At 72.2% G+C, this 229,850-nt stretch carries 183 protein-coding genes, 7 tRNA genes and 9 pseudogenes (1 of these 199 only partly in view); 77 read left to right on the top strand and 122 right to left on the bottom strand.

The features are described 5' to 3' along the window. Nucleotides 1–12: 12 nt before the first annotated feature. On the top strand, nt 13–1,038 hold the full coding sequence (locus GHR20_RS24785; protein WP_243878125.1) for an NADP-dependent oxidoreductase: 1,026 nt from the start codon (nt 13–15) through the stop codon (nt 1,036–1,038). Between the two features lie 55 nt (nt 1,039–1,093). Here GHR20_RS24785 and GHR20_RS24780 read toward each other — a convergent pair whose 3' ends face one another. The 3 genes from GHR20_RS24780 to GHR20_RS24770 all read right to left on the bottom strand — a co-directional run bounded on the left by GHR20_RS24780 (nt 1,094) and on the right by GHR20_RS24770 (nt 4,730). After that, nucleotides 1,094–2,254 carry a serine hydrolase domain-containing protein gene (locus GHR20_RS24780; protein ID WP_153814416.1) on the bottom strand — a complete coding sequence of 387 codons (1,161 nt, stop codon included), beginning with the start codon at nt 2,252–2,254 and terminating at the stop codon, nt 1,094–1,096. A gap of 116 nt (nt 2,255–2,370) precedes the next feature. Next, a complete protein-coding gene (locus tag GHR20_RS24775) occupies nt 2,371–3,045 on the bottom strand; it encodes a hypothetical protein (protein WP_153814415.1) in 675 nt (224 codons plus the stop codon). A 170-nt stretch (nt 3,046–3,215) separates the two neighbouring features. After that, nucleotides 3,216–4,730 (bottom strand): DHA2 family efflux MFS transporter permease subunit, encoded by a 1,515-nt coding sequence (locus GHR20_RS24770; RefSeq protein WP_153814414.1) that lies wholly within the window; start codon nt 4,728–4,730, stop codon nt 3,216–3,218. Between the two features lie 125 nt (nt 4,731–4,855). Here GHR20_RS24770 and GHR20_RS24765 point away from each other — a divergent pair, with 125 nt between their 5' ends. After that, nucleotides 4,856–5,902: an AsnC family transcriptional regulator gene (locus GHR20_RS24765; RefSeq protein WP_148023871.1), complete on the top strand. Its 1,047-nt coding sequence runs from the start codon at nt 4,856–4,858 to the stop codon at nt 5,900–5,902. Between the two features lie 31 nt (nt 5,903–5,933). On the opposite strand, the gene GHR20_RS24760 is transcribed toward GHR20_RS24765, so the two are convergent. Further along, nucleotides 5,934–6,392, bottom strand: coding sequence for an Rrf2 family transcriptional regulator (locus tag GHR20_RS24760; protein WP_111582139.1), 459 nt, complete (start codon nt 6,390–6,392; stop codon nt 5,934–5,936). Nucleotides 6,393–6,467: 75 nt separating this feature from the next. Here GHR20_RS24760 and GHR20_RS24755 point away from each other — a divergent pair, with 75 nt between their 5' ends. The 4 genes from GHR20_RS24755 to GHR20_RS24740 all read left to right on the top strand — a co-directional run bounded on the left by GHR20_RS24755 (nt 6,468) and on the right by GHR20_RS24740 (nt 11,926). After that, nucleotides 6,468–9,413, top strand: a complete 2,946-nt coding sequence (locus GHR20_RS24755) for a beta-galactosidase (protein WP_153814413.1) — start codon at nt 6,468–6,470, stop codon at nt 9,411–9,413. Nucleotides 9,414–9,498: 85 nt separating this feature from the next. Further along, the gene (locus tag GHR20_RS24750) at nt 9,499–10,104 is read left to right on the top strand and encodes a toxin-antitoxin system, toxin component family protein (RefSeq protein WP_194858980.1); all 606 of its coding nucleotides are present in this window, start codon (nt 9,499–9,501) and stop codon (nt 10,102–10,104) included. Continuing rightward, entirely contained in the window at nt 10,101–11,330 is a 1,230-nt protein-coding gene (locus GHR20_RS24745; protein ID WP_153814412.1) for an MAB_1171c family putative transporter, read from the top strand. Before GHR20_RS24750 ends, GHR20_RS24745 begins: the two co-directional genes overlap by 4 nt. 17 nt (nt 11,331–11,347) lie before the next feature. After that, entirely contained in the window at nt 11,348–11,926 is a 579-nt protein-coding gene (locus GHR20_RS24740; protein ID WP_153816119.1) for a hypothetical protein, read from the top strand. Here GHR20_RS24740 and GHR20_RS24735 read toward each other — a convergent pair. Beyond that, on the bottom strand, nt 11,923–12,804 hold the full coding sequence (locus tag GHR20_RS24735) for a hypothetical protein (RefSeq protein WP_153814411.1): 882 nt from the start codon (nt 12,802–12,804) through the stop codon (nt 11,923–11,925). The genes GHR20_RS24740 and GHR20_RS24735 overlap by 4 nt on opposite strands. A gap of 134 nt (nt 12,805–12,938) precedes the next feature. Here GHR20_RS24735 and GHR20_RS24730 point away from each other — a divergent pair, with 134 nt between their 5' ends. The 3 genes from GHR20_RS24730 to GHR20_RS24720 all read left to right on the top strand — a co-directional run bounded on the left by GHR20_RS24730 (nt 12,939) and on the right by GHR20_RS24720 (nt 17,016). Beyond that, nucleotides 12,939–13,970, top strand: coding sequence for a MerR family transcriptional regulator (locus GHR20_RS24730; RefSeq protein ID WP_153814410.1), 1,032 nt, complete (start codon nt 12,939–12,941; stop codon nt 13,968–13,970). 114 nt (nt 13,971–14,084) lie between these two features. Next, nucleotides 14,085–15,572, top strand: a complete 1,488-nt coding sequence (locus GHR20_RS24725) for an acyl-CoA synthetase (RefSeq protein ID WP_153814409.1) — start codon at nt 14,085–14,087, stop codon at nt 15,570–15,572. Beyond that, on the top strand, nt 15,565–17,016 hold the full coding sequence (locus GHR20_RS24720) for a carboxyl transferase domain-containing protein (RefSeq protein WP_194858979.1): 1,452 nt from the start codon (nt 15,565–15,567) through the stop codon (nt 17,014–17,016). Before GHR20_RS24725 ends, GHR20_RS24720 begins: the two co-directional genes overlap by 8 nt. Here the strand turns inward: GHR20_RS24720 and GHR20_RS24715 are convergent. Beyond that, nucleotides 17,013–20,657, bottom strand: coding sequence for a S8 family serine peptidase (locus GHR20_RS24715; protein ID WP_153814408.1), 3,645 nt, complete (start codon nt 20,655–20,657; stop codon nt 17,013–17,015). The two genes, GHR20_RS24720 and GHR20_RS24715, sit on opposite strands and share 4 nt — an antisense overlap. A gap of 289 nt (nt 20,658–20,946) precedes the next feature. On the opposite strand from GHR20_RS24715, the gene GHR20_RS37700 reads away from it, so the two are divergent. From GHR20_RS37700 to GHR20_RS24695, 6 genes are all read left to right on the top strand, one after another. After that, complete coding sequence (locus tag GHR20_RS37700) at nt 20,947–21,339, top strand: CU044_2847 family protein (RefSeq protein WP_237520706.1); 393 nt, start codon at nt 20,947–20,949, stop codon at nt 21,337–21,339. Continuing rightward, on the top strand, nt 21,336–23,249 hold the full coding sequence (locus GHR20_RS24710) for a trypsin-like peptidase domain-containing protein (protein ID WP_243878124.1): 1,914 nt from the start codon (nt 21,336–21,338) through the stop codon (nt 23,247–23,249). Before GHR20_RS37700 ends, GHR20_RS24710 begins: the two co-directional genes overlap by 4 nt. Before the next feature lie 34 nt (nt 23,250–23,283). Then, nucleotides 23,284–24,339, top strand: coding sequence for a MoxR family ATPase (locus GHR20_RS24705; protein WP_153814406.1), 1,056 nt, complete (start codon nt 23,284–23,286; stop codon nt 24,337–24,339). Beyond that, the gene (locus GHR20_RS24700) at nt 24,329–27,112 is read left to right on the top strand and encodes an SAV_2336 N-terminal domain-related protein (protein ID WP_243878123.1); all 2,784 of its coding nucleotides are present in this window, start codon (nt 24,329–24,331) and stop codon (nt 27,110–27,112) included. The genes GHR20_RS24705 and GHR20_RS24700 overlap by 11 nt, the downstream gene beginning before the upstream one ends. Further along, entirely contained in the window at nt 27,058–28,224 is a 1,167-nt protein-coding gene (locus tag GHR20_RS37695) for a hypothetical protein (protein ID WP_243878122.1), read from the top strand. The genes GHR20_RS24700 and GHR20_RS37695 overlap by 55 nt, the downstream gene beginning before the upstream one ends. A 144-nt stretch (nt 28,225–28,368) precedes the next feature. Further along, nucleotides 28,369–29,406, top strand: a complete 1,038-nt coding sequence (locus GHR20_RS24695) for a rod shape-determining protein (protein WP_111582130.1) — start codon at nt 28,369–28,371, stop codon at nt 29,404–29,406. Between the two features lie 23 nt (nt 29,407–29,429). Here the strand turns inward: GHR20_RS24695 and GHR20_RS24690 are convergent, their stop codons facing one another. After that, entirely contained in the window at nt 29,430–30,332 is a 903-nt protein-coding gene (locus GHR20_RS24690) for a MurR/RpiR family transcriptional regulator (protein WP_153814405.1), read from the bottom strand. A 141-nt stretch (nt 30,333–30,473) separates the two neighbouring features. Between GHR20_RS24690 and GHR20_RS24685 the strand changes: the two genes are divergently transcribed. Further along, on the top strand, nt 30,474–31,310 hold the full coding sequence (locus tag GHR20_RS24685; RefSeq protein WP_153816117.1) for an EamA family transporter: 837 nt from the start codon (nt 30,474–30,476) through the stop codon (nt 31,308–31,310). 152 nt (nt 31,311–31,462) lie between these two features. Continuing rightward, nucleotides 31,463–32,119: an ANTAR domain-containing protein gene (locus GHR20_RS24680; RefSeq protein ID WP_343336021.1), complete on the top strand. Its 657-nt coding sequence runs from the start codon at nt 31,463–31,465 to the stop codon at nt 32,117–32,119. Between the two features lie 280 nt (nt 32,120–32,399). On the opposite strand, the gene GHR20_RS38170 is transcribed toward GHR20_RS24680, so the two are convergent. The 4 genes from GHR20_RS38170 to GHR20_RS24665 form a co-directional block, all read right to left on the bottom strand. Continuing rightward, nucleotides 32,400–32,534 carry a hypothetical protein gene (locus tag GHR20_RS38170; protein WP_275549779.1) on the bottom strand — a complete coding sequence of 45 codons (135 nt, stop codon included), beginning with the start codon at nt 32,532–32,534 and terminating at the stop codon, nt 32,400–32,402. Between the two features lie 151 nt (nt 32,535–32,685). Further along, nucleotides 32,686–32,762 (bottom strand) — tRNA-Ile (locus GHR20_RS24675). Between the two features lie 177 nt (nt 32,763–32,939). Then, a tRNA-Asn gene (locus GHR20_RS24670) sits at nt 32,940–33,012 on the bottom strand. 6 nt (nt 33,013–33,018) lie between these two features. Beyond that, nucleotides 33,019–33,091: transfer RNA gene (locus tag GHR20_RS24665), tRNA-Asn, on the bottom strand. Nucleotides 33,092–33,249: 158 nt separating this feature from the next. On the opposite strand from GHR20_RS24665, the gene GHR20_RS24660 reads away from it, so the two are divergent. The 4 genes from GHR20_RS24660 to GHR20_RS24645 all read left to right on the top strand — a co-directional run bounded on the left by GHR20_RS24660 (nt 33,250) and on the right by GHR20_RS24645 (nt 38,857). Continuing rightward, complete coding sequence (locus GHR20_RS24660; RefSeq protein WP_148023858.1) at nt 33,250–33,555, top strand: YtxH domain-containing protein; 306 nt, start codon at nt 33,250–33,252, stop codon at nt 33,553–33,555. Between the two features lie 27 nt (nt 33,556–33,582). Then, the gene (locus tag GHR20_RS24655) at nt 33,583–35,031 is read left to right on the top strand and encodes an FGGY family carbohydrate kinase (RefSeq protein WP_111582119.1); all 1,449 of its coding nucleotides are present in this window, start codon (nt 33,583–33,585) and stop codon (nt 35,029–35,031) included. A gap of 164 nt (nt 35,032–35,195) precedes the next feature. Further along, complete coding sequence (locus tag GHR20_RS24650; RefSeq protein WP_111582118.1) at nt 35,196–36,929, top strand: ABC transporter ATP-binding protein; 1,734 nt, start codon at nt 35,196–35,198, stop codon at nt 36,927–36,929. Further along, nucleotides 36,929–38,857: an ABC transporter ATP-binding protein gene (locus GHR20_RS24645; protein WP_153814404.1), complete on the top strand. Its 1,929-nt coding sequence runs from the start codon at nt 36,929–36,931 to the stop codon at nt 38,855–38,857. Before GHR20_RS24650 ends, GHR20_RS24645 begins: the two co-directional genes overlap by 1 nt. 82 nt (nt 38,858–38,939) lie before the next feature. Here GHR20_RS24645 and GHR20_RS24640 read toward each other — a convergent pair whose 3' ends face one another. The 4 genes from GHR20_RS24640 to GHR20_RS24625 all read right to left on the bottom strand — a co-directional run bounded on the left by GHR20_RS24640 (nt 38,940) and on the right by GHR20_RS24625 (nt 44,759). Beyond that, entirely contained in the window at nt 38,940–40,055 is a 1,116-nt protein-coding gene (locus tag GHR20_RS24640; protein WP_237520703.1) for an RNA polymerase sigma factor, read from the bottom strand. 104 nt (nt 40,056–40,159) lie between these two features. Then, the gene (gene dnaG / locus GHR20_RS24635) at nt 40,160–42,067 is read right to left on the bottom strand and encodes a DNA primase (protein ID WP_111582116.1); all 1,908 of its coding nucleotides are present in this window, start codon (nt 42,065–42,067) and stop codon (nt 40,160–40,162) included. Between the two features lie 47 nt (nt 42,068–42,114). After that, entirely contained in the window at nt 42,115–43,380 is a 1,266-nt protein-coding gene (locus GHR20_RS24630) for an FAD-dependent oxidoreductase (protein ID WP_153814403.1), read from the bottom strand. A gap of 104 nt (nt 43,381–43,484) precedes the next feature. Beyond that, on the bottom strand, nt 43,485–44,759 hold the full coding sequence (locus GHR20_RS24625) for a deoxyguanosinetriphosphate triphosphohydrolase (RefSeq protein ID WP_153814402.1): 1,275 nt from the start codon (nt 44,757–44,759) through the stop codon (nt 43,485–43,487). Between the two features lie 206 nt (nt 44,760–44,965). On the opposite strand from GHR20_RS24625, the gene GHR20_RS24620 reads away from it, so the two are divergent. The 5 genes from GHR20_RS24620 to GHR20_RS24600 all read left to right on the top strand — a co-directional run bounded on the left by GHR20_RS24620 (nt 44,966) and on the right by GHR20_RS24600 (nt 50,675). Further along, the gene (locus GHR20_RS24620) at nt 44,966–45,667 is read left to right on the top strand and encodes an ElyC/SanA/YdcF family protein (RefSeq protein ID WP_153814401.1); all 702 of its coding nucleotides are present in this window, start codon (nt 44,966–44,968) and stop codon (nt 45,665–45,667) included. 4 nt (nt 45,668–45,671) lie between these two features. After that, nucleotides 45,672–47,153, top strand: a complete 1,482-nt coding sequence (locus GHR20_RS24615) for a membrane-associated oxidoreductase (protein ID WP_153814400.1) — start codon at nt 45,672–45,674, stop codon at nt 47,151–47,153. Between the two features lie 148 nt (nt 47,154–47,301). Continuing rightward, a complete protein-coding gene (locus tag GHR20_RS24610) occupies nt 47,302–48,951 on the top strand; it encodes a M4 family metallopeptidase (RefSeq protein ID WP_153814399.1) in 1,650 nt (549 codons plus the stop codon). Nucleotides 48,952–49,313: 362 nt separating this feature from the next. Next, nucleotides 49,314–49,862 (top strand): hypothetical protein, encoded by a 549-nt coding sequence (locus GHR20_RS24605; protein WP_153814398.1) that lies wholly within the window; start codon nt 49,314–49,316, stop codon nt 49,860–49,862. Nucleotides 49,863–49,997: 135 nt separating this feature from the next. Then, nucleotides 49,998–50,675, top strand: coding sequence for a class F sortase (locus GHR20_RS24600; protein ID WP_153814397.1), 678 nt, complete (start codon nt 49,998–50,000; stop codon nt 50,673–50,675). 39 nt (nt 50,676–50,714) lie between these two features. On the opposite strand, the gene GHR20_RS24595 is transcribed toward GHR20_RS24600, so the two are convergent. Genes GHR20_RS24595 through GHR20_RS24585 form a run of 3 tightly spaced genes read right to left on the bottom strand, consistent with a single transcriptional unit; the run spans nt 50,715 to nt 53,754 of the window. Next, nucleotides 50,715–51,548, bottom strand: coding sequence for a carbohydrate ABC transporter permease (locus GHR20_RS24595; protein WP_153814396.1), 834 nt, complete (start codon nt 51,546–51,548; stop codon nt 50,715–50,717). Nucleotides 51,549–51,601: 53 nt separating this feature from the next. Then, a complete protein-coding gene (locus GHR20_RS24590; RefSeq protein ID WP_153814395.1) occupies nt 51,602–52,501 on the bottom strand; it encodes a sugar ABC transporter permease in 900 nt (299 codons plus the stop codon). Beyond that, entirely contained in the window at nt 52,498–53,754 is a 1,257-nt protein-coding gene (locus tag GHR20_RS24585; protein ID WP_194858977.1) for a sugar ABC transporter substrate-binding protein, read from the bottom strand. The genes GHR20_RS24590 and GHR20_RS24585 overlap by 4 nt, the downstream gene beginning before the upstream one ends. 198 nt (nt 53,755–53,952) lie before the next feature. On the opposite strand from GHR20_RS24585, the gene GHR20_RS24580 reads away from it, so the two are divergent. Then, the gene (locus tag GHR20_RS24580; protein ID WP_148023847.1) at nt 53,953–54,426 is read left to right on the top strand and encodes an NUDIX domain-containing protein; all 474 of its coding nucleotides are present in this window, start codon (nt 53,953–53,955) and stop codon (nt 54,424–54,426) included. Here the strand turns inward: GHR20_RS24580 and GHR20_RS24575 are convergent. The 5 genes from GHR20_RS24575 to GHR20_RS24560 all read right to left on the bottom strand — a co-directional run bounded on the left by GHR20_RS24575 (nt 54,414) and on the right by GHR20_RS24560 (nt 62,020). Continuing rightward, entirely contained in the window at nt 54,414–54,983 is a 570-nt protein-coding gene (locus GHR20_RS24575; RefSeq protein ID WP_194858976.1) for an HD domain-containing protein, read from the bottom strand. The genes GHR20_RS24580 and GHR20_RS24575 overlap by 13 nt on opposite strands. Nucleotides 54,984–54,994: 11 nt before the next feature. Continuing rightward, nucleotides 54,995–55,231 carry a GntR family transcriptional regulator gene (locus GHR20_RS38395; RefSeq protein ID WP_343336020.1) on the bottom strand — a complete coding sequence of 79 codons (237 nt, stop codon included), beginning with the start codon at nt 55,229–55,231 and terminating at the stop codon, nt 54,995–54,997. Between the two features lie 37 nt (nt 55,232–55,268). Next, complete coding sequence (locus GHR20_RS38390) at nt 55,269–55,379, bottom strand: hypothetical protein (protein ID WP_343336043.1); 111 nt, start codon at nt 55,377–55,379, stop codon at nt 55,269–55,271. Nucleotides 55,380–57,672: 2,293 nt separating this feature from the next. Beyond that, entirely contained in the window at nt 57,673–60,393 is a 2,721-nt protein-coding gene (ppdK, locus tag GHR20_RS24565; protein WP_111582103.1) for a pyruvate, phosphate dikinase, read from the bottom strand. 397 nt (nt 60,394–60,790) lie between these two features. Beyond that, on the bottom strand, nt 60,791–62,020 hold the full coding sequence (locus tag GHR20_RS24560) for an ROK family protein (RefSeq protein ID WP_187279024.1): 1,230 nt from the start codon (nt 62,018–62,020) through the stop codon (nt 60,791–60,793). Nucleotides 62,021–62,154: 134 nt separating this feature from the next. On the opposite strand from GHR20_RS24560, the gene GHR20_RS24555 reads away from it, so the two are divergent. Both GHR20_RS24555 and GHR20_RS24550 read left to right on the top strand, forming a co-directional pair. Beyond that, nucleotides 62,155–63,510 (top strand): hypothetical protein, encoded by a 1,356-nt coding sequence (locus tag GHR20_RS24555; protein WP_111582101.1) that lies wholly within the window; start codon nt 62,155–62,157, stop codon nt 63,508–63,510. A gap of 145 nt (nt 63,511–63,655) precedes the next feature. After that, nucleotides 63,656–65,596: a glycogen debranching N-terminal domain-containing protein gene (locus GHR20_RS24550; protein ID WP_153814393.1), complete on the top strand. Its 1,941-nt coding sequence runs from the start codon at nt 63,656–63,658 to the stop codon at nt 65,594–65,596. Between the two features lie 124 nt (nt 65,597–65,720). Here GHR20_RS24550 and dusB read toward each other — a convergent pair whose 3' ends face one another. Further along, complete coding sequence (gene dusB, locus GHR20_RS24545) at nt 65,721–66,851, bottom strand: tRNA dihydrouridine synthase DusB (protein WP_153814392.1); 1,131 nt, start codon at nt 66,849–66,851, stop codon at nt 65,721–65,723. A 139-nt stretch (nt 66,852–66,990) separates the two neighbouring features. On the opposite strand from dusB, the gene GHR20_RS24540 reads away from it, so the two are divergent. Then, nucleotides 66,991–68,442 carry an MFS transporter gene (locus GHR20_RS24540; RefSeq protein WP_153814391.1) on the top strand — a complete coding sequence of 484 codons (1,452 nt, stop codon included), beginning with the start codon at nt 66,991–66,993 and terminating at the stop codon, nt 68,440–68,442. A gap of 95 nt (nt 68,443–68,537) precedes the next feature. Here the strand turns inward: GHR20_RS24540 and GHR20_RS24535 are convergent, their stop codons facing one another. Continuing rightward, complete coding sequence (locus GHR20_RS24535; protein WP_153814390.1) at nt 68,538–69,908, bottom strand: S53 family peptidase; 1,371 nt, start codon at nt 69,906–69,908, stop codon at nt 68,538–68,540. Nucleotides 69,909–70,043: 135 nt separating this feature from the next. Further along, the gene (locus tag GHR20_RS24530) at nt 70,044–70,925 is read right to left on the bottom strand and encodes a helix-turn-helix transcriptional regulator (RefSeq protein WP_153814389.1); all 882 of its coding nucleotides are present in this window, start codon (nt 70,923–70,925) and stop codon (nt 70,044–70,046) included. Between the two features lie 102 nt (nt 70,926–71,027). Here GHR20_RS24530 and GHR20_RS24525 point away from each other — a divergent pair, with 102 nt between their 5' ends. Continuing rightward, a complete protein-coding gene (locus GHR20_RS24525; protein WP_153814388.1) occupies nt 71,028–72,458 on the top strand; it encodes an MFS transporter in 1,431 nt (476 codons plus the stop codon). 154 nt (nt 72,459–72,612) lie between these two features. Next, on the top strand, nt 72,613–73,131 hold the full coding sequence (locus GHR20_RS24520) for a hypothetical protein (protein ID WP_111582095.1): 519 nt from the start codon (nt 72,613–72,615) through the stop codon (nt 73,129–73,131). 15 nt (nt 73,132–73,146) lie between these two features. Here GHR20_RS24520 and GHR20_RS24515 read toward each other — a convergent pair whose 3' ends face one another. Together GHR20_RS24515 and GHR20_RS24510 are read right to left on the bottom strand one after the other, a co-directional pair. Further along, on the bottom strand, nt 73,147–73,734 hold the full coding sequence (locus GHR20_RS24515; RefSeq protein WP_111582094.1) for a TetR family transcriptional regulator: 588 nt from the start codon (nt 73,732–73,734) through the stop codon (nt 73,147–73,149). Nucleotides 73,735–73,759: 25 nt separating this feature from the next. Then, entirely contained in the window at nt 73,760–74,776 is a 1,017-nt protein-coding gene (locus GHR20_RS24510; RefSeq protein ID WP_153814387.1) for an aldo/keto reductase, read from the bottom strand. Nucleotides 74,777–74,959: 183 nt separating this feature from the next. Between GHR20_RS24510 and GHR20_RS24505 the strand changes: the two genes are divergently transcribed. Further along, nucleotides 74,960–76,006, top strand: coding sequence for a chitinase (locus GHR20_RS24505; RefSeq protein ID WP_148023840.1), 1,047 nt, complete (start codon nt 74,960–74,962; stop codon nt 76,004–76,006). A 111-nt stretch (nt 76,007–76,117) separates the two neighbouring features. Here GHR20_RS24505 and GHR20_RS24500 read toward each other — a convergent pair whose 3' ends face one another. Next, on the bottom strand, nt 76,118–77,500 hold the full coding sequence (locus tag GHR20_RS24500; protein WP_111582091.1) for a glycine--tRNA ligase: 1,383 nt from the start codon (nt 77,498–77,500) through the stop codon (nt 76,118–76,120). A 172-nt stretch (nt 77,501–77,672) separates the two neighbouring features. Between GHR20_RS24500 and GHR20_RS24495 the strand changes: the two genes are divergently transcribed. The 4 genes from GHR20_RS24495 to GHR20_RS24480 all read left to right on the top strand — a co-directional run bounded on the left by GHR20_RS24495 (nt 77,673) and on the right by GHR20_RS24480 (nt 80,800). Then, nucleotides 77,673–78,632, top strand: a complete 960-nt coding sequence (locus tag GHR20_RS24495) for a metal ABC transporter substrate-binding protein (RefSeq protein WP_153814386.1) — start codon at nt 77,673–77,675, stop codon at nt 78,630–78,632. Between the two features lie 11 nt (nt 78,633–78,643). Beyond that, nucleotides 78,644–79,420, top strand: coding sequence for a metal ABC transporter ATP-binding protein (locus GHR20_RS24490; RefSeq protein WP_153814385.1), 777 nt, complete (start codon nt 78,644–78,646; stop codon nt 79,418–79,420). Then, nucleotides 79,420–80,322, top strand: a complete 903-nt coding sequence (locus GHR20_RS24485; RefSeq protein ID WP_111582088.1) for a metal ABC transporter permease — start codon at nt 79,420–79,422, stop codon at nt 80,320–80,322. The genes GHR20_RS24490 and GHR20_RS24485 overlap by 1 nt, the downstream gene beginning before the upstream one ends. A 61-nt stretch (nt 80,323–80,383) precedes the next feature. Then, a complete protein-coding gene (locus GHR20_RS24480; RefSeq protein WP_111582087.1) occupies nt 80,384–80,800 on the top strand; it encodes a transcriptional repressor in 417 nt (138 codons plus the stop codon). 51 nt (nt 80,801–80,851) lie between these two features. On the opposite strand, the gene GHR20_RS24475 is transcribed toward GHR20_RS24480, so the two are convergent. Together GHR20_RS24475 and recO are read right to left on the bottom strand one after the other, a co-directional pair. Beyond that, entirely contained in the window at nt 80,852–81,682 is an 831-nt protein-coding gene (locus GHR20_RS24475; RefSeq protein ID WP_111582086.1) for an isoprenyl transferase, read from the bottom strand. 48 nt (nt 81,683–81,730) lie between these two features. Next, nucleotides 81,731–82,480, bottom strand: a complete 750-nt coding sequence (gene recO, locus GHR20_RS24470; RefSeq protein WP_161215361.1) for a DNA repair protein RecO — start codon at nt 82,478–82,480, stop codon at nt 81,731–81,733. Between the two features lie 63 nt (nt 82,481–82,543). Between recO and GHR20_RS24465 the strand changes: the two genes are divergently transcribed. The 7 genes from GHR20_RS24465 to GHR20_RS24435 all read left to right on the top strand — a co-directional run bounded on the left by GHR20_RS24465 (nt 82,544) and on the right by GHR20_RS24435 (nt 91,337). Then, complete coding sequence (locus tag GHR20_RS24465; protein WP_153814384.1) at nt 82,544–83,239, top strand: TetR family transcriptional regulator; 696 nt, start codon at nt 82,544–82,546, stop codon at nt 83,237–83,239. Nucleotides 83,240–83,365: 126 nt separating this feature from the next. Then, entirely contained in the window at nt 83,366–84,505 is a 1,140-nt protein-coding gene (locus GHR20_RS24460) for an NAD(P)/FAD-dependent oxidoreductase (RefSeq protein ID WP_153814383.1), read from the top strand. A 115-nt stretch (nt 84,506–84,620) separates the two neighbouring features. Continuing rightward, the gene (locus tag GHR20_RS24455) at nt 84,621–86,252 is read left to right on the top strand and encodes an ABC transporter substrate-binding protein (protein ID WP_243878121.1); all 1,632 of its coding nucleotides are present in this window, start codon (nt 84,621–84,623) and stop codon (nt 86,250–86,252) included. Between the two features lie 4 nt (nt 86,253–86,256). Next, nucleotides 86,257–87,213, top strand: a complete 957-nt coding sequence (locus GHR20_RS24450; RefSeq protein WP_153814381.1) for an ABC transporter permease — start codon at nt 86,257–86,259, stop codon at nt 87,211–87,213. Beyond that, nucleotides 87,213–89,171, top strand: a complete 1,959-nt coding sequence (locus GHR20_RS24445; protein ID WP_153814380.1) for a dipeptide/oligopeptide/nickel ABC transporter permease/ATP-binding protein — start codon at nt 87,213–87,215, stop codon at nt 89,169–89,171. The genes GHR20_RS24450 and GHR20_RS24445 overlap by 1 nt, the downstream gene beginning before the upstream one ends. A 220-nt stretch (nt 89,172–89,391) precedes the next feature. After that, nucleotides 89,392–90,414 carry an ABC transporter ATP-binding protein gene (locus tag GHR20_RS24440; RefSeq protein WP_153816115.1) on the top strand — a complete coding sequence of 341 codons (1,023 nt, stop codon included), beginning with the start codon at nt 89,392–89,394 and terminating at the stop codon, nt 90,412–90,414. Then, nucleotides 90,411–91,337, top strand: a complete 927-nt coding sequence (locus GHR20_RS24435; RefSeq protein WP_153814379.1) for a dihydrodipicolinate synthase family protein — start codon at nt 90,411–90,413, stop codon at nt 91,335–91,337. The genes GHR20_RS24440 and GHR20_RS24435 overlap by 4 nt, the downstream gene beginning before the upstream one ends. 48 nt (nt 91,338–91,385) lie before the next feature. On the opposite strand, the gene GHR20_RS24430 is transcribed toward GHR20_RS24435, so the two are convergent. Further along, nucleotides 91,386–92,093, bottom strand: a complete 708-nt coding sequence (locus GHR20_RS24430) for an HAD family phosphatase (RefSeq protein ID WP_153814378.1) — start codon at nt 92,091–92,093, stop codon at nt 91,386–91,388. A gap of 333 nt (nt 92,094–92,426) precedes the next feature. Between GHR20_RS24430 and GHR20_RS24425 the strand changes: the two genes are divergently transcribed. Further along, complete coding sequence (locus GHR20_RS24425) at nt 92,427–93,089, top strand: ScbR family autoregulator-binding transcription factor (RefSeq protein ID WP_153814377.1); 663 nt, start codon at nt 92,427–92,429, stop codon at nt 93,087–93,089. On the opposite strand, the gene GHR20_RS24420 is transcribed toward GHR20_RS24425, so the two are convergent. The 3 genes from GHR20_RS24420 to leuA form a co-directional block, all read right to left on the bottom strand. Continuing rightward, nucleotides 93,014–94,246 carry a sialidase family protein gene (locus GHR20_RS24420; RefSeq protein WP_153814376.1) on the bottom strand — a complete coding sequence of 411 codons (1,233 nt, stop codon included), beginning with the start codon at nt 94,244–94,246 and terminating at the stop codon, nt 93,014–93,016. The genes GHR20_RS24425 and GHR20_RS24420 overlap by 76 nt on opposite strands. A gap of 84 nt (nt 94,247–94,330) precedes the next feature. Then, entirely contained in the window at nt 94,331–95,026 is a 696-nt protein-coding gene (locus GHR20_RS24415; RefSeq protein WP_111582074.1) for a TerB family tellurite resistance protein, read from the bottom strand. 184 nt (nt 95,027–95,210) lie between these two features. Next, nucleotides 95,211–96,932 carry a 2-isopropylmalate synthase gene (leuA, locus tag GHR20_RS24410; RefSeq protein WP_153814375.1) on the bottom strand — a complete coding sequence of 574 codons (1,722 nt, stop codon included), beginning with the start codon at nt 96,930–96,932 and terminating at the stop codon, nt 95,211–95,213. 373 nt (nt 96,933–97,305) lie between these two features. Between leuA and GHR20_RS24405 the strand changes: the two genes are divergently transcribed. Next, the gene (locus GHR20_RS24405; RefSeq protein ID WP_111582527.1) at nt 97,306–98,376 is read left to right on the top strand and encodes a M4 family metallopeptidase; all 1,071 of its coding nucleotides are present in this window, start codon (nt 97,306–97,308) and stop codon (nt 98,374–98,376) included. 52 nt (nt 98,377–98,428) lie between these two features. Then, entirely contained in the window at nt 98,429–98,695 is a 267-nt protein-coding gene (locus GHR20_RS24400; protein WP_111582071.1) for a protealysin inhibitor emfourin, read from the top strand. Between the two features lie 14 nt (nt 98,696–98,709). Here the strand turns inward: GHR20_RS24400 and GHR20_RS24395 are convergent, their stop codons facing one another. Then, on the bottom strand, nt 98,710–99,720 hold the full coding sequence (locus GHR20_RS24395; RefSeq protein WP_111582070.1) for a hypothetical protein: 1,011 nt from the start codon (nt 99,718–99,720) through the stop codon (nt 98,710–98,712). Nucleotides 99,721–99,905: 185 nt separating this feature from the next. Here GHR20_RS24395 and GHR20_RS24390 point away from each other — a divergent pair, with 185 nt between their 5' ends. Together GHR20_RS24390 and GHR20_RS24385 are read left to right on the top strand one after the other, a co-directional pair. Continuing rightward, entirely contained in the window at nt 99,906–101,222 is a 1,317-nt protein-coding gene (locus tag GHR20_RS24390; protein ID WP_153814374.1) for a GH1 family beta-glucosidase, read from the top strand. A gap of 74 nt (nt 101,223–101,296) precedes the next feature. Next, nucleotides 101,297–102,463 (top strand): annotated as a pseudogene (locus tag GHR20_RS24385) (MFS transporter); the annotation flags it as partial. A gap of 29 nt (nt 102,464–102,492) precedes the next feature. Here the strand turns inward: GHR20_RS24385 and era are convergent. The 6 genes from era to GHR20_RS24355 form a co-directional block, all read right to left on the bottom strand. Then, entirely contained in the window at nt 102,493–103,446 is a 954-nt protein-coding gene (gene era, locus GHR20_RS24380) for a GTPase Era (protein ID WP_148023824.1), read from the bottom strand. Between the two features lie 5 nt (nt 103,447–103,451). After that, nucleotides 103,452–104,441, bottom strand: coding sequence for a DUF916 domain-containing protein (locus GHR20_RS24375; protein WP_243878401.1), 990 nt, complete (start codon nt 104,439–104,441; stop codon nt 103,452–103,454). 62 nt (nt 104,442–104,503) lie between these two features. Next, the gene (locus tag GHR20_RS24370; protein ID WP_153814372.1) at nt 104,504–105,826 is read right to left on the bottom strand and encodes a beta-xylosidase; all 1,323 of its coding nucleotides are present in this window, start codon (nt 105,824–105,826) and stop codon (nt 104,504–104,506) included. A 167-nt stretch (nt 105,827–105,993) separates the two neighbouring features. Continuing rightward, nucleotides 105,994–106,467, bottom strand: coding sequence for a hypothetical protein (locus GHR20_RS24365; protein ID WP_153814371.1), 474 nt, complete (start codon nt 106,465–106,467; stop codon nt 105,994–105,996). Between the two features lie 220 nt (nt 106,468–106,687). Beyond that, nucleotides 106,688–107,053 (bottom strand): cytidine deaminase, encoded by a 366-nt coding sequence (locus GHR20_RS24360; protein WP_111582064.1) that lies wholly within the window; start codon nt 107,051–107,053, stop codon nt 106,688–106,690. 28 nt (nt 107,054–107,081) lie between these two features. Continuing rightward, nucleotides 107,082–107,903, bottom strand: a complete 822-nt coding sequence (locus GHR20_RS24355) for a helix-turn-helix transcriptional regulator (protein ID WP_111582063.1) — start codon at nt 107,901–107,903, stop codon at nt 107,082–107,084. A gap of 164 nt (nt 107,904–108,067) precedes the next feature. On the opposite strand from GHR20_RS24355, the gene GHR20_RS24350 reads away from it, so the two are divergent. Beyond that, nucleotides 108,068–109,486: an MFS transporter gene (locus GHR20_RS24350; protein ID WP_153814370.1), complete on the top strand. Its 1,419-nt coding sequence runs from the start codon at nt 108,068–108,070 to the stop codon at nt 109,484–109,486. Between the two features lie 16 nt (nt 109,487–109,502). On the opposite strand, the pseudogene GHR20_RS24345 reads toward GHR20_RS24350, so the two are convergent. From GHR20_RS24345 to GHR20_RS24305, 9 genes and pseudogenes are all read right to left on the bottom strand, one after another. After that, nucleotides 109,503–110,521 (bottom strand): annotated as a pseudogene (locus GHR20_RS24345) (S66 peptidase family protein). 40 nt (nt 110,522–110,561) lie between these two features. Further along, a complete protein-coding gene (locus tag GHR20_RS24340) occupies nt 110,562–110,921 on the bottom strand; it encodes an MmcQ/YjbR family DNA-binding protein (protein ID WP_111582060.1) in 360 nt (119 codons plus the stop codon). After that, the gene (locus GHR20_RS24335) at nt 110,918–112,213 is read right to left on the bottom strand and encodes a hemolysin family protein (RefSeq protein WP_111582059.1); all 1,296 of its coding nucleotides are present in this window, start codon (nt 112,211–112,213) and stop codon (nt 110,918–110,920) included. The genes GHR20_RS24340 and GHR20_RS24335 overlap by 4 nt, the downstream gene beginning before the upstream one ends. 8 nt (nt 112,214–112,221) lie before the next feature. Continuing rightward, a complete protein-coding gene (ybeY, locus tag GHR20_RS24330) occupies nt 112,222–112,719 on the bottom strand; it encodes an rRNA maturation RNase YbeY (RefSeq protein ID WP_111582058.1) in 498 nt (165 codons plus the stop codon). A gap of 12 nt (nt 112,720–112,731) precedes the next feature. Then, nucleotides 112,732–113,808 (bottom strand): PhoH family protein, encoded by a 1,077-nt coding sequence (locus GHR20_RS24325; RefSeq protein ID WP_111582057.1) that lies wholly within the window; start codon nt 113,806–113,808, stop codon nt 112,732–112,734. 137 nt (nt 113,809–113,945) lie between these two features. Further along, the gene (locus GHR20_RS24320) at nt 113,946–115,067 is read right to left on the bottom strand and encodes a PfkB family carbohydrate kinase (protein WP_243878400.1); all 1,122 of its coding nucleotides are present in this window, start codon (nt 115,065–115,067) and stop codon (nt 113,946–113,948) included. Nucleotides 115,068–115,426: 359 nt separating this feature from the next. Then, nucleotides 115,427–116,416, bottom strand: a complete 990-nt coding sequence (locus tag GHR20_RS24315; RefSeq protein ID WP_153814368.1) for an adenosine deaminase — start codon at nt 116,414–116,416, stop codon at nt 115,427–115,429. Nucleotides 116,417–116,436: 20 nt separating this feature from the next. Next, a complete protein-coding gene (locus GHR20_RS24310; protein WP_153814367.1) occupies nt 116,437–117,342 on the bottom strand; it encodes a ribonuclease Z in 906 nt (301 codons plus the stop codon). A 6-nt stretch (nt 117,343–117,348) separates the two neighbouring features. After that, the gene (locus GHR20_RS24305) at nt 117,349–117,702 is read right to left on the bottom strand and encodes a histidine triad nucleotide-binding protein (RefSeq protein ID WP_153814366.1); all 354 of its coding nucleotides are present in this window, start codon (nt 117,700–117,702) and stop codon (nt 117,349–117,351) included. Between the two features lie 117 nt (nt 117,703–117,819). On the opposite strand from GHR20_RS24305, the gene GHR20_RS24300 reads away from it, so the two are divergent. Further along, complete coding sequence (locus GHR20_RS24300; protein ID WP_153814365.1) at nt 117,820–118,143, top strand: putative quinol monooxygenase; 324 nt, start codon at nt 117,820–117,822, stop codon at nt 118,141–118,143. Between the two features lie 12 nt (nt 118,144–118,155). Here GHR20_RS24300 and GHR20_RS24295 read toward each other — a convergent pair. The 3 genes and pseudogenes from GHR20_RS24295 to GHR20_RS38380 form a co-directional block, all read right to left on the bottom strand. Then, nucleotides 118,156–121,316 (bottom strand): annotated as a pseudogene (locus GHR20_RS24295) (PDZ domain-containing protein). Nucleotides 121,317–121,412: 96 nt separating this feature from the next. Next, nucleotides 121,413–121,631, bottom strand: coding sequence for a hypothetical protein (locus GHR20_RS38385; RefSeq protein ID WP_343336019.1), 219 nt, complete (start codon nt 121,629–121,631; stop codon nt 121,413–121,415). Between the two features lie 8 nt (nt 121,632–121,639). Beyond that, complete coding sequence (locus GHR20_RS38380; RefSeq protein ID WP_343336018.1) at nt 121,640–121,915, bottom strand: hypothetical protein; 276 nt, start codon at nt 121,913–121,915, stop codon at nt 121,640–121,642. A gap of 114 nt (nt 121,916–122,029) precedes the next feature. On the opposite strand from GHR20_RS38380, the gene GHR20_RS24285 reads away from it, so the two are divergent. Then, nucleotides 122,030–122,413 (top strand): hypothetical protein, encoded by a 384-nt coding sequence (locus GHR20_RS24285; RefSeq protein WP_153814364.1) that lies wholly within the window; start codon nt 122,030–122,032, stop codon nt 122,411–122,413. Here the strand turns inward: GHR20_RS24285 and GHR20_RS24280 are convergent. The 5 genes and pseudogenes from GHR20_RS24280 to hrcA all read right to left on the bottom strand — a co-directional run bounded on the left by GHR20_RS24280 (nt 122,355) and on the right by hrcA (nt 126,891). Beyond that, a pseudogene (locus GHR20_RS24280) lies at nt 122,355–122,746 on the bottom strand (VOC family protein). The gene GHR20_RS24285 and the pseudogene GHR20_RS24280 overlap by 59 nt on opposite strands. Nucleotides 122,747–122,764: 18 nt before the next feature. Further along, complete coding sequence (locus tag GHR20_RS24275; RefSeq protein ID WP_153814363.1) at nt 122,765–123,511, bottom strand: 16S rRNA (uracil(1498)-N(3))-methyltransferase; 747 nt, start codon at nt 123,509–123,511, stop codon at nt 122,765–122,767. Continuing rightward, a complete protein-coding gene (locus GHR20_RS24270) occupies nt 123,508–124,581 on the bottom strand; it encodes a nitronate monooxygenase (protein ID WP_153814362.1) in 1,074 nt (357 codons plus the stop codon). Before GHR20_RS24270 ends, GHR20_RS24275 begins: the two co-directional genes overlap by 4 nt. A 156-nt stretch (nt 124,582–124,737) precedes the next feature. Further along, nucleotides 124,738–125,874 carry a molecular chaperone DnaJ gene (gene dnaJ / locus GHR20_RS24265; RefSeq protein ID WP_148023811.1) on the bottom strand — a complete coding sequence of 379 codons (1,137 nt, stop codon included), beginning with the start codon at nt 125,872–125,874 and terminating at the stop codon, nt 124,738–124,740. Beyond that, nucleotides 125,875–126,891 (bottom strand): heat-inducible transcriptional repressor HrcA, encoded by a 1,017-nt coding sequence (gene hrcA, locus GHR20_RS24260; RefSeq protein WP_111582045.1) that lies wholly within the window; start codon nt 126,889–126,891, stop codon nt 125,875–125,877. Nucleotides 126,892–127,074: 183 nt separating this feature from the next. Here hrcA and GHR20_RS24255 point away from each other — a divergent pair, with 183 nt between their 5' ends. Both GHR20_RS24255 and GHR20_RS24250 read left to right on the top strand, forming a co-directional pair. After that, a complete protein-coding gene (locus GHR20_RS24255) occupies nt 127,075–127,797 on the top strand; it encodes an MBL fold metallo-hydrolase (RefSeq protein ID WP_153814361.1) in 723 nt (240 codons plus the stop codon). 68 nt (nt 127,798–127,865) lie between these two features. Continuing rightward, a complete protein-coding gene (locus tag GHR20_RS24250; protein ID WP_153814360.1) occupies nt 127,866–128,678 on the top strand; it encodes a DUF3097 domain-containing protein in 813 nt (270 codons plus the stop codon). Here GHR20_RS24250 and GHR20_RS24245 read toward each other — a convergent pair. From GHR20_RS24245 to lepA, 5 genes are all read right to left on the bottom strand, one after another. Then, a complete protein-coding gene (locus GHR20_RS24245) occupies nt 128,656–128,976 on the bottom strand; it encodes a hypothetical protein (RefSeq protein WP_153814359.1) in 321 nt (106 codons plus the stop codon). The genes GHR20_RS24250 and GHR20_RS24245 overlap by 23 nt on opposite strands. 66 nt (nt 128,977–129,042) lie before the next feature. Beyond that, a complete protein-coding gene (gene hemW, locus GHR20_RS24240) occupies nt 129,043–130,275 on the bottom strand; it encodes a radical SAM family heme chaperone HemW (RefSeq protein WP_153814358.1) in 1,233 nt (410 codons plus the stop codon). A gap of 55 nt (nt 130,276–130,330) precedes the next feature. Further along, entirely contained in the window at nt 130,331–132,127 is a 1,797-nt protein-coding gene (locus GHR20_RS24235) for a SpoIIE family protein phosphatase (RefSeq protein WP_194859139.1), read from the bottom strand. A gap of 184 nt (nt 132,128–132,311) precedes the next feature. Further along, nucleotides 132,312–134,189, bottom strand: a complete 1,878-nt coding sequence (locus GHR20_RS24230; RefSeq protein ID WP_194858975.1) for an AMP-dependent synthetase/ligase — start codon at nt 134,187–134,189, stop codon at nt 132,312–132,314. 292 nt (nt 134,190–134,481) lie between these two features. Next, the gene (gene lepA, locus GHR20_RS24225; RefSeq protein ID WP_153814356.1) at nt 134,482–136,356 is read right to left on the bottom strand and encodes a translation elongation factor 4; all 1,875 of its coding nucleotides are present in this window, start codon (nt 136,354–136,356) and stop codon (nt 134,482–134,484) included. A 227-nt stretch (nt 136,357–136,583) separates the two neighbouring features. Between lepA and rpsT the strand changes: the two genes are divergently transcribed. Next, nucleotides 136,584–136,850 carry a 30S ribosomal protein S20 gene (gene rpsT, locus GHR20_RS24215; protein WP_111582037.1) on the top strand — a complete coding sequence of 89 codons (267 nt, stop codon included), beginning with the start codon at nt 136,584–136,586 and terminating at the stop codon, nt 136,848–136,850. A 247-nt stretch (nt 136,851–137,097) separates the two neighbouring features. Here the strand turns inward: rpsT and holA are convergent, their stop codons facing one another. The 3 genes and pseudogenes from holA to GHR20_RS24200 form a co-directional block, all read right to left on the bottom strand. After that, nucleotides 137,098–138,087: a DNA polymerase III subunit delta gene (gene holA, locus GHR20_RS24210; protein WP_181516056.1), complete on the bottom strand. Its 990-nt coding sequence runs from the start codon at nt 138,085–138,087 to the stop codon at nt 137,098–137,100. A gap of 153 nt (nt 138,088–138,240) precedes the next feature. Continuing rightward, nucleotides 138,241–138,486: a hypothetical protein gene (locus GHR20_RS24205; protein WP_111582035.1), complete on the bottom strand. Its 246-nt coding sequence runs from the start codon at nt 138,484–138,486 to the stop codon at nt 138,241–138,243. A gap of 41 nt (nt 138,487–138,527) precedes the next feature. Beyond that, nucleotides 138,528–139,417, bottom strand: a pseudogene (locus tag GHR20_RS24200) (YceI family protein). A gap of 254 nt (nt 139,418–139,671) precedes the next feature. On the opposite strand from GHR20_RS24200, the gene GHR20_RS24195 reads away from it, so the two are divergent. Next, complete coding sequence (locus tag GHR20_RS24195; protein ID WP_153814354.1) at nt 139,672–140,235, top strand: DUF3761 domain-containing protein; 564 nt, start codon at nt 139,672–139,674, stop codon at nt 140,233–140,235. Here the strand turns inward: GHR20_RS24195 and GHR20_RS37690 are convergent. The 14 genes from GHR20_RS37690 to GHR20_RS36885 form a co-directional block, all read right to left on the bottom strand. Continuing rightward, nucleotides 140,232–143,255, bottom strand: coding sequence for a ComEC/Rec2 family competence protein (locus GHR20_RS37690; RefSeq protein ID WP_243878120.1), 3,024 nt, complete (start codon nt 143,253–143,255; stop codon nt 140,232–140,234). The genes GHR20_RS24195 and GHR20_RS37690 overlap by 4 nt on opposite strands. After that, on the bottom strand, nt 143,252–144,205 hold the full coding sequence (locus tag GHR20_RS24185; protein WP_153814353.1) for a ComEA family DNA-binding protein: 954 nt from the start codon (nt 144,203–144,205) through the stop codon (nt 143,252–143,254). The genes GHR20_RS37690 and GHR20_RS24185 overlap by 4 nt, the downstream gene beginning before the upstream one ends. Before the next feature lie 212 nt (nt 144,206–144,417). Further along, entirely contained in the window at nt 144,418–145,263 is an 846-nt protein-coding gene (locus GHR20_RS24180; RefSeq protein ID WP_148023801.1) for a DegV family protein, read from the bottom strand. 126 nt (nt 145,264–145,389) lie between these two features. Next, a complete protein-coding gene (locus GHR20_RS24175) occupies nt 145,390–146,046 on the bottom strand; it encodes a hypothetical protein (protein ID WP_111582031.1) in 657 nt (218 codons plus the stop codon). A 128-nt stretch (nt 146,047–146,174) separates the two neighbouring features. After that, the gene (gene leuS / locus GHR20_RS24170) at nt 146,175–149,048 is read right to left on the bottom strand and encodes a leucine--tRNA ligase (RefSeq protein ID WP_153814352.1); all 2,874 of its coding nucleotides are present in this window, start codon (nt 149,046–149,048) and stop codon (nt 146,175–146,177) included. A gap of 250 nt (nt 149,049–149,298) precedes the next feature. Beyond that, a tRNA-Ala gene (locus tag GHR20_RS24165) sits at nt 149,299–149,371 on the bottom strand. A 139-nt stretch (nt 149,372–149,510) separates the two neighbouring features. After that, on the bottom strand, nt 149,511–149,744 hold the full coding sequence (locus GHR20_RS24160; protein WP_037655034.1) for a hypothetical protein: 234 nt from the start codon (nt 149,742–149,744) through the stop codon (nt 149,511–149,513). 134 nt (nt 149,745–149,878) lie between these two features. Then, nucleotides 149,879–149,951 (bottom strand) — tRNA-Ala (locus GHR20_RS24155). 96 nt (nt 149,952–150,047) lie between these two features. Beyond that, nucleotides 150,048–150,716, bottom strand: a complete 669-nt coding sequence (locus tag GHR20_RS24150; protein WP_111582522.1) for a histidine phosphatase family protein — start codon at nt 150,714–150,716, stop codon at nt 150,048–150,050. Beyond that, nucleotides 150,716–151,159, bottom strand: a complete 444-nt coding sequence (gene rsfS, locus GHR20_RS24145; RefSeq protein WP_153814351.1) for a ribosome silencing factor — start codon at nt 151,157–151,159, stop codon at nt 150,716–150,718. The genes GHR20_RS24150 and rsfS overlap by 1 nt, the downstream gene beginning before the upstream one ends. A gap of 148 nt (nt 151,160–151,307) precedes the next feature. Beyond that, nucleotides 151,308–153,122, bottom strand: coding sequence for an LCP family protein (locus GHR20_RS24140; RefSeq protein ID WP_153814350.1), 1,815 nt, complete (start codon nt 153,120–153,122; stop codon nt 151,308–151,310). A 16-nt stretch (nt 153,123–153,138) separates the two neighbouring features. After that, on the bottom strand, nt 153,139–153,852 hold the full coding sequence (nadD, locus tag GHR20_RS24135) for a nicotinate-nucleotide adenylyltransferase (protein WP_153814349.1): 714 nt from the start codon (nt 153,850–153,852) through the stop codon (nt 153,139–153,141). A gap of 56 nt (nt 153,853–153,908) precedes the next feature. Beyond that, on the bottom strand, nt 153,909–154,064 hold the full coding sequence (locus GHR20_RS36890) for a hypothetical protein (RefSeq protein WP_181516044.1): 156 nt from the start codon (nt 154,062–154,064) through the stop codon (nt 153,909–153,911). A gap of 131 nt (nt 154,065–154,195) precedes the next feature. Beyond that, on the bottom strand, nt 154,196–154,363 hold the full coding sequence (locus tag GHR20_RS36885) for a hypothetical protein (protein ID WP_181516042.1): 168 nt from the start codon (nt 154,361–154,363) through the stop codon (nt 154,196–154,198). 100 nt (nt 154,364–154,463) lie between these two features. Between GHR20_RS36885 and GHR20_RS24130 the strand changes: the two genes are divergently transcribed. Beyond that, nucleotides 154,464–155,543: a M48 family metallopeptidase gene (locus GHR20_RS24130; RefSeq protein WP_111582027.1), complete on the top strand. Its 1,080-nt coding sequence runs from the start codon at nt 154,464–154,466 to the stop codon at nt 155,541–155,543. An 11-nt stretch (nt 155,544–155,554) separates the two neighbouring features. Here the strand turns inward: GHR20_RS24130 and GHR20_RS24125 are convergent, their stop codons facing one another. From GHR20_RS24125 to proB, 5 genes are all read right to left on the bottom strand, one after another. Beyond that, nucleotides 155,555–156,619, bottom strand: a complete 1,065-nt coding sequence (locus GHR20_RS24125) for a hypothetical protein (RefSeq protein WP_111582026.1) — start codon at nt 156,617–156,619, stop codon at nt 155,555–155,557. 80 nt (nt 156,620–156,699) lie between these two features. Beyond that, nucleotides 156,700–157,272: a hypothetical protein gene (locus tag GHR20_RS24120; RefSeq protein ID WP_243878119.1), complete on the bottom strand. Its 573-nt coding sequence runs from the start codon at nt 157,270–157,272 to the stop codon at nt 156,700–156,702. 58 nt (nt 157,273–157,330) lie between these two features. Next, nucleotides 157,331–158,617, bottom strand: a complete 1,287-nt coding sequence (locus tag GHR20_RS24115) for a glutamate-5-semialdehyde dehydrogenase (RefSeq protein WP_111582024.1) — start codon at nt 158,615–158,617, stop codon at nt 157,331–157,333. A 75-nt stretch (nt 158,618–158,692) separates the two neighbouring features. After that, a complete protein-coding gene (locus GHR20_RS24110; protein WP_111582023.1) occupies nt 158,693–159,118 on the bottom strand; it encodes a hypothetical protein in 426 nt (141 codons plus the stop codon). Between the two features lie 132 nt (nt 159,119–159,250). Further along, a complete protein-coding gene (gene proB / locus GHR20_RS24105) occupies nt 159,251–160,378 on the bottom strand; it encodes a glutamate 5-kinase (protein WP_111582022.1) in 1,128 nt (375 codons plus the stop codon). 793 nt (nt 160,379–161,171) lie between these two features. Between proB and GHR20_RS24100 the strand changes: the two genes are divergently transcribed. After that, nucleotides 161,172–163,475 (top strand): bifunctional glycosyltransferase family 2 protein/CDP-glycerol:glycerophosphate glycerophosphotransferase, encoded by a 2,304-nt coding sequence (locus GHR20_RS24100; RefSeq protein WP_148023794.1) that lies wholly within the window; start codon nt 161,172–161,174, stop codon nt 163,473–163,475. 87 nt (nt 163,476–163,562) lie between these two features. Then, nucleotides 163,563–164,471, top strand: coding sequence for a UTP--glucose-1-phosphate uridylyltransferase GalU (galU, locus tag GHR20_RS24095; RefSeq protein ID WP_153814347.1), 909 nt, complete (start codon nt 163,563–163,565; stop codon nt 164,469–164,471). 106 nt (nt 164,472–164,577) lie between these two features. Here the strand turns inward: galU and obgE are convergent, their stop codons facing one another. The 7 genes from obgE to GHR20_RS24060 all read right to left on the bottom strand — a co-directional run bounded on the left by obgE (nt 164,578) and on the right by GHR20_RS24060 (nt 174,392). Further along, nucleotides 164,578–166,023 carry a GTPase ObgE gene (gene obgE, locus GHR20_RS24090; RefSeq protein ID WP_153814346.1) on the bottom strand — a complete coding sequence of 482 codons (1,446 nt, stop codon included), beginning with the start codon at nt 166,021–166,023 and terminating at the stop codon, nt 164,578–164,580. A gap of 119 nt (nt 166,024–166,142) precedes the next feature. Next, a complete protein-coding gene (gene rpmA / locus GHR20_RS24085) occupies nt 166,143–166,397 on the bottom strand; it encodes a 50S ribosomal protein L27 (protein WP_030779398.1) in 255 nt (84 codons plus the stop codon). A 14-nt stretch (nt 166,398–166,411) separates the two neighbouring features. Next, nucleotides 166,412–166,732 (bottom strand): 50S ribosomal protein L21, encoded by a 321-nt coding sequence (gene rplU, locus GHR20_RS24080; RefSeq protein WP_111586158.1) that lies wholly within the window; start codon nt 166,730–166,732, stop codon nt 166,412–166,414. A gap of 257 nt (nt 166,733–166,989) precedes the next feature. Then, nucleotides 166,990–168,048, bottom strand: a complete 1,059-nt coding sequence (locus tag GHR20_RS24075) for an iron-containing alcohol dehydrogenase family protein (protein WP_161215003.1) — start codon at nt 168,046–168,048, stop codon at nt 166,990–166,992. Beyond that, nucleotides 168,036–168,788 carry a phosphocholine cytidylyltransferase family protein gene (locus GHR20_RS24070; RefSeq protein ID WP_148023791.1) on the bottom strand — a complete coding sequence of 251 codons (753 nt, stop codon included), beginning with the start codon at nt 168,786–168,788 and terminating at the stop codon, nt 168,036–168,038. Before GHR20_RS24070 ends, GHR20_RS24075 begins: the two co-directional genes overlap by 13 nt. Nucleotides 168,789–168,908: 120 nt before the next feature. Then, nucleotides 168,909–173,354 carry an Rne/Rng family ribonuclease gene (locus GHR20_RS24065; protein WP_194858974.1) on the bottom strand — a complete coding sequence of 1,482 codons (4,446 nt, stop codon included), beginning with the start codon at nt 173,352–173,354 and terminating at the stop codon, nt 168,909–168,911. A gap of 261 nt (nt 173,355–173,615) precedes the next feature. Next, nucleotides 173,616–174,392: a TIGR03936 family radical SAM-associated protein gene (locus tag GHR20_RS24060; protein ID WP_111586160.1), complete on the bottom strand. Its 777-nt coding sequence runs from the start codon at nt 174,390–174,392 to the stop codon at nt 173,616–173,618. Between the two features lie 167 nt (nt 174,393–174,559). On the opposite strand from GHR20_RS24060, the gene GHR20_RS24055 reads away from it, so the two are divergent. The 4 genes and pseudogenes from GHR20_RS24055 to efeB all read left to right on the top strand — a co-directional run. Then, complete coding sequence (locus GHR20_RS24055; RefSeq protein WP_243878118.1) at nt 174,560–175,531, top strand: YhjD/YihY/BrkB family envelope integrity protein; 972 nt, start codon at nt 174,560–174,562, stop codon at nt 175,529–175,531. 205 nt (nt 175,532–175,736) lie between these two features. Further along, on the top strand, nt 175,737–176,594 hold the full coding sequence (gene efeU, locus GHR20_RS24050) for an iron uptake transporter permease EfeU (RefSeq protein ID WP_153814344.1): 858 nt from the start codon (nt 175,737–175,739) through the stop codon (nt 176,592–176,594). 83 nt (nt 176,595–176,677) lie between these two features. Continuing rightward, the gene (gene efeO, locus GHR20_RS24045; protein WP_153814343.1) at nt 176,678–177,823 is read left to right on the top strand and encodes an iron uptake system protein EfeO; all 1,146 of its coding nucleotides are present in this window, start codon (nt 176,678–176,680) and stop codon (nt 177,821–177,823) included. Then, a pseudogene (gene efeB, locus GHR20_RS24040) lies at nt 177,823–179,037 on the top strand (iron uptake transporter deferrochelatase/peroxidase subunit); the annotation flags it as partial. The gene efeO and the pseudogene efeB, both read left to right, overlap by 1 nt. 115 nt (nt 179,038–179,152) lie before the next feature. On the opposite strand, the gene GHR20_RS24035 reads toward efeB, so the two are convergent. The 11 genes from GHR20_RS24035 to GHR20_RS23985 form a co-directional block, all read right to left on the bottom strand. Next, nucleotides 179,153–181,114 (bottom strand): TIGR03960 family B12-binding radical SAM protein, encoded by a 1,962-nt coding sequence (locus GHR20_RS24035; RefSeq protein ID WP_111586165.1) that lies wholly within the window; start codon nt 181,112–181,114, stop codon nt 179,153–179,155. A 70-nt stretch (nt 181,115–181,184) separates the two neighbouring features. Next, on the bottom strand, nt 181,185–182,684 hold the full coding sequence (locus tag GHR20_RS24030; protein WP_153814342.1) for a CYTH and CHAD domain-containing protein: 1,500 nt from the start codon (nt 182,682–182,684) through the stop codon (nt 181,185–181,187). 72 nt (nt 182,685–182,756) lie between these two features. Beyond that, a complete protein-coding gene (rodA, locus tag GHR20_RS24025) occupies nt 182,757–183,953 on the bottom strand; it encodes a rod shape-determining protein RodA (protein WP_111586167.1) in 1,197 nt (398 codons plus the stop codon). Further along, a complete protein-coding gene (gene mrdA, locus GHR20_RS24020; RefSeq protein ID WP_153814341.1) occupies nt 183,950–186,208 on the bottom strand; it encodes a penicillin-binding protein 2 in 2,259 nt (752 codons plus the stop codon). The genes rodA and mrdA overlap by 4 nt, the downstream gene beginning before the upstream one ends. A gap of 167 nt (nt 186,209–186,375) precedes the next feature. Beyond that, entirely contained in the window at nt 186,376–187,056 is a 681-nt protein-coding gene (gene mreD, locus GHR20_RS24015) for a rod shape-determining protein MreD (protein WP_153814340.1), read from the bottom strand. Nucleotides 187,057–187,069: 13 nt separating this feature from the next. Further along, entirely contained in the window at nt 187,070–188,080 is a 1,011-nt protein-coding gene (gene mreC / locus GHR20_RS24010; RefSeq protein ID WP_153814339.1) for a rod shape-determining protein MreC, read from the bottom strand. Between the two features lie 176 nt (nt 188,081–188,256). Further along, a complete protein-coding gene (locus GHR20_RS24005) occupies nt 188,257–189,276 on the bottom strand; it encodes a rod shape-determining protein (protein WP_046421714.1) in 1,020 nt (339 codons plus the stop codon). Nucleotides 189,277–189,484: 208 nt separating this feature from the next. Further along, complete coding sequence (gene ndk, locus GHR20_RS24000) at nt 189,485–189,898, bottom strand: nucleoside-diphosphate kinase (protein WP_093678346.1); 414 nt, start codon at nt 189,896–189,898, stop codon at nt 189,485–189,487. Between the two features lie 66 nt (nt 189,899–189,964). Beyond that, nucleotides 189,965–190,318: a DUF4233 domain-containing protein gene (locus tag GHR20_RS23995; protein ID WP_111586171.1), complete on the bottom strand. Its 354-nt coding sequence runs from the start codon at nt 190,316–190,318 to the stop codon at nt 189,965–189,967. A 10-nt stretch (nt 190,319–190,328) separates the two neighbouring features. Next, complete coding sequence (locus GHR20_RS23990; protein WP_111586172.1) at nt 190,329–191,843, bottom strand: folylpolyglutamate synthase/dihydrofolate synthase family protein; 1,515 nt, start codon at nt 191,841–191,843, stop codon at nt 190,329–190,331. Between the two features lie 88 nt (nt 191,844–191,931). Beyond that, nucleotides 191,932–194,556, bottom strand: a complete 2,625-nt coding sequence (locus GHR20_RS23985; protein ID WP_111586173.1) for a valine--tRNA ligase — start codon at nt 194,554–194,556, stop codon at nt 191,932–191,934. 137 nt (nt 194,557–194,693) lie between these two features. Here GHR20_RS23985 and GHR20_RS23980 point away from each other — a divergent pair, with 137 nt between their 5' ends. Continuing rightward, a complete protein-coding gene (locus tag GHR20_RS23980; RefSeq protein ID WP_111586174.1) occupies nt 194,694–195,719 on the top strand; it encodes a hypothetical protein in 1,026 nt (341 codons plus the stop codon). A gap of 107 nt (nt 195,720–195,826) precedes the next feature. Here GHR20_RS23980 and clpX read toward each other — a convergent pair whose 3' ends face one another. The 5 genes from clpX to GHR20_RS23955 all read right to left on the bottom strand — a co-directional run bounded on the left by clpX (nt 195,827) and on the right by GHR20_RS23955 (nt 200,703). Beyond that, nucleotides 195,827–197,113 (bottom strand): ATP-dependent Clp protease ATP-binding subunit ClpX, encoded by a 1,287-nt coding sequence (gene clpX, locus GHR20_RS23975; protein WP_111586175.1) that lies wholly within the window; start codon nt 197,111–197,113, stop codon nt 195,827–195,829. A 169-nt stretch (nt 197,114–197,282) separates the two neighbouring features. After that, entirely contained in the window at nt 197,283–197,948 is a 666-nt protein-coding gene (locus GHR20_RS23970) for an ATP-dependent Clp protease proteolytic subunit (protein ID WP_037651827.1), read from the bottom strand. A gap of 69 nt (nt 197,949–198,017) precedes the next feature. Further along, nucleotides 198,018–198,623: an ATP-dependent Clp protease proteolytic subunit gene (locus GHR20_RS23965; protein ID WP_111586255.1), complete on the bottom strand. Its 606-nt coding sequence runs from the start codon at nt 198,621–198,623 to the stop codon at nt 198,018–198,020. Between the two features lie 401 nt (nt 198,624–199,024). Next, nucleotides 199,025–200,392, bottom strand: coding sequence for a trigger factor (gene tig, locus GHR20_RS23960; RefSeq protein WP_111586176.1), 1,368 nt, complete (start codon nt 200,390–200,392; stop codon nt 199,025–199,027). A 234-nt stretch (nt 200,393–200,626) separates the two neighbouring features. Beyond that, nucleotides 200,627–200,703 (bottom strand) — tRNA-Pro (locus tag GHR20_RS23955). 160 nt (nt 200,704–200,863) lie between these two features. Here GHR20_RS23955 and GHR20_RS23950 point away from each other — a divergent pair. Next, nucleotides 200,864–200,934: transfer RNA gene (locus GHR20_RS23950), tRNA-Gly, on the top strand. 263 nt (nt 200,935–201,197) lie between these two features. Here GHR20_RS23950 and GHR20_RS23945 read toward each other — a convergent pair. After that, complete coding sequence (locus GHR20_RS23945; protein ID WP_111586177.1) at nt 201,198–201,392, bottom strand: hypothetical protein; 195 nt, start codon at nt 201,390–201,392, stop codon at nt 201,198–201,200. A gap of 460 nt (nt 201,393–201,852) precedes the next feature. Here GHR20_RS23945 and GHR20_RS23940 point away from each other — a divergent pair. Then, nucleotides 201,853–203,039 (top strand): annotated as a pseudogene (locus tag GHR20_RS23940) (acyltransferase family protein). A 15-nt stretch (nt 203,040–203,054) separates the two neighbouring features. Here the strand turns inward: GHR20_RS23940 and GHR20_RS23935 are convergent. From GHR20_RS23935 to GHR20_RS23920, 4 genes are all read right to left on the bottom strand, one after another. Next, complete coding sequence (locus GHR20_RS23935) at nt 203,055–203,504, bottom strand: HD domain-containing protein (protein ID WP_153814338.1); 450 nt, start codon at nt 203,502–203,504, stop codon at nt 203,055–203,057. Between the two features lie 25 nt (nt 203,505–203,529). After that, nucleotides 203,530–204,702 carry a PP2C family protein-serine/threonine phosphatase gene (locus GHR20_RS23930; RefSeq protein WP_111586180.1) on the bottom strand — a complete coding sequence of 391 codons (1,173 nt, stop codon included), beginning with the start codon at nt 204,700–204,702 and terminating at the stop codon, nt 203,530–203,532. A gap of 125 nt (nt 204,703–204,827) precedes the next feature. Continuing rightward, nucleotides 204,828–205,637, bottom strand: a complete 810-nt coding sequence (locus tag GHR20_RS23925; RefSeq protein ID WP_153814337.1) for a DNA-formamidopyrimidine glycosylase family protein — start codon at nt 205,635–205,637, stop codon at nt 204,828–204,830. A 197-nt stretch (nt 205,638–205,834) separates the two neighbouring features. Further along, the gene (locus GHR20_RS23920) at nt 205,835–206,320 is read right to left on the bottom strand and encodes a ribose-5-phosphate isomerase (RefSeq protein WP_111586182.1); all 486 of its coding nucleotides are present in this window, start codon (nt 206,318–206,320) and stop codon (nt 205,835–205,837) included. A 316-nt stretch (nt 206,321–206,636) separates the two neighbouring features. On the opposite strand from GHR20_RS23920, the gene GHR20_RS23915 reads away from it, so the two are divergent. After that, the gene (locus tag GHR20_RS23915) at nt 206,637–208,067 is read left to right on the top strand and encodes an amino acid permease (protein WP_153814336.1); all 1,431 of its coding nucleotides are present in this window, start codon (nt 206,637–206,639) and stop codon (nt 208,065–208,067) included. Between the two features lie 83 nt (nt 208,068–208,150). Here GHR20_RS23915 and GHR20_RS23910 read toward each other — a convergent pair whose 3' ends face one another. After that, the gene (locus GHR20_RS23910) at nt 208,151–208,732 is read right to left on the bottom strand and encodes a biotin transporter BioY (protein ID WP_111586184.1); all 582 of its coding nucleotides are present in this window, start codon (nt 208,730–208,732) and stop codon (nt 208,151–208,153) included. A 656-nt stretch (nt 208,733–209,388) separates the two neighbouring features. Between GHR20_RS23910 and GHR20_RS23905 the strand changes: the two are divergent. The 3 genes and pseudogenes from GHR20_RS23905 to GHR20_RS23895 all read left to right on the top strand — a co-directional run. Next, nucleotides 209,389–209,818: pseudogene (locus GHR20_RS23905) on the top strand (ABC transporter substrate-binding protein); the annotation flags it as partial. Next, a complete protein-coding gene (locus tag GHR20_RS23900) occupies nt 209,801–210,109 on the top strand; it encodes a TauD/TfdA family dioxygenase (protein WP_343336042.1) in 309 nt (102 codons plus the stop codon). The pseudogene GHR20_RS23905 and the gene GHR20_RS23900, both read left to right, overlap by 18 nt. A gap of 132 nt (nt 210,110–210,241) precedes the next feature. Continuing rightward, on the top strand, nt 210,242–211,624 hold the full coding sequence (locus GHR20_RS23895) for an amino acid permease (RefSeq protein WP_111586186.1): 1,383 nt from the start codon (nt 210,242–210,244) through the stop codon (nt 211,622–211,624). 22 nt (nt 211,625–211,646) lie between these two features. On the opposite strand, the gene GHR20_RS23890 is transcribed toward GHR20_RS23895, so the two are convergent. Next, nucleotides 211,647–212,411, bottom strand: coding sequence for an HAD family hydrolase (locus tag GHR20_RS23890; protein WP_194858973.1), 765 nt, complete (start codon nt 212,409–212,411; stop codon nt 211,647–211,649). Between the two features lie 107 nt (nt 212,412–212,518). Here GHR20_RS23890 and GHR20_RS23885 point away from each other — a divergent pair, with 107 nt between their 5' ends. Beyond that, nucleotides 212,519–213,166 carry a superoxide dismutase gene (locus tag GHR20_RS23885; protein ID WP_111586187.1) on the top strand — a complete coding sequence of 216 codons (648 nt, stop codon included), beginning with the start codon at nt 212,519–212,521 and terminating at the stop codon, nt 213,164–213,166. Between the two features lie 214 nt (nt 213,167–213,380). After that, a pseudogene (locus GHR20_RS23880) lies at nt 213,381–214,402 on the top strand (NAD(P)-dependent oxidoreductase). Between the two features lie 175 nt (nt 214,403–214,577). Here the strand turns inward: GHR20_RS23880 and GHR20_RS23875 are convergent. After that, the gene (locus GHR20_RS23875; protein ID WP_111586189.1) at nt 214,578–215,240 is read right to left on the bottom strand and encodes a DsbA family protein; all 663 of its coding nucleotides are present in this window, start codon (nt 215,238–215,240) and stop codon (nt 214,578–214,580) included. A 140-nt stretch (nt 215,241–215,380) separates the two neighbouring features. Between GHR20_RS23875 and pepN (GHR20_RS23870) the strand changes: the two genes are divergently transcribed. Together pepN (GHR20_RS23870) and GHR20_RS23865 are read left to right on the top strand one after the other, a co-directional pair. Next, entirely contained in the window at nt 215,381–217,978 is a 2,598-nt protein-coding gene (gene pepN, locus GHR20_RS23870) for an aminopeptidase N (RefSeq protein ID WP_153814335.1), read from the top strand. Between the two features lie 256 nt (nt 217,979–218,234). Then, nucleotides 218,235–219,296, top strand: coding sequence for a hypothetical protein (locus GHR20_RS23865; protein WP_148023772.1), 1,062 nt, complete (start codon nt 218,235–218,237; stop codon nt 219,294–219,296). Nucleotides 219,297–219,313: 17 nt separating this feature from the next. Here the strand turns inward: GHR20_RS23865 and GHR20_RS23860 are convergent, their stop codons facing one another. Then, nucleotides 219,314–220,051, bottom strand: coding sequence for an SDR family oxidoreductase (locus tag GHR20_RS23860; RefSeq protein ID WP_111586192.1), 738 nt, complete (start codon nt 220,049–220,051; stop codon nt 219,314–219,316). 115 nt (nt 220,052–220,166) lie between these two features. On the opposite strand from GHR20_RS23860, the gene GHR20_RS23855 reads away from it, so the two are divergent. After that, complete coding sequence (locus tag GHR20_RS23855) at nt 220,167–220,967, top strand: helix-turn-helix transcriptional regulator (protein WP_153814334.1); 801 nt, start codon at nt 220,167–220,169, stop codon at nt 220,965–220,967. 28 nt (nt 220,968–220,995) lie between these two features. Here GHR20_RS23855 and GHR20_RS23850 read toward each other — a convergent pair whose 3' ends face one another. Next, nucleotides 220,996–222,750, bottom strand: coding sequence for a TIGR03767 family metallophosphoesterase (locus GHR20_RS23850; protein WP_153814333.1), 1,755 nt, complete (start codon nt 222,748–222,750; stop codon nt 220,996–220,998). A gap of 1,055 nt (nt 222,751–223,805) precedes the next feature. Here GHR20_RS23850 and GHR20_RS23845 point away from each other — a divergent pair. Beyond that, nucleotides 223,806–224,825, top strand: coding sequence for an aspartate-semialdehyde dehydrogenase (locus tag GHR20_RS23845; protein WP_153814332.1), 1,020 nt, complete (start codon nt 223,806–223,808; stop codon nt 224,823–224,825). Between the two features lie 85 nt (nt 224,826–224,910). On the opposite strand, the gene pepN (GHR20_RS23840) is transcribed toward GHR20_RS23845, so the two are convergent. Then, nucleotides 224,911–227,481, bottom strand: coding sequence for an aminopeptidase N (pepN, locus tag GHR20_RS23840; protein WP_153814331.1), 2,571 nt, complete (start codon nt 227,479–227,481; stop codon nt 224,911–224,913). A gap of 135 nt (nt 227,482–227,616) precedes the next feature. Between pepN (GHR20_RS23840) and GHR20_RS23835 the strand changes: the two genes are divergently transcribed. Next, a complete protein-coding gene (locus tag GHR20_RS23835; RefSeq protein ID WP_148023767.1) occupies nt 227,617–228,087 on the top strand; it encodes a DUF1203 domain-containing protein in 471 nt (156 codons plus the stop codon). On the opposite strand, the gene GHR20_RS23830 is transcribed toward GHR20_RS23835, so the two are convergent. Further along, the gene (locus tag GHR20_RS23830) at nt 228,008–228,940 is read right to left on the bottom strand and encodes a methyltransferase domain-containing protein (RefSeq protein WP_153816111.1); all 933 of its coding nucleotides are present in this window, start codon (nt 228,938–228,940) and stop codon (nt 228,008–228,010) included. The genes GHR20_RS23835 and GHR20_RS23830 overlap by 80 nt on opposite strands. 193 nt (nt 228,941–229,133) lie before the next feature. Then, nucleotides 229,134–229,850: the final stretch of an FAD-dependent monooxygenase gene (locus tag GHR20_RS23825; protein WP_153814330.1), read on the bottom strand. It continues 828 nt past the right edge of the window; 717 of the gene's 1,545 nt are visible here — the last part of the coding sequence; its start codon lies off the right edge, out of view; its stop codon occupies nt 229,134–229,136.

Below are 229,850 nucleotides of genomic sequence, written 5' to 3'. Positions count from 1 at the left end.
GTGATGAAATAAATGAAAGGCACCGCCACGATGACGACACAGACCAACCGCGAATGGCACCTGCTCAGCCGCCCCGTCGGCTGGCCGAAGCCCGAGGACTTCGCGCTCGTGGAGACGCCCGTCCCGACCCCGGGCGAGGGCCAGATCCTGGTACGGAACACCTACCTCTCCGTGGACCCGTACATGCGGGGCCGGATGAGTGCCGCGAAGTCGTACGTCGACCCGTTCGAGCTGGGCGAGGTCATGCAGGGCGGCGCGGTCGGCGAGGTGATCGAGTCCCGCGCCGAGGGGATCGCCGCCGGCGACCATGTGCTGCACTTCCTCGGCTGGCGCGAGTACGCCGTGCTGGACGCGCGGCACGGCGTGAAGGTCGACCCGGAGGCGGCGCCCCTGTCGGCGTACCTCGGCGTGCTCGGCATGCCCGGTCTGACCGCGTACGCGGGCCTGCTGCGCACCGCCTCCTTCAAGGAGGGCGACATCGTGTTCGTGTCCGGCGCCGCGGGGGCCGTCGGCAGCCAGGTGGGGCAGATCGCGAAGCTCAAGGGGGCCTCGCGGGTGATCGGCTCGGCCGGGTCGGACGACAAGGTGCGGCTGCTGGTCGAGGAGTACGGCTTCGACGCGGCCTTCAACTACAAGAACGGGTCGGTGTCCAAGCAGCTGCGCGAGGCCGCGCCCGACGGCATCGACGTGTACTTCGACAACGTCGGCGGGGACCACCTGGAGGCGGCGATCGGCTCGCTGCGCGAGGGCGGCCGGATCGCCGTCTGCGGCATGATCTCGGTCTACAACGACACCGAGCCCGCGCCCGGCCCGCGCAACCTGGCGCGGCTGATCCAGACGCGGGGCCGGATCGAGGGCTTCCTCGTCAACGACCACCGCGATCTCCAGCCGCAGTTCGTGCGGGAGGTCGGGCCGTGGGTGGCCTCGGGGCGGCTGAAGTACCGCGAGACCGTGGTGGACGGCATCGAGAACACCGTGGACGCGTTCCTGGGGCTGCTGCGGGGTGACAACACGGGGAAGATGGTCGTCAAGCCGTAGCCCCCGGCGCGCCGGGCCGCTGGGTGGGGAGGCGGGTCCCCACCCGGAAGGGGCGTCACCCGACGGCCGTCGCCGCCCGGTGCACCGCCCGTACCAGCCGGTCGTTCTCCGGCGCGGCCCCGTGCGGGAAGGTGAAGCGCCGCCGGGTGTACCCGTACGCCAGTGCGGCGTGCGGGTCGGCGAACGCCTGGGTGCCGTTGGCGCCGCTGTGGCCCACGGAGCCGGCGCCCAGGAAGGGGTGCCAGAGGTCGGCGGTGGCCTGGAAGCCGAGGCCGAAGGACCGGTGGTCGCGGGTGACGAGGTCGTAGCCGGCCGAGTGGATCCGGCCGAACTCGGCGACGGTGTCCGTCTTCAGCAGCGGCGCCTTGCCGTCGACCTCCCCGATCATCGCCGCGTACATCCGCGCGAGCCCCCGCGCGGAGGCGATCCCGCCCGCCGAGGCGGGGCCCTTGGCGCGGATCAGCGGGTCCTCGTACAGCCGCTCCAGATCGGTGGGTTCGGCGCCGTGCCGGTTGAAGGCGATCGCCTCCAGGGTGTGCGGGCCGCGCGGCGAGGCGTCGATGAGCGCCTGCTGTCCGGGGGTGGGGAGCAGCGGCCGGGGGGCACGGAAGCGGGGGCCGGCGGTGGCGGGCAGGCCCAGGTGGAAGTCGAGGCCGTAGGGGGCGCGGACCCGGTCCTCGTACAGGTCCTGGATCGTCCGGCCCGTCGCCCGGCGCACCACCTCGCCCGTCAACGCGCCGATGACCAGGGCGTGGTAGCCGAACGCGGCGCCCGGGCGCCAGAACGGCCGCTGGTCGGCGAGGTGTTCGGCGATCGCACGGTCGTCCGCGAGCTCCGCGCGGGTGAACCCGGTGTCCGTGCCGACCAGTCCGGCCCGGTGCGCGAGCAGGTCCCTCAGGGTCAGCTCGCCCTTGCCCTCGGCCCCGAACTCCGGCCAGTAGTACGTGACTTTGCGATCCAGCTCCAGCGTGCCGTCCTGCGCCAGCAGCGCCGTGACCAGGTGGGCTGCGCCCTTGGTGGCCGAGAACACGCCGTACAGCGCGTCACCGGCCCCGGTCTCGCCCGCCCACAGGTCCACCACGCACCGCCCGCGCACATAAGCGCACAACTGGCCCTCGTAGTCGTCCCGTTCGTCCGCGACTAACGCGGCGAATTCCTCGCGTACCGCCTCGAAACCCTCGGCGACCGTGCCGCGCACGGCGATGTCCTGCGTCATCCGCTCTCCTTCAGAACCTGTCCCTGTAACGACACAACCGCCGCGAAGGTCCTTCGGTGTCATCGATGCCCCGAACGGCCGATGGCATGAAAGAGGCGCAATTCAGGCGGCCCTGATCAGGCGCACCACCACAGGAAGCGGTCGCAGGTGCGGGTCGGGGAGGGTGCCGGGGGCGGGGCGGAGGTCGCGGGGGCGGTGGTGGGGGGTACGGCGGTCGGCCCGGTCGCGGGCGCGGTGGTGGGGGCGGTGACGGGCGCGCCGGGGCCGGTGGTGGCGGGGGGTGGCGGCTTCGTCGTACCGGTGGCGGCGGAGGGGGAGGGCGGGCCGGAGGCACTCGCCGACGGGGAGCCGCCGGCGGAGGCGGTCGCGCCGGAGGCCGCCGAGACGACGGTGACCCGCGGCGGAGCGGTCGTACGACCCGAGGGGGTGGAGGAGTCGCCGTCGTCGGCCGAGGTGTCCTTGACGGTGGCCGTGCCGCCGCCGGTGAAGGGCAGCGGCGCGTCGGTGCCGAGTTCGGCGAGGCCGAGGCCGCCGGCCGCGAGCAGGAACCCGGCGGCGAGGAGGACGGTACGGCGACGCCGTCGCCGGTGCGCGGCGGCCTTACGGCTCCGCCGCTCCGCCCGGCCCGGTGCCGGCTCCCCTTCCGGGCGTCCGTCCGCCGGTCCCTGCGCAAAGGCCCCGGGCTCCGGCTCCGCCGCCGCCGGACCGGGTATGCGCTCGGCCGGTGTGCCGCACCCCGGGCAGACCAGGGCGCCGTTGAGGTGCCGTCGGCACGGGAGGCAGTAGTCCATGAGCCCGGAAGACTAGGGTCGACGCGCGTCACGTTCCTAGGCACCGCTGTGAAGGTTTGGTGCGAGATCGAAAACATTCTCGAAAGGCGCCGCCCCGCGCCCGGACTCGGTGAGCGGCGGAGCCGGGGTCACGTGTCCGGGGCGGGGCGGGGGGGGGTGGTGCCGCCCGGTCAGGCGTGGGCGACGACCGCCGGTTCCACCACCGGGGCGACCCGCTCGGGGCGCATCAGGATCAGGGCCAGGAGACCGGCGACCAGGCCCACGACTCCGGCGACGGTGAAGCCGGCCCGCAGGGCGTGCGCCGCGGCGCCGTGCAGGGCTTCGGCCAGCTCGGCGCGGCCGGCGGCCGGGGTGGCGGCCAGGACGTGTCCGGCACCGCCCCCGGAGAGGGCCCGGCCGAGGCCGGAGGCGCCCCGGACGTGGTGGTCGGTGAGCCACGCGGCCGACGAGGACGCGAAGACGCTGCCGAGGACGGCGATGCCGATGGCGTGGCCCAGCTGGCGCGCGCTGTTGGTCGCGCCCGCGGCCATCCCGGCCCGCTGCCAGCCCACCGCCGCGGTCGCCGAGGAGCCCAGCGTGGGCAGCGTGGCGCCGACACCGACGCCGATCACCGCGTAGCCGACGATCAGCGCCGTCCAGCCGGAGCCCGCGCCGATCAGCAGGCTCTCGGCCAGGGCGCCGGCGCCGATCAGCACCATGCCCACGCCTATCAGCAGCTGCGGGCGGGCGCCGTGCAGGAAGCGGCCGACGACCAGCGAGGTGAAGAACGAGGCGACGGACAGCGGCAGTCCGGTCAGGCCCGCCTCCAGCGGAGTCAGGCCGAGCAGGGACTGAAGCCAGATCGAGGTGTAGGCGAGCATCGCGAACGCCGCGACGTTCACCGTCAGCGACGCGATCATGATCCCGGTGAACGAGCGGCTGCGGAACAGGGACAGGTCGAGCATCGCGTGCGACGAGCGGACCTGGACGGCCAGGAAGACGACGAAGGCGACGACCGCGAGGGCGAACAGGCCCAGCACCGGGCCGGAGGTCCAGCCGTGCTCCTGGGCGCGGATCACCGCCAGGACGAGGGCCGAGGCGGCCACGGTGAACAGCGCGGTTCCCGTCCAGTCGGGCCGGCGCCCGGGCGTGGGCCGGTCCGCGGAGAGGGCCTTCACCGCGAGCAGGACCGCCACCACGCTGATCGGGATGTTGACGTAGAAGATCCACCGCCAGTCGACGGCCTCGGTGAGCAGACCGCCGAGGACGGGGCCGACCGCGGCGGCGGCGCCGGAGACCGCGCCCCACACGCCGTACGCGGTGCCCCGGTCACGCCCCTGGTAGGAGGCGTTCAGCAGCGGGAAGGCGGTCGCGAACATCGCGGCACCGCCCAGCCCCTGCACGGCACGGGCGGCGATCAGCAGGCCCGGGTTCGGCGCCGCGCCGCACACCGCGGAGGCGAGCGCGAAGGCCACGAGGCCGCCCAGGTAGACGCGCCGGTGCCCGGTCAGGTCGGCGAGCGCTCCCACACCGAGCAGCACCACGGCGAGGGCCAGGGCGTAGGCGTCGATCACCCATTGCAGCGAGGCGAACGTGCTGTGCAGGGCGAGGGACATGTCGGGGAGGGCGACATTCACGATGGTGACGTCGATCAGCAGCATGAACGAGCCGAGACAGACCGCCAGGAGGGGCAGCCACTTGCGCATGGGAACACGCGTCCTTTCCATGGGTACGGCCCTCACCCTCGGCGACCACCGGACCCTGCTCCAACCCACCCGCTCTCCCCGGTCCAAAACCTCCATAGCCGGCCCATTCATGGCACGATCCACTCATGCCCGATGCCATGGACCGACAGATCATCCGCGCCCTCCAGTGCTCGGCCCGTGCCCCCTTCGCCCGGATCGCCGAGGCCGTGGGCGCCTCGGAGCAGACCGTCGCCCGTCGCTACCAGGCGCTGGTGCGCAGCGGTGTGGTCCGCGTCCACGGCCGGGTCGCGCCGGCCTCGTACGGGCAGGTCGAGTGGGTCGCCCGGATCGCCTGCCGGCCCGACCGGGTGGGGGCGCTGGCCGAGGCCCTGGCGCGCCGCCCCGAGGTGTCGTACGCACGGCTCGCCTCGGGCGGCTCGGAGATCATCTGCCTGCTGCGCTCCTCGGTGGGCGAATCCGGGGACACCGTCCTGCTGAAGGAACTCCCCCGCACCTCGGCCGTGCTGAACCTGCACATCGACATGATCCTGCACGACTTCGGCACCGGGCTGTCCGCCGAATGGAACGGCTACGGCGGCCTTCTGACCCCGGAGCAGCAGGCCCTGCTGACCGCCGGCACCGAACCCCCGGCGGGGCCGTACCGGGAGATCACGGACGAGGACCGGCCGCTGCTCGCCGCGCTCGCCGAGGACGGCCGTGCCACCCATGCCCGGCTGGCGACCGAGACGGGCTGGAGCAAGGGCCGGGTCCTGCGCCGGCTGGCGGCGCTGGAGGAGTCCGGCACCCTCTCCTACGACGTGGACCTGCTCCCCGAACTGCTCGGGCACCATCTGCACGCCACGCTCTGGCTGCGTGTCCCGCCGCACCGCCTGGAGGCGGTCGGCGAGGAGATCGCCCGGCACGACCAGATCGCCTTCGCCGGTGCCATCAGCGGGCCGCACAACATCATGGCCGTCGCCATCTGCCGTGACACCGACGACCTCTACCGCGTCCTGACCCGGCGGATCGCGTCGATCCCGGACATCGACGGCTACGAGGTGAGCATCCGCGCCCGCGGCTTGAAGCAGGCCGGTTCCCTGATCACCGGGGGGCGCCTCACGCCCGCCCCGGGGCCCTACGTCCGCCCGCCGGGCACGGGCCGCGGGGAGCGGCCCCGCGGCCCGAAGGGGTGAGGACCGGGCCGGCCCAAGGCCCCGGCCGGCGCTACGGGTTCTCCCACGCCGCCGGTTCCGCCACCAGCGCCCGGACCGGGTCCGGCAGGGTGCCCGAGGCGAGGTCCGCGAGCGTCACGCCCTCCAGGATGCGGCGGACGCCCGCGCGCAGGGCGATCCACAGCGGGAGCAGGGGTTCGGCCGTGCCGGTGTAGGTGAGGCCCGTCGGGCGTTCGCCGCGGACGGAGACGATCGGGCCGTCCACGCCCCGGATGACATCGGCCACGGTGATCGCCGTGGCCGCGCGGGCGAGCCGGTAGCCGCCGCCCCCGCCGCGCCGGCTGTCCACGATCCCGGCGCGCCGCAGGTCGCCGAGGATGCCCTCCAGGAACTTGTGCGGGATGCCCTGCGCGGCCGCGATTTCCTCTGCCTTCACCGGCCCGTTACCCTGCCGTACGGCCAGCTCCAGTACCGCCCGTACCGCGTAATCCGCCCGTGCCGAGATCCTCATGAATCCATTGTGGGACGTCCTCGCGTGGAGAATGGCCGGAACCCGCGCCCCGTAAGACCGCCGGGAGGACCCACCTTGGCGCTCAGCAGACGTACCTTCAGTGCCCTGTCCGGCTCGGCCGCGCTCGGCCTCGCCCTGGGCGGCAGCGGCGGAACCGGGGCGCCCTCGGCGTACGCGGCCCGCAGCGTGCCGACCGGCCCGATGCCCGCGCCGCCGCGCGCGGACGGCGAGCACCACACCATCGGGTACGACCGCTACTCCCTGCTGGTGGACGGCAGACGACTGGTCGTGTGGTCCGGCGAACTGCACCCCTTCCGGCTGCCGAGCCCCGCCCTGTGGCGGGACGTGCTGCAGAAGATGCGCGCGCACGGCTACAACGCGGTGAGCGTCTACGTCGCCTGGAACTACCACTCCCCCGCCCCGGGCTCGTACGACTTCTCCGGCGTCCGCGACCTGGGCCGGTTCCTGCGCACGGCCGCCGAGACCGGGCTCTACGTCATCCTGCGCCCGGGCCCGTACATCAACGCCGAGGTGGACGGCGGCGGCTTCCCCGGCTGGCTGACCGCGACGAAGGGCCGGGCCCGTTCCGCCGACCCGACGTACCTCGGCCATGTGGACGAGTGGCTGACGCGGGTGAACAGGATCGCCCGCGAGCATCTGTTCACGCAGGGCAAGGGCACCGTGCTGCTCTACCAGATCGAGAACGAGTTCGACGCCCACGTGGAGTCGGCGGACAGCCGCGCCTACATGTCCCACCTGTACAAGAAGGTGCGCGCCGACGGCATCGACGTGCCCCTCTTCCACAACGACAAGGGGCGCAACGGGTACTGGAAGCCCGGCTCCTTCGACACCGGTGGCGAGCGCGGCGGTTGGCTGTACGGCTTCGACGGGTACCCCTCGCCGTCCCAGACCCCGCCGGACTGGGGGACGTTCGGGCCCGGCGGGGCGAAGGGCGGCGCCAGCGCCTCGCCCGCCACGCCCGGGTTCGTGCCGGAGTTCGGCGGCGGCTGGTTCGACCCGTGGGGCGGTTCCTTCTACGACGGCAAGGGGTACGCCGAGGCCCGACGCACCCGGGACTCCGCCTACGAGCGCCGCTTCTACCTGACCAACCTGGCCAACGGCATCACGCTGCACAACGTCTACATGACCTTCGGCGGCACCTCCTGGGGCTGGCTGCCCGCGCCGGTCGTCTACACGTCGTACGACTACGGCGCCGCGATCGACGAGGCCCGCAACGTCACCGCGAAGATCGCCCCGATGCACCAGCTCGGGCATCTGCTGCAACGCGTTCCCGACTTCGCCAAGCTGGACCGCGCGGCGGAGGTGCGCGTCAAGGGGCTGAAGGTCTACCACCTGACCAACCCGGACACCGGCGCCCATGTGTACATCGCGCGCAACGACGCGGCCGAGCCGGTGGCCGCCGATCTGCCCACCGCCGAGGGGCGGGTGCGGATCACCGTGCCGGGCAAGGACGCCAAGCTGCTGGCCACCGGTCTGTCGCTGGGCAGCCGGAAGCTGAAGTACGCGACCGTGCAGCCGGCCATGTGCCTGACCGCCGGACGGCAGGACGTCGCCGTGTTCACCGGCCGCAAGGGCGAGATGGCCGAGCTGGTCCTGGAGTGCGACACCGACCCGGACGTCATGCGGCTCGACCCGGAGGCCGCCTGGGGCGTGGACGACTCGGGCCTGCATGTGAACGCGCCCCTCGGGCAGAGCGGGCTGATCCGCGTGCTGGTGGAGAAGGGCGACACCGGCACCCCGCTGCTCCTCCTCTTCGCCGACGACGCCACCTCCGTACGGCTGTTCCCGTACGACACCCCGTCCGGGTCGCTGCTGGTGTACGGCCCCCAGCTGCTGCGCCATGTCGAACTGCGTGGCTCCGAGGTGCACTTGACGGGTGACGTCACCGATCCGACGAGCGTGGAGGTGTGGGGGCCGCGCGGCATCTCCGGCCTGGTGTGGAACGGGCGGAAGCTGGCCACCCGGGTGACGATGTCCGGCAGCCTGATGACCACCGAGATGCTGCCCCGGGTACCGGAGGTCCGACTGCCCGCGCTCGGGAAGTGGCGGATGTGCCGCGAGAACCCCGAAGTGGGCCCGAGCTACGACGACTCGGCGTGGAAGAGGGCGGACAGGAAGACGTCGTACAGCACGTCGGCCGTCCCGGACGGTCAGCCGGTGCTGTTCGCCGACGACTACGGCTTCCACTACGGGGACGTCTGGTACCGGGGCGTCTTCGACGACTCCGGCGACATCTCGGAGGTCGCGCTCGGCTACAGCACCGGCACCCAGGGGCTGTTGATGGCGTGGCTGGACGGGGAGCCGCTGGGCACGCACCGGATGCCGGTGCCGGACGCCGCCACGATCCGCAAGGGGACCTGGTCGGAGACGGCCGCGTTCCCGGTGCGCGACGCGCTGCGCTCGCCCGGCCGGCATGTGCTGTCCGTCCTGGTCCGGCGGATGCAGCGCGACCAGGACGGCAAGGCGGACGACACCCACAAGGCCGCGCGGGGCCTCACGGCGGCGGTCTTCAAGGGGGCTTCGCCGAAGGTGAGTTGGCGTATCCAGGGCGAGGGCCGCCCGGACCCGGTGCGCGGACCGCTGAACAACGGCGGGCTGCACGGCGAGCGTTCGGGCTGGCATCTGCCGGGGTTCCGGGACGGCGACTGGGAGTCCGTGGACTTCCCGCGCGCCGAGCGGTACCAGGGGGTGACCTGGTACCGGACGTCCTTCCGGCTGGCCGTGCCCGGCGATGTGGACGCCTCGATCGGGCTGACCCTTCAGGACGACCCGTACCGGGCCTACCGGGCGCAGATCTTCCTCAACGGCTGGAACATGGGCCAGTACGTCAACAACGTGGGCCCGCAGCACACGTTCGCGCTGCCCAACGGGGTGCTGCGGACGCGCGGCGAGAACACGCTCGCGCTGGCCGTGCTGTCCGAGTTCACCACGCTGTCGGGTCCGGGCGAGGTCCGGCTGACGCTGCTGGGCAAGGCCGCGGGAGGGTTGGTTGTGTCGTGAACCACGCCCCCGGGATCGCGTGACGTGGGCATATCCCGGCGCGTAGGCTCGATGGGGCGGCGACGGACGGCGGGAAAGGGAACGGATGGGCATCGCGGGCGCGCGACAGCGGGCGGCACAGCTGACCGCACGACTGCGACGCCCCGGCGGCTCCGGCACGGCCATGCGTTCGCTCGCCGGCGAACTGGCCTCGGCGGTCCGCGCCCGGCCCGAAGCACCCGACGACGTACGGGGGTTGTGCCGGGCGCTGTGCGAGGAGATGAGCGCGCTGCGCGGCGGCCGGCCGCTGGAGCTGCGCTTCGAGCGCTTCCCGGACGAGATCGAAGTGACCGGGCTGTGGGTGGAGTTCGCCGACTTCGACCTGGTCATCGTGGAGGACCGGGCCGAGGACGTGCAGCAACTGGTCATTCTCGGACACGAGTTGTGGCACCTGCACGCCGGGCACCGGCACCACCACCTCGCCGGTGACGCGGCGGCCCGCGCCTTCGCCGAGGCGCCCGGCTGGCCGGACACCGCGCTCACGGTGGCCGCGCGCAACGGGTCCCGGGAGACGGACGAGGCCGAGGCGGACGACTTCGGGCACCGGCTCGCCACCCTGTTCCGGGCCCGGCCCGGCGGGTCCGGGGACACCCCGCAGGACCCCTTGCAGCGTGCCCTCGGCTATCGCGGGCGGGGCGGAGCGGCGCGGTGAGCACGCTGGCACTGGATCCCTCGGTGCTGCTCGGCCGCTTGTACATCTCCTTCTGGATTCCGGCGGCGCTGCTGACCGTCGCGCTGCTGCTGAAGCTGCCCACGATCATCCGGCTGTGGCGGGACCCGCTGCTGCGCGCGGTCGGCGGGATGCTCCTGTTCGCCTGCACGGTGTTCGTGTTCTGCGTGCCGTCGATGATCCACCGGATGAACGTGCTCACCGGGGTGCCCAACTTCGCGGCGCCCTGGTGCTATTCGCTGATCACCGCGAACTCCGGGGCGGGGCTGCTGTTCATCGTCACCTGGCGCAACGGCCGGGCCGGGCGGGCCGGCCGGCCGGCCCGCGCCCGGCGGGCGACCTGGTGGATCGGGTCGGGGTACACCCTGGTGGTGGCCGCGCTGTGGGTGCTGTTCCTGCTGGCCGACGTGCCGGTGGAGCGGGTGCGGGACCTGGACACGTACTACGCCCGTACGCCGTTCATGCGCGAGGAGATCCTGCTCTATCTGCTGGCCCACACCGTCGCCTGTGCGCTGAGTTCCCGGGTGATCTGGGACTGGGTGCGGGACCGGGGGCTGGACGCGTGGCTGCGGTGGGGGCTGCGGCTGCTGGGCGGGGGGTACGCGCTGAGCCTGCTGTACGACGCGGCCAAGGTGACGGCGGTGGTCGCGCGGTGGACGGGCCGGGACCCGGACTGGCTCAGCACGAATCTGGCGCCGCCGGTGGCCTCGCTCTCCGCGATCCTGCTGGCGGCGGGCTTCATCCTGCCGCATGCCGGGCAGGCCCTGCACGACCGGTACCGGCTCCGGCGGGCGTACCGGGGGCTCGGGCCGCTGTACCGGGTGCTGCGGTCGGCGACGGGTGCGGGGCCCCGGTTCTCGCTGCGGGCCACGGCGGAGCTCCGGCTGATCCGCCGGGAGACGTACATCCGCGACGCGCTGCTGCCGCTCGCCCGCCATCTGGACACGGGCCTGACGGACCGGGCGTACGCGGCGGCGATCGCGCTGGGCCACCCGGCGGCGCGGGCCCGCGCGGTGTCGGCGGCGGTGGGCGTCCTGGGCGCGATCGAGAACGGCGGGCGTCCGGTGCCGGGGGACGCCGACCCCACGGTGCTCCTGCGGGACATCGCGGCCATCTCCGCGGCGCTGCGCCGCCCGGCGGACGTGGCGGCGGTCCGTGCGCTGGCGGCGGCCGCGCCGGCTCCGCCGAGCATCACGGTGCCGGAGTGACACACCGACCGGGCACCATGGGTGGCGTGACTCTTGATTTCCAGCTGGTGCTGCTGCGTCGTATGGCCGATCACCAACCGGAGCTCGTGGACGAGGCCCGCAGGACGCTGGGGGTCTCGGTCGGCGAGATGCGGGAGGCCAACAAGCGCTGGCAGGCGATGGTGCGGTCGCCGCGGGCGCGGGGCGCGGCGGCGCGGTACCGGTCGGTGCTCGGGGAGCCCGAGAGCGTCGAGCCCCGCACGCTCGGGGACGTCGACTGCGAGGCCCGCCGGTGGGCGCTCCCGCTGTGGCCCGGCCTCCGGTTCGAGGTGCTGGTGGGTCCCGACGGCGCCGTGTGGAACGAGTGGCTCGTACGGGCACCCGGCGCCGCGGCCCCCGCCCTGCGCACCGTCGAGGACCTCGCCCCCTGGTCCTGCACCGTGGACGAGGTCGCCCGCGCCTTCCCCCCGGCCCGCCCCCTGGAGGGCACCGCCCCCACCCGCTGGGGCCTCGCCTTCACCGCGCCGGACCGGGACGGCGTCCCCCACGAGATGGTCGCCGAGTTCACCTGGGGCCTGCTCCAGCGCACCGGGGCCGCACGGCCCCGGGGGTCCTAAGCCGTCGCCTCGGCGAGGATCGCGGCGGCGGTCCGGGGCAGGGAGTCCGGGTGCAGGAAGAGGAAGAGGTTGGGTTCGACCAGTTCGAGTTCCATCAGGCGGGGTGCGCCGTCCGGGCCGTCGGCGAGGTCCACGCGGGCGTAGAGGAGGGGCGCGGTCGAGCCGGGCACGGCCGCCAACGCCTTTTCCGCCACGGCGAGTTCGGCGTCCGTCGGCTGCCAGGGGGTGAGGTCGGGGTGGGCGACCTTGGCGGCGTCGTACGGGGTGCCGGGGGAAAGGACGGCGCCCTTGCGGCTGGCGTGCAGCAGGCGGCCGCCGAAGAACTGGAGGGCGCGTTCACCGGTGACGTCGACGCCCTGGAGATAGGGCTGCACCATCGCGGTGAAGCCCTCGGCGTGCATCCGCGCGAGGTGCCGTACGGCCGTCTCGTGGTCGGCGGGCGTGTAGCGGGCGGCGAAGCGGGCGCCCGCGCCGGAGGTCGGCTTGATCACGTACTCGTGGTCCGCGGGCAGGACCGGGGCGCCGTCCTCACCCGGGGCGAGGTAGCTCGTCGGCACGGTGGGGACGCCGGCCGCGGCCAGCTCGCCCAGGTAGCGCTTGTCGAGGTTCCAGCGGATGACCTCGACGGGGTTCGCGATCCGGGTCGCCGCGGCCACCCGCTCCAGCCAGGCCGTGAACTCCGTCGCGCGCCAGCTGTAGTCCCAGGTGGAGCGGACGACCACCAGGTCGTACGACGGCCAGTCGATCCCGGGGTCGTCCCAGTAGGGGGCGTCCGCGTGCGCGCCGGCGTCGGTCAGCGCCCGCACCAGCACCGGCAGGTCCGCGTCCCTGCTCGGGGCGGTGCCGGGGTCGTAGGTGGCGAGGGCTATGCGGGGCACGGCGGGACTCCCTGTCGTACGACGTTCGAACACCCGCGAGGCTAACAAGCGGCCCGGAACCGGGACAGGGGGTTTGACCTTCACCTTTGGTGAAGCCCCAGCATCGGTGGTGGACGACGAGGGACGGGGGCGCGATGGAACTGCTGACGATCGGGGCGTTCGCCAGGGTGAGCCGGCTGTCGCCGAAGGCGCTGCGGCTGTACGACGAACTGGCGCTGCTGCGGCCCGCCCGGGTCGACCCGGAGACCGGCTACCGGTACTACACCGCCGGGCAGTTGGGGCGGGCACGGCTCGTGGCCTGGCTGCGGCGGCTCGGCATGCCGCTCGCCGAGATACGCGCCGTGTGCGCGCTGCGACCGGGCGAGGCCGCTCGGGAGATCGGCGCGTACTGGGCGCGCGTCGAGGCGCAGACGGCCGTGCGGCGGGATCTCGCGGCCTTCCTCGTCGACCAGCTGACCGGCACGGCCGACACATCGGAGAGGGACCCCATGACGACGCTGGAACTGCGGCACTGCGCGCACACCGACCGCGGGCTCGTCCGCCCCGCCAACCAGGACACCCTCTACGCGGGCCGCAGGCTGCTCGCCGTCGCCGACGGGTTCGGGCCCGCGGGTCTCGCGGCGAGCGGGGCGGCGGTGGAAGCGCTGCGGTACCTGGACGAGGCGGAGTCGCTGCCCGTGGACGGCGAGCTGGGAGAGCTGGGGGTGCTCGGGGCGCTGGAGGACGCGGTGCGCGCCGCGGGGACGGCGGTGGCGGATCTGGCGGGCGGCACGGGCGAGGACGGCAGCACGCTCACGGCGCTGCTGTGGACGGGGTCCCGGCTGGCGCTCGCCCACATCGGGGATTCGCGGGCGTATCTGCTGCGGGGCGGGGAGCTGTACCGGATCACGCAGGACCACCGGGTCTCGCCCCAGGATCTGCTGCTGTACAAGGCGCTGACCGGTGGCGCGGATCCCGTGCCGGACCTGCGCCTGCAGGAGCCGCTGCCGGGGGACCGGTACCTGTTGTGCTCCGACGGTCTCACGGAGGCCGTGCCCGATGCCCGGATCGGGGAACTGCTGGCGTCGGCGGCCGGGCCGGAGGAACTGGTCGATGCGGCGCTGGCGGCCGGGGCGCCGGACAACGTGACGTGTGTCGTCGCCGACGTGACCGCCGCCGCGGGCTGAGACCGCCGGGACGGCGCCGCCCCCGCGCCCACCTCGGGGGCGGCACTGTCGTCCCGGCATCGATCCTGGTGTAGGAAGGGGCTGAATGGTCGCGAGCGTGAAGGGGTGCGTGCGGTGTCCTCACTTTTTGCTGGGCTTGCCGGTGGGTCGCGGGAGCGGGTCGCGGTGGAGTTCGGTGAGCGGTCGTTGACGTACGGCGGGCTCGCGGACGCCGCCGGGGCGGTGGCGCGGCGGGTCCGCCGGGGCGAGCGCGTGGCCGTGTGGGCGACGCCCGAGCTGGAGACCGTGGTCGCCGTCGTCGGCGTCCTGCTCGCCGGTGCCGCCGCCGTGCCGCTCAACCCCAGGTCCGGGGAGAAGGAGCTGGCCCACATCGTCTCCGACAGCGCCCCCTCCCTCGTCCTCGCGGCCCCGGACACCCAACTGCCCGCAGCCCTGGGCGACTTGGCGCGCGCCGATGTCGACGCCGACGCCCGCGCGGACTTCCCGCACCCCGAACTCCCGGACGACGCCCCCGCCCTCGTCGTCTACACCTCCGGCACCACCGGCCCGCCCAAGGGCGCCGTCCTCCCCCGCCGGGCCCTCACCTCCACCCTCGACGCGCTCGCCGACGCCTGGCAGTGGACCGAGGCCGATGTGCTGGTGCACGGGCTGCCGCTCTTCCATGTGCACGGGCTCGTGCTCGGCGTTCTCGGCCCGTTGCGCCGCGGCGGCTCGGTGCGGCACCTGGGGCGCTTCTCCACGGAGGGCGTGGCCCGCGCCCTGTCCGACGGCGCGACCATGCTGTTCGGGGTGCCGACGATGTACCACCGCATCGCCGAGACCCTGCCCGGCGACCCCGGGCTGGCCAAGGCGCTCGCCGGGGCCCGGCTGCTGGTCTCCGGCTCGGCCGCGCTGCCGGTCCACGACCATGAGCGGATCGCGGCGGCCACCGGACGCCGGGTCGTCGAGCGGTACGGCATGACCGAGACCCTGATGAACACCAGCGTCCGCGCGGACGGCGAGGCCCGCGCGGGCACGGTCGGTGTGCCGTTGCCCGGCGTGGAGCTGCGGCTCGTGGAGGAGGACGGGAGCGAGATCGGCGCCCGCGACGGGGAGAGCGTCGGGGAGATCCAGGTCCGCGGGCCCAACCTGTTCACCGAGTACCTGAACCGGCCGGACGCCACCGCCGCCGCGTTCACCGCCGACGGCTGGTTCCGCACCGGCGACATGGCCGTGCGCGAGCCGGACGGCTATGTGCGGATCGTCGGGCGCAAGGCCACCGACCTCATCAAGAGCGGCGGTTACAAGATCGGCGCGGGCGAGATCGAGAACGCGCTCCTGGATCACCCCGGCGTCCGGGAGGCGGCGGTCACCGGGGAGCCGGACGCGGACCTGGGCGAGCGGATCGTCGCCTGGATCGTCCCGGCCGATCCGGAAAGCCCGCCGGACGTCGAGGAGCTGGCCGGTCATGTGGCCCGCCGGCTCGCCCCGCACAAGCGGCCCCGCGTCGTGCGCCACCTGGACGTCCTGCCCCGCAACGACATGGGGAAGATCATGAAGCGGGCCCTCACCGATACCGACGCCCATGCCCACGCCGATATCGACACCGGTACCGATGCCTGATCAGCGGCGCACCGCGCGCGAGGTGCTGGCCCTCGTCACGGACGGCGGCACCTTCGCCGAACTCCCGTCCCCGGCACGCGAGTCCGGGACCGACGGCCCACTCGCCTGGCAGGGGTACGACGCCTCGCGCGCCCGCGCCGCCGAACGCACCGGCGAGGCGGAGTCCGTCGTCTGCGGCACCGCCACCGTCGGGGGCACCCGCGCCGTGCTGATCGCCTTCGAGTTCGGCTTCCTCGGCGGCTCCCTGGGCGAGCGCACCGGGGACCGGCTGGAGGCGGCGTACGCGCACGCCCGTGAACACCGGCTGCCCGTCGTGCCGTTGATCGCGACCGGGGGCAGCCGGATGCAGGAGGGCATGGTCGCGCTGACCCAGCTCCAGCGGGTCGCCCGCCAGTCGGCGCTCACCCGGGCGGCGGGACTGCCCCAGATCGCCGTGCTGCGCGACCCCACCACGGGCGGCGGCTGGGCCACCCTGGGCGCGGGCGCCGACATCGTCCTCGCCCTCCCCGGCGCCCAGGTGGGCTTCGCCGGCTCCCGCGTCCGCCCGTCCGACGCCGACCCGGCCGCGTACACGGCCGAGGCCCAGGTCGCGGCGGGGGCGGCGGACGCGGTCGTACGACCGCAGGACGTGCGGGAGGTCCTGGGGGTGTGGCTGCGGCTGCTGTCCGGGACGGACGGCCAGGCCCCGGCGCCGACCCCGACCGCGACCGGCCCGGCGGGCCGGCCGCCGTCCGTCCCCGCGTCCACCCCCGCCGACCGGCCCCCGCCCGTCCCGGCCCCCGTCCCCGCGGCTCTCGCCCCGACCGGCCTCCCCGACACCGGCTGGTCCGCCGTGCAGCGCGCCCGCTCCCCCGAACGTCCGCGCGCCCACGCCTACTTGGACGCCTACTTCACCACCCGTGTCCCCCTCAGCGGCGACCGGTGCGGCGGTACCGACCCCGACGGCATCCTCTGCGGGTTCGGTGAACATCAGGGCCGTACGGTCGCGTTCGCCGCGCAGACCGGGGCCGGGACGCGGCCCGCCGGGTACCGTACGGCGGCGCGGCTGATCCGGCTGGCGGACCGGTTCGGGGTACCGGTGCTGACGCTGGTGGACACCCCGGGCGCCGCGAACGACGCCGAGGCCGAGCGACAGGGGGCCGGTGCGGCCATCGCCGAGGTGTTCGGGGCGGTGGCCGGGGCGCGGGTGCCGGTGACCACGCTGGTGATCGGCGAGGGCGGCTCCGGCGGCGCCCTCGCCCTGGCCGCGCCGGGCAACACCTGGGCCACGCCGGACAGTTACTTCTCGGTGATCGCCCCGGAGCTGGCGGCGGCCATCCTCAAGCGCCCGCGAGAGGAGATCGAGAGCACCGCCGACCAGCTCCGCATCCGCCCGCAGGACCTGCTGGAGCTGGGGATCATCCGGGGCATCGTGCGGAACTCCGTTCAGGACAGCGCCCCTTAGGGCTGTCTCACCCCCACCGCCCTGACGATCTCCTGCGCGACCGAGGCGCCCCTGTCGTCCCGGGCCGACGCCCGCAGCGAGACGGACGTCGCCCCGCCCGGCACCGCCAGCGTCCCGTGCCAGGACGCCCCGGCGCCGGTCAGCCGTACCTCCCGCCAGCTCGCGCCCTCGTCGTACGACACCTCCAGCCGGCCCCCGCCGAGCGTGCCCGTCCCGGTGGCGCCCGCCAGATAGCCCGCGCCCAGCGTCACCGGCAGCCGCCGCCCGCCGGGCACCGTGCCCGCGAGGTCGGTGTCCAGGCCGTAGGAGAGGTTGATCAGCGGCAGCGTCGTCGCGTGGTCGTCCGGTGTCCGGGCCGACCGGAACGTCCACTCGGTGTGCCCCCGGGCGGTGAGCGTCCAGTGGTCCGCGTCGAGGGCGGTGTCGGTCACCACCCGGAACGTGTGCGCGTCGTCCGGCGCGTCCCGGACGAACGCGGTCGGGCCGGACTCGCTGTCGGCGAGGGTGCCGTCCTGGTAGACGGAGGTGGTCTGGGTCATCCCGCTGTCGCCCCAGACATCGCCGAACCCGGTGTGGTCGGGGCCGGAATCGCCCCAGCCGGGCGTGTTCAGCTGGATCTGGTCCCCGGTGCGCTGCTCGCCCCAGCCGAGCCCGGTGCCGAGCCAGGGGTGCCACACCGGCTGGAACCAGTGGAGCCGGGGCCGGCTGCCGCCCCGGTAGCGGACCGGACCGCTGCGCTCCTCCAGGGTGCCCATGCCGATCGTGACGGACTCGGTCCACAGCTGGCCGGGGCCGGCGGAGACGTAGTCCGTGCGCCCGGCGGGCAGGTCGACGCTCTCCTGGAAGCCGATGCCGACGGGGAAGGCATCGGTGAGGGAGTAGCGGAACTCGCCGCCGGTCGTCGGCCGCGCCGCGTGGAACGACACGTGCAGGGCGGCGAGTCGGCCCGGTGCGGGCCGGTAGGTGAGGTCGTGGTCGGGGATCGCCCCGGTGTGGCCCTCGGACAGGTCGTACACGTAGGGAGAGTCGGGCGTGCCGGTCAGGTCGACCGTCGAGGACGCCCGCAGGCGGGCCGCGTCCGCTTGGTCCACCGTGGCGATCAGCAGCGGGCGGTCGGTGTTGTCGTCGTTGCCCCACCAGTCCATCAGCCGCCCCGGCGCGTCGTCCGTGACGAACAGCGCCCTGGCGCCCGCGTCCTGCGCGGCCCGGGCGAGCGCCGGCGGGTCCGCGCCGTCGGCGAGGCGGGCCAGCACCGCCTTGCCGGCGGCGGAGGCGGGCACGGGGCCGGCGCCGGCGTCCACCAGCGGGAGCCGCCGCCGTCCGGCGGTCAGGGTGCCGCCCGACTGGACCGTCGCCTCGCCGATCCCCCTGACCTCCAGCCGCGGCTTCGCCAGCCGCCACACCGTGCGGTACTCGAAGCCGCCCTTCGTGACCGGGGGCGTGGGCGCGGCGAAGACGCTGTCGTAGGCGAGGGGCACCTGGACCGCGCCGGACAGGTCGGCGCCGTTCTCGGCGCGGTCGTACTCCATCAGGAGCTGATGGGTCTCGGTGCGGCGCGGGACCGCCGCCTTGATCTCGCGCAACCTGGTGCCGTCGAGGGTGACTTCGCGGTCGTGGTCGAGGGCGATCTCGGGCGCGGCGAGGAAGCCGAGGCCGAGCGAGTCGGCGCCGTGGCTGCCGTGCACGTCGAGGAACGACGTGAGGGCGTAGGTGCCCGGTTTCAGGCGGAGTCCGAGCGTGCCGGAGCCGTCGACGTGGTCGGACTCGGGGTCCGCGTCCGGGGCGAGCCGCCGCACGGTGAGGTCGGCGGCCGCGGGGGCGCCCGCGCGGTCCTTCACATGGACCGTGAGGGTGTACCGCTCGTCCTCCTTGACCAGCCCGAACACGGTGTGCGCGCGCACCGCGCCGGTGTCGTCGGCGGCCACGATCTGGCCGCTGGTGGTGCCGACCGGCGCCTGGGCGCCGTCGCCGGTGACGGTGGTGGTGGCGGTGCCGTGCGCGGGGACGGTGAGGGAGGAGTCGGCGAGGGTGGCGACGCCGTCCGGGGCGCCCTGGGCCGCCAGGGTCAAGTGGACCGCCTGGTCACCGGAGTTGGTGTAGGTCAGGGTCCGGGTGACCGGCTTGTCCGCGGGGTAGGGCCAGCGGCAGAAGCCGAGGTCGGCGCTGCCGGTGGCGGTCACCGTGGCCCGTACGGCGTCGGGGACGCTCACCCGTCCGGCGCCCACCGTGTAGGCGGAGAAGCCGAGTTGTTCGGAGGTCGACATCAGGGCGTCCTTCAACTGGGCGCCGGTCCAGTCGGGATGCTCCTGCGCGAGCAGCGCGGCCACCCCGGCGACGTGCGGTGTCGCCATCGACGTACCGCTCATGGTCGTGTAGTAGCCGCTGCCGTCGGTGAGCTGGGAGCGGGCGGCGAGGATGCCGACGCCGGGGGCGGACAGGTCGGGCTTGAGGGCGTCGTCGCCCGCGCGGGGGCCCGCGCTGGTGAAGGAGGCGGGCCGGTCGGCGGGGTCGACCGCGCCGACGGTCAGGGCGGCGTCGGCGGCGCCGGGCGAGCTGATGGAGGAGGGCGCGCCGGTGTTCCCGGCGGCCACGACGAAGAGCGCGCCGGTCTCCCGGGAGAGGCTGTCGAGGGCCTGGGACATCGGGTCGGTGCCGTCGCCCGGGTCGCTGGAGCCGAGGCTCATGGAGACGATCCGGGCGCGCACGTCCCGGGCGGCCCACTCCATCCCGGCGATGATCTGCGACTCGCTGCCCGAGCCCGCGTCGCTGAGCACCTTGCCGACCGCGAGGGTGGCGTCCGGCGCCACGCCCTTCTCCTTGCCGCCGGAGGCGGCGCCGCTGCCGCCGACGGTGGAGGTGACATGGGTGCCGTGGCCGTCGCGGTCGGCGACCTCCTCGCCGTCGACGAAACTCGCGGTCCGGCCGATCCGGTCGACGAGGTCGGGGTGGGTCAGGTCGGCGCCGGAGTCGAGCACGGCGACGGTGACGCCCTTGCCGGTCAGCCCCGCGTCCCACGCGGCCCGCGTGCCGATCTGGGCGTTGCTCCCGGCCATGTCGGCCGTCACCCGTCCGTCCAGCCACACCCGGTCGACCCCGTCACCGCGGGTGAACGACCGCCAGAACGTACGCCCCTTGCCCGCCTCGACGGCCGCGCCGCGCAGGCTGGGCAGGCTCCGGGTGCGCGTGGTGCCGGCCGGGGCGGCGGCGGGGACGCGGGTGCCCTCGCCGTAACCGACGATCAGGGGCAGGGAGCCGGCCCGGGTGTCGGTGAGTCCCTGCCGGATCAGCGCGCTCACGTCGAACAGCCGCCGGTCCAGCTTCCCGGAGCGCAGGTAGGGCAGTGCCTCGTCCGGTACGACGGTGAGGTCGCCGTCGCTCGCCTGCGTGCGTACGGCTCCGGTGGCGCCGGGCGGGCGCTCGACGGTGACGGTCTTCCTGCCGTGTCCGAGGCCGGTGACGGTCACCTGGTCGCCGGTGACCAGGGTGACGGTCTTCGGGGCGGGCCCGGACCGCTCCCCCGGCGCGGCCTTCACCACCGGTGCCGCCCCCTGCGCGGCGACCGCCCCGGGGACCGGCACCGCGGCCAGCACGAGCCCCGCCGACAGCAGCGCCGCCCGGCGTCCGACTGCTCCTCTGGTCATCCACGCCCTCTTCCACGTGCTCTTCCCTGTCCGGGTCGCGCGCCCGGAACGGCCCACCCGAGCCTGTCGTGCACATGCCGTGCGGCTGGAGAAGAGTGTGCTGCGGGCGCCGGGAGCGCGCAGGGGGCCGCGCGTGGCGGGTTGTCACGGTGGCGGGTTCTCGCCATGCCGGGCCGGTTGACCCGCCGGGGCGTATTGAGTGGGACGTGCGAAGCGCCGTCCGTACCATGGGGGTTGCCCACAGCTCTGCGACGGGACAGGTCTTCTACGAGGGGGAGCGAGCGGCCGCATGGACCAGCTGGTGGAGTTCAGGACCGAGGACGGCGCGCTCGTCGTGGTGGAGGGGGCCGGTGTCACCCCCCGGCCCGGCACCCGGCTGGTCTCGCGCGGCGACGAGGTGGTGCGGGCGGCGGCCACCTTCGAGGGCGCGCTGGACGGCGTGCGGGCGGCGGCGGAGGCCGCGCTGCGGGTCTTCCGGGACGGCGCCCTGCGGCCCGACGCGGTGGAGATCGAGTTCGGGGTGAAGATGTCCGCCGAGGCCGGCGCGATCATCGCCAAGGGTTCCGCGGAGGGCCAGCTGGTCGTCAAGCTCCACTGGAAGCCGGGGAGTTCGGCGGGCGACGCGCTGCCCGCCGTACCGGGTCAGGCCGCCGCCGGGCCGGAGTCCGCCGAGCGCCCATGAACAGTGCCGCCTGGCATGCCCGGATCCACTGCGGCCAGGAGGTGGGCGCGGGATTCCTGATCACCGACCGCCGGGTGCTCACCTGCGCGCATGTCGTGCGCGCCGGCGGTCCGGACGCGGTGACCGTGGTCTTCCCGCACGCCAGGGAGCTGGGCGAGGTGTCCGCGTCGGTCGTCGCGCACGGCGGCTGGGCGGGCGGCCTCACCGACCCCGGCGACGTGGCCGTGCTCGAACTCGACCGGGCGGTGCGTCTCGCACCGGCCGGCTTCGCGCCGCCGGAGGCCGCCTACGCCGAGCCGCACCCCCGGCTGCTCGCCTACGGCTTCCCGGCGGGCTACGACGAAGGCACGCTCGCCGAATACCGGGCGCTTTCGGGGCAGTTGATCGCGGGCGAGTGGCTGGAGCTGGTGGCCTGGCAGGGGCACGGGCAGCCGATCGAGGCCGGGTTCAGCGGGGCGGCGGCGACCCTGCCGGACGGCCGGGTGGTCGGCATGGTCACCTCCGCCTCACAGGCGCCGGACGTGCGCAAGGGCCGGATGCTGCCGCTGGACGTACTGGCCCGGCACTGGCCGGAGTTGGGCGAGCTGGTGCCCACCCCGGGCCATCGCGCCGACGTCCTGCGGGAGTTGTACGCGCTGCTGCGGAGCGCCCCCGGCGCCCGGGAGTGCGATCCCGACCGGCTGTATGTGGACGCGGTGGGCGCCTTCGGGCCGCCGCTGCCCGAGGGCGGGTTCCCGACGCTCGGGGCGGCCGCCGCGTACGTGCAGTGGGAGGTGCCGGACCCGGCGGCGGTGGGCCGGTTCACGGGGCGGCTGCGGGAGCTGGTGGGCGCGGGACCGGCGGCCGCGCCCACCCCGCGGCTCACGGACGCCCCACAGCTCACGGACGCTCAGCGGCTCACGGACGCCCCGCGGCCCACCGAGGCCGCACAGGTCACGCGGGGCCCGGATGTCGCGCAGGCCGTGCAGGTCACGCGGGTGTCCCCGTCCTGGGCGCCGGTCGTCGTGGAGATCGACCACAGCGGCGCCGGCCCCGACCAGGTGACCGTGGAGGTGTCGGCGTATCGCGACGGGCAGCGCCGCCCGGTGGGCACCCGGCGGCTGCCCCGCTCGGGCGTACGGTCGTACGTCCAGCACCGCATCGACGAGGCCGTCGCCCATCTCGACCCGGACGCCGAGGAACTGGTGACCTTCGTGCTGCCGCGCGAGTGGCTCAACGAGGCGGTGGCGCACTGGGAGTGCGGCGCGGACGACAGCACCCCGCTGGGCTGCGCCTACCCCCTGGTGGTGACCGACCGCGCCCGGCATAGCAGCAACCGGCTGCGCCATCAGCTGCGCAAGAAGTGGCAGAAACTGGACGCCGGGCGCCCGGTGCCGGTGCACCGGGTGGAGTGCGGCAGCCAGGAGCGACCGCCGAGCCTGCGCAAGCGGCTGTGGGACGGCGAGGCGGGGCTCGCCGGGTTCGCGGTCCCGCCCACGGCGGCTCGGGCGCACTTCGAGATCGGCCTCACCGTCCCGGTCCCGGTCCTGCTGTGGTCCCGTACGGGCTGCCCCGCCGGGGAACACGGCGCGGCCCGGTGGGCGGGGGCGACGGGACACGGCACGGGCGGGTACGAGGACCCACGCCGGGCGTGGAGCGGCCCCCGGGACACGGCCGCCGCCACCGCGATCGCCGCCCCGCCCCGCGCCGAGGCCGCCGGCTGCCCCGGGACCGTCTTCCTGGACCAGCTCGCCGCCGCCGTCGCCGAGGTGCCGCCCGCCGAACTCCCGCGCCACATCCTCTCGTTACGGCTGACCGCGGACGCCGCCGACGAACCCGACCGGCACTGGGCCCGGGACCTCCAGCTGCTCTGGGACGACCCCCGCTGCTTCCCCGAGCCCGCCGCCAGCCTGCGCTCCCCCGTCGACTGACCGCCCGCACCCCCACCACGGAGAAGAAGAAGCCATGCCCCTGTGGCCCGTCTACACCGGTACGAACGCGCCGCACGACGGCATCGAGCGGCTCCCCCCGCCGCCGCCCTGGCGCGCCTTCGACGGCGGCCCCGTACTGGATCCGCCGGACGCGGATGCCGACCGCTCGGCCGTCTCCCCCGACCGGGTGCACCGCGCCGAGACGTACCGGGCCACCGAGGACACGGTGCAACTGGTCAACGCCGCCCTGTATCTGCGCCGCCCGCTGCTGGTCACCGGCCCGCCCGGCACCGGCAAGTCCTCCCTGGTCTACGCCGTCGCGCGGGAGCTGCGGCTCGGCCCGGTGCTGCGCTGGAACATCACCAGCCGCAGCACGCTCCACGACGGGCTCTACAGCTACGACCCGCTGTCGCGCCTGTACGCGGCCCGGCAGCAGGCCGCGCATCAGGAGGCGGGACCCGGGGCGCCGGACGAGGGGGCCGGCGTGCCGGACGAGACGGGCATCGAACACCATCTGCGCCTCGGCCCGCTCGGCACCGCCCTGCTGCCCTACGCCCGCCCCCGCGCGCTGCTCATCGACGAGATCGACAAGAGCGACCTCGACCTGCCCAACGATCTGCTGAACGTGCTGGAGGAGGGCCAGTACCAGATCCCCGAGCTGGTGCGCGCCGCCCGGCTCGCCCCGGACGGCACCGCCCGGGTCCCGGCCGACGGCACCGGCGAACCGGTCCCGGTGGCGGGCGGCCAGGTGCGCTGCCGCGCCTTCCCGTTCGTCGTCCTCACCAGCAACGGCGAGCGCGAGTTCCCGCCCGCCTTCCTGCGCCGCTGCGTCACCCTGCGCCTGCGCCGCCCGGACGACCGGCACCTCGCCGACATCGTCCGCGCCCATCTGGGCGAACCCGACGCCTACGCGCAGGAGTTGATCGGCCGCTTCCTGGACCGCACCAGCGCCGGCGACCTGGCCACCGACCAGCTTCTGAACGCGATCTACCTGGCCCGCACCAGCAACCTGGACACCGGCTCCCTGGACCAGCTGGCCGAGCGGCTGATGCCCCATTTGGGACAGAGCGCGCAGACCGATGTCTTCTGACATCCCGGACTCACCGGACGCCGTCGGCCGCCCGGACACCGCGCCGGGCCGCCCGGCCGCCCCGGACGCCCTGGCCCGCCTCGCCGCCGTACTGGCCGAGGCGGGCCAGGGCGCGCCCCCGACCCCGCGCGAACTGGCCGAACTGCTGTGGCTGGCAGGGCACATGGGCGCCGAGGGCACGGCGGTCACCGGAGCGACCGGGGAGACCGGGGGGACCAGGGAGAGCGCCGGGGACGACAGGGGCCCCGAGAACCCCGAGGACGCCGAGGGCCCGGGTGACGGCAGGGCCGCGGCGCCGGGGTCCCCGCCCGGCCCCGCCCAGCACCCCCGGCCGCCCGAGGCGGAGACCCACCGGCCGCGCCCCGGCGCCCCCGCCCGGGTCCCGCTGCGCCTCCCCTCCCCCGCGCCGTCCCCGGACCACGCGCCCCACAGCACCCTGCTGGCCCCCGCGCCCCCGATGCTGCGCCACCCGCTCGCCCTCCAGCGCGCGCTGCGCCCGCTGCGGCGCCGGGTCGACGCGCCCGTGGGCCGGGAGCTGGACGAGCGCGCGACCGCCGACCGCATCGCCCGCCTCGGCGCCGGCCCCGACCGCTGGCTCCCGGTGCTGCGGCCCGCCCGGGAACGCTGGCTGAGCCTGAACCTGGTGTACGACGCCGGTCCCACGATGCCGGTCTGGCGGCCCCTGATCCATGAACTGCACACCGCGCTGGCCCAGTCGGGCGCCTTCCGCACGGTCACCCTGCACCGCGCCGACGCCGACGGCACGGTACGCGGCCCCGACGGGCGGCTCCCCGCCGACGGCCGGACCGTCACCCTGCTGATCAGCGACTGCATGGGCCCGCAGTGGCGCGAGGGCCCGGCCGGCACCCGGTGGTACGCCACCCTGCACCGCTGGGCACGCCGGATGCCGCTGGCCGTCGTCCAGCCGCTGCCCGAACACCTCTGGCGGGAATCGGCGTTGCCCGCCTGTCCCGGCCGCCTCGCGGCCCCGCATCCCGCGGCAGCCTCGGCCGCGCTGACCTTCACTCCGTACGACACCCCGGAGCCGTACGACACCCCGGAGCCGGACGCCGGGGCGGGCGCGGTGGTCCTGCCGGTGCTGGAGCCCGAGCCGCGCTGGCTGGCGAACTGGGCCGGGCTGGTCAGCGCGCCCGGCGGCACCCGGTTCCCCGCCGCCGCGGCCCGGCTGACGCGTCCGCTGCCGGTCGACGCGGAGGACCGTACGGACGTCGGCCGGCTGTCCGCCGAGGAGTTGGTGCTGCGGTTCCGGGCGACGGCGTCCCCGGAGGCGTTCCGGCTGGCCGGGCATCTCGCGCTGGGGCGGCCGGATCTGCCGGTGATGCGGCTGGTGCAGGCCGCGGTGGAGCCGGACCCGAGGCCCCGGCACCTGGCCGAGGTGGTGCTCAGCGGCATGCTCACCGCGCTGCCGGGGGCACCGGCCGGGTCGTACGCGTTCCGGGAGGGCGTACGGGAACTGCTGCTGCTCGGCCTGCCCCGCACCGAACGCAACCGCACGGTCGAACTCCTGGACCGGATGGGTGAGTTCATCGACGAGCTGGCGGGCCGGGCGCCGGGCGGGTTCCGGGCGGTGGTGCCGTCCCCGGGGGGCGCGCCGACGCCGGTGGAGCGGCAGCCGGTCGCCATGCTCAGCGAGGAGAGCGTGCGCAGGCTGGCACCGGCCGGCGGCGGGGGACTGCTCGCGGGGCGGTACCGGCTGCTGCGGAAGTCGGCGGCGGGGCACGGCGGTTGGGTCGCCGAGGACGCGTGGAACGGGGACGCGCGGGTCGTCGTGTGCCGGTATGCGCCGGGCGAGTACCAGGAACCCTTCGGCCCGCTCTGCCAGGACCTCGCGGAGCTGCGGCACCCGGGGATCGCGCGGGTTCTCGACCATGGCTTCGCCGAGGGAAAGCCTTATCTGGTACGGGAGTTCGTGGCGGGCAGCACCCTGCACGAGCGTCTGGCCGAGGGTCCGGGCGGGCTGTCCCCCGACGAGGTGCGCGAACTGCGGCCGAGGCTGCGCGAGGCGGTCCTCGCCCTGCACGCGGCGCAGGGACCGCGCGGCGAGCTGACCGCCCGGTCCGTGGTCCTCTCCCCGAACGGGCCGGTCCTGACCTGCCTGGACGCCGCGCCGGCCGTGCCCGGCAGCCGCGCCGAGGCCCTGCGGACGGTCACCGAGCTCCTCGCCGGACTCGCCCCCGGCCCCCTGAGCACCCACCCGGACACCACCCGGGTCCTCTTCACCACCGACGATCTCACCGGCCGCCCCGAGACCCGGATCTCCCTCGAAGCCGCCGTGCACGAGATCCTCACCCGCTCGCTGCCCCCGGGCCGGTTCCAGGTGCGGGTCCGCCCGGACGGCTACCGGGTGGACGTCGAGCCCGGCACCTATCTGCTGCCGGTCCTGGTCGCCGTGCTGCGGGAACTCCCGCCCGCCCTGGCCCGGTTCGCCGAGCGCACCCGGCTGCGGGTGGCGTTCGGGCAGCGTCCGGTACGGCTGCCGGAGGCCGCCACCGGCATCGACGTCCTCGTCCCCCCGCGCTCCACGACGAGTTCGCCGCCAGCTCCGCCGCCCGGGGCGCCCCGCCGTTCGAGCCGCTGTACGCCGACGACGTCCCGGCCGCGCCGCCGCTGGCCTGGTACTGCCCGCTCACCGCCGGGCACCCCCGACGCGACCTGGTCCAGGGCCCGTTCCTCACCCAGGACCTGCGCGAGCTGGGCGTGCCCACCCCGGGCCGCGCCGCCGTCGTGCACACCCGCGCCGACGGCCCGCTGACCGTGCTCGACCCGATCCGGCCGTACGGCGGACGGGCGCCGCGCGCGGAGACGTACTACACCGTGGACCTCACCGTGCAGCAGGCGCGGCACAGACTGTCCCTGCCCAGCTCCGGGAAGGCCGAGTTCACCGCCTCGGCGGAGCTGACCTGGCGGGTCGAGGACCCGGTCGCCTTCGTGCGGTCCGGCGCCACCGGGATCTCCGCCCTGTTGCGGGAGCGCCTGCGGGCGGCCGCGGCGCGGATCACCGGCCGGCATCCGGCACGCCGGCCGGGCGCGGCCGAGCGGGCGGTGAACGACGGGGTGCGCGACTGGCCGGTGCCGGGGCTCGCGGTGACGTACACCGTGCGGCTGGGGGCGCGGAGCGAGCCCGAGCCCGCCCCGGCCCCGCGATCGCCGGTGACCGCGCGGCACCGGGCGGTGGCCGCGCTCACCGGCGCCGCACATGTGCTGATCGGCTTCGACGGCCCCCTCACCCGGCTGTTCGCGGCGCATCGCGCGCGGACGGCCGTCCTCACCCTGCTGGAGGTCGTGGCCGAGAACCGCGACCCCGAGAGCGCCCTGGCGGGACTGCCGTTGTCGGTGTCCCCGTGGTCCGCGGCCAGGAGTCCGTTCCCGCACCCGCTGGATCTGCTGCGCGCGTTCGCGCGGGATCCGCTCGGGCCGTCACTGCGGGACCGGCTGGAGGAGCTGGAGCTGGCCGCCGTACCGGACGCGCCCATGACGCACCGTTCGCTCGCGCTGGTGCGGGCGCTGCACACGTCGGGTCGGCGGGTGAGCGTGGTGTCGGACGTGAGTTCCCGGGCGGTGCAGCACGGTGTGCAGTCGTACCGGCTGCCGCTCGCGGGGGTGCACGGGCGGCGCGCGGATCTCGGCCTGCTGACGCCGAACCCGCACTGTCTGCTGCGGGCCCTGGAGCATCTCGGCGCTCCGGCCCGCACCGGGGTCCTGCTCGGTTCCTCGGTGGCCGAGCTGACGGCGGCTCAACGGCTCAATCTGCCCTTCATCGGGTTCGCGCCGTCCGCCGACGCACGCCAACTGCTCCAGGACGCCGGGGCGGAGGCCGTGGTCGGCACGCTCGAACCGCTGCTGGAGGCCGTCCGCGCCGGTTGACCCGGCGACACTCCGGGAGCCCGGGCGATTACCCCCGTTCGGCGGCGCCCCGCCCGGCCCCCCAGAAAAGGCGGCCCGGGCCGCGTGCCGCGCAGGATACGAAGAGCAGGAAGAGCCGAAATCCCGCGCCCGGAAGGAGCTGCCGTGTCCGTCAGCCTGGAGCAGTTGCGCCGCTGTCACTTCGCCGTCGACCTGGGCGCGGCCCGTACCCGGGTGTATGTGAAGGGCGCGGGGCTCGTCGTGGACCAGCCCTCGGTGGCGGCCGTGAACGTCCGGTCAGGCTCGCTGATCGCGGTGGGCGACTTCGCGGAGCAGATGACCGGCCGCACCCCCGACTACATCAGGGTCGTACGGCCCATCTCCGGCGGCACGGTGGTCGACATCGACATGGCCCAGCGGATGCTGCGGCATCTGATGGGCGACAAGATGCGCCGGGCGCTGCGCCGCAAGGCCCGGCTGCGCGCGGCCGCCTGCACCCCGCACGACGCCGATCCGCTGGCCCAGCGGGCGACGATCGAGACGCTGCTCGGGCTCGGCGCCCGCCGGGTGGAGCTGGTGGACACGCTGATCGCGGCGGCGGTGGGCTGCGGGCTGCCGGTGGAGCGGCCCGAGGCCACCATGATCATGGTGTGCGGGGCGGCGGCCACGCAGGTCGCGGTGCTGTCGCTGGGCTCGATCGTCACGGCCGAGCGGATTCCGGTGGGCGGGGAGGCCGTGGACACCGCGGTCGTGCAGTACCTGCGGCACCAGCATGAGCTGCTGCTGCCCAGCCAGTCGGTACGGCCGCTGCAACTGGCCCTGTCCGGCAACGGGCTCACCCCGCAGGGTCCGCCCCAGACGGAGATCAACGGCCGGGACGTGGTCACCGGGCTGCCGCGCACCGTACGGGTGGACACCTCGGCGGTGCGGGGGGCGGTGCAGACCCCGCTGACGGCCGTCCTGGACGGCATCGGCAAGGTGCTGCGGGAGTGCCCGCCGGACCTGGTGGCCGATCTCGCCGACCGGGGGATCATCATGGTCGGCGGTTCGGCGCTGCTGCCCGGCTTCGACCAGATGGTGCGCGAGGCCACCGGGATGCCGGTGTTCATCGCCGAGCGCCCGGACGTGTGCGCGGCCCGGGGGCTCGGCGAGATGCTGGAGGGCCGGATCGAGCCGCTGGTCCTGGACCCGCTGGCGGCGTGAACTCCCCTTCTTCTCCGTGGGGTTCAGTAGGCGTGGTCGGCCGTGATGTCCGCCGACAGGTCGAGATGGCGGCGCGCGGTCTCGGGGCGCAGGCCCATCAGGAGGTGGGTCAGGGCGTCCACCGCGGCGAGATGGGCGATCCGGCTGGCGGAGGTCTCCAGGCCGAACACGAGGTCCTGGCCGCCGGCGACGAGCACCTGACTGCTGGTCTCGCTCAACGGTGAACGGGCGTAGCTGGTGAGCGTGACGACGCTCGCCCCGGCCGCCCGGGCGCGCCGGGCGGTGTCGACCGTGGTGCGGGTGGCCCCGGTGTGGCTGATCGCGAGACAGACGCCGTCCGGCGGGAGCTGGGCGGCGGCGAGCTGTGCGGTGAGCGGGTCGGGCGGCGCGTCGACCTGGCAGCCGAGGGCGCGCAGCCGGTAGGCGACGTCGAGGGCGACCGCGCCGGAGAGCCCCGCGCCCACGACGACGACCCGGGACGCCGTGTGCAGGGCCTCGGCCGCGGCGGCGAGCGCGCCGGTGTCGAGGGTCGCGGCGACGCCGTCCAGGGCCTCGCGGGAGGCGCGCAGCGTGGCGGCGAGGGCGTGCGCGGCGGGTTCGTCCACGAGCGGCGGTGGCGGTTCGGGCGCCTGCCGGGCGGCCTGAAGCTTCAGCTCCTGGAACCCCCGGAAGCCGAGCCGCTGGCAGGTGCGTACGACGGTGGAGGACGCGGTGCCGGCCAGCGCGGCCACGTCGCTGACGCTGAGGTGGACCAGCCCGGCGCCCTGCTCCAGCACCGCGCGCGCCACCCGGGCCTCGGTCTCGCGCAGCTCGGGCAGCCGGGCGCGGATCCGGGCGGAGAGGGAGCCACGGGGGCCGTCGGCACCTCCGGGACCACTGGTGGCGCCGCCGGCACCCCCGGCACCGCTGGTGGAATTCTGTTCCATGGAGATAGCGTACCGTGGAATCAAATTCCACAATTCCAGACCACGAGCACGGTCCCGATCCCGATCGCGGTGCCCACCCCGCCCCCCTTCCCCTCCCGCTCGCACCTCCCCGCCAGGAGTCGCTTCGCCATGCCAGGAACCATGTCCGCCCCCGTGCTCGCCGCCGTCCTGACGGCCGCGGTGCTGCACGCCGTCTGGAACTCGATCGCCCACCGGATACCGGACAAGCTCATCGGATTCACGCTGATCAGCGTCGCGTGCACCGGGTGCGCGGCCGTCCTGGTCTGCCTCACCCCGCTGCCTCCGGCGGGCGCCTGGCCGTTCCTCGCGGCCTCGGCCGCGCTCCAGGTCACCTCGCAGCTGTTCCTGCTGCGCGCCTACCAGCTGGGCGACTTCGGGCAGATGTACCCGCTGGCCCGCGGCGTCGCCCCGCTGCTCGTGGCCATCGCCTCGGTGACCCTGCTCGGCGGGGTGCTCACCGCGCTCCAGGCGGCGGGCGTGCTGCTGGTCTCCGGGGGCCTGGCCACCCTGGCCCTCGCCTCCGGCCGCATCCGCCGCGACCAGCTGCCGGCCCTCGGCGCAGCCCTCGGCTCGGGCACGATCATCGCGTCGTACACCCTGGTCGACAGCCTGGGCGTACGGCACTCACCCGACGCCCTGGCCTACACCGCCTGGCTCTTCCTGCTCCAGGGCCCGCTCATGCCGCTGATCGCGCTGGCCAGGCGCCGCGGGCGGTTGCTCACCCAGCTGCGCCCGGTCCTCGGCACCGGGCTGCTGGGCGGCGTGCTGTCCATGACGGCGTACGGGCTGGTCGTCTGGGCCCAGGCGCACGGCGAGGTCGCGGCGGTCGCGGCGCTGCGGGAGACGGGCATCCTGGTCGCCGCGGTCATCGCGACGCTGCTGTTCCGGGAGCCGTTCGGACGGCTGCGGCTGGTGGCGGGGGCGGTGGTGCTGACGGGGATCGGGCTGATGCGCTGAGGCGGCGGATCGCCGTACCGGCGGGCTCGCGTTTCGGCCCCCTTACGACCACGGGGGGTGTAGGCGTCCACACGCAGGGCAGGCGACCGCTGGGTGCCCAAGGACCGAGCGGGAGGGGAGACATGACCTCAGCGGGACTCGCAACTCACACCGTGCGACTGAACGCCCTGGTGATCGATGCCCGGCGGGAGGGCCGGCGCGCCCTGCTGACGGTCCGCGGCGAACTGGTCCACGGCGGCACGGACACCCTGGGCGACGCCTTGGCCGCCCTGCCGCCGGGCATCACCGCGATCGAACTGGACGTGGCCGGGGTGTCCTTCCTGGACACGACGGGCCTCGCCTGCCTGGATCTGCTGAACGAGTACGGCGGGCAGCACGGCGTACGGGTCACCACGCGCGGGTGGCGGGGCCAGCCGCGCCGCGTCCTCGAACTGGTGGGCCTGGACACGACGGACACCCCGCGCACCGGCGGGACCGCCGGGTTCGCCGACCTCCCGCCCCGCACCGGCTCCGCGGTCGCCCGGGAACGCGCCGAGCAACTGGACCTGCTGCGCCTGGAGATAGCGCAGCTGCGGCAGGCGCTGGACTCCCGCCCGGTGATCGACCAGGCCCGCGGCGTCCTGATGGCCGCCCATGGCTGCACCCCCGACCAGGCGTGGGAGATCCTGCGCGAGGCGTCCCAGCACTCCAACGTCAAACTCCACCGGATCGCCGCCGCCATCACCGCGAGCGCGTCCCCCGGCGGCCCGCCCCCACCGGAGCCGCTGCGCCGCGCCCTGCGCACGGCGGTGGCCCATCACGTCCCGTGAGGCGGGGCGGCTTCAGTACGGCAGCACGCGCCCCGACGGCGTCCTGCGATCGATCTCCTGCTCCCGCGGCGCGATGGGCCGCCGGCTGACACGTACTCGGATCCGACGGTCCATGACGCCTCCTCCTGCCGACATCGGTAGGAGGTCCGTGCCCACGGAAGGGGGACTTCAAGCCCCGCGGCCGCCACGGATCCACGCCGTGGCCTCCGCGCGCCGACAGCCGGGCGCCGTAACGGACTTAGCGGACTGGAAGGCGAAGTAGAAGAACTCGCCTTTCAACTTACGATGCCGCCGAAGAAAGTTTCAGCCCGAACTCCTTGTTCACCGTGGCGTTGTACTGGTCCTTGTCCATCCCGGCGAGAACCGGCGCTTCCACGCCGGGGACCGTCTCCGCGGTCGCCAGGTCACGCCCCATGCCCTTGAGGGTCTGATCCGAGACGTCGAGGCCGTCCCGGAAAGGACTTCTCGCTGTAGTCGATCTGCTGCTCGCAGGCATGGGGACACCACACCGCGGGCCCCCGCAGGGGACATCGCTCCTGGAGACCCAGGTCGCGATCGATTCTTCTTGGTGGGGCGGGTGGGACTCGAACCCACGGCCGACGGATTATGAGTCCGCTGCTCTAACCGGCTGAGCTACCGCCCCATAGCGGCGTGTCGCGTACAAGTGTGCGCGCCGTCTGCCGCAGCATAGCCGCTCATACGATCTCCTGCTTCGGATGGTCGGCTTCCGCTCGTGCTCACGACGATGAGGACATCCGTGCAGGCTCGGCGGTTCCCGCGGACATGAAAAAGGACCCCTGAGGGGCCCTCGTTCAGCGTGCTCCCCCGACTGGACTCGAACCAGTAACCTGCCGGTTAACAGCCGGCTGCTCTGCCAATTGAGCTACGGAGGACCGAAGCTCCCCCGACTGGACTCGAACCAGTAACCTGCCGGTTAACAGCCGGCTGCTCTGCCAATTGAGCTACGGAGGATCGCCTCGATTGCATCGAACGCGCCTCCCTGGGTATTCGCCGGGGGCGGTTGCTCGCTGCGACACATACATTAGCGCAAGCAGGGGGGTGCTCCGCCAATCGGTACCCTCCGGACCCTGCGCCGCACCAGACACCTCCACACGGGAAGGGTGACAGCCATGCGCTACCGGCTCACGTTCATCGCCGGACTGGCCCTCGGTTACGTACTCGGCACACGGGCCGGACGCGAGCGCTACGAGCAGCTGAGGAAGGCCGCTCGTCAGTTCGCCCAGAACCCGGCCGTCCGCAACACCGCCGAAACCGCGGCCCAGCAGGGCCGCACGTACGCCGGCAAGGCCGTGCACACGGTCGCGGACAAGGTGGGCGACCATGTGCCCGACTCCGTGGCCCAGCGGGTCCGCTCCCTGCGCGACCGCTCCGCGGACGGCTCGGCGGGCGACGACTGGGGCACCAGCACCACCTAGCCCCCGGCATACGGCAAGATTCTCCGCATGGGGATAGTCGCCGGTTTGGACAGCTCACCTGATTTCACCCGCATCGTGGTCTGCGACACAGACACCGGTGCCGTACTGAGGCAGGGGTACGCGCCCCATCCGGTCGACTCCCCGGAGGGCGGCCGCCCGAGCGACATCGACCCCCAGGCTTGGCTGCTCTCCCTCGGGGAGGCGGCCGGCGGCGGCCTGCTGGAGGGTGTCCAGGCCATCGGCGTCTCCGCCCAGCAGCACGCGCTGATCCCCCTGGACGCCCACGGCAACACCGTGCGCCCGGCCCTGGTCGGCGGTGACCGACGCGCGCAGGTCGCCGCCGCCGATCTCGTGGACGCCCTCGGCTCCCGGGAAGCATGGGCGCACGCCGTCGGCTGTGTGCCGGGGGCCGCGCAGCCGGTCACCAAGCTGCGCTGGCTCGCCAAGAACGAGCCCGAGAACGCCCAGCGCACCGCCGCCCTGCTCCAGGCCCACGACTGGCTGGTCTGGCAGCTGCTGGGGCGCCCGGCGCGCCGCACCACCGACCGGGGCGGCGCCTCCGGCACCGGGTACTGGTCGGCGGCCACCGGTGTCTACCGCCCCGACCTGGTCGAGCTGGCGCTCGGCCACCAGGCGATGCTGCCCGAGGTGATCGGCCCCGCCGAGGCGGCCGGTACGACCCCGGAGGGGCTGCTGATCTCGGCCGGCACCGGCGAGACCATGGCGGCCGCGTTCGGGCTCGGCATCGGGCTCGGGGACGCGGTGGTGTCCCTCGGCGCCTCCGGCTCGGTGATGGCCGTACACCCCGAGCCACTGGCCGACCAGTCCGGGATGATCACCTCGCTCGCCGACGCCACCGGCATGCACCTGCCGGTCGTCACCACCCTGAACGCCGTACGCACCCTGCGCGGCACCGCCGAACTCCTCGGGCTGCCCGACCTGGAGAGCCTGTCCGAGCTGGCGATGAAGTCGACGCCGGGCGCGCACGGCCTCGTCCTGCTCCCCTACCTGGAGGGCGAGCGCACCCCGAGCCTGCCGCACGCCGCGGGCACCCTCACCGGGCTGCGGCGCGAGTCGATGAAGCCGGAGCACCTGGCGCGGGCCGCGTTCGAGGGCATGCTGTGCGGGCTCGCCGACGCGCTGGACGTGCTGCGCGGGCGGGGCGTGGAGGTGCGGCGGATCTTCCTGCTGGGGCCGGCCGCCGAGCTGCCCGCCGTGCAGGCCGCGGCGCCCTCCCTGTTCGGCGCGCAGGTCGTCGTACCGCAGCCCGCGGACTACACGGCGATCGGCGCGGCCCGGCAGGCCGCCTGGGCGCTCGGGGTCTCGCAGGGCACGCTGGACCCGCGCACCCCGCCGGCCTGGCAGGGGGCCGCGGCGCAGGTCCTGGAGCCGGGCGAGGAGCTGGCCGTGGGGCAGGCGGTACGGCAGCAGTTCACGGCGGTGCGGGAGCAGACCCACCCGGGCGCGTTCCAGTAGGCGGAGCGAATCGCCGCACAGCACCCCGTACCACCCGGCACCCGGAAGGCCGTACGAAAATCCGCTGTCGGGTTAATCAGTTGAGGTAACGCGGGTGGAGTGTCGGACGATAGGGGCCAAGGGCACACCGTCCTGCCCCTGCCGCCCACTCCGAGAGACGTAGCGTGCTCATACGACTTCTACGGACCTATCTCAGGCCCTACAAGAAACCCATCACCGTTCAGGTCCTGCTCCAGTTCCTGCAGACCTGCGCCACCCTGTACCTGCCCACGCTGAACGCCCACATCATCGACAACGGCGTCGTGAAGGGCGACACGGGCTACATCCTGTCCTTCGGCGCCCTGATGATCGGCATCTCGCTGGTGCAGGTCGTGTGCAACATCGGCGCCGTCTACCTGGGCGCCCGTACCGCCTCGGCGCTCGGCCGGGACATGCGCGCCGCCGTCTTCGACCGGGTGCAGTCCTTCTCCTCCCGTGAGGTGGGTCACTTCGGCGCGCCCTCGCTCATCACCCGCACGACGAACGACGTCCAGCAGATCCAGATGCTGGTCCTGATGACGTTCACGCTGATGGTGTCGGCGCCCATCATGTGCGTCGGCGGCATCGTGCTGGCGCTCGGCCTCGACGTGCCGCTGTCCGGGGTGCTGATCGCGGTCGTCCCGGTGCTGGCCGTCTGCGTGACGCTGATCGTGCGCCGGCTGCGGCCGCTGTTCCGCACCATGCAGACCCGCCTGGACAAGGTGAACCGGGTGCTGCGCGAGCAGATCACCGGCAACCGGGTGATCCGCGCCTTCGTCCGCGACGAGTACGAGCAGGCCCGCTTCGCCCGGGTCAACGGCGAGCTGACCGAGATGCAGCTGGCCACCGGGCGGCTGCTGTCGCTGATGTTCCCGATGGTGATGACCGTGGTGAACGTGTCCTCCATCGCGGTGGTGTGGTTCGGCGCGCACCGCATCGACAGCGGCGGGATGCAGATCGGCGACCTGACGGCGTTCCTCGCCTATCTGATGCAGATCGTGATGTCCGTGATGATGGCCACCTTCATGTTCATGATGGTGCCGCGCGCGGAGGTGTGCGCCGAGCGGGTCCAGGAGGTCATGGACACCGGGTCCAGCGTGCTGCCGCCGCTCGCCCCGGTCACCGAGCTGCGCCGGCACGGGCATCTGGAGATCCGCGCGGCCGGCTTCCGCTATCCGGGGGCCGAGGAGGCGGTGCTGCACGCCGTGGAGCTGACGGCGCGGCCCGGCGAGATCACGGCCGTGATCGGGTCCACCGGCAGCGGCAAGTCGACCCTGCTCGGGCTGGTCCCGCGGCTCTTCGACGCCACCGAGGGCGAGGTCCTGGTGAACGGCGTGGACGTCCGCGAGGTCGAGCCGGCGCTGCTGGCGCGCACGGTCGGGCTCGTGCCGCAGAAGCCGTACCTCTTCGCGGGCACCGTCGCCACGAACCTGCGCTACGGCAATCCGGACGCCACCGACGAGGAACTGTGGCACGCGCTGGAGGTGGCGCAGGCCAAGGGGTTCGTCACCGAGCTGGAGGGCGGCCTGAACGCGCCGATCGCCCAGGGCGGCACCAATGTGTCGGGCGGTCAGCGCCAGCGGCTCGCGATCGCGCGCACGCTGGTGCAGCGCCCGGAGATCTACCTGTTCGACGACTCCTTCTCCGCGCTCGACTACGCCACCGACGCGGCCCTGCGGGCCGCGCTGGCGCAGGAGACCGCCGAGGCGACCGTCGTCATCGTCGCCCAGCGGGTGGCGACCATCCGGGACGCCGACCGGATCATCGTCCTCGACGAGGGCCGGGTGGTCGGCTCCGGCCGGCACCAGGAGCTGATGGCGGGCAACGACACCTACCGGGAGATCGTGCTCTCCCAGCTGACGGAAGCGGAGGCCGCCTGATGTCCGGGCCCATGGGACGCATGATGGCGGGGGGCGGCCCCGACCAGCGGTCGATGGACTTCAAGGGGTCGGGCAAACGACTGCTCGCCCAGTTCAAGCCCGAACGGCTGACCGTGTACGGCCTGCTGGTCTGCGTGGTGGTCAGCGTGGCCCTCAGCGTGATCGGCCCGAAGATCCTCGGCCGCGCCACCGACCTGGTCTTCTCCGGCATCATCGGCCGGCAGCTGCCGGCCGGGACCACCAAGGCGCAGGTGCTGGCGCAGATGCGGGCGCACGGCAAGGGCTCCGTCGCGGACATGCTCCAGAGCACCGACTTCACCCCGGGCAAGGGCATCGACTTCGGCGCGGTCGGCGACGTGCTGCTGCTCGCGCTCGTCACCTTCCTGGTCGCCGGGCTGCTGATGGCCGTGGCGACGCGGCTGGTCAACCGCTCGGTGAACCGCACGATGTACCGGCTGCGCGAGTCCGTGCAGACGAAGCTGTCGCGGCTGCCGCTGTCGTACTTCGACAAGCGCCAGCGCGGCGAGGTGCTCTCCCGGGCGACCAACGACATCGACAACATCGGGCAGACGCTCCAGCAGTCGATGGGCCAGCTGATCAACTCGGTGCTGACCATCGTCGGCGTGCTGGTGATGATGTTCTGGGTCTCCTGGATCCTCGCGCTGGTCGCGCTGGTCACGGTGCCGCTGTCGTTCTTCGTGGCCACCCGGGTCGGCAAGCGGTCGCAGCCGCACTTCGTGCAGCAGTGGCGCTCCACGGGCAAGCTCAACGCCCATGTGGAGGAGATGTACACCGGGCACACGCTGGTGAAGGTGTTCGGGCGGCAGGAGGAGTCGGCGCAGCAGTTCGCGGAGCAGAACGAGGCTTTGTACGAGGCCGCGTTCAAGGCGCAGTTCAACAGCGGTGTGATGCAGCCGCTGATGATGTTCGTGTCGAACCTGAACTATGTGCTGGTGGCGGTCGTCGGCGGGCTGCGGGTGGCGTCCGGCGCGCTGTCCATCGGTGACGTGCAGGCGTTCATCCAGTACTCGCGGCAGTTCTCCATGCCGCTGACGCAGGTGGCCTCCATGGCGAACCTGGTGCAGTCCGGGGTGGCCTCGGCGGAGCGGGTCTTCGAACTCCTCGACGCCGAGGAGCAGGAGGCGGACCCGGTGCCGGGCGAGCGGCCGGAGCAGCTGCGCGGGCGGGTGCACCTCGAGCACGTGTCCTTCCGGTACGACCCGGAGAAGCCGCTGATCGAGGACCTCTCGCTCACGGTGGAGCCCGGGCACACGGTGGCCATCGTCGGCCCCACGGGCGCGGGCAAGACCACGCTGGTCAACCTGCTGATGCGGTTCTACGACGTCTCGGGCGGGCGGATCACCCTGGACGGGGTGGACGTACGGAGGATGACCCGGGACGAACTGCGGTCCGGGATCGGCATGGTGCTCCAGGACACCTGGCTGTTCGGCGGCACCATCGCGGAGAACATCGCGTACGGCGCCTCGCGGGAGGTCACCCGGGGCGAGATCGAGGAGGCCGCGCGGGCCGCGCACGCCGACCGGTTCATCCGGACGCTGCCCGAGGGCTACGACACCGTGATCGATGACGAGGGCACGGGGGTGAGCGCCGGTGAGAAGCAGCTCATCACCATCGCGCGGGCGTTCCTGTCCGACCCGGTGATCCTGGTGCTGGACGAGGCGACGAGTTCCGTGGACACGCGGACCGAGGTGCTGATCCAGAAGGGCATGGCCAAACTCGCCGCCGGACGCACGTCGTTCGTGATCGCGCACCGGCTGTCGACCATCCGGGACGCGGACACGATCCTCGTCATGGAGAACGGCTCCATCGTCGAACAGGGCGCGCACGCCGAGCTGTTGGCTGCGGACGGGGCGTACGCCCGGCTGTACCAGGCGCAGTTCGCGCAGGCGGTGGCCGAGGTGGACTGAGCGGGACGGAAAGGGGGCCGCTTCCGGAGTGTCTCCGGGCGGCCCCTTTTTCCTTCTCCGGCCTCGGTCTTCCTCTCCGGCCTCAGTCGAGGTAGCCCCTCAGCTGGTCGGCGTACGCGTGGTCCCGGAGCTTGTTCAGCGTCTTGGACTCGATCTGGCGGATCCGTTCGCGGGTGACGCCGAAGAGGCGGCCGATCTCCTCCAGGGTGCGGGGGCGGCCGTCGAGGAGGCCGTAGCGCAGCTGTACGACCTTGCGCTCGCGCTCGCCCAGCGTGGACAGCACGGCGTCCAGGTGCTGCTTGAGCAGCAGGAACGCGGCGGACTCCACGGGGCTCGCGGCGTCGCCGTCCTCGATGAGGTCGCCGAGCGCCACATCGTCCTCCTCGCCGACGGGGGCGTGCAGCGAGATGGGCTCCTGGGCGAGCCGCAGCACCTCGCCGACCCGCTCGGGCGGCAGGTCGAGATGGGCGGCGACCTCCTCGGGCGTCGGCTCGTACCCGCGCTCCTGGAGCATGCGGCGCTGTACCCGCACGACCCGGTTGATCAGCTCCACGACATGGACCGGGACGCGGATGGTGCGGGCCTGGTCGGCGAGGGCGCGGGACATGGCCTGGCGGATCCACCAGGTCGCGTACGTGGAGAACTTGTAGCCGCGCGCGTAGTCGAACTTCTCCACGGCGCGGATCAGCCCGAGGTTGCCCTCCTGGACGAGGTCGAGCATGGTGAGCCCGCGTCCGACGTACCGCTTGGCGACGGAGACGACGAGCCGCAGGTTGGCCTCGATCAGCCGTCTCTTGGCGACCCTTCCCATGACCACCAGCCGGTCCAGGTCGTGCGCCAACTCGCCGTCCAGGTCGGGGGTGTTGCTCAGCTTCTCCTCCGCGAACAGCCCGGCCTCGACCCGGCGGGCCAGCTCGACCTCCTCGGCGGCGGTGAGCAGCGGGATGCGGCCGATCTCGCGCAGGTACTGCCGGAACAGATCGGCGGACGGCCCGGCGCTCTCGGTGCGCGCCGCGGCGGGTGCCTCCTCGGCGGCCGCCTCCGGATGCAGGGGGGCACGCCCCTGCGGCGGCACGGCGGCGACGCCGTCGGGCTCCGCGTCCGTCTCGTCCACGCCGGCACCGGTGCTCTGGGCAGTAGGGGTGAGGGTCTGGGTCTGCACGAGGGCGACCTCCAGGATGTACGCCGGACTCGGCATCCCCCACAGTGTGGAGTACGACACATCGCCGCCACGAGGGGTGTGCGGTGACTTTTTGCGTCCGATCCGTGACCCGCTGCTGACGACCCCCGCCCGAAGGGCTCCTAGAGCGCCGTCGCGCCCCGTTCCCGGAGGGACTGGTCGTACTGCTGGAGGATCCACATCTCGTTCTGGACGGCGGCCAGTTGGCCGGGGTCGCCGCCGGAGGAGAGGCGGGTCATCTGGAACTCGATGTCGCGGATGCGGCGTTCGACCGCGCGGCGGCGGATCTGGACCAGGACGGTGCCGGCGTAGGTCTCGTCGACCGTGCGGCGCAGGATCGGTTCGACGGCCAGCTCGGTGACCATGGCGCGCGCGGCGTCGTCCGGCGCGGCCTCGCGGACCCGGACCAGGTACTCCTGCGGGTCGGACACGCCGAACTCCGCGCCGCCCGCCTCCGCGATGGTCTGCCGTACGGCGGCGTACGGCGGGGCGGTGAACTCGTCCACCCCGTACGCGTCGAAGGCGGGTGAGACCAACTCGGGCCGCTGGAGGGCGAGTTTGAGGAGTTCGCGTTCGGCGGCGTACACCGGGTTGCGCAGGGTGAGGGCCGGTCCCGAGTTCGCGGTGCGCGGGGCCTGCTCCCACTGCTGCTCGCCGCCGCGCGGCCGGTCCTGCGCCGGGCCCCGGCCGCCCCGGTCCCGCGCCCAGCGGGCCAGCTGGGCCACCCTGCGCACCACGAACTGCGTGTCCAGGATGCCGAGCAGCCCGGCCAGTTCGACCGCGACCTCGTGCTGCGCGCCGCTGTTCTTGATCCGGGCCACGATCGGCGCGGCCTCGTCCAGGGCGGCGGCGCGGCCGCCCGAGGTGTCCAGGTCGTACCGGCTCACGACCTGCCGCAGCGCGAACGCGAAGAGCGGGGTGCGCGGTTCGGCCAGGTCGGCCACCGCCTCGTCGCCCTTGGCGAGCCGCAGCTCGCAGGGGTCCATGCCGTCGGGCGCGATCGCGATGTACGTCTCGGCGGCGAACTTCTGGTCGTCCTCGAAGGCCCGCAGCGCCGCCTTCTGGCCCGCCGCGTCGCCGTCGAAGGTGAAGATCACCCGGGCCGAGCCGTTGTCCATCAGCAGCCGGCGCAGGATCTTGATGTGCTCGCCGCCGAAGGCCGTACCGCAGGTCGCGATGGCCGTCCGCACCCCGGCGAGATGGCAGGCCATGACGTCGGTGTAGCCCTCGACCACGACCGCCCGGCTGGACTTCGCGATCTCCTTCTTCGCCAGGTCGATGCCGTAGAGGACCTGCGACTTCTTGTAGATCGCGGTCTCGGGGGTGTTGAGGTACTTGGGCCCGTTGTCGGACTCGTACAGCTTGCGCGCGCCGAAGCCGACGACCTCGCCGCCGATGTCCCGGATCGGCCACATCAGCCGGCCCCGGAAGCGGTCGATCGGTCCGCGCCGGCCGTCCTGGGAGAGACCGGAGAGGATCAGCTCCTTGTCGCTGAAGCCCTTGCCGCGCAGATAGCGGGTGAGGTGGTCCCAGCCCTGGGGGCTGTAGCCGACGCCGAAGTGCACCGCCGCGCCCTGGTCGAAGCCGCGCTCGGCGAGGAAGACCCGGCCGGTCTCCGCCTCCGGGCTGTCCGCCAGCTGCTCGGCGTACCACTGCGCGGCGATCTTGTGCGCCTCGACCAGCCGGATGCGTTCGCCGCGCTGGTGGGCGGGGTTGTACCCGCCCTCCTCGTACCGCAGCGTGATGCCGGCCTGGGCGGCGAGCCGCTCCACCGCCTCCGAGAAGGAGAGGTGGTCCACCTTCATCACGAAGGTGATGGTGTCGCCGCCCTCCTGGCAGCCGAAGCAGTGGAAGAGCCCCTTGCCGGGGCTGACCTGGAAGGACGGCGACTTCTCGTCGTGGAACGGGCACAGTCCCTTGAGGTTTCCGCCACCCGCGTTGCGCAGTTGTAGGTACTCGGAGACCACGGCGTCGATCGGGACCGCGTCCCGTACCGCCTTCACGTCCTCGTCGTTGATCCGTCCTGCCACGGATGAATTCTACGGTGGCGGAGGGAGCACCACGGGGCCGCCGGGGTTCAGGGGGCGAGCTGCTCCAGGGGCATGTGCGGGTCGGCCAGCGCGTCCGTGTCCACCTGGGCCCGGGAGCGGATGAGCCGCTGGATCTGTTCCGTGACGTTCCACACATTCACGTTCATGCCCGCGAGCACCCGCCCCTCGCCCACCCAGAACGCGATGAACTCCCGCTTGCCCACGTCGCCCCGGATGACCACCTGGTCGTACGACCCCGGCGGCGCCCATCCGCTGTACTCCATGCCCAGGTCGTACTGGTCGGTGAAGAAGTACGGCACCCGGTCGTACACGGTGTCCTGCCCGAGCATGGAGCGCGCCGCCGCCGGTCCCCCGTTGAGCGCGTTGGCCCAGTGCTCGACCCGGATCCGGGTACCGAACAGCTCCAGCGGGAAGGCGGCCACGTCGCCGGCGGCGTAGATGTCGGGGTCGGAGGTCCGCAGCCGCTCGTCCACCACGATGCCGCCGCCGTGCGCCCGGTCGGCGATCTCCAGGCCCGCCGCCTCGGCGAGCGCGGCCCGGGGCACCGCGCCGATCGCCGCGAGGACGTCGTGCGCCGGGTGCTCCTCGCCGTCGTCGGTGCGCACCGCGAGGACCATGCCGTCCTGGCCGATGATCTCGGTGAGCCGCCGTCCGAACTGGAAGCGCACCCCGTGGCCGCTGTGCAGCTGGGCGAAGACGTTGCCCAGCTCGGGGCCGAGCACGCCGTGCAGCGGGGTCGGCTCCGACTCGATCACGGTGACCTCCGCACCGTACTCGCGCGCCGCCGCCGCGACCTCCAGGCCGATCCAGCCGGCGCCGGCGATCACCAGGTGCCCGTTGTCCCGGCCGAGGGAGGCCAGCACGCCCTTGAGCCGCTCGGCGTGCGCGAGCCGGCGCAGATGGTGGACGCCCGCGAGACCGGTGCCGGGGATGTCGAGGCGGCGCGGCTCGGCGCCGGTGCACAGCAGCAGCTTGTCGTACCGGACGAGGGTGCCGTCGTCGCCGTAGCGCACGGTCTTGGCCGTACGGTCGACGCGGTCGACGCTCTGGCCGAGGTGCAGCTCGATGTCGTTGCGCGCGTACCAGGCCGGTTCGTGCACGAAGACGCTGTCGCGCTCCTCCTTGCCGAGCAGGAAGCCCTTGGACAGCGGCGGTCGCTCGTACGGGTGGTCGCGTTCGTCGCAGATCAGTATCACCCGGCCGGTGAAGCCCTCCGCGCGGAGCGTCTCCGCCGCCTTCGCGCCGGCGAGGCCGCCTCCGACGATGACGAATGTCTGATCCGCGTCGACCACTTGTCTGCCTCCTCGTAAGGGTGCCGCCACCCGCGAGCGTCCCGCACACGGCGTGCCGCGGGAAGGGGGAGTGACCCGATCAGGCCACCGGGTGCACGTTCTTCTCACATATGCCCGGTCAGTCTCGCGTGCAGAGAGAGCGCGGAGGCGTCGGTGAGGGATGCGATCTGGTCGACGATCACCCGCTTGCGCGCGTGGTCGTCGGATGCCCCGTCGAACAGGGCCCGAAACTGCGGATCCAGGCCGTCCGGCGCGCGGACGGTGAGCGCCTCGGCCAGCTCCGCCACGATGATCCGCTGATCGGCCCGCAGCCGCTCCTGCTCGGCGCGCTGCATCACGTACCGGTCGGCGACCGCCTTGAGCACCGCGCACTCCAGCCGGGCCTCGCGGGGTACGACGAGACGGGCGTCGTAGCGGGTGAGCGGGCCGTGTCCGTAGGCGGCGCGGGTGGCGCTCTCGGCGGCCAGGCAGAACCGTCCGATGAGCTGACTGGTGGCGTCCTTCAGGCGGGCCTGGGCGGCCGCGGTGCCGTCGTAGCCGTGCGGCCACCACTCGGCGTCCTGGAGGCGGTCGAGGGCGTCGGCGAGTTCGGCCGGATCGGTGCCGGCGGGGACGTAGCGGCCGATGGCCACCTCGAACACGGCCTGCCGTTCGGGCTCGGCGTGCAGGCAGTTGGGGTCGATGTGGCCGGCGTGCAGGCCGTCCTCGACGTCGTGCACCGAGTAGGCGACGTCGTCGGCCCAGTCCATGACCTGGGCCTCGAAGCAGGTGCGGGTGCCGGGGGCGGCGGCCCTGACCCAGTCGAACACCGGGCGGTCGTCCTCGTACACACCGAACTTCACCGAGGCGGGGTCGGTGGGGTGGGCGCCGCGCGGCCAGGGGTACTTGGTGGCGGCGTCGAGGGCGGCGCGGGTGAGGTTGAGGCCGACGGAGCCCCGCTCGGTGAACCGCTTGGGCTCGATCCGGGTGAGCAGCCGCAGCGACTGGGCGTTGCCCTCGAAGCCGCCGCAGTCGTCCGCGAACGCGTTGAGCGCCTGTTCGCCGTTGTGGCCGAAGGGCGGGTGGCCCAGGTCGTGGGAGAGGCAGGCGGCCTCCACGAGGTCGGGGTCGCAGCCGAGGGCCGCGCCCAGTTCGCGGCCGACCTGGGCGCACTCCAGGGAGTGGGTGAGCCGGGTGCGGGGGCTGGCGTCCCAGACCTGGCTGTGGCTGCCCGGGGTGACGACCTGCGTCTTGCCCGCGAGGCGGCGCAGCGCGGCGGAGTGCAGGACGCGGGCGCGGTCGCGCTGGAAGGCGGTGCGGCCGGGGCGTTTGTCGGGCTCGGGCGCCCAGCGTTCCAGGTCCTCGGGGCCGTAGGGATCGGGGGGTGCGCTGCCTTCCATGATTCGACACTAGACGCAGGGGGTGACCGATGGGGGTGCCGGGTGGCCCAGTCGTATGGCGGGAGCGGGAATTCGGCAGGCCCGGCGGGGCGGATTCGCCCACCGCGGCGAACCGGACGGCCCCCGGTGGCGTCCTCCATGACCGGAGCGGAGTACCGGGGCCGAGAGCCGGGACCGGGCAGAAAGCTTCGTGCCGGGGGGACCGTATGAAGATCCGCAGACCGCGGCTGCCGCGCACCCGCGCCGGTCAGCGGCGGCTGGTGCAGGCCGTGGTGGCCGGCTGTGTGCTGGCGCTGCTGCCGGGGGCCTGGCTGTTCACGTCCACGGCGGACCGGCTGCGCACGGTCGCGGACGCGCCGCCCGCGCCGGTCGCGGTGGTGTTCGGGGCCGGGCTGTGGAACGGGGAGCCGTCGCCGTACCTCGCCCGCCGCCTGGACGCGACGGCGGCGCTGTACCGGGCGGGCCGGGTCAAGGTCGTCCTGGTCACCGGCGACAACAGCCGCAAGGACTACGACGAGCCGGACGCCATGCGCACCTATCTGACCAGGCACGGCGTGCCGGGCGGCAGGATCGTGCGGGACTACGCCGGCTTCGACACCTGGGACAGCTGCGTACGCGCCAGGAAGATCTTCGGTGTGGACCGCGCGCTGCTGGTCAGCCAGGGTTTCCACATCCGGCGGGCGGTCGCGCTGTGCGAGGCGGCGGGCATCGACGCGTACGGCGTCGGGGTCGACGAGCCGCACGACGTCACCTGGTACTACGGCGGCACGCGCGAGGTGTTCGCGGCGGGCAAGGCGCTGCTGGACACGGCCTTCCGCCCGGACCCGACGTTCCTGGGCCCCCGGGACAAGGGGGTCGCCGACGCGCTCGCCGGGGCGGGGAGCCCGGCCCGGCGCGCGAAGGGCTGAGCGCGTGGACCTCACCGACCTCACCGACCTCACGCCCGCCGAGCGCCGGGTCCGGCATGCCTTCCCGCTCGGCGAGGGGGTCGACTTCCGGGAGGGCGACGACGACGATCCCGGGCGGGGCGCCGACTGGGGGCCCGAGCGCACGCTGCGGGCCGAGTTCCTGCGGGAGTTGCTGCTGGCCGGGCCGGTGGCGCAGGGCCGTACGGCGGGCCTGAAGGTGACGGGCGCGCGCGTCACCGGGCGGCTCGACCTGAAGTACGGCACCGTCACCTGCGCCGTCCGACTGCGCTCCTGCCACTTCGAGCAGGCACCCGATCTGTACGGGGCGCGGATCGGCGCCCTGGTCCTCAGCGACTCGGTGCTGCCGGGGCTGACGGCGGGGACGCTGCGCGCCGACGGGGTCGTGCGGATCACCTGCTGCCGTATCGCGGGCCCGGTACGGCTCCAGGGCGCCAGGCTGGCCGGGGGGTTCTTCGCCAACGGGGCGCGGCTCGGCAGGCCAGGACAGGCCCCGGAGACGGCCGTGCTCCAGCTCAACCACGCCGAGGTGGCCGCGGACGTATGGGCGCCGGAGCTGGTCGCGCACGGCATGGTGCAGCTGAACGGGGCCGTCGTCGGCGGGCAGGTGCGCCTCGACGACGCGGTGCTCGACGCCCCCGGCGGCACCGCCCTGCACGCCGAGGTGCTCACGGTCGGCACCGATCTGCACGCGATGCGGCTGCGCGCGCGGGGCCGGGTGAATCTGAGCGGCGCCCGCATCCCGCGCCAACTCAACCTGGCGTACGCCCGGTTGGCGAACCCCGGCGGCCAGGCGCTGCGCGTCAGCAGCGCGGTCGTCGGCGAGCTGTGGCTGCGCGACGCCGCGCCGGTCGAGGGCACGGTCAATCTGCGCCGCGCTCAGCTCGACCTGCTGCACGTACCGCCCAAGGTGTGGCCCGGGAGGGTCCGGCTCGACGGTCTCGCCTACCGCGTCCTGACCCCGCACCTCCCCGCCGAACAGCGCCTGCCGCTGCTGGAGCGGGAACCGGACGGGGGCTATCTCCCGCACCCCTACGAGCAGTTGACCACCGCCTACCGCACGGTGGGCGACGACGCCGCCGCCCGCACCGTCCAGCTGGCCAAGCTGCGCCGGCACCGCCGCACCCTGCCGGCGTACGCCCGGCTGTGGGGCCATCTCCAGGACGCCGCCGTCGGCTACGGCTTCCGTCCGATGCGCGCCGCGCTCTGGCTGCTCCTGCTGCTGTGCTCGGGCACCCTCGCCTTCGCCCTGCACCACCCGCCCGCCCTCAAGCCGTCCGAGGCCCCCGCCTTCAATCCGCTCTTCTACACCCTGGACCTGCTCCTCCCGATCATCGACTTCGGCCAGGAATCCGCGTACGCCCCGCGCGGCGGCTTCCAGTGGCTGTCGTACCTGCTGATCGCGATGGGCTGGGTGCTGGCGACGACGATCGCGGCGGGCGTCACCCGCTCCCTGAACCGGCAGTAGCCGGGGGACGGTCGAAACCGGCCGGACAGGGCGCCCTTCTCCTCTTCCTGTGAACTTCCTATGGACATGGATTGTCATGCCCCCTTAAATCTCAGGGGCGTCCACGCCATCCCCCCATGCCTGGATGGCGCCCTTTCCGAGGAGACAGATGAGCCGAATACGGCAGCACGTCCGAGGATCCCGTCGTCTCGCCACCGCCGGTGTCGCCGTCAGCGGCGCGACCCTGCTGGCCGCCACCCTCTCCCCCGCCGCCCACGCCGCGGCCGGACCCACCCGGGCCACCGCAGTGCGGCACGCGGCGTCGGCGCTGCGCGCGCACGCGTCGAGCCTGGGGCTCGACTCCGCGCAGGCCACGAGCGTCCGGGACGTGATCGTGGACAAGGACGGCAGCCAGCACGTCCGCTACGACCGTACCTACCACCGACTCCCCGTGCTGGGCGGCGACTTCGTCGTCCACCTGAACCCCGACGGCGGCTACCGGGGCGCCGACCGGGCCGCCCGCGCCCCGATCGCGCTGCCCTCCACCACGCCCGGGGTGGCCGCGCCCCAGGCCGCCGGTCTCGCGGCGAACGCGCTGCGCGCGGCCAACCCCGGGCAGCGGCTGCGGCAGGTCAAGGCCAAGCCGCAGCTGATCGTGGACGCGCTGCACGGCACGCCCCGGCTCGCCTGGCGGACGACCGCGGTCGGCCTCGACCCGCTCGGCAACCCGGTCGCGCGCACCGTGCTGACCGACGCCCGCACCGGCGCCCGGATCGACGCCTGGGACAGCATCGAGACCGCCGCCGGCGACGGCCGGTCGCTGTACAGCGGAACGGTGCCGCTGGAGACGACCCCGTCCGGATCGTCGTACCAGCTCAAGGACCCGACCCGGGGCAACACCTACACCGGGGACGCCGCGAACAAGACCGACCTGTGCATCTTCGGCATCTGCATCAGCCGGGCGCCCTCGACGGTGTTCACCGACACCGACAACCACTGGGGCACGGGCGCCACCGCCGACCGCTCCTCGGCCGCGGTCGACGCCCAGTACGGCACCGACGAGACCTGGGACTACTACAAGAACGTGCACGGCCGCAACGGCATCGCGGGCGACGGCAAGGGCTCGTACAACCGCGTCCACTACGGCAGCAACTACAACAACGCCTTCTGGGACGACAGTTGCTTCTGCATGACGTACGGCGACGGTGACGGGACGACCTTCGGGCCGCTGGTCGCCCTCGACGTCGCCGGGCACGAGATGTCGCACGGCGTCACCTCCAAGACGGCCGGCCTGACCTACTCGGGCGAGTCCGGCGGCCTGAACGAGGCCACCTCCGACATCCTCGGCACCATGGTCGAGTGGTACGCGAACAACCCCTCGGATCCCGGTGATTACCTCATCGGCGAGCAGATCGTCCGCTCCGGCTTCGGCGGGACCGCGCTGCGCTACATGGACAAGCCCTCCAGGGACGGCAGTTCGGCCGACTACTGGAGCAGCTCGGTCGGCAGTCTCGACGTCCACTACTCCTCCGGCGTCGCCAACCACTTCGCCTACCTCCTCGCGGAGGGCAGCGGCGCCAAGACCATCAACGGCGTCAGCTACAACTCGCCCACGTACAACGGCTCCACGGTCACCGGGATCGGCCACGACAAGGTCGGCAGGATCTGGTACCGGGCGCTGACGGTCTACATGACGTCCTCCACCAACTACGCGGGCGCCCGCACGGCCACCCTCGGCGCGGCCAAGGACCTCTACGGCGCGGGCAGCGCGGAGTACAACGCGGTGGCGGCGGCCTGGAGCGCGGTCAACGTGAACTGACCGAACGCCGGTCGACGTGTCGGCGTGAACCGGCCGAACCGGTCGGCGGTACGGGCCCGGGGGCGTATCCCCGGGCCCGTATGACGTCCCGTCACCCGCCCCGCCATCCACCCCGTCACCCGTTCAACGGCCCCTCGTCGCTCCATTCGTGTGTTCTTCGTACTTTCTTCTCGTGCTCCCCGGCACACCAGCCCTGACCTGCCCCGACTCCGTCACGGCTCAGCCGTATGGCCGCCGGGCCCGCCACCCGTTCACCGCAGTCCGGCCGATCTCTCGGCAAGCGGATCCCGGCGCGAGCCCGTTACCTCGGAAGGGCAGAGGACACACCCGTCGGACAAGCTCGACAAGCTCTGGGGAGCACCATGCGACGCACCGCCCGTCTGCTGACCGGTACCGCGCTCGCCGTGGGGACGGCGGCGCTGGCCGCCGCGCCCGCCTACGGCAGCGCCACGGCGGCGAGACCCCTGCGCGCCCCCACCGGCACCCTGGAGGTGTACCCGTCCACCGCCATCCCCGGCGGACAGGTCACGGTGAACACCGCCGCCTGCGGGGACAAGAGCGGCGCGACGGGGGACGCGGGCGCGGTCGGCGCCGGCGTCTTCACCCTGGCGCCCACCACGCACCAGGGCGAGGCGATCGGACAGTTCCAGGTGCCGCCGAGCGCGCAGCCGGGGACGTACGAGATCGTCGCGAAGTGTGCGGAGGGCAGCGCCCAGGTCGTCGGCGACCTGGTGGTGGCCCTCGGCGCGGCGCACGAGCAGGTGCAGCCGCGCGGCAGCCTGAAGACGGGGGTCGGCGGCGCGCTCGGTCCCGACCCCGTGCAGACCGCGGCGGGCGTGACGGCGCTGGCCGTCGCCGCCGCGGGCGGTACCTGGCTCCTGCATCGCCGGGCGAGAGGCGACGGGATCTGACGGACACCCTCCGCTGTCCGTCCGCCGGTACCGCATGTCCCGCCCCCTCCGGGTCCGATGCCCCTCGCGGCCCGGAGGGGGAGGGGGTCCGCCCCAGGTCCAGTTCGGGGGTCCGCTCCCGGGAGAGGGGTTCGTATGCGCAGCACACGTCTGGCCGGGAGGCGTACCCGTGGCATCCGCCGGGTCCGCGGGCGTCGCGCGCGGCGGCTCGGGGACACCGCGATAGCCGCGGTCACCGTCGTGGCCCTCGCCTCGGGGGTCTGGCTGCTCGGCGGCCAGTCGCACACTCCCCCGCAGCCGGCCGCCGCCGAGGGCCGCCCCGACCCCGGCGAGGAGCGCCTGTCCGCGCCCTCCCTGCCGCCCTCCCCGCCGCTGCGCATCCGCATCCCGGCCATCCGCGTGAACGCCCCGCTGATGGGCCTCGCCCTCACCGCCTCCGGCAGCCTGGACGTGCCGCCCGCGCAGAACAAGAACCTGGCCGGCTGGTACGAGGCCGGGACCATGCCCGGCGAGCGGGGCACCGCGATCGTCGCCGGACACGTGGACAACACGGAGGGCCCGGCCGTCTTCTACGACCTGGGCGCGCTCAGGCGGGGCGCCCGGATCGAGGTGGACCGCCGGGACGGCACGGTGGCCGAGTTCACCGTGGACGCGGTCGAGGTCTATCCCGCCAGCGGCTTCCCCGACCAGAAGGTCTACGGCGCCGCCCCGCGCCCGGAGCTGCGCGTGATCACCTGCGGCGGCGGCTACTCGAAGACGACCGGCTACCAGGGCAACGTGGTCGTCTTCGCCCATCTGACCGGCAGCCACTGAGCCACCGTCCCGTCTCCGTCTCTGGTCCCCGTCTCGGTCTCAGTCGATGCCGGATCGCTCCACGCCCGCCACGATCCACCGCTGGAAGCACAGGAACACCACCAGCAGCGGCAGGATCGAGACGCCCGCCGCGATGAACAGCTCGTGCAGGCGTACGACTTGGGCGGTGGTGAAGGAGGACAGCGCCACCTGGACCGTCCAGGCGTTCTGGTCCTGCCCGATCACCAGCGGCCACAGGAAGGAGTTCCAGGCGCCGAGGAAGACGATGGTGCCGACCGCCGCGAACACCGGCCGCGCGTTGGGCACGACCACCAGCCAGTACGTCCGCCAGTGGCCGAGCCCGTCGACCTGGGCCGCGTCCTCCAACTCCCGTGGGAAGCCCAGGAAGTACTGCCGGAAGACGAAGCAGGCGAACGCCGAGAACAGGGTCGGCACGATCAGTCCGCGCAGCGTGGAGACCCAGCCGAGGGACGACACCAGCACGAAGGTCGGTACGAAGGTGACGGCGGCCGGGACCAGGAGGGTGCCGAGGATGCCGTAGAACACCTTGTTCGCGTGCCGGTAGGGGATGCGGGCGAGGCCGTACCCGGCGAGGGAGGCGAGCAGCAGGGTGCCGAGGGTGGTGGCGACGGCGATCAGCGCGGAGTTGAGCAGCGAACGGGCGAACGGCACGGAGGGGTCGTCGAACAGCTCCCGTACGTTCCCCCACCTCAACTCGCGCGGAAAGAAAGCCCATTCGGGCGAGGTGATGTCCTGCTCGCTGGACAGCCCGTTGCGGACCAGCAGATAGAAGGGGATGAGGAAGAGCAGCGCGAGCACGACGAGCACCACGGCCCGCAGCGCCCGCCCGGCCCTCACCAGGCCGTCATCCATCGACCCCCTCCCCTCGTTGCTCCTCGTTGCCCCTCGTTGCTCCTCTTTCCACTTCACTCCTCCCCGCTCTTCCCGAGCCTGAGCCAGCGCGCCTGGCCCACCGTGACGATCGCGATGATCAGCGCGAGGATCACGGCGCCCGCGCTGCCGAGTCCCAGGTTCTGCCCCTGGCCGAGGGCGGTGTAGTAGAGGTAGACGAGCGGCGGGCGGGCGTACGGCGGGTAACCCCGCGCGTCCGACAGCAGGTTGTAGAACTCGTCGAACGCCTGGAAGGCGTTGATGACGAGCAGCAGCAGCACCGCGACGGAAGTGGCCCGCAATTGGGGCAGGGTGATGTGCCGCAGCACCGTCCAGCCGGGCCGGGCCCCGTCCACGGCGGCGGCCTCGTACAGCACCGGATCGATCCGCTGGAGCCCGGCGAGGAACAGGATCATGTAGAACCCGGCCTGGAGCCACAGCCGTACGGTCACGATGACCAGCCAGTACCAGGGCGGATGGGTGGTCGACAGCCAGGCCACGGAGTCGGTGCCGAATAAGCCGAGCAGGGTGTTGGCGAGCCCGAAGCGCACCCCGTTGAAGATCGACATCTTCCAGATCAGGGCGGCGACGACGTAGCTGCACGCGGCCGGGAGGAAGAACACCGACCGGAAGAACGCCTGGGCCCGCCGCACCCGGTTGACCATCAGCGCGAGGGCCAGGGAGAGGGCGAAGGTGACGGGCACGATGAAGGCGGTGAACACCAGGAAGGTGCGCAGACTCCCGGTGAACGCGCCGTCCTTCAGCATCGCGGTGTAGTTGTCCAGGCCGACGAAGTCCGTGGGCGTCACGGTGTTGTGCGCGTCGAAGAAGCTCAGGCCGACGCTCCACAGCAGCGGGACGTACGTGAACAGCGCGAGGCCGGCCGCGAAGGGCCCGACGAACACCCAGAACCAGAGAGCCCTGCGGCGCCTCACGAGGTGTGCTTGACCCGGTCGAGTTCGGCGGACACCTTCCGTACGACACCTCGCAGTTCGCTCTCCGGGTTCGCCCCGTCCTTGATGATCCGGCTCAGCGCGTCCTGGTAGGCGGTCTGGGAGGCGGGGGTCCACAGCAGCGGCTGGGCGTACCCGTGCTCGGTGGCGAACCGCACGGCGTCGGCGGCGGCGCCCGTCCTCAGCTTGCCGGCCTTCTTCGCGAGCGAGATCCGCGCGGGGATGTGGAACCCGTAGCCGAGCGCGAAGTCCTCCTGATAGTCGGTCCGTTCCACCCAGAGCCACTTCACATACGCCTTGGCGGCCGCCTTGTCCTTGCTCCGCGCGCTGACGGCTGCGCCGTACGCCCCGACCGGAACGGTCGGCTTCCCCGCAGGGCCGTCCTTCGGGAACGGCAACACCCCGAAATCATCCCCGAGTTCCTTCTGCACCTGCGGCAGCGCCCACAGCCCGGACCACTGCATCGCGGTGAGCCCCTGGAGAAAGGCCGAGGGATCCGACCAGTCGGTGGGCGCGCCGAGGAGCAGGGCTTTACGGGCGTACAGCTCCCGCAGCTTCCCGAGCGCCCGCGCCGCCGCGGGATCGTCGAACCCGGCCTTCCCGTCCTCGGTGACCAGCCGCAGCCCCGCCGCGTACAGGGGCGTCCCGCCGAGCACCCCGGCTCCCCCGTCGTTCCCCAGGAAGAGCCCCTTGACCTTGTTGCCGGTCAACTTCTGCGCGCTGTCCACCAGTTCGTCGAGCGTCTGCGGAGGCTCGACCCCCGCGTCCCGCAGCATGCTCTTGCGGTAGTAGAGCATCTGCGTATCGACGGTCTGCGGAATGCCGTAGACCTTCCCCTGATACGTCTTCGGCGCCAGCACCGCCGGATTGAAGTCGTCCTCGACCCCGTCCAGCAACGCGGTCAGATCCTCGACCTGGCCGCCCTGGATCTGGTCCAGCGAGGGCCCGTTGACCTCGAAGACATCGGGCCCGGAATCGGTGAGCAGGGCCGCGGCCGTCTGCTGATCGTAGTTCCCGGGCCGCCACTGCACGGTGACCCGCGCCTTCGTATAGGCCGCGGCATACCGCTTCACCGCCTGCTCGGTCCCGGGCTCCCCGTACTGGTGATACCACTGCGCGAGCCGCGTCCCCCCCAAACCCCCGCCCCCGCGCCCGGTATTGGACCCACAGCCACTCACCACCCCCACACCGATCCCGGCACCCGCACCCAGCAGCGTCCTACGGCTGATCGTCACACACTCCCCCTGACGTCGGTCCTCAACGCACGGCCCAACGATCAACCATGCGGGCCGATTACGAAAGGGGGATTACGGCGGTGTGTCACTGGGCGCGGACGGTGGGTGAGGGCTCGACGCCTACGCTGAGGATGCCGAACGGGTCTGGGATACGACCCGCCCCGCCTCCTCACCCACCGACCCGCGAGGCCCACACGCATGAGCCGAGTCGACTACTTCCGTGACCCCGACGCCCCTGCCGCCAACTCTGTCGTTCCCTCGGTCACGGCCGTGGTGTGCGACGACGCGGGCAGGCTCCTGATCATCCACAAGACCGACAACAACCTGTGGGCGCTGCCCGGCGGCGGCCACGACATCGGCGAGCGCGTCGGCGACACGGTCGTACGCGAGGTCGAGGAGGAGACTGGGATCAAGGTCGAGGTGGACGGCATCATCGGGCTCTACACCGATCCCGAGCACGTGCTCGCCTACGACGACGGCGAGGTGCGGCAGCAGTTCTCCATCTGCTTCCGGGCCCATCCGGTGGGCGGAACCCTCCGCACGAGCAGCGAATCCAGGGAGGTCCGCTGGATCGACCCGGCGGACCTCGATTCGCTGGACATCCACCCGTCCATGCGACTGCGGATCCAGCACGGCCTGGACGAGACGCGCGGCGAGCCCTACATCGGCTGAGTACCCGCCTCGACGGCGGCCATCCGGCTTTCCACTCGCTCCACGGCGGCGTGGATCTCGGGCGCCGCCCGCTGGATGAAGCGGCCCACGATCGTGTCCGCCCCGTACCGCCGCACGATCTCGTTGATCCGGGCCGCCGACGTCGTGTGCTCACCGTCCGGGGTGGTCGTCATGTCCGCCACGATGAGCGCGTCCACCAGCTCCGGCCGCTCCCTCTCGAACTCGGCCTCCAGATCATCCCGGAGCCCCCTCTCCTCCGCTTCCAGGAGCGCACAGGAGTGGTGCGCCACGAGCCGTACGACCCGCTCGTCCACGCCCTCTTGCTCGCGGAGGAACCGGGCTCCGTCCAGCGGGTGGAAGCCGGTGACGGCAATGGAGGGCGAGTATCCGACGTCATGCAGGACGGCGGCAGCCTCCAGCAACTCGGAGTCGCGGCCGAGGATCGGGCTCAGGGAGCGAGCCCTTTTGGCTACCCCGAGAGAGTGCGCCCAGCGGCGCGGCAGCGGTTCGGCCAGCATCGCTTCGGCGAGGGAGTACGCCCACTTGGTAAGCCCCATGGATGGCAAGGTTATGACTCCTCTCGGGAGGTCGAAAGGACAAGCACAGCGCGCCTTTTGCCGTGCACGGTGGCGAGGAGGCCGGTGCCTTCCATCTGGGCCAGCGCGTGGCGTACAGCTGTCCGGGACATTCCGAAGCGCTCGCAGAGGTTCGCCTCTGACGGGTATCTGTCGCCGACTTCGAGCGAGTCCTCCGTGATGACGGCGATCAGACGCTCGACGAGAGGCGGGATGGGGGCTCGGGACACGCGCCAGCCGGCGCCCGGGACGGACGTGATCAGCTTCTCACTCCAGAGCCTTGAGGGCCCGACGGCTCGTGTTGCGGGAGACGTCGTGGGCCTGCATCAGGGCGGCCTCTGACGGAAGAGCGACGTCCTTGAACTGCCCCTCCTCGATCTCCTTCCGCAGTGCATCAGCGATGAGCAGATAGGTTCCGCGCGGGCTGACGTCCGGTACGGCATCTCCTTTCTATAAGGGCGCGCATGCTGCAGTTAACCTAAGTGGCTGACTCGGAGTTGCCGGGTCCGTTTTGTGTGCAAGTGGACACCTCCGAAGGACTGAGAGTTCCGACCCTAACCAAAACCCGCCCTACCCTGCCTCTCGCTACGAAGTTTAGGATTCGACGAGGAGTGGATTCTGTAGCGCCTTTTCAGCGCTCCGCATGAACAGATGATGCTCATCTTGAAAGGCGGAAAGCTCGACCCTAAGTTGAGTAAGATGCCGCTCTGGCAATTCCCTTGACGCCGCTATTGAATCCAATATGTCACGTGCCGCCAATAGGTTTAGCCAGGCATCCCCTGAGTGCTTTGCGACCGAGCTGGGTCCTGCCAGGTCAACCCTGCTGACTGCTTGGAACATGGCGTGCTGCACGTCCTGCAGCTCGCTAGATACTCGGGAGATGAGTTCCCAGTCGAATCCTCCTGAATCCGCCTTCGGGACATCCTGCAGGGATGTGTAGTTTATCGGGTTGAATTGCCTTAGAAGAAGTTCCAATTGCTCAGTAGTGGAAATATATGAGAGGTAGGATTCACGTCGCTCCTCTCGCAGTCTGGTCGCATGTGACAGCGCGGCCCCATCCGTTATCTGCTTCCGAGATGTCTGATACCCCAACCATGCAGACCCAAGCGTCCCTGAGACACCAACTACCGCTCCAAGGAGCGCCGCGATTCCGCCATCCATAAGGCCATGCTGCCATGAGTCCTAACCTTTCCGTGGCGCAATCTACAATGGTCACCTGGTGTCCGTATTATCCAGCTAAGGACGCGCATCAGCCGGAAGTTCGTAGAGCTGTCCTGCACGACAGCGGTGGTGCCCAGGAGCACCCCGAGGCGCCAGCCGAACCGGTGGGAGTAGGAGGCTGCTCGCTGAATGGCCGTGCGGCGTGGCGCACGATCAAGCCTGAGACGTCCGCTTCGGGCCGTCGGCGATACAGCAGCGAAGGCTGCGCTGGTCGACAGTCCGCCTTCTGACGCCCGTCCCTCCTAGACCCCGTGCCGCCCAGCACTGTTCGTTGCCCCGGCAGCGGTCCCCGAAGTTAACCCTGGCGAAGCCTGGCGAACGGGTGCGTCTGGTCGTGCGGACCCCTGGCGCGCCGGTAGGTTGCCAGAGGCCGATGCGTCTCTCCTGGAACGCCTGCCGGATCGGCAGGTCCCAACAAGGTTGGGAACGCAGAGAGATGGGAGATCGGCGAGATGGAGCGATCGACGGGACGAAGTAGGCGCCGGCGGCGACGCCAAGAGGCGGACTGGGTGCAGTTGGCGGCGCTATTCCTCACGGCGGTCACGGCCATTGCGGGATGCGTTGATCACTTCATGTGACGCGTAAGAGGGTGAACCGGACGGCTGGTCAGGGCGAGTGGGCCCGACCGCTGCATACTCGGCCGGACCCACCCTGTCCCCGCGCACTGGCCCGGCTACGGGGTGCATCCCGAGGCCGGGCCTTCTGCGTACGCGGGAAGTCATCGCGTCGGGCGACTGCTTCGCCCGACGTCACCAGACGAGATAACCGCAAGTAGACGGCGTACTCAAGCATGGTCAAGATACGCTCGGCAGTTTGCCCCAATTTGGGTAGCGAATCTGCCTTGCGAACAGGGTGGCGCGCCAAGTGGCGAAACAGGAATGCGCTGGTCGCGGGCTGGCCAGGGTAGCGAATCCTGGCGTATGCACATGATCGGCAGAGGCCGGGGGGTCGGTGGCGTCGTCCCTCGACTCTGAACCGCCCGTTGCCCTGGTCTGTTCAGGCTCCCGAGGGCGCGGCGCCCGTCTCAGTTTCCCTCTCGTTCGTCGCCGTACGAGACCGTCCACAGCCGTTCTCCGCTCCCCTGCGGGTGCATCCCGTGTACGGCTCCGAACGCCGACGACCGATCGGTACCACGCTCTCACCAGCCCGGACAAACCTGCAAAGTGGGTTGCACGGGCTTGGCGGCCGCCACAGCGCGTGGCAGGAACCAGCCTCACCGGGAGGGCACAACGAGGGCACAACGGCGTCACGCGGGTTCAACGGAATCCAACGCGAGCAAACACCATTTACGCTGGTCAGCAGCCTGACTTGACAGCCTCCGCAGATCATGCACGAAGAGGCGGCACCCCCGCACAGGGTGCCGCCTCTTTTCGGGGCCGGGGCCGGGCCGGCGTCGGTCGGGTGAGGGTCGGGGCCGACGGCGGGCCCGGGGGTCGGGGCCCGGCAGGGGTCAGCGGTGGTCGCTGCCCGTGGACTGGGTCGCCGCGCGGCCCGCTTCGAGGCGGGCGACCGGGATGCGGAACGGGGAGCAGGAGACGTAGTCCAGGCCGACCTCGTGGAAGAAGTGGACCGACTCCGGGTCGCCGCCGTGCTCGCCGCAGACGCCGAGCTTGAGGTCGGGGCGGGTGCGGCGGCCGGCCTCCGCGGCCAGCTTCACCAGGGAGCCCACGCCGTCCTTGTCGATCGTCTCGAAGGGGGAGACACCGAAGATGCCCTTCTCCAGGTAGGCCGTGAAGAAGGATGCCTCCACGTCGTCCCGGCTGAAGCCCCAGACCGTCTGCGTGAGGTCGTTGGTGCCGAAGGAGAAGAACTCCGCCGCCTCCGCGATCTGACCGGCGGTCAGCGCGGCCCGCGGCAGCTCGATCATCGTGCCGATCGCCAGCTTCAGCTCGGTGCCCGTCGCCGCCTGGACCTCCGCGATGACCCTGTCGGCCTCCTCGCGGACGATCTCCAGCTCCTGGACCGTGCCCACGAGCGGGATCATGACCTCGGCGCGCGGGTCGCCCTTCGCGCCCTTGCGCTCCGCGGCTGCCTCGGCGATCGCGCGGACCTGCATGGCGAACAGACCGGGGATGACCAGACCGAGGCGCACGCCGCGCAGGCCGAGCATCGGGTTCTGCTCGTGCAGCCGGTGCACGGCCTGGAGCAGGCGCAGGTCGTTCTCGTGCGGCTCCTGGCGGGACTCGGCGAGGGCCACCCGCACGGAGAGCTCCGTGATGTCGGGCAGGAACTCGTGCAGCGGCGGGTCGAGGAGGCGGATGGTGACGGGCAGGCCGTCCATCGCCTCGAACAGCTCGACGAAGTCCTTCTTCTGGAGCGGGAGCAGCTCGGTGAGGGCCGCCTCGCGCTCCTCGCCGGTGTCCGCGAGGATCAGCTTCTCGACCATCTCGCGGCGCTCACCGAGGAACATGTGCTCGGTGCGGCACAGGCCGATGCCCTGGGCGCCGAAGCGGCGGGCGCGCAGCGCGTCCTCGGCGTTGTCGGCGTTGGCCCGCACCCGCAGCCGGCGCTTGCGGTCGGCGAAGGCCATCATCCGGTGCACGGCCTCGACCAGTTCGTCCGCGTCGTCCGCGCCCGGGTGCATCCGGCCCTCGAAGTACTCCACGACCGGGGAGGGGACCACCGGGACCTCGCCCAGGTAGACCTTGCCGGTGGAGCCGTCGATGGAGATGACGTCGCCTTCCTCGACCACATGGCCGCCGGGGACCGTCATACGGCGCCGCTTGGTGTCGACCTCCAGCTCCTCCGCGCCGCAGACACAGGTCTTGCCCATGCCGCGCGCGACCACGGCCGCGTGCGAGGTCTTGCCGCCGCGCGAGGTCAGGATGCCCTCGGCCGCGATCATGCCGTCGAGGTCGTCGGGGTTGGTCTCCCGGCGGACCAGGATGACCTTCTCGCCCGAGCGCGACCACTTGACGGCCGTGTACGAGTCGAAGACCGCCTTGCCGACCGCCGCGCCCGGCGACGCCGCGATGCCGCGCCCGACCTGCTCGACCTTCGCCTGCTCGTCGAAGCGGGGGAACATCAGCTGGGCCAGCTGGGCGCCGGTGACGCGCTGGAGCGCCTCGGTCTCGTCGATCAGGCCCTGGTCCACCAGCTGGGTGGCGATGCGGAACGCGGCGCCCGCGGTGCGCTTGCCGACCCGGGTCTGGAGCATCCACAACTGACCGCGCTCGATCGTGAACTCGATGTCGCAGAGGTCCTTGTAGTGGTTCTCCAGCGTCTCCATGATCTGCATCAGCTGGTCGTACGACTTCTTGTCGATCTGCTCCAGCTCCGCCAGCGGGACGGTGTTGCGGATGCCCGCCACCACGTCCTCGCCCTGGGCGTTCTGGAGGTAGTCGCCGTAGACGCCCTGGTGGCCGGAGGCGGGGTCGCGGGTGAAGGCGACGCCGGTGCCGGAGTCGGGGCCGAGGTTGCCGAAGACCATGGAGCAGACGTTGACGGCGGTGCCCAGGTCGTGCGGGATGCGCTCCTGGCGGCGGTAGAGCTTGGCGCGGTCGCCGTTCCAGGACTCGAAGACGGCCTTGATGGCGAGGTCCATCTGCTCCCGCGGGTCCTGCGGGAAGTCCCGGCCGGCCTCCTTCTTGACGATCTTCTTGAAGGCGGTGACCAGCTTCTTGAGGTCGGCGGCCTCCAGGTCGGTGTCGACCTTGATCTTCTTGGCGTCCTTGGCCTTGTCCAGGGCCTCCTCGAAGAGGTCGCCGTCGACGCCGAGGACGGTCTTGCCGAACATCTGGATGAGGCGGCGGTAGGAGTCCCACGCGAAGCGCTCGTCGCCGGCCTGCTTGGCCAGGCCCTGCACCGACTTGTCCGACAGGCCGATGTTGAGGACCGTGTCCATCATGCCGGGCATGGAGAACTTGGCGCCCGAACGCACCGACACCAGCAGCGGATCGTCCGCCTGGCCGAGCTTCTTGCCCATGCGGGCCTCGAGGGCGTCGAGGTGCGCACTCACCTCGTCACGCAGTGCCGCCGGCTCCTCGCCGTTCTCCAGGTAGCCCTTGCAGGCTTCCGTGGTGATGGTGAAACCGGGAGGAACCGGAAGACCCAGGTTGGTCATCTCGGCGAGGTTCGCGCCCTTGCCACCGAGGAGGTCTTTGAGGTCCTTGTTTCCCTCGGTGAAGTCGTAAACGAACTTCGCTACGTGGGGTGCTTTGTTTTCCGACACGGGACTCGACTCCTTGAGGCCACGGTGGCTGCCCTGACGGCCAGGAACATACCCAGATCGAAGGCACATGGGTACGTCCACTTGCGGGTCATGTGCATGTAACCACCCGTCCGCCAGCGGATCGAAAGTCAAAGCTTGGCAAGTCGACACGCGTTCATACGTTCACTTCTTGAAGACAAACCCACCGAATGAGGGGGTTTAATGCTCACATGAGCGTCACACGCCACGCCTGAGTTCGATCGATGAACGATCAAAGGGTGGCACCCAGTGCCACCCTTTGGAGAAGTGCAGCCACCTTCCAACCGCTCATATGAGCGCGACCCTTATCAAGGGTGGCGAGAATCACGCTGTCACAGAGCCCCGGATTTCACCATCCGGACCCCGCTCCGGCGCCCTCTCACACCCCCAGCGCCCGCAATCTCTCCTCCACCCGCTCCGGCGCATACAGGTGTTCCACCACGAGCGCCCCCGCTCCGATGAGCGCGGCTCGTTCCCCCAGCCGGGAGGTGACCACGTCCAGGTGCGCCGTGGAGCGCGGCAGCGCCCGCTGGTAGAGCAGTTCCCGTACGCCGGTGAGGAAGGGTGTTCCGGCCAGATCTCCGGCGATCATCAGCACGCCCGGGTTGAGCAGCGTGACGACGGTCGCCAGGACGTCCCCGACCCGGCGCCCCGCCTCCCGGGCCAGCGCCGCCGCCTCCGGGTGCCCCGCCGCCAGCAGATCCCGTACGTCCGAGCCGGAGGCGGCCGGCACCCCGGTGGCCGCGAGGCGCCGGGCCACCGCGCCACCGCTGGCGACGGCGGCGAGACAGCCGTACGAACCGCACCGGCACAGCGCGTCCGCGCCCACCCTTATGTGCCCGATGTCGCCCGCGCCGCCGTCGATCCCCCGGTATATGGAGCCGTCGACCACGACGCCCGCGCCTATGCCGGTGGACACCTTGACCAGCACGAAGGCCGCGCAGTCCGGGTGTCCGGCGCGCTGCTCGCCGTACGCCATGAGGTTGGCGTCGTTGTCCACCAGGACCGGGACCGGGGGTGCCCCGGTGTGTTCGGTGAAGGCGCGGGAGAGGCGGCCCGTCAGGTCGTACCCGTCCCAGCCGGGCATCATCGGGGGCTGCACCACCCGGCCGGTCGCGCTGTCCACCGGGCCCGGGACCGCGAGCCCGATGCCGCACACCTCGGCCGGCCGCTGCCCGGTTTTCTCCAGCAACTCGCCGAACCAGCGGCCGAGTTCGGCGAGGACCAGGTCCGGGCCCTCCTCGATCACCAGGGTGCCGGAGTGCTCGGCCAGGATCTCGCCGGTCAGGGAGAGCACGGCGGCGCGCGCGTGCCGGGTGTCGAGGTCGGCGACGAGGACGACCGCGTGGTCGCCGTCGAACTCCAGGGTGATGGAGGGGCGTCCGCCGAGCGGCGAGTCGACCGGCCCGCCGGCGCCCTCGCGCAGCCAGCCGGCCCGGAACAGCCGGTCCAGGCGCTGGCCGACGGTCGCCCGGGAGAGCCCGGTCGCCTGCTGGAGCGCGCCCCGGGTCACCGCCCGTCCGCTGCGCACCAGTTCGAGCAGATCTCCGGCGCCTGCCTGACTGCCGTTCCTGGAGTTCATCCCGTTCCTCCCCGGACGTCCGGTCATGCGCACCCCCTTGTGTTTCCCTAGCGTGCATTACATAGTGGGTTTTGCGTGTTAAATAGACGTAACTCTACGGCGGCCGATGCCGAACCCGGTCGGCCGTGCGTCCGGACGTCGTCGTCTTCGGGGAGCCCCGAGTGGACCGCACCGCCCAACTCACCGCCCACGCACTGTCGTACGCGCCCCCGGACGCCCTGCCGGTGCGGGCCGCGCGGGTGCTCGACGCCAACTGGACGGGCGCCTCGACGGTCCCCTCCCGGGGCCTGTATCCGCACCAGTGGTCCTGGGACTCGGCGTTCATCGCGATCGGGCTGCGGCACCTGTCGCCGCTGCGCGCGCAGACCGAGCTGGAGACGCTGCTGTCCGCCCAGTGGGCGGACGGACGCGTGCCGCACATCGTCTTCAACCCCTCCGTCCCCCTCGACGCCTACTTCCCCGGCCCGGACTTCTGGCGCTCCAGCACCGCGGGACGCGCGGCGGGCGCCCCGCGCACCGTACAGACGTCCGGCATCGTGCAGCCACCGGTGCACGCGCTGGCGGCCTGGCTGGTGCACCGCGCCGACCCCGGGCTCTCGCACGCCCGGGGCTTCCTGGCCCGGGTCTACCCGAGGCTGGCGGCCTGGCACCGCTATCTGCTGCGGCGCCGGGACCTGGGCGGCGGCGGTCTGGTGTCCGTCGTACACCCCTGGGAGCAGGGGATGGACAACAGCCCCTGCTGGGACGCGCCGCTCGCGCGGATCGAGCCGGCGCCGGCCCGCTCCTTCCGCCGGGCCGACCTGGACCACGGCGCGCCGGAGGACCGGCCGACGGATCTGGACTACGGGCGGTACGTACGGCTGGCCGTGGCCTACCGGGACCACCGGTACGAGGACGGACACGGGGAGTTCGCGGTGGAGGACCCGTCCTTCAACGCCCTGCTCATCGCCTCCGAGCACGCCCTCGCGCAGATCGCGGCCGAGTTGGGCGCGAGCCCCGGCGCCCGGCACGCGCGGGCCGAGCGGCTGACGTCGGCACTGGTGGAGCGGCTGTGGAGCGCGGAGTCCGGGATGTTCCTGTGCCGGGATGTGAGCGGCGGCGAACTGATTCCCGAACGCGGTGTGTCCGGCCTGATTCCGCTTCTTCTGCCCACGCTCCCCGGCGAGTTGGTCACCGCGCTGGTGCGCACCCTGACCGGGCCGCACTTCGGGTTCGGCGGCGCGACCCGGCTGGTGCCCAGTTACGACCTGCTCGGCGAGGCGTTCGATCCGCACCGGTACTGGCGGGGCCCCGCCTGGTTCAACACGAGCTGGCTGGTGGAGCGGGGGCTGCGGCTGCACGGCGAGCGGGGGCCGGCCGACGCGCTCGGGGCGGCGCTGCTGGAGCTGGCCGAGGCGTCCGGCTTCGCCGAGTACGTCGATCCGTACACGGGCGAGGCGTGCGGCGCGACCGGCTTCGGCTGGACGGCGGCGCTCGCGCTCGATCTGCACCACAGACTGCTCGACCGGCCCGGGTGACGGGCCACCCCCGCGCACGAAGGGCGTCTCGGGCGGCTAAAGGGCGTCTCAAGCGACCTGCATGAAGAGCTCAAGCGCCCGTCGCGAGGCGTGTCCAAGGCGGGCACCGGCACGTTCGACAGAGCGACGAGGGAAGGGACCGGGGATGACCGACCGGCAGCATCTGCTCGTGCACGGCGCCACGTTCGCCGCCGTGGGCGATCGGGGCGACATCAGCGGGGTCCGGGGCGGCGGCTCCCCGGACGGGTTGTTCGTGCGCGACGCCCGGCATCTCAGCCGCTGGCAGCTCACCGTGGACGGGGCGGTGCCCGAGGTGCTCACCCCGGTCGCGGACGGCGGCACCGCGCGCTGCGTCCTCGTACCGCGCGGGGCGCGTCCGGAGCCGCCCGCGCACACGCTCTTCCGTGAACAGGCGGTCGGGGACAACTCGTTCGTGGAGACGGTCCGGGTGACGAGCAATCGTCCGGTGCCGACGACCATCCGGCTGGCGATCACCGCGGACGCGGACTTCGCCGACCAGTTCGAGCTGCGTCCCGATCACCGGACGTACGTCAAGGCGGGTGCGCTGCGTTCGCGGATGGTGCTGGACGACGGGATCGAGTTCACGTACCGGCGCGCGGAATGGCGTTCGTGTACGACGATCACGGCGGATCCGGCGCCGCAGGCGGTGGAGGAGACGGGGACGGGCGCCCGCCGGCTGGTGTGGACGCTGGAACTGCCGCCGCACGGGACGCGGGAGCTGGTCCTGCGGGTGATGGCGCGGCCGCACGGCGACCGGCGCGCGCTGCGGGTGCCCCGGGACCCGTCCGCCATGGCGGACCAACTCAACGCCCTGGAAGCCGAGTTCGTGGAGGGCGTGGCGTTCCCGACCGGATGGCCGGAGCTGGCGGCGGCCTGTGCGCGGGGGCTCACCGACCTGGCGGCGCTCCAGGTCGCGGCGACGGGTCCGGACGGCGAGGAACTGCGGGTGCCGACCGGCGGGGCGCCCTGGTATCTGACGCTGCTCGCCCGGGACGCGCTGCTCACCTCCCTGTTCGCGCTCCCCTACCGGCCCCGGCCGGCCGCCGCGACGCTCTTCGCGCTGGCCGCGACCCAGGCGGGCGGTGCCGGGGGCGCGCGGGGCGCCGAGCCGGGGAAGATCGTGCACGAGGTACGGCACGGGGAGCTGGCGCACTTCGGGCAGGTGCCGTACGCGCGGTACTACGGCTCGGTGGACGCGACCCCGCTGTTCCTCGTGCTGCTCGGCGCGTACACCGAGCAGACCGGTGATCTGGCGCCGGCCCGCCGGCTGGAGGCGCACGCGCGGGCCGCGGTCGGCTGGATGCTGGACCACGGCGGGCTGACCTCGCGCGGCTATCTCGTCTACCGCGCAGACGAGGGCGGTCTCGCCAACCAGAACTGGAAGGACTCGCCCGGCGCGATCTGCCGCGCCGACGGTACGCGGCCCAGCGGGGCGGTGATGGCGGCGGGCGCGCAGGGCTATGCGTACGACGCGCTGCGGCGGACGGCGTGGGTGGCGCGGACGGTGTGGGCCGACGGGACGTACGCGGCGCTGCTGGAGCAGGCGGCGGCCGATCTGCGCGACCGCTTCCAGCGGGACTTCTGGATGCGGGAGGCGTCCTTCCCGGCGCTGGCCCTGGACGCGGAGGGCCGCAGGATCGACGCGCTGGCCTCCGACGCGGGGCATCTGCTGTGGACCGGTCTGCTGGACAAGGAGTACGGCGAGGTGGTGGGGCGGCGGCTGCTGGAGCCCGACTTCTTCTCCGGCTGGGGCGTGCGCACGCTGGCCGCCGACCAGCCCGCCTACCACCCGCTCTCCCCGCACCGCGGCTCCGTCTGGCCCCACGACAACGCCCTGATCGCCCTGGGCCTGGCCCGTTACGGCCTGCACGACGAGGCCCGGACGGTGGCGCACGCGCTGGTGGAGGCGGCGTCCCTCTCCCCTGCCCACCGTCTCCCCGAGGTGCTGGCCGGCTACCCCCGCGCCACCCACCCCGAACCGGTCCCCTACCCCCACGCCTGCACCCGCGAATCCCGCTCCGCGGCGGCCCCGCTGGCCCTGCTGACAGCGGTGGGAGGGGCGTAGGGACACCAGGAGGGTGCCGGGACCCCGGGGGTGCCGGGCCCCGGGGGGGTGCCGGGACCGGCTCTGCGGCCCGGAGTCCGGCGATGGGCCCATGGCCCGGCCCGGCTCTCCGGCCGCGCACGGCTCAGCCGCCCGATGTGTCCAGTTCCGCGTCCTCGGTCACGCCCGCGCAGTCGTACGGGTCCTTCAGCCAGCCGTCCGGGAGGACGACCCGGTTGTTGCCGGAGGTGCGGCCGCGGGGGCCGTCGGCGCCGGTGGGCCAGGGCTGGGAGAGGTCGAGTTCGTCGAGGCCGGAGCGGAGTTCCGCGAGGGAGGAGGTGATGGCGAGGCGCTTGCGCATCTCGGAGCCGACCGCGAAGCCCTTCAGGTACCAGGCGACGTGCTTGCGGAAGTCGATCACGCCCTTGGACTCGTCGCCGAGCCATTCGCCGAGCAGCCGGGCGTGCCGGACCATCACGTCGGCGACCTGGCGCAGCTCGGGCCTCTGGAAGTCGGAGCGGCCCTCGAAGGCGGCCACGAGGTCGGCGAAGAGCCAGGGGCGGCCCAGGCAGCCGCGGCCCACGACCACCCCGTCGCACCCGGTCACCCGGACCATCCGCAGCGCGTCCTCGGCCGACCAGATGTCCCCGTTGCCGAGCACCGGGATCTCCGGCACATGCTCCTTCAGCCGCGCGATCGCGTCCCAGTCGGCGGTGCCGCCGTAGTGCTGCGCCGCCGTACGGCCGTGCAGCGCGATCGCCGTCACACCCTCCTCGACGGCGATCCGCCCGGCGTCGAGGTAGGTGATGTGGTCGTCGTCGATGCCCTTGCGCATCTTCATCGTCACCGGCAGGTCCCCCGCCCCGGACACCGCCTCGCGCAGGATCGCCCGCAGCAGGTTCCGCTTGTACGGCAGCGCCGAGCCGCCGCCCTTGCGGGTCACCTTGGGGACCGGGCAGCCGAAGTTCAGGTCGATGTGATCGGCCAGGCCCTCCTCCGCGATCATGCGGACGGCCTTGCCGACGGTCGCGGGGTCGACGCCGTACAGCTGGATCGACCGCGGCGTCTCGCTCGCGTCGAACCTGATCAGCTGCATGGTCTTGTCGTTGCGCTCGACCAGCGCCCGAGTCGTGATCATCTCGCTGACGTACAGCCCCTTGCCCCCGCTGAACTCGCGGCACAGCGTGCGGAAGGGCGCGTTCGTGATCCCGGCCATGGGTGCGAGCACGACGGGCGGAGTCACGGTGTGCGGGCCGATGGAGAGCGGGTTGGTCATCAGACGGCTCCGGGACGGACGTACGGATGTACAACGGAAGGGGGCAAGGAACCATTGTCCCTCACCGGTCGGCGTGCCCCGAGCCCGTGTACTAGTCATTAGTTAGACGCACTATCGAAGTCGGCGTACGATGACGCGCATGCCAGAGCTGAGTCCCCGCAGGCGCATGCTCGTGCTCGCGATCTGCTGCATGAGCCTGCTGATCGTGAGCCTCGACAACACCGTGCTGAATGTGGCGCTGCCCTCGATGCAGCGCGATCTGCACGCCACCACCTCCGGTCTTCAGTGGACCATCGACGCATACACCCTGGTCCTGGCCTCGCTGCTGATGCTGGCCGGCTCCACCGCCGACCGGATCGGCCGCAAGCGCGTCTTCATGGCCGGCCTCGTGGTGTTCACCATCGGCTCGGTGCTGTGCTCGCTCGCCCCCAGCCTGTCCCTGCTCGTGGTCTTCCGCATGGTCCAGGCCATCGGCGGCTCGATGCTCAACCCGGTCGCCATGTCGATCATCACCAACACCTTCACCGACGCCCGTGAGCGCGCCCGCGCCATCGGCGTCTGGGGCGCGGTGGTCGGCATATCCATGGCGCTCGGCCCGCTGGTCGGCGGCCTGCTGGTGCAGTCCGTGAGCTGGCGCGCGATCTTCTGGATCAACCTCCCGATCGGCCTCGCGGCGCTGCTGCTGACCCTGCGTTTCGTCCCGGAGTCCCGCGCCCCCAAGGGCCGCCGCCCCGACCCGGTGGGCCAGGTGCTGGTGATCGCCCTGTTCGGCGCGCTGACCTACGGCATCATCCAGGCGCCCGGCTCCGGCCTCGCCTCGGTCGCGCCGTACTTCGTGATCGCCGCAGCCGCGCTGGGCGCCCTGCTCTGGTACGAGCCCTGGCGTGACGAACCCCTCATCGACCTGCGCTTCTTCCGCTCCGCGCCGTTCAGCGGGGCGACCGTGATCGCGATCAGCGCCTTCGCCGCGCTCGGCGGCTTCCTGTTCATGTCGACGCTGTACCTGCAGAACGTCCGCGGCCTCGACGCCCTGCACGCGGGCCTGTGGATGCTCCCCATGGCCGCGCCGACCTTCCTGTGCGCGCCCCTGTCCGGCCGCCTGGTCGGCACCCGCGGCCCCCGGCTGCCGCTGCTGGTCGCCGGTACGGCCATGACGCTCAGCGGCCTCATGTTCGCGCTGTTCGAGGCCGAGACCTCGAACACCACCCTGTTCCTCGGCTACGTCCTGTTCGGCATCGGCTTCGGCTTCGTCAACGCGCCGATCACCAACACGGCCGTCTCCGGCATGCCCCGCGCCCAGGCCGGGGTGGCCGCCGCCGTCGCCTCCACCAGCCGGCAGCTGGGCCAGACCCTCGGCGTCGCGGTGATCGGCGCGGTCCTCGCCGCGGGCATCGGCTCGTCGTCGTACCGCAGTACCTTCGTCGACGCCGCGCGGCCCGGCTGGTGGATTCTCACGGCCTGCGGTCTCGCGGTGCTCGCGCTGGGCCTGCTCACCAGCGGCCACTGGGCCCGCCGTACGGCCGAGCGCGCGGCGGAGCGGCTGGAGAGCACGGAGATCCGGCAGGCGGTGGGCGTGCCCGGCCGCGTCTGACACCGCGGGGACCGCGACCGCGAGGGCCGAGGAAGAGCCGGTCCGGGTACGGCACCCGGGCCGGCTCCCTCTCGTTCGGTGGTCCGTGCTCCGCGTCAGCGGCGGGCGGCCCTGGCCAGCGACTTCACGAAGCTCGGCGCGTCCAGCGTGCCGACGCCGGTGGCCATGTCGTAGCCGTCGACGGCCTGGTAGCCGGTGACCCCGCCGTAGGTGTTGTCCGTGCCGTCGTTGACGTCCACGATGCCGGTGCCCTTGTGCCCGGCGAGGCGGTAGAGCGCGGCGTTGACGTTGCCCAGGCGGTGCCCGGCGACCTGGTCGGCGAGCGCGACGATGCCCGAGAAGAGCGGGCTGGACTCGCTGGTGCCGCCGTAGACGTTCCAGCCGACGGCCGTCGGGTCGTAGCTGGAGTACACCCAGGCACCGCCGTTGACGGCGGCGGACATCGAGATGTCCGGGGTGCCGCGGTGGTTGCCGACGATCTTCTTCACGCCGTTCTGGAAGGCCGGCCGGGAGAACACGTGGGAGACACCGCCGCCGCCCGCGCCGTAGTCGTTGTAGACGCTGTCGGGCTTGATCCGGTTGCCCTGGTCGTCCAGGTGCAGCTGGGTGCCGCCGACGGAGGTGACCAGCGGGTCGGCGGAGGGCCAGGAGTTGACCTGCTTGGTGTAGTCGCCCGAGCCGTCCAGCGTGCCGTTGGTGGGGCCGTCGTCACCGGAGGAGGCGAGGACCGTCACCTGCTTGCGGGCCGCGTCCTTGAACGCGTACCGCAGGTTGCGGATGCTGGAGGAGTCGCCCTGGTCGACGCCCGGGAAGGTGTTCTCGGTCGCGTCGAAGCTCTGCGTGATGACGTCGCCGACCCCGTGGTCGATCAGGGCCTTCTCGGCGCTCATCATCTCCGGCAGACCGGTGACGCCCTCGGTCTCCGCGACCCCCGTCTCGACCAGCACGATCCGGGCGCCGGGCGCGGCGGCGTGGGCCATCTCGACGTCCAGGGTGGTCTCGCCCGCCCAGCCCGTCATGTCGCTGTTCTTCGGGTCGAAGGGGGGCACCTTGCCCCACTTGACGACCGAGACCTTGGTGCTCGCCATGCCGAACTGCTTGCTGTACACGTCGAGGTCGTGCTGGATCGTCGGGGAGCCGAACGAGTCCACGATGACGATCGTGCGCCCCTTGCCCGTGACGCCCTTGCGGTAGAGCGAGTTCAGGTTGTACGCGGTGCGGTACTGGAGCGGGGTGTAGCAGTTGATGTGCCACTTGGCCTGGCACTGGGCGATGGAGATCGGGCTGTCCACGTCGTGGGCGAGGGTGTGCCCGGCGATGGCCGGAGCCGCGAAGGTGTGCGGCACGGCCGCGGGAGCCGCGGTGGCGACGCTCGCGGGGGCGGCGGTCGCCAGCGCGGCGGCGACGAGAGCGGCAGCCCCGGTGGTGGCGGCCGCGATGCCTCGCCCGGTACGGGATATGTGCATGAAATCCCCTGAGAGGTCTGGTGTCGACCGAAGTGGTCTCGCGCATCCCATCGAGCAAGTCATGCACAGGACAACCCTGTTGAACTGTAGATTTCGAATCTTTTACCGAAGCCGCACCCGTACGCGGCGGACTGATCAGCTCCCCCGCGCCAGCCGGTGGAGCCGCTCCAGCCGCTCGCGCGTCTCCTCGTTCTTGGGCGTGTACGTCACCATCCGGCCGCCCAGTTCGGGGGCCAGCCACAGATCGGTGTGCTCCAACGTCAGGTGTCCCACCTGGGGGTTGACGAACTCCTTGGTCTTGGAGCGGTGCCCGACCACCTCGTAGCGCTCCCAGTTCTCCCGGAACTCCGGTGATTCCTCCAGGCGTTTGAGCAGCATCTTCCAGGCGGGCTCGCCCAGATGACCGGCGAGGGCGGCCCGCAGCCGGGCGGCCATCAGCCGCTGGGTCTCCTCCAAATTTACGATCGCGGCCCGCCAGTGGGGGTCGGTGTAGGCGAGCAGGACGCAGTTGCGGTCCTCGGGCGGGATCTCGTCCAGGTCGGCGCCCATGAGGAGGGCGTAGGGGCGGTTGTAGGCGAGGATGTCGTACCGGCTGTTCTGCACGGCGGCGGGGATCGGCCCGAGCCGGTCCAGCATCTCGCGCAGCGCGGGCGTCACGCTCGGGCAACGGGCCCCCGGCGTCGGGTCGTTGGCGCCGGCCAGCTGGAACAGATGGGCACGCTCGCTGGCGTCGAGCCGCAGGGTGCGCGCGAGGGCGTCCAGGACCTGTACGGAGACCTGGATGGCACGCGCCTGTTCCAGCCACGTGTACCAGGTGACGCCGACCGCGGACAGGTGCGCCACCTCCTCGCGGCGCAGCCCCGGCGTCCGGCGGCGGGGGCCGCGCGGCAGGCCGACCTGCTCGGGGCTGATGCGCTCGCGCCGGCTGCGCAGGAAGGCGGCCAGTTCGTGGCGCCGGATCTCCGCGCCGCCCGCGGCGCTCCCGAGACCGGGTGCGGTGGTCGTCATGGTGGCCATGCCCTCCAGGGTGCCGTGCCGGTCAGCCTGTTTCCAGGTACTCCTGGTACCAGGATGAGAACACTCTGGTACCCGTCTGGGCCGCGGCGCAGGCTCGGTGTCATGAGTGAGACCGTCACCGTCACCGCCGCCCGCCGGGCGGCCGCCGCAGCGCCCGTGCTCGGCGGCCCCGGGCTGTTCACCGTTCTGCTGGCCGCGGCGCTGCCGCTGGTCGACTTCTTCATCGTCAATGTCGCCCTGCCGACCATGGGCACCGATCTGCACGCGGGCGAGGCCGTGCTGGAGCTGGTCGTGGCGGGGTACGGCGTCGCCTACGCCGTGCTGCTCGTGCTCGGCGGCCGGCTCGGGGACCTGTTCGGGCGCCGCCGGCTGTTCCTCGGCGGCATGGCGGCCTTCGGGCTGACCTCGCTGGCCTGCGGCCTGGCGCCGGACGCGTGGAGCCTGGTGGCCGCGCGGGTGGCGCAGGGTGCCGCGGCGGCGGCGATGCTGCCGCAGGTGCTCGCCACCATCCAGTCCGCCACCCAGGGCGCGCGCCGCGCCAAGGCGATGAGCTTGTACGGCGCCACGGCCGGACTGTCCATGGTGGCCGGGCAGGTGCTCGGCGGGGTGCTGGTCGCCGCCGACATCGCCGGCAGCGGCTGGCGGTCGGTGTTCCTGGTCAATGTGCCGGTGGTCGCGCTGGGCCTGGTGCTGGCCGTACGACTCGTACCGGAGACCCGTTCGCGGCACCCGGAGCCCGTCGACGGCCCCGGCACCGTGCTGCTCGCGGTGTCCCTGCTGACGCTGCTCGCGCCGCTCACCGAGGGCCGGGCGGCGGGCTGGCCGCTGTGGACCTGGCTGTCGCTGGCCGCGTTCCCGTTCGCGGCGGCCGGGTTCTGGCTGGTGGAGCGGCGGGCGGACCGGGCGGGGCGCACTCCCCTGGTGCCGCCGAGCCTGCTGCGGCCGGCCTCGCTGCGCCGCGGGCTGGTGCTGATCGTGCCGTTCTCGGTCGGCTTCAGCGGGTTCATGTTCGTGATCGCGCTGGCGCTCCAGGAGGGGGCGCGGCTGGGCCCGGTGCCGGCGGGGCTGGCGCTCGCGCCGATGGCCGTGGTGTTCCTGTTCGTGTCGCTCGCGGGCCCGCGGCTGATGGGGCGGTTCGGCACCCGGGTGATACCGGTCGGGTCCGCCGTGCAGGGCGTCGGTGTGCTGCTGATCGCGGCGACCGTGTGGCGCGACTGGCCGCAGGTGAGTGTCGCCGCGCTGCTGCCGGGAGTGGCGGTGGCCGGCGCCGGTCAGGCGCTCCAACTCCCCAATGTGATGCGGCTGGTGCTGTCCGAGGTGCCCGCGGCGCGCGCCGGTGTGGGCGGCGGGGTGCTGGTCACCACGCAGCAGTCGGGGCTGGCGCTCGGGGTGGCGACGCTGGGGACGCTGTTCCTCACGCTGGTGCCGCACGTGGGGATGCGTGAGGCGCTGGTCGTCACGCTGCTCACGCAGCTGGCGGGGATCGTGCTGACGGGGGTGCTGGGGCTGCGGCTGCCGAGGCGGGTGGGCTGAGGGGATCGAGAAAACTGTCGCAATGCGCCGCTGACCTGCGCTTTCATAGATCACCAGGGGCGGTTACGCAGCGCTTCGAGTGGCCGACGGAGCGAAGTCGGGTCAGCCTGGGTTACGTCCGATCGAGCGAACGATCGAGCGACAGGAGATAACCATGACCTCCGTACTCCGCCACCACCGCTACGGGCGTGCTCTGGGCGCCGGCGTACTGTCCGTGGCGCTGCTCTCCGGCGGTACGGCCGGAGCCGCCGCGGCGACCAGCGCCCCCAGCCCGAAGGTGACCACGACCAAGAAGCCGATGCCCACGCGCACGGCGACGATGAAGCCGAAACCGATGCCGACCCGCTCGGCGACCAAGAAGGCGATGCCGAAGACCGCCGCGGTGACCACCGCCGCGGGCTCCATCACCGTCGCGGCCTCCCACAAGACCGTGAAGCACGGCGAGTCCGTGGCCTTCGCCGGTCGCGTCAAGGGCGTGAAGGCCGGCACCACGCTGGTCCTCCAGCACCGGATGAACGGCAAGTGGACCACGCTGCGGTCCACCACCGCCGTCAACCGGAACGGCACCTTCACCATCCGCCGCGCCTTCACCGCCAAGGGCAACGAGACGGTGCGTGTGGTGACGAAGGACGGCAAGGTCATGTCCTCGCCGGTCAGCGTGAAGGTCAGCTGACGCCGGTCACCGGCGTCAGCGCAGACCCCGCACCAACAGGTCCACGACGGCCGTGAACTCCTCGCCGACACCGGGCAGCGTCCACTCCCGCGCATAGCAGGGATCGTGGAAGCGGCCGGTGGCCTGGAAGACGGCTCGGGCCGCGGCGGCCGGGTCGGGCACCGAGAAGGTGCCCGACCCGGCCCCTTGCGTGAGGATCACGGTCAGCTGCGCGGTCAGCTCGGCTATGTGCTCGCCGACGACCGCGCCGTTCTCGTCCGTCAGCACGGTGTACGTGGCGAACAGCTCCGGGTCGTCGCCCGCCTTGTGCCGCTTGGCCTCGAACAGCGCGGCGAGCCAGTCCCGCAGCCGGGCCTCGGGGTCCCGCTCGCTCGCGGCGGCGATCACGGCGAGCTTCTCGGAGGTCCGGTCCAGCCAGCGCTTGGTGACCGCCTCGCGCAGCGCGGCCTTGGTACGGAAGTGCCGGTAGACACTGCCGTGGCTGACGCCGAGCGCGCGGGCCACGTCCACGACGGTGGCCTTGGCCGGGCCGTGCCGGCGCAGCACGTCCTCGGTCGCCGCCAGAATGCGCTCGGCGGTCAGGGTCTCGCTGGTCGATGCCATGCCTAGACCGTACCCGGCGCCCGGATCAGCGCTCGCTGTCGAGGTGTGCCATCTGCGCGCTCGGGTAGCGGTCGCCGGCCGCCGCGTCCGCGGGTACGGCCTCCTCGATCGCCGCCAGGTCGGCCGCGTCCAGCGTCACGTCGAGGGCGCCGAGCGACTCGGTCAGCCGCTCCCGGGTGCGGGCGCCGACCAGCGGCACGATGTCCTCGCCGCGGGAGAGCACCCAGGCGATGGCGGTCTGCGCCACGGTGGCGCCCTTGCGGTCGGCGATCTCGCGCAGCGCGTCCACCAGGTTCAGGTTGTGCCGGAGGTTCTCGCCCTGGAAACGCGGCGAGTGGGCGCGGAAGTCGCCGGCCGCGAGCTGCCGGTCCCGGGTGAAGTGGCCGGAGATCAGGCCCCGGGAGAGCACGCCGTAGGCGGTGATGCCGATGCCCAGCTCACGGGTGGTCGGCAGGATGTCCCGCTCGATGCCCCGGGAGATGAGCGAGTACTCGATCTGGAGGTCGGAGACCGGCGCGGTGGCGGCGGCCCGGCGGATCGTCTCGGCGCCGACCTCGCTGAGGCCGACATGGCGGACGTATCCCTTCTCGATCAGTTCGGCGATGGCGCCGACGGTCTCCTCGATCGGGACGTCCGGGTCGAGGCGGGCGATCCGGTAGACGTCGATGTGGTCGACGCCGAGGCGCTGGAGGGAGTAGGCGGCGAAGTTCTTCACGGCGGCGGGCCGGCCGTCGTAGCCGGACCAGTTGCCCTCCGGGTCGCGCAGGGCGCCGAACTTCACGCTGACCAGGGCCTGTTCGCGCAGTGCGGCGGGCGCGGTGCGCAGGGCCTCGCCGACCAGCGTCTCGTTGTGCCCCATGGCGTAGAAGTCGCCGGTGTCCAGCAGGGTCACGCCCGCCTCCAGGGCGGCGTGGACGGTCGCGAGGGACTCGGCGCGGTCGGCGTCGCCGTACAGCGCGGACATGCCCATGCAGCCGAGGCCGAGGGCGGAGACCCGCGGGCCGGTGGTGCCGAGGTTTCGGGTGTGCGGTGTCGTCGTCATGGATTCAGCATGACATGACAGCTGACAGATTTCAATATCTGTCATTCCATACCTGTCACCACTCCCGCCGTCCGGCGCGGGCCGACTTGGTCCAGACCTCTTGACGAAAGGTCTGGACCACAGCATGGTCATGAACAGGACACGTCCATCCGGTACCTCACTGCACCCCACCAGGAGGCCCTGATGCTCCGCCGCCCGCTGTCCCTGCTCGCCGCCGCCCTCGCGACCGCCTGTCTCACCCAGCTCCCCGCCGCGCACCCCGCCTCGGCCGCCGACACCTGCGCGGTGAAGTCCCGCCCGGCGGGCAAGGTGCTCCAGGGCTACTGGGAGAACTGGGACGGCGCCGCCAACGGGGTGCACCCGCCCTTCGGCTGGACCCCGGTCACCGACTCCCGTATCCCCGCGCACGGTTACAACGTCCTGGACGCGGCCTTCCCGGTGATCCGCTCCGACGGCACGGCGCTGTGGGAGGACGGCATGGACACCGGGGTGAAGGTGCCCACGCCCGCGGAGATGTGCGCGGCGAAGGCGTCCGGCGAGACGGTCCTGCTCTCCATCGGGGGCGCGGCGGCCGGCATCGACCTCAACTCCACCGCGGTCGCGGACAAGTTCGTCTCGACCGTCGTACCGATCCTGAAGAAGTACAACTTCGACGGCATCGACATCGACATCGAGACCGGTCTGACGGGCAGCGGGAACATCGGTCAACTGTCCACGTCCCAGGCCAACCTGGTCCGGATCATCGACGGCGTCCTCGCGCAGATGCCGGCCGGCTTCGGGCTGACGATGGCCCCGGAGACGGCGTACGTCACCGGCGGCAGCGTCACCTACGGCTCGATCTGGGGCGCGTACCTGCCGATCATCAAGAAGTACGCGGACAACGGCCGGCTGTGGTGGCTGAACATGCAGTACTACAACGGCAGCATGTACGGCTGCTCCGGCGACTCCTACGAGGCCGGCACGGTGGCGGGCTTCACCGCCCAGACCGACTGCCTGAACAAGGGCCTGGTGGTACAGGGCACGACCGTGAAGGTGCCCTACGACAAGCAGGTCCCGGGGCTGCCCGCCCAGCCCGGCGCGGGCGGCGGCTACATGTCCCCGTCCCTGGTCTCCCAGGCGTGGCGGCACTACGGCACCTCGCTCAAGGGCCTGATGGACTGGTCGCTCAACTGGGACGGCTCGAAGAACTGGACCTTCGGCGACAACGTCAAGGCGCTGCAAGGGCGTTGAGGCACCACAGACACGAAAGCGCCCGCCCACCGGCCGACGGGATCGGACGGTGGGCGGGCGCGGGCCGGGAATCCGGGGGCGGGGCCCCCGGGACGGCGACGGCGGCCCGGGTCAGCAGCCCAGCAGGCGCTGCGCCAGGTAGCCCTCGATCTGGTCGAGGGAGACCCGCTCCTGCTTCATCGTGTCGCGCTCGCGCACGGTGACCGCGTTGTCCTCGAGGGTGTCGAAGTCGACGGTCACGCAGAACGGCGTACCGATCTCGTCCTGACGGCGGTAGCGGCGGCCGATGGCGCCCGCGTCGTCGAAGTCGATGTTCCAGTTCTGCCGCAGCGCCTGCGCGAGGCCCTTGGCCTTCGGCGACAGCTCCGGGTTGCGGGACAGCGGCAGCACGGCCACCTTCACCGGGGCGAGACGGTGGTCGAGGCGCAGCACCGTGCGCTTCTCCATCTTGCCCTTGGCGTTGGGCGCCTCGTCCTCGACGTACGCGTCGAGCAGGAAGGCCAGCATGGTGCGGCCGACACCCGCCGCCGGCTCGATGACGTACGGCGTCCAGCGCTCCCCGGCCTCCTGGTCGAAGTAGGAGAGGTCCTGGCCGGACGCCTTGGCGTGCGCGCCGAGGTCGTAGTCCGTGCGGTTGGCGACACCCTCCAGCTCGCCCCACTCACTGCCACCGAACTGGAAGCGGTACTCGATGTCCGCGGTCCGCTTCGAGTAGTGGGAGAGCTTCTCCTTCGGGTGGTCGTACCAGCGCATGTTCTCGGTGCGCAGGCCGAGGCCCGTGTACCAGTTCCAGCGCTGCTCCATCCAGTATTCCTGCCACTGCTCGTCCTCGCCCGGCTTGACGAAGAACTCCATCTCCATCTGCTCGAACTCGCGGGTGCGGAAGATGAAGTTGCCCGGCGTGATCTCGTTGCGGAACGACTTGCCCATCTGGGCGATGCCGAACGGCGGCTTGCGGCGCGAAGTGGTCTGCACCTGGGCGAAGTTGGTGAAGATGCCCTGGGCCGTCTCGGGGCGCAGGTAGGCGACCGAGCCGGAGTCCTGGGTCGGGCCGAGGTGCGTGGACAGCAGGCCGGAGAACTGCTTGGGCTCGGTGAACTGGCCCTTGTTGCCGCAGTTCGGGCAGTTGATGTCGGCCAGGCCGTTCGCCGGGGCGTGGCCCTTCTTCTCCTCGTAGGACTCTTCGAGGTGGTCGGCACGGAACCGCTTGTGGCACGCGGTGCACTCGGTCAGCGGGTCCGTGAAGGTGGCGACGTGGCCGGACGCGACCCAGACCTCGGGGGCCAGGATGACGGACGAGTCGATACCGACCACGTCCTCGCGGGACGTCACCATGTAGCGCCACCACTGGCGCTTGATGTTCTCCTTGAGCTCGACACCCAGCGGTCCGTAGTCCCAGGCGGCACGCTGACCGCCGTAGATCTCACTGCACGGGAAAACGAAGCCACGGCGCTTGCTCAGGCTGACGATGGTGTCGATCTTGTCGGCGGCCACGGTGCTCTCTTCATTACGACGACGGGCGTTGAAGCGAGATGCTTCCAGCGAATGCTTCAGGTTACCGGCGCAGGCTCCCCCACAACCAAATCGGCCCCGGTATACGGGCACCTCGGGGGCATCTCGGGCGGCTTGTTGACAACGGTTTCCATTTTTGTTGAAAATGACTGTCATGAACATACGTGGACGCCTCATACCCGCCGCCGCCCTGACCGCCGTCACCGCCCTCGGCCTCGGCACCCTCTCCGGCTGCTCCGGGAGCGGCACGGCGGCGACCGGTGACGGCAGGCTCGACGTCATCGCGTCCTTCTATCCGATGTCCTTCCTCGCCGAGCGGATCGGCGGCGACCACGTCCACGTCACCAGTCTCACCACCCCCGGCCAGGAGCCGCACGACCTGGAGATCAGCCCCAAGCAGATCGCGGCGATCGACGACGCCGACGCCGTCCTCTATCTCAAGAACCTCCAGCCCTCCGTGGACGCCGCGGTCGCGCAGTCCTCGGTGAGGACGAAGGTCGACGCCGCCTCCCTGGTCTCCATGGAGGCGCACGGCAACGAGGTCGGCGGGCACGCGGCCGCGCACGACACCGGCAAGGGCGAGGAGTCCGCGGGCCGGGACCCGCACATCTGGCTCGATCCGGTGCGCTACGCCCAGGTCGCCCAGGGCGTCGGCAAGGCCCTGGAGAAGGCCGACCCCCGGCACGCGGCCGACTACCGGAAGAACACCGCGGCCCTGGTCGGGCAGCTCGGTGACCTGGACCGGCGCTTCCGCACCGGCCTCGCGCACACCGAGTCCAAGGTCTTCATCACCACCCACGCCGCCTTCGGCTACCTCGCCGAGCGCTACGGCCTCACCGAGGAGGCGATCAACGGCCTCGACCCCGACTCGGAGCCGAGCGCCGCACGCGTGCGGGACCTGGAGCGGCTGGCGAAGGCCGACCACGTCTCGACCGTCTTCTACGAGACGCTCGTCAGCGACAAGACCGCGAAGACCATCGCGCACGACGCGGACCTGAAGACCGATGTCCTCGACCCGATCGAGGGGATCACGGGCAAGTCCCGCGGCAAGGACTACTTCTCCGTCCAGAACGCCAATCTCAAGGCGCTCCAGAAGGCGCTGGGCACCAAGTGACAGGAGTCAGCATGGAGACGCACGGCGAACCCGTCATATCCCTGCGCGGTGTACGGGCCGACCTCGGCGGCCGCCCGGTGCTGCGCGGCATCGATCTGACCGTCGGGAGCGGCGAGGTCGTCGCCCTGCTCGGGGCCAACGGCTCCGGCAAGTCCACGGCGATCCGTACGATCATCGGCCAGGTCCCCCTCGCCGACGGCGCCATCGAGCTGTTCGGCACCCCCCGGCGCGCCTTCCGCGACTGGTCCCGGGTGGGCTACGTACCGCAGCGCACCACGGCCGCGGGCGGTGTCCCGGCGACCGTCACCGAGATCGTCTCCTCCGGCCGGCTCGCCCGCACCCGCTTCGGCCCCTTCCGCAGGGCCGACCGGGACGCCGTGCGCGAGGCCCTGGAGCACGTCGGCATGGCGGACCGGGCCAGGGACTCGGTGAACGCCCTGTCCGGGGGCCAGCACCAGCGCGTGCTGATCGCCCGCGCGCTCGTCGCCCGCCCCGAACTGCTGATCATGGACGAGCCGATGGCCGGCGTCGACCTGGCCAGCCAGGAGATCCTGGCCCGGACGCTGAAGACGCAGGTGGAGGCCGGTACGACGGTCCTCCTCGTGCTGCATGAACTGGGGCCCCTGGAACCGCTGATCGACCGCGCGGTCGTCCTGCGCGACGGCTGCGTGCTGCACGACGGGCCGCCCCCGAGAGCCGTCGGCCAGCATGCGCTGCCGGGCCATGACCACGTACACCCGCACGCGCCCGCGGGCGCCGAACCGATCCGCACGGGACTGCTGAGCTGATGGACTTCCTGAACTACGCCTTCATGCAGCGGGCCCTGCTCGCCGCCGTCCTGGTCGGCATCACCGCCCCCGCCATCGGCATCTACCTGGTCCAGCGCCGCCAGGCCCTGATGGGCGACGGCATCGGACACGTCGCCATGACCGGCGTCGGCCTCGGCTTCCTGCTGTCCACCTCCCCGGTCTGGATGGCGACGGCGGTCTCCGTGCTCGGCGCCCTCCTGATGGAGCTGATCCGCTGGTACGGCAGGACGCGCGGCGACATCGCGCTGGCCATGCTCTTCTACGGCGGCATGGCGGGCGGCGTGATGTTCATCAACATGGCGCCGACGGGCTCCAACGCCAACCTGACGACCTACCTCTTCGGCTCCCTGTCCACGGTCTCCCCGTCCGACGTCCTCGCGATCTGCCTGCTGGCCGCGTTCGTGGTGCTGGTCACCCTCGGCCTGCGCCGCCAGCTGTTCGCGGTCAGCCAGGACGAGGAGTTCGCGCGGGTCACCGGGCTGCCGGTGCGCGCCCTGAACCTGCTGACGGCCGTCACGGCGGCGATCACGGTGACGGTCGCCATGCGCGTCGTCGGGCTGCTGCTGGTCTCCGCGCTGATGGTGGTGCCGGTGGCGGCGGCCCAGCAGCTCACCCGCAGCTTCGCCATGACGTTCGCGATCGCGGTGGCGCTCGGCATCACGGTGACCGTCAGCGGCACGATCGCGTCGTTCTACCAGGACGTTCCGCCCGGCGCGACGATCGTCCTGCTCACCATCGCCGCGTTCGTCGTCCTGACCGCGCTGGCCGCCCCGCTGGCCCGCCGACGCGCCCGCGCGGCCACGGCCGCGGGGTCCGGCGGGGACCCGGCGGAGTGTGTGATTCCGGCCGCGCGCGGCACGGGGGAGGAGATCGGCGCCTGACCCCCGGGGCCGCGGGCTGGCACAATGGCCCGCGTCAGGGGTGAGACGTGAGGAGGCAGCAGTGACGACCGCTGGACCGCCCGTGAAGGGCCGCGCGACCCGTCAGCGGGCAGCAGTGGCGGCCGCGCTGGACGAGGTCGACGAGTTCCGCAGCGCGCAGGAGCTCCACGACATGCTCAAGCACAAGGGCGACTCCGTCGGGCTCACCACCGTCTACCGCACGCTCCAGTCGCTCGCCGACGCCGGCGAGGTCGACGTGCTGCGCACCTCCGAGGGCGAGTCCGTCTACCGCCGCTGCTCCACCGGCGAACACCACCACCACCTGGTCTGCCGCGGCTGCGGCAAGGCGGTGGAGGTGGAGGGCCCGGCGGTGGAGAAGTGGGCCGAGGCGATCGCCGCGGAGCACGGGTATGTGAACGTGGCGCACACCGTGGAGATCTTCGGTACGTGCGCGGAGTGCGCCACGCGGAACGGCTGAGGGCGGCGGCTCGGTCGTCCAGGGGGCGGCCCAGCCGTTCGGGGGGACGGCTCAGCCGTCGCCCTCCATCGCCAGCAGCTCCTCGTTCGGGATCGCGCCGCCGAACCGCCGGTCGCGGGAGGCGAATTCCAGGCAGGCCCGCCACAGGTCGCGCCGGTCGAAGTCCGGCCACAGCACGTCCTGGAAGACCAGCTCGGCGTAAGCGCTCTGCCAGAGCAGGTAGTTGGACGTCCGCTGCTCCCCGCTGGGCCGCAGGAACATGTCGACGTCCGGCATGTCCGGGTAGTACAGGTACTTCTGGATCGTCTTCTCGGACACCTTCGACGGGTCCAGCCGCCCGGCCCGCACATCCTCGGCCAACGCCTTGGCCGCGTCGGCGAGTTCGGCCCGGCCGCCGTAGTTCATGCAGAAGTACAGGGTGAGCTTGTCGTTGTCCTTGGTCTGCTCCTGCGCGACCTGGAGCTCCTTGGCGACCGACTTCCACAGCCGGGGCATCCGCCCGGCCCAGCGCACCCGCACGCCCAGCGCGTCCAGCTGGTCCCGGCTCTTGCGGATGAAGTCGCGGTTGAAGTTCATGAGGAAGCGCACCTCCTCGGGCGAGCGCTTCCAGTTCTCGGTGGAGAAGGCGTACAGCGAGATGTTGCCCACGCCCATCTCGATCGCGCCCTGGAGCACGTCGAGCACCTGCTCGGCGCCGACCTTGTGCCCCTCGGTCCGCGGCAGCCCCCGCTCCTTGGCCCAGCGCCCGTTGCCGTCCATGACGATCGCCACGTGGTTCGGGACCAGCTCACCGGGGAGCCTCGGCGGACGGGCCCCGGAGGGGTGCGGCTCCGGCGCCGTGTACTCGCGCCGCTGGCGCCCCAGGATCCCGCGTACCACCATGTGCTCCGACTCCTCTACGACTTCTCCGGGCCGGCTCTCCTGGCCCGGCTAGGACTTTTCCACGTACCGCAGCGAGCGCAGCCCGCGTTCCAGATGCCAGTGCAGATAGGCGGAGACCAGCCCACTGCCCTCCCGGACGAACCGCGCCTCGCAGGCGTCCGCCGTCTCCCAGTCTCCCGTAAGCAGCGCGCCCAGCAGTACCAGGGTCCCCGGGGACGGTACGACGCTGCCGGGCACCCGGCAGTCCACGCACACGGAGCCGCCGGAGGCGACGGAGAAGAACCGGTTGGGGCCGGGCATCCCGCACCTGGCGCAGTCGCCGAAGGTGGGCGCGTACCCGTTGACGGCGAGCGAGCGCAGCAGGAACGCGTCCAGCACGAGGTTCGGGGCGTGCTCCCCCCGGGCCAGCGTCCGCAGGGCGCCGACCAGCAGCAGGTACTGCTGTACGGCCGGCTCGCCCTCGTGGTCGGTGAACCGCTCGGCGGTCTCCAGCATGGCCGTACCGGCGGTGTAGCGCGCGTAGTCGGTCACGATGCCGCCGCCGTAGGGCGCGATCGTCTCGCTCTGGGTGCACAGCGGCAGCCCCCGGCCGATCAGTTCGCTGCCGCGCGCGAAGAACTGCACGTCCACGTGGGAGAAGGGCTCAAGGCGGGCCCCGAACTTCGACTTGGTGCGCCGCACGCCCCGCGCCACGGCCCGCACCCGGCCGTGCCCCCGGGTGAGCAGGGTGATGATCCGGTCCGCCTCGCCCAGTTTCTGGGTGCGCAGCACGATGCCGTCGTCGCGGAACAGACTCATGCGGTCCATTGTCCCGTACCGGGAACCGGTCAGGGGCACGAACGCGTTCGTTACGATCGCGGCATGACAGCGAGAAGAGAGCCGGCCAGCCGCCGGGAGCGGCCCGCGAAGCCCGCGCTGACCCGGCGGGGCATCGTGGACACCGCCGTACGGCTCATGCGCGCCGAGGGGCTGGAGAAGGTCACCATGCGCCGGCTGGCGCAGGAGCTGGACACCGGCCCGGCCTCGCTGTACGTGTACGTGGCCAACACCGCCGAGCTGCACGCGGCCGTGCTGGACGCGCTGCTCGGCGAGGTGGACCTGGCGGCCGAGGGCGCCGGGGAGGACTGGCGGGAGCGGCTGCGGGCCGTCCTCGCGTCGTACACCCGCGTCCTGTTCACGCACCCGCAGCTCGCGCGGTCGGCCCTGGTCGCGCGGCCCAGCGGCGCGAACTACCTGCGGCTGCTGGAACGGATTCTGGACCTGCTCTCCCGCAGCGGCGCCGCGCGCGAGCAGGTCGCGTGGGGCGTCGACAAGCTGCTCCAGGACGCCACGGCGGCCGCCGCCGAGCACGCGACGCAGGCGCACGATCCCGCGCACACGGACGACTGGGACGCCCTCGCCCGGGCCCTGCACGCGGTGAGCGGGACGACGCATCCGGCGATCGCGGCGCACATGCCGATGCTGCTCGGCGGCGCGGTCGCGGACCGGATGCGCTGGAGCTTCGACGTGCTGGTCAACGGCATCACACGGACCCCGGTCCCGGACCCGGCGGACTGAGCGGAGCCACCCTCGCCCCCCCTCCCCCGGCCTCGCCGTGCGCTGCGACGAACTTGTTCGTCACGAACATGTTCGTTACAGTGACGGCGTTCGGTAGAGACCCCTTGGCCGCTCGGGAGGCCCCCTGTGACGTACGACAACCACGTCCCCATCGCGATCGTCGGCGCGGGCCTCGGCGGTCTGACGGCCGCCCGGGTGCTGCGGGTGCACGGGATCGAGGCGGCGGTCTTCGAGGCAGAGGCGTCCGCGGCGGCGCGTACGCAGGGCGGGATGCTCGACATCCACGAGGAGAACGGGCAGCGGGCACTGCACGCCGCGGCACTGCACGACGCGTTCCGGGAGCTGATCCACGAGGGCGGCCAGGCGATGCGGCTGGTCGGCCCCGACGGCACGGTGCACGTGTCCCGGGCGGACGACGGCGCGGGCGGCCGCCCGGAGGTGGACCGCGGTGCCCTGCGCGATCTGCTGCTGGACTCGCTGCCCGAGGGCACGATCCGGTGGGGCGCCAAGGTGACCGGGGCGCGGCCCCTGGGCGGGGGCCGGCACGAGGTGACGTTCGCCGACGGTTCCGCCGTCACCACGGATCTGCTGATCGGCGCGGACGGCGCGTGGTCACGGGTCCGGCCGCTGGTGTCGTCCGCGCGGCCCGCGTACACCGGGATCTCCTTCGTGGAGACGGATCTGCTGGACGCCGACGCCCGCCATCCGCGCAGTGCGGCGCTGATCGGGGGCGGGTTCTTCATCAGCCTGGGCGGCGGCCGCGGCTTTTTGGCCCACCGGGAGACCGACGGGAGCCTGCACGTCTACACGGCGGTGCGGGCGGACGAGGGCTGGCTCGGCACGATCGACTTCGGCGACACGGCGGCCGCGAAGGCGGCGGTGCTGGCGGGCTTCGAGGGCTGGGACGAGGGCCTGCGGGGGCTGGTCGCGGACGCCGACGGCGCGCTCACGCCGCGCCATATCCACGCCCTGCCCGCCGACCACCGCTGGGACCGGGTCCCGGGGGTGACCCTGCTGGGCGACGCCGCCCACCTGATGTCCCCCTTCGCCGGCGAGGGCGCCAACCTGGCCATGTACGACGGCGCGCTGCTCGCCGAGGCCATCGCCGCCCACCCCGGCGACACCGAATCCGCCCTGGCCGCCTACGAGTCGGCCCTCTTCCCCCGCGCCGAATCCTCCGCCCGCGAATCCGCCGCCAGCCTGAACGCCATGTTCGCCGACGACGGCATGGCCCGGATGCTCACGTTCTTCACGATGCGCGACTAACCCATTCGTGTAGGCCCCCTTGACCGCCCACATGGGTGCTTTTATGGTCACGCTGATCGAACCGGACGTAGGACGTCGTACCTCTTCTCGCCTCCCCGACCTCGCTGGAGGACCCGTGCGCGACGACGTGACCCGCGATGTGACGGCCCCGGGCCGGCGGTCTCTGCTCAGGGGGGTCGGGGCGTTCGGGCTGGCCGCCGCGCTGCCCGGCCTCGGTGCCTGCTCCGCGGGGCCGCAGTCCACGAACGACACCGGGAGCGGCGGCAGCGGCAGGGACCGGACGCTCACCGCCGTGATCGGGTACGGCAACGACGGCAGCTGGGATCCGACGCAGACCGCGTCGGCGTTCTCGATGGCGGCCAACAACCATGTCTACGAAGGGTTGTTGGACACCGATCCGATCACCCGGGTGCCGTACCCCGCGCTCGGCACCGAGGTGCCGAGCGACCGCGGCGCCACCACCTGGCACTTCCGGCTGCGGCCCGGCGCCACCTTCCACGACGGCAGGCCCGTCACCGCCGACGACGTCGTCTTCGTGTTCGACAGAATCCTCGACCCGAAGACCCCGACCCTCGCCAAGGGATTCTTCGAGAGCTGGCTGAAGGAGGTCCGGAGGACCGGCGGCGACAGCGTCGAGCTGGTGCTCAAGTTCCCCTTCCCGGACGGGCTCTCACGGCTCACGCTCGCCAAGATCATGCCCCGGCACGTGTTCGGGCGGCCCGGCGCGTGGGACGACGCGATCAAGGGGCTGGCGGTGGGGTCGGGGCCGTACCGGCAGACCGCGCACCACCCGAAGTCCAATACGACGTTCGAGGCGTACGACGGCTACAACGGCCCCCGCAGACCCGCGTTCCGGCGGATGAACTGGCTGACCATCGTGGACGCAGCCCCCCGCGTCGCCAGGATCTCCGGGTCCGACGCGGGCGCGCAGATCGCGGACAACATCCCGTACGCCAACATCGGCAGGCTCGAACAGGGCGGCCTGAAGGTCGCCGGCGGGGCCGGGATGAACAACCTGTTCCTGATGTTCGACACCCAGCACAAACCCTTCGACGACGTCCGGGTGCGCCAGGCCCTGCACTACGCCATCGACAAGGAGAAGATGGTCAGGGTCGCGCTCAAGGGGCACGGGAAGGCCGCCTCCTCCTTCCTCGACCAGGGCAACCCCGCGTACCGGCGGGCCAGGACCGTGTACGACTACGACCCGGAGAAGGCGAAGGCGCTGCTGAGGGCCGCCGGCGTCTCCGGCCTCGGCATCAACCTCCTGGCTGTCGACGTCAGCTGGATCGTGGACTGCCTGCCGACCGTCAAGGCGTCCTGGGACGCGATCGGCGTCCGCACCACCCTGGCCCCGCAGGAGACCACCGCCGTCTTCACCAAGATGGATCAGCGGCAGGACTACCAAGTCGTCGCCGCGGCGTCCGACCCGAACCAGTTCGGGCTCGACGCCGACCTGATCATGCACTACAACTACGGGCCGCAGAACCTCTGGATGCGGTACACCCGCTGGGCCGGCCACCCCGTCGCCAAGCGGCTCTTCACGGACATGGACCGCGCCACCCGGGAGCCGGACCCCGCGCGGAAGAGGGCGATGGTCCAGGACTACATCGACGTCGTCGCCGAACAGGCCGTGCTCTACCCGGTCGTCCACAACGAGCTGATGACCGCCTGGGACCCGCGCCTGCTCACCGGGATAAGGGCGCAGCCGTACCCGGGGATCAACGTGCTCCAGGCCACGTGGGTCTGACCGGATGACGGCCGTCGTCCGCATCCTGCTGCGCCGGATCGCCCTGCTGGTGCCGCTGATGCTGGGGATCGTGCTCTTCGTGTTCCTGGTGATGCGGTTCTCGGACGTCGACCCGGCCTCCGCGTTCTTCCAGGGCGCGAACCCGACCCCCCGGCAGCTGCACGAATTCCGTGAAGCGAACGGTCTGTCGGACCCGCTGCCCCTGCGCTACGTCCACTTCGTCGGCGCCCTGCTGCACGGCGACCTCGGCACCAGCGCCCTGACCCGCGCCCCCGTCGCCGACCAGGTCACCACCGCGCTCCCCCTCACCCTCCAACTGACCTTCCTGGGCCTCGCGTTCGCGGTCGCCTTGGCGCTCGCGGGCGGGGTGACGGCCGCGGTGTACCGGGACCGGTTCCCCGACCAGGCCATCCGGGTCCTGTCGCTGATCGGGGTCGCCGCGCCCGGCTTCTGGCTGGCGCTGCTGATGATCCAGTACCTGGCGGTGGACCGGGGCTGGTTCCCGGCCGGCGGCTACATCAACCCGGCCGACTCCGTCACCGGCTGGCTCAGAACCATGGCACTGCCCGCCGTCGCGCTGTCACTGCCGGTGGCCGCCCAGCTCACCCGGATCGTGCGCACCTCGGTGGTGGAGGAGCTGGACAAGGACTACGTGCGCACCGCGATCGGCGGCGGGCTGCCGCCCTGGGTCGTCGTCGGGCGCAACGTCCTTCGGAACGCCCTGGTCAACCCGCTGACCGTGCTCGGCCTGCGGGTCGGCTATCTGCTGGGCGGCGCCGTCGTGATCGAGACGATCTTCTCGCTGCCGGGGATGGGGAAGCTGATGATCGACGCCGTGCAGAACGGCGATCCCGCGGTGGTCCAGGGCGTCGTCCTGACCACGGCCACCGGGTTCGTCGTGGTCAACCTCGTCATCGACCTCCTGTATCTGCTGGTCAACCCCCGGCTGCGGGCGTCCTGATGATCACCCGTGCCGGGCTCGCCGAACGGCTCGCCGCCCCCCGGGTGCGGCCGCGCGGCCGGCGCCGGCTGCCACCGCTGTCCCAGGCCGCCGCCTGCTTCCTCGCCCTCGTCGTCCTCGTCGCCCTCCTCGCGCCCCTGCTCGCCCCCGACGACCCGCTCGACCAGCAGGACCCGGTGGGCGGCACCGGACATCCGTCCGCCGCGCACTGGATGGGCCAGGACAGCCTGGGCCGGGACATCCTCAGCCGGCTGATGTACGGCGCCCGGTGGTCGCTCGCGATCGGGCTCGGCGCCACCGCGCTGGCCCTGGTCGTCGGGGCGGTGCTCGGGGCGGTCGCGGCGACCTCGCGCAAGGCCGTCGACGAGACGCTGATGCGCTGTCTGGACGTGGTGATGGCGTTCCCGGGGATCGCCCTCGCGGCCGTGCTCGTCGCGGTGTTCGGCGGCGGGATCGGCGTGCTGATCTGCGCCATCGCCTTCCTGTTCACGCCGCCGGTGGCACGCGTCGTACGGGCCAATGTGCTCGACCAGTACGGCGAGGACTACGTCACCGCGGAACGGGTGATCGGCGCCCGCACCCCGCACATCGTGCTGCGCCATGTGGCCGTCAACTGTGCCGCCCCGGTACTGGTGTTCTGCACGGTGCAGGTCGCCGAGGCGATCGTGTTCGAGGCGTCGCTGTCCTTCATCGGGGCGGGGGTGCGGCCCCCGGACCCCTCGTGGGGCAGTGTCATCGCGGACGGCAAGAACATGGTGCTGACCGGCGGCTGGTGGGCGACCGTCTTCCCCGGGCTGCTGATCCTGCTGACCGTGCTCTCGCTGAACATCCTCGCCGAGGGCGTCTCGGACGCGTGGGCCGCCCCGGCGCCCCGGGAGGTCGAGGCGGCCGACGAGCCCGGGGCAGCGGCGGGTCCGGGCGAGGTGCTGCGGCTGCCCGGCCTCGCCGAGGCCGCCGGCAGGCTGCGCTCCCGTGCCCGGCCGCTCCCGGACCGCACCGGGCCGCCCGTGCTCGCCGTGGAGAACCTGGCCGTCGGATTCCCCGGCCGGCACCGGGGCGTGGACATCGTCGCCGGGGTCGGCTTCGAGGTGTACCCCGGTGAAGTGCTGGGCCTGGTCGGCGAGTCGGGGTGCGGGAAGTCGCTGACCGCGCTCACCGTCATGGGGCTCCAGCCGCCCGGCGCCCGGGTGCGCGGCCAGGTCCGCTTCCGGCGGCGCGATCTGCTCGCCGAACCCGCCCGCGCCCGGCGGAAGCTGCTGGGCCACGAGATGGCGATGGTCTACCAGGACGCGCTGTCCTCCCTGAACCCGGCCATGACCGTCCGCGCCCAGCTGGGGCAGCTGGTACGGCGTGGCGGACGCCGGAGCCCGGCCGAACTGCTGGGACTCGTCGGCCTCGATCCCGAGCGCACCCTGCGCAGCTATCCGCACGAGCTGTCCGGCGGGCAGCGCCAGCGGGTGCTGATCGCCATGGCGCTGTCCCGCGACCCGAGCCTGATCATCGCCGACGAGCCGACGACCGCGCTGGACGTCACCGTGCAGGCCCAGGTGATGGAACTGCTGCTGCGGCTGCGCGCGGAACTGGGCTTCGCGCTGGTCCTGGTCTCGCACGATCTGGCGCTGGTCGCGGACGTCACCGACCGGGTGGTGGTGATGTACGGCGGGCAGATCGTGGAGAGCGGGGTGACCGCCGAGCTGGTGGCGGCGCCGGCCCACCACTACGCGCGCGCTCTGCTCGGCAGCGTGCTCTCGCTGGAGTCCGCCGCGGAACGGATGACACAGATCCCGGGCGTCGTACCGTCCCCCGCCGACTTCCCGCCCGGCTGCCGGTTCGCCGGCCGGTGCCCGCTGGCGAGCGAGGTGTGCCGCACACGGGCTCCGGTCCTCACGGGCCCCGCGACCCACACGGTCGCCTGCCACCACCCGGCACCCGCCGACCGCGAGGAGGCCGTCCAGTGAACGCCGTGACCAAAGCCGCGTCCCCGTGGCGGAGGTGCCGGGCGGGCGCCGGGGGCCCGTTCCCGCCGGGCCGGGCGCACCCACCGGCCGGCGGGACGCGCCGCACACGGTCACCGGCCCTCGCCGGCCCCGCCCGGCACACGGCCACCCGCCGCCGACCCGCCCCCGCCGGCCGCGAGGAGGCCGTCCGGTGAACGCCGTGACGGATGCGGGCCGGCCGATGAACCCCCTGGCGGAGGCGCCCGTCGTGGAGGTGCGGGGGGTGCACGTGGTGCACCGGGCGCGCAGCGGGGGCCTGTTCAAGCGGGACCGGGTGTACGCGCTGACCGGTGCCGATCTCACGGTGGCGGCCGGCGAGACGGTGGGCGTCGTCGGGGAGTCGGGGTGCGGGAAGTCGACGCTGGCGAAGGTGCTGGTCGGGGTGGAGCGGCCGGCCGCGGGGACGGTGGCGTTCCGGGGGCGGGACCTGTGGGCGATGCCGGGCGCCGAGCGGCGGGCGGCGGTCGGCGCGGGCACCGGCATGATCTTCCAGGACCCCGCGACCGCCCTGAACCGGCGGCTCACCGTCCGCCGCATCCTGCGCGATCCGCTGGATGTGCACGAGCGCGGCACCCGGACGAGGCGGGAGGCGCGGGTAAGGGAGTTGATGGGGCTGGTCGGGCTGCCCCGGGGGCTCGCGGAGGCGCTGCCCGGGCAGTTGTCCGGCGGGCAGCGGCAGCGCGTCGCCATCGCCCGCGCGCTCGCCCTGGACCCGGCACTGGTGGTCGCCGACGAGCCGACCAGCGCGCTGGACGTGTCGGTGCGCGCGCAGATCCTCAATCTGCTGCTCGACCTCAAGGACCGACTCGGGCTGGCGCTGGTGTTCGTCTCGCACGACATCCAGACGGTACGGCGGATGAGCGACCGGGTGGTCACCATGTACCTGGGCCGGATCGTGGAGGAGACCCCGGCGGACCGGGTGAGCGACCGGGCCCGGCATCCGTACACCCGCGCCCTGTTCTCGGCCACCCCTGGGCTGCTGCACCCCGTCGACCCGATCCCGCTGGCCGGCCCGGTGCCGTCGGCGACCCGGCCGCCGAGCGGCTGCCCCTTCCGCACCCGGTGCTGGAAGGCGGACGCGGTGTGCGCACAGGTGATGCCGGATTTCTCGGCCGCGTCGCACCCGGCACATCGCTACCGCTGTCACCATCCTGTGCAGGAGGACCTGTCGACCCGCGGCCTCACCCGCAGGAGCCGTGAATGACCTTCCCCGCCCCGCTCACCGGAGTCGTCCCGCCCGTCTGCACGCCGCTGACGCCCGAGCGCGAGGTCGATGTGCCCTCGCTGCTGCGGCTGGTGGACCATCTCGTGGGCGCGGGGGTGCACGGGCTGTTCGTGCTCGGCTCGACCTCGGAGGCGGCCTTCCTCACGGACACCCAGCGGCGCCGGGTGGTGGAGGCGGTCGCGGGGCACGTGGGCGGTCAGCTGCCGGTGCTGGCCGGGGTGATCGACATGACGACCCCGAGGGTCCTGGACCAGGTCCGCACCGCCACGGCGGCGGGCGCGGAGGCCGTCGTGGTCACCGCGCCGTTCTACGCCCGCACCCACCCCTCGGAGATCGTCCACCACTACCGCCGGATCGCGGCCCTGAGCCCGGTGCCGGTGATCGCCTACGACATCCCGGTCGCCGTGCACACCAAGCTGCCCCCCGAGCTGGTGCTGGGGCTCGCCGGGGACGGGGTGCTGGCCGGGATCAAGGACTCCAGCGGTGATCTGGCGGCCTTCCGCGAGCTGGTCACCGGGGCTCGCGCCCACCCCGGTTTCGCGGTGCTGACCGGCTCCGAGCTGATCGCCGACGCCGCGCTGGCGCTGGGCGCGGACGGGGCGGTCCCGGGGCTCGCCAATGTCGATCCGCACGGATACGTACGGCTCTACCGGCAGTGCCGGGCGGGCGACTGGGAGGGGGCGCGGGCCGAACAGGACCGGCTGTGCGCGCTGTTCGGGCTGACCGGGGCGGGTGATCCGGCGCGGATGGGCGGCAGCTCCTCGGCGCTGGGCGCGTTCAAGGCGGCCCTGCATCTGCGGGGCGTGATCGACTGCCCGGTCACCGCGGAGCCGCAGGTGCCGCTGTCGGGCGAGGAGACGGAGAAGGTCGCCAAGTTCCTCGCCTCGGCGGGGCTGTTGTAGCCGGTCCGCGCCGGGGGTCCGCACGGCGCGGACCCGCGCCCGCCCGGCTCAGTCCGGTTCGGGTCCGCCGGTGACGCGGGTCTCCGCCCAGGTGAGCAGCTCCGGTTCGCGCAGCGACGGCAGCCACAGGTCGGCCCGCTTCGCGCCGTCCGCGGCGGGGCGGGGGCCGACCCCGAGGACCCGCAGTCCGGCGCGGTGGGCGGACTCCACCCCGGTCAGGGAGTCCTCGACGGCGAGCGCCCGGAGCGGGGGCACCCCGCACAGGCGGGCCGCCAGGAGGTAGACGTCCGGCCAGGGTTTGGGCCGTACGGAATCCCCGGTCTCGGGGACGACGATGTGCTGGAAGTGCGTGCGCAGCCCGGCCCGTTCGAGGCTGCCCTCGACCACCACCATCGGGCAGTTGCTGGCCACCGCCAGCGGCAGCCGCCCGGACAGCGTCCGTACGAGCTGGACGGCGCCCGGCATGGTGACCGGGTCGTCGGTGACCAGCTCCAGGAAGTGGTCCAGGAGCGCTCCCGTGAGGCCGGCCGCCAGCTCGGGCTTGTGCACCGAGTCCGCCATCAGGCGGCCGCACTCCTCGTAGTGCATGCCCTTGGCCTGCTCGGCGAAGCCGGGCGGCGCCTGGAGGCCGAATTCCCGGAAGGCCAGGACGCGGGCCTGAACCCAATGGCGTTCGCTGTCCATCAGGGTGCCGTCGCAGTCGAAGACGACGGCCTCGGGCGACCAGTCGAGCAGGGGGCGGACATGAGGGGTCACAGGGGCCTCCTAGGGTGGCAGGGACAGGGGGTGGCGTGCGGAGCACGCGGCATTGAAATGCGTCATTCCCGACGTTCCACAGGAAACGGAAAGATAGCGACGACTACGATATTTTCGTGGCGGCAAATCAGGCAATAACCCCATGGAGGGACTGGACCGCAGCGCTGTCCGGGTGTATGGGACGGAGAGGACACACCCCTTACCACCCGCTCGCGTTCCCCCTCGAAAGACATACGTGATTACCGCGCGAGTGTGATTCCTGTTTGCTCCCGGCGCACGCGGGCGCACTACATTCTTGGCCGTCGGACATGCCGAGCGAGGGCGGGCGGAACGTTGCAGGAACGGGCCAGGACAACCCGCAGATCACTTCTGGAAGCGGCCGCCCAGCTCTTCGCCGAACAGGGATACGCGGGCACGAGCGTCAACGACATAAGCGCGCGGTCCGGCCGGACCAGCGGCGCCGTCTACTTCCACTACGCCAGCAAGGAGGGCATCGCCCTCGCCGTCGTCCAGGACCGCTTCGCCACCTGGCCCCAGCTCACCGCGCGCTACGCGGACGCGGCCGTCCCCCCGGTCCAGCGGCTCGTGGCCCTCAGCTACGACATCGCCCGTGCCCTCGCCGAGGACCCGCTGACGCGCGCGGGCGCACGCCTGTGGGCCGAGCGCGCCACCATCGACGCCCCCCTGCCCGACCCCTTCGCGCTGTGGACCGCCGCCGCGACCCGGCTGCTCGCCGAGGCCCGCAACGCCGGTGACCTGGCGAAACACGTACGCCCCGCGCCCACCGCCCGGACCCTGGTGCGCGCCTTCTTCGGCCTGTGCTCCCTCACCGAGGCGCTGGAGGGCGCGGCCACCGTCACCGACCGGCTCACCGACTGGTGGCAGCTGACCCTGCCCTCGCTCGTGGCCGCCCCGGGGATTCACCCGCGGGACGGCGCCCCCGCGGGTGCGTGGGCGCCGATCCCGGTGAGCCGGCGGAACGACAGGCCGTCGTAGGAACCCGTCTCGTACAGCACGCCCACCGCGCCGGTGCCGAGCTGGACCAGGTCGGAGTAGGCGGCCGGGCCGTCGTCCAGGGTGGTCAGGCGGGCGAAACCGTGGCCGGCGTCGGTGCTGGACCAGACGGCCATGGTGCGGCGGGCGGTCGGCACGGAGGGCGCGGAGAAGAGCAGCGGGGCGTGAGTGCCCTGGAGCTGGAGGACGCTGCCCTGGACCACCGGGACGTCCTGGAGGGTGCCCTGGGCGGCGTAGGGGCGGTCGAGGGTGGCGCCGCCGTCGGAGGAGTAGCTGTCGACGCGGTTGCCCGGGGCGCTGCCGTACTGGTCGCGAGCGCTGAAGTAGACCCGTCCGTCGGGGAGTTGGGTGGCGCTGGTCTCGTTGACATTGACGACGCCGCTGGGCCCGGTGGCGGTGTAGCCGAGGTGCCAGGTGCGGCCGCCGTCGTCGCTGTAGAGGGCGTGGCCCGCGTAGTGGCGGGGCTCGCGGCCGGTGTCCTTCGAGCCCTTGGGCGGGGCGGTGGAATGGTTGGCGGGGACCAGGATGCGCCCGGCGTGCGGGCCCCGGGTGAGGGCGACGGCGTGGCCGGGACCGGTGGCGTACCAGCGCCAGCCGGGCCGTTTCACGGCGGCGGTGATGTCCCGGGGCGCGGTGAAGGTGCGGCCGTCGTCCGAGCTGCGCTGCACGTAGACCCGGCGACCCCGCTCGGCCGTGACCTGGCCCCGCATGATCTGGTCCTCCGTCACATCTCCCGCGTTTCCGCAGGTCACGAGGATGATGGCGCCGGTGCGCGGGTCGACGGCGGGGGCCGGGTTGCCCCGGGTGTTCCCGTCGCCCGCGGCCACCACGGCGAGCGGGCCCCAGGTGCAGCCGCCGTCGGTGGAGCGGCGCACCACCACGTCGATGTCCCCGCTGTCGCCGGAGCCGTGGCGCCGGCCCTCGGCGAAGGCGAGCACCGTGCCGCGCGGGGTGCGCACCACGGCGGGGATGCGGTAGGCGGCGTACCCGCCCTGCCCGGAGACGTACGGCCGCGAGGAGGCGCACTCCGGCGCGGAGCCGAGCGGCCCCGCGGCGGCGGGCAGCGGGGCCGTCGCGAGGGCGGCGAGGGCGGTGAGGAGGGCGAGGCCGGTGAGTACGGTGCGTCGCAGCGGGGTCACGCCGTGATGCTGCCCCCGGTACGGACCGACGCCACTACTCCGTTCGAGGTAATCAGCGGGAGCCGGTACCGCGCCCGCCGGGGATCAGGACGGGGTGCGCGCGGCCTCCAGGAGCCGGGTCACGTCCTCGGCCGGAAGCGTCAGGGCGGCGCCGACCGTGGTCAGCGCGTCGCGTTCGGCGGGCGTGTAGGGGCCGTCGGCGAGGGCGACATGGGCGCCCTGGAGGAGCAGGGCCTCGCGCCCGGCGGGGGCGAGGTGCGGGGCGAGCGGGTCCAGCGCCTCGTGCAGCTCTATCGTCAGGCCGGCCCCGCAGGGCTCGCCCAGGACCCGTCCGGTGTCGGCGGCGAGGGCGTCGACCAGGGCGGCGAGCCGCTCCTCGGTGCAGTCCTCGACGCCGCCCGCGCGGACCGCGGCGCAGGCCGTCTCCAGGGTCGCGCGGGAGCCGGTGCCGCCCGCGGCGAGGACGGCGAGGACGGCGGTGTGCACGCCGTCGCGGAGCATCGCGGAGAAGCGGCGGGTGGTGGGGTGGTCCAGGACGTCGGTGCCGTAGTGGCGGCCGCAGGCGGCGCACTCCACGACGGGTCCGGTGGTCCCGCGCGGCAGCACCGGCACCCCGAGCAGGGTGAGCCGGCGGCGCCCGGTGAGCCGCTGGTAGTTGCGGTCGCCCCCGCAGCCGGGGCAGTAGAACTCGCCGTCGCCGACGGGTGTCCACGCGGTGCGCGTGCCCAGGACGCACAGGGCCCTGGTGGCACGGTCGTCTCGTCCCCTTACCGGCAGCACGTCGCACCTCCCTAGAGCACGGCACCATCGCCGCGCTGGCGTGATGTTAGCCACATCACGGAGGCTGAGTCAGTACCCCGGACGAGACCAGTCTGTGACCTGTCCGGCCCTATGGCCGAGAAGCGACGAGGCTCCGGTCGCCGTGGGCGGCGGCCGGAGCCTCGAAACCCCCGGTGGGGGTGGGTCAGCGGGTGGCGCGGTTGACGGCGGAGACGACCGCCTTCAGGGAGGCACGCGTCGTGTTCGCGTCGATGCCGATGCCCCACAGGACCTGGCCGTCGATCGCGCACTCGATGTACGAGGCGGCCTGCGCGGAGGCGCCCTCGCTCATGGTGTGCTCCTGGTAGTCCAGCAGGCGTACATCGATGCCGACGGCCTGCAAGGCATCGAAGAAGGCCGAGATCGGACCGTTGCCGGAGCCGGTCAGCACGCGGTCCTCGCCGTCCACGGTGGCCTCGACGGTCAGCGTGTCCACCCCGTCGTTGTCCGTGGTCGACTGGCCGTTCCTGACCTGGATGCGGCCCCACGGGTTGGCGGAGTTGGGCAGGTACTCGTCCTGGAAGGCGGCCCAGATGTCCTTCGGGGTGATCTCCCCGCCCTCGGCGTCCGTCTTGGCCTGGATGATCTTCGAGAACTCGATCTGCATCCGGCGCGGCAGGTCCAGCTTGTGGTCGTTCTTCAGGACGTACGACACACCGCCCTTGCCGGACTGCGAGTTGACGCGGATGACGGCCTCGTAGGAGCGGCCGACGTCCTTGGGGTCGATGGGCAGGTACGGCACCGCCCACTCCAGGTCGTCCACCGTGACGCCCTTGGCCCGCGCGTCGGCCTCCATGGCGTCGAAGCCCTTCTTGATGGCGTCCTGGTGGGAGCCGGAGAAGGACGTGTAGACCAGGTCGCCCACGTACGGGTGGCGCGGGTGGACCTCCATCTGGTTGCAGTACTCCCACGTACGACGGATCTCGTCGATGTCGGAGAAGTCGATCTGCGGGTCGACGCCCTGGGAGAACAGGTTCATGCCCAGGGTCACCAGGTCGACGTTGCCGGTGCGCTCGCCCTGGCCGAACAGGCAGCCCTCGACGCGGTCGGCGCCGGCCATCACGGCCAGCTCGGCCGCCGCCACCGCCGTACCGCGGTCGTTGTGCGGGTGCACGGACAGGCATACGTGCTCACGGCGGGACAGGTTGCGGTGCATCCACTCGAAGCGGTCCGCGTGCGTGGAGGGGGTCGAACGCTCCACCGTGGCGGGCAAGTTGAGGATGATCTCGCGGCCCGGGCCCGGCTGGTAGACGTCCATGACCGCCTCGCAGACCTCCAGGGCGAAGTCCAGCTCGGTGTCCGTGAAGATCTCCGGCGAGTACTGGTAGCCGAACTCGGTCTCCGGGCCCAGCAGTTTCTCCGCGTACTCCATCACCAGGCGGGTGCCGTCGACGGCGATCTGCTTGATGTCGTCCCTGGAGCCGCGGAAGACGACCCGGCGGAAGACCGGGGCGGTGGCGTTGTACAGGTGGACGGTGGCGCGGCGCGCGCCCTTGAGGGACTCCACGGTCCGCTCGATCAGGTCCTCGCGGGCCTGGGTCAGGACGGAGATCGTCACGTCCTCGGGGATCGCGCCCTCTTCCTCGATGATCGAGCGCACGAAGTCGAAGTCGGTCTGGCCGGAGGCGGGGAAGCCGACCTCGATCTCCTTGTAGCCCAGCTTGACCAGCTGGTCGAACATCCGGCGCTTGCGCTCGGGCGACATCGGGTCGATCAGGGCCTGGTTGCCGTCGCGCAGGTCGGTGGAGAGCCAGCGGGGGGCCACCGTGATCCGCTCGCCGGGCCAGGTGCGGTCCGGGATGTCCACCTGGTCGTAGTGGCCGTACCTGTGGATCGGCATGGAACTGGGCTGCTGGCGGTTGGCCATGATGCGTGGCTCCTCAAGGGGGTCCGGATGTCCGACTGGACGGCCGACGACGCAACGCCAAGCTCCGCGGGGAGGGAGTCGGCCTCGACTACAGACCCTCGCCGCGGCAGCTAAGAAGAAGCAGCACGAAACGCATGATGCAGCGCAGCCTAGCCGAGCGGTTCAGGATGTGGGGACGCGGTCCAGTATGCGGGACCGGTAGGACAAACAGGGCAAAAAGTGCGACAGGCCACAGGAGTGCCGCACGGGCCACATACAGGGGGCGCGCCGCCGTACCACAGCGTCACGCTGCGTCGCGCCCCCTGTCCCGGTATTTCACCAATCATGGTTGCGAGTAGTGACTTTGACATCACTCAGTGCAATGGTCGATGGCATGACGACGAGGAACGGGGCCCTCGAGCCCGTCTTCTGCACCATCGTGCCGCCGCACGTCCTCGACCAGCTCTCCCGCGCCGAGGACCCGGATGTGTCGGCACCCGCCCGCCGCTCCCTGGAACACGACGCCTACCAGCGCACCCGGCGGCGGCTGACCACGGTGATCGGCGCGACCGCCGCGGCGCCGCCCGCGGGCGCCGCCGCCGACCAGCCGCACCGCACCATCTACGACACCCACCACTCCCAGGACCTGCCCGGCGACAAGGTCCGCGAGGAGGGCTCGGACCCCGGCTCCGACGCCTCCGTCAACCGCGCCTACGCCGGTCTCGGCGCCACCTTCGAGCTGTATCTGAAGGTCTACGGCCGCCACTCCATCGACGGCAACGGAATGCCGCTCGACGCCACCGTGCACTTCGGGGAGGGCTACGACAACGCCTTCTGGAACGGCGAGCAGATGGTGTTCGGCGACGGCGACGGCAAGGTCTTCCTCGACTTCACCATCCCGGTCGACGTCATCGGCCACGAGCTGACCCACGGCGTCACCCAGCACACCGCCAACCTGGAGTACTTCGGCCAGTCCGGCGCGCTCAACGAGTCGGTGTCCGATGTCTTCGGCTCGCTGATCAAGCAGTACACGCTGGGGCAGACCGCCACCGAGGCCGACTGGCTGATCGGCGCGGGACTCCTCGCCCCGGGCGTGCACGGCACCGCGCTGCGCTCGATGAAGGCCCCGGGCACGGCGTACGACGACCCGAACCTCGGCAAGGACCCGCAGCCCGCGACCATGGAGCACTATGTGCGCACCGGCCGCGACAACGGCGGGGTGCACATCAACTCCGGCATCCCCAACCATGCCTTCTACCTCGCCGCGACGGCCCTCGGCGGCCATGCCTGGGAGAAGGCGGGACAGGTCTGGTACGACGCGCTGACCGGCGGCGATCTCAAGTCGGACGCGCAGTTCGCCGACTTCGCCAGGCTCACCGTGAAGGCGGCGCGCCACCGGTTCGGCGCCGACGAGCTGGAGGCCGTGCGGAAGGCATGGCAACAGGTCGGGGTGCATACGCGGTAGTACGCACCCGGTAGTCCCCCCGCGGCGGCGCCCGCGCTGCGACACTGGACCCATGCGGATTCAGGTGACGCGCACAGGCGGTTTCGCGGGCATCGAGCGCCGGGCCGAGGTGGACACCTCGGACCGGCCCGACGGCGAGGAGTGGCAGGCGCTGGCCGGACGCGTCCTCGCGTCCGGCCAGGCCCTTCCGCCGGCCGGTGTGCCGGACGGGTTCAGCTACGAGATCACGGTGGACGACCGCACGGTCTACGCGGCCGACCCCCGGCTGACCGAGGACCAGCGGGAGTTGGTCTCCCGGGTGCTCAAGGAGGGCGCTTAGCTCCGGCCCTCGGCTCAGCAGTAGCCCTTCTGGAGGAAGCCGCGCTGGTTCGGGTTGCCGAGGTTCAGCGGGATGTCGACGTGGCTCGGCAGCTCCCCGAAGGACGCGTTCGGCAGGATGAACTCCCGCCCGGTGTACCGCTGTCGTACGGTCTGGGCGGCGGCGGACTTGCACACGAACGGGTTGGCGTACGTGTTGTAGCCGAGGCCCACCCCGGTGTTGAGGAACCCGGCGTCCTGGCACTGGTACAGCACCCCGCGCAGGGCGGCGGCGTCGCGCGGGCCGGTGTAGCCGGACTGGAAGTTGGCGAAGCAGGCCAGCGAGGACGCGCCGTCGTACGGGGAGGGCCCCGCGGCGGCCAGCGCGTCGAGGAAGTCGCGGCCGCACCCGATCGCCGCCGAGGGCGCGGCGCCCTGGAGGAGCTTGCCGCGCCTGCACCCGGTGACGTCCTGGAAGGCGCCGACGACGTCCTCGCCCTTGCCGAGGCGTGAGTAGGCGAGCACGAGGTCGCGCTGGGCGGCGAGCGGGTAGGCGTCCGTGTGGCCGAACTTCTCGTCCAGCAGCCGGAACCAGGTCTCGAACGCCGGGACCTGGGCGCGGGTCCCGGAGGGCAGGGTGTAGACGGCGAGGTCGGTCGGGGTGTCCCAGCTGTCGAGCCCGGGGTAGCCGACGAAGGACAGCACGCCGATGCCGGTCTTCGGGGGCTGGTCGCCGTACCGGCTGCGCAGCTGGAGGTACCGCTCCAGGTTGGTGTTCGAGCCCGCCCACGCGTACCAGAAGCCGCTCGGGTAGAGGGTGGTGTCGCCCCGGGTGTGGGTGGTGCCGAACAGGGACGGGGACACGCAGCGCACCTGGCGGGCGTTCCAGGCGGCCTTGTACTCGGCCGGGGTGGAGATGCAGGTCGCGGGGTCGCGGCGGGTGTCGGCGAGCGCGCCGGGCACGCCGCCCAGCAGGACGAACAGACACGCCGCGAGCACGGTGAGCAGCCGTGCGCGCGGCCCGGTGGTCAGCTGATGGACTGTCATACGGTTCAGTTTCGGAACCATCGGGCCCCGAATGCCAGTCGATTGGGCCATGCGGCCCACATCGGATGACCGCTGGAGCCGCTGGGTGCGCGGACGTTGACCCACACGCGGGCGTTGACCCACACGCGGACGTTGACCCACGCACGGGCGTTGACTTCGTTACCGGCGGTACGGATGATCCGGCCATGGCGACTGACGCAGGCGATCCGATCCCCCGGTTCCCGGCCGGCTTCCTGTGGGGCGTGTCGACCTCCGCCCATCAGATCGAGGGGGCGGCGGACGAGCGCGGGCCCTCGGTGTGGGATGTGTTCACGGCCGGGCCGGGCCGGGTGAAGGACGGCTCGACGGCGGCGGTGGCCTGCGACCACTACCACCGCTACCCCGAGGACGTGGCGCTGCTGGCCGGTCTCGGCGTGGACGCCTACCGCTTCTCCGTCTCCTGGCCCCGCGCCGGCTCCCCGGGCGGCCTGGACTTCTACGACCGGCTGGTGGACGAGCTGTGCGCGGCGGGCGTACGGCCGGTGCCCACCCTCTTCCACTGGGATCTGCCCGCTTCCCTGGACTGGCTGGAGCGGGACACGGCGCACCGGTTCGCCGCGTACGTGTCGACGGTCGCCGAACGCCTGAACGACCGGGTGAGCACATGGATCACCCTCAACGAGCCCGCCGAGCACACCCTGCTCGGCCACGCCCTCGGGGTGCACGCCCCCGGCCGGCGGCTGCTGTTCGACGCCCTCCCGGTCGCCCATCACCAGCTCCTCGCCCACGGTCTCGCGGTACGGGCCCTGCGCGCGGCCGGCGCGGGGGACATCGGCATCGCCAACTCCCACGGTCCGACCTGGCCGGCCTCCGCCGATCCGGCCGACGTGCAGGCGGCCGCCTTCTACGACACGCTGCTCAACCGGCTCTTCGCGGAGCCGCTGCTGCTGGGCGAATATCCGGACGGACTCGGCGAGTTGATGCCCTCGCCCGACCTCGCGGCGGACCTGAAGACGATCGCCGAGCCGCTCGACTGGTACGGCGTCAACTACTACGCGCCGACCCTGGTGGGCGCGCCGCTGGGCACGGAGACGGAGTCCGGCGGCGTCCCGATACCCGCCGAACTCCCCTTCTCGGTACGGGAGATAACGGGCCGGCCCCGGACCGACTTCGGCTGGCCGGTGGTCCCGGAGGGGCTGACCGAGCTGCTGTGCGGCTTCCGGGCGCGCTACGGAGACCGGCTCCCGCCGATCGTCATCACCGAGAACGGCTGCTCGTACGAGGGCCTCGACGACCAGGACCGCATCGCCTACCTGGACGCCCATCTGCGCGCCCTGCACGCCGCGGTGGCGGCCGGGGTGGACGTGCGCGGCTACTTCGTGTGGTCCCTCCTGGACAACTTCGAGTGGGCCGAGGGCTACGCACGGCGCTTCGGTCTGGTGCACGTGGACTACGCGACGCTGGAGCGGGTGCCGAAGGCGTCGTACCACTGGTTCCGGGATGTGCTGCGGGCCCAGAGGTGACCACCGGCCGCCCGCCGGCCGCGCTCGCCGAACCGGCCGCACCGGTGGGGCGGGGCTGGACGGCGGCCCTCTCGATGGCCAACGGGGCGATCTGGGTGGGCTGGTTCGGCCCGCTCCAGATCCTGCTGGCCGACCAGGCGAAGGACCTCGCGCCCGGCGCCGGGATGTCCAAGGAGACCCTGCTGGCCTGGGTGACCGGCACGGGCGCGGTGGTGTCCCTGCTCGCGAACCCGTTCTTCGGCGCGCTGTCCGACCGTACGACGGCTCGGGCGGGCCGCCGGGCGCCGTGGGTCGCGGCCGGGGCGGCGGGCGGGGCGCTGTCCCTGCTGCTGCTCGCGGGCGCGGGCGGCCCGTGGTCGATGGCGCTCGGCTGGTGCCTCGTCCAGTTCACCCTGAACGCGGCCTTCGCGGCGGTGACCGCGGCGGTCCCGGACCGGGTGCCGAGGCGTCAGCGGGGCGTGGTGGGCGGCTGGTTGGGCGCGGCCCAGATCCTGGGCGTGGTCGCGGGCACGGGCCTGGCGACGGCGGCGGGCGGAACCGGCGCGGGGTACGTGGCCTGCGCGGTGTGCGCGGCGGCGGGCGTCCTGCCGTACCTCGCCTTCTTCCGGGACCTCCGCCTCCCGCCCGGGGACCGGCCCCCGTGGTCCTGGCGGGATTTCCTCGCGGGCTTCTGGCTGAGCCCGCGCCGGCATCCCGACCTGGGCTGGGCCTGGCTGACCCGCTTCCTGATCAATCTCAGCAACTCGCTGGTGCTGCTGTACCTGCTCTACTACCTGCGCGACCGGGTCCACTACCCCGACCCCGGCCGGGGCGTCCTGGTCCTGACGGCGGTGAACGGCGTGACGCTGCTGGCCACGGTGGTGATCGGCGGTGTCTGGTCCGACCGCACGGGCCGCCGCAAACCGTTCGTGGTGGGGTCGGGCGTGCTGATGGCGGTGGCGACGGCGGCGCTGGCCGGCTGGGAGACCTGGCCGGGCGCGGTGACGGCGGCCGCCGTCCTGGGCGTCGGCTTCGGCGTCTTCACCTCCGTCGACTTCGCCCTGATGACCGACGTCCTCCCGCACGCCGCCGACCGCGGCAAGGACCTGGGCCTCGTCAACGTGGCCAACGCCCTCCCCCAGGCCGCGGCCCCGGCCCTGGCGGCGCCGCTGGTGACGTACCTGGGCGGCTACCGGGTGCTGTACCTGGTGTCGGCGGCGATCGGGCTGGCCGGGGCGGTGCTGGTGGGGCGGATCAGGGGGTGGACTGAAAGGTGGACCGAGGGCGAGGGTCAGAAGCCGAGCTTGCGGAGCTGCTTCGGGTCGCGCTGCCAGTCCTTGGCCACCTTGACGTGCAGGTCCAGGAAGACCGGCGTGCCCAGCAGCGCCTCGATCTGCTTGCGGGACTTGATGCCGACTTCCTTGAGGCGCTTGCCCTTGGGGCCGATGATGATCCCCTTCTGGCTGGGGCGCTCGATGTAGACGTTCGCGTGGATGTCGAGCAGCGGGCGCTCCGCCGGCCGGTCCTCGCGCGGCAGCATCTCCTCCACGACCACCGCGATGGAGTGCGGCAGCTCGTCGCGCACGCCCTCCAGCGCCGCCTCGCGGATCAGCTCGGCGACCATCACCTGCTCGGGCTCGTCCGTGAGGTCGCCCTCGGGGTAGAGCGCGGGGCCCTCGGGCAGCAGCGGCACCAGCAGGTCGGCCAGCAGCTCCACCTGCTTGTCGCCGACCGCCGAGACCGGCACGATCTCCGCCCACTCGAACCCCAGCTCCTTGCCGAGCTGGTCGATGGCGATCAGCTGCTCGGCGAGGGCCTTGGAGTCCACGAGGTCGGTCTTGGTGACGACGGCGACCTTGGGCGTCTTCTTGATCCCGGCCAGTTCCTTGGCGATGAACCGGTCGCCGGGGCCGAGCTTCTGGTCGGCCGGCAGGCAGAACCCGATCACGTCGACCTCGGCCCACGTGGTGCGCACCACGTCGTTCAGCCGCTCGCCCAGCAGCGTGCGCGGCTTGTGCAGGCCGGGGGTGTCGACCAGGATCAGCTGGGCGTCCGGCCGGTGCACGATGCCCCGCACCGTGTGCCGCGTGGTCTGCGGACGGTTCGAGGTGATCGCCACCTTCTGCCCGACCAGAGCGTTCGTGAGGGTGGACTTGCCCGCGTTGGGGCGGCCCACGAAGCAGGCGAAGCCGGCGCGGTGGACGGTTTCCGCCGGCTGCTCGGATGACTGGGTGCGAACGCTCATGCCGTTCATTGTCCCTGATCCCGGAGCCCCCGCCGCACCGCGAAGCGATGGTGACGCAGTGTGGCCCTGCCGTCACGGAAACGTGCCCCCATCCGCCACCCGGCCACCATCGCCACCACCACGAACACCAGCACCGTCAGCGGCAGCCACGGCACCGCGTAGAAGGACACTCCCGCCGAAGCCGACGCCTCCCGCGCCCGCGCGTCCACCCGGACCGCCGCCCGGTCGAGCACCGGTGTGCCGCGCCAGGTCTCGGTGAGCCGTACCGACTGACCGGGCAGCAGCTCGGCGGGGACCCGGGCCGCCCGCCGGTCCAGCAGGGTACGGCCGAACAGCCCGCGCGCCGTCAGCCGCACACTCGGCCGTAGCGTGACGTTGCCGGTGTTCCGCAGGGTGTACGACACGGTCGCCGTGCCCGTGCCGTAGAGCAGCGGCCGGTGATGGCCGACCCGCAGCCGGGACACCGCGAGCGCGGGCAGCGTCGGACCGCTCACCCGCAGATACACCCGCGCGCCGACCGCCCGCCGGATTCCCAGCGCGAGCTTCCCGCCGCCCGGCTCGACCCGCTCGTCCAGCGCGATGATCGCGCCGGGGTGGTCCCCGGGCTCCGCGCCGGCCGGTACCCGCAGCGTGAACGGCACGGTCACGGTCCGGTGCCCCGCCACCGTGATCCGGGACCTGGCGAGCCGCGCCCACGCCCCGACCCCGCGCATCGTCTCGTCGGCCGTGCGCACGGCGAAGCCGCCGTCCCGGGGGGTGTTGTAGGCGTCGGCCGCGTACAGCCGGAAGGTGAGCGGTTCGCCGGTCCGGTTCTGGACGGCGACCTTGTCGGTGAGGGTCTGGCCGGGCCCGGCGGAGAGGTAGAAGTAGGGCCGCGCCGCGGCCTGGGCGGCGACCGGGTACACGGACCAGCTGCCGTTGTCGGCGGCCCGCGCGGGCGCCACCGGCACAAGGGCCAGCATCAGGGACACCACGACGACGTACGCCCCGCGCACGGCCGCGGGCCCCCACGGCCGGGTGCGGGCCGGGGCACGGGCGGGTGCGGGCGCCCGTACCCTCATGACAGCGTCAGCGTGAGCACGCCGGAGTACCCGCCCGGGGGCGTGAACGCCGGTACGTCCAGGGAGAGTCCGGCGTCGACGGTGAACTCGCCGCCGGTCAGCGTGCCGTCCGGGGTCCCCGCGAGGGTGGCCCCCGAGGAGCCCACCGTGCCCGCCGAGCCCGCCGTACAGGTACTGGGACTGCCCGCCTTGGCCGCACACGACGGCGTCCAGCTCAGCCGGTCCGCGCCGATCGTGCCGCCGGGCCCGGTGAAGTCCGTGACCCTGCCGGTCAGCGACCAGCCCGCCGGACCGCCGCGGAAGTCCTGGACGGTCACGGTCCGCAGGGCGCCGGTCGAGGCGCCGCCCCGGCCGAAGTCGACGCCCGACAGCGCGACCGAGTCCCCGGCCTGGGTCATGGCGAGCGTGCCCGCCCTGACCGTGGTGGTGAGCTTCTGACTACCGGGCGGCACCGGCGTGTTGACGACGTAGGCCGCGGGGCCCGCGCCGGTGCCGGCGTTCCAGGAGGCACCCTCGTACGCGACGATCCCGGTGGTCGAGGTGTCGTTCACGACGAGGGAGCCTTCGAAGGAGCCCTGTCCGTCCGCGGTCGCGCTCGCGGTGTCCCCGGTCTGGGTGGTGCCGGAGCGTCCGGCGAGGGTGACGGCGGCGCCCGGGATGAAGCCCGTGCCACTCACCCGGACGCTCGCGCCCGGGTCACCGGTGGCCGAACCCAGCGTGATCGCCCGGGTGTTGGCCGGGGTCCCCGCCGTCGCCGTGATGGTCTCGGACACCGGTGCGGGCGGGTTCGTGACCGTGCAGGGGGTGTCCAGTTCCATGATGTAGCTGGTGTGGATGTTGTAGTCGCCCGGCGCGAGGGTGATCTTCCCGGGCTTGGTGACGGTGAACGTGCCGGTCATGGAGAAGGACGGGAAGGCGGCCTTCCCCGGCACCGGGGGATTCTTCTTCGGCCCGGCGACCGTGATGTCACCGCTCTGGGCGCCGCCCAGGGTGACCTTGCCGGTCGGGGTCATGATGTCGGCGGGCAGCGCCAGGTCGGTGGGGTTGCTCGCGGCGGCCCCGACCACCGTGTAGGTGACGGTGACGGTGTCACCGACCTTCGGGCTGGTGTCGTCCGCCGACACGGTGGCGGTCGTGGTGCCGTCGATCGGCGGCAGGCCCGCGATGGCGGGCGGGATGCAGTGCGTGGCGAAGTCCACGTCGGTGCCGGCGGCGCCGGCCGGGCAGGCCAGCGCGCCGCCCGCGCTGAGGGCGAGCGCGGTCGCGCCGAGCAGTGACGCCCAGCGCCACCGTCCGGATCTTCGGATGGTGAGACCCATGGGCCCCCTCCTGAGGGTGGTGGGCGCGGCCGAACGGGCGCCCCGACAGGGGGCATTGGCGGGGCGGCGGGACGAGAAGTCAAGAAGGATGCCGCAGAATCCTGACAGTTCGTCAGTTCCTGCGGCATCCGGGGGGAACCGGAACGGACCGGTCGGCCGGGGCGGGCTCAGAACACGAACGGACCCGGCGACTGCGGACCGCTCGCGGTACACGTCACGGTGACGCCGAAGATCACCATCTTCAGCGAACCGCCGTACGCGTCCAGGCTGTAGCCGGAGGCGACGGTCCCGGAGAGCGGGCCGACGCTGACCGGGTCGCCCGGGTTCATGACCGGGTTCTTCGTGCCGCTGAACACGACGCTGCCGCCGCCCGCCTTGGCCATGGTGAGCGTGGAGGTGATCGAGTTCGCGGACACCGTGACCGGGGCGGTGATCGCGGTGGAGGTGAGGCTCAGAGTGGCCGAGGTGCCGCTCTGGGTGGCGGTGAGCGTGGCCGGGCCACCGCCGAAGATGCCGCAGCTCGCGGTGATGGTCGCCGTCTGGGGAGTGACGGCGGCCGCGGAGGGTGCGAGGGCGAGACCGGTGACCGCGAGGGCCCCGGCCGCCAGGGCCGCACCTGTTGCCGTGCGCTTGGCTCTCATGGGGATCCGCTTTCCTTCCTGCTGGGCACGCCGGACGTGCCGTGTGGGGTGATCGGAAGGTGCGCCGACGAACGGCAGGCCGGTCGGGCGGGTGCGGACGCGCCGGACGGCGGTGCGGATCTGACGGGTCGTCGGGACGTACGCGTTCATTGACGCGCGCGCCCCGCGACCCAGCAAGGTTGAATTCCAGCCGACCTTGCGGCCGGTTTGCTTCGGGCGGTCAGCCCTCGGCGCGGCCCGCGGCGACGGTCGTACGGACCGTGCCGTCCACCCCCGCGAGCAGCACCGGCGTGTCCGCGCCCCCGAGGTCGGCCACCGCGGCCAGGTCCTCGGCCGGCACCGACTCCGCCTCGCCGACCACCGCCGCCGCCTCCAGCGACGCGGCCCCGGACGCCACCGCCATCGCGACGGCGGTACGCAGCGCGCTGAGCCTCAGCGAGGGCAGGTCCACCGTGCCCGCGACATAGGTGCGCCCGGTGTCGTCCCGTACGGCCGCGCCCTCGGGCACGGCGTTGCGGGCCCGCGCGGAACGGGCCAGGGTCACGATCTTGCGGTCCTCGGGGTCAAGCGCGCTGCTCTCGGTCATGCCCCGAGCATACGAAGGGGTACGGCGCTCATCCCGCCACGGGGTACATCGCGCCCCGGCGGCCCTCCGGGGAGGCCAGCCACTCCAGCTTCTCGGCGGTGTTCGCCTCGTCCAGCGGGGTGTGCAGCACGATCATCAGATCGGGGCGGGCGGGCACCTTCAGGACCGTCGACTCCACGACCAGCAGCCCGGCCAGCGGATGCGACAGCTCCTTGCGCACCTGCCCCTGGTCCTCGATGTCCCGCTCGGCCCACAGCGCCGTGAACTCCTCGCTGGCGGCGCTCACCTCGGCGAGCACCTCGCGGAAGCCCTCGTCGTCGGGGCGCGCCGCGCACGCGGCCCGGAACTGCGCCACCACCGTGCGCGCGTTGCGCTCCCAGCTGTGGCTGCGCTCGCGGTAGAGCGGGTCGGTGAAGAAGTCGATCAGGCAGTTCTGGGTGATGCCGGGGCGCATGCCGAGCACGATCGCGGCCGCGTCGTTGTACTGCACGCAGTTGTAGTAGAGGTCCATGATGTGCGCCGGATACGGCATCCAGGTGTCGATGAGCCGCCGCAGCCCGTCGCACATGTCCGTGCGGCCGGGCACCACCTCGGGCGTCGGCGGGTTCAGCCCGGCCAGCAGATACAGGTGCCGGCGCTCGGCGTCGCTCAGCCGCAGCACCCGGGCGACCGCGTCCAGCACCTGCGGGGAGACGGAGATCTCCCGCCCCTGCTCCAGCCACTGGTACCAGGAGGCGCCCACCCCGGCGAGCACGGCGACCTCCTCGCGGCGCAGTCCGGGCGTACGGCGCCTGCCGCCGCCGGCCGGCAGTCCGGCCTCCGCCGGGCTGACCCGGGCGCGCCGGCTCATCAGGAACTCCCGCAGTTCGTCACGCCGATGACTGCGCGTCGCCTCAGCAGCAGGCACGTGCCGCCCCTCCCCCGTCGGTCCGGTCCGGTGGCCCGGCTGGTGGTGCCACCACCACCATAAGTTCCGACTCCCCACCGCTATTCCGTTCGCCCGAAGCTCTTTCCATGGCGATCGACACCACCACCCAGACCTCCCCCGCAGCGGACACCGCGGCGCCCGGCATCCCCCGGTTGTCGACGCGTGACAAGCTCGTCCTGTTCGTCCTGTGCGCGGCCCAGTTCATGGTCGCGCTGGACTTCTCCGTGCTGAACGTGGCGCTGCCCGGCCTCGGCCGCGACCTCGGCATGAACACCTCCGCGCTCCAGTGGGCCGTCACCGCGTTCGCGCTGCCCTCCGGCGGCTTCCTGCTGCTGTTCGGCCGCGCCGGCGACCTCTTCGGGCGCCGCCGGCTCTTCCTGACCGGCCTCGCCCTGTTCGGCGCGGCCTCGCTGCTGTCCACCCTGGCCTGGGACCCGGCCTCGTTCCTCACCGGGCGCGCCCTCCAGGGGCTCGGCGCGGCGGCGATCGTCCCGACCGGGATGTCCCTGCTGACCACCACCTTCCCGGAGGGCCCGGCCCGCGACCGCGCCCTCGGCATCTCCGGCACCCTGCTGTCGCTGGGCTTCACCATCGGCATGGTCGCGGGCGGCACCCTCACCGACACCTTCGGCTGGCGCTCCACGATGGCCCTGCTGACCCTGTTCGCGCTGATCGTGCTCCCGCTGGCGCCCAGTCTGCTGCCGGAGTCGCGCACACCCCACTCCCCACACCTGGACGTACCCGGCGCCATCACCGTCACCGCCGGACTGCTGTCGCTGATCTACGCCCTGTCCACCGCCGCCGACCACGGCTTCGGCCGCGCCGACGTCCTCGCGGCCCTGGCCGCCGGGCTCGTGCTGCTCGCCGCGTTCGTGCTGGTGGAGTCCCGCGCGGCGGCGCCCCTGGTCTCCCTGCCGATGCTGCGCCGGCGCACGGTGGCCTGGGGCAACATCGGCGGTCTGGTCACCTTCTCGATGATGTCCACGATCGTGTTCGTGCTGACCCTGTACCTCCAGGAGATCCTGGGCCTGTCCGCCTTCGAGACCGGACTGGTCTTCGGCTTCCAGGGCCTGCTGTCCGTGGTCGCCGGCACCCTGGCCCCGAAGGTCATCGGCCGCCTCGGCGCCCGCCGCACCCTGGTCGGCTCGCTGACCGGCCAGGGCGTGCTGACCGCGTCGCTGCTCCTGCTGAACACCCACGTGTGGTCGGCGTGGCCGGCCACGGTCGCGGTGGCCCTGGCCAGCATGTGCCACCTGGGCGCGATCATCTCGTACGGCGTGACGGTCACCTCCGGTGTCCCGGACGAGGAACAGGGCCTGGCCACCGGCCTGGTGACATCCACCCAGCAGGTCGGCATCACGGTCGGCATCCCGCTGCTCGGCGTGCTGGCCACCACCTCCGGCGACCTGCTGACCGGCGTGCACACGGTGATCGCCCTGGACACGGTGATCGTGCTCGGCGCCGCGCTCCTGACCGGGCTGGGCCTGCGCCGCTCCCGGGCCTGAACCCCGGCCCGGCGTCTCAGTCCAGGGTCTGGACGATCTCGCTCCGCGCGGCCGTGTGCACCACACGGCCGCGCGCGCCGTTGACCAGCGGGAGGTACGGCGCCACATGCCCGCACTCGACATCGGCGAGGACCGGCACGCCCAGCGGCCCGAGGGCGTCGAGGACGGCCGCGTCCTGGGTGAGGGTCGGCGCGTCGGGGGCGTGGGTGCGGCCGACGAGGACGGCGGCGGCCCGGTCGAAGAACCCGGCCAGGCGCATGCCGTGCAGGTGGCGGGCGATGATGAGCGCGTTGTCCTCGCACGCCTCGACGTAGACGAGCAGCGGTTCCTCGCCCGCGAAGCGCGTGGTGTCCAGGTAGCGGCTCCCGGCGAGCGGGGCCACGGTCTCGATACAGCCGCCGATCAGCCGCCCCTCGACGTCCACGTCGCCCGCGCCGTCGAGCCGCCGCCAGCCGCCCGCGCCGTCCAGGGTGAACTCGCTGATCGCCGGGTCACGGGTCCAGTCGTCCCAGCCGCCGGTGCGGTGCCGGCCGGGCGGCCTCTGGGCGAACGGGCCGCCCTGGGGCGCGGCCACGATGTCCAGCCAGGACAGCAGCCCCTCGGGCACCCGGTACGGGGTGTCCATGAGGTTGTTGCCGTGCACGGTCGCCACCCCGGTCAGCAGGGTCAGCGGGGCGAGCACGGTCGACATGTCCGAGTAGCCGACCAGCCAGGTGGGTTCGGCCCGGCCGATCGCCTCGAAGTCCAGGTGGGGCATCAGGTCGATGGCCAGCTCGCCGCCCCACGGGGGATCACGGCCCGGACCGCGGGGTCGGTCAGCATCGCGGTCAGCTCGGCGGCGCGGTCGGCGGCCGGGGCGCTGACGTGGGTGGTGCCGTCCATGCACCGGCCGACCACCACCTCGTAGCCGCGCTTCTCGATCTCCTCGACCGCGGCATCGAGGCGGCCCCGGAGCGGCTCGGCCACGCCCGCGGAGGGCGAGGTCACACCGACACGGTCACCGGGGCGCAGGGGGCGCGGGTATCGAATGGTCATACGGGATGATCTCGGAGTCCCCGGGCCCCGGGCAACGCGATTAGGGGCGGTCCAGCCGCAGCCGCTCCGCCCTCGGCAGTCCCGCGACGACGAGGTCGTAGGAGTCCTCGATCAGCTCGCGCAGCAGCGGGTCCGGCAGGCCGCCGTCGGCGGTGACGGTGTTCCAGTGCCGCTTGTTCATGTGCCAGCCGGGGACGATCAGACCCTCGTGGTCGGCGCGCAGCCGCGCCGCGTCCTCCGGGTCGCACTTGAGGTTGACCGTCAGGGGCCGCGCGCCCAGGTTCGTCAGGGCGAACAGCTTGCCCAGCACCTTGAAGACCGAGGTCTCCGGGTTGAACGGGAAGTCCTCCACGGCCGCGTTGAAGGACAGGCAGAAGGCGCGCAGCTCCTTCGGGGTCACTCCGGTTTCTCCTCCCCGGCGGGCCCGGCGGGCTCCACCAGCACGGTGACGATCTTGTTCCGGCGGCCGGCGGAGGATTCCGCGGTGAGCTTCAGCCGCCGCTCGTCGGGGAGTTCGACCTCGGCGGACGCGCCCGCGATGGGGACGCGGCCGAGCGCCTTGGCGAGCAGTCCGCCGACGGTCTCCACGTCCTCGTCGTCGTACTCCTCCAGGCCGTACAGCTCGCCGAGGTCGGTGATGTCCAGGCGGGCGGTGACCCGGAAGCGGCCCTCGCCCAGGTCCACCACGGGCGGCAGTTCCCGGTCGTACTCGTCGGTGATCTCGCCGACGATCTCCTCCAGGATGTCCTCGATGGTGACGATGCCCGCGGTGCCGCCGTACTCGTCGATGACGACGGCGACGTGGTTGCGCTCCTTCTGCATCTCCCGCAGCAGGTCGCCCGCGTTCTTGGTGTCGGGCACGAAGACCGCCGGGCGCATGGCCGTGGAGACCAGGTCGCTCTCCGCGTCCCGGCTGATGTGCGTCTTGCGGACCAGGTCCTTGAGGTACACGATCCCGACGATGTCGTCCTCGCTCTCCCCGGTGACCGGTATCCGGGAGAACCCGGAGCGCAGGGCGAGGGTGAGGGCCTGCCGGATGGTCTTGAAGCGCTCGATGGTGACCAGGTCGGTGCGCGGCACCATGACCTCGCGCACCAGGGTGTCGCCCAGCTCGAAGACGGAGTGCACCATGCGGCGCTCCTCGTCCTCGATCAGCGAATCCTTCTCGGCCAGGTCGACCAGCGCGCGCAGTTCCGCCTCGGAGGCGAACGGGCCGCGCCGGAAGCCCTTGCCGGGGGTGAGCGCGTTGCCGATGAGGATCAGCAGCGAGGGGATCGGGCCCATCACCCGGGCCAGTGGCAGCAGGACGTAGGCGGCCGCGGTCGCGGTGTTCAGCGGGTGCTGGCGGCCGATGGTGCGCGGGGAGACCCCGACGGCGACGTACGACACCAGGACCATCACGGCGATGGCGACCAGCAGGGCCTGCCAGGTGGCCGAGAAAGCCTCCAGGCAGGCGTAGGTGACCAGGGCCGCGGCCGCCATCTCGCAGGCGACGCGGACCAGCAGGGCCACATTGAGGTAGCGGGTGGGGTCGGCGGCGATCTGCGCCAGCTTCTCGCCGCCGCGCCGCCCGGACTTCACGGCCTCCTCGGCCCGGAAGCTGGAGACCCGGGCGAGGCCCGCCTCCGCGCAGGCGGCGAGCCAGGCGACGACGACCAGCGCGATCGCGCCGATCACGATCTGCGGGGACATCCGGCCGCTTACGAGACGGTCGGCGCGGGAGACGGGCCGGTCAGGCCGTGCTCGGCCCGCCAGCCGTCCACGATGGCGGCCTGCAGCCCGAACATCTCGGCCTTCTCGTCCGGCTCCTCGTGGTCGTAGCCGAGCAGGTGCAGCACGCCGTGGACGGTGAGCAGCTGGAGCTCCTCGTCCATGGAGTGCTGCGTCGGGGCCTCGGCCCCCTGCCTGGTCGCGACCTCCGGGCACAGCACGATGTCACCGAGCAGCCCCTGCGGGGGCTCCTCGTCGTCCTTGCCCGGCGGACGCAGCTCGTCCATCGGGAAGGACATGACATCGGTGGGCCCGGGCAGATCCATCCACTGGATGTGCAGCTGCTCCATGGCGTCTTCGTCCACGACAATCACCGAGAGCTCGGAGAGCGGGTGGATGCGCATCCGCGCGAGCGCATAGCGGGCGATGTCGAGGATCGCCTGCTCGTCGACCTCGGTGCCGGATTCGTTGTTGACGTCGATCGACATGCTCGTGCCGGTCTACTTCCCCTTGGTGCCCTTGGCGCCGGTCCTGCCACGGCCCGCGTGCGAGCCGTTCTCCGTGCCGTTCTTGCTGTCGTACTTCTCGTACGCGTCGACAATACGGCCCACCAGCTTGTGCCGTACGACATCGTGGGACGTCAGCCGGGAGAAGTGCACGTCCTCGACGCCCTCCAGGATCTCCTGGACCTGGCGCAGACCGGACTTCGTGCCGTTGGGCAGGTCGACCTGCGTCACATCACCCGTGATCACGATCTTCGAGTCGAAGCCGAGGCGGGTGAGGAACATCTTCATCTGCTCGGGGCTGGTGTTCTGGGCCTCGTCCAGGATGATGAAGGCGTCATTAAGGGTACGGCCGCGCATGTATGCCAGCGGCGCGACCTCGATCGTGCCGGCGGCCATCAGCTTGGGGATGGAGTCCGGGTCGAGCATGTCGTGCAGCGCGTCGTACAGCGGGCGCAGGTAGGGGTCGATCTTCTCGTAGAGCGTGCCGGGCAGGAAGCCCAGCCGCTCGCCGGCCTCGACCGCGGGGCGGGTCAGGATGATCCGGTTGACCTGCTTGGACTGCAGGGCCTGGACGGCCTTGGCCATGGCCAGGTAGGTCTTGCCGGTACCGGCGGGGCCGATGCCGAAGACGACGGTGTGCTTGTCGATGGCGTCGACATAGCGCTTCTGGTTGAGGGTCTTGGGGCGGATGGTGCGGCCACGCGAGGACAGGATGTTCTGCGTCAGCACCTCGGCCGGGGTCTCCGAGCCTTCGCTCGTACCGTTGTCGCTCGCCTTGAGCATGGCGATCGAGCGCTCCACTGCGTCCTCCGTCATCGGCTGCCCGGTGCGCAGCACCAGCATCATCTCGTCGAACACGCGTGAGATCAGGGCGACGTCGGCGCTGTCGCCGACCGCGCTGATCTCATTGCCCCGGACATGGATGTCGGCCGCCGGGAAGGCTTTCTCGATCACGCGCAGGAGGGAGTCGCCGGAACCAAGAACGGTCACCATGGGGTGCTGGGCGGGCACGGTGAGCTGTGCTCTCGCCCGCTCCTGCGCGGGGGTGTGAGCTGTGGGTGTCTGTGTCATGGGCCGGCGCGAAGCCTTGTGCTTCCTCCTCATCGCGACCGCACCACCTAGGGCGGCCTCGTCGCTGTCCAGGGTACGCCGGACGGTTCAGAAGCCTGTAGGACTTTTCCTCCGGCCGGGGGGTGCGCCGCCGTCCGTCAGCCGGGGCCCCGGAAGCCGATCGTGGGCACGGCCCGGCGCAGCGGCCAGGGGCGGTCCAGCTCCTCCGGGACCAGGTGGTCGAGGAAGGCGTACCGCTGGAGCGCCATGGGGTCCTGGGCCGGCACGGACTGGACGCGGCGCCACCACGCGCCGATCTCCGACCAGCCGGGCGCCGACAGGGAGCCGCCGAACTCCTGCACGGACAGCGCGGCCGTGAGCCCCGCGAACGCCAGCCGGTCGGCCAGCGGCCAGCCCGCCAGGGAGCCGGTCACGAAGCCGGCCACGAAGACGTCCCCCGCGCCCGTGGGGTCCAGCGCCTCCACCGCGATCGCCGGGACCTCCGCGGCCTCGCCGGTGCGGCGGTCCACCGCGTACGCGCCCTCCGAGCCCAGCGTCACCACCGCCACCGGCACGTACGCGGTGAGCGCGTGCGCGGCCAGCCGGGGGCAGTCGGCGCCCGTGTACCGCTTGGCCTCCTCGGCGTTGGGCAGGAACGCCTCGCAGTGTTCGAGGTCGGACAGCCCCGCGAGGTCCCAGGCGCCGGTCTCGTCCCAGCCGACGTCGGCGAAGATCCGGGTCCCGCCGCGCGCGGCCTGGGCGATCCAGGGGGCGCGGCGGCCCGGGGTGAGGGAGGCGACGGCGGCGCGGGCGCGGGGCGGGCAGTCGGGGGCCGGCTCCTCCGGCGGCGGCTCGTGCCCGTGCGAGACCATGGTCCGCTCGCCCTCGTACGCCATGGACACGGTCACCGGCGAGTGCCAGCCGGGCACCGTCCGCGACGGGGTGAGGTCGATCCCCTCGCCCTGTTCGAGGGCGTCCCAGCAGTACTCCCCGTAGTGGTCGTCCCCGAAGGCCGCCGCGAGCGAGGTCCGCAGCCCGAGCCGGGCCAGCGCGCTGGCCATGTTGGCGACCCCGCCGGGGCTGGAGCCCATGCCGCGTGCCCAGGACTCGGTGCCGCGCACGGGCGCCGAGGCCAGGCCGGTGAAGATGATGTCGAGGAAGACGGTGCCCGTGAGATAGACGTCCCAGGGCGGGTCCCCGGGGGCGCGCCGCGCGGCGAGCGGATCGATCTGGGCCTGGCGGTGGCCCGCCCGGGTGAGGTGCTCGGGTTCCTCTCCGATGAGGGTGTGCGACGAGGTCACGGTGCGCTCCCTGGTGTGCTGGGTCTGGCCAGTGTGCACCACCGGGGCCGCCGTGCACGGGTATACGGCCGGGCCCGCGCACACGGGGACAAGTGCGCGCGCGCAGCGAAGAGCCCCGCCCCGCTCACGGCGGGACGGGGCTCTTCGGTGGAGCGCTGGGCAGGTCTTGCACCTGCATTTCCCCGCAGGAAGCGGGGCGTCTTGACTTGGACCACCAACGCACTGTCCGGCTACCGGAGTTCCGGCGGCCTCGACATGATCAATCATAGCCCATGCCGGGGCCGGTGCCGAACACGTGTCGGACCACGTACGCGTCCACCTCCAGAAGACGTACGCGTCTAGAAGACGTACGCGTCCACCTCGGCGAGATACCGGGCGCGGCGCTCCTCGTCGTCCTCCAGGAAGGAGGCGAGGAAGGAGTTGCGGGCCAGTTCGCGCAGCCGGTCCTCGGTCAGCCCGAGACTCTCGCGCACCGCCTGGAAGTTGTCGTCGGCGTACCCGCCGAAGTAGGCCGGGTCGTCGGAGTTGACCGTGCACAGCAGCCCCGCCTCCAGCATGGCCGGCAGCGGGTGGTCGGCCAGGGTGTCCACCGTGCGCAGCCGGACGTTGGACAGCGGGCACAGGGTGAGCGGGACGCGCTCGCGCACCAGCCGCTCCACCAGCTCGGGGTCCTCCATGCAGCGCAGCCCGTGGTCGACGCGCTCGATGCCGAGCAGGTCCAGGGACTGGGTGATGTACTCCGGCGGCCCCTCCTCACCGGCGTGCGCCACCCGGCGCAGCCCGAGCCCGGCGGCGGTCTCGTACACCTGGCGGAACTTCGCCGGCGGGTGCCCGACCTCGGCGGAGTCCAGGCCGACGCCGGTGATCCGGTCGAGGTACGGCCGCGCGGCCTGAAGGGTCTCCAGCGCGGAGTCGGCGGACTCGTCGCGCAGGAAGCACAGGATGAGCCTGGTGGAGACGCCGTGGTTCTCCTCGCTGCGGCCGAGCGCCGCCCACAGCCCCTCCACGACGGTGCCCATGTCCAGACCGCGGGCGAGGTGGGCCTGCGGGTCGAAGAAGATCTCCGCGTGCCGTACGCCCTGCGCCGCGGCGCGGGTCAGGTAGGCGTTGGCCAGGTCCTCGAAGTCCCGCTCGGTGCGCAGGACGGTCATCAGCTCGTAGTACAGATTCAGAAAGGACTGGAGGTCCGCGAACCGGTACGCCTCGCGCAGCTCGTCCGTGTCGGCGTAGCGCAGCTTCACGCCGTTGCGGGCGGCCAGGTCGAAGGCCAGCTCCGGCTCCAGGGTGCCTTCGATGTGGAGGTGCAGTTCTGCTTTGGGGAGGGGCATCAAAGCATCGTACGGCGCACTTACCGTCGTTTCGGAACCGGCACTCGCTGGAGGTCGTACGCCACCGTCAGCTCACCCGCGAAGCCCGCGGTCCGCGCCTGCCGCTCGAATTCGCCGGGCTCCGCGTACCGCTGGCTGAAGTGGGTGAGCACGAGATGCCGTACCCCCGCCCCGCGCGCGACCGCCCCCGCCTGCCCGGCCGTCAGGTGCCCGTGCTCCACGGCGAGTTCCTCGTCCTCGTCGAGGAACGTGGACTCGATGACCAGCAGGTCGCAGCCCTCGGCGAGCGTGTACACGCCCTCGCAGAGCCGGGTGTCCATGACGAACGCGAACCGCTGTCCGCGCCGTACCTCGCTGACCTCCTCCAGCGTCACGTCCCCGAGCCGCCCCTCGCGCTGGAGCACGCCCACGTCCGGCCCCTTGATGCCGTGCGCGGCGAGCCGCTCGGGCAGCATCCGGCGGCCGTCGGGCTCGGTCAGCCGGTATCCGTACGACTCCACCGGGTGCGAGAGCCTGCGGGCGTCCAGGGTGTACGCCGGGGTCACCGCGAGGGCGCCGTCGGCGGTCACCGGGACCTCGGTGACGCCGACGGTCTCCCGGTACGCGGTGGCGTACCGCAGCCGGTCGAAGAAGCGCTGCCCGGAGGCCGGGTAGTGCGCGGTGATCTCGTGCGGCACCCGGTCCAGGTTGATGCGCTGGATGACCCCGGCGAGGCCGAGGCTGTGGTCGCCGTGGAAGTGGGTGACGCAGAGGCGGTTCAGGTCGTGCGCGGCGACCCCGGCGCGCAGCATCTGCCGCTGGGTGCCCTCGCCGGGGTCGAAGAGGATGCCCTCGCCGTCCCAGCGCAGCAGATAGCCGTTGTGGTTGCGGTGCCGGGTCGGGACCTGGCTCGCGGTGCCGAGGACGACGAGTTCACGGACGGACACGGCGTTCTATCCGGGCGGCCACTGGAGACCGCGGCCGCCGAGCACGTGTCCGTGGGCGTGCCAGACGGTCTGTCCCGCGCCGGCGCCGGTGTTGAAGACGACGCGGTAGCTGTCCAGCTTCTCCTCGTCGGCCACCGCCCGGGTCTCGCGCAGCACGTCCGCGGCGACCTCGGGGGCGCCGGCGGCGAGCGCGGCGGCGTCCCGGTAGTGGACCTTGGGGATGACCAGGACGTGCGTGGGGGCCTGCGGGTTTATGTCCCGGAAGGCGAGGGTGGTTTCCGTCTCGCGGACGACGGTGGCCGGGATGTGGCCCGCGACGATTTTGCAGAACAGGCAGTCGTCCTGCGGTTCTCCAGCCATTTCGCGTGCGCTCGCTTTCGCCGGGATCGGGTCGAGGGGATCATCGTAGTCGGTGGGGGCGCGGGTGGGTCGTGGTCGTTCACGCCCCCGGGAAACCCGGCCGCCTATCATCGATGGATGATCTTCATCGTCGTCAAGTTCCCCGTGAAACCCGAGCACACCGAAGCGTGGCCGCAGCACGTCGACGCCTTCACCCGGGCCACCCGCGCCGAACCCGGCAACCTGTGGTTCGAGTGGTCCCGCAGCCTGGAGGAGCCCGACACCTACGTCCTCGTCGAGGCGTTCCAGGACGACGCCGGCGAGGCGCACGTCAACTCCGACCACTTCCGCGCCGGTCTGGAAACGATGCGCCCCCTGCTGCGCCGCACCCCCGACATCGTCAGCACCACCATCGAGGGAGCGGACGGCTGGAGCGCGATGGGCGAGCTGTCCGTCGACTGACGTACGAGGCGGCTAGAGGGGCGGCAGCGCCGGGGGTGTCCTGGCGGGTGCCGCCTCCAGCGCTTCCAGGGCCAGCCTGATCGCCTCGTCCAGTTGCGGGTCCGTGCCTCGCGCCCAGTCCTGGGGGCGGTGGACGACCTCCACGTCCGGGTCGACGCCGTGGTTCTCGACGTTCCAGGCGGGCCCGTCCAGCCACATGGCGTATTTGGGCTGGGTGACCAGGGTGCCGTCGACCAGGCGGTAGCGGCTGTCGATGCCGATGACACCGCCCCAGGTGCGGGTGCCGACGACGGGGCCGATGCCGAGGGCCTTGATGGCGGCGTTGACGATGTCGCCGTCGGAGCCGGAGAACTCGTTGGCGACGGCGACGACGGGGCCGCGCGGGGCGTGCCGGGGGTAGCTGAAGGGGCGGCGGCCGCGGGGCATGTCCCAGCCCACGACGCGGCGGGCCAGTATCTCCACGACCAGCTGGGAGGTGTGGCCGCCGCGGTTCTCCCGGACGTCCACGATCAGGCCCTCGCGGGCGACCTCGACGCGCAGATCGCGGTGGATCTGGGCCCAGCCGGGGGCCTGCATGTCGGGGACGTGCAGATAGCCGAGGCGGCCGCCGGAGTGCTCGTGGACACGGGCGCGGCGGCCCGCGACCCAGGCGTGGTAGCGCAGGGGTTCCTCGTCGGCGAGCGGGACGACCACGACGTGCCGGGGGTCGCCGCCAGCCGCGGGCGAGACGGTGAGTTCGACGGGGCGGCCGGCCGTGCCGGTGAGCAGGGGGCCGGGTCCGGTCACCGGGTCGACGGGGTGGCCGGCGACGGCGAGGATCGTGTCGCCGGGGCGGACGGCGACGCCGGGCGCGGCGAGCGGGCTGCGGGCCTGCGGGTCGGAGGTCTCCGAGGGCAGGACGCGGTCGACGCGCCAACCGCCGTCCCCGTGGCGGGAGATGTCGGCGCCGAGCAGGCCCTGGCGGGGGCCGTGGCCGTGGCCGCCGCGGGGGACGACGTAGGCGTGCGAGGTGCCGAGTTCGCCGTGCACCTCCCACAGCAGGTCGACCAGGTCGTCGTGGGTGGCGAGGCGGTCCAGGACCGGGCGGTAGCGGTCGAGGACGCCGTCCCAGTCGACGCCGCCGAGGTCGGGGCGCCAGAAGTTGTCGCGCATGAGGCGGCCGGTCTCGTCGTACATCTGCCGCCACTCGGCGACGGGGTCGACGGTCTGCCGGATGCGGCCGAGGTCCACGGTGATGTTGGAGTCGCTGTCCTCGTCGGCGGAGGCGCGGCGGTCGCTGGGTACGACCTTGAGCTTGCCGTCGGTCCACAGCAGGACCCGCTTGCCGTCGCCGCTCACCTCGAAGTGGTCGGCGTCCGCGGCGAGATGCTCCAGGCGCCGCTGGGCGAGGTCGTAGCGCTCCAGCTCGGTGCCGGGGGCGGCCTCGTCGGGGGTGGCGCGGGTGGTGCCGAGGACGCCGTGCAGCGGGTGGCGCAGCCAGAGCACGCCGTCCTTGGCGGCGCGCAGATTGCCGTAGCGGGCGGACTCGACCGGGAAGGGCACGATGCGGTCGGCGAGCCCGTCGAGGTCGATCCGGGTGGTGGGGACGCCCTCGCTGTCGGGGGTCTCCTCCTTGTCGGAGGTCTCGAACGGGCGGCCGTGGCGCTGCGGTCCGAACGGGGAGGGGGTGGTCGCGGCGAGGGTGATCAGGTAGGGGCGGGTGCCGCCCACGAAGGCCAGGTCGAAGACGTGTTCGTCGTAGACCGGGTCGAAGGAGCGGTTGGAGAGGAAGGCGAGGTGCTTGCCGTCGAGGGTGAAGGCGGGCGCGTGGTCCTTGAAGCGCAGCGGGGTGGCCTCGCCGACGGTGAGGTCGGTGGTGTGGGCGAGCCGCAGCTGGCTCAGCGGGCGGGGGCCGGGGTGGGTCCAGGCGAGCCAGGCGGAGTCGGGCGAGAAGGTGAGGTCGCGGACGTCGCCGTCCTCGCTCTGGTCGACCTCGCGGACCTCGCCGGTCTCCCGTTCGACCAGGAGGAGCCGGCCGTCGTGGGCGGCGACGGCGGCGCGGCTGCCGTCGGGGCCATGGCGAGTTCCAGGACCCGGCCGAGGCGTCCGGCGGCGAGCCGGCGCGGGGTGGCGCCCAGGGCGGTGCCGGTGGCGGGGGCGAACTCCAGGGCGTCCTCGCCCTCGGCATCGGTGACCCAGACGACCCATTCCTCGCCGTCGGCACGGAAGGTGCGGGGCAGCCGGGTGCGGACGCCGGGCTCGGCGGCGAGGGCGCGCACCGGGCCGGAGCGGTGGGTGACCCAGTGGACGGCGCCGCGCAGGCCGACGGCGCTGCCGCGGGCGGTGTGGTCGGGGGCGGCCGAGCCGTACCAGGGGGAGGTGTGCGCCTGGAAGGGCTGGAGTTCGAGGCGGGGGCCGCCGAGGTGGATGTCCAGGGGGCGCGGTTCGGCGCCGTCGAGGTCGTCGAGGAGCCAGAGCCGGCCGGCGCTGGTGTAGACGACGCGGGTGCCGTCGGTGGCGGCGTGCCGGGCGTAGAAGCCGTCGAGGGGGGTGTGCCGGCGCAGGTCGGAGGCGTCGGCGCGGGAGGAGTAGACGGCGCCGGTGCCCTCGTGGTCGGAGAGGAAGGCGATGCGATCGCCGGCCCAGAGGGGGTACTCGATGTTGCCGTCGAGTTCCGCGTGCAGCCGGGTGAACTCGCCGTCTCCGTCCCGGTCGATCCACAGCTTGCCCGCGGTGCCGCCGCGGTAGCGCTTCCACCAGGCGGCCTCGCGGCCCATCGGGGCGGACAGCAGCACCGGGTGCGGGCCGTGGGCGACCTCGCCGACGGGGCCGTACGGCAGGGTGGTGGCGGGTCCGCCGTCGAGGGGGACGGCGCGGGCCCAGGTGCGGCGCGGGCTGGGCTGGCCGGTGGTGCTCAGCGCGAGGACCCGGCCCTCGGGGGTCCAGCCGCGGACCTGGGTGCGCCGGCTGCCCCAGTGGGTGAGGCGCTTGGACGGTCCGCCGTCGACGGGGGCGATGTGCACCTCGGGGGCGCCGTCGCGGGTGGAGGTCCAGGCGAGGGTGGCCCCGTCGGGCGAGATGCGGGGGTGGTCCACCGGGGTGTCGTCGGCGCTGGCCCGCCAGGCGCGGCCCCCGTCGAGGGGGGCGAGCCACACGTCGTCCTCGGCGACGAAGGTCACCAAGTCGCCGTGCAGGTGCGGGTATCGGAGGTAGCCGGAGGTTCCTGTCGAAGCGCCCTGAGTCACTCCGTCACCTTACGCAGCGGCCACCGTCCACGGGTCTCTTTTCGATCACTTGCCCGCCACGGGCAGGCAGTTGGGGTCGCTCTGGCACCAGAGGGTCCGGGTGACGGTGACCGTGACGGCGGGTTGCGCGCCGGCGGGCGGGTAGCCGGGCGGGCGGTACGTCGGCTCCGGCGCGGCCGAGCAGTCGCCGAGCCCGCTGACGTGGAACACCTGCTTCCCGCCGACCCTGGCCCGCAGGTCGCCGCGGACACAGGCGCCGCTCACGGCCCGGGTCACCTCTCCGTTGACGGTGATCCGCCCCGGTCCCTGGTCTCGCCCTGGCAGTCCACGGAGACGACCGCGCTCTGTCCCGGCGCGAGGGTCGCCCCGGCACCGCCGCCCGGATCGCCGACGCAGTTGAGCCAGCTGACGTCCACGTCCGCCCGTTCCAGCCGCGCGCTCGCCATCGTGCCGGTGGTGTAGGCGACCCCGGACGCACCGAGCACGTCCGCCTGGCAGCCCACGGCCCCGGCACCGATCACGCCGACGATCCCGGCAACAGCGGCCACACGCGGCCGAATCCACCTGAATGCCCCCATGCACGGCAGACTGCCAGCACGGGGAGGCGGAGGGAAGCCTGTGCCCGAGCACTCACCCGTTCGGCGTGCACCTCGAGTGATCCGATGCGCGGCGAACGCAGGCGGCGGCAGCTCGTGTTGCCGGACGGGACGGCGTACCGGTGGACGGTCCGGCACCGGCACACCGAGGGCGGCCCGTGCGCGCGGACCCTGTCCCTGTACCGGGAGGGGGCGCTCACGCGCCTCGCGTCCCGGGCGGTGGCCACCGGCGCGGGCGCCCGCGCGGGCCTGGTCGCCGACGGCCTCGGGCACGTCGTCGATCTGCACGAGCCGAGCGCCGTACGGACGTTTGCCGAGGAACTGCGGCGGCGCGGGCAACCGGCCGGTGACCTGGACGGCTGGGCTCTGCCGCCCGCCGTCGCCCGTGCCCTCAGCCCCGCAGCAGCAGCCACTCCTGGAGTTCCACCAGGTTGTCCTCCGGGTCCTTGAGGTGGGCGACGCGCATGCGGTCGGTCAGGGCGGTGGGGGCTGGAGGAGGGTGGCGCCGCGGGAGGTGATGTCGGCGCAGTAGGCGTCGAGGTCGTCGACGCGCAGGACGACCAGGGAGCGGTGGCCGTCGGCGGGACCGGCGAGTTCGGGCAGGAGTTCGGCCATCATGGCGCGGTCCTGGAGGGCGATGCCCGCGGAGCCCGCGTGAGGGCTGAACTTCTCGTAGGGGCCCTCGGTCGCGCCGGACTGCGGCTTCAGGCCGAGGACCTCGGCGTAGAAGCGGTAGCAGGCGGCGAAGTCGCTGACGAGGAGCCGTACTTGGGCGAGTTCCATGGTGTCCCCAGTCGATGTTCAGGACCAGCGGCCGGTGCGTCCCAGGAGGAGGGCCGCGGCCGCGGTGCCGGCGGTGGAGGTGCGCAGAACACTGGGTCCGAGGACGTACGCCCGCGCGCCCGCCTCCTCGAAAAGCGCCAACTCGTCCCGGGAGACGCCCCCTTCGGGACCGACCACCAGCACGATCTCGCCCTCGGCGGGGAGTTCGGCGGTGGCCAGCGCCGCGCTGGTGTGCTCGAAGTCGGAGTGCAGCACCCCGGCGAAGTCGGCCCCGGCCAGCAGCGCCGCGACCTGCTTGGTGCTCGCCGCCTCCGCGACCTGGGGGAACCGCACCCGCCTCGACTGCTTCCCGGCCTCGCGCGCGGTCGCCCGCCACTTGCCGAGCGCCTTCAGCCCCCGCTCGCCCCGCCACTGCGTGATGCAGCGCGCGGCCTGCCACGGCACGATCGCGTCGACCCCGACCTCGGTCATCGTCTCGACGGCCACCTCCCCCCGGTCGCCCTTGGGAAGAGCCTGCACGACCGTGATCCGGGGCCGCGGCGCGGGCTCCTCGGACACCTCCGGCAGCCGGACGACGAGACGGTCCTTGCCCTCGCTGCCGAGCACCTCGCACACCGCGTAGCGCCCCGCGCCGTCGGTGAGCACGACCTCCTCGCCGGCCTCGAGGCGCTTGACCGAGACCGCGTGCCGGCCCTCGGGGCCGTCCAGGACATAGCGGTCGCCGTCCGCGGTGAAGTCCGCCACGACGAAGACGGGCGCGGTCATCGGGCGCCCCCCTGGGCGAACGCCGCCCGGGCCTCGGCGAGTTCGGCCGCCAGCACCTCGACGAGGTGCCCGGCGGGCAGCTCCCGGGCCAGCCGGTGGCCCTGGCCCGCCCACAGCGCCATGCCCTGCGCGTCCCCGGCCTTCGCGGCGGCCTTGCGCAGCGGCGAGGTGAGGTGGTTGATCTCCGGGTACGCGGCGGGCGCGTACGGACCGTGCTCGCGCAGGAAGCGGTTGACCAGGCCGCGCGCCGGGCGGCCGGTGAACGCGCGGGTCAACTCGGTGCGGACGAACAGGGGGTTGGTCAGCGCCTCCTTGTGCACGGCGGGCGCGCCGGACTCGGGGGTGGCGAGGAAGGCGGTGCCCAGCTGGGCCGCGCTCGCACCCGCCGCGAGGACCGCGGCGATCTGGGCGCCGCGCATGATCCCGCCGGCGGCGACGACGGGGAGGCGCACCGCCTCCCGGATCTGGGTGATCAGGGACAGCAGGCCGAGGCCGGTGCCGTCGTTCTCCGGGACGTCCCGGTGCGTGCCCTGGTGGCCGCCCGCCTCCACGCCCTGGGCGATCACCGCGTCCGCCCCGGCCCGCTCCACCGCGACGGCCTCCTCGGCGGTGGTGGCGGTGACCAGCGTGAACGTCCCGGCCCGCCGCAGCCGTTCCAGCGCCTCCCGGCTCGGCACCCCGAAGTGGAAGGAGACCACCGGCACCGGGTCGTCCAGGAGCACCGCGAGCTTCGCGTCGTAGCCGTCGTCGCGGCCGCTGTCCGGATCGCCCAGCTCGGTCTCGTACCAGGCGGCCTCGCCGGCGAGCTGGTGGGCGTAGACCTCGACCGCGCCGCTCTCCGCGTACTCGGGCTGGGGCATGAACACGTTCACGCCGAAGGGCCGGTCGGTGAGGCTCCGCAGCCGCTTGATCTCCTGGTACACACCGTCGGCCGTCTTGTACCCGGCGGCCAGGAATCCGAGCCCGCCGGCCTCGGACACGGCGGCGGCGAGCTCCGGCCCGGAGACGCCGCCCGCCATGGGGGCCTGCACGATCGGGTGAGGGAGAAGATCGGTCAGCGCGGAGGACATGACCGCATGGTGTCACGTCCTTTGAACAAGTCCGAATCGGGTGCCATGATCGGCATATTCCATTACGGGCCCGGTCAGAGGCGGTGCCGGCGTCCGCGAACAGGCCGCGGCGGCCTCCGCCCGGAGGCCGCCGCGGCACCTGTCGCCATCGGGCGGTCAGCGCCCGTTGAACGCGTCCTTCAGCCGCGAGAACAGCCCCTGCTGGCCCGGCTGGAACTGCCCCTGCGGGCGCTCCTCGCCGCGCAGCTTGGACAGCTCGCGCAGCAGCCGCTCCTGCTCGGCGTCGAGCTTCGTCGGGGTCTGCACCTCGACGTGCACGATGAGGTCGCCCCGGCCGCCGCCCCGCAGATGCGTGACGCCGCGGCCGTGCAGCGGGATCGACTGCCCGGACTGGGTCCCGGGCCGGATGTCGATCTCCTCCATGCCGTCCAGCGTCTCCAGCGGCACCTTGGTGCCGAGGGCCGCCGCGGTCATCGGGAGGGTGACCGTGCAGTGCAGATCGTCGCCGCGGCGCTGGAAGCGCGGGTGCGGCAGCTCGTGGATCTCGACGTACAGGTCGCCGGCCGGGCCGCCGCCGGGGCCGACCTCGCCCTCGCCCGCGAGCTGGATGCGGGTGCCGTTGTCGACACCGGCCGGGATCTTCACGGTCAGCGTGCGGCGCGAGCGGACCCGGCCGTCACCGGCGCACTCCGGGCAGGGCGTGGGGACCACGGTCCCGAAGCCCTGGCACTGGGGGCACGGCCGCGAGGTCATGACCTGGCCCAGGAAGGACCGGGTGACCTGCGAGACCTCACCGCGGCCGCGGCACATGTCGCAGGTCTGCGCCGAGGTGCCGGGGGCCGCGCCCTCGCCGTTGCAGGTGTTGCAGACGATCGCGGTGTCGACCTGGATCTCCTTGGTCGTCCCGAAGGCCGCCTCGTCCAGTTCCACCTCGATCCGGATCATCGCGTCCTGGCCGCGCCGGGTGCGCGAGCGCGGCCCGCGCTGCGACGCCGTGCCGAAGAACGCGTCCATGATGTCGGAGAAGTTGCCGAAACCACCGGCCCCGAAGCCGCCCGCGCCGGCGCCGCCGGACTGCGAGAGGGGGTCGCCGCCGAGGTCGTAGACCTGCTTCTTCTGCGGGTCCGACAGCACCTCGTAAGCGGCGTTGATCTCCTTGAACCGCTCCTGGGTCTTCGGATCCGGGTTGACGTCCGGGTGCAGCTCGCGTGCGAGCCGACGGAACGCCTTCTTGATCTCATCCTGCGACGCGTCGCGGCGCACGCCGAGAACGGCGTAGTAGTCCGTGGCCACTTACGACTCCGCCAGGATCTGTCCGACGTACCGTGCCACTGCGCGTACCGCTCCCATCGTTCCCGGGTAGTCCATGCGGGTCGGTCCGACCACGCCGAGCTTGGCAACCGCCTCGCCGCCCGAACCGTAGCCCACCGACACCACGGAGGTGGAGTTGAGTCCTTCATGGGCGATCTCGTGCCCGATGCGCACGGTCATGCCCGGATCCTTCGCCTCGCCGAGGAGTTTGAGGAGCACGACCTGCTCCTCGAGGGCCTCCAGGACGGGCCGGATCGTGAGAGGGAAATCATGTCCGAAGCGGGTGAGATTGGCGGTGCCGCCGATCATCAGCCGCTCCTCGTTCTCCTCGACCAGTGTCTCCAGAAGGGTGGAGAGCACTGTGGAGACCGTACCGCGATCCTCGTGTTCGAAGGCGTCCGGCAGGTCCTCGACCAGCTTCGGCACATCCGCGAACCGGCGTCCCGCGACCCGGCTGTTGAGCCGCGCGCGCAGATCCGCGAGGGATGCCTCGCCGAACGGCGCCGGGCAGTCGACCATCCGCTGCTCGACCCGGCCGGTGTCCGTGATCAGCACGAGCATCACGCGCGCCGGGGCGAGCGCGAGCAGTTCCACGTGCCGCACGGTGGACCGGGTCAGGGACGGGTACTGCACGACGGCGACCTGCCGGGTCAGCTGCGCGAGCAGCCGCACCGTGCGCGCCACGACGTCGTCCAGGTCGACGGCGCCGTCCAGGAAGTTCTGGATCGCGCGGCGCTCGGGCGCGGTCATCGGCTTGACGCCCGCGAGCTTGTCGACGAAGAGGCGGTAGCCCTTGTCGGTGGGGATGCGCCCCGCACTGGTGTGCGGCTGCGCGATGTATCCCTCGTCCTCCAGGGCCGACATGTCATTGCGCACGGTCGCCGGGGAGACGCCGAGGTTGTGCCGCTCGGTCAGGGCCTTGGACCCGACCGGCTCCTCGGTGCCGACATAGTCCTGGACGATGGCGCGCAGCACCTGAAGCCTGCGTTCACTCAGCATTCGCGCGCACCTCCAGCACGTCGTCCCCTCACTCCCGCGGTTGTCCCTCTTGTGTCCGTCTTGTGTCCGTCTTGGCACTCTTCGCATGCGAGTGCCAGCGTTCCCCGGCCAGTGTACGGCCGTGGGGTACGCACCGGGCAAGGTCGGTGCCCGCGCGACCCCGGCTGCGGCTAGCGTCGCGGTATGACGGTGACTTGGGAAGAGCACGGCTGGGAACGGCTCGCCGCCGGGGTGGGGCGGTGCCGGCTGCCGGGCTGGGACTGCACGGCGGGGCTGGTCCTGGGCGCGGGCACGGCGCTGATGGTGGACGCCGGGTCGAGCCTCGCGGAGGGTGCGCGGCTGCGGTCCTCGGCCGAGGCGCTCGCCGGTGGACGTGTGACCCATCTCGCGCTGACCCATGTCCATTTCGACCATGTCTTCGGGGCTCCGGCGTTCGCGGGGGCGGCGGTGTACGCGGCGGTGGGCGCGGACGGGGTGATCCGCCGGGGGCGGGACGAGCTGCGGCAGGACGCGGTCCACCACGGGCTCCCGGCGGCGGAGGCCGAGGAGGCGGCGCCGGCGCTGGTGCCGCCCCGGCAGCTGGTCTCCGGGGAGCGGACCCTGGACCTGGGCGGCGGCCGTCAGGCGCTGCTGGCCAATGTGGGGCCCGGGCACACCGCCCATGACCTGGTGGTGCTGGTGGCGGGCGATCCGGAGGTGGTGTTCTGCGGAGATCTGGTGGAGGAGTCCGGGGAGCCCCAGGCGGGCCCGGACGCCGTACCCTCGCGTTGGCCGGACGCGCTGGACCGGCTGCTGGCGCTGGGCGGCGAGGACGCGCTGTACGTGCCCGGTCACGGCGCGGTGGTCGACGCGGCCTTCGTACGACGCCAACGGGACGCGCTGGCCAGGCGATTCGGCGTGAACTGAGCCGCACCGGCGCTCGGTTTCCGGCGTGTCGTGGGCGCCGGCCCGCCGCTTCTCCTATCGTCATCCGAATGCGCCAGTACTCCACCAACCTCACGCCTCCGTGGAAGAAGTCCGAGCCGGTGCCCGAGGTGCCCGCTGACCCCGGTCTGGTCGTGGAGGAGCCCGGCACCGGGTTCTGCGGGGCGGTGATCCGCTGCGAGGCGGGCACGGTGACGCTGGAGGACCGCTTCGGCAAGCACCGGGTGTTCCCGCTGGAGCCGCGCGGCTTCCTGCTGGAGGGCAGGGTGGTGACGCTCGTACGGCCTTCCGCCGGCCCGGCGCGCCCGACCCGCACGGCCTCCGGTTCCGTCGCCGTCCCCGGCGCCCGGGCCCGCGTCGCCCGGGCCGGCCGGATCTACGTCGAGGGCCGGCACGATGCCGAGCTGGTCGAGAAGGTCTGGGGCGACGACCTGCGCGTCGAGGGCGTCGTCGTGGAGTACCTGGAGGGCGTGGACCACCTTCCCTCGATCGTCGCCGACTTCGCGCCCGGCCCCGACGCCCGCCTCGGCGTCCTCGTGGACCACCTCGTGCCGGGCTCGAAGGAGTTCCACATCGCGCGGTCGGTGACCAGCGAGCACGCGCTGGTGGTGGGCCACCCGTACATCGACATCTGGGAAGCGGTGAAGCCCGCGGCCGTGGGCATCGCGAAGTGGCCCCGGGTGCCGCGCGGCCAGGACTGGAAGACGGGCGTGTGCCGCGCCCTGGGCTGGCCCTCGGACAACACCGGCGCGGTGTGGCAGGCGATCCTGAAACGCGTGAGCTCCTACAAGGACCTGGAACCGGAACTGCTGGGCCGGGTGGAGGAACTGATCGACTTCGTCACGGGTGGTGGTGGGGCCTGACGTGCTCGTAGCCCGCGAATCCGCTGGTGTCCGGCTCGATGCCGAGGGGTCCCGGCGGCGTGGGATCGCCGGACGCGGCGATCCGCCGGCACCGGTGGTCCGCGCCTTCGCCGTGTCCCGCGGGCTCCGTGAACAGCGCGCACCGGGCCATGACCGGATCGATGATCAGGTACGCGGGCACCCTCGCGGCGGCACCCGAGCCCGGTGCGATGACGATGGTCCGCCGCGGCAGCTCGGCCCTGGCGCCCTCGGGCGGGCGCAGCCCCTGGAAGTACTCGACGATGATCCGATCCCGCACGGCCGCACCCTACGAACCGAGCCGCACCCGGGTCGGGCTTCCGTGCGGGTTCACCCGGTCGAGTGATCAGTCCACCAGGTCCCGCACCACCGCGTCCGCCAGCAGGCGGCCGCGCAGGGTGAGGGTGGCGCGGCCCTCGGCGTAGGGGCCGGGCTGGAGGAGGCCGTCGGTCAGGGCGCGGCGGGAGGCGGCGAGGCCCTGGTCCTTCAGGAGGGCCAGCGGGACGCCCTCGCGCAGCCGCAGTTCCAGCAGGACGCGCTCGACGCGGCGGTCCTCGGCGGACAGCAGCTCGCGGCCCGCGCCCGGGGAGCGCCCGGCGGCCAGGGCGGCGGCGTACGCGCCGGGGTGCTTCACGTTCCACCAGCGCACGCCGCCCACATGGGAGTGCGCGCCGGGGCCCGCGCCCCACCAGTCCGCGCCGCGCCAGTACAGCTCGTTGTGCAGGCAGCGGCCCGCCTCGGAGGTGGCCCAGTTGGAGACCTCGTACCAGTCGAAGCCCGCCGCGGCGAGGGTCTCGTCGGCGATCAGGTAGCGGTCGGCGTGCACGTCGTCGTCGGTCATCGGGACCTCGCCCCGGCGGATCCGGCGGGCGAGCTGCGTGCCCTCCTCCACGATGAGGGCGTACGCGCTGACATGGTCGGGACCGGCGCCGATCGCCGCGTCCAGGGAGGCCCGCCAGTCGTCGTCGCTCTCGCCGGGGGTGCCGTAGATCAGGTCGAGGTTCACATGCGTGAAGCCCGCCGCACGGGCCTCGGCGACGCACGCCTCCGGGCGGCCGGGGGTGTGGGTGCGATCGAGGATCTTCAGCACATGCCGGCGCGCGCTCTGCATCCCGAAGGAGATCCGGTTGAAGCCGCCCTCGCGCAGGGTGGCGAGATAGGCCGGGTCGACCGACTCCGGGTTCGCCTCCGTGGTGATCTCGGCGTCCGGGGCGAGCCCGAACTCGTCGCGGATCGCCGCGAGCATCCGGACGAGGTCGCCGGCGGCCAGCAGCGTGGGCGTGCCGCCGCCGACGAACACCGTGCGCACCGGCCGGGGGTCGTCCCCGAGCACCTTGCGGGCCAGCCGGACCTCGTCGACCAGCGTCTCGGCGTAGTTGTCCCGGGACGCCAGCACCCCGCCGGTGCCGCGCAGCTCGGTCGCGGTGTACGTGTTGAAGTCGCAGTACCCGCAGCGGGTCGCGCAGTACGGCACATGCAGATAGAAACCGAGCGGACGCTCCCCCGCCCCGTCGAACGCGTGCGGGGGCAGCGCGCCGTCGTCGGGTACGGGCTCACCGTCGGGGAGTGCAGAAGGCATAGGCCCATTGTCCAGCACCGCCGGCAATCCCCTGGCGCCGAGCGCGGGAGCCTTCTCACTCCGCCTGGAGCACCAGCAGGGCCAGATCGTCCTCCGGAGGTGCCTCGCCGAAGGTGTGGACCAGGTGGCGGATCCTTTCGGCGATCTCGTCGGCGGTGAGGCCGGCGCAGGAGGCGAGGGCGGTGGCGAGACCGTCGGAGTCGTCGAACTGGTGGGGGCCGCGGCGGCGTTCGGTCACTCCGTCGGTGACGCACAGCAGGCTGTCGCCGGGCCCGAGGTCCAGGGTCTCGCTGGTGTAGGTCTCGTCCTCGACCACACCGAGCAGCGTCTGCGGGCGGGCCGCGGTGCGCACCGTGCCGTCGGGGCCGAGGACCAGCGGCAGCGGATGCCCCGCCGAGGCGAGGGTGCAGCGGACACCGCCGTCGTACGGGATCAGCTCGCCGTACAGGAGCGAGAGGAAGCGCGTCTGCGGGCCCTCCCCGCGGCCGTCCGCGGCGACCAGGGCGCGCGCCGCGGCGTCGGCGGTCTCCGTGGCGTCGTCCAGCAGGAGCTGGTTGAGCCGGTCGAGGACGTCGGCGACCCGGTATCCCTCGCGGGCGAGCAGCCGCAGCCAGGGCCGGGCGAGGCCGATCACGACCGCCGCCTCCGGGCCCTTGCCCTGGACGTCGCCGATCGCGAAGCACCAGCGGCCGTCGCCCGCCGGGAACAGGTCGTAGAAGTCGCCGCTGGGGCCGTTCTTGTCGCACGGCTCGTAGACCAGCGCGCTGCTCATCCCGGGGATCTCGGCGACCGCGCCGGGCAGCAGACCGCGCTGGAGGATGGCGCTGATGGTGGCCTGCCGGGCGTACTGCCGGGCCGCGCCGATGGCGAGGGCCACCCGGCGGCCCAGGTCCTCCACCAGGCCGGTGATCTCGTCCGGGAAGCGCGCGAGCCCGCACCGCCCGATGACCAGCGTGCCCAGCGGCCGCCCGCCTGCCACCAGCCGGTACGCCAGCGCTGTGCCGTCCGCGCCCCGGGCGCCCAGCGCGTCGCCGGGCCACGGGTAGGGCGAGGGGCCGAAGCCGACCCCGTCCCCCGGCTGCGGCGGCTCCTTCTCCAGGGTGCGGCGCAGTTCCTCGATGCGGTTCTCGCTGGCGTGCCAGACCCGCGCGGGCCCGTCGCAGGACCCGCCGCGCGCCGACGCCTCGTCCTCCAGCCACACCGCGCACCAGTCGGCGAGCCGGGGCACGATCAGCTGGCCGGTGAGGGCCGTGACCAGGTTCTCGTCCAGCTGGCCCGCGAGCAGGTCGGACGCCTCGGCGAGGAAGGACAGCGCGCCCCGGCCGAGCCAGTCCCGGTCGCTGTCCGCGCGCTGCGACTGCGGGGCCAGCACCTCGGCGACCTCCAGCGCGTCCTGCGCCCCAGCACCGGCGGGCGGCTCGCTGCCGCCCGGGGGCAGCCTGGCCCACACCGACTTCGCGCCGGTGCGGTAGGTGACCCCCCAGGACTCGGCGAGCGCCCCGACCAGGCGCAGCCCGCGGCCGTACTCCAGGGTGTCGTACGACGGCTCGCCCGCGGTCGCGTCCCGCGGGGGCCGGGCGGGGTGCTGGTCCCCGACCTCGATCAGGAAGGTGCCGCCGTCCTCCAGGCACCAGTCGAGGGATATCTCGGTGCCCGCGTGCACCACGGCGTTGGTGACCAGCTCGCTGACGACCGCCATGGCGTCGTCGACGAGCCGGGGCGCCACGGGTGTCTCGGCCAGCGCGGCCCGCACCAGGGCCCGCGCGGAGCCCGGCGCGAGGGGACTGCCGGGCAGCGCGGCGTGCCCGCGCGCCCGGCCCGCCGTCTCCCGCTGCGTGGGTATGGCCGCCATGTCCATGCGGCCAGGGTGACAGACGGGGGTCGCGCATAAGCGTGAAGTCACCGAAGTGGCCACGCATGGCCGAGAAGCGTGCTAGGACGGCATCGGAAGGGGAACCTTTTCGAGCGCCGGTGGCCAAAAAGGCGCCCCTGACCCGCGCGGACTCCGGCCCGGAACGGCGGGCCGGGCGGGAGCCCTACTTCTCCCGCGCCCCGGCGTACATCTCGTCGATCAGCCCCTTGTACGCGCGCTCCACCACCGGCCGCTTCAGCTTGAGGCTCGGCGTGATCTCGCCGTGCTCCACATCGAGGTCCCGCGGCAGCAGCCGGAACTTCTTGATGGTCTGCCAGCGCTGGAGCCCGGCGTTGAGCTGCTGCACGTACCCGTCGACCATCTCCACGGTCTGCGGCGCCGCGACGATCTCGGCGTACGGCCTGCCCTCCAGGCCGTTCTCCTTCGCCCAGTCCTCGATCGCGAACTCGTCCAGGGAGATGAGCGCGGTGCAGTAGTTCCGGTCGGCGCCGTGCACCAGGATGTTGGAGACGTACGGACAGACCGCCTTGAACTGGCCCTCGACCTCGGCCGGCGCGACGTACTTGCCGCCGGAGGTCTTGATCAGGTCCTTCTTGCGGTCGGTGATCCGCAGGTAGCCGTCGGGCGAGAGCTCGCCGATGTCGCCGGTGTGGAACCAGCCGTCGGACTCCAGCACCTCGGCGGTCTTGTCGGGCAGCTTGTGGTAGCCCTGCATGATGCCGGGGCCGCGCAGCAGGATCTCGCCGTCGTCGGCGATGCGGACCTCGGTGCCGGGCAGCGGCTTGCCGACGGTGCCGGTGCGGTACGCCTCCCCGGGGTTCACGAAGGACGCCGCCGAGGACTCGGTCAGGCCGTAGCCCTCCAGGACGTGGACGCCGGCGCCCGCGAAGAAGTAGCCGATCTCGGGCGCGAGCGCGGCGGAGCCGGAGACGCAGGCGCGCAGCCGGCCGCCGAACGCCTCGCGGATCTTGGCGTAGACGAGGGCGTCGGCGACCTTGTGCCTGGCGGCGAGCCCGAAGGGCACACCGCGGTTGCCGGTGTGCCGGAAGTTGTCCTGCTCGGCCTTGGCGTACGCGCGGGCGACCTCGGCCGCCCACTGGAAGATCTTGTACTTGGCCGCGCCGCCCTCCCGGGCCTTGGCCGCGACACCGTTGTAGACCTTCTCGAAGATGCGCGGCACGGCGGCCATGTACGTCGGCCGCACCACCGGCAGATTCTCGATGATCTTGTCGACGCGGCCGTCCACGGCGGTGATGTGCCCGGTCTCGATCTGGCCGGAGGTGAGCACCTTGCCGAAGACGTGCGCGAGCGGCAGCCACAGGTACTGCACGTCGTCCGGGCCGAGCAGCCCGGTCGCGGCGATGGCCTTGGCCATGTACGACCAGTTGTCGTGCGGCAGCCGCACGCCCTTGGGGCGGCCGGTGGTGCCGGAGGTGTAGATGAGGGTGGCGAGCTGCTCCTTGGTGATCGCGCCGACCCGATCCTTGATCAGCTGCGGGTGCTGCTCCAGGTAGGCGGCGCCGCGCTTCTCCAGCTCGGCGAGGGTGATCACCCAGTCGTCGCCCTCGGGCACGCCGGCCGGGTCGATGACGACGACCCTGGTCAGCTCGGGCAGCTCGGCGCGCTTCTCCACCGCCTTGGCGACCTGGGCCGCGTTCTCGGCGATCAGCACCCGGCTCTCGGAGTCGGCGAGGATGAACGCGGACTCGTCGGCGTTGGTCTGCGGATAGATCGTGGTGGTGGCGCCGCCGGCGCACATGATGCCGAGGTCGGCGAGGATCCACTCCACGCGGGTGGAGGAGGCGAGCGCCACCCGCTGCTCGGGCTCGATGCCCAGCTCGGTGAGTCCGGCCGCGATCGCGTACACCCGGTCGGCCGACTGGGCCCAGCTCAGCGACTTCCAGTCGTCCGGGCCCTGCCCGGCGGCGGGAGGCACCGGGTAGCGGTACGCCTCGGCGTCCGGTGTCGCCGCGACGCGCTCAAGGAAGAGGGCCGCGACGGACGGCGGACGGTTCTCGATCTGGGTCTGTGTGTCGCTCACGACATCCTCCGGGGCCCGCGACAGCGCGGTTGGTACTCGTGCGGCTGGGTTAACTCACGGTGGGGTTCGGGCTGTTGTTTAACTCGCGAGTAACTATCGAGCAGGCATCAGGGTAAGGCGCGACCGCCCGCTGCGTAAGGGGCTTCACCCTGTCTCTTTCCCCGCATCGACGACGCGGAGTGACGGCGCTCACGCACAGGGGCCCGCCGCGCTTTTCGCACGACGGGCCCCCTGCTGTCCGTTTTGCGGACGCAACCAGTGGTTACCTTCGGTTACTTCCCGATGCCCGCGGTCACTTCTTGGCCTTGCCCGAACCCGCGCTGTCATCGCTGGACAGGACGGCGATGAAGGCTTCCTGCGGAACCTCCACCGAACCCACCATCTTCATCCGCTTCTTGCCTTCCTTCTGCTTCTCCAGCAGCTTGCGCTTACGGGAGATGTCGCCGCCGTAGCACTTGGCGAGGACGTCCTTGCGGATGGCGCGGATGGTCTCGCGGGCGATCACCCGGGAGCCGATGGCGGCCTGGACCGGCACCTCGAAGCTCTGCCGCGGGATCAGCTCCCGGAGCTTGGCGACGAGCCGCACGCCGTACGCGTACGCCTGGTCCTTGTGGGTGATCGCGGAGAAGGCGTCCACCTTGTCGCCGTGCAGCAGGATGTCGACCTTGACCAGGCTGCTGGACTGCTCGCCGGTGGGCTCGTAGTCGAGCGAGGCGTAGCCGCGGGTCTTGGACTTCAGCTGGTCGAAGAAGTCGAAGACGATCTCCGCGAGCGGCAGCGTGTAGCGGATCTCGACGCGGTCCTCGGAGAGGTAGTCCATGCCGAGCAGGGTGCCGCGCCGGGTCTGGCACAGCTCCATGATCGCGCCGATGAACTCGGTGGGCGCGAGGATGGTGGCCCGTACGACCGGCTCGTAGACCTCGTCGATCTTCCCCTCGGGGAACTCGCTCGGGTTGGTGACCGTGTACTCGACGCCGTCCTCCATCAGCACGCGGTAGACCACGTTGGGGGCGGTGGCGATCAGGTCGAGGCCGAACTCGCGCTCCAGGCGCTCGCGGATCACGTCCAGGTGCAGCAGGCCGAGGAAGCCGACGCGGAAGCCGAAGCCGAGAGCGGCGGAGGTCTCCGGCTCGTAGACGAGGGCGGCGTCGTTGAGCTGGAGCTTGTCCAGGGCCTCGCGCAGCTCGGGGTAGTCGGAGCCGTCCAGCGGATACAGGCCCGAGAACACCATCGGCTTCGGGTCCTTGTAGCCGCCGAGGGCCTCGGTGGCGCCCTTGCTCTGGCTGGTGACGGTGTCACCGACCTTGGACTGGCGGACGTCCTTCACACCGGTGATCAGATAGCCCACCTCGCCGACGCCCAGGCCGTCGGCCGGGAGCATCTCGGGCGAGCTGACACCGATCTCCAGCAGCTCGTGGGTCGCGCCGGTCGACATCATCCTGATGCGCTCGCGCTTGTTGAGCTGGCCGTCGATGACACGGACGTACGTCACGACACCGCGGTAGGAGTCGTAGACCGAGTCGAAGATCATCGCGCGGGCGGGGGCGTCGGCGACACCGACCGGGGCCGGGATCTCCGCGACGACCTTGTCCAGCAGCGCCTCGACGCCGAGACCCGTCTTGGCGGACACCTTGAGCACGTCGTCCGGCTCGCAGCCGATCAGGTTCGCCAGCTCCTCGGCGAACTTCTCCGGCTGGGCGGCCGGCAGGTCGATCTTGTTGAGCACGGGGATGATCTTGAGGTCGTTCTCCATCGCCAGGTAGAGGTTGGCGAGGGTCTGCGCCTCGATGCCCTGGGCGGCGTCGACGAGGAGGACGGTCCCCTCGCAGGCGGCCAGCGACCGCGAGACCTCATAGGTGAAGTCGACGTGCCCCGGGGTGTCGATCATGTTGAGGATGTGCGTCGTGCCCTGGTCGGGGCCCTCGGTCGGGGCCCAGGGCAGACGCACCGCCTGGGACTTGATCGTGATGCCGCGCTCGCGCTCGATGTCCATCCGGTCGAGATACTGAGCACGCATCTGCCGCTGCTCGACCACGCCGGTCAGCTGGAGCATCCGGTCGGCGAGCGTGGACTTGCCGTGGTCGATGTGCGCGATGATGCAGAAATTGCGGATCAGCGCCGGGGCGGTACGGCTCGGCTCGGGCACGTGGTTAGGGGTCGCGGGCACGCAGGGTCCTGTCTCTTGAGGCGCCTTATGCCTCGGGTCGGATCGATACGTAGTCTCCATGGTCCCACGCGGAGGGACCGAAGGGCGTTTTGGGCCGCTCGCAGGGCCACTGGTACTGTAGATGGCTGTGCCTCATGCCCTCTCGGCCCGAGGCACGATCAGAGAAATTTTGGATCACCGGCTCGGGACCTGTACGGCCCCGTGCCTGAACCTGAAAAGGCTCCTTCGTGGCGAACATCAAGTCCCAGATCAAGCGGATCAAGACCAACGAGAAGGCTCGGCTGCGCAACAAGGCCGTCAAGTCCTCCCTGAAGACCGCGATCCGCAAGGCCCGCGAGGCCGCTGCCGCGGGTGACACCGCCAAGGCGACCGAGCTGCAGCGCGCCGCCGCGCGTGCGCTCGACAAGGCCGTCTCCAAGGGCGTCATCCACAAGAACCAGGCCGCCAACAAGAAGTCGGCGCTTGCTTCCAAGGTCGCGTCCGTCAAGGGCTGAACTTCCCTTTGATCTGACCGCCGGAAAGACCAAGAGCGGGCCCTCTCTCATCCGCTCCCGACCGGCAGCCCCGAAGCCTCACGCGGCCTGCGTTCGCCACGCGGGTGAGGCTTCAGCATCGTGAACCGAGAACCCCGCCGCCGCCCTTCCCCAGGGTGGGGGCGGGGTTTTCGGCATGCTCTGGGGGCGGGGCGGGGCGGGGCGGGGACGGGGGCGGCCCTTCTCCGGTTCTCCGCCCCCCGGGTGATTACCCGCGCCCCCGGGAACGGGCGGCGCGGGCGATGACCACGACCGCCTTCTCCAAGGCGTACTCGGGATCGTCGCCCCCGCCCTTCACCCCGGCGTCCGCCTCCGCGATCGCCCGCATCGCCACCGACACCCCGTCCGGCGTCCACCCCCGCATCTGCTGCCGGACCCGGTCGATCTTCCACGGCGGCATCCCCAGCTCCCGCGCGAGATCACCCGGCCGGCCGCCGCGCGCGGACGACAGCTTCCCGATCGCCCGCACTCCCTGCGCCAGCGCGCTCGTGATCATCACCGGCGCCACCCCCGTCGACAGCGACCAGCGCAGCGCCTCCAGCGCCTCCGCCGTACGCCCCTCCACCGCCCGGTCCGCGACCGTGAAGCTGGATGCCTCGGCCCGCCCGGTGTAGTAGCGCCCGACGACGGCCTCGTCGATGGTCCCCTCGACATCCGCGGTCAGCTGCGCCACCGCCGACGCCAGCTCCCGCAGATCACTGCCGATCGCGTCGCACAGCGCCTGGCACGCCTCCGGCGTCGCGGACCGCCCCGCCGTACGGAACTCCCCGCGCACGAAGGCCAGCCGGTCCGCCGGCTTGGTCATCTTCGGGCAGGCCACCTCCCGCGCCCCCGCCTTGCGCGCGGCGTCCAGCAGGCCCTTGCCCTTGGCGCCGCCCGCGTGCAGCAGCACCAGCGTGATCTCCTCGGCGGGCGAGCCGAGATACCCCTTCACGTCCTTGACGGTGTCGGCCGACAGATCCTGCGCGTCGCGTACGACGACGACCTTGCGCTCGGCGAACAGCGACGGACTGGTCAGCTCGGCGAGCGTGCCGGGCTGCAACTGGTCCGGGGTCAGGTCCCGTACATCCGTGTCGGCGTCGGCGGCGCGCGCGGCGGCCACCACCTCCCGCACGGCGCGGTCCAGCAGCAGGTCCTCCTGGCCCACGGCAAGCGTCACCGGGGCGAGGACATCGTCATTCGCAGTCTTCCTGGCCATCGCACCAAGCATCCCACGCCCCACCGACAACGCCCCGGGCCCGAGGCCGCGGCCGCCGCTCCCCGCGGCTCACAGTGCCCCAGGGCCGACGACTCCCCGCGGCTCACGACGCTCCGCGGCTCACGGCTCCTCGCGGCTCACGGGCCGAAGGAGCTACGGCTCCTCGCGCCATCCCTCCCACTCCCCCGCGAACTCGTCCAGCTCACGGGGGTCCAGCCGCTCCGCCTCGTCGGCCAGCACGATCAGCCACTGCGCGTCCTCGGCATCGTCCTCGCCGGCCAGCGCGTCCCGGAGCAGCCGGGGTTCCTCGTCGAGGGCGAACCGCTCCCCGAGCGCCTCCGCCGCCTCCTGCGCCGCGTCCCGGTCGGGCAGCACCAGCACATGTCTCACATCGCTCACGCCGCCATTGTCCGGCACGCCCTGGGCGCCGGACCGCCAGGTCAGACCTCGGGTCCCTGGGGCACGAGCTGCACATCCAGGTCGACGCGGATGCTCGGCCCCACCGCCGCGATCCCCCGGGCCAGCATCGACTGCCAGCTGACCGTGAAGTCGTCCCGGTGCAGTTCGGTGGTGGCCCGGCAGGCGGCCCGCGTCTCGCCCTCGATGCCGTTGCCGAGCCCGAGGTACTCGGTGTCGAGCGACACCGTGCGGGTCACCCCGTGCAGCGACAGCGCGCCGGTGACCGCCCACCGGCTGCCGCCCCGGTGCGTGAACCGGTCGCTGTAGAACTCCAGCGTCGGGAACCGCCGTACGTCCAGGAAGTCCCCCGACCGCAGATGGTCGTCCCGCATCCGCACCCCGGTGTCGATGGACGCCGCGTCGATCACCACATGCATCGCCGACCGCTCGATCCGCTCGGCGATCCGCACGGCCCCCGCGAAGGAGTTGAACCGCCCGTGGATCCGGGCCAGCCCGATGTGCCGCGCGGTGAAGCCGATCGAGGAGTGCCCGGCGTCGAGCTGCCACTCACCCGCCACCGGCGGCTCCGGCGGCGGGGCGACCTGGAGGGTGACATCACCCAGTGAGGCGAGGGTGTCCTCCGCGACCAGCACGGTGGCCCGGTAGGGCGTGTACCCCTCGGCCGTCACCACGATCCGGTACTCCCCCGCAGGCACCGTCGCCAGGAACGATCCGTACGGGTCCGTCCCCCCGGTCACCACCTTGCGCCCCATGGTGTCGCTGACCGTGAACTCGGCCCCGGTGACGGGCTGGTCGACCGGATCGACCACCCGGCAGCCGATCACCCCCGCCCCGGCCGGCGTCCGAACCGCCCCAGAGCGCTCGCCGGTCGCGTCCCGTGCGTCCGGTTCCCCAGCCAGCGGCCGAACATCCACTGCACCCCTGTACATCTCGACATCTTCTGTTGCCGAAGATCCATTCGATCACCGTTGCGGCTTTCGAGGCAACACGGGCCCACATCAAGGGAATCCGGCGCATGCGCCGCAACTGAGCGCATTTGACCGCCCCATGCCCCTTTCGCCTCACCTTCGCCGCATCACGAACAAGAGACTTCCGCACAAAAACTTCACATGAACATCACATGCGGAGTTACGGTCTTACCTCCGACGCACCTTGGGGGGTCCCATGAGCAACCCGTACCAGCCGTACGCCATGCCACCGCAACCGCCGGGGCCGCCCATCCGTACGGCCCCCAAGTGGGCGCGCAAGCGTTATGTGCTGCCCGCCATCGGGCTCGCCTTCTTCCTCGGCCTCGGAGCCGGCGCCGGCGGTCAGGACGACGGGTCCGACGCCAAGCCCACGGCCGCCAAGGTGCGGCCGGCCGCCACGGTCACGGCGACCGCCACCGCCACGGAGACGGCGACGCCCGAGCCCGCGCCGACGGTCACGGAGACCAAGACCGTCAAGGTGAAGGTGACCGTCACCGCTCACGCACCGGCCACCGGTTCGGGCGGCGGCGGGAGTTCGTCGGGCGGTTCTTCCGGGGGTTCGTCGGGAGGCTCGTCCGGCGGTTCGTCGGGAGGATCGTCCGGCGGTTCGTCCAGCGGCGGCGGCTCCGGCTCCTCGGGCGGCTCGACCGGCGCCGGCAACGGTGCCACCGCCCTGTGCAACGACGGCACCTACTCCTACGCCGCCCACCACCAGGGCGCCTGCTCGCACCACGGCGGCGTGGCCGTCTTCTACCGCTAGGCCCCGTCCCGCGTCACCCTCACCTCCCGGTCCGCGCCTCCGGCCCCGCCCACCGCGAGCGCCCCGTCCCGGTCGGTCCGCAGCACCAGCGCGCCACCGGCCCGCAGCGCGGCCACCGTCGACGGGGCCGGGTGCCCGTAGGGGTTCCCGGTGCCGCACGAGATGAGCGCCACCCGGGGTGCCACGAGCCGTATCAACTCCGGGTCCTGGTAAGCCGATCCGTGATGGGCCACCTTCAGCACATCCACCCCCGCTATCCCCGCCGCCTCCGGAGACCTCAACAGCGCCTGCTGGTCCGGGGGTTCGAGGTCCCCCAGCAACAGCAGCCGCAGCCCGCCCGTGCGGACCAGCAGCGCCACGCTGGCATCGTTCGGCCCGTCGAACTCGGGGGCGGCGACCGGACGGGATTCGGTGACCGGTCCGGGTCCGGTGACCGAGTCGGGGCCGGTGAGTGGGCCGGGTCCGGTGAGCGGTCCGGGTCCGGTTGGTGAGCCCGGTCCGGTGAGTGGGCCAGGTTCGGTGAGCGGGCCCGGTCCGGTGAGCGGGCCGCTTCTCGTCGGTGGGCCCGTGGCGGCCGGTGGCCACAGCACCCGCCAGGACAGTGGGCCGGTGCGCCGTTCCTCGCCCGCGACGGCCCGGACGACCGGGATATGCCGCCCGGCCGCCTCTCGTTCGACGAACTCCGCCTCCTGTCTGGGCTCCTCGAACCCCGTCGTCTCGATCGCGGCCACCTCCCGCCCCCGCAGCACCCCGGTCAGCCCCGCCACATGGTCGGCGTGGAAGTGGGTCAGCACGAGGAGGGGGACGCGGGTGATGCCCAGCTGCCTCAGACAGCGGTCCACCGCCGCCGGATCGGGCCCGGCGTCCACGACCACCCCGGCACCGGCGCCCGCCGCCAGCACGGTCGCGTCGCCCTGTCCGACGTCGCACATCGCGTACCGCCATCCCGGCGGCGGCCAGCCCGTCACCACCCGGGTCAGCGGCGCGGGGCGCACCAGTGCCAGCAGGAGCAGCGCCCCGAACAGCCCGCACCACCACGGGTGCCGCACCAGCCGGCGCCCGGCCAGGACGACGGCCACCGTGACCGCCGCGAGCAGCAGCGCCCCCGGCCAGTTGCCCGGCCAGTCCACTCCCGCGCCGGGCAGCGCGGCCCCCGCCCGCGCGACACCCGCGATCCACCGGGTCGGCCAACTCGCGCCCCAGGCGAGCAGCTTGGCCAGGGGCATCGCCACCGGCGCGGTCGCCAGCGCGGCGAACCCCAGCACGGTCGCGGGCGCCACCGCCGCCTCGGCCAGCAGATTGCACGGCACCGCCACCAGGCTCACCCGGGCCGACAGCACCGCCACGACCGGTGCGCACACCGCCTGCGCCGCGGCGGCCGCGCCCAGCGCCTCGGCGAGCCTCGGCGGCACCCCGCGCCGCCGCAGCCCCTCGCTCCAGCCCGGGGCCAGCACCAGCAGGGCGCCGGTGGCCAGCACGGAGAGCAGGAAGCCGTAGGCGCGGGCGAGCCAGGGGTCGTACAGCACCAGCAGCAGGACGGCCGCGGCCAGGGCCGGGACGAGGGATCTGCGGCGGCCCGTGGCCAGGGCGAGCAGGGCGATCGCCCCGCAGACGGCGGCCCGGAGCACGCTCGGGTCGGGCCGGCACACCAGCACGAATCCCAGGGTGAGCGCCCCCGCGGACAGGGCGGTCGCCCTGAGGGAGAGGCCCAGGCGCGGGGCCAGGCCCCGGCGTTCGGTCAGCCGGGCCAGGCCGGGCGGGCCGATGAGCAGGGCGAGCAGCACGGTGAGATTGCTGCCGGAGACCGCGAGGGTGTGGGTCAGGTCGGTCGCCTTGAAGGCGTCGTCCAGCTCGGGCGTGATCCGCGCGGTGTCCCCGACGACCAGGCCGGGCAGCAACGCCCGCGCGTCCCCGGGCAGCCCGTCGGTCGCCGCCCGCAGCCCGTCCCGCAGCCGCCCCGCCCACCGCTGTGCCGTGCTCGGCCCCGCCAGGACCCGCGCCCCGGGCAGCCCCCGCACCCTGAGCACGGCCGCCGTCCGGTCACCCCCGACGAGAGCGGGCGCCAGCCGCCCGCCCACCCGCAACCGCGTGGAGGGCAGCAACCCGAGCCAGCCCGCCTGCCCGGCGCGCGCCCGGGAACCCCCGGCCGACGCCGCCCCCTTCTCCGATGACGCCCCGGAAGCCTCGCCCGACACCACCACCCCGTCCGAGGACGTCCCAGACCCTTCGGCCGAGACCGCCATCCCGTCCGAGGACGTCCCAGACTCTTCGGCCGACGCCGCCACCCCGTCCGAAGGCGTCCCGGACCCTTCGGCCGACGCCATCACCCCGTCCGAAGGCGTCCCGGACCCTTCGGCCACCGCCACTGACCCGTCTCCGGCCGCCCCACGCGCCCTGCCCGGTACCTCAGGCCCCTCGGTGCTCCCCCGCAAGGGCGGTGGTCCGGCACTCCCCTCCGGCCCCGCGGCCCCCGCGTCGACCACCACCAGAACCGGCGCCCGAGTCCGCGTGCTCCTTCCGTCGCCCTCCTCGACGCGCCTCACCTCGGCCCGGATCAGCACCGCCGCCGGTGCCGTGTGGTCCCCGCGCACCCGGGGTCTGCTCAGCCATGGATCGCCGGTCAGCTCGATGTCGGCGGTCACGGTGGCGGAGCGGCGGGCCAGTGCGGGGACCGGTCCGCGCCGTACGTCCGCGCCCTGCAATCCGGCGGAGGTGGCCGACGCGGCGACGCAGAGGAGCACCGCGGCGAGGGAGGCCCGTGCCCAGGCGGGCCGGCCGCTCGGGGCGCCCGGGGGTGCCGGGCCCGCCCGGCTCGCGCGCAGCAGGACGATCCCGCCGAGCAGGGCGACGGCCGCGATCCACACGGTCCGGCCCGCCGGGGCGTCCAGGGTGAGCGCCGCCGTGGCCCAGGCGGCGAGCGCGGGTGGTACCAGGCGCAGGTCCAGGGGGCCCGGCACCGGGTCGGGCGCGGTGCGGGGCTCGGTGTCGGGCTCGGCGCCGTGCTGAAGGGTCGCGCTCATGGCCGTACCAGGTCGCGGAGGTCGGTGAAGCGGCGGTCGCCGATGCCGTTGACCTGGCGGAGTTCGTCCACCGAGCGGAAACCGCCGTGCCGGGTGCGGTAGTCGATGATGTGCCGGGCCAGCACCGGGCCGACTCCCGGCAGGGTGTCGAGCTGGTCCTCGGTGGCCGTGTTGAGGGAGATCTGCGCGGCCGGGCCGGACGGGGCCGCGGTGCCGGCGGGGGCGACGGCGGGCACCGACTCGCCGACGAGCACCTGTTCGCCGTCGACCAGGAAGCGGGCCCGGTTGAGGCCGTCGGTGTTCACGCCCGGCCGGACCCCGCCCGCCGCCCGCAGCGCGTCGGCCACCCGGGAGCCCGTGGGGAGCCGGCGGATTCCCGGAGCGCGGACCTTGCCGCCGACGTCCACGACGATCTGCCCGCCCGAAGCCGCCGTACCGCCCCCACTCGCGGCGGGTGTTCTCGCGTACGTCGGCCGGGCGCGCACCACTGGGGGCGCGCTCACCGGCTCGGGCCGGCCCGCCCAGAAGTGCTGCACGGCGAACAGCGCGGCCACCACCAGCAGCACGGCGAGCGCCACCGTCCCGCGCCGCTCCACCCCGCACCGCGACTGCAGCCACACCGGCAGCCGCTCCCGCATCGCCGTCCCGGCCCGCTCCCGCCAGTCCGGGGGCGGCGGGTCCGGGTGCTCCGGCGGCGGGTCCGGTTGCTCCGGCGGTCGGTCCACCGGTTCGTAAGTGGCCGACGGCGTCTTTCCCGACTCCCGTCGCTGCACGGCCTGTTCGCCGAAGAGGAGCTCCGCCCGGCGCCGCAGGTCCTCCGTGGGTGCGTGCGCGCGGTGCCGGACACGGCGGTGTTCGGACGCGCGCTGCCGCACGCGCACGTCGGAGGCGGGGCCGCGGCCGGGGCCGCTGGTCGGGGTGACGGTGCGAGGATGTGAGCGAAGTGCCATGCGACGAGGATCGGGCATCCCGCCGCTTCGCGATGATCTTGGTCAATTCCCGGGGAAACCCGGCGGGTTGTGGATAACTTGGCCACTCGTGTGGGTGACTCTCCGCAGGGCCCCGACCCGATCACCACCCCAGTCGCGCCGAGGCGACACTCCCGCCGCGGGGAAGCGGACCCGCGGCAGAAACGCACCCGCCGCGAGGTCGCGGACGCCCCTCAGCGCGGTGAGACGACCGCCCCCAGCAGCCCCGGCCCGGTGTGCGCCCCGATCACCGCTCCCACCTCGCTGACGTGCAACTCCCCCAGCCCCGGCACCCGTTCCCGCAGCCGGTCGGCGAGCGCGGCGGCGCGTTCGGGGGCGGCGAGATGGTGGACGGCGATGTCGACCTCCGCGCCCCCGGCGCGCTCGGCGGCGAGCTCCTCCAGGCGGGCGATCGCCTTCGAGGCCGTACGGACCTTCTCCAGCAGCTCGATACGGCCGCCGTCGAGGCTGAGCAGGGGTTTGACCGCGAGCGCGGAGCCGAGCAGGGCCTGGGCGGCGCCGATACGGCCGCCGCGGCGCAGATAGTCGAGGGTGTCCACGTAGAAGTAGGCGGAGGTGCCGGCGGCCCGTTTCTCGGCGGCGGTGACGGCTTCGTCCACGGTGCCGCCCGCCTCCGCCGTCTCGGCCGCGGCGAGGGCGCAGAAGCCGAGGGCCATCGCGACCATCCCGGTGTCCACCACCCGCACGGGCACCGGCGCCTGACGGGCCGCGAGGACGGCCGCGTCGTAGGTGCCGGACAGCTCTCCGGACAGGTGCAGGGAGACGATGCCCCGCGCGCCGGACTCGGCGACCCGGCGGTAGGTCTCGGCGAACACCTCGGGGCTGGGGCGCGACGTGGTGACGGAGCGCCGCTTGGTGAGGGCCTGGGCGAGGGCACGGGTGGAGATCTCGGTCCCCTCTTCGAGCGCCTGGTCGCCGAGGACCACGGTCAGCGGGACCGCGGTGATGCCGTGCCGCTCCATCGTCCGGTGCGGCAAGTAGGCCGTGGAATCGGTGACGATGGCGACATGGCGGGACATGAGCTGGAGGTTACCCGCCGGGGCGCACGCGTGGCAGCCCGGCCCCTGACGTGTGCCCGCGCATGGCGCCCGCAAGCCCGGATCGAGCCCCGACCGAACCCGGGGCCCCGGGTGATGCGGTGCCGGTCAGGTGGTGCTCTCCGGTCGGGGGCTCTTCTGCCACGGGTAGGACGGGCGCGGTGTGGGCGGGGTGAGGGAGTGGGGCGCGGGCTCCGGGGCCGGCTCCTCGGTGCCGCCGGGCCGGGTCCAGTGGCGCAGGGCGTCGGCCTCGATGTCGATCTGGGCGCTGAGGGTGCCGAGATCGTCGTCGGCGAAGCGGCGGGCGCGGTCGCGGACGGCCCAGCGCAGGGCGTCGGCGGACTGGGTGATCCGCTCGGTGCGGGCGCGCAGGCCGGGCAGCCGGGCGGCGAGCGTGGCGCGGTCGGGCTCGGACTCCAGGCGCTTGAGGTCGGCGTCCAGCTCGTGTCCGTGCGCGCTGAGGCGCTCGAAGAGGCCCAGGGACTCCTTCAGCGACTCGTCCTCGGCCGCGCCCGCCTGGAGCGCGTCCTGGGTGGCGCGCATGGAGGTGCGCAGGGTGAGCCGGAGCTGGGCCAGCTCGGCGGCCGGGCCCACCTGGGCGAAGGACTTGGCACGCAGCGTCTGGTCCTCGACGGTGCGCCGGGCCTGGACGATGGTGCGGTCCACGCCGCGCTTGGCGGCGCCCACCACCTTGATCGTGGCATAGGCGCCCAGGGCGACGAAGGCCAGGAAGAACAGGGAGATGACGATGATCACTGCTTCCACGGCGCTCCTCCTCGGGCAGGTGCGCCGCGCGTCGCGGCACTCCTCAACGGTAAACGCAACGGGCAGGCCCGAGGTTCCAGAAGAACCCCGAACCTGCCCGTAGGGGAGGACCCCGAGAGGCGTCGCGATTACGCCGGAACGATGTTCACCAGCTTCGGCGCGCGCACGATGACCTTGCGGATGCCCGCGCCGTCCAGTGCCGCGACGACCTTCTCGTCGGACAGGGCCACCTTCTCCAGCTCCTCCTCGGAGATGCCCGGGGGCACCTCCAGGCGGGCCTTGACCTTGCCCTTGATCTGGACGACGCAGGTCACGGTGTCGTCCACCACGTACCGCGGGTCGGCGACCGGGAAGTCCCGGTGGACGACCGAGTCGGTGTGGCCCAGGCGGCGCCACAGTTCCTCGGCGACGTGCGGGGCCAGCGGGGCGACCATCAGCACCAGCCGCTCGGCCACCGACCTCGGCAGGGCGGCGTTGGCCTTGGTCAGGTGGTTGTTCAGCTCGGTGACCTTGGCGATGGCGGTGTTGAAGCGCAGGCCCTCCAGGTCCTGGCGCACTCCGTCGATCGCCTTGTGCAGGGCGCGCAGCGTGTCCTCGTCGGGCGCCGCGTCGGTCACGGTCGGCTCGCCGGTGTTCTCGTCCACGATGTTGCGCCACAGCCGCTGCAGCAGCCGGAACTGGCCGACGACCGCGCGCGTGTCCCAGGGGCGGGAGACGTCCAGCGGACCCATGGCCATCTCGTACAGGCGCAGCGTGTCGGCGCCGTACTCGGCGGCGATCTCGTCCGGGGTCACCGCGTTCTTCAGCGACTTGCCCATCTTGCCCAGCAGGCGGCTGACCTTCTCGCCCTCGTACCAGTACGCGCCGTCGCGCTCCTCCACCTCGGCGGCCGGCACGGCGATGCCCCGGCTGTCGCGGTAGACGTACGCCTGGATCATGCCCTGGTTGAACAGCTTGTGGAACGGCTCCGCGGAGGAGACGTGTCCCAGATCGAACAGCACCTTGGACCAGAAGCGGGCGTACAGCAGGTGCAGCACGGCGTGCTCGGCGCCGCCCACGTACAGGTCGACACCGCCGTGCGGCTGGCCCTCGCGCGGGCCCATCCAGTAGCGCTCGATCTCCGGGTCGACCATCTGTCGGTCGTTGTGCGGGTCCAGGTAGCGGAACTCGTACCAGCAGGAACCGGCCCAGTTGGGCATGGTGTTGGTCTCGCGGCGGTACTTCTTCGGTCCGTCGCCCAGGTCCAGGGTGACGTGGACCCACTCGTCGTTGCGCGACAGGGGGGTCTCGGGCCGGGTGTTCGCGTCGTCGGGGTCGAAGGTGCGCGGGCTGTAGTCCTCGACCTCGGGCAGCTCCAGCGGCAGCATCGACTCGGGCAGCGCGTGTGCGATGCCGTCCTCGTCGTAGACGATCGGGAAGGGCTCGCCCCAGTAGCGCTGGCGGCTGAACAGCCAGTCGCGCAGCCGGAAGTTGACGGTGCCCCGGCCGATGCCCTTGCGCTCCAGCCACTCGGTGATGCGCGCCTTGGCCTCGGTGACGCCCAGGCCGTCCAGGGTGATGCCCTCGCCGGCCGAGTTGACGATCGTCGCGTCGTACGAGGCGAACGCGTCGTCCCAGCCGGCGGTGTCGGTGCCGCGGCCGTCGGTCGGCTCGACCACGCAGCGCACGGGCAGCTCGAAGGCGCGCGCGAAGGCGAAGTCGCGGGTGTCGTGCGCGGGGACGGCCATGATCGCGCCGGTGCCGTAGCCCATCAGCACGTAGTCGGCGATGAAGACGGGCACCTGCTCGCCGTTGGCCGGGTTCACGGCGAAGACACCGGTGAAGACGCCGGTCTTGTCCTTGGCCTCGGCCTGGCGCTCGACGTCGGACTTGGCGGCGGCCTGGGCGCGGTAGGCGGCGACGGCCTCGGCGGGGGTGGCGTGGCCGCCGGTCCACGCCTCGCGGGTGCCCTCGGGCCAGGTCGCGGGGGTGAACTTGTCGGCCAGCGGGTGTTCGGGCGCCAGCACCATGTAGGTGGCGCCGAACAGGGTGTCCGGGCGGGTGGTGAAGACGGTGATCCGCTCGCCGTCGACGGGGAAGTCGACGCGGGCGCCCTCGCTGCGGCCGATCCAGTTGCGCTGCTGCAGCTTGATGGCCTCGGGCCAGTCCAGCTCGTCCAGGTCCGTCAGCAGGCGGTCCGCGTAGGCGGTGATGCGCATGTTCCACTGGCGCAGCTTGGACTTGAAGACGGGGAAGTTGCCGCGCTCGGAGCGGCCGTCGGCGGTGACCTCCTCGTTGGCCAGCACGGTGCCCAGGCCGGGGCACCAGTTGACCGGCGCGTCGGAGGCGTAGGCCAGGCGGTACTCGCCCAGGACGTCGGCGCGCTCGGCTGCGGTCAGCTCGTTCCAGCCGCGCGTGGTGCCCTCGATCGCGCGCTCACCGGTCTCGAACTGGGCGATCAGCTCGGCGATCGGACGGGCCTTGCGGGCCTCGTCGTCGTACCAGGAGTTGAAGATCTGCAGGAAGATCCACTGGGTCCACTTGTAGTAGTCCGGGTCGATCGTGGCGAAGGACCGGCGCTTGTCGTGGCCCAGGCCCAGCCGGCGCAGCTGGGCCTTCATGTTCTCCATGTTGGCCTCGGTGGACACGCGCGGGTGCGTGCCGGTCTGCACGGCGTACTGCTCGGCGGGCAGGCCGAAGGCGTCGAAGCCCAGGGTGTGCAGGACGTTGTGGCCGGTCATGCGCTGGAACCGGGCGTAGACGTCGGTGGCGATGTAGCCCAGCGGGTGGCCGACGTGCAGGCCGGCGCCGGAGGGGTACGGGAACATGTCCATGATGAACTTCTTGGGCCTGCCGGCGCCCTCGCCCGCCAGGTCGCCCTCGGGGTTGTCGGCGGCATACGTGCCGTCGGCGTCCCAGACGTCCTGCCAGCGTGCCTCGATCTCGGCGGCCATGGCGGCCGTGTAGCGGTACGGGGCGGCCTCCGCCGGTGGCGCGGCGGCAGCGGGGTTCGTCTCGCTCATGATCCTCAAAGCTCCATCGATCGTCTCTGCCTGCAGAAATGAAAAATCCCCTCACGCAGGAGGGGACGCCGCGCCGATGCCGACCTCACGGGTACCACCGGGGTCGGTACTGATCAGCGCGGCCCGCTAAGCAGAAGGCGTACGGCACGCATGGCGCCTAGGGTACCGCAGGCGTCGATCCGACGGGGACGTAGGGCGCGAATAGGCGAAGAGCGGACCATCCTTTTGGATGATCCGCTCTCGACTTCTGTGGAGCTAAGGAGAATTGAACTCCTGACCTCCTGCATGCCATGCAGGCGCTCTACCAACTGAGCTATAGCCCCTTGTTTTGTTTCTCCGCCCGGTTCCCCTGGCGACGTCGTAAACATTACAGGCACCGGGCCGGAGCGCCAAATCGGTTTCCACTGCGACCAATTGGTCGCGAATGTCCGTTTCTATGATGATCGATCCACGCTGCCCGGCTCAGGCGGCGACGAAGGAGTAGAACCGCTTGAGGGTGCAGTGCTCCTCCAGGAGGCGACCGTAGATCGGCTCGCCCTCCAGCTCCCGGTACGTCTCGATGGGGTCGCCTTTTATGATCAGCGCCCGCGCGCACTCCTCGCACCAGTACTGGTAGTCGGCGTTGACCGGCTCCATGTCGCGCACGATGGGCGTACCGCTGCCGCACCAGTCGCACTTCCGCCTGTGTGCACCCATCGATCAGCTCCCGTCGGACCGCGCCCCCTTCCGGCCGTCCGATTCTGCCACGAGGGGACCGACACGGTCAGCGACGCTTCAGTAGCACAAACAGAAGATCCCGCCCCCCTGACGGGGACGGGATCTTCCTCCTGTGGAGCTAAGGAGAATTGAACTCCTGACCTCCTGCATGCCATGCAGGCGCTCTACCAACTGAGCTATAGCCCCTTGCTGTGTTCTTCCCGCTCGGCGGGGCGAACAAGAAGAACTTTAGCCTGTGACCTGCCGGAAAGTGAAATCCGGGGGTGCGGAGCCGCCGCGGGCTCAGTCGTCGTCGCCGAGGACCGGCTCGGGGAGGGTGCCCGCGTTGTGCTCCAGCAGGCGCCAGCCGCGCGCGCCCTCGCCCAGCACGGACCAGCAGCAGTTGGAGAGACCGCCGAGGCTCTCCCAGTGCGGGGCCTGGAGGCCGAGCAGCCGGCCGATGGTGGTGCGGATGGTGCCGCCGTGGCTGACGACCACCAGGGTGCCGTCCACGGGCAGCTTCTCCACATGCCGCAGGACGACGGGCGCGGCCCGGTCGGCGACCTCGGTCTCCAGTTCGCCCCCGCCACGGCGGATCGCCTCGCCGCGCTTCCAGGCGGCGTACTCGTCGCCGTGGCGGGCGATGATCTCCGTGTGCGTCAGCCCCTGCCAGACGCCCGCGTAGGTCTCGCGCAGGCCCTCGTCGCGGGTGACGTCGAGACCGGTGAGCGCGGCCAGCTCGGCGGCCGTGTCCGCGGCCCGCGTCAGGTCCGAGGAGACGATCGCGTCGGGGTTCAGCGAGGCCAGCAGCCGGGCGGCGCGGCGGGCCTGCCCGATGCCGGTCTCGGTCAGCGGGACGTCGGTGCTGCCCTGGAAGCGACGCTCCACGTTCCACGAGGTCTGGCCGTGCCGCCACAGGATGACGCGGCGGCCCCGGTCCCTGCGGTCGGTCACCTCACCCGTGGCGCTCATCACCACTGCCCGCCCGGCTCCTCGTCGGCCTCGGACTCCAGGAGCTTGGCGTGCTCCTCACCCTTGCCGCGGGTCGCCTTGGCGTCGGCGGGCAGCTCCAGCTCGGGGCAGTCCTTCCACAGCCGCTCCAGGGCGTAGAAGACGCGCTCCTCGCTGTGCTGGACATGGACCACGATGTCGACGTAGTCGAGCAGGATCCAGCGGGCGTCGCGGTCGCCCTCGCGGCGCACCGGCTTGGCGCCGAGCTCCTGCTGGAGGCGCTCCTCGATCTCGTCGACGATGGCCTTGACCTGGCGGTCGTTCGGCGCGGAAGCGAGCAGGAAGGCGTCCGTGATCGACAGGACGTCGCTGACGTCGTAGGCGATGACGTCATGGGCGAGCTTGTCGGCAGCCGCCTGGGCGGCGGTGGTGATGAGCTCAAGGGAACGATCGGTGGCGGTCACTGCGTGGCTTTCCGTCGACGGGCACTGAACCTCAAGGGTCTCACGGACCGCCGGGGGCACCCCACGCGATCAAAGGCGACGCGAAGGGCGCCCCGCGCGAGCCGGGGTATCGCGGGAGGCGCCCCGGAGCACGCTCGGGAACCGGCGCTCAGGAACCGGACGGCTTGTAGTCCTGGCCCAGGACCACCGAGACGTCGGCGCCCGAGGAGACCGGGCCCTTGCCGACCGAGCCCGCGGGCAGGCCGAGGGTCTTGGCGACCTCGGTGGCGTTCTGCTTGTCGGAGGCGTCCTGGTAGACGACCTTCGAGGTGGCCCGGCTGCCGCCGCTGCCGCCCTCCAGGAAGGTGAAACCGCCGTTCAGGAGCACCACGCGGGCCTGCTCGGTGTCGTCCTTGACCCCGGTGGCGTTCTGCACCGAGACCCGGACCGCGCTGCCGGCGTCGGGGCTCTTGGCGGTGCCGCCGAGGATGTCCTTGACCACACTGTCGCTGGTCTGCGCGGTGAGCGTGCCGTCCGGCCGCACCGGCAGCAGGGCCGTCTTGTAGTCGCCCTCCTTGGCGAGGCCCGCGAGCTTGGCCAGGAAGGTGCCGAGGTCCTTGTCGGTGAGCGAGGGGTCGAGGATCTGCGCGAGGCTCTGCACGGTGACCGTGGCGTCCGAGGCGTCGGTCGAGATCTTGCGCAGCACGCCCTGCATGACCTGCCCGAACCGCTCCAGCTGGGCGTTCTCCGACTCGCCGGGGGCCCGGTAGGTGGCGTAGGCGACGGCCATCTTGCCGCTGAGGGTCTGGTCGGCGCCCTTGGAGACGAGCGGCTCGGCGCCCTTCTTCTTGCTGTCCGGGTCGGGCACGTCGACATTGGTGTCCATGTCGATGTTGCCGACGAGGTCGACCAGGTTCTGCAGGTAGGGCGTGTCCAGCCGCCAGGTGCCCTGGATGTTGGTGCCGAGGACGGTGTCCAGTTGGTCGCGGGTGCCGGAGGAGCCGTCGTCGTCCACCGACTTGGCGAGCGTCGTGGTGGAACCGTCGTCGTCGGTCAGCGCCAGGGAGTTGGGCAGCAGGACGGTGCTGCCGCGCTTCGTGGTGGTGTTGTCCACCAGCAGCACGGTGGAGGTGCCGCGCTTGCCGGTGTTGTGCAGATGGACCACGATCACGTCGCGCTTCTGGGCACCGGCCGCCACCGCCGCGCCCCCGCCGGCGCCTGAGGAGGACAGGAAGGGCAGCTTCCCGGCGTACCAGAGATAGCCGACGCCGCCGGCCGCGACGAGGGCGAGGACGACGCCGAGGGCGACGAGCCGGCTGCGGGCGCGGCGGCGGGCCTCCTCGCGGCGCTCGGTGCGGTTCTCGGTGAACTTCAGCCAGTCGATGACGTCCTCGGAGTCGCCGTCCGGCTCCTCCACGAACGCGAACTGCTCGGTGTGGTAGTCCGGTTCGCCCGTCGCGTGCCCGTCGTCCGCGTCGTCGCTCGCGAGCTCCGCGTAGGGGTTGTGCCGGGGCGGGTCCTGGGGGCGTGCCTGCTGGGGGATGTGCGCGGTCTGCTCGGCGACCCGGGGCTGCTGTCCGCTGCTCGCGGCCTGCCCGTAGGGGTCGTACCCGGAATTCCCCCCGTGCCCCTGGCTCTGCGGGCTCTGGGTTCCGTAGGGGTCGTACCCCGGGTCGTACCCGCCGTAGCCGTCGCCGCCGGAATAGCCGTCGCCGCCGGGGTAACCGCCGTCGTCCGAGGGGTGCGACGGCACCTGCGGCTGCTGCCCGGTGCCGTACGACCCGTACGGCTGGTTCGGCTGGTTCGGCTGGTTCGGCTGGGAGGCGCCGGTGCCGTAGGGGTCGTAGCCGTATCCCTGCTGCTGGGCGTAGGGGTCGTAGGACCCGCCCGGAGCCTGCTGTGCCGGAACCTGGCGGTAGACGGGCTGTCCGTACTCGTCGTAGCCGACGATCTCGTACTGCCCCGCGTCGTATCGGTCGTTCACCGGTGCCCCTCTCGGCTCACTCGCCGCGGTACAGCTCGCGCTTGTCGATGTAGCGCACTACTCCGTCCGGCACCATGTACCAGATGGGGTCGCCCTTGGCGACTCTCGCACGGCAGTCCGTGGAGGAGATGGCGAGCGCCGGGACCTCGACCAACGAGACGCCGCCCTCGGGCAGTCCGGGGTTGCTGAGGTGGTGGCCGGGCCGGGTGACGCCGATGAAGTGCGCGAGGGAGAACAGCTCCTCGCTGTCGCGCCAGGTCAGCAGCTGGGCGAGGGCGTCGGCACCGGTGATGAAGAACAGGTCGGTGTCCGGGTTGAGGGCGCGCAGGTCGCGCAGGGTGTCCACGGTGTAGGTGGGGCCGCCGCGGTCGATGTCGATGCGGCTGACGGAGAACTGCGGGTTCTCGGCGGTGGCGATGACCGTCATCAGATAGCGGTCCTCGGCCGGGGAGACCTGGCGGTAGGACTTCTGCCACGGCTGGCCGGTGGGCACGAACACCACCTCGTCCAGCTCGAACTGCGCGGCGACCTCGCTGGCCGCCACGAGGTGCCCGTGGTGGATCGGGTCGAAGGTGCCGCCCATGACGCCCAGGCGCCGCTTGCCGGAGCGGGCGGGGCCGTGGCCCGGCCGGTGCCGGCGGTACTGCGGCTGGTCGGTCATGTCGGCGGCGGCGTCGGCGTCGGCGGCGTCATCGTGTGCCGGACCGGTAGGCATGTCCTGCTCTCCCATGCGTGCAGACCCTACCGGCCCGGTCCTCGGCGTCCGGCCGGGGCCGGTCCCCCGGCTCAGCGGTCGCGGTTGAAGCGGGTGGTGATCCACAGCAGCAGAAGCAGGACGATGAAGGCGGCGCCGCCGGTGATGGCGGGGTTCAGGCTGTCGTGGTGGCCGCCCTCTTCGGCGGCGAGGGAGAGCAGCGGGGCTGCGGCGCTGGTGAGCATCATCTTCGACAGGACCTATCGCGTGTGGGCGGGATAAAGACGTCGGCTCATCGTATGCGGGCGGTCCTGCGGCGATCACGCCGACTCCGCCGTTGGGAAGCGAGGGGGCCGGGGCGGGGAACTCCGGCCGCCCGTCAGTCGTCCTTCTGCTTGTAGCCGCGCAGCAGGAACCAGGCGGTCAGCGCGCAGCCCACGATCATCACGAGCAGCACGATGCGGAGCATGTCGCCTCCGCCCCCCTGCTGCTGGGCGGCGCTCGCTGCGGCCTCGGTCAGCCGGGCGGCTGCGGGGTGGTGCTCCATGGCGTGGACTCCTTCGGCTGTCTGCCCGTCCACGGTATCTCCGCCTAGGCTGAACCCCGCCTCGGGGGCTCACCGCACTCACACGCACTTGGGGGAAGACATGCACGACGGCGATCGGCAGAGCGGGCACGAGCGGGTGCCCGGCAGGCAGCGGGCGCGCTTCCCGGGGATCTCCTCGCGGGCGTACGAGCACCCGGCGGACCGGTCCGCCCTGGTGGCGCTGCGCAAGCTCAGCGGGTTCGACCAGGTGTTCAAGGCCCTGAGCGGGCTGCTGCCGGAGCGGAGCCTGCGGCTGCTGTTCCTGTCCGACTCGGTGCGCGTCTCCGAACGGCAGTTCGGCCATCTGCACGACATGCTGCTGGACGCCTGCTACATCCTGGACCTGCCGAAGGTTCCGCCGATGTACGTCACCCAGGACCCGCAGCCGAACGCGATGTGCATCGGCCTGGACGAGCCGATCATCGTGGTCTCCACGGGTCTGGTGGAGCTGCTGGACGAGGAGGAGATGCGGGCGGTCGTCGGCCACGAGGTCGGACACGCGCTGTCCGGGCACTCCGTGTACCGCACCGTCCTGCTGTTCCTGACGAACCTGGCGGTCAAGGTCGCGTGGATCCCGCTGGGCAATCTCGCGATGATGGCGATCATCGCGGCGCTGCGGGAGTGGTTCCGCAAGTCCGAACTCTCCGCGGACCGGGCCGGACTGCTGGTGGGCCAGGACGTACGGGCCTCGATGCGCGGCCTGATGAAGATCGCGGGCGGCAACCACCTGCACGAGATGAACGTGGACGCGTTCCTGGAGCAGGCCGAGGAGTACGACGCCGGCGGCGACCTGCGCGACTCCGTGCTGAAGATCCTGAACGTGCTGCCGCGCTCGCACCCGTTCACCACCGTGCGCGCCGCCGAGCTGAAGAAGTGGGCCGAGTCGCGGGACTACCAGCGGATCGTCGACGGCCACTACCCGCGCCGCGACGACGACAAGGACACCAAGGTCAGCGACTCCTTCCGGGAGTCCGCGGCGAGCTACGCGAGCGATGTCAAGGACTCCAAGGACCCGCTGATGAAGCTGGTCAGCGACCTGGCGGGCGGCGCGGGCGACCTGGGCGGCCGGGTCAAGCGCGGCTTCGACGGCTTCAAGAGCCCCCCGCCGGCCAAGGGCGGCCCGGCGCCGGCGGCCGAGTAGGGCCTTCCGCCTCACGCCCTGGGCTGCGCCCCCGTGGCCAGCGTGCCGCACAGGGAGGCGGGGCTGTCCGTCCGGTACGGATCGGTGCCCGCGGGGGCGCCCGGGTGGGGGGCCTGGCCCGCCAGCAGGGGGTGGAGGTACGACGTGGAGTCCGCGGCGCAGGACAGCGGGCCGGCCTCCACATAGGCCGTGGTCAGCTGGACCTGGCGGGTGCGCAGGTCGTCGCGGGTGAAGCGGAAGGTCAGCGCGCGGCGGACGGTGAAGAGGGAGACGGGGGCGCTCGCGGTGCCGGTGGGGCGCAGGGCGTAGACGAAGGTGTGGTCGGCGCTGACCTCCAGGGTCGCCGGGTCCGCCTCCGTGAGGCGCAGCACGCCCCGGACCCGGATCCGGTCGTCGGCCAGCCGGTCGCGGGCCGGGTCCAGGCGTACCAGCCAGCCGGTCGGGGCGTGCCGTCCGTCCGCCGCCGGGCGGCCGAAGCTCTGGTCGAACTGGGCGAGCTGGTCGGAGTCCACCAGCGCCCGCGCGGGGGCCGTCCCGTGCCCGGTGAGCACCTCCGGGTAGAGCGAGGAGCGGACGATGTAGTCCTTGGCCGTGGTCAGCGCCGTCATGACCTGGCTGTCGGAGAAGTGCGCGGTGCCCCGCGCGGCCGGCAGCGGGACCCCCTCGGCGCCGATGTCGAACTGTGCGGCGGGGCTGTGCGCGTACAGCGTCTCCGCGTCCGCCCCGCCGGGCACCCGGCCCTGCGGGGCGAGCGGTATGACCGTCATCCGCAGGGGCTCCACGGGCCGCGGGGCCTCGGCGGAGTCGTACGGATGGCGCACCCCCATGTAGACGGCGGTGCCGAAGGCCACGGCGATCAGCAGGACCAGGATCATCGCCTGGCGGACGAGGCCCCGGTGCAGCGGCCGGCGGCGCACGGCGAGCGCGTGGTCGGCCATCCGCTCCTCGGCCGAGTACTCCTGGAGGCGGGCAGCGCGGACGAACGACTCGTCGAAGACGACGGATCGGTATTCGTCCTCCGCACCGCCGGGGCCGCCCTCGGGTGTCCCCTCCGGTGGGTCTCCAGGCCCGCCCATACTTTCAGAGTGGGTTCCGGGGGCCCGGGGTAAACGCCCCGCTCCGCCACAACTTCTGACAACTCCTCACCCGGAGCCGATCAGGGCAGGTGGGGCACCGCCGACACCGTGGGGCGCGCCGGAGCCGCCGTGGGGATCTGGTTCTGGCCGGTCGTGGTGGACGCGGGCAGCTGGTCCCGGGTGCCCGAGGAGGCGCCCCGGTAGACCGCGGCGAAGGCGAGGGCGACCATGCCGACGCCCATCACCACGGCGAGCACCCAGGCCACCGGACGGTGCCAGCGGGCCTGCTTGCCGTGCCCGTCGAAGGGGCCCCGGTCGAGGGCGTGGAGGTCGTCCGGTTCGTCGAGGTCGTCGTCCGGCTCGTCGCCGGGATCGGCGCCCCCGTAGACGTCGTCGTAGCGCTCGCTGCGGGCGCGGGCGCGGCGGGCGGCCTCGGACGCCTCGGCTCTGGCCTTCGCGGCGGCAAGGAGGCGTTCGACGGCGGTCGGCTCATGGACCGTGGCCGCGCGTACGAAGTCCTCGTCGAAGACCACGGAGGCGAACTCTTCGTCCGACACTCCGCGGTCGTGGTCGTCGTCGGGCTCCCAGCCGTCCGGGAACGGCGTGCCCCCCACGTCCTCCGGCACGTATCCAGAGTAGACCTGGGGGGTCAATTTGGGCAGACGGTACGGATATTCGTCCGCCCGTCGAGACGCCCCGCCGGGGCGGGTGTCAGCGGCGGACGTGCCCGTCGCCGGTGACGATGTACTTGGTGCTGGTCAGCTCCGGCAGGCCCATCGGGCCCCGGGCGTGCAGCTTCTGGGTGGAGATGCCGATCTCCGCGCCGAAGCCGAACTGGCCGCCGTCGGTGAACCGGGTGGAGGCGTTCACGGCGACCGTGGTCGAGTCGACCAACTGGGTGAACCGGCGGGCGGCCTGCTGCGAGGTGGTGACGATCGCCTCGGTGTGCCCGGAGGTCCACAGCCGGATGTGCTCGACGGCCTTGTCGAGGGAGTCCACGACGGCTGCGGCGATGTCGTACGACAGGTACTCGGTCTCCCAGTCCTCCGGGGTCGCCTCGACCACGGTGGCCTTCGAGCCCTCGGCATGGGCCATGACCCGCTCGTCGGCGTGCACGGTGACGCCGGCCTCGGCCAGCGCGTCCAGGGCGCGCGGCAGGAACTCGGCGGCGATGTCCCGGTGGACCAGCAGGGTCTCGGCCGCGTTGCACACGCTGACCCGCTGGGCCTTGGAGTTGACGAGGATGTCGATCGCCATGTCGATGTCGGCCTGCGCGTCGACGTAGACGTGGCAGTTGCCGGTGCCGGTCTCGATGACGGGCACGGTGGACTCGCTGACCACGGTCCTGATCAGGGAGGCGCCGCCGCGCGGGATGAGGACGTCGACCAGGCCCCGGGCGCGCATCAGCTCGCGCACGGACTCGCGGCTCTCCCCCGGCACCAGCTGTACGGCGTCGGCGGGCAGCCCGGCGCCGCCGACCGCGTCCCGGACGACCCGGACGAGGGCGGTGTTGGACTCGTAGGCGGAGGCCGAGCCGCGCAGCAGGACGGCGTTGCCGGACTTCAGGCAGAGCGCGGCGGCGTCCACGGTGACATTGGGGCGGGCCTCGTAGACGATGCCGACGACGCCGAGCGGGACGCGGACCTGGCGCAGGTCGATGCCGTTGGGCAGGGTGGAGCCGCGCACCACCTCGCCGACCGGGTCGGGCAGCTTCGCCACGTCGCGGACGTCGGCGGCGATGGCCCGGACCCGCTCGGGGGTGAGGGTGAGCCGGTCCACGACGGCCTCGCTGGTGCCGTTCTCGCGGGCCTTGGCCACGTCCTTGCCGTTGGCCTCGATGATCTCCCCGGTCCGTACCTCCAGGGCGTCCGCGATCGCCAGCAGCGCGTCGTCCTTCACGGCGCGCGGCAGCGGCGCGAGGTCGGCGGCGGCGGCCCTGGCCCGGTAGGCGGCCTGGGTGACCGGGGACATCGAGTCGTACGGCGAGAGCGTGGTCATGGGGGAAGGGTAGTGCGCGGTGCGGAGCCCTTCCGCGCACGTCCCAGCCCCCGAGACGAAAAGCCCGGTAAGGGCTCAGAAGGGGTGGACCCCTACGGGGGTCGCGGGCGGCGGCCCGTACCCCTCCGCGACGCGCTGGTGGTACGTCTCCCGGTCGATGACCTCCAGGCCGACGATCTCCCACGGGGGCAGTCCGGCGCTGAGCCGGTGCTCGCCCCACAGGCGCAGTGCGACCGCGGCCGCGTCATGCAGGTCGCGGGCCTCTTCCCAGTACCGGATCTCGGCGTGATCGCCCGCGTATCTGCTGGTCAGCAGGAAGGAATGGTCGTGAGCCAGCTGTTCCAGGGCCCGGCGCAGGTCCGTGAGGGGGACGCTCTTGCCGGCCACGCTGAGGGTGACGTGCCACAGCCGGGGCAGGTCCCTGGGCTCCTCGTAGGTGTCCCCGGCCGCGACGCTCGTCAGGGCACCTCGGGTGGTACCCCCAGGGCGCACTCGTCTCACGACGGCCTCCTTCACCCAAGTGCTCGGAAACATGTCTCGCACACAAAGTTGAGCAGGCCGTAAGGCTTCGCGGGGCGGTTTTACGGAACGTCCCCCACCGGAGGCCCCGAGGGGCGCCCCGGTGTACGAGTGTCACCCGTGCAGGAGCACCAGGTCGTCCCTGTGTACGACCTCGCGTTCGTACGCCGGGCCCAGCTCGCGTGCCAGCTCGTGGGTCGAACGCCCGATCAGCCGGGGGATCTCCTTGGCGTCGAAGCTGACCAGCCCCCGCGCCACCGCGCGGCCGCCGGCGTCCCGCAGTTCCACCGGGTCACCCGCGCTGAACTCGCCCTCGACGGCGGCGATCCCGGCGGGCAGCAGCGACTTGCGGCCCTGGACGACCGCCGCCACGGCGCCGTCGTCCAGGGTGAGCGCGCCCCGCGGGGTGGAGGCGTGCTGGAGCCAGAGCAGCCGGTCGGCGGAGCGCTTGCCGGTGGGGTGGAAGTACGTGCCGGTGTCGCCGCCGCCGAGGGCGTCCGCCGCGTGCACGGCGGAGGTCAGCACCACCGGGATGCCGGCGGCGGCCGCGATCCGGGCGGCCTCCACCTTGGTCACCATGCCGCCGGTGCCGACGCCCGCCTTGCCCGCGCTGCCGATCTCGACGTCCGCGAGGTCCCCGGGGCCGTGGATCTCCGCTATCCGGGAGGTGCCGGGCCTGCTGGGGTCGCCGTCGTAGACGCCGTCGACGTCGGAGAGGAGGACCAGCAGGTCGGCGTGGACGAGGTGGGCGACGAGGGCGGCGAGCCGGTCGTTGTCGCCGAAGCGGATCTCGTCGGTGGCGACGGTGTCGTTCTCGTTGACGATCGGCAGGGCGCCCATCGCGAGGAGCTTGTCGAGGGTGCGCGAGGCGTTGCGGTGGTGGGCGCGGCGGCTCATGTCGTCGCTGGTGAGCAGGACTTGGCCGACGCGGACGCCGTACCGGGCGAAGGAGGCGGTGTACCGGGCGACCAGCAGCCCCTGTCCGACGCTGGCGGCGGCCTGCTGCCGGGCCAGGTCCCGAGGGCGGCGGCGCAGCCCGAGCGGCGCGAGTCCGGCGGCGATGGCTCCGGAGGAGACGAGGACGACCTCCCGGTCTCCCCCGCTCCGGCTCTTGGCCAGGACGTCCACCAGGGCGTCCACCCGGTCGGCGTCCAGCCCGCCCGCGGCGCTGGTCAGGGAGGAGGACCCCACCTTGACGACGATCCTGCGGGCCGTGCCCACGGCCTGCCTCGCGCTTGCCACCTTGCCCGCCGTCCCTTTCGCCCGTGTACCGGCCTCGTGCTGCGCAATGTACGCGACCCGGGCCCTTCGACGCGCTCCGGTTTCGCCGGCCGGACACCGGCGGTCACCGCACGGCGACGGGGAAGCGACGGGAGGGAACAACGGAAAGGGGGATCGCGCGGCCATGCGCAGGGTTCCGTTATTTCAAAAAGGGCTGCGCCTATTTCTGCGCCTATTTCTTCTCCGGGCCTCGGGGATTTCCCGCCGAGCGCCGAGCCCCTCCCGCCACCGCCGTCATCACGGCCCCCGTCGTCGCATCCGTCGCCTCCGGCCGGAACCCGGCCGGAACCCGCCGGGCGTCCGCCGTGCGACCGTGCTGTGCGGATCGGTGTCGAATCCACCACATCCGGCCCGAATCCGTGGACCGGGGCACACAACATCCGCACCGCGAGCCTCCGCGGCGGGCACGCGGGGCACGTTGACCGGATCGCCCGATTCGCGCCGCCAGCGGTGCCGTTCTCACCGTCGGCTCACCTTCTCTTACCCGGGCGGACGGCCGTGTTCCGGTGTCGCCGCCGTCCGGCCCGCGATGCCGGAACCGGCCTTCCAGGAGGCCCTGCACGCGCGCCCGTGAGTCACGCCACACCCGGGTCGCGGGGTCCCGTCCGGTCGTACGGTGAGACCATCCGGTAGGGCACGTTAGGGTAGGGTTAAACGCCCCTTAACCTCGCACTCCTTGTGCCTCTCGCCTCCCTCGCCGCACCGGCAGCGGGAGGCGGTTGAGAGTCTGACCGACAGTCCAGGAGCCCCAAGCATGCCCGTAGCGAATGGAAACGCTTCGCCGAAAATAAGCGTTGTCGTCCCTGTCTACAAAGTCCAGGGATATCTGCGTGCGTGCTTGGACTCCATTCTGTCCCAGTCCTTCGAGAACTTCGAGATCGTCGCGATCGACGACCACTCGCCCGACGCCTGCGGTCGGATACTCGATGAATACGCCGCGCTCGACAGCCGCGTCATACCCGTGCACCTGGAGCAGAACCAGGGCATCGGAAAGGCGCGCGACGCCGGTGCGCTGAAGTCCCGGGGCGAGTACATCCTCTTCCTGGACAGCGACGACACCCTGGCCGACGGCGCGCTCCAGGCGATCGCCGACCGGCTGGAGGTCACGGGCGACCCCGACATCCTGCTGCTCAACCACGTCCGCACGTACTGGAACAACCGGGTCCAGGCGAGCGCGGCCGGTGAACTCCTCGCGAGCGCGGGCACGGACGTCTTCACGGCCCTCGAACGGCCCGACTTCCTCACGATGTTCGCCGTCGTCTGGAACCGCGCCTACCGCCGCGAGTTCTACGTCGGCAACAACTTCATCTTCACGGACGGCATTTACGAGGACGCGCTCATGGTCTACAAGACCATGCTGACCGCGGACACCATCGCCGCCACCGACCACGTCTGCGTCGAGTACCGCCAGCGCCGCCAGGGCAACTCCATGCGGACGCCCGGCCGCAAGCACTTCGGCATCTTCCAGCAGTACGCGCGCCTGTTCGAGTTCCTCGACCAGCACCCCGAGACCGAGCCCGTGCGCGCCCTGCTGTTCGAGCGCGCGGCGAGCCACTACCTGTTCACGCTGGCCCGCGAGGACCGCATCGTCCCCAAGGACCGCGCGGAGTTCTTCAAGCTCGCGGCCGCCTCGTACAAGCGCTACAAGCCGAAGGGCTTCGTGCTGCCCGAGGGCTCCCAGGGCGTCCGGTTCCAGTTGCTGGAGCGCGGCTCCTACACGGCGTACGCCGCGGTGACCGCCGCCGGCAACACCCGCCGCCAGGTCGTCCAGCGCGCCACCAAGGTCAAGACCAAGCTCGGCAAGACCGCCTACAACCGGCTGTACCGGCTGCACCTGCGCCGCCCGGTGGACGACAAGCTCGCGGTCTACGCGGCCTACTGGAACCGCGGTGTCGCCTGCAACCCCGCGGCCATCTACCACAAGGCCAAGGAACTCGCCCCGGACGTGCACGGGGTGTGGATCGTGCGCCGCGACATGGTGGACAACGTCCCCGCGGGCGTCGACTACGTGGTGGCCAACTCGCCGCGTTACTGGGAGGTCATGGCCCGCGCCAAGTACCTCGTCAACAACGTCAACTTCCCGAACAACATCATCAAGCGCCCCGAGCAGGTCTTCCTCCAGACCCATCACGGCACCCCGCTGAAGCAGATGGGCATCGACCAGCAGAAGTACCCGGCCGCGGCGAAGAACATGAGCTTCGCCAAGATGCTGGAGCGGGCCGACAAGTGGGACCTCAGCCTCACCTCCAACCAGCACTCCACGGAGAACTGGGAGCGGGTCTACCCCTGCGCGTTCGAGGCGATCGAGTTCGGCTACCCCCGCAACGACGTCTACTTCCGCACCGACGGTGACGACGTCCTGCGCATCCGCCGCGAGCTGGGCATCGAGGACGGCAAGAAGGCCATCCTGTACTGCCCGACCGTGCGCGACTACCAGAAGGGCTACGTCCCCCGGATCGACCTGGAGCGCTTCTGCTCCGAGCTCGGCCCGGACTTCGTCGTCCTGGTGCGCACGCACTACTTCTACGGTGCCGACCCCCGCCTGGAGGCCCTCCAGGAGCGCGGTCTGATCAAGGACGTGTCGACGTACCCGGTGGTGGAGGACCTCTGCCTGGCCGCCGACGCGCTGATCACGGACTACTCGTCCATCATGTTCGACTACGCGTGCCTGGACCGCCCGATCGTCACCTACGCGGACGACTGGGAGGTCTACCGCAAGGCCCGCGGTGTCTACTTCGACATCCTCTCCGGCCAGCCGGGCGAGACGCCGGGTGCGACCGCGACCGACGAGGACCAGCTGATCGAGGTCTTCCGTTCCGGTGCCTGGAACGACTCCAAGGCCGCCGAGCTGCGCGCCGCGTTCCGTGAGCGCTTCGTGCAGTTCGACGACGGAAACGCGGCCGAGCGTGTGGTGCGCCGGCTGTTCCTCGGCCGGCAGGAGACCACCCCCGCGGTGCTCCCGCTGGACGACCGGACGCCCGCGCCCGCGCCGGAGGCGCTCACCGGGGCCCGCATCCCGCGGCAGCCCACCGGTGAGCACGGCCTCATCGACGCCTGAGCAGGGCTCATCGACGCCCGAACGCGGCCGGGGACGACCCCGGCCGCATCGGCGCGTGACGTGCGAAACGAGAGAGACGAACACCTGATGGCTTCCCGCCCCACCATTTCCAAGGCGGTCATACCGGCGGCGGGTCTCGGCACCCGCTTCCTGCCGGCGACCAAGGCCACTCCCAAGGAGATGCTGCCGGTCGTCGACAAGCCCGCGATCCAGTACGTGGTCGAGGAGGCCGTGACCGCGGGGCTCGACGACGTTCTCATGATCACCGGTCGCAACAAGCGTCCCCTGGAGGACCACTTCGACCGCAACTACGAGCTGGAATCCGCCCTCCAGAAGAAGGGCGACGCGAGCCGGCTCGCGAAGGTGCAGGAGTCCAGCGACCTGGCGACCATGCACTACGTCCGCCAGGGCGACCCCAGGGGCCTCGGCCACGCCGTGCTGTGCGCCGCCCCGCACGTCGGCCACGAGCCCTTCGCGGTCCTCCTCGGCGACGACCTGATCGACCCCCGCGACCCCCTGCTCCAGCGCATGATCGAGGTCCAGGAGCGGCACGGCGGCAGCGTGATCGCCCTCATGGAGGTCGCACCCGAGCAGATCCACCTCTACGGCTGCGCCGCCGTCGAGGCCACCGCCGAGGGCGACGTCGTCAAGATCACCGGCCTGGTCGAGAAGCCCGACCCCGCCGACGCCCCCTCGAACTACGCGATCATCGGCCGCTATGTCCTCGACCCGCACGTCTTCGACATACTGCGCACGACGGAACCGGGCCGCGGCGGCGAGATCCAGCTGACCGACGCCCTCCAGCAGCTCGCCACGGACGAGAAGCTGGGCGGCCCGGTGCACGGCGTCGTCTTCCGCGGCCGCCGCTACGACACCGGCGACCGCGGCGACTACCTGCGCGCCATCGTCCGGCTCGCCTGCGAGCGCGAGGACCTGGGCCCGGAGTTCCGGACCTGGCTGCGCGGTTACGTCGGCCAGGAGCTGACCGAGGACTGATCCGTGTCCGGTCGCACACCGGACACGACGAAGGGCGGGCCCGGAGGATCTCTCCTCCGGGCCCGCCCTTCGTCATCGGCCCCGGTCAAAACGGGGCGAGGCCGTCCTAGAACGGCTCGAAGTCGTCGAACTCCCGGCCGGCCTCGTCCCGTTCGGCGTCCCGGTCCCGGCGGCGCTGGGCCGCGGGGCGGGGTGCCTCGAAGCGGTGGTCCTCGCCGCGGCGGCCGAGCATCTCGGCGCCCGCCGTGACCGACGGCTCCCAGTCGAAGACGACCGCGTTCTCCTCGGGACCGATGGCGACGCCGTCGCCGCCCCGGGCGCCGGCCTTCATCAACTGCTCTTCCACACCGAGGCGGTTGAGCCGGTCGGCGAGGTAGCCGACGGCCTCGTCGTTGTTGAAGTCGGTCTGGCGCACCCAGCGCTCGGGCTTCTCGCCGCGCACCCGGAACAGCGGCTCGCCGCCGGCCTCCTCACGGGTGACGGTGAAGCCGGCGTCGTCCACGGCCTTGGGCCGGATGACGATCCGCGTGGCCTCTTCCTTGGGCTTGGCCGCACGCGCCGTGCCGACCAGGTCGCCGAGGGCGAAGGACAGCTCGCGCAGACCGATGTGGGCGACCGCCGACACCTCGAAGACGCGGTAGCCGCGAGCCTCCAGGTCGGGGCGGACCATCTCGGCGAGGTCCTTGCCGTCCGGCACGTCGACCTTGTTCAGGACGACGATGCGGGGCCGGTTGTCGAGACCGCCGTACTGCCGCAGCTCCTCCTCGATGATGTCGAGGTCGGAGAGCGGGTCGCGGTCGGACTCCAGGGTCGCGGTGTCCAGGACGTGCACCAGCACACTGCACCGCTCCACGTGCCGCAGGAACTCCAGGCCGAGGCCCTTGCCCTGGCTGGCGCCCGGGATCAGTCCCGGCACGTCGGCGATGGTGTAGACGGTGGAGCCCGCGGTCACCACACCGAGGTTGGGCACCAGGGTGGTGAAGGGGTAGTCCGCGATCTTCGGCTTGGCGGCGCTGAGCACCGAGATCAGCGAGGACTTGCCGGCGCTCGGGTAGCCGACCAGCGCCACATCGGCGACGGTCTTCAGCTCCAGGACGATGTCCTGGAGGTCCCCCGGCACACCGAGCAGCGCGAAGCCGGGCGCCTTGCGGCGGGCCGAGGCCAGCGCCGCGTTGCCGAGGCCGCCGCGGCCGCCCTGTGCGGCGACGTACGACGTGCCCTGCCCGACCAGGTCGGCGAGGACATTGCCCGCCGTGTCGAGCACGACGGTGCCGTCCGGGACCGGCAGGACCAGGTCCTGGCCGTCCTTGCCGGCCCGGTTGCCACCCTCGCCGGGCTTGCCGTTGGTGGCCTTGCGGTGCGGGGAGTGGTGGTAGTCGAGCAGCGTGGTGACCGACTGCTCCACGGTCAGGATGACGTCACCGCCACGCCCGCCGTTACCGCCGTCCGGGCCGCCGAGCGGCTTGAACTTCTCGCGGTGGACGGAGGCACAGCCGTGGCCTCCGTTACCCGCGGCGACATGCAGTTCGACGCGGTCCACGAAGGTGGTCATGTTCAGTGCCTCCAGAAATTACGGGTATGTCTAGGTACTAACACGCGAAAGGCGGACCCGCCTTCCCGTCCGGGAAGTGAGGTCCGCCTCGCGAAACGTTCGGTGCCGAATCAGCTGATTCAGGCGACCGGGACGATGTTCACGACCTTGCGGCCACGGTGGGTACCGAACTCCACCGCACCCGGCAGCAGGGCGAAGAGGGTGTCGTCGCCGCCACGGCCGACGCCGGCGCCGGGGTGGAAGTGGGTGCCGCGCTGGCGGACCAGGATCTCACCAGCGTTGACGACCTGACCGCCGAAGCGCTTCACGCCGAGCCGCTGGGCATTGGAGTCGCGACCGTTCCGGGTGGACGATGCGCCCTTCTTGTGTGCCATGTCTCCTCAGTCCCTTACTTCGCAGCCGTGGGGATCGACGTGACCTTGATCGCCGTGTACTGCTGGCGGTGGCCCTGCCGACGGCGGTAGCCGGTCTTGTTCTTGTAGCGCAGAATGTCGATCTTCTGGCCCTTGTGGTGGTCCACGACCTCGGCCTCGACCTTGATGCCGGCCAGCACCCACGGGTCGCTGGTCACAGCGTCGCCGTCGACAACGAGCAGGGTCGAGAGCTCGACCGTGTCGCCAACCTTGGCAGTGGAAATCTTGTCAACCTCAACGATGTCGCCGACAGCAACCTTGTGCTGGCGACCACCGCTGCGCACGATGGCGTACACGCGGATCTCTCTTTCGCTCGTTCAGAACCGGCACCCCCGCAGGCCAGCCACCCGGCATACGCATGGGCGACCTCTCCCGGCCGGCCTAGCGTCCGGGAGGAACAGGTTTACGGGGATGTGGCGGGCTCGATGACACGCCGACGGTCAAGATTACGGGCCGGAGCCGTAGGGGTCAAACTGGGCGTCCGACCCCCGCGACCGGCCCCGGCGTCCGACCTCCGCGACCGGCCCCGGCGTCCGGAGAAACGTCCCGCCGCTCAGCCGGCCGCGGCGACGTACCCGGCGTACGCCTCCGCGATCCCCTCGGCGGACAGCCCGAGGTGCTCCAGGATCGTGTAGCGGCCCGGCCGGGTCTCCGGCGCGAACGCCACGGCCCGGACGAACTCCTCGTCGCTGAAGCCGATCTCCTCGGCCACCACGGGCAGCCCGTGCCGGCGCAGACCCTCCACGAGCAGCCCGGAGCCGTCGTGGTCGCCGCGCAGATACGTGGCGAACGCGGCGCCCAGGCCCACCTGTTCGCCGTGCGCGGCGGCCCGGCGGGGGTAGAGCAGGTCCAGCGCGTGGCTGATCTCGTGGCAGGCGCCCGAGGACGGCCGGGTGTGCCCCGCTATCGACATGGCGATGCCGGTCAGCACCAGCCCCTCGGACAGCACGGTGAGGAACCCGTCGTCGCCGCAGCCGCCGGGGTGCCGCAGGACCGCCTCGCCGGCCTGGCGGGCCATGGCCGCGGCGAGACCGTCGATCTTCTCGCCGTTGACCCGGTGGTCCAGCTCCCAGTCCGCGACCGCGGAGATGTTGGACAGGGCGTCGCCGATCCCGGAGCGCACGAAGCGCAGCGGGGCCTCGCGGATCACGTCGAGGTCGATGAACAGGGCGACGGGCGCGGGCACTCCGTAGGAGCCGCGTCCCGCGTCGTTGTCCAGGTTGGACACGGGCGAGCAGATGCCGTCGTGCGAGAGGTTCGTCGGCACCACGACCAGGGGCAGGCCGATCCGCGCCGCGGAGTACTTCGCACAGTCGATGATCTTGCCGCCGCCGATGCCCACGACCGCGTCGAAGTCGCCGGACTTCATCCGGTCGGCCAGGTCGACCGCCTCGTCCAGGGTGCCGCCGCCCACCTCGAACCAGGTGGCGGCGGGCAGCGCCGGGGCGAGGCGCTCGCGCAGCTGGGCGCCGTAGCCGCGGCTGACGGCGACGGCGAGCCGCCCGGAGTCCGAGATGCGCTGGTCGGCGAGCACGCCCGCCAGATCGTCCAGGGCACCCGCGCGGATGTCCATGACGATCGGCGAGGGGAACAGCCGGGTCAGTACCGGCATGCGATCTCCCGCCCGCGGGCGAGGTCCTCGTGGTTGTCGATCTCGACCCAGGAGACGTCGCCGATGGGCGCCACGTCGATCCGGAAGCCGCGGTCGACCAGCTCCTGGTAGCCGTCCTCGTAGTACAGCTGGGGGTCGCGCTCGAAGGTCGTGCGCAGGGCGTCGGCCAGCTCCTCGGCGGCGTCGCCCTCGATCAGGGTCACGCCGATGTACTCGCCGGTGGCCTCGGCCGGGTCCATCAGCTTGGTGATCTTCGTCATGCCCTTGGCGGGGTCGACGACGACCTTCATCTCCTCGTCCGCCAGAGACTTCACGGTGTCCAGCGCAAGGATGATCTTCTTGCCGTCACCGCGGGCGGCGAGCAGCGTCTTCTCGACGGAGACCGGGTGCACGGTGTCGCCGTTGGCGAGGATCACACCGTCCTTGAGCGCGTCGCGCCCGCACCACAGGGAGTAGGCGTTGTTCCACTCCTCGGCCTTGTCGTTGTCGATGAGCGTCAGCTTCAGGCCGTACTTCTCCTCGAACTCGGCCTTACGGGCGTAGACGGCCTCCTTGCGGTAACCGACGATGACCGCGACCTCGGTCAGCCCGATCTCCGCGAAGTTGCCCAGGGTCAGGTCCAGGACGGAGACGGGCTCGGGCGCGTCCTCCGCGCTCACCGGCACCAGGGCCTTGGGCAGGGTGTCCGTGTAGGGGCGCAGACGCCGTCCGGCGCCGGCCGCCAGCACGAGACCTATCATCGCGGTTCTCTCCTTCGGTTCAGGGGCGCGGGCGGGGGCGCGGTGCCCCGGCCCGCCGAAAAAAGCGGGTGCGGCCCTCTCCTCGCGGACAGGACCGCACCCAGACGTGCCGGTGACGGGTCAGTCGACGGAGGTCGACTGCGGGGTCGCCGCGGTCTTCTTGGCCGTCGTCTTCTTCGTGGCGGCCGCCTTCTTGGCCGTCGTCTTCTTCGCGGCGGTCTTCTTGGCGACGGTCTTCTTCGCCGCCGTCTTCTTGGTGGCCGCCTTCTTGGCCGTGGCCTTCTTGGCCGCCTTGCGGGCGGTCTTCTTGGCCGGCGCCTCGCCCTCCTCGGCCGGCGCCTCCTCGGCGGGGGCCTCGGTCGCGGGCGCCTCTTCCGCGGCCGCCGGGACGACCACGACGGCCGTCTCCTCGGACGCGGTCGGCGCGGCGGCCTGCCGCACCGCGCGGCGGCGCGGACGGGCCGGCGCGGCGCTCTCGGCGGGCGCCGGAGCCTCCTCGGCGGCGGGCTCCGCGACCGGGGCCGCGGGCGCGGTCTCGGCGACGGTCACCACGGTGGCCTCGGCACCCTCGGGGGAACCGGCCGGTGCGGACACCTTCCGGGTCGCCCGGCGGCGGGTACGGCCCTTGGGCGCCTCCTCGGCGGCCTCGGGAGCCGGCACCACCTGGTCCTCGGCGGCGGCGGGCTCGGCCAGCGCCTCGGCGGCCGACTCGGGCCGCACCGGACGGGCCGCGGCCTCCTCGGCGGTGACGTCCTGCGCGGTCGGCACGGCGGCCTCGGCGACGGCGTCCTCCTCGGCGTCCTTCACCCGGGCGGACTTCCGTGCGGACTTCTCCGCCTTCGGCGCGCCCGCGGGGGCCGACGCGCGGCGGCTCGCCCGGCGGCGGGTACGGCCGCGACCGGCCGCCGCCTCCGCCTCGGCGACGCTGCTGTACAGCTCCTCGTCCGGCGCGAACTCCGGGGCCACGAGGGCGACCGGCTCGGCGATCTCGGCGGCCACCTCGGCGGCCGTCTCGATCTCCGGCTCGGCGGCCTCGCCGCTGTCCACGGCGACCGCCGCGGTCTCGTGCTCGTGCTCGTGCGGCTGCTCCTGCGCGTCGCCGCCGCGGCCGCGCTTCTTGCGCTTGCCGCCACCACCGGCGCCGGCGGAGCCGGGCTGCTCCATGTGCACGATGACACCGCGGCCGTTGCAGTGCACACAGGTCTCGGAGAAGGACTCCAGCAGGCCCTGGCCGACCCGCTTGCGGGTCATCTGCACCAGGCCGAGCGAGGTCACCTCGGCCACCTGGTGCTTCGTACGGTCGCGGCCCAGGCACTCCAGCAGGCGGCGCAGCACCAGGTCGCGGTTGGACTCCAGGACCATGTCGATGAAGTCGATCACGATGATGCCGCCGAGGTCGCGCAGCCGCAGCTGGCGCACGATCTCCTCGGCCGCCTCCAGGTTGTTCCTGGTGACCGTCTCCTCCAGGTTGCCGCCCTGGCCGGTGAACTTGCCGGTGTTGACGTCGACGACGACCATCGCCTCGGTCCGGTCGATCACCAGCGAACCGCCGCTGGGCAGCCAGACCTTGCGGTCCAGCGCCTTGGCGAGCTGCTCGTCGATCCGGTAGGTGGCGAAGACGTCGACCTCGGAGGTCCACTTCGACAGGCGGCCCGCGAGGTCCGGGGCGACGTGCGCGACGTACCCGTGGATCGTCTGCCAGGCGTCGTCACCGCTGACGATGACCTTGGAGAAGTCCTCGTTGAAGATGTCGCGCACGACCCGGACGGTCATGTCCGGCTCGCCGTAGAGCAGCGTCGGCGCGTTGCCGCTCTTGGCCTTCTTCTGGATGTCCTCCCACTGCGCCTGGAGCCGCTCGACGTCGCGGCGCAGCTCGTCCTCGCTCGCGCCCTCGGCGGCGGTGCGCACGATGACGCCCGCGTCCTCGGGGACGATCTTCTTGAGGATCGTCTTCAGCCGGGCCCGCTCGGTGTCGGGCAGCTTGCGGCTGATGCCCGTCATGGAGCCCTCGGGGACGTACACGAGGTAGCGGCCCGGCAGGGAGACCTGGCTGGTCAGACGCGCGCCCTTGTGTCCGATCGGGTCCTTGGTGACCTGCACCAGGACCGACTGACCGGACTTGAGGGCGGACTCGATGCGCCGCGGGCCGTTGCCCATGCCGAGCGCGCCGAAGTTGACCTCACCGGCGTACAGCACCGCGTTGCGGCCCTTGCCGATGTCGATGAAGGCGGCCTCCATCGACGGCAGCACGTTCTGCACCTTGCCGAGGTACACATTGCCGACGTACGACGTCGACTGCTCCTTGTTGACGTAGTGCTCCACGAGCACGTTGTCCTCGAGGACGCCGATCTGCGTGCGCTCGCCGTGCTGGCGGACGACCATCACCCGGTCGACGGCCTCACGGCGGGCCAGGAACTCGGCCTCGGTGATGATCGGGACTCGGCGGCGGCCCTGCTCACGGCCCTCGCGGCGGCGCTGCTTCTTCGCCTCCAGCCGGGTCGAGCCCTTGATGGACTGCACCTCGTCGGACGGCTCGCTCTGCTTGCGCGGCTCGCGGACCTTGACGACCGTACGCTCCGGGTCGTCGGAGGACTGCTCGCCGTCCGCGGCGGACTCGCCCGCGCGACGACGGCGGCGACGACGGCGACGGCTGCCGGCGCTGGAGCCGCCGGACTCCTCGCCGTGCGCCTCCTCGTCGTCCTCTTCCTCCTGCTCGGCGGTGTCCTCGGCGTCCTGCGCGGCCTGCTCGGCGGCCAGTTCCTCGGACTCCTCGCCGCCCTCGCCCTCGGCGGCGTCCCCGCGACGGCGGCGACGGCCGCCCCGGCGGCGACGGCGGCGCGAGGAGGACTCCTCGTAGCCCTCCGCGTCCTCGGCCTCGCCCTCGGCGCCTTCCGGCTCGTCGGCCTCGTTCTCGTCCTCGTCCTCGGTCACGGCCTCGACCGGGGCCTCCTCGACGCGCTCGGCGCGGCGACGGCGGCGCCGGCGCGAACCGGCCTCGGCCCGCTCCTCGGCGTGCTCCGCACGCTGCTGCGGCTGCGCGGGCTGCTCGGCCTCGACGGGCTCGGCGGCCTCCGCGGCCGCCTCGGCGGCGGCCCGCTCGGGGGTCTGGAAGCGCGGCTCGGCGAACACCGGCGCCTGGAAGACGGCGACGGCGGGACGGGCGGGACGGCGCGAGCCCTCCTCGGACCCGGCGCCGCGCGCGGGCTCGGAGAACCCGGACGCGGGACGCACGGCCCGGCGCCGGGCCCGGCGCGGGGTGGGCGTCTCGGCGGCACCGGACGCCTCGGCGGCGGCCGGCACGGCGTCCGCGGCCGGCGCGGGCTCGGTGGTGTGCGTGGTGACGGGAACCTCCGGGGTGTGCGCCGTCTCGGCGGGGGCGCTCTCGGGCGCGGTGACCCGGCGGGTGGCGCGGCGGCGGGCGCGGCGCGGGGCGGCGTCCTCGCTCTCGGCGCTCTCGGCCTCGGCGGCGGGGGCCTGCGCCTCCACGGCGGGCTCGGCGACCGGCTCGGTCACGGCCGGGGTCTCCTCGGCGGCCTTCGGCGCACCGGTGGGCGCGGAGGCGCGGCGGGTGGCGCGACGGCGGGAACGGGCGGGGGTGGCCTCGGCGGCGGGCTCCTCGGCGGCCGGGGCGGCCTCGGGAGCGTCCTCGGCGGTGGCCCGTACGACGGTCTCGGCGGCCTCGGCGGGCGCGGACGCGGACTCGGGCGAGCCGGCGGGCGCGGAGGCACGGCGGGTGGCCCGGCGGCGGGTGGGAGCGGCGGGCGCCTCCTCCCGGACCGGCTCGGTCACGGCCGGCGGCGCGACGGTCTCCGCCTGCTCCACGGCCTCGGCGACCTCGGCGGCGACGGGGGCACCGGCGGGCGCGCCGACGGGCGCCGAGGCACGGCGCGTGGCACGGCGGCGGGGACGCGCGGCGGGCGCCTCCTCGACCGGCTCGGCCTCGGCGGCCGGGGTCTCGACGGCCTCGGCGGCCGGTACGGCGGTCTCGGCGGCCTCCGCGGCGGCACGACGACTGGTGCGGCGGCGCGGACGCGCGGCGGGTGCCTCGGCCTCTGCTGCGACCGGGGTCTCGGCCGGGGTCTCGGTCTCGGCGGCGGCCTCCGCCTCCGCGCTCGGCGTGGCGACGCTGCGGGTGGCGCGGCGCCGGGTGCGCCGCGGTGCGGCCTCCTCGCCGACGACGACCTCGCCGCCCTCGGTGACCTCCACGGCGGCCGGCGGCGCGACGGTCTCCGCCTGCTCCACGGCCTCGGCGACCTCGGCGGCGACGGGGGCACCGGCGGGCGCGCCGGCGGGTGCCGAGGCACGGCGCGCGGCACGGCGGCGCGGACGCGCGGCGGGTGCGGCCTCCTCGGCCGCCTGGGGGGCCGGGGCCTCGGCGGCGGTCTCGGCCGCCTCCTCGGTGTCCTCCGCGGCCGGTATGGCCGGGGCGCTCACCTCGGCGGGCGCCTCCCCGGCGGCGGGCGGACCCGCCGGCCGAGAGGCGGCACGGCGACGCCTGCGCGGCGGCAGGGTGTCGCTCGGGGTGTTCAGTTCGGAACCCTCATTGGGTTCGGTCGGCTCGAGCATGCGGGCGTTTCTCCCGTCAGGCTCCCGGGCGCCGCGCCTGGTTCCGGCACCGGCCCGAAGGGGCCGTCCACCGGTGACGCCGCGGCCCGCGCGATGCGCTAGGGCCGCCGTCCGGGGCGCGGGCGCCGCACGGGAGCACTCTGTGTCCTGTCTCGCCGGTTCCGTACGCCTTGTCGGTACGGCCTGGCGAAAGTCTTCTGGTCGGTGCGCTGCCCGACCCAGGTGGCTCCCGAGTACCAGGGCGGCGCTACGACGTGCGTCCTACGCGGGACCTTCCGGCGCCGGCACCGTCGCGGCGGCAGCGGGTACGGCCGGTTCGGCCGTGGCTGCCTCGCGGTCGGGCGCGAGCGGGTCGGTCACCGTGCCGGTCTCTTCATCGAGCAGCCCCTGCGCCAGCCTGGTCACCGCAGCGGGGACCGGCGGCGCCAGGTCGGCCACGGCGCGGAGACCGGACAGGACGTCGTCGGGTCGTACGGCAGGCGTCACGTGCCGAACAACCAGCCGCAGTATCGCACAGGGCTGGTCGGTCGGCCCATCAGCCGGTGCACCGTACGCCTGAAGGCTCGCCACGGCCGGGCGGGCGTCGAAGGTGCGCACACCGTTCTTGGCCATGCGCTGCACCTCGACGGACTCGGCTCCGTTGAAGACCTCGACCGCGCGCTCGGCGTCGGCCGGATCGACTCCGGCGAGCCTGAGCTCCCAGACGGAGGCCGTCAGCCGGTCGGCGAGACCCGAGGTGTGCGCCTCGACCGCGTCGACGATGTCGAGCCCGGCGGGCAGCGACTCGTCGAGGAGGACGCGCAGTGTCCCGGGGTCGCGCGACGCGGTGAGCGCGATCTCCAGGTACTCCGCCTCACTGCCGGTGCCGGTGGGTGCGGCATTGGCATACGACACCTTCGGGTGCGGCGTGAATCCGGCCGAGTAAGCCATGGGCACCTCGGCGCGGCGCAGCGCACGCTCGAAGGCGCGCTGGAAGTCTCGGTGGCTGGTGAACCTCAGGCGGCCGCGCTTGGTGTAGCGCAGTCGGATGCGCTGCACCGCGGGTGCGGGCGGCGGGCCTTCGGGCTGTCGCTTGCCCAGTGTCCTAGTCCTTCGTGAGAGCGGTCGTACTCCTACCAAGAGTACGTGCCAGGGCGCCCCGGGGTTCCCGCCGTGTCGACCGGGAGCGGGACGGGCGCGGACGGTTACGCTCCCTTTTGCAGACTTTGCCCCCTTCTGAACGACCCCTGGAGGGTACGACGGCGGAGAACCGCGGCCGGCGCCTGCTCAGGGCCCTCACCTTCTGGCTGCGTCCGGCGTTCACGCTGCGGGTGCTGGGCCGCTTCCAGCGGGTCGCGGGCTTCGACCGCTCCATGGCCCTCGCGTCCAGCGCCCTGACCGCGCTGGTGCCGCTGGTGATCCTGGGCGCGGCGGTGCTGACCAGCGTCGGTTCGTACGACATCGCACACCAGCTGATCACCCGGTACGGCCTGACGGACGAGGGCGCGGCGGCGGTGAACGCGCTCTTCTCGCCCGAGCAGGAGCAGGTGGACGTCAGCATCCTGGGCGTGCTGTTCCTCGCCGTGTCGGCGCTGAGTTTCACCCGGGCCCTGCAACGCCTGTTCGAGCAGACCTGGGAGCTCCGGTCGCTCAGTGTGCGCAACACCCGCAACGGCCTGGGGTGGCTGCTCTCCGGCGCCTGCTACATGGCGGTCAGCGGCCTGATCCAGGCGCTGCCGAGCGAGAGCCGGGCGCATCTGCTCAGCGCGGCGGTCGAGTTGCCGGTGACCGCGGTCTTCCTGGTCTGGACCGGCGTCCTGCTGTCCGCCCGCCGTGTCGCCTGGCGCGATCTGGTTCCCTTCGGCATCACCGGCGCGGTGGCCATCGCGGCCTACTCCGTGGGCGCGACCCTCTACCTCCCGCACCTCTTCAACACCTCGGCCCAGCGCTACGGCGTCGTCGGCGCCGTGTTCGCGATGATCTCCGCCCTCTTCGCGGTCATGCTCTGCATCGTCGGCGCCTCGGTGATGGGCCGCGAGATCCGCGACGAGCTGACCCGCATCTCCCACGGCGAACGCACCCCTGACGACGAGGTCCGCCGCCAATGGAACGACGTCGTCTCCCAAACCCACTCCCGCTGGCGCTCGGCCCGCCGCCAGGTGACCCGGCATCATTCCGGCACCCCGCCCGAGAGTTGATCCGGGCCTCGCGTTCACCGCTTCTCGGGCCCGGGTTAGGCGAACCTAAGCAGGGTATAAGCTCAGCGCTCCGGGCGAGTCGCTCACCATTTCGGCGTGAGACACGCAGCACAATTACCTACCCTTTAGGTAAGCCTAACCTTACCTTGCATGAGCGGGGCTTACTCTCAGACACGTTCGAGCGCTGTCTGGAAGGAATGTCCCAGTGATCCCCACTCTTGTGATCGGGCTGCGGGAGGGCCTGGAGGCGTCGCTCATCGTCGGCATCATCGCCGCCTTCCTCGGCGCCAACGGCCGCCGCGACGCCCTGCGTCAGGTGTGGATCGGTGTGGTCGCCGCGGTCCTGCTGTGCCTGGCGATCGGGATCGGGCTGATCACGCTCTCCCGTGAACTGCCGCAGCGCCAGCAGGAGGCGCTGGAGACCGTGATCGGCGCGTTCGCCGTCGTCATGGTCACCTTCATGATCCTCTGGATGAACAAGCACGCCCGGGGCATGAAGAAGGAGCTGGAGGGCCAGGCCGCGCACGCGCTGGCCCAGGGATCCGCCCGGGCCCTCGTGGCCATGGCCTTCCTCGCCGTACTGCGCGAGGGCTTCGAGACCGCCGTGTTCCTCATCTCCGTGATCCAGAACAGCACCAGCGTCACGAGCGGCACCACCGGCGCGCTGATCGGCATCCTGATCGCGGTCGTCATCGGCTACGCCATCTACCGCGGCGGGCTGCGCCTCAACCTCGGCCGGTTCTTCAAGGTCACCGGCCTGGTCCTGGTCCTCGTCGCGGCCGGCCTGGTCATGACGGTCATGCACACCGCCCACGAGGCCGGCTGGCTGAACGCCGGTCAGGCGCAGGCCGTGGACCTGGGCTGGCTGGTGCAGCCCGGCACCGTGGTGTCCTCCCTGCTGACCGGCGTCCTGGGCCTCCAGCCGCAGCCCGTGGTCGCCGAAGCGGTGGCCTGGCTGGTGTACGCGCTGCCGATGCTCGCCTACGTCGCCTGGCCGCGCCGCGCCGCCCGTCCCGCGGGCAAGCCCGCCCCGGCCCCGGCGGAGAGCACCGAGCCCGCCTGACCGCGCCCGCCCCTTCCCCCGCCCGATCCCCCTGAACCACCCCTGAGCCCGAACCACCCCTGAGTCCGAGGGAGCACTGTCCCATGCCCAGATCCACCACGCCGCGCGTTCTCCAGGTCACCGGCCTGCTGGCCATCGCCGGACTCGTCGCCACCGGATGCGCCAAGAACAAGACGGACAGTGCCCCCGCCGGCGCGACCAAGGTCTCCGTCGAACTCGACGACAACGGCTGCCACGTCTCGCCGGACTCCGTCGCCGCGGGCCCGGTCACCTTCACGGTGAAGAACACCAAGGCCGACAAGGTCTCCGAGGCCGAGCTGCTGCGCAACGACATCATCATGGGCGAGAAGGAGAACCTCTCCCCCGGTCTGTCCGGCACCTTCTCGCTGCATCTGAACGGCGGCAAGTACCAGGTCTACTGCCCCAACGCGAAGACCGAGAAGACCGCCTTCACCGTCACCGGCGCATCGGGCGCGCCGTCGCAGGACCCCAAGGTGAAGGCCGACCTGGACCAGGCCGTCGGCGGCTACAGGAGCTATGTCGTCACCGAGGTGGACAAGCTGGTCCCGGCGACGAAGAAGTTCACCGACGCGGTCCGCGCCGGCGACATCGCCAAGGCGAAGCAGGCGTTCGCCCCCGCCCGCTACTACTACGAAGAGGTCGAGCCGGTCGCCGAGAGCTTCGGCAACCTCGACCCCGACATCGACGCCCGGGTCAACGACGTCACGGACCAGTCCAAGTGGACCGGCTTCCACCGCCTGGAGAAGGCGCTGTGGCAGGACAAGTCCCTGACCGGCACGGCCCCGACAGCCGACAAGCTCGACGCCGACGTGGCGAAGCTCAAGTCGCTGGTGGCGAAGACGTCGTACCAGCCGGCCCAGCTCGCCAACGGCGCCACCGACCTGCTCAACGAGGTCGCCTCCAGCAAGATCACCGGCGAGGAGGACCGCTACAGCCACACCGACCTGTCCGACTTCGAGGCCAACGTGGTCGGCGGCGAGAAGGCGTTCGACCTGCTGAAGCCCGCGCTGACCCGGATCGACCCGACGCTGGCGAAGACGGTCACCCAGCAGTACGCGAGCGTGCTCGGCGCCCTTGAGCCCTACAAGAAGGGCAGCGGCTACGTGGACTACTCCACGGTCGGCAACGACAAACGGCGCGTGCTCACCCAGAAGGTCGACGGACTCGCCGAGCCGCTCTCCCAGGTGGCCGCCAAGGTGAACAGCTGATGTCCGAGCAGCGGCCCTCCCGCCGGGGGCTCCTCGCCCTCGGCGGCGCGGCCCTCGCGGGCGGGGCCGCCACGGCGACCCTGACCGGCTGCGGGCACGATTCGCACGCCGCCGCGGCCCCGGCGGACCGGGTGTCGTTCTACGGCACCCACCAGGCCGGCATCGCCACCCCGGCCCAGGACCGGCTGGCCTTCGCCACCTACGACATCACGGCGACCGGCAGCGTCCAGGAGAAGCGGGCCGCCCTGCGCGCACTGCTCAGGACCTGGACCGCGGCCGCCGCGGCGATGACCCAGGGACGCACCGTGCCGGGCGACAACGCCAACCTCAGCGCGCCGCCGGCCGACACCGGCGAGGCGTACGGGCTCTCCCCGGCCAACCTCACCATCACCTTCGGCCTCGGTACGTCCCTGTTCGACGACCGGTTCGGGCTCGCCGACCGGCGCCCCGCCGCGCTCGCGGACCTCCCGCATCTGCCCCCGGCCGACCTGGACCCGGACCGCAGCGGCGGCGACCTCGCGATCCAGGCGTGCGCCGACGATCCGCTCGTCGCCTTCCACGCCATCCGCAACCTGGCCCGCATCGGCCGGGACACCGTGGTCATGCGCTGGTCCCAGCTCGGCTTCGGGAAGGCCGCGTCCAACGGCGCCGGCCAGCAGACCCCGCGCAACCTGATGGGCTTCAAGGACGGCACGCGCAACATCCACGGCGACGACACCGCCCTGATGGACCAGCACGTCTGGGTCGGCAAGGAGACCGACCAGGCGTGGATGCGCGGCGGCAGCTACCTGGTGGCCCGCCGGATCCAGATGCGGATCGAGGGCTGGGACCGCGACTATCTCGCCGACCAGCAGAACGTGTTCGGCCGCTACAAGTACTCGGGGGCCCCGCTGACGGGGTCGAAGGAGTTCGACACCCCCGATTTCAAGGCCAAGGGCGCCGATGGCCGACCGGTCATCCCGGCGAACGCGCACATGCGGCTGGCCGCCCACGAGAACAACGGCGGCATCCGCATCCTGCGGCGCGGTTACTCCTTCACCGACGGCATAGTCCCCGCCAGCGGCGAGCTGGACGCCGGGCTGTTCTTCATCGCCTTCCAGAAGGATCCGCGCGAGCAGTTCGTCGCCCTCCAGCGCAGGCTCGGCATGAACGACGCCCTCAACGAGTACATCCAGCACGTCGGTTCGGGCCTGTTCGCCTGCCCACCCGGCGTCACCGCCCCGGCCACACCTGGGCCGAGGAACTGCTCGCCTGACGAACACCGCACGGCCGACACGACATCGAGCCCCTTCCCGCTCCGGGAAGGGGCTCAGCCGTCACACGCTCACCTCAGTGCGCGTGTCCGCCCGACGCCGGTGCCGGGCCCGCGTTCTTCACGGTCAGCGGCAGGAGCTTCTTGCCCGTCGGGCCGATCTGGATGTGCGTGTCCATCTGCGGGCAGACGCCGCAGTCGAAGCACGGGGTCCAGCGGCAGTCCTCGACCTCGGTCTCGTCGAGGGCGTCCTGCCAGTCCTCCCAGAGCCAGTCCTTGTCGAGACCGGAGTCGAGGTGGTCCCAGGGCAGGACCTCCTCGTAGGCGCGCTCACGGGTGGTGTACCAGTCGACGTCGACGCCGTGGGCGGCGAGGGCCTTGTCGGCGCAGGCCATCCAGCGGTCGTAGGAGAAGTGCTCGCGCCAGCCGTCGAAGCGGCCGCCGTCCTCGTAGACCGCGCGGATGACATCGCCGATCCGGCGGTCGCCGCGGGACAGGAGGCCCTCCACGATGCCGGGCTTGCCGTCGTGGTAGCGGAAGCCGATGGAACGGCCGTACTTCTTGTCGCCGCGGATCTTGTCGCGCAGCTTCTGGAGCCGCGCGTCCGTCTCCTCCGCCGACAGCTGCGGGGCCCACTGGAAGGGGGTGTGGGGCTTGGGGACGAAGCCGCCGATCGAGACGGTGCAGCGGATGTCGTTGGCCCCCGACACCTCGCGGCCCTTCTGGATGACGTGGGTCGCCATGTCGGCGATCTGCAGCACGTCCTCGTCGGTCTCCGTGGGCAGGCCGCACATGAAGTACAGCTTCACCTGGCGCCAGCCGTTGCCGTAGGCGGTGGCGACCGTACGGATCAGGTCCTCCTCCGAGACCATCTTGTTGATGACCTTGCGCATGCGCTCGGAGCCGCCCTCGGGGGCGAAGGTCAGACCGGAGCGGCGGCCGTTGCGGGTCAGCTCGTTGGCCAGGTCGACGTTGAACGCGTCCACGCGGGTGGAGGGCAGCGACAGGCCGATCTTGTCGTCCGTGTAGCGGTCCGCCAGGCCCTTGGCGATCTCGCCGATCTCCGAGTGGTCCGCGGAGGACAGGGAGAGCAGGCCGACCTCCTCGAAGCCGGTCGCGTTCAGACCGCGCTCCACCATGTCGCCGATGCCCGTGATCGAGCGCTCGCGCACCGGACGGGTGATCATGCCCGCCTGGCAGAAGCGGCAGCCGCGGGTGCAGCCGCGGAAGATCTCCACCGACATGCGCTCGTGGACGGTCTCGGCCAGCGGCACGAGGGGCTGCTTGGGGTACGGCCATTCGTCCAGGTCCATGACGGTGTGCTTGGAGACCCGCCACGGCACGCCCGACTTGTTCGGCACGACCCGGCCGATGCGGCCGTCGGGGAGGTACTCCACGTCGTAGAACGCCGGGATGTACACCGAGCCCGTCTTCGCCAGCCGGAAGAGCACCTCCTCGCGGCCGCCGGGGCGGCCCTCGGCCTTCCACTCCCGGATGATCCGGGTCATGTCCAGCACGGCCTGCTCGCCGTCGCCGATGATCGCCGCGTCGATGAAGTCGGCGATCGGCTCCGGGTTGAACGCGGCGTGGCCGCCGGCCAGGACGATCGGGTCGTCCTCGGTGCGGTCCTTGGACTCCAGCGGGATACCGGCCAGGTCCAGGGCGGTGAGCATGTTCGTGTAGCCCAGCTCCGTGGAGAAGCTGAGGCCGAACACGTCGAACGCCTTCACCGGGCGGTGGCCGTCGACCGTGAACTGCGGGACACGGTGCTCGCGCATCAGCGCCTCGAGGTCCGGCCACACGCTGTACGTGCGCTCGGCGAGGACGCCGTCCTGCTCGTTGAGCACCTCGTAGAGGATCATGACGCCCTGGTTGGGCAGACCGACCTCGTACGCGTCCGGGTACATGAGCGCCCAGCGGACGTCGCACTCGTCCCAGTCCTTGACGGTGGAGTTGAGTTCTCCGCCTACGTACTGGATCGGCTTCTGCACGTGCGGGAGCAGAGCTTCGAGCTGCGGAAAAACCGACTCGACAGGCATCTCGCGAACCTTCATGAGCTGACAGGGGTGACCATCCAGCGTAACCCGCCCGCGGGCGTCCTCCGAACGGTCAGCCGGGGAAGCGGTCCGCGGCCCTGCGCCACCGCGCGGGCAGCTCGGCCTCCGCTGCCGCCGCCCGCGCCTCCTCCCTGCCGTAGAGCACCCCGTAGGGGAACGCGCTCTCCCCCGCCGCATGGGCCACCGCGGCCAGCTCGCGCAGGGTGCGGCGGGCCATGACGCTGTCCTGGTGGTCGCCGAGGAGGGTGGTGAGGGTCTTCATGGCGGAGGTGAGCCGCCGGACGGGGGCGCCGAGCGCGGGGGCGGCGGCCTCGGCGGCGTACCGGGCGCGCTTGCCCTTCTTGCGGGCCTCGTGCAGGGCGAGGTCGCGGTCCGTGCCGGGCGGCAGGGCCAGCGCCCGCTCGACCAGGGCGGTGAGCTGGGAAAGGTCCTTCTGTACGGCCTTGCCGAGCACCTTCTCCGGTTTGCGCGCGGCGGCCTTTCGCAGCGGCGGGTCCGCGAGCAGGGCGTCCAGGGTGTTCAGCAGGGCGAGGTGGCGGGCGGAGTCCAGGACGCTGGCGAGGTGGGCGGGGGCGGCGCGGACCCGGGCCCGGGCCCGGGAGGTGAGGCGCTCGTGGATGCGGCCGGCGTCCAGGGCGGGCGGGAGGGCGTCGAGGGCGGTGGTCAGCCGCTCGGCCAGCACCTCTTGGTCGCGGTCCACGCCCAGCTCGCCCGCGAGCCACTTCAGCTCGGCGGCGACGGGCTCGGTGGCGGCGCGGTCGAGGACCGCCCGGAAGGTGCGCAGGGTGCTGCGGGCGCGGCGGGTGGCGACCCGCATCCGGTGCACGGCGTCGGGGGTGCCGAGGCGGACGGCGGGGTCGAGGGCGACCAGGTCGTCCCGCTGGGCGCGGAGGTAGGCGAGGACATGGTCGCCCGCGGTGACCGGCTCCGGGCGCGCGACGGGCGGGCGGCGCGCCCCGCCGGTGAGTTCGAGAGCGCGGGCCAGTTTGGAGGACGAGGCGGACGGCCGTACACCCGCCCTGGCCAGGTGTTTCTCCACCTGGTCGAGGAAGGCCGGGTCTCCCCCGTCGGCCAGCTCCACCTCGATCTCGGTCCACCGGGCGGTCCCGCCCGCGCCGGTGAGCCGCTCGGCGGTCACCGTGTCCACGCTCGCCTCGGCCAGCAGGGCGCCGTCCGCGTCCACCAGATGACGTACGTCCCGCGCGGAGCGCAGCCGGACCAGCGGGACCGGCCGCGCCTCCCGGGTCCGGGAGCGGACCAGGGCGGCGAGTTCCCCGGGGAGGGTGTCGGAGAGCGGGGCCCGGATCTCGTCGCGGACTCCGGGGGCGACCGGGAGCTTGAGATGCCAGCCGGCGTCGGAGCCGCCGGTGCGGCGGCGCAGGGTGAGGGAGGCGGCGGCGAGGCGCTGGTCGGCGGTGTCGTAGTAGGTGGCGTCCAGCTCGACCAGGCCCTGGTCGAGTACGGCGGCCACCGCGCCGACGCCGGTCAGGTCGGGCAGCGTGCCGTCATCGGATTCGTACTTGCGCTCGATCTCGCGTTTCGTCTCCGCCATGAACCGAATCTAGTGCGCGGGGGGCGGATACGGCAGAGGGCGCCCCAAGGCGCCCTCTGCCGCGGTGAGCCGCTATGCCGACATCGGCCGCTGCACCTTGATCGACTGGAGCAGCCCCACGGCCACCCAGACCGCGAACATCGATGATCCGCCGTACGACACGAACGGCAGTGGCAGACCGGTGACCGGCATGATGCCGAGGGTCATGCCGATGTTCTCGAACGACTGGAAGGCGAACCAGGCCACGATCCCGGCGGCCACGATGGTGCCGTACAGCTCGGTCGAGTCCCGGGCGATGCGGCAGGCGCGCCACAGGATGACGCCGATCAGGAAGATGATGAGGCCGGCGCCCAGGAAGCCCAGTTCCTCGCCCGCGACCGTGAACACGAAGTCGGTCTGCTGCTCGGGCACGAACTGGCCGGTGGTCTGCGAGCCGTGGAACAGCCCGGCGCCGGTCAGTCCGCCGGAGCCGATGGCGATGCGGGCCTGGTTGGTGTTGTAGCCGACGCCGGCCGGGTCGAGGTCCGGGTTGGCGAAGGCCGCAAAGCGGTTGATCTGGTACTGGTCCAGGATGTGCAGCTGCCAGATGGCGATACAGCCGACCACACCGGTGGCGAGCAGCCCGAACACCCAGCGGTTGGAGGAGCCGGAGGCGAGCAGCACGCCCAGGATGATGGCCACCATCGCCAGCACCGAACCGAGGTCCGGCATCAGCAGCAGGATCATGCAGGGCACCGCCGCGAGGCCCAGGGACTGCGCCACGGTGCGGTGGTCCGGGAACGGCTTGTCGCCCGCGTCCACCCGCGCGGACAGCAGCATCGCCATGCCGAGGATGATCGCGATCTTGAGGAACTCGGCGGGCTGGATGGAGAAGCCGCCGATCACGATCCAGTTGCGCTGGCCGTTGATGGTCGCGCCGAGCGGGGTGAGCACCACCAGGGCGAGCAGCACCGAGGCGCCGTAGAGGACCGGCACCGCGTTGCGCAGGGCGCGGTGGCCCAGCCAGAGGGTGGCGAGCATCAGGGCGAACCCGATGCCCAGGTTCATCAGATGCCGTTCCAGGAAGAAGTACGGGTCTCCCTGGTTGATCTCGGTGCGGTTGCGGGTCGCCGAGAAGACCAGCATCGAGCCCATCAGCGACAGGGCGACGGCGGCCAGCAGTATCGGCCAGTCCAGGCGCCGCGCCAGCGAGTCGCGGGCGAAGAGCCTGGTCCAGCCGGCCCGCGCGGGTCCGTACCCGGAGACGGAGAAGCTGTTCGCGCCGGTCATGAGGGCATCCTCCGGCTTCCCCGCTTACGGCGCGGGCGCCTTCGGGTGTTGCTGTTGCCGTTGTCCGTGGGTGGGGCGGTACCGGCGGGCTGCTGCTGGTCGGTGCCGTTGCTCGGGTTGTTCTTCTGGGCGGCCTCGGTGTCCTTCGCCGCGTCCTGGGGGACCTTCGGCGCGGCGATGGTGCCGTCCGTGCGGATCTTCGGCAGGGACTGCTGCGGCGCGGGCAGGAACGCCTTCTTCTGGTCGACGGAGCCGTCGCCCTGGACGCCGTAAAGCGCGCTGTAGATGTTGCGCACGGCCTCACCGGAGGCTCCGGAACCCGTACCGGCCTGGGCGATCGTCATGATCACCGTGTAGTCCTTGGAGTAGGTGGCCATCCAGGAGGTGGTCTGCTTGCCGTAGACCTCCGCCGTACCGGTCTTGCCGTGCAGCGGGATCTTGTCCTGGGGCCAGCCGCTGAACTTCCACGCCGCCGTACCCCGGGTGATGACGCCCGCGAAGGCGTCGTCCATGCCCTTGAGGGTGGCCTGGGTGACCGGCAGCTTGCGCTGCACCTGGGGCTTGATCTCCTGGACGGTCTTGCCGTCGGCGCTGACGACCGCCTTGCCGATGGTCGGGACGTACTCCGTGCCGCCGTTGGCGACGGCGCCGTAGATCATCGCCTCCTGGATCGGCGTGACGAGGGTGTCGCCCTGGCCGATGGAGTAGTTGATCTCGTCACCCTCGCGCATCTTGTCGCCCTCGAGGCAGTTCTCGTAGGCGATCTTCTCCACGTACGAGCCGTCCTTCTTGCCGGTCTTGCACCAGGAGTCCTTGTTGGCCTTCCAGTAGTCGAGCTTCCACTGGCGGTCCGGGACGCGGCCGTTCACCTCGTTGGGCAGGTCGACGCCGGTCGGCTTGCCGAGGCCGAACTGGTGGGCGGTCTTGAAGAAGTAGTCCTTCGGCTCACCCTTCTTGGGGTTGATGCCGCCGTCCCGCTTCCACTCCTTGTCCGCGATGCCGTAGAACACGGTGTCGCAGGAGACCTCCAGGGCGCGGCCCAGCGAGATGTCGCCGAAGTTCTCGCCCTCGAAGTTCTTGAAGACCTGGTTGCCCACCCGGTAGTCGCTGGTGCACGGGTAGCCGCCGTTCCACGCGTAGCCCGCCTGGACGGCGGCGGCCGTGGAGACCACCTTGAAGGTCGAGCCGGGGGCCGCCTGACCCTGTATGGCCCGGTTGAGCAGCGGGTAGTCGGAGTTCTTGTCGGTGAGGGCCTTGTAGTCCTTGGCGGAGATGCCGCCCACCCAGGCGTTCGGGTCGTACGTGGGCGCCGAGGCCATGGCGACGATGCGGCCGGTCTTGGCCTCCATCACCACGACGGCGCCGGAGTCGGCCTTGTAGTTCTCGCCGGTGATGGAGTCGTACTGGGTGCGGGCGGCCTTCATCGCCTTGTCCAGTTCGTACTCCGAGACCCGCTGGACGCGGGAGTCGATGCTGGTGACCAGGTTCGAACCGGGCTCGGCCGCGTCCGACTTGGCCTTGCCGATGACCCGGCCGAGGTTGTCCACCTCGTAGCGGGTCACGCCGGCCTTGCCGCGCAGCTCCTTGTCGTACTCCCGCTCCAGTCCGGAGCGGCCGACCATGTCCGAGCGCAGATAGGGCGAGCTGGTGTCCTTGGCCTTCTGGATCTCGTCGTCGGTGACCGGCGAGAGATAGCCGAGGACCTGCGCGGTGTTGGACTTGCCGGGGCCCGCGTAGCGGCGCACGGCCTCGGGTTCGGCGGTGATGCCGGGGAAGTCCTCGGAGCGCTCGCGGATCTGGAGGGCCTGGCGGGGCGTGGCCTTGTCGGTGATCGGGATCGGCTGGTACGGCGATCCGTTCCAGCAGGGCTGGGGGGTCTTGGCGTCGCAGAGGCGGACCTTCTGCATGACGTCCTCGGTCGGCATGCCGAGGACCCCGGCCAGCTTGGTGAGGACCGCCTTGCCGTCGTCCCTCTGCTTCAGCAGGTCGGTGCGGGAGGCGGAGACCACCAGGCGGGTCTCGTTGTCCGCGAGGGGCACGCCGCGGGCGTCCAGGATCTCGCCGCGCACAGCGGGCTGGACGACCTGCTGGACGTGGTTGCCCGACGCCTCCTTCTGGTACTGCGCGCCCTCCCGGATCTGGAGGTACCACAGCCGGCCGCCGAGCGTGCCGAGCAGCGAGAGGACGAGGATCTGGATCACGACGAGCCGGATCTGGACCCGTGGGGTCCGGCCGGTCTCGGGGATGTTGGTCACTGCGGGCTGCTCCCCCTCTCAGCGCACGGACGTCCGGACGCGCGGCGCGTGTGTGCGACCGGACCGCGCGCGTACGAATGATGAACGATCAGTCTGTGAGCCCGCGTTCCGCGAAAGCCGACCCGTTCGAGTGAATGCCCCGGGCGCCCGGGAGACCTGGTGTGTGGTCACAGCCGCTTGACCCCCTTGATCCGGCCGACCCGGGCGGAGCGGGTGCGGGCCTTGGCCTTGAGCGCGCCGAGGCCGCCGCGCTGGCTGCCGATGCGCAGCCCGGTGCCGGAGGACAGCCAGCCCGAGGAGATGTCGGCCGCCTTGGCGCTGGTGGCGGTGGTCTCGGTCAGCGGGTCGTTGTCGCAGCGGCGGGCCAGCCACATCACCGCGGGCACCACGAACGGGGCCAGCAGCAGGTCGTACAGGGCGGCGGAGAGCAGCAGGCCGGGCAGCCCGACATGGCGGGCGGCGGTGTCGCCGACCAGGGCGCCCACCCCGGCGTACAGCAGCGTGGAGCCGATCGCGGCGACGACGACCACGGCCATCGGGCCGGTCGCCGACTTCAGCCGGCCGTTCTCCGGCCTGACCAGCCCGGCGAAGTAGCCGGTCACGCAGAGCACCAGGGCGTAGCGGCCCGCCGCGTGGTCGGCGGGCGGGGCAAGGTCGGCCAGCAGACCGGCGGCGAACCCGACGAGGGCGCCGCCGACATGGCCGTACACCATGGCGAGGCCGAGGACGGTCAGCAGCAGCAGATCGGGGACGGCGCCCGGCAGATGGAGGCGGGCGAGGACGCTCACCTGGATCACCAGGGCGACCACGACCAGCGGCACGGAGAGCAGGATCCGGTTGACACGCATGGGGATTGAGCTCCTACGGCTGCTCGTCGGTCTGCGGTTCGTCGGTCTTGGACGGGTCGGACGGCGACTGGTCGTTCTGCGACCGATCGCTCTGGCCGCCGCTCTGGCCCGTGCCCGCGGACGGGGTGACCGTGACGGTCACGGTGGGCGTCGGGACCGGCTTGGGCTTGCTCGGCAGGACCTCGTCGCGCGGGTCCTTCTTCGGCGCCTTGACGACCACGCCGACGATGTCGAGCTTGGTGAAGCTCACGTACGGGGTGACGTACAGGGTGCGGGTCAGGCCGCCGCCGGAGGGGTCGACCCGTGAGACCACGCCGACCGGCACGCCCGGCACGAACGGCTTGTCGGACTCCGAGCCGAAGGTGACCAGGCGGTCGCCCTTCCGCACCTCGGCCTTGCCGTTGAGCAGTTGGACGCGCAGCGGGCGGTCGCCCTGCCCGGAGGCGAAGCCGAGTTCGTCGCTGCCCTCCATCCGGGTGCCGACGGTGAAGTCCGGGTCGTTGGCGAGCAGCACGGTGGACGTGTCCGGCCCGACCGTGGTGACCCGGCCGACCAGGCCGTCGGCGTTCAGGACGGTCATGTCCCGCTTGATGCCGTCGCCGGCGCCGACGTCGATGGTGATGGTCCAGGAGAAGCCCTGCGCCGACCCTATGGCGACGACCTGGGCGCCCTTGATGCCGTACTGGCCCTCACCGGCGAGCTTCAGCATGCTGTCGAGCTGGTTCAGGCGGCTGCGGCTGCGGTCGTCGCTGCCGAGCTTCGTCTTGAGGGCCGCGTTCTCCTTCTCCAGCGTGGCGAGTCTGCTGTGGCGCTCGCCCGAGTCGCGGATCGCGGAGACGGCGTTGCCCACCGGATCGACCGCCGAGGACAGTCCGTACTCCACCGGGCCGAACACGGTGGCCGCGGCCTGCCGGGCACCGTCGACCGGGGAGTTCCGGCCCCCTCGGATATCCACGGTGATCAACGCGAACGCGACGGCGATCAGCAGGACCAGGAGCAGCCGGCTCTCTTTGGTGTCCCTCACGTGCGGCGGCCGTGCCCTTCCTCAAGTAGGAATTCATCGGACCACCGGAAAAAGCGCGAAAGGAGCGGCGCAAATCCAAGCAGCCCATTTGGGGGAGCTTATGCCTCTATATCAACGATCCGCCGATCCGCCGTACGAGAGGAGAACGTCTCGTACGGCGGAATCGATGCGCCGTGTCATCGACGCGGCTGCGCGTCCAGAACCTGCTGGAGCGCCTCGAACTCCTCGACACACTTTCCGGATCCGAGCGCCACGCTGTCCAGCGGGTCCTCGGCGATATGGATCGGCATGCCGGTCTCGCGGCGCAGCCGCTCGTCCAGGCCGCGCAGCAGGGCGCCGCCACCGGTCAGCACGATGCCCCGGTCCATGATGTCGCCGGACAGCTCCGGCGGGCACTTGTCGAGGGTCGTCTTGACCGCGTCCACGATCGCGTTGACCGGTTCCTCGATCGCCTTGCGGACCTCGGCGGCCGAGATGACGACGGTCTTGGGCAGCCCGGACACCAGGTCCCGGCCGCGTACTTCGGTGTGCTCGTCGGAGTCGAGTTCGTACGCGGAACCGATGGTGATCTTGATCTGCTCGGCGGTGCGCTCACCCAGGAGAAGGCTGTACTCCTTCTTGATGTACTGGATGATCGCGTTGTCCAGCTCGTCGCCCGCAACCCGGATGGACTGCGCGGTGACGATGCCGCCGAGGGAGATGACCGCGACCTCCGTGGTGCCGCCGCCGATGTCCACCACCATGTTGCCCGTGGCCTCGTGGACCGGCAGGCCGGAGCCGATGGCCGCGGCCATGGGCTCCTCGATGATGTGCACCTGGCGGGCGCCCGCCTGGGTGGAAGCCTCGATGACCGCGCGGCGCTCGACGCCCGTGATGCCCGAGGGCACACAGACCACGACGCGCGGGCGGGCCAGATAGCGGCGCTTGTGGATCTTCAGGATGAAGTAGCGCAGCATCCGCTCGGTGATCTCGAAGTCGGCGATGACGCCGTCCTTCAACGGCCGGACCGCCACGATGTTCCCCGGCGTCCGGCCGATCATCTTCTTCGCTTCTGCGCCGACCGCCAGGATTCCACCGGTGTTGGTGTTGATCGCGACGACCGACGGCTCGTTGAGTACGATTCCGCGACCCCTGACGTACACCAGCGTGTTGGCGGTCCCGAGGTCGACAGCCATGTCACGGCCGATGAACGACATTGAGTTCCCCATCCGGATTCATCTGGCCTTCCTGAGCTTTTGAGGGCATGTCAGGGCAGGCGAGGCGGGTGCTGTGACGCGAAGGCTTCCATCGTAAACGCGCCTGCGCGAACACTGCGCGAGGGTCCAGGCCATTGTCACCAGATGGCGGGCCGCCCCGCTTGTGGAGACGGGCGTTCGGGGGCGCTCGTTCCCTCTATCGCCGGTATCAGGCGCGCCCCGGGAAGAAGATCTTCACCTCGCGCTCGGCGGACTCCTCGGAGTCGGAGGCGTGGATCAGGTTCTCCCGGACGATGACGCCGAAGTCGCCGCGGATGGAACCGGGCTGGGCGGCGATCGGGTCGGTCGGGCCGGCGAGCTGGCGCACGCCCTCGATGACCCGCTCGCCCTCGACGATCAGGGCGACGACGGGACCGGAGGACATGAACGCGACCAGCGGCTCGTAGAAGGGCTTGCCCTTGTGCTCACCGTAGTGCTGCTCCAGGGTGTCCTGGTCCAGGGAGCGCAGCTCCAGCGCGGTGATCTGCCAGCCGGCCTTGCGCTCGATTCGGCTGATGATCTCGCCGGTCAGGCCGCGACGGACGGCGTCGGGCTTGAGCAGGACGAGGGTGCGCTGGCTCACGGGGAGACTCCTTACGCGTGGGACGTGTGCGGTGGGACGAGGTTACAGGGCGTATCCGGGCGCCCGTTACGCAGCGTCAGCCGAGGACTCGGCCTGGGCCGCGAACCGGGCCTTCGCCTCGTCCACCTTTCGCCCGAAGTGCACCGAGGCCCACCACAGGGCGGCGAACACCACGCCCATGAAGTACATGGTCGGCACGAAGACACCGGAGACGATCAGGGCGATCTGGAGGGCCCAGCCGAGGGCGACGCCCCCGGGCCGGGTCACCATGCCGCACAGCAGCACACACAGGGCCATGGCGATGCCGCTGACCAGCCAGACGGTGGAGACCGACAGGCTCGGGTCCTTCATGGCGACCAGACCGGCGAAACCGATGACGAAGAACTCGCCGATCAGCGTGGATGAACAGAGCGTACGCACGTCGGACTCCTCAGCCCTTGCCCAGCAGCAGCCGGGCCTCGCCGACCGTGATGACGGAACCGGTGACCAGCACACCGCCGCCCGCGAACTCGCCCTCCTCCTCGGCCAGCGTGATCGCGGCCTCCAGGGCGTCGGGCAGCCTCGGTTCGACCTGGACCCGCTCGTCGCCGAAGACCTCGACGGCGATGGCGGCCAGTTCGTCCGCGTCCATGGCGCGGTGGCTGGAGTTCTGGGTGACGACGACCTCGGCGAAGATCGGCTCGAACGCCTCCAGCAGCCCCCGCACGTTCTTGTCGCCGCTCGCGCCGACCACGCCGATCAGCCGGGTGAAGTCGAACGCCTCGCGCACCGCCTCGGCGGCGGCCTCGGCGCCGGCCGGGTTGTGCGCGGCGTCCAGGACGACGGTGGGAGACCGTCGTACGACCTCCAGGCGGCCCGGGGAGGAGACGGCGGCGAACGCCTTGCGGACGGTGTCGATGTCCAGCGGTTCGGCGCGCTGGGCGCCGACGCCGAAGAACGCCTCCACGGCGGCGAGCGCCACGGCCGCGTTGTGCGCCTGGTGGGCACCGTGCAGCGGGAGGTAGACCTCGGGGTACTCGCCGCCGAGGCCGCGCAGGGTGAGCATCTGTCCGCCGACGGCGACCTGGCGGGCCACGACGCCGAACTCCAGGCCCTCGCGGGCCACGGTGGCGTCGACCTCCACGGCCTTCTTCAGCAGCACCTGGGCGGCGTCCACGGGCTGCTGGGCCAGGATGACGGTGGCGCCCTGCTTGATGACGCCGGCCTTCTCGCCGGCGATCTCGCCGGTGGTCTCGCCGAGCCGGTCGGTGTGGTCCAGGCCGATCGGGGTGACGACGGCGACGTCGCCGTCGATCACATTGGTGGCGTCCCAGGAGCCGCCCATGCCGACCTCCACGACGGCCACGTCGACCGGCGCGTCCGCGAAGGCGGCGTACGCCATGCCGGTGAGGACCTCGAAGAAGGACAGCCGGTACTCCTGGGCGGCGTCCACCATCTCGATGTACGGCTTGATGTCCTGGTACGTCTCGATGAAGCGCTCGGCGGAGACCGGGGCGCCGTCCAGGCTGATCCGCTCGGTGATCGACTGCACATGGGGGCTGGTGTAGCGGCCGGTGCGCAGCTCGAAGGCGCCGAGCAGGCACTCGATCATGCGGGCGGTGGAGGTCTTGCCGTTGGTGCCCGTGATGTGGATCGAGGGGTACGAGCGCTGGGGGTCGCCCAGCACGTCCATCAGCGCGGCGATCCTGCTGACCGAGGGCTCCAGCTTGGTCTCGCCCCAGCGGGTCGCGAGCTCCGCCTCGACCTCGCGCAGCGCCTTGTCGACCTCCGGGTCCTCGGGGCGCGCGGGCACGTCGGCCTGCGGCTGCCCGCCCTGCGTCCGCAGGGTCCGGCTGCCGGCCTCGATCACGGCGAGGTCGGGGTCACGGGTGGTCTCGGCCTCGATCATCTCCTCGAAGGAGTCGAGGGGATCGGGCTGGTCGTTCTCGTGCGGGAGGTCACTCACGGGACCCAGTCTACGGAGCCCCGCCGACATGGGTGGGCGAAGGCCCCGGTGCCTGGTCGGTACCGGGGCCTCACGGGTCGTACGGGCCTTACGCCTGCGGGAGCTTCTCCAGCTGGGACTGGATGCGGGTGATGTCGTCCTCCGCCTTGGCGAGGCGGGTTCGGATCTTGTCGACCACGTTGTCCGGGGCCTTGGCGAGGAACGCCTCGTTGCCCAGCTTGGCGGTGGCCTGGGCCTTTTCCTTCTCGGCGGCGGCGAGGTCCTTCGCCAGGCGCTTGCGCTCGGCGGCCACGTCGATCGTGCCGGAGAGGTCGAGGGCGACCTCGGCGCCGGCGATCGGCAGGGTGGCCGTCGCGGTGAAGGAGTCGCCCTCCGGCTGGAGGCGCAGCAGCTGGCGGATGGCCGCCTCGTGCGGCGCCAGCGCCGTGCCGTCCAGGGTCAGCCGGGCCGGGACCCGCTGGCCGGGCTGGAGGCCCTGGTCGGCGCGGAAGCGGCGGACCTCGGTGATCACGGACTGGAGCGCGGAGATCTCCTGCTCGGCGGCCGCGTCGCGGAAGCCGCTGTCGGTCGGCCACTCGGCGATGACGAGCGACTCGCCGCCGGTCAGCGTCGTCCACAGCGTCTCCGTGACGAACGGGACCACCGGGTGCAGCAGCTTCAGGGTGACGTCCAGGACCTCGCCCAGGACCCGCTGGGAGACCTCGGCCGGCTCGCCGCCCGCCTGGAAGACGGTCTTGGACAGCTCGACGTACCAGTCGAAGACCTCGTCCCACGCGAAGTGGAAGAGGGCGTCCGACAGCTTGGCGAACTGGAAGTCCTCGTACAGCGCGTCGACCTCGGCCACGACCGAGTTGAGGCGGGAGAGGATCCAGCGGTCCGTCGCCGAGAGCCTGGACGCCTCGGGCAGCGGGCCCTCGACCGTCGCGCCGTTCATCAGCGCGAAGCGCGTGGCGTTCCAGATCTTGTTGGCGAAGTTGCGCGAGCCCTGGACCCAGTCCTCGCCGATCGGCACGTCGACGCCCGGGTTGGCGCCGCGGGCCAGCGTGAAGCGCAGGGCGTCGCTGCCGTACTTGTCCATCCAGTCCAGCGGGTTGACCGCGTTGCCGAAGGACTTCGACATCTTCTTGCCGAACTGGTCGCGGACCATGCCGTGCAGGGCGATGGTGTGGAACGGCGGGGTGCCGTCCATCGCGTACAGGCCGAACATCATCATCCGGGCGACCCAGAAGAACAGGATGTCGTAGCCGGTGACCAGGACGGAGTTCGGGTAGAACTTCGCGAGCGACTCGGTCCGCTCCGGCCAGCCCATGGTGGAGAAGGGCCACAGGCCGGAGGAGAACCAGGTGTCGAGCACGTCGGTGTCCTGGTGCCAGCCCTCGCCCGCGGGCGGCTCCTCGCCGGGGCCGACGCAGACGACTTCGCCCTCGGGGCCGTACCACACCGGGATCCGGTGGCCCCACCACAACTGCCGCGAGATGCACCAGTCGTGGAGGTTGTCGACCCAGTCGAAGTACCGCTTCTCCATCTCCTGCGGATGGATCTTGACCTTCCCCTCGCGGACCGCGTCGCCCGCGGCCTTGGCGAGCGGGCCGACCTTGACCCACCACTGCATGGACAGGCGCGGCTCGATGGTGGTCTTGCAGCGCGAGCAGTGGCCGACGGAGTGGACGTACGGCCGCTTCTCGGCGACGATCCGGCCCTCGGCGCGCAGCGCGGCGACGATCGCGGAGCGGGCCTCCAGGCGGTCCATGCCCTGGAAGGGGCCGTGGACGGTGATCACGGCGTGCTCGTCCATCACGGTGATGGAGGGCAGGTCGTGGCGCTGGCCGATCTCGAAGTCGTTCGGGTCGTGCGCCGGGGTCACCTTGACGGCGCCGGTGCCGAACTCGGGGTCGACGTGGGCGTCGGCGACGACCGGGATGGAGCGGTCGGTCAGCGGGAGCTTGATGAGCTTGCCGACCAGGTGCTTGTAGCGCTCGTCCTCGGGGTGGACGGCGACGGCCGTGTCACCGAGCATCGTCTCGGCACGGGTGGTGGCGACGACGATGGCGTCGTCCCCCTCGCCGTACTTCATGGAGACCAGCTCGCCGTCGTCGTCCTGGTACTCCACCTCGATGTCCGAGATGGCCGTCAGACAGCGGGGGCACCAGTTGATGATGCGCTCGGCGCGGTAGATCAGCTCGTCGTCGTACAGGCGCTTGAAGATGGTCTGGACGGCCTGGGAGAGGCCCTCGTCCATGGTGAAGCGCTCACGGGACCAGTCGACGCCGTCGCCGAGGCGGCGCATCTGGCCGGAGATCTGGCCGCCGGACTCGCCCTTCCACTTCCAGACGCGCTCGACGAACGCCTCGCGGCCCAGGTCGTGGCGGGACTTGCCCTCCTTGCCGAGCTCGCGCTCGACCACGTTCTGGGTGGCGATGCCGGCGTGGTCCATGCCGGGCTGCCACAGGGTCTCGTAGCCCTGCATGCGCTTGCGGCGGGTCAGGGCGTCGATGAGCGTGTGCTCGAAGGCGTGGCCCAGGTGGAGGGAGCCGGTGACGTTGGGCGGCGGGATGACGACGGTGTACGGCGGCTTCTCGCTCTTCGCGTCCGCCTCGAAGTACCCCCGCTCTACCCAGCGCTCGTACAGCGGCCCCTCTACATCGGCCGGCGCGTACTGGGTCGGCAGTTCGGTGTCGGGCGCGGGTGGCTGCTGCTGAGCGTTCTCGGTCACGGGGGTCAGTTTAGAGGGGTCACGGGCCGGTCCCGAAACGCGTTTGTTCTGTAACGGTGCGGCCCCCGGTGCCCTGCGGTTCTCCGGCCTGGTTCAGGATGTCAGGTACATATAAGCGTCCTAGGGGGATCCCAGAGATGAGCAGCAACCAGCCGGGCCCGTACGGCCAGCCACCCCAGCAGCCGGGTCCCTACGGGCAGCCGGGCCAGCCGGGTCAGCCCGGTCCGTACGGGCAGCCGCAGCAGCCGGGTCCGTACGGTCAGCAGCCGCAGGGCGGCCCGTACGGCCAGCCGCCGCAGGCCCCGCAGCAGCCCGGCTACGGCTACCCCCAGCAGGCCCCGCAGCAGCCGGGCTACGGCTACCCCCAGCAGCAGGGGATGCCCCAGCAGCCCGGTCCGTACGGCCAGCAGCCCTATGGCCAGCAGCAGCCGTACGGCGGCATGCCGCAGCCGCCCCAGCCCGGTGGCGGCAAGAAGAAGACCGCCCTGATCATCGGCTCGGTCGTGGTCGTGGCGGCGATCGTGGTGGGCGCGGTCCTGCTGCTCGGCGGCGGTGACGGCAGCAGCAGCGTCGCGGACGACGGCGCGCACAAGCTGATCACGCCGGCGACGGTGATCAACGGGACCTACACCAAGCAGGACGGCTCGGACGGGTCCTCGAACGGGCTCAGCGACTCCGACAAGTCGGACTTCCAGAAGTGGGGCGTGCAGAACCCCACGGAGGTCAGCTCCAGCTACGAGACCGGCACCGGACTGACCAAGAAGGGCCTGTCCTTCAGCGGTGTGTACGGCTCCGTCAAGGACCCCGAGGCCGTGGTGGACGCGATGTTCGCCAAGATCAAGACCGAGGCGTCCAAGGACCAGAGCGACTCCGCCACCAAGGGCAAGATGCTCGGCAGCCCGCAGACCGTGCACCCGGCCGGGTTCTCCGACGGCGTCATGAAGTGCCAGGTGGCACAGATCGACAGCACCGACTCCTCGTCCTCGGCCTCCGGCATGCCGAAGAGCTTCAAGATGCCGGTGTGCATCTGGGGCGACCACAGCACCGTCGCCTTCGTGTCCGACTACAGCGTGGCCTCCCTCGCCTCCGGCCAGTCCGGCTCCCTTGACGAGACGGCCGAACTGGCGGCGAAGCTGCGCAACGACGTGCGGGTCAAGGCGTAACCCGCGTAACCGCCGGGCGGTGTAAGCCCGTTGGCACCCGCCCCCAGGCGTGCGAAAGGGGCCCCGGTCGGTGACCGGGGCCCCTTCGGCGTCGTACGGACGGCTGGTTACGCCGTCTTCTGCTCCCCCGAGCCCCGGCCACGGGCGTCGCGGGGGATCAGGGTCGGGTTGACGTTGGAGAGGACCACGTCGGCGGTGATGACGACGCGGGCGACGTCCTTGCGGGACGGGACCTCGTACATCACGCCCTGGAGGACTTCCTCCATGATGGCGCGCAGGCCGCGGGCGCCGGTCTGGCGGAGGATGGCCTGGTCGGCGATGGCTTCCAGGGCCTCGCGCTCGAAGTCCAGCTCCACGCCGTCGAGTTCGAAGAGGCGCTGGTACTGCTTGACCAGCGCGTTGCGCGGCTCGACCAGGATCTTCAGCAGGGCCTCGCGGTCCAGGTTGTGCACCGAGGTGATCACCGGCAGCCGGCCGATGAACTCGGGGATCATGCCGAACTTGACCAGGTCCTCCGGCATGACGTCCTCGAAGACGTCCTTGGACTCCAGCTCGCGCTTGGACAGGATCGTCGCGCCGAAGCCGATGCCCTTGGCGCCCGCCCGCGACTCGATGATCTTCTCCAGACCGGCGAAGGCACCGCCCACGATGAACAGCACGTTCGTCGTGTCGATCTGGATGAACTCCTGGTGCGGGTGCTTGCGGCCGCCCTGCGGCGGCACCGAGGCCGTGGTGCCCTCCAGGATCTTCAGCAGGGCCTGCTGCACGCCCTCGCCGCTGACGTCCCGGGTGATCGACGGGTTCTCGCTCTTGCGGGCCACCTTGTCGATCTCGTCGATGTAGATGATGCCCGTCTCGGCCTTCTTGACGTCGTAGTCGGCGGCCTGGATGAGCTTGAGGAGGATGTTCTCGACGTCCTCGCCGACATAGCCCGCCTCCGTCAGCGCGGTCGCGTCGGCGATCGCGAACGGCACGTTCAGCATGCGGGCCAGGGTCTGGGCGAGGAGGGTCTTGCCGGAGCCCGTGGGGCCCAGCAGGAGGATGTTGGACTTCGCCAGCTCGATGGCGTCGTCACGGCCGCTCGCGCCGCCGTTCTCGCCCGCCTGGACCCGCTTGTAGTGGTTGTACACCGCGACGGACAGAGCCTTCTTGGCGGCCTCCTGGCCGACCACGTAGCCCTCGAGGAACTCGTAGATCTCGCGGGGCTTGGGCAGCTCTTCCCAGCGCACCTCGCTGGTCTCGGCCAGCTCTTCCTCGATGATCTCGTTGCAGAGATCGATGCACTCGTCGCAGATGTACACACCGGGCCCTGCGATGAGCTTCTTGACCTGCTTCTGGCTCTTGCCGCAGAACGAGCACTTGAGCAGATCGCCGCCGTCACCGATGCGTGCCACGGTGTGCTTCCCCTTCGCCTGGGAGCCGCCTGGACACTGCGTTCCAGCGGCTCCTGGTGCTGCCTTATGTCCGACGGTACCTTGCCGGGCCCGATGTTCGGGCCCCCCTTGGCAGGGTTCACTTGCCGTGAGCCCTGCCGTGGGGGGCTTCAGAGCACGCCGCTCCGCGTCAGCGGACGTCGGCGTTGTTCAGCTTGCGGGTGGAGATGATCTGGTCGACGAGGCCGTACTCCAGCGCCTCCTCGGCCGTGAGGATCTTGTCGCGCTCGATGTCCTCGCGGACCTTCTCCAGCGGCTGGTTCGAGTGCTTGGCCAGCATGTTCTCCAGCTGCTCGCGCATCCGGGTGAACTCCTTGGCGATGATCTCCAGGTCGGAGAGCTGCCCGCGGCCGCTGGAACCGGCCGGCTGGTGGATCAGGATCCGGGAGTTCGGCAGCGCCATGCGCTTGCCCGGGGTGCCGGCGGCGAGCAGCACGGCCGCGGCGGAGGCGGCCTGGCCCATGCACACCGTCTGGATGTCGGGCTTCACGAACTGCATCGTGTCGTAGATCGCCGTCAGGGCGGTCATGTCGCCGCCCGGGCTGTTGATGTAGATCGAGATGTCCCGGTCCGGGTCCATCGACTCCAGGCACAGCAGCTGCGCCATGACGTCGTTGGCGGAGGCGTCGTCGATCTGGACGCCCAGGAAGATCACGCGCTCCTCGAAGAGCTTCGCGTACGGGTCGTACTCGCGGACGCCCTGGGAGGTGCGCTCGACGAAGCGCGGGATCACGTAGCGGGCGTCGGGCCGCGGCCCTTCGTACAGGCCGCTGGCGGCGCCGGGGAAGTTGCTCATGGGATGTTCACCGTCCTGGTGGCGTTCTGGGGGCTTGGGTGGTGGCGGTGCGTGGCGTGGCCGGGCCGGTCAGGCACCGGTGCCGCCGCCTCCCGGAACACCCGAGGCGTTCGTGATGATCTCGTCAATGAGACCGTACTCCTTGGCCTCTTCCGGGGTGAACCAGCGGTCGCGGTCCGCGTCCCGGGTGATCGTCTCGAAGGTCTGGCCGGAGTGGAGCGCGGTCAGCTCCGCCATACGCCGCTTGGTGCGCAGCAGGTACTCGGCCTGGATCTTGATGTCCGTGACCGAACCGCCGAGGCCCGCGGAGCCCTGGTGCATCATGATGTCGGCGTGCGGCAGGGCGAAGCGCTTGCCCGCGGCACCGCCGGTGAGCAGGAACTGGCCCATGGAGGCCGCCATGCCCATCGCGATGGTGACCACGTCGTTCGGGATGTACTGCATGGTGTCGTAGATCGCCATGCCGGCCGTCACCGAGCCACCGGGGCTGTTGATGTAGAGGTAGACATCCTTGTCCGGCTCTGCGGCCAGGAGCAGCAGCTGAGCCGTGATCTTGTTGGCGATGTCATCGTCCACCTGCTGCCCGAGGAAGATGATCCGCTCGCCGAGCAGTCGGTTGTAGACCTGGTCGCCGAGGCCGCCACCGATGGAGGGCTCGCCGGCGGCGGAGGGCATCAGATTCGTCACGTATCCACCTGCTCGTCTCACGACGGCGCCGGGCCGTCTCACGTCGTCCTGCCGGAGGTTCGGGGGGTTTCAGGAGACTCCCCTGCCCCCGTACTCATGGACCCTAACGCTCGGGCACGTTCGGGGAATCCCGGAGTAGCGACTGTTCGCCGGGGGCGTAGCGCTCCGCGGGTGCGGCCGGGTGCGGATCGAGGGGGCCGGCCGCGGTTGCCGCCGGGGTGCGGGCCGGATGTGGCGTGTCGCGCGCGTGCCGAGGCGCCCTCGGGCGGGCTGCTCCCGCCGGTACGGCGAGGTGCTGTCGGGTTGGCCGGTTCTCGCCGGTACGACGACGGGCCCCCGGGAAGTCCCGGGGGCCCGTCGTACGAGCTTCAGAGGTGCCGCGGGGCGGTTCAGCCCTCGGTGGTCTCCTCGGCGGCCTCGGCCTGACCGGCCTCGGTCTCCTCGTCCTCGTCGCCGAGGTCCACGACCTCGCCGTTGGTGTCCTTCACCGTGGCGGCCTCGACCACGACGGCCAGGGCCTTGCCGCGGGCGACCTCGCCGACGAGGAGGGGCACCTGGCCACCCTCGACGACGGCCTGGGCGAACTGGTCGGGGGACATGCCGGAGGAGGCCGCACGCCGCATGAGGTGCTCGGTGAGCTCCTCCTGGCTGACGTTCAGCTGCTCCTTCTTGACCAGCTCGTCCAGGACGAACTGGGTCTTGATGCCCTTGACCGCGGCCTCACGGGTCTCGGTCTCGAACTCCTCGGCGGTCTTGCCCTGGATCTCCAGGTACTTGTCGAGGTCCAGGCCCATCTGGCCGAGCTGGTGGTGCTCCAGGTTGTGCTTGCGGGTGTTGACCTCGTCCTCGAGCAGCTTCTCGGGGACGGGGACCTCGACCAGCTCCAGGAGCTTCTCCAGGACGCGCTCCTGGGCCTGCGTGGCCTGGTCGAACTCCTTCATGCCCGCGAGGCGCTTGCGGCTGTCGGCCTTGAGCTCGTCCAGGGTGTCGAACTCGGAGGCGAGCTGCGCGAACTCGTCGTCCAGCTCGGGCAGCTCGCGCTTGGCGACCTGGGTGACCTTGACGGAGACCTCGGCCTCCTTGCCCGCGGCGGAGCCGCCCTTCAGCTCGGAGGTGAAGGTGCCCTCCTCGCCGGCGGACAGGCCCTTGACGGCGTCGTCGATGCCGTCGAGCAGCTCACCGGAGCCGATGGTGTAGGAGACGCCGCTGGCGATGCCGTCCTCCAGCACCTCGCCGTCGACCTTGGCCTCCAGGTCGATGGTGACGACGTCGCCGTCCTCGGCGGCACGCTCCACCGGGGCGGTGGAGGCGAAGCGCTCGCGGAGCTGCTCGACCGACTTCTCGACGTCCTCGTCGGTGACCTCGATGGCGTCGACCTCGACCTCGATGCCGGAGTAGTCCGGGATCTCGAGGGCCGGGCGGACGTCGACCTCGGCGGTGAAGTTCAGCGTCTCGCCGTCCTTCAGCTCGGTGATGTCGACGTCGGGCTGGCCCAGCGGGCTCAGCTCGGCCTCGTTGACCGCCTCGGTGTAGAACTTCGGAAGCGCGTCGTTGACCGCCTCCTCCAGGACCGCACCGCGGCCGAACCGCTGGTCGATGACGCGGGCAGGGATCTTGCCCTTACGGAAGCCCTTCACCGTGACCTGCTGGTTGATCTTGCTGTACGCCGCGTCGAGGCTGTCCTTGAGCTCCTCGAAGGGCACCTCGACAGTGAGCCGAACCCGGGTCGGGTTCAGGGTCTCCACGGCGCTCTTCACGGTTCGGTCTCCTTGTGGCTGACTGCTTGGGTTCTGCCGGAGCCAGACAGCTCCGGCGGATTCGCCGCCCGGAGGAGTACGTAGGCCGTGAGGGCCGGGGCACACGGGCGTGCAGCTTGCATAGTAACCGCAGGCGTTCGGCGCCCCAAAAGGCGATCTTCGCGGCGCCGCCGGCGGGGCGCGGCCGGAACCCGGACCAGAGCTCGGCCAGGACCCGGCGAAAGGGTTGATCGGTGGTCGGGGTGGCGGGATTTGAACCCACGGCCTTCCGCTCCCAAAGCGGACGCGCTACCAAGCTGCGCCACACCCCGTCTGTGTGCGACACGTAGGGTACATGGCCCGGCGGCCCGCGTCGGCCGCATTCCGCGAGGCGGGGCGCGTGGTGTTCGTCGGCCGGACGTGTTGGCCCAAGTGGCGGACGACCCGCTACGATGCCTGAGTGCCGCGGTCCTCGACCTGCGACGCAGCGCTGCGGGCGTAGCTCAATGGTAGAGCCCTAGTCTTCCAAACTAGCTACGCGGGTTCGATTCCCGTCGCCCGCTCTGGATACCGAAAGCCCTGGTTGAAGGGGGTAAATTTACCCCCTTCAACCAGGGCTTTCGGCGTGCTGGAAGCCGCTCGGCGGCCGGCGGCCCGGCATCTCGGACGCCGGTGACCCGGCGACCGTCGAGGGCACCGGGCAGGGCCGGCCGTCATCCGCCGCCCGCGGCTCCGGCGGCAGCGCAGGGTGATCGACAGGCGGCACCGGTTCCACCGGGCCCGCGAGCCCGGGACGATCCGGACGAGGGGCCCTGGCGGCGGCCGGTCAGAACTTGATCGAGGAGATCGAGTCCGCTATCGAGTTCAGGAACCGTTGGATGGACGGCGCCATGCCGCTGGAGGCCAGGAAGAAGCCGAAGAGTATGGCCACGAGGGCCGGTCCCGCCTTGAGGCTCTTCCCCCTGAGAAGCACCACCAGGATGACCGCCAACAGCACCACTACGGACAGCGAAATGGCCACAACTGATCACAACCCTCGGTCGGTCCCTCTGCCGGCCCGGGGGTACGGCCCGCACCCCCGCCAGAACCATCGTGCCACCAACAGGCCCTCTCCATGCGGCCCCTGACAGGATGTCGGTCCGGCCGTCCCGGCGCGGGGGACCCACCGCACTGCAATTCGACGGACCGGCGCGCGAGACTCCGTCCGTAATTGCGTGAGTTCGTTTCCGTGTCCACACATCTCGTGTGCAGGTAATTCGAATTGATGACACCCGGACGGCAGCGGGAGGGCACCGAGGTGCGGTATGCCCCAATTCTTGGGGATGAATCGGTACATCAGGGGCCAACGGCGGACCTCTGTGTGTGCATCATCACGTGCACGGCGGACGCGAGTTCGGGAAATCCCGGGGCGTCCGAAGGGGATAACCAGGAATGACGAGGGGGTTTTACGAAATCCCGCCGACGACGCTAGGGTGCCTGAGATGTTTGACGCCGCCTCGTCTCCCGGCCAGAACCCACGGCCGCTCCCCCCGGCACAGTCGCCGGCGGACGGAGTGCCCGGACCGCGTGCCCCGCAGCGTGCGCAGGAGGAGCAGGCGACGGCGGCCAGACCCGGCAAAGAGCGCGATCCGTTCTTCGACAACGCCAAGTACCTGGCCATCGCGCTGGTGGCGATCGGGCACTCCTGGTCCCCCTGAAGACGGACAACCGGGCCCTCGAGGATCTGTACAACGTCGTCTACACGTTCCACATGCCGGCCTTCATCGTCATCTCCGGCTATTTCTCCCGCAGTTTCGACATGCGCCCGGACCGGCTGAAGCGCCTGGTCACCGGAGTCGCGGTGCCCTATGTGCTGTTCCAGCTCGCCTACTCGCTGTTCAAGCGGTACGCGGGTCACATGGACGGCCCGATCAACCTCTTCTCGCCGTACTACCTGACGTGGTTCCTGCTCGCGCTGTTCGTGTGGCGGATGACCAGCCCGCTGTGGAAGCTGGTGCGCTGGCCGCTGCCGATCGCACTCGGGCTGGCCATGGTCGCGTCGGTCACCCCGGGGGCGGACGACAGCCTGGACTTCGGCCGCATCCTTCAGTTCCTGCCGTGTTTCGTGCTCGGACTGCTGCTGAAGCCGGAGCACTTCGCGCTGATGCGCACCCGTCGGATGCGGCTCCTGTCGCTGCCGGTGTTCGCCGCGGCGCTGGCCATCGGCTGGTGGACCGCGCCGCACATGAACGACAACTGGTTCTACCGCCAGAACGCCGCGCAGGAACTCGGCGCCCCGTGGTGGATCGGTCCGCTGATGACGCTGGCCATGTTCGGCTGCGCCATCCTGCTGACCGCCTGCTTCCTGGCCTGGGTGCCGGGCCGCCGCACCTGGTTCACCGCGCTCGGCACGGGCACCCTGTACGGCTATCTGCTGCACGGCTTCGTGATCAAGAGCGTGCTCTTCCTCGGCGGCTTCGACATCGCCCAGCGCTACGGCGGCTACGGCTCGGCCGTCGTCACCGTCCTCGCGGTGGCCACCGTGTCCGTCCTGTGCACCAGTCCGGTGCAACGGGTGTTCCGCTTCGCCATGGAACCCAAGATGGCCTGGGCCTTCGTCCAGGACGCCACCGAACTGGCCCGCGAGCGGCAGACCAGGGAGCGGGAGCCGGTGAAGGCGGGCGTCTGAGCCCGGGAACCGGGGTCAGGCGTCGAGACCGAGGAGTGCGCGCATCCGTGTGTACTTCTCGGTCAGTCGTTTCCGGGTCGGTCCGTCCAGTACGGCGAGCCGGTCCGGGTCGGCGTTGTGCGCCAGGTCCGACTCCTTCACCAGCAGCGCTCCCGGGGTGTCGAGGATGCGCCGGGCGTACGCTCCCGGCTCCTCCCCCGCGCGCTTGGTGACGGCGTCCACGATGGCCTTGGTGCGCGGGGTGAGCGCGGCCCCGGCCAGCCAGGCGCGGCTCAACGCGCCGTCCTCCACGGCGTCGTGCAGCCAGGCCGCCGCGATCTGTCCGGCGTCGCCCCCGCGGGCGCGGACGCCCTCGGCGACGGCGGCGAGGTGTTCGGCGTACGGCCGTCCCGCTTTGTCCCGTTGCCCCTCGTGCGCGGCACGGGCGAGGGCTTCGACGTCGGCGAGGGTGAGCGGTGATGTCATACGGCCATTCTCCGGAGATCGTCCGTCAGCGGGCGTGGGCGGCGGACTCGCGGCAGATCAGCAGCAGCGCCCTGTCGTCGTTGACGTCCTTGGCGACCGCCTCGATGAGGTGCCAGGCGGCGCCGTGGAAGCCGCCGGCGACGTAGCGGTCGGCCTCGCCGGTGAGGCGGTCGATGCCTTCGACGATGTCCCGGTCGGAGGTCTCCACCAGGCCGTCGGTGAAGAGCATCAGGACGTCGCCGGGGCGCAGTGAGCCCTTGACGGAGTCGAACTGGGCGCCGTCGTAGACACCGAGGAGCGGGCCCTCGGCGGACTTCTCCTCCCAGCGGCCGCTGCCGGCGCTGAGCTGGAGGCCCGGCGGATGGCCCGCGGAGTACAGCTCGTAGTCCCCGGAGTCGAGGTCCAGGACGAGGTGGATGGAGGTGGCGAAGCCCTCGTCCCAGTCCTGGCGGAGCAGATAGCCGTTGGCGGCGGGCAGGAAGGCGTGCGGGGGCAGGGAGCCGAGCAGGCCGCCGAAGGCGCCGGACAGCAGCAGGGCGCGGGAGCCGGCGTCCATGCCCTTGCCGGAGACGTCGGTGAGGACGACCTCCAGGGTGCGGCCGCCGTTGGTGCGGGCGGCCACCACGAAGTCGCCGGAGAAGGACTGGCCGCCGGCGGGCCGCAGCGCCATCTCGTGGTGCCAGCCCTGGGGCAGCTTGGGCAGGGTGGACTGCACCCTGATCCGCTCGCGCAGGTCGAACAGCATGGTGCCGCCGCGCCGCCAGGGCACGCCGACGCGGCTGCGGAACTGGGCGGTGAGCAGGCCGAAGAAGCCACAGGCGGCCACCACCAGGACCACGCCCGGGGTGACGCGCGAGGGTCCCTCGGTGTACGGGCCGAGCCGTACCGACTCCACGATCAGCGCGGTGGCCGCGGTCGCGTACAGGCCCAGCAGGCTGGCCGGGCGCAGCACCAGGCCGCCGGCCACGATCGGCAGGACGAGCATGGCCGGGGAGCACCACACGGAGTCGAACAGGGTCAGGGCCGCGAGGACGGGGATGGTCAGGAGGAGTCCGGCGAAGGCGATCCAGTCGGAGCCGTCGCCGCGGAAGTAGTCGACGGCGCTCCTGCGCAGGCCGACGCGGGCCCGGTGCCACTGCATCTTCCACCGGGCCGTGAGCGTGTCGGCCTTCGCGCGCGTCTCTCGTCCTGCTGCCATTAGTCCGGGACCCTATCCATCGCACCGGCCCCTTGGCACGGGAGGTCCTGCTTGTCCCTCGTGCGGGGCTCGGGTTCACAGGTTCGCTCAGGCACCGGAATTCCGTAAACCCACCCGAAGGAGTGTCAGTGCTTCTGACAGGTGGGGCACCAGAACAGGTTGCGGGCGGCGAGCCCCGCGGTGCGGATGTGGTCGCCGCAGATGTGGCAGGGCTGGGTGGCGCGCCGGTAGACGTAGACCTCGCCGCCGTGGTCGTCCACGCGGGGCGGCCGGCCCATGGCCTCGGGGGTGTGCTCCGGCCGTACGGTGTCGATCCGGTTGTGGCGCACGCCCTCGCGCATCAGGGCGGCGAGGTCGGTCCAGATCGCGTCCCACTCGGCGGGGGTGAGGTCGCGGCCCGTGCGGTAGGGGTCGATGCCGTGCCGGAAGAGGACCTCGGCGCGGTAGACGTTGCCGACGCCGGCCACGATCTTCTGGTCCATGAGCAGGGCGGCGATCGTCGTACGGCTGCGGCGGATGCGCTGGTACGCGGCGGCCGGGTCGGCGTCCTGTCTGAGCGGGTCGGGGCCGAGGCGAAAGTGGACGGCGCGTTTCTCGTCGTCGGTGATCAGCGCGCAGGTGGTGGGGCCGCGCAGATCGACGTACGACAGGTCGTTGGCGAGCCGGAGCCGGACGGTGTCGGTGGGCGGGGGCGCGGGGGCGTCGCCGAAGCCGACCTTGCCGAACAGGCCGAGGTGGACATGGACCCAGTCGCTGTCGCGGAACCGCAGGAACAGGTGCTTGCCGTGGGCCTCGGTGGCGGTCAGCTCGGCGCGGTCCAGCAGGGCGGCGGCGTCGGAGAACTTGCCCTGGGGGCTGGTGACGCGGGGGGCCGTGCCCTGGAAGCGGGCGGCGTAGTCCTGCGCCAACCGGTGAATCGTGTGCCCTTCCGGCAAGGCGGGCCGTCCTTTCCTGTCCTTGTCCGCCCCTCCGGCCCACGGGGCCGGAGGGGCGGCCGTCACCACCTCAGCCTAGGCGCGTCCCCGGCCCGGCCCTCCCGCATCCGGCCATCCGCCGGGTCCGCCGAGCACGACGCCCACCCGCCGCCGAACGCGTCGGCGAGGGGTGGGCGCGGGGGAAGAGGAGGGGTGGGTTACTGCTGGGGGTGGTGCGGAGGGACCGGGGGGAGGTCGCCCGTCGTCTCGTAGTCGGTCAGCATGTCGATGCGGCGGATGTGGCGCTCGTCACCGGAGAACGGGGTGCCGAGGAAGGTCTCGACGAACTTGGTCGCCTCCTCGGTGCTGTGCATGCGCGCACCGACGGCCACCACGTTGGCGTTGTTGTGCTGACGGCCGAGCGACGCCGTCTCCTCGCTCCAGGCCAGCGCCGCGCGCACGCCCTTCACCTTGTTCGCGGCGATCTGCTCCCCGTTGCCGGAGCCGCCGATCACGATGCCGAGGGCGTCGGCGTCGGCGGCCGTGCGCTCGGCGGCGCGCAGGCAGAAGGGCGGGTAGTCGTCCTGGGCGTCGTAGAGGTGCGGCCCGCAGTCGACGGGCTCGTGCCCCGCCGCCTTGAGCCACTCGACGAGGTGGTTCTTGAGTTCAAAGCCCGCATGGTCGGAGCCGAGGTACACGCGCATGAGACGAGTGTGACACGACGGAATCGGGGCAGCAGCCGGGGGTCCACGGCATCCGAGGGGCGTCCGTCAAGGCATCCGGAGGTGAGTCATGCGACACCCGGAGAGCTACGGATTTCGTCGCCAAATGTGAGCGGGGCCATAGAACCTCAAGGGAACCTCAAGTAACAATCCGGATTCAGAGGTTCCCGAATTCGTTCACCTCGGATTCACTGGACCGGCTCGTACACCGCTCGTACGAATCCCGTACCGGACCCCGCAACGGCACCCCCGTTTCCGTACGAGAACCCCCGCTCAACAGGCGCAAAGGAATCCGTCCATGACTCCTCCTGGTTCCGGACTTCAAGCAGGGCTCAAGAACCGGCACTTGACGATGATCGCCATCGGCGGTGTGATCGGCGCCGGACTGTTCGTCGGCTCCAGCTCCGGCATCGCCGCGGCCGGACCGGGCATTCTGCTGTCCTACGCCCTCGTCGGCACCCTCGTCGTCCTCGTGATGCGAATGCTGGGCGAGATGTCCGCCGCCAACCCGACCTCCGGCTCCTTCTCCGAGCACGCCGACCGCGCGCTCGGCCGCTGGGCCGGTTTCTCCATCGGCTGGCTGTACTGGTTCTTCTGGGTCGTCGTGCTCGCGGTCGAGGGAACGGCCGGCGCGAAGATCCTCGAGGGCTGGGTGCCGGCGGTGCCGCAGTGGGGCTGGGCCCTCATCGTGATGCTGGTGCTGACCGCGTCGAACCTCGTCTCGGTCGGTTCCTACGGCGAGTTCGAGTTCTGGTTCGCCGGTATCAAGGTCGTGGCGATCGGCGCGTTCATCGTCGTCGGCCTGCTCGCGATCTTCGGTGTGCTGCCGGGCGCGCACACCGACAACGCGTCCTTCTCCAACCTCACCAGTCACGGCGGATTCCTGCCGCACGGTCCGGGCTCGATCCTCACCGGTGTCCTGCTGGTCGTCTTCTCCTTCATGGGCAGCGAGATCGCCACCCTGGCGGCCGGCGAGTCGGAGGACCCGCAGCGCGCGGTCACCAAGGCCACCAACAGCATCATCTGGCGTATCGGTGTCTTCTACCTCGGCTCGATCCTCGTCGTGGTCACGCTGGTGCCGTGGAACGACGCGTCGCTGGCGAAGCAGGGTTCGTACGTCGCCGCGCTGAACTCCCTCGGCATCGCGCACGCCGGCGAGATCATGAACGTCATCGTGCTGACCGCGGTGCTGTCCTGTCTGAACTCCGGCCTCTACACGGCCTCCCGGATGGCCTTCTCGCTCGGCCAGCGCGGCGACGCGCCCAAGGCGTTCGCCCGCACCACCTCCCGCGGTGTGCCGATGGCGGCGATCCTCGCGTCGGTCGTCTTCGGCTTCGTGGCCGTGTTCTTCAACTACAAGTTCCCGGACACCGTCTTCCTGTTCCTGCTGAACTCCAGTGGCGCGGTCGCCCTGTTCGTGTGGCTGGCCATCTGCTTCTCGCAGCTGCGGATGCGCCGGATCATCCAGCGCGAGGCGCCGGAGAAGCTCGTCGTGAAGATGTGGCTGTACCCCTACCTGACCTGGGCCGCGGCCGCGCTGATCGTCTTCGTCCTCGGCTACATGCTCACCGACACGGAGGGCGCGAGCAGCGGCCGCAAGACCGTGCTGCTGTCCCTGGGCGTGGCGGCGGTCGTGGTGGTGCTCGCCTTCGTGAAGCAGGCGGTCCAGTCCCGCCGTGCCCCGGCGCCGGCCGCCGAGGCCGCGACGGACAAGGTCTCCATCGGCTGACCCGGTCCGCGCACGGACAACGGCCGCGGGGCCCGACGAATTTCGTCGGGCCCCGCGGCCGTTGTCCGAGTACCGGTGGGTGATCAGCGCTTGCCGGCGAACTTCCACGCGGTCGGCAGCAGACCCATCGCGAGGGCGGCCTTGAGGGCGTCGCCGATCAGGAAGGGGACGAGGCCGGCGGCGACCGCCTGGCCGAGGGAGAGGTGGGCGGCCAGGGCCAGGTAGGGGACGCCGACGGCATAGATGACGGCCGAGCCGAGGATCATCGTGCCGGCCATGCGCAGCGGGGAGCGGTCGGCGCCGCGGCGGGCGAGGGCGCCCACGACGGCGGAGGCGAGCAGCATGCCGAGGACATAGCCGAAGGAGACCGCGCCGGTGCCGGAGTCGCCCTCCGCGAACCACGGCACGCCGATCATGCCGGCCACCGTGTACAGGGCGAGGGAGAGGAAGCCGCGGCGGGCGCCGAGCGCGGTGCCGACCAGCAGCGCGGCGAAGGTCTGGCCGGTCACCGGCACCGGGGAGCCGGGCACGGGCACCGACAGCTGGGCGGCGAGCCCGGTGAGCACGGCACCGCCGAGCACGAGGACGGCGTCGCGGGCGCGGGACGCGGGCAGCAGGTCGGCGAGGACGGCACCCGGACGGGCGCTGACGGTGGCGGTGCTCATGGGGACTCCGCGAGGTGAAGGGGCAGGGGCAGGTGGGACATCGCGACGCTATACCGGCGCCCCGAACCCGATCACCGTCAGCGCTCGACAAAGGGTTGATCGACAGCTTGGTGGGCTCCGGACAAAGACGGCCGTTCACACCGGGTACGGCGTGACGACGGTCACTGAGGTGGGGTGCTCCAGCAGACGTCGCGGGCCGACGGCGAGTCTGTAGGAATCCGCCAAAGCGGCGATGGACCCCGCCACAAAGTCCCCGGTCGTCCCGGCCGGTGGGCGTGGGGTGGGCAGGGGACGGGGGGTTTGCCAGCTTCGGGGCATGGTTGCGCAGGCCCGGTATTTCACGTCGCGTCGCTATGTCGACCTGCGGCGCCAGGGCGCGGCCACCTGTCGTCGTTCGGGATAGGGGCGGCCCGCCGCTCGGCGCCGCCTCGTCCTTTCCGGTCTTCCGATGTAACGGCTCCGGTCCCGAGGACGGTTCTCCATGCCCCGCAGTGCGGCGTCCACCCTTGCCTCCCCCGTGCCCCGCGCCGCCGGGCGCGACCGGCGGCGCGCCGGTGCCAGTTCCGTGCTGCGGTCTTCATGTTTCTCTGTGTTTCGCTGTGTTTCCCCGCGTTTCGCCGTGTTTTCGTTGACCGGCTCTTTCCGGGAGACCCCCTCTGCACCGTCGCCTCTTTCTCACCTCCCTGCTGGGCGCATCCGCCGCCGTCGCCGGACTCGACGGCTGCGCCAAGGGCGTGGCCACCGCCGACACCGGCGCCGCCGCCACCCGGCCGCTCGCGGCCGAGGTCCCCGCCGGGACCAGCCTGAAGATCACCTCGTACCAGGGCGTGGAGCAACTCCAGTTCAGACTCGGGAAGTTCCCGCCGCTGCCGTTCACCGTGTCCGACTGGGTGAACCTCGGTGCCGGGCCCGATGTCATCAACGCCTTCCGCGCCAGGTCCCTGGACGTCGCCAACAACGCGGACATCCCGCCGATCCAGCCTGAAGAAGGCGGGCCTCGCCTACGACGACGCCGAATTGGTGCCGCTGACCAGCAACCAGTTCCCGACCGCCCTCCAGTCCGGCCAGGTGGACGTGGCCCCGCTCACCATCGACGTGGTCGACCTGCCCGAGAACATCCTGCGCCACCGCTGGGCGGAGCGGGAGCTGGTCCTGTTCGACAACCGGATCACCCAGCACTACGCCGTCGACAACTACGACGGCCTGCCGCGCCGGCTGCACCGGGTGACCGTCGCCGGTGACGTCCCGGCCGGCGTCGAGGGCAAGGAGAGCTACGCCATCGAGGGCGACGCCTCGCACTACACCCCCGTGCCCGCCCCGGCGGACACCCCCGCCGCCCCCCGGCACCGGCCCGTGCCCGACCCCGCGGTGGCGTAATCGGAGTCTCACTCTCCGAATGGCGGGTGTCCGGATACTGGGCGGTCTCTCCGTGTGAGCGGACGGGCCGCCCAGACTGGGTTAGTTTTTGCCCGCCTATTGCCCGCCTATCGCATCGGGAGAGCCGCGCCCATGCCCAGCCCCACCCGCTCGGACACCCCACGCCTGGCGGAGACCCCCGCCCTCTCCCACGGCCTCAAGCAGCGCCATCTGTCGATGATCGCCCTGGGCGGGGTGATCGGCGCGGGCCTGTTCGTCGGGTCGGGCGCGGGCATCGCCGCCGCCGGACCGTCCATCGTGATCGCCTACGCCCTGTCCGGGCTGCTGGTGACGCTGGTCATGCGGATGCTCGGCGAGATGTCGGCCGCGTACCCGTCCTCGGGCTCCTTCTCCGCCCACGCCGAGCGGGCGATCGGGCCCTGGGCCGGGTTCGCCGCCGGATGGTCGTTCTGGGTGCTGCTGTGCACCGCGGTGGGCCTGGAGGGCATCGGCGCGGCGAAGATCGCGCAGGGCTGGGTGCCCGGCAGCCCGCAGTGGATGTGGGTCGCCCTGTTCATGGTGGTCTTCCTGGGCACGAACCTGGCCGCCGTGAAGAACTTCGGCGAGTTCGAGTTCTGGTTCGCCGCGCTCAAGGTCGGCGCGATCTCGCTGTTCCTGGTGCTCGGCGTGCTCGCCCTCACCGGGGTGCTGCCCGGCACGGACTCCCCCGGCACCGCCCACCTCGGCCACTTCCTGCCGCACGGCGGCCAGGGCCTGGTCATCGGCCTGCTCGCCTCGGTCTTCGCCTACGGCGGCCTGGAGACGGTCACCATCGCGGCGGCGGAGTCCGAGGACCCGGTGCGGGGCGTGGCGCGCGCGGTGAAGACGGCGATGTGGCGGATCGCGGTCTTCTACGTCGGCTCCATGGCCGTCGTCGTCGCCCTGGTCCCATGGAACGACCCGGAGGTCGTGGCGCGCGGCCCCTACGTGGCGACCCTGGACCATCTCGGCATCCCGGGCGCGGGCCGGCTGATGGACGTCGTGGTGTTCGTGGCCCTGCTGTCCGCGATGAACGCCAACATCTACGGCTCCTCGCGCATCGCCTACTCCCTGGTCGAGCGCGGCCAGGGCCCCAAGGTGCTGGCGAAGGTGTCCGGCGGGGTGCCCCGGATCGGGGTGCTGACCTCCTGCGTGGTCGGGTTCGTCTGCGTGCTGCTGAGCTACTGGCGGCCCGATGACGTCTTCCCGTGGCTGCTGAACATGATCGGCGCGGTGATCCTGGTCGTCTGGATCTTCATCGCCGTCTCCCAGCTGCTGCTGCGCCGCCGCATCGAACGCGAGGCCCCGGAGAAGCTGGTCGTGCGGATGTGGGCGTTCCCGTACCTCACCTGGGTGGCGCTCGCGGGCATGGCCGCGGTCTTCGTCCTGATGGCCCGGCAGCCCGACACCCGGGTCCAGCTCTACGCCTCGGGCACGATGACGGTCGTGCTCGCGGCGGCGGGATACGTCTGGCAGCGGGTGCGCGCCAAGCGCTGACCCGGGAGCGGGCGTACGGCGGCTACCGCAGCGCGGCGGCCAGCCGGGAGATCTCGGCGGCGACGGCCCCGGGGTCCGGGGCGACGGTGACCCGGGCGATGCCGTCCAGGGCCGGGTGGGCACCGACCCGGACCGAGTGGTGCGCGTGGCGCAGCAGGTCGAGGTCGTTGATGTCGTTGCCGAACGCGTCGTAGCGGTCGATGCCCAGGGAGGTGAGGGCCTCCCACTTGTTCGTGGTGCCCGGGGCGAAGTCGATGATCGCCTCGTCGAGATGGTGGTGGACGGTCATGCCGAGCACCCGGCCCGCCTCGGCGAGGGCGGGCATGTCGGTCGCCTCGACCACGAGGAACTTCACCACGCGGGCAAGCTCCGCGAGCTCGACCCGGCGGGCGAGGCGGCCCTGGTCGACGCGGCCGAGGACCGGGTGGCCGGCCGGTCCGGTGTAGGCGTAGTCCCACGGTCCGTCGGCGAGGTAGCCCGCGCGGTAGCGGTCGGCCTCGATCAGCAGCTTGCCGAGGTCGCCGGGCTCGAACGCGGCCCGTGCCCGGACCTCGCCGCCGACGGAGACCAGGCTGCCGTTCCCGCCGATCAGCGTGGCGGCGGGGAAGGCCCCGCCGAGCACCGGCAGCAGGTCGCGGACCGGCCGGGCGGAGGCGAAGACCAGGTGGTGGCCCGCGCGTTCGCAGCTCTCGATGGCGGCGCGGATGCGGCCGTCGATCGTCCGGCCGTCGAAACAGAGCGTGCCGTCGACGTCGAAGACCGTGGTGCGGACGCTGGAAATGATCACCGCGCGATCGTATCGACACTAAGGGGAGCCTTCCTGTCGCCCCCGTGCAGTTGTTGCTAGCGTGTAGTTGCAAGCAGTTTGCAATAAGGTCCCGGAGGCGATCACCCATGCCCGTCTACACGCTGCCCGAGCTGCCCTACGACTACTCCGCGCTGGCTCCCGTGATCAGCCCCGAGATCATCGAGCTGCACCACGACAAGCACCACGCGGCCTATGTGAAGGGGGCCAACGACACGCTGGAGCAGCTGGCCGAGGCGCGGGACAAGGAGTCCTGGGGCTCGATCAACGGCCTGGAGAAGAACCTGGCCTTCCACCTTTCCGGGCACATCCTGCACAGCATCTACTGGCAGAACATGACCGGTCCGAAGGACGGCGGCGGCGAGCCGCTGGCCGCCGACGGCGTGGGCACGCTCGCCGACGCGATCAAGGAGTCCTTCGGCTCCTTCGCCGGGCTCAAGGGCCAGCTGACCAAGGCAGCGGCCACCACGCAGGGCTCCGGCTGGGGCGTCCTCGCGTACGAGCCGCTGAGCGGGCGGCTGATCGTGGAGCAGGTCTACGACCACCAGGGCAACGTCGGCCAGGGCGCCACCCCGATCCTGGTCTTCGACGCCTGGGAGCACGCCTTCTACCTCCAGTACAAGAACCAGAAGGTCGACTTCATCGACGCCATGTGGGCCGTCGTCAACTGGCAGGACGTGGCCCGCCGTTACGAGGCCGCCACCTCCCGCGCGAACACGCTGCTGCTGGCCCCGTGAGCCCGGCGCGCCCCGCGCGCCGCTGAAGCGCCCTGCCTCGTGATCGTCTTCTCACCCTTCACGGCGGCAGGCGGATGAGGGGAGGCCCTCCGCGAGGACATGACTCGCGGAGGGCCTTCCGCGTCACGCACAGGGCGAGTTCGAGTCTTCCCGCTTTCCCCACACACCGGGGATTGACGCCCCTCGGGCGATCATTACAACCTGTGTTCCTGTGATGACCTCCAGTGTGCGGGTACTGGCCGCCGGTGATGGCTTCGTGCTCCCCTCGCTGATCACGGCCGCGCTGGCCAGGCAAGCCCACTGCGATGTACGGGAGTTGACGCTCGGCTGGCCGCAGAGACCGTTCGGCACGGTCGCCGAGGTGGAGGAGGCCAGCGGCGCGGAGGAGGAGCTGATCGCGGCCCTCGCCGGCGCGGACGTCCTCGTCACCCAGATGGCACCGGTCACCGAACGGGTGCTCGCCGCCCGCCCCGAGTTACGGCTGGTCGCGCTCTGCCGGGGCCGTCCGGTGAACGTCAACCTCGACGCGGCCCGCGCGCACGGGGTCCGGGTCTGCTGCGCGCCCGGCCGCAAGGCCGCGGCGACGGCCGAGTTCACCCTCGGACTGCTGCTCGCCGCCCTGCGACGCATCCCGCAGGCCCATGACCGCCTTGCCACGCAGGGGAGTTGGGCCGGGTCGCGGTACTACGCGTACGAGCACAGCGGCCTGGAGGTGGAGGACCTGCCCGTCGGACTCATCGGGTACGGCGCGGTCGGCAGCCGGGTGGCGCGGGTGCTGGGGGCGCTCGGGGCGCGGGTGATGGTGTACGACCCGTACGCGCGCGGCGAGATGCACGGGCTGCGGATGGCCTCGCTGGACGCGTTGCTGCGGCGCTCGCGGGTGATCAGTCTGCATGCCCGGCTCACCGAGGAGACGCGGGGGCTGATCGGGGCGCGGGAGCTGGCGCTGCTGCCGCCGGGGGCGGTGGTGGTGAACGCGGCGCGGGGGGCGCTGCTGGACGAGGGGGCGCTGTGCGACGCGCTGGAGGACGGGCGGCTCGCGGTGGCGGCGCTGGACACGTACGCCGACGAGCCGCTGCCGGCGGACTCGCGGCTGCGGACGGTCGGGGGCGGGTGGTGCTGACGCCGCATGTCGGCGGGGCGAGCCGGGCGGTGGCGGAGAAGGGGGCGCGGATCGCGGCGGCGGAGGTGGGGCGGTGGGTGCGGGGGGAATCGCTCGCGCACTGTCTTACGTGAGCCGTGGCGCGGTGCGGTGGGCGGAGGCTCGCCGCGGGGGGGTGCGGGTGCGTTGTGGCGCCGTAGGGGGTGCGGGTGTGTGGCCGGGTGCGGGTGCGTTGTGGCTGGTCGCACCGTTCCCCGCGCCCCTGGGGGAACGGCCGGGCCCGGTGTCGGAACGGGCCCGGCATCGCGGCTACAGGTTGCTGAAGTCGGGGCCCTTCGTCCGCGTCCGCTTGATCTCGTAGAAGCCCGGGACCGAGGCGACGGCCAGGGTGCCGTCCCAGAGGCGGGCGGCCTCTTCGCCCTTGGGGGCGGGGGTGACGACCGGGCCGAAGAAGGCGATCTGCTCGCCGTCCTCGCCGGGGACGGCGATGACCGGGGTGCCGACCTCCTGGCCGACCTTGTCGATGCCCTCCTTGTGGGAGGCGCGCAGCTCGGCGTCGAACTCGAAGTCCTGCTGCTCGGCGTAGTCGATCAGCTCGGCGGGCAGGCCGACGTCGGCGAGGGCCCCGGCGATGGCTTCCAGGGTGGCGCCCTCGCCGTTGTTGTGGATGCGGGTGCCCAGCGCGGTGTACAGCGGGCCGACGACCTCCTGGCCGTGCTTCTGCCAGGCGGCGGTGACCACCCGGACGCCCTGCCAGGCGCGCACGGCGAGCATCTCCCGGTACTCCTCGGGCAGCGTGTCCAGCTTGTCCTCGTTGAGGACGGCCAGGCTCATGACGTGCCAGCGGACCTCGATGTCCCGGAGCTTCTCCACCTCCAGGACCCAGCGGGAGGTCATCCAGGCCCACGGGCACAGCGGGTCGAACCAGAAGTCGACGGGGGTCTTGCCGGACGGAGACGGGGTCTCGGACATGGTTCTCCTCAGCGGAACGGTCTTCTTGAGGGATCAACGATGTCGTTCCGGAGGGCATTCCCCGGTGCTTCCGGTCAGGGCCACATGGCAGGATCGGTCCTGTTCAGCCCTCCATCACGCGATCACAAGGAAGTGCCGCCGTGCCCGGTGAGAATCTTTCCCGCGACGAGGCCCGGGAGCGGGCCGCACTGCTGTCCGTCGAGGGATACGACGTGTCCCTGGACCTCAGGTCGGCCGTCGGCGACGCGGACGGGGAGCCGCGCACCTTCCGCTCGGTCACCACGATCCGCTTCCGCTGCGCCGAGCCGGGCGCGTCCAGCTTCGCCGACCTGATCGCGCCGAGCGTGACCGCGGTGTCGCTCAACGGCAAGGACCTGGACCCGAGCGAGGTCTTCGACGGCGCCCGGATCGCCCTGGAGGACCTGGCCGCGGAGAACGAGCTGGTGGTCGACGCCCAGTGCGCCTACTCCCGCACCGGTGAGGGCCTGCACCGCTTCGTGGACCCCGAGGACGGCGAGGTCTACCTCTACACGCAGTACGAACCGGCCGACTCCCGCCGGGTGTTCGCGGGCTTCGAGCAGCCGGATCTCAAGGCGCCCTTCCGCTTCGAGGTGCGCGCGCCCGAGGGCTGGACCGCGTGGAGCAACGGCGCCGGTGAACTCACCCAAGGTGTCTGGAAGTTCGCGGAGACGAAGCCGATCTCGACGTACATCACCTGCGTGGTGGCGGGGCCGTACCACTATGTGACGGACTCCTACTCCCGGACGTTCGCGGACGGTACGACGCTGGAGATCCCGCTGGGCGCGATGTGCCGCAAGGGGCTCGCGCCGCACTTCGACGCCGACGACGTCTTCCTGGTCACCAAGCAGGGCCTGGACTTCTTCCACGAGAACTTCGACTACCCGTACCCGTTCGGGAAGTACGACCAGGCGTTCGTGCCGGAGTACAACCTGGGCGCGATGGAGAACCCGGGCCTGGTGACCTTCCGCGAGGAGTACATCTTCCGCGGGAAGGTGACGCAGGCGTCGTACGAGGCCCGCGCCAATGTGATCCTGCACGAGATGGCGCACATGTGGTTCGGCGACCTGGTCACCATGGCCTGGTGGGACGACCTGTGGCTGAAGGAGTCCTTCGCGGACTTCATGGGCACGTTCGGCAATGTCGGCGCGACCCGTTTCAAGGACGCCTGGATCACCTTCGCCAACCGCCGCAAGGCGTGGGCGTACCGCGCGGACCAGCTGCCGTCCACGCACCCGATCACCGCGGACATCCGCGACCTCCAGGACGCCAAGCTGAACTTCGACGGCATCACCTATGCCAAGGGCGCCTCCGTCCTCAAGCAGCTGGTGGCGTACGTCGGCCAGGACGCGTTCCTGGAGGGCGCCCGCCGCTACTTCAAGCGGCACGCGTACGGCAACACGCGCCTGGAGGACCTGCTGTCGGTTCTCGGCGAGACCAGCGGCCGGGACATGACGGCCTGGTCGCGGTCCTGGCTCCAGACGGCCGGGGTGAACTCGCTGACCCCGCAGGTGCTCCTGGAGGACTCCCGCGTCGCCGAGCTGGCGGTGCTCCAGGAGGCCGCCGAGCCCGCCGAATCCGATCAGGCGGCTCCGCCGCGTGGCGAGCTGCGCCCGCACCGGGTCGCGGTGGGCCTGTACCGGCTGACCGAGGGCGGCGCCCTCGAGCGGTACGCGCGGGTGGAGACGGACGTGGAGGGCCCGCGCACGGTCGTGGCGGACCTCGCCGGCGCCGAGGCCCCGGACCTGGTGCTGGTCAACGACGACGACCTCACCTACTGCAAGATCCGCTTCGACGCGGCCTCGCTGGACACGCTCCGGGAGCACCTGGGCGAGCTGACCGACCCGCTGGCGCGGGCGCTGTGCTGGTCGGCGCTGTGGAACCTGACCCGGGACGCGCTGCTGCCGGCCCGGGACTTCATCGCCCTGGTGCTGCGGTTCGCGAGCCGCGAGTCCGACATCGGTGTGCTCCAGATGCTGCACGCCTGGACCCACACCGCCCTGGACCGCTACGCCGCCCCCGGCTGGCGGGAGACGGGGGGCGCGCTGCTCGCCGAGGGCGCGCTGCGTCAGCTGCGGGCGGCCGGTCCGGGCAGCGAGCACCAGCTGGCCTGGGCGCGCTTCTTCGCCTCGACGGCCTCGGCCGAGCCGGACCTCGCGCTGCTGAGGGAGCTGCTGGACGGCACCACGTCGATCGATGGCCTGGAGGTGGACCAGGAGCTGCGCTGGGCGTTCCTCGGCCCGCTGGCCGCCCACGGCGGCGCGGACGAGTCCGTGATCGCCGCCGAGCTGGCCCGGGACGACACCGCGTCCGGCAAGCGCCACCAGGTGCGCTGCCTGGCGGCCCGTCCGTCGGCGGCGGTCAAGGCGCAGGCGTGGGCGCAGGTGGTGGAGTCCGACACGCTGTCGAACGCGCTGGTGGAGGCCACGATCGCGGGCTTCGACCAGCCCTCCCAGCGGGAGCTGACCGCGCCGTACGCCGAGAAGTACTTCGCGGCCATCAACCGGCTCTGGCGGGAGCGTTCGATCCAGATCGGCATGGACATCGTCAGCGGGCTGTTCCCGGCCCTCCAGGACCGGTCCGAGACGCTGGCGGCGACGGACGCGTGGCTCGCGGCGCACGAGGACACGGCGCCGGCGCTGCGGCGGCTGGTGCTGGAGGCGCGGGACGACCTGGCGCGGGCCCTGCGCGCGCAGGAGCGCGACGCGCAGGCCGGCTGACCCGGGGCCCGACCGGCCATGGGCCCGAGCCGGGCTTTGGCCTGAGCCGGGCTTTGGCCTGAGCTTCGGCGGTCGGTGACCGTTACGGGACCCGTACCCGCCAGGCCGTAACCCCTGGTCCGCACCCGCGCGGACCAGGGGTTTCCGGTGCCCTTTCGGCATCCGAACACCTGACCTTTAGTACTACCTTGTCCGCATTCCTCGACGACCGTGTAACAGCGGTTAAAGGGGGACCAAGGGTGGGCATCCGAAGGGCATGACGCACAATGCACCGCTCTCCTCCCGCCCCCTCGGTCACCTCGGCCCGCTCACCGAGCCCCATCAGCGGGTCCTGACCGCGGCCCAGCTGCGCGCCCACGGGGTGACCGCGGCCGAACTCTCCGGACGCTGCCGCCCGGGCGGGCCCTGGTCCCAACTGCTGCCGCACGTCTACCTGTTGCACCCGGGGCCGCCGACGAGCGAGGAGCGGCTGCACGGCGCCCTGCGGTACGCGGCCCGGGAGCCCGCGCCGGGCGTCCCGGTCCAGCCGACCGGGCGGCACGCGCACCGGCCGCCCTACCCGGGCGCGGTGCTCACCGGCCACGCGGCGCTCGCCCTGTACGGCTTCACTCGCACGCCCCTGTCGGACCTGGAGCAGGTCGACGTCCTGGTGCCCCGGCAGCGCCGGCTGCGCTCCACCGGCTACGTCCGCGTCCTGCGCACCGCCGAGCTGCCCGAGCCCGCCACCGTGACCGGACTGCCGGTGGCGCCGGTGGCGCGGGCGCTGGCGGACGCGGTGGCCCAGCTGCGGGACGGGGCGGCCGTACGGCGGCTGCTGACCGAGGCGGTGCGCGACGGACACTGCGAACCCGCCGCCGTCGTGCGGGAGCTGACGAACGCGAAGCTGCTCGGGCTGCCGCAGGTGAGGGACGCGGTGGACTCGCTGGTGGCGGAGAGCCGCGCGATCGCGGAGAACCGGCTGTACCGGATGGTGCGCGAGCACGGGCTGCCGGACCCGCTGTGGAACGTCGACCTGCGGCTGCCCGGCGGGCCCCGCCTCGGCGCGCTGGACGCGTACTGGCCGGACCAGGCGGTCGCGGTCGAGCTGGACACCCGGGCGCGGCACGGTCATCCGGAGGGCGAGTGCGACGAGGAGACGGAGTGGGCGCGGTACGCCCGCAAGCGGGAGCACCTGGAGCGGCTCGGCATCACGGTCGTCCATCTGACCCCGAGGAAGCTCAGGGACGCGATGGAGCAGCAGGCCGCGGTGGTCCGTACGGCCCTGATGGCGGCGGACGACCGCGAGCCCGCCGCCCATGTGGTGGTGCTGCCCCGGTAGTCCGGGCCCCTTCCGGGTCAGCCCTGGGCGGTGGGGCGGACGACGATCTCGTTCACGTCGACGGACTCCGGCTGCTCGACGGCGAACGCGACGGCCCGGGCGATCGCCTCGGGCGGGATCGCGATCCGGTCCCGCATCTCCGTGATCCGCGCGCGGACCCCCGGGTTCGTCGACGCCTCGGCGAATCCGGTCGCGACGACGCCGGGCGAGACGGTGGTCACCCGCAGCGCGTCGCCGGCCTCCTGGCGCAGCCCCTCGCAGATGGCGCGGACCGCGACCTTCGTCCCGGAGTAGACCGCCATGGCCGGTGCGACGCGGAACGCGGCCGTGGACGCGACGGTGACGAAGTGGCCGCTGCCCTGGGCCCGGAAGACGGGCAGCGCGGCGGCGATGCCGTGCAGCACGCCCTTGATGTTGACGTCGATCATCCGGTCCCACTCCTCGACCCGCAGATCGTCGAGCGGCGAGATGGTGCCGACCCCGGCGTTGGCGACCAGCACGTCGAGCCGGCCGAACCGCTCACCGGCCAGGGCGACCAGCGCGCGCAGGTCCTCGCTCCGGGTCACGTCCGTGCGGAGCTGTACGGCGGTGCCGCCCGCCTTCTCGATCCGCGCCACCAGGTCCGCCAGGCGCTCGGTCCGGCGCGCCCCCAGGACGAGCCGCGCGCCCCGCTCGGCGAGCAGCAGCGCGGTCGCCTCGCCGATGCCGGAGCCGGCCCCCGTGACCGCCACGACCTTGCCCTCGATTCCCGACACGTTCTCTCCCAAGTTTGTTCTGGTTTGTTCTGATTACTTCTCGAACCTCCAGTCTGTGACGGGCTTAGCCTGGTATCCAGAACCCGTTTATTCTGGAACCAGGACTGCCATCCACATGCCCCGACCGCCGGACCGACGCCGCGAGCTGGCCGCCTTCCTCCGCAGCCGCCGGGAGCGGATCACCCCCGACCAGGTCGGGCTGCCGCACACCGGCCGGCGGCGCACCCCGGGTCTGCGCCGGGAGGAACTCGCGCTGCTCGCCGGGATCAGCGCCACCTGGTACACGTACCTCGAACAGGGCCGGGACGTGCGGGCCTCGGACCAGGTGTACGACGCCCTCGCCACGGCCCTGCGGCTCGACCGGCACGAACGCGCCCACCTGCTGCGCCTCGCCGGTCACGCGCCCGCGCCCGAGACCGGGGAAAGCGAACCGCTCGCGGCCGACGCGGCCGCCGTACCGCTCCTGCTCCAGCCGCACCCGGCGTACCTCATCGGCGGCACCTACGACGTGCTCAGCCGCAACCGGGCCGCCGCCGACCTGTTCCCGCGCCTCACCGCCGCCGGGGAACGGCCGCCGAACTTCGCCCGCTGGGTGTTCCTCGAACCCGCGGCCCGGGAGGTCGTGGTCGACTGGGAGCCCGAGGCGCGCGGCCTGCTGGCCCGGCTGCGGACCCTGGCCGGACGCCACCCGGGCGACCCCCGCTACACCCGGCTGGCCGACGAGCTGACGGCGGGCAGCGCGGAGGCACGCGCCTGGTGGCCGCAGTACGACGTGCAGCCCCGGCGCGGCGGACGCAAGCGGCTGCGGGTCCCGGGCCGCGGGGTGGTGGAGTTCGCCTACACCGCGTTCCACCTGGCCGAACAGCCGGACCAGACGCTGGTGGTGTACGCCGAGGACCGGGATCGCACCGGCTGACCCGGGTCGCCGCGGGGCCCGGCGCGCGTCAGCGCTTCTTGAGGACCAGTTCCGTGTTGCGGTCGACCGAGGTGCCCGCCAGGTTCGTCTTCGCGCCGGGGGCGTTGAAGGCCAACTCCCGGTAGAGGGAGGCCAGTCCGGTCTGGGAGAGGTCGGTGAAGTCGGTGCGGGCCGGGGCGGCGGACTCGATCAGGGTGGTGAACAGGGAGATCGTGCCGTCCTTGTTGTCGACCAGCTCGATGATGCGGGCCAGGTGCGGATGGTCGATGTGCGAGGCGGTGGAGATCTCCCAGAAGGCGCCGCCCGCGCTGTTGCGGTGCGGGGTGATCTCGTTCTCGTGCTTGTGCCCGTTGACCCAGGCCAGCACATGGGCGTGCCGGGCCAGCAGGGAGACCACCTCGGCGCCGGTGTGCCGCAGCTCGGACCGGGCCGGGTCGGGCCGGGTGTTGGTCATCGAGTCGCTGGTGTGGTGGCTGAAGACGACGACGTGGGAGCCCTTGTTGTCCTGGAGGGTCTTCTCCAGCCACTTCAGCTGGGCGCTCCCGACGGACCCCTGGTAGTGGCCGCCCGCGTCAGTGGTGTCCAGGCTGACGCCGATGACGTCCTCGGCGATCCGGAAGGCGTAGTACTGGGTGCCCGCGTCGAGGTTCGCCGAGGAGTAGCCGTGCCCGGCCGGGCCGTGGCCCTGGTGGGCGGGGTCCAGGTGGGCCTTGAGGTACTCGGCCGGGGTGTACAGGGCGCGCGACTCGTCGGCCGTGACCGAACGCATGCCGCTCGCCTGGGACTTGAGGAAGTCGCGGTAGGCGGCGCCCTTGGGGTCCTTGCCGCTCCAGATGGAGTCCTGGAGCTTCTTGGCGTCGGCGGCGCTCACGCTGAACAGCTTCTTGCCGCCGATCGCGGCCTCGGCGAGGTACTGGTCGCCGCGGGCGCCGTAGATGCCGAGCGGGAGGGCGTCGTGGTTGCCGACGGTGGAGTACCAGGGGAGGTTCAGGCCGGGGCTGCGCACCTCGCGGATCGCGGCGGCCAGGAAGCCGTCCAGGTGCGGGAAGCCGAGCGCCTTGTCGCTGTCCCCGGCGGTGGACTCGGGCTGCCAGTACAGGGACAGGCCGCTGTTCTGGACGCCCTCGTAGTGTCTCGGGTCGCCGCTGTTGGGGGTGATGCGGCCGCCGCTCATCACCTTCATGAACCACTCCAGTTCGGAGCGGGCGTTGTTGTCGGTGTTGTCGCCGGTGGTCATCACGAACTGGAGCGGGGCGCCGGTGACGGGGGCGCCGCGCAGCGCGTTGACCCGCTCCACCAGCGAGACGGCGCCGGGCACGGTGAGCGCCTCGTGCGGCCGCCAGACGTCCTGGTGGGCGGCGCGCAGGTACTCGAGGCGCAGCGGGTGCTGCACGTCCTGCAGATGCAGGTCGGTGAACTGCACGAACGCGGCGAGGGCGTGGCGGCGCTTGTCGCGGCCGACCTTGGGCCTGGCCAGTTCGGTGCGCACCACGCGCTGCCAGCCGGGGCCGTCGGCGAGGCGCCGGTAACCGGAGCCGCGCGCGGTGGAGACGCTGGCCAGGGTGGTGCCCGTGCGGTAGGGGGCGAGCGGTGCGGCGGCGGCCGGCCGGGACTGGGCGACCGGGGCCTGCCCGGGGGCGGCGGTGGCGGTGGCGGCCTCGCTGTCGGTGGGGCGCAGGGCGAAGCCGACGCCCGCGGCGAGCGAGGCCGCTCCGACGGCGGTGAGGACGGTACGGCGGTCGACCCCCGCGGCGGAGGTGGCGGCAGAGCGTAGGCGCGACATGGTGCGGTCTCCCCGGGTGCGAACGCGTCGGCAGTGGCCGCGGGCCGTCACGGACGCGAACGTCCCGCTTGCTAAGGACTGTTGGCAACGGGGATGGCATCTATGCGAACGCCACGGCAACTCGGGGCGCCGATCACCGTACGTGGATCTATGGCCCCCGGCCCGGCCACGGACTCGTCCGTGCCCCGCCGGGGGCCGGTCGCCTTCCGTTCAACTACCGGGGTACGGGAGCCTTTCCGGCGCCCGGGCACATGCTCCGGGACTCGTGCGGTGCCGCCTCGATCCGGGCGCGCGTCCCCGCCGAGCGGGAAGGCGACCTCGGCCGGTCCACGGGCGGGCTCGTACGGCCGTACGACGGTCACGGTGACCTTGTCGCCGCTCCCCCGGGGCTCGACCCTGGCCCGGTCCCCTCCACGACGGTCACGGCACAGGCCGGGCGCCGCGCGTCCTCGCCGGGCCGCGCCCTCTTGGCCCCCTGGTCGGCCCCGCCCGCCGCGACACCCCCGCCGCCCGGGTGGGCCGCGAGCCAGCCGATCCCGGCGAAGAGGGAGAGGCACGCGGCGACGGCGAGGGCGGTGGGGAGGGGGCGGCGGAATTTGCGATCCGTACGGGATGCACGGGGGCCGTGGTGTGCGCGGGGTCCGTGGTGTGCGCGGGGCGGGTCGCGGTTCCCCGCGCCTCCTCAGGGGGGTCCAGCTCCTCCGCCAGCCGCGCAGGGCGCGGACCGCCGTGTGTTCGTCCAGGCCCTGTCCGAGGGCGAGGGACAGCACCCGGGACGCCCTGCGACGCGCCTACGACGCGGGGGCGGGCGGAAATGTTCGGACCGGCCCGGGCGATGGACAGAGGCGTACGTCACATCGTCGTATGACCGGAATCCGTAGGGGCAGGGGCGGCGAGGGGACGCCGTGGAACCCGGAACCGTCCCCGCGGCCGATGGTGTCCCACTCCTCGGGCACCTGTCGCAGAAAATTGGACAGGTGGACCGGGGTCGGCCGCATGATGGAAACGCCCCGGTCATCCCGGGGCCAGGCAGGAAACGGACAGAGGGAGTCGTCGTGAGGGTCGGAATCGTCGGAGCCACCGGACAGGTCGGCACGGTCATGCGCAGGATCCTCGTGGAGCGCGACTTCCCGGTCACGCAGCTGCGCCTGTTCGCCTCGGCCCGCTCGGCCGGGACGGTCCTGGACGGCGTGACGGTGGAGGACGCGGCGGCCGCCGACTACTCCGGCCTCGACATCGTGCTCTTCTCCGCGGGCGGCGCGACCTCCCGTGCGCTGGCCGAAAAGGTCGCCTCGCAGGGCGCCGTGGTGATCGACAACTCCTCGGCGTGGCGCCGGGACCCCGAGGTGCCGCTGGTCGTCGCCGAGGTGAACCCGCACGCGATCGCCGACCGCCCCAAGGGCATCATCGCCAACCCGAACTGCACCACCATGGCCGCGATGCCGGTCCTCAAGCCGCTGCACGAGGAGGCGGGCCTGGAGGGCCTCGTCGTCGCGACGTACCAGGCGGTGTCCGGATCCGGGCTCGCGGGCGTGGCGGAGCTGCACGGCCAGGTGCAGAAGGTCGCCGCCGAGGCCGACAAGCTGACCCACGACGGCGCGGCGGTCGACTTCCCCGAGCCCGGCGTCTACAAGCGCCCCATCGCCTTCAACGTGCTCCCGCTGGCCGGCTCGATCGTGGACGACGGGGCGAACGAGACCGACGAGGAGCAGAAGCTCCGCAACGAGTCCCGCAAGATCCTGGAGATCCCCAGCCTGAAGGTCTCCGGCACCTGTGTGCGCGTCCCGGTCTTCTCCGGCCACTCCCTCCAGATCAACGCCCGTTTCGCCCGCCCGATCTCCCCGGAGCGCGCCACCGAGCTGCTCGCGAAGGCCCCGGGCGTCGCCCTCTCGGACATCCCGACCCCGCTCCAGGCGGCCGGGCAGGACCCGTCGTACGTCGGCCGGATCCGCGGCGACGAGACGGTGGACAACGGTCTCGCGCTGTTCGTCTCCAACGACAACCTCCGCAAGGGCGCCGCGCTGAACGCGGTGCAGCTCGCGGAGCTGGTCGCGGCGGAGCTGTCCGCCAAGTAACCCCCGCACCGACGAAAGGGGCGCCCGGCGAAACCGCCGGGCGCCCCTTCCTCGTACCGCTCGTTCCTCGTACCGCTCGCCGTCGCTACTTGGCGGCGCCGTCCGCGGCCTGGGCCCTCAGCGCGCGCTCGATGCCCGCGCGGGACTCCGAGACCAGGCGGCGCAGGGCCGCGCCGGGCTCGGCCGAGGCCAGCCAGGCGTCCGTGCGGTCCAGGATCTCGCCGGAGATCTGGAGCGACGGGTAGAGGCCGACGGCGATCTGCTGGGCGATCTCGTGCGAACGGGAGTCCCAGGCGTCCTTGACGACCTCGAAGTACCGCTCGGCGTACGGCGCCAGCAGCTCGCGCTGGTCCGTCTGCACGAAGCCGCCGATCACGGCCTCCTGCACGGCGTTCGGCAGCTTGTCGGAGTCGACCACCGAGGTCCACGCCTCCGCCTTCGCCTCCTCGGTAGGCCGGGCCGCGCGGGCGGTGGCCGCGTGCCGCTCGCCCGCGGCGGTCTTGTCCCGCTCGTACTCGCCGGCGATCTCCGCTTCGTCGTACCGGCCGACGGCCGCGAGGCGCTCCACGAACGCCCAGCGCAGCTCGGTGTCCACGGCCAAGCCCTCGATGGTCTGGGAGCCGTCCAGCAGGGCCTCCAGGAGGTCCAGCTGCTCGGGGGTGCGGGCGGTCGCCGCGAAGGCCCGCGCCCAGGCCAGCTGGTGGTCGCCGCCCGCCTCGGCGCTGCGCAGGTGCGCGAGCGTGGCGTCGGTCCAGCGGGTGAGCAGGGGCTCACGGGCGGCCGGGTCGGCGTACAGGTCGATGGCCAGCTTCACCTGGCGGTGCAGCGACTGCACGACGCCGATGTCGGACTCCTTGCCGATGCCGGACAGCACCAGCGAGAGGTAGTCGCGGGTGGCCAGCTCGGCGTCCCGCGTCATGTCCCAGGCGGAGGCCCAGCACAGGGCGCGCGGCAGGGACGCCTCGAAGTCGCCGAGGTGCTCGGTGACGAACGCGAGGGACTGCTCGTCCAGGCGGACCTTGGCGTACGACAGGTCGTCGTCGTTGAGCAGGATCACGGCCGGACGCGCCTTGCCGGTCAGCTGCGGTACGGCGGTCAGCTCGCCGTCCACGTCCAGCTCAATGCGCTCACCGCGGACCAGCTTGCCGGCCGCGTCGAGGTCGTAGAGGCCGATCGCGATGCGGTGCGGGCGCAGGGTCGGCTCGCCCTGGGCGCCGGCGGGCAGCGCGGGGGCCTCCTGGCGCACGGCGAAGGAGGTGACGACCCCGTCGGCGTCCGTCTCGACCTCGGGCCGCAGGATGTTGATCCCGGCGGTCTCCAGCCACTTCTTCGACCAGGTCTTCAGGTCGCGTCCGGAGGTCTCCTCCAGGGCGCCCAGCAGGTCGGACAGGCGGGTGTTGCCGAACGCGTGCCGCTTGAAGTACGCCTGCACGCCCTTGAAGAACTCGTCCTCGCCGACGTAGGCCACCAGCTGCTTGAGGACGGAGGCGCCCTTGGCGTAGGTGATGCCGTCGAAGTTGACGAGGACGTCGTCCAGGTCGCGGATGTCCGCCATGATCGGGTGCGTGGAGGGCAGCTGGTCCTGCCGGTACGCCCAGGTCTTCATGGAGTTGGCGAACGTGGTCCACGAGTGCGGCCAGCGCGAGCCGGGGGCGGCGGCCTGGCAGGCGATGGAGGTGTAGGTGGCGAACGACTCGTTCAGCCACAGGTCGTTCCACCACTCCATGGTGACCAGGTCGCCGAACCACATGTGGGCCAGCTCGTGCAGCAGCGTCTCCGCGCGCAGCTCGTACGCCGCGTCGGTCACCTTGGACCGGAAGACGTACTGGTCGCGGATGGTGACCGCGCCGGCGTTCTCCATCGCGCCCGCGTTGAACTCGGGGACGAACAGCTGGTCGTACTTCTCGAAGGGGTACGCGCAGTCGAACTTCTCCTGGAACCAGTCGAAGCCCTGGCGGGTGACCTCGAAGATCGCGTCCGAGTCGAGGAACTCCGCGAGCGAGGGCCGGCAGTAGATGCCGAGCGGCACGCTCTGGCCGTCCTTCTCGTAGGCGCTGTGCACCGAGTGGTACGGGCCGACGATCAGCGCGGTGATGTACGACGAGATGCGGGGCGTCGGCGCGAACGTCCAGACGTTGCCGACCGGCTCGGGGGTCGGCGAGTTCGACACCACCGTCCAGCCGTCGGGCGCCGTCACGGTGAACTGGAAGGTGGCCTTCAGGTCCGGCTGCTCGAAGGACGCGAAGACGCGGCGCGCGTCCGGGACCTCGAACTGGGTGTACAGGTACGCCTGCTCGTCGACCGGGTCGACGAACCGGTGCAGGCCCTCGCCGGTGTTGGTGTAGGCGCAGTCGGCCACGACCCGCAGGACGTTGCGGCCCTCCAGCAGACCCGGCAGCGTGATCCGCGAGTCCGCGAACACCTCGGCCGGCTCCAGCGGATCGCCGTTGAGCACGACCTCGTGGACGGCCGGGGCCACCAGGTCGATGAAGGACTGCGCCCCGGTACGGGCGACGTCGAAGCGCACCGTGGTCACGGACCTGTAGGTACCGCCCTCCTGCGCGCCGGAGAGGTCGAGATCGATCTCGTACGAGTCAACGTTGAGCAGCTCAGCCCGCTGCCGCGCCTCTTCGCGAGTCAGGTTTGTGCCAGGCACGCGGTCATCTCCTCGTTTATGTGTGGGTTGCGCCATCCTTCCATGCCGTCCGGCGGGAAAGCGATGTCCGCATGCCGGGAACGCGATGTCCGTATGCCGCCGGTGACGTGGGCCGCGGCGCCGGAAGGTGGACTCATGACGACCTACACCGTGTGTCCTGTTCCGGCCCCCGTCCTCGCCGCCCTGCTGACCGAGGACGACGCGGGGAATCCCGCGGCCCCCTTCCCCGATCCGGAGGGCGGCGCGCCGCTGCGCTGCTGTCTGCGCCGCAGCGCACTCGGGGAGCGGATCGCCCTGGTCTCGTACGCCCCGCTGCGCCGCTGGGCGGCGGAGACCGGCGCCCGCCCCGGCGCGTACGACGAGCAGGGGCCGGTCTTCGTGCACGCGGACGGCTGCCCCGGCCGGTCCGGCCCGCAGCTGCCGTTCACCGACGCCCGCCGCGTCCTGCGCCGGTACTCGGCGCAGGGTCACATCCTCGGCGGGGACCTGGTGCACGAGGACTTCCCGGCGGCCCTCACCCGTGCCTTCAGCGACCCGGAGGTGGCGTTGGTCCAGGTGCGGGCGGTGGAGTACGGGTGCTTCCTGTACGAGGTCCGCCGGGGCTGACGGGCCGCCGCCGGTAGACGGTGGCCAGGGCGGAGACGGTGACCCGCCCGGCCGCTCCGGCGGGCTCCAGATGGCGCGCGCTCGGGGTCATCGCGACCAGGTCGAGGGCCTGCGCCGCGGCCAGGTCCAGCCCGTACTCGACCCGCTCGGTGCCGGCGGCCTCGAAGTAGGGGTCCAGCGCACGGTGCAGCCGCCGCTCCTTGTCCGGGTCGACGGCGACCATCCCGGGCAGCCGGTCGCGGAGTTCGGTGAGGTGCCGGGCGGTGGGGCGGACGACGACCAGGCGGCCGTGCGGGCGCAGCACCCGGTGGAACTCGGCCGGGTTGCGCGGCGCGAACACGTCCAGGACGACATCGGCCGCGCCGTCGGCCAGCGGGAGCGGGCGGAAGACGTCCCAGCTCACCGCGGCGGCCCGGTCATGGGCGCGGACGGCCGAACGCAGGGCGCGCGCGGAGGAGTCCAGGCCGAGGCCGCGGGCGCCGGGCAGCCGGTCGAGGACACCGGCGAGGTGGTAGCCGGTGCCGCAGCCCGCGTCCACGACCGTGGCCCGGTCCGCCGCCGTGCCCGCGGCGAGCCGGGCCACGGCCCGGCGCAGGGGCGCGTATCCGCCGGTGGCCAGGAAGCGTTCCCTGGCGCGGACCATGGGCGCGTCGTCGCCGCTGGTGGTGCGGGCGCCGGTGAGGAGGGCGGCGTAGCCGGGGCGGGCGATGTCGAAGGTGTGCCCGGCCGGGCAGCGCAGGGCGCCGGGGCCGGGGCTCAGACCGGGCGCGCGGCAGACGGGGCAGCGCAGCAGACCGAGGAAGGGTAGGAGGGCGCGCGGATACGGCGCGGAGCTGGACGGCACGGAGGACATGGGGGACATGGGGGACATGGCGAAGGCGCTCCTGGCGGACCGACGGGAGGGGGACGGTGCCCGGGGTTCACGCCGCCGGGCACAGCGAGGAGGGCGATGCCGTACGGCGTCGCCCTCGTCGTCCTCCGGTCAGAGGAAGCAGTGGTGCGGGGTGCTCAGGAATGCCACGTGGGGAGTGTAAGCGGCGTCCCCTTCAGTGGAGTTGGCGGGCGGGGGTGGGGCCCAGGTGGGCGGTCAGGGCGGATTGCAGGGTGCCCGGGGTCGGGGTGGTGTCGGTGGCCCAGGCCGCGTAGCCGTCGGGGCGGACCAGGAGGGTGGTGCGGCGGGCGCTCGCCCAGTGGGCCGTGGTCAGGCGGTCGGGGCGGGTCTCGGCCGGGGGCTCGTGGGTCGGGGTGCGGGGCTCGCGGGTCGGGTTCGATGGTCCGTGGGCCGGGGTGATCAGGACGAACCGGCCGCCGCGCAGGGCCTCGTAGAGGCGGGTGCCGCCGGCGAGGCGGACGTCGGGGACGCGGGTGCCGGTGAGCGGGTGGGCGCCGCGGGGCGCGGGGTAGCGGTAGCCGATGCCGGTGACCTGGGCGGTGGCCTTGCGGCGGACGGGGCCGACGGTGCTCACGAGCCCGGTGAGCGCGGCGCGGGCGGCCCGGGACCAGGGGTGCTTGACCATGGCCAGCCGCACCAGCCCGCCGCTGCTGCGCAGGACCGCCTTGCCGACCGGGTGCCGTTCGGCCTGGTAGGTGTCGAGCAGGTCCGCGTCCGCGTGCCCGGCGAGGACGGCGGCCAGCTTCCAGCCGAGGTTGGCGGCGTCCTGGAGCCCGGTGTTCATGCCCTGCCCGCCGGCCGGGGTGTGCACATGGGCCGCGTCCCCGGCGAGGAACACCCGGCCGACCCGGTACGCCGGCGCCTGCCGCTC

Origin of the sequence: Streptomyces sp. SUK 48, assembly GCF_009650765.1 — a bacterium.
Lineage (GTDB): Bacteria > Actinomycetota > Actinomycetes > Streptomycetales > Streptomycetaceae > Streptomyces.
The sequence above is the reverse complement of the archived record's forward strand: the minus strand, read 5'-3'. Positions and strand labels throughout refer to the sequence as shown.

What these genes read in the sequence shown, in the direction of transcription:
- GHR20_RS24785 (WP_243878125.1), top strand. Translation starts at nt 13, where the DNA reads ATGAAAGGCACCGCCACGATGACGACACAGACCAACCGCGAATGGCAC.
- GHR20_RS24780 (WP_153814416.1), bottom strand. Translation starts at nt 2,254, where the DNA reads ATGACGCAGGACATCGCCGTGCGCGGCACGGTCGCCGAGGGTTTCGAG.
- GHR20_RS24775 (WP_153814415.1), bottom strand. Translation starts at nt 3,045, where the DNA reads ATGGACTACTGCCTCCCGTGCCGACGGCACCTCAACGGCGCCCTGGTC.
- GHR20_RS24770 (WP_153814414.1), bottom strand. Translation starts at nt 4,730, where the DNA reads ATGCGCAAGTGGCTGCCCCTCCTGGCGGTCTGTCTCGGCTCGTTCATG.
- GHR20_RS24765 (WP_148023871.1), top strand. Translation starts at nt 4,856, where the DNA reads ATGCCCGATGCCATGGACCGACAGATCATCCGCGCCCTCCAGTGCTCG.
- GHR20_RS24760 (WP_111582139.1), bottom strand. Translation starts at nt 6,392, where the DNA reads ATGAGGATCTCGGCACGGGCGGATTACGCGGTACGGGCGGTACTGGAG.
- GHR20_RS24750 (WP_194858980.1), top strand. Translation starts at nt 9,499, where the DNA reads ATGGGCATCGCGGGCGCGCGACAGCGGGCGGCACAGCTGACCGCACGA.
- GHR20_RS24740 (WP_153816119.1), top strand. Translation starts at nt 11,348, where the DNA reads ATGGGTGGCGTGACTCTTGATTTCCAGCTGGTGCTGCTGCGTCGTATG.
- GHR20_RS24730 (WP_153814410.1), top strand. Translation starts at nt 12,939, where the DNA reads ATGGAACTGCTGACGATCGGGGCGTTCGCCAGGGTGAGCCGGCTGTCG.
- GHR20_RS24720 (WP_194858979.1), top strand. Translation starts at nt 15,565, where the DNA reads ATGCCTGATCAGCGGCGCACCGCGCGCGAGGTGCTGGCCCTCGTCACG.
- GHR20_RS24715 (WP_153814408.1), bottom strand. Translation starts at nt 20,657, where the DNA reads ATGACCAGAGGAGCAGTCGGACGCCGGGCGGCGCTGCTGTCGGCGGGG.
- GHR20_RS37700 (WP_237520706.1), top strand. Translation starts at nt 20,947, where the DNA reads ATGGACCAGCTGGTGGAGTTCAGGACCGAGGACGGCGCGCTCGTCGTG.
- GHR20_RS24710 (WP_243878124.1), top strand. Translation starts at nt 21,336, where the DNA reads ATGAACAGTGCCGCCTGGCATGCCCGGATCCACTGCGGCCAGGAGGTG.
- GHR20_RS24705 (WP_153814406.1), top strand. Translation starts at nt 23,284, where the DNA reads ATGCCCCTGTGGCCCGTCTACACCGGTACGAACGCGCCGCACGACGGC.
- GHR20_RS24700 (WP_243878123.1), top strand. Translation starts at nt 24,329, where the DNA reads ATGTCTTCTGACATCCCGGACTCACCGGACGCCGTCGGCCGCCCGGAC.
- GHR20_RS24690 (WP_153814405.1), bottom strand. Translation starts at nt 30,332, where the DNA reads ATGGAACAGAATTCCACCAGCGGTGCCGGGGGTGCCGGCGGCGCCACC.
- GHR20_RS24685 (WP_153816117.1), top strand. Translation starts at nt 30,474, where the DNA reads ATGTCCGCCCCCGTGCTCGCCGCCGTCCTGACGGCCGCGGTGCTGCAC.
- GHR20_RS38170 (WP_275549779.1), bottom strand. Translation starts at nt 32,534, where the DNA reads ATGGGGCGTGACCTGGCGACCGCGGAGACGGTCCCCGGCGTGGAAGCG.
- GHR20_RS24660 (WP_148023858.1), top strand. Translation starts at nt 33,250, where the DNA reads ATGCGCTACCGGCTCACGTTCATCGCCGGACTGGCCCTCGGTTACGTA.
- GHR20_RS24655 (WP_111582119.1), top strand. Translation starts at nt 33,583, where the DNA reads ATGGGGATAGTCGCCGGTTTGGACAGCTCACCTGATTTCACCCGCATC.
- GHR20_RS24645 (WP_153814404.1), top strand. Translation starts at nt 36,929, where the DNA reads ATGTCCGGGCCCATGGGACGCATGATGGCGGGGGGCGGCCCCGACCAG.
- GHR20_RS24640 (WP_237520703.1), bottom strand. Translation starts at nt 40,055, where the DNA reads ATGCCGAGTCCGGCGTACATCCTGGAGGTCGCCCTCGTGCAGACCCAG.
- GHR20_RS24625 (WP_153814402.1), bottom strand. Translation starts at nt 44,759, where the DNA reads ATGGAAGGCAGCGCACCCCCCGATCCCTACGGCCCCGAGGACCTGGAA.
- GHR20_RS24620 (WP_153814401.1), top strand. Translation starts at nt 44,966, where the DNA reads ATGAAGATCCGCAGACCGCGGCTGCCGCGCACCCGCGCCGGTCAGCGG.
- GHR20_RS24610 (WP_153814399.1), top strand. Translation starts at nt 47,302, where the DNA reads ATGAGCCGAATACGGCAGCACGTCCGAGGATCCCGTCGTCTCGCCACC.
- GHR20_RS24605 (WP_153814398.1), top strand. Translation starts at nt 49,314, where the DNA reads ATGCGACGCACCGCCCGTCTGCTGACCGGTACCGCGCTCGCCGTGGGG.
- GHR20_RS24600 (WP_153814397.1), top strand. Translation starts at nt 49,998, where the DNA reads ATGCGCAGCACACGTCTGGCCGGGAGGCGTACCCGTGGCATCCGCCGG.
- GHR20_RS24595 (WP_153814396.1), bottom strand. Translation starts at nt 51,548, where the DNA reads ATGGATGACGGCCTGGTGAGGGCCGGGCGGGCGCTGCGGGCCGTGGTG.
- GHR20_RS24580 (WP_148023847.1), top strand. Translation starts at nt 53,953, where the DNA reads ATGAGCCGAGTCGACTACTTCCGTGACCCCGACGCCCCTGCCGCCAAC.
- GHR20_RS24575 (WP_194858976.1), bottom strand. Translation starts at nt 54,983, where the DNA reads ATGGGGCTTACCAAGTGGGCGTACTCCCTCGCCGAAGCGATGCTGGCC.
- GHR20_RS24560 (WP_187279024.1), bottom strand. Translation starts at nt 62,020, where the DNA reads ATGACCGGACGTCCGGGGAGGAACGGGATGAACTCCAGGAACGGCAGT.
- GHR20_RS24550 (WP_153814393.1), top strand. Translation starts at nt 63,656, where the DNA reads ATGACCGACCGGCAGCATCTGCTCGTGCACGGCGCCACGTTCGCCGCC.
- dusB (WP_153814392.1), bottom strand. Translation starts at nt 66,851, where the DNA reads ATGACCAACCCGCTCTCCATCGGCCCGCACACCGTGACTCCGCCCGTC.
- GHR20_RS24540 (WP_153814391.1), top strand. Translation starts at nt 66,991, where the DNA reads ATGCCAGAGCTGAGTCCCCGCAGGCGCATGCTCGTGCTCGCGATCTGC.
- GHR20_RS24535 (WP_153814390.1), bottom strand. Translation starts at nt 69,908, where the DNA reads ATGCACATATCCCGTACCGGGCGAGGCATCGCGGCCGCCACCACCGGG.
- GHR20_RS24530 (WP_153814389.1), bottom strand. Translation starts at nt 70,925, where the DNA reads ATGGCCACCATGACGACCACCGCACCCGGTCTCGGGAGCGCCGCGGGC.
- GHR20_RS24525 (WP_153814388.1), top strand. Translation starts at nt 71,028, where the DNA reads ATGAGTGAGACCGTCACCGTCACCGCCGCCCGCCGGGCGGCCGCCGCA.
- GHR20_RS24520 (WP_111582095.1), top strand. Translation starts at nt 72,613, where the DNA reads ATGACCTCCGTACTCCGCCACCACCGCTACGGGCGTGCTCTGGGCGCC.
- GHR20_RS24515 (WP_111582094.1), bottom strand. Translation starts at nt 73,734, where the DNA reads ATGGCATCGACCAGCGAGACCCTGACCGCCGAGCGCATTCTGGCGGCG.
- GHR20_RS24510 (WP_153814387.1), bottom strand. Translation starts at nt 74,776, where the DNA reads ATGACGACGACACCGCACACCCGAAACCTCGGCACCACCGGCCCGCGG.
- GHR20_RS24505 (WP_148023840.1), top strand. Translation starts at nt 74,960, where the DNA reads ATGCTCCGCCGCCCGCTGTCCCTGCTCGCCGCCGCCCTCGCGACCGCC.
- GHR20_RS24495 (WP_153814386.1), top strand. Translation starts at nt 77,673, where the DNA reads ATGAACATACGTGGACGCCTCATACCCGCCGCCGCCCTGACCGCCGTC.
- GHR20_RS24490 (WP_153814385.1), top strand. Translation starts at nt 78,644, where the DNA reads ATGGAGACGCACGGCGAACCCGTCATATCCCTGCGCGGTGTACGGGCC.
- GHR20_RS24485 (WP_111582088.1), top strand. Translation starts at nt 79,420, where the DNA reads ATGGACTTCCTGAACTACGCCTTCATGCAGCGGGCCCTGCTCGCCGCC.
- GHR20_RS24475 (WP_111582086.1), bottom strand. Translation starts at nt 81,682, where the DNA reads ATGGTGGTACGCGGGATCCTGGGGCGCCAGCGGCGCGAGTACACGGCG.
- recO (WP_161215361.1), bottom strand. Translation starts at nt 82,480, where the DNA reads ATGAGTCTGTTCCGCGACGACGGCATCGTGCTGCGCACCCAGAAACTG.
- GHR20_RS24465 (WP_153814384.1), top strand. Translation starts at nt 82,544, where the DNA reads ATGACAGCGAGAAGAGAGCCGGCCAGCCGCCGGGAGCGGCCCGCGAAG.
- GHR20_RS24450 (WP_153814381.1), top strand. Translation starts at nt 86,257, where the DNA reads ATGACGGCCGTCGTCCGCATCCTGCTGCGCCGGATCGCCCTGCTGGTG.
- GHR20_RS24445 (WP_153814380.1), top strand. Translation starts at nt 87,213, where the DNA reads ATGATCACCCGTGCCGGGCTCGCCGAACGGCTCGCCGCCCCCCGGGTG.
- GHR20_RS24440 (WP_153816115.1), top strand. Translation starts at nt 89,392, where the DNA reads ATGAACCCCCTGGCGGAGGCGCCCGTCGTGGAGGTGCGGGGGGTGCAC.
- GHR20_RS24435 (WP_153814379.1), top strand. Translation starts at nt 90,411, where the DNA reads ATGACCTTCCCCGCCCCGCTCACCGGAGTCGTCCCGCCCGTCTGCACG.
- leuA (WP_153814375.1), bottom strand. Translation starts at nt 96,932, where the DNA reads ATGGCCAACCGCCAGCAGCCCAGTTCCATGCCGATCCACAGGTACGGC.
- GHR20_RS24405 (WP_111582527.1), top strand. Translation starts at nt 97,306, where the DNA reads ATGACGACGAGGAACGGGGCCCTCGAGCCCGTCTTCTGCACCATCGTG.
- GHR20_RS24400 (WP_111582071.1), top strand. Translation starts at nt 98,429, where the DNA reads ATGCGGATTCAGGTGACGCGCACAGGCGGTTTCGCGGGCATCGAGCGC.
- GHR20_RS24395 (WP_111582070.1), bottom strand. Translation starts at nt 99,720, where the DNA reads ATGACAGTCCATCAGCTGACCACCGGGCCGCGCGCACGGCTGCTCACC.
- GHR20_RS24390 (WP_153814374.1), top strand. Translation starts at nt 99,906, where the DNA reads ATGGCGACTGACGCAGGCGATCCGATCCCCCGGTTCCCGGCCGGCTTC.
- era (WP_148023824.1), bottom strand. Translation starts at nt 103,446, where the DNA reads ATGAGCGTTCGCACCCAGTCATCCGAGCAGCCGGCGGAAACCGTCCAC.
- GHR20_RS24370 (WP_153814372.1), bottom strand. Translation starts at nt 105,826, where the DNA reads ATGGGTCTCACCATCCGAAGATCCGGACGGTGGCGCTGGGCGTCACTG.
- GHR20_RS24365 (WP_153814371.1), bottom strand. Translation starts at nt 106,467, where the DNA reads ATGAGAGCCAAGCGCACGGCAACAGGTGCGGCCCTGGCGGCCGGGGCC.
- GHR20_RS24360 (WP_111582064.1), bottom strand. Translation starts at nt 107,053, where the DNA reads ATGACCGAGAGCAGCGCGCTTGACCCCGAGGACCGCAAGATCGTGACC.
- GHR20_RS24355 (WP_111582063.1), bottom strand. Translation starts at nt 107,903, where the DNA reads ATGAGCCGGCGCGCCCGGGTCAGCCCGGCGGAGGCCGGACTGCCGGCC.
- GHR20_RS24350 (WP_153814370.1), top strand. Translation starts at nt 108,068, where the DNA reads ATGGCGATCGACACCACCACCCAGACCTCCCCCGCAGCGGACACCGCG.
- GHR20_RS24335 (WP_111582059.1), bottom strand. Translation starts at nt 112,213, where the DNA reads ATGTCCCCGCAGATCGTGATCGGCGCGATCGCGCTGGTCGTCGTCGCC.
- ybeY (WP_111582058.1), bottom strand. Translation starts at nt 112,719, where the DNA reads ATGTCGATCGACGTCAACAACGAATCCGGCACCGAGGTCGACGAGCAG.
- GHR20_RS24325 (WP_111582057.1), bottom strand. Translation starts at nt 113,808, where the DNA reads ATGACACAGACACCCACAGCTCACACCCCCGCGCAGGAGCGGGCGAGA.
- GHR20_RS24315 (WP_153814368.1), bottom strand. Translation starts at nt 116,416, where the DNA reads ATGCCCCTCCCCAAAGCAGAACTGCACCTCCACATCGAAGGCACCCTG.
- GHR20_RS24305 (WP_153814366.1), bottom strand. Translation starts at nt 117,702, where the DNA reads ATGGCTGGAGAACCGCAGGACGACTGCCTGTTCTGCAAAATCGTCGCG.
- GHR20_RS24300 (WP_153814365.1), top strand. Translation starts at nt 117,820, where the DNA reads ATGATCTTCATCGTCGTCAAGTTCCCCGTGAAACCCGAGCACACCGAA.
- GHR20_RS24285 (WP_153814364.1), top strand. Translation starts at nt 122,030, where the DNA reads ATGCGCGGCGAACGCAGGCGGCGGCAGCTCGTGTTGCCGGACGGGACG.
- GHR20_RS24275 (WP_153814363.1), bottom strand. Translation starts at nt 123,511, where the DNA reads ATGACCGCGCCCGTCTTCGTCGTGGCGGACTTCACCGCGGACGGCGAC.
- GHR20_RS24270 (WP_153814362.1), bottom strand. Translation starts at nt 124,581, where the DNA reads ATGTCCTCCGCGCTGACCGATCTTCTCCCTCACCCGATCGTGCAGGCC.
- hrcA (WP_111582045.1), bottom strand. Translation starts at nt 126,891, where the DNA reads ATGCTGAGTGAACGCAGGCTTCAGGTGCTGCGCGCCATCGTCCAGGAC.
- GHR20_RS24255 (WP_153814361.1), top strand. Translation starts at nt 127,075, where the DNA reads ATGACGGTGACTTGGGAAGAGCACGGCTGGGAACGGCTCGCCGCCGGG.
- GHR20_RS24250 (WP_153814360.1), top strand. Translation starts at nt 127,866, where the DNA reads ATGCGCCAGTACTCCACCAACCTCACGCCTCCGTGGAAGAAGTCCGAG.
- hemW (WP_153814358.1), bottom strand. Translation starts at nt 130,275, where the DNA reads ATGCCTTCTGCACTCCCCGACGGTGAGCCCGTACCCGACGACGGCGCG.
- GHR20_RS24235 (WP_194859139.1), bottom strand. Translation starts at nt 132,127, where the DNA reads ATGGCGGCCATACCCACGCAGCGGGAGACGGCGGGCCGGGCGCGCGGG.
- holA (WP_181516056.1), bottom strand. Translation starts at nt 138,087, where the DNA reads ATGGCCAGGAAGACTGCGAATGACGATGTCCTCGCCCCGGTGACGCTT.
- GHR20_RS24195 (WP_153814354.1), top strand. Translation starts at nt 139,672, where the DNA reads ATGAGCAACCCGTACCAGCCGTACGCCATGCCACCGCAACCGCCGGGG.
- GHR20_RS37690 (WP_243878120.1), bottom strand. Translation starts at nt 143,255, where the DNA reads ATGAGCGCGACCCTTCAGCACGGCGCCGAGCCCGACACCGAGCCCCGC.
- GHR20_RS24185 (WP_153814353.1), bottom strand. Translation starts at nt 144,205, where the DNA reads ATGGCACTTCGCTCACATCCTCGCACCGTCACCCCGACCAGCGGCCCC.
- GHR20_RS24180 (WP_148023801.1), bottom strand. Translation starts at nt 145,263, where the DNA reads ATGTCCCGCCATGTCGCCATCGTCACCGATTCCACGGCCTACTTGCCG.
- leuS (WP_153814352.1), bottom strand. Translation starts at nt 149,048, where the DNA reads ATGAGCGAGACGAACCCCGCTGCCGCCGCGCCACCGGCGGAGGCCGCC.
- GHR20_RS24160 (WP_037655034.1), bottom strand. Translation starts at nt 149,744, where the DNA reads ATGGGTGCACACAGGCGGAAGTGCGACTGGTGCGGCAGCGGTACGCCC.
- GHR20_RS24150 (WP_111582522.1), bottom strand. Translation starts at nt 150,716, where the DNA reads ATGAGCGCCACGGGTGAGGTGACCGACCGCAGGGACCGGGGCCGCCGC.
- nadD (WP_153814349.1), bottom strand. Translation starts at nt 153,852, where the DNA reads ATGGGAGAGCAGGACATGCCTACCGGTCCGGCACACGATGACGCCGCC.
- GHR20_RS36890 (WP_181516044.1), bottom strand. Translation starts at nt 154,064, where the DNA reads ATGATGCTCACCAGCGCCGCAGCCCCGCTGCTCTCCCTCGCCGCCGAA.
- GHR20_RS36885 (WP_181516042.1), bottom strand. Translation starts at nt 154,363, where the DNA reads ATGGAGCACCACCCCGCAGCCGCCCGGCTGACCGAGGCCGCAGCGAGC.
- GHR20_RS24130 (WP_111582027.1), top strand. Translation starts at nt 154,464, where the DNA reads ATGCACGACGGCGATCGGCAGAGCGGGCACGAGCGGGTGCCCGGCAGG.
- GHR20_RS24125 (WP_111582026.1), bottom strand. Translation starts at nt 156,619, where the DNA reads ATGGGCGGGCCTGGAGACCCACCGGAGGGGACACCCGAGGGCGGCCCC.
- GHR20_RS24115 (WP_111582024.1), bottom strand. Translation starts at nt 158,617, where the DNA reads ATGACCACGCTCTCGCCGTACGACTCGATGTCCCCGGTCACCCAGGCC.
- GHR20_RS24100 (WP_148023794.1), top strand. Translation starts at nt 161,172, where the DNA reads ATGCCCGTAGCGAATGGAAACGCTTCGCCGAAAATAAGCGTTGTCGTC.
- galU (WP_153814347.1), top strand. Translation starts at nt 163,563, where the DNA reads ATGGCTTCCCGCCCCACCATTTCCAAGGCGGTCATACCGGCGGCGGGT.
- obgE (WP_153814346.1), bottom strand. Translation starts at nt 166,023, where the DNA reads ATGACCACCTTCGTGGACCGCGTCGAACTGCATGTCGCCGCGGGTAAC.
- rpmA (WP_030779398.1), bottom strand. Translation starts at nt 166,397, where the DNA reads ATGGCACACAAGAAGGGCGCATCGTCCACCCGGAACGGTCGCGACTCC.
- GHR20_RS24075 (WP_161215003.1), bottom strand. Translation starts at nt 168,048, where the DNA reads ATGCCGGTACTGACCCGGCTGTTCCCCTCGCCGATCGTCATGGACATC.
- GHR20_RS24070 (WP_148023791.1), bottom strand. Translation starts at nt 168,788, where the DNA reads ATGATAGGTCTCGTGCTGGCGGCCGGCGCCGGACGGCGTCTGCGCCCC.
- GHR20_RS24065 (WP_194858974.1), bottom strand. Translation starts at nt 173,354, where the DNA reads ATGCTCGAGCCGACCGAACCCAATGAGGGTTCCGAACTGAACACCCCG.
- efeO (WP_153814343.1), top strand. Translation starts at nt 176,678, where the DNA reads ATGCCCAGATCCACCACGCCGCGCGTTCTCCAGGTCACCGGCCTGCTG.
- GHR20_RS24035 (WP_111586165.1), bottom strand. Translation starts at nt 181,114, where the DNA reads ATGCCTGTCGAGTCGGTTTTTCCGCAGCTCGAAGCTCTGCTCCCGCAC.
- GHR20_RS24030 (WP_153814342.1), bottom strand. Translation starts at nt 182,684, where the DNA reads ATGGCGGAGACGAAACGCGAGATCGAGCGCAAGTACGAATCCGATGAC.
- rodA (WP_111586167.1), bottom strand. Translation starts at nt 183,953, where the DNA reads ATGACCGGCGCGAACAGCTTCTCCGTCTCCGGGTACGGACCCGCGCGG.
- mreD (WP_153814340.1), bottom strand. Translation starts at nt 187,056, where the DNA reads ATGCGTGTCAACCGGATCCTGCTCTCCGTGCCGCTGGTCGTGGTCGCC.
- GHR20_RS24005 (WP_046421714.1), bottom strand. Translation starts at nt 189,276, where the DNA reads ATGTCGTTCATCGGCCGTGACATGGCTGTCGACCTCGGGACCGCCAAC.
- GHR20_RS23980 (WP_111586174.1), top strand. Translation starts at nt 194,694, where the DNA reads ATGAGCAGCAACCAGCCGGGCCCGTACGGCCAGCCACCCCAGCAGCCG.
- GHR20_RS23970 (WP_037651827.1), bottom strand. Translation starts at nt 197,948, where the DNA reads ATGAGCAACTTCCCCGGCGCCGCCAGCGGCCTGTACGAAGGGCCGCGG.
- GHR20_RS23965 (WP_111586255.1), bottom strand. Translation starts at nt 198,623, where the DNA reads ATGCCCTCCGCCGCCGGCGAGCCCTCCATCGGTGGCGGCCTCGGCGAC.
- GHR20_RS23935 (WP_153814338.1), bottom strand. Translation starts at nt 203,504, where the DNA reads ATGACATCACCGCTCACCCTCGCCGACGTCGAAGCCCTCGCCCGTGCC.
- GHR20_RS23930 (WP_111586180.1), bottom strand. Translation starts at nt 204,702, where the DNA reads ATGGCAGCAGGACGAGAGACGCGCGCGAAGGCCGACACGCTCACGGCC.
- GHR20_RS23920 (WP_111586182.1), bottom strand. Translation starts at nt 206,320, where the DNA reads ATGCGCGTGTACCTCGGCTCCGACCATGCGGGCTTTGAACTCAAGAAC.
- GHR20_RS23915 (WP_153814336.1), top strand. Translation starts at nt 206,637, where the DNA reads ATGACTCCTCCTGGTTCCGGACTTCAAGCAGGGCTCAAGAACCGGCAC.
- GHR20_RS23910 (WP_111586184.1), bottom strand. Translation starts at nt 208,732, where the DNA reads ATGAGCACCGCCACCGTCAGCGCCCGTCCGGGTGCCGTCCTCGCCGAC.
- GHR20_RS23895 (WP_111586186.1), top strand. Translation starts at nt 210,242, where the DNA reads ATGCCCAGCCCCACCCGCTCGGACACCCCACGCCTGGCGGAGACCCCC.
- GHR20_RS23885 (WP_111586187.1), top strand. Translation starts at nt 212,519, where the DNA reads ATGCCCGTCTACACGCTGCCCGAGCTGCCCTACGACTACTCCGCGCTG.
- GHR20_RS23875 (WP_111586189.1), bottom strand. Translation starts at nt 215,240, where the DNA reads ATGTCCGAGACCCCGTCTCCGTCCGGCAAGACCCCCGTCGACTTCTGG.
- GHR20_RS23865 (WP_148023772.1), top strand. Translation starts at nt 218,235, where the DNA reads ATGACGCACAATGCACCGCTCTCCTCCCGCCCCCTCGGTCACCTCGGC.
- GHR20_RS23855 (WP_153814334.1), top strand. Translation starts at nt 220,167, where the DNA reads ATGCCCCGACCGCCGGACCGACGCCGCGAGCTGGCCGCCTTCCTCCGC.
- GHR20_RS23850 (WP_153814333.1), bottom strand. Translation starts at nt 222,750, where the DNA reads ATGTCGCGCCTACGCTCTGCCGCCACCTCCGCCGCGGGGGTCGACCGC.
- GHR20_RS23835 (WP_148023767.1), top strand. Translation starts at nt 227,617, where the DNA reads ATGACGACCTACACCGTGTGTCCTGTTCCGGCCCCCGTCCTCGCCGCC.
- GHR20_RS23830 (WP_153816111.1), bottom strand. Translation starts at nt 228,940, where the DNA reads ATGTCCTCCGTGCCGTCCAGCTCCGCGCCGTATCCGCGCGCCCTCCTA.